Source organism: Microbacterium sp. K2, from assembly GCF_051365005.1.
Lineage (GTDB): Bacteria > Actinomycetota > Actinomycetes > Actinomycetales > Microbacteriaceae > Microbacterium > Microbacterium foliorum_B.
The window spans coordinates 2,310,646-2,532,936 of the sequence record NZ_JBLWII010000001.1 but is presented as its reverse complement, the minus strand read 5'-3'; the positions used below and the strand labels follow the sequence as shown (position 1 = coordinate 2,532,936).

Sequence of the window (222,291 nt, the reverse complement as noted above, 5' to 3'; positions counted from 1 at the left end):
GGGCACCGGATCCGTCGGTCGGGGGAGCTCGACGCGATATCGCGCCCCGGTCGAAGTCGTCGTCGCGGAAGTCATCACTCGACCGTACGCACCGACGCCGAGAGAGCGACAGGGGTGATGCGACGAGAAGGCTGGAGAGAACGACGGATGCGGCAGCATCCGTCCCCGCGCACAGCAACGGGCGGGTGAAGCGTGATCCGCTTCACCCGCCCGCGCCGGGGGTCTTAATTCTTGAACGCGTCCTTGAGGTTCTCGCCGGCCGTCTTCGCGTCGGCCTTGACCCGGTCGGCCTTGCCTTCGGCAGTGAGCTTGTCGTTGTCGGTCGCGTTGTCGATCGCTTCCTTCGCCTTGCCGGCGATGTCCTGAGCGGCATTCTTGATCTTGTCATCGAGTCCCATGAGGAGCTCCTTTCGTGAGGGGTGATCGTGACGCCGGGAGGATTCCCGGCGTCTTACCGTCGTTGCTCTGCGCGACCGACGATAAGTCTCTGCATCACGACAGCCGACGCTGGTCGTGAGCGAGCCGTGCCCGAAGACCGGTGTGGATCGAGACGTACGTCTCGGTGTCGCGGCCGGTCAGGGTGGCGAGGTTGGTGAGCAGTCGGTCGACGTGGTCGACCAGCTCGCGGGGGTCGGTGTTCTGCCGAGGCGTGACCGACACGTGCAGCACCGGCGTGGTACGGATGTCGTTCGCCGTGACCTGGGCCGAGAGGATCTCGTCACGGGTGGCGAGCGAGTTCTTGACGGCGTCAGACACGAACGACTCCGTGACGGTGACACGGCCGAGCGGGTTCTGCGCTCCCGACGAGCGGAGAGCCGTCTTCGACCGACGGCCCGCGACGCTGGTGAGCGCGAGGATCAGCAGCACGATCACGACGATGATCGCGACGACCGCGCCGATGCCGATCCACGACAGGCTTCCGCCCGCGATCGCGGTGGCCGCGATCGCCTGGTCGAGCCACGAGCGGGCGTCCTCACCGCCCGCCGTCCAGATGTCGGTCGCGGTGGGCCAGCTCATGATCGCGATGCCGAGGGCTCCGAGACCGAGAAAGAGCAGGCCGATGATGAACAGCAGGGTGCGGTTCAGGGCACGGTTCGTGTTGTTCACAGCTCGTCTTCGTTCTCGCTCGGACGCTCGATGCGCACGCGGGTGCGGACGCTGCGTGTCAGCCGGTAGGTCTGCAGCTCGGCCTCGGCGGCCGACTGCACCTCGTTCTTGTCGAGGGGGATGCCGACACCCGGACGAACGGTGACGTCGACGCTGCGGTGGCCGACCCCGACGGTGATGCTCTCGCGTGCCAGACCCGTCTCCTCCGAGAGGTGCTGGGCGAGGGCGCTGGCGATCACGCCGTTGTCGACGACGACGGCGCGGTCACCGGACTCGAGAGTGTGCTTCGACAGGCGCCCCGGTGTGAGGGCGAGCACCACGAAGACGATCCCGATCAGCGCCAGCACGACGCTGCCCGCGATCACCAGGCCTGCGGGCTGCGCGGTGGGCAGGCCCACGAGCCATCCGCCCGCTGCGGCCGGTCCGAGCAGGAGCGCCGGCTGCGACGCGAGGCTCAGCACGATCTCGAGCCCGATGTAGGCGAGTGCGAGGACGAGGAGGATGACCGCGACGAACATCGCGACGGTGCGCGGTGAATGCGTCTCGCGTCGGACGACGCGACGAAGAACAGGGGTGCTCATCGCACTCGCCTCCTCTCTGGGATGGTGGCACCGGTGATGGTGAGGGTGATTCGGGTGACGTCCCGGCCGATGATTCCCGACAGACGCTGCTGCAACTGCTCCTGCAGCTGACGGGCCCGATCGAGCACGGGGACGCTCTGGGAGATCGCGACGGTGTCGTCGAGATCGGGGACCGGAAGCGGCGTCGCGATGCGCACCGCCAGTCCTCCGGGGTGTTCGGTGACATCGACCTTCACGTCACCGCGTGGCACACCGATCAGGGTTGCGGACGCCTGTTCGGTGACCGTGCGGTAGACGCGCTCTTTCACGTCGATGCGCCCAGGGACGGTGGCCTCTCCGGTGGCGGCTCGCGAGGAGCCGCCACCGGTGGCGAGGTTCTGGTCGATGCGCATCAGGAGGTGCGCCGCCCCGTGAACGCGTCTGCGAGACCGCGGACGTCGAGCTTGCCGGAGGCGATCCGGCCGATGATCGCGCCGATGCCTGCGAACAGGGCCATGAGGAGGAACCCCCAGAACCCGAACAGCAGAGCTGCGAGGGCGAGGAGCGCCCCGATCAGGGCGCCGGTGGTGGTGGGGGTCATGAGACTCGCGACTCCTCGTTCTCGTTGCTGTCGTCGCCGGGCACGTGCACGTCGTTGACCTCGACGTTGACCTCGACGACCTCGAGACCGACGAGTCGGCTGATCGCACCCGCGACGGCGGCGCGCACGTTGCCCGCGACCTCCTGGATGGGGGCGGGGTACTCGACGACGATGGTCAGGTCTGCGGCGGCCTGCGTCTCGCCGACCTCGACCTTGACGCCCTGCGCCAGGTCGGTCGCGTTGACCGCGTCACGGATCGCGCCGAAGGCGCGTGCTCCGCCGCCGCCGAGTGCGAACACGCCGGGAACCTCACGGGCGGCGATGCCGGCGACCTTGGCCACCACGCCGTCGGCGATGGTGGTCTTGCCTGCAGCGTCAGCGTCGGCGGGGATCCGCGAGGTCGAGAAGCTCGAGCTGCGGTCGACGCGCGAGGCGGATGTGGCCGGCTTCGGCGCTGCGGAAGTCTGAGCCAGCTCCTTCTCGGCGGGGCTGGTGGGGGTGTTCTGGTCCTGGTTTGCCATGTCGATTCCTTTGCCTGAAAGCGGATGCCGGCTGCGAGACCGTTCCGGCCTCACCGGGAGCGTGTCGGTCGCTCACAGATAGGACGTGCGGGGGTGCGCATTCGTCACAAACTCGTCGCGGAGATCCGGCCAGGCAGGATGACGTCGGCGGTAATCGAGCGACGATTGACTGCTCCGGGTCTGGCCTCCGGCGCCCCCGGCCGCGAGGATGAGCGGATGAACAGCGACTCGACCGCCACCGCACTGCTCGTCATCGACGCCCAGGAGTCCTTCCGCCAGCGGCCGGACGAGTGGGCGGCCACCGCCAACCCGGACGCCATCGACAACATCTCGCGGCTGGTCGATCACGCTCGCGAGGTCGGCGACCAGGTCGTCTGGGTCACGCACTCCGAGCCCGGCAGCGGTGGGGTGTTCGACCCGGCGAACGGCTTCGTCCGAGTGATCTCAGACCTCGATCCGCAGGACGACGAGATCGCCGTGACGAAGACCACTGTCAATGCCTTCACCTCAACAGACCTCGAAGAGCAGCTGCGGAGCCTCGGCGTCGGGCGCGTGGTCGTGTGCGGCATCCGCACCGAGCAGTGCTGCGAGACGACGGCTCGGATGGCGGCCGACCTGGGCTTCGCGGTGGAGTTCGTGACGGATGCCACGACGACCTCGGCCATCGCGGCGAATGACGGGCTCGCCGCCGTCTCGGGCGACGAGATCCTGCGGCGCACCGAGAGCATCCTCGCTGCGCGCGGATTCGCGACCGTCATCCGCACGGCCGATCGGGTCGGCATCTCCGCCTAGGTTGGAGGGCATGCCCCCCTCGCTCGCGCTTCCCGATCTCACCGGCCGCACGATCCTCGCCACCGGTGCGAACGCGGGCATCGGCTATTGGTGTGCCGAGATCCTCGCGTCTCGCGGCGCCAGGGTGCTGCTCGGATGCCGGTCGACCGAGAGGGCGGAGGTCGCGGCATCCTCGATCCGGGCGCACGCGCCCGGTGCCGACCTCGGCATCGTCCCGATGGATCTCGGTTCGCTCGCGAGCATCACCGAGGCGGCGACATCCGTCGGCGAGCGCATCGACGCCGTGATCTGCAACGCCGGAGTGAAAGCGGCGGATCGCAGCGCCCGCACCTCTGATGGCCTCGACCTGATGGTCGGCACGAACTTCGTCGGGCACTTCGCCCTGCTCGCCCGGCTCGGCGACGTGCTGGCCGACGACGCCCGGGTCGTGGCGGTGGGTTCGCTGGCCCATCGATTCGCCGAGATCGCCCCCTCCGCGCTCGCGCAGCCGTGGACGGGGCCGTCGCTGCGGCAGTACGGCCGGTCGAAGGCCGCGCTGATGGCCTTCACGTTCGAGCTGAACCGGCACTGGAGGGGCTCGGCGCGGTCAGCGCTGTGTGCGCACCCCGGCTACGCGGTCGACCCGCTGACTCCGCACCGCGACGGCCTCGCCGAGGTGTCGGCAGTGACGCGCGCCCTCGCCTCGCTCAGCCGCCCGCTCGTGCAGGGCAAGGATGCGGGCGCGGCGCCCATCGTGCACGCGGCGGTCGCCGCCGATGCCACAGGCGGCGACTACTGGGGGCCCGGCGGTCTGCTGGAGTTCCGCGGGGCGCCGAGACGCGTCGCCGCGAGCGCGCAGGTGCGCTCGGTCGATGTGGGCGCTGAGCTGTGGGCCGTCGCCGAGCACATGGCCGGCGTGCGGTTCAGGATCTGACGCTCGGCGCGTCGGTCAGTCGAGCTCCTGCAGCGTCGCCGTCATGTCTCCGCCGGCGTCTCCGGTGTTGACCGTGCCCTTCGGCTCGAACAGGATCGCGTGCACCTCGTCGTCAGCCTTCGGGCAGTGCTCGACTCCTCGCGGCACGACGAACACGTCGTTCGGGTTCAAGACCACATCGCGGTCGCGCAGCTGGATGGTCAGCTGTCCGCTCACCACCATGAACAGCTCGTCGGTGTCGGGGTGGGTGTGCCACACGAACTCGCCCTGGAGCTTGACCACCTTGACGTCGTAGTCGTTGATGCTCGTGAGACGGTGCGGCTGCCAGTGCTCGGTGATCAGCGAGAGGGCGTCGTGCACGTTGCGGACATCGTCGGTCATGGTCGAAAGCCTATCCGCGCAGGTGCGTGCTCGAGGCCTGTCGCCTACGCCGCGGCGATCTCGTGCCCAGGGATCTCGTCGATCGACCGATACACGGGCAGGCCGCGCTCGAGGGCGATCTCGACGTCCTTGTCGGCACCGGCCGAGTCGCCCGGCAGGCGAAGCACCGCGTCGCAGTGCTGCAGCAGGCGGTGCGCGGTCTCGTACATGACGTCGCCGTCGGCGGCATCCGCTTCGTCGATCCCCCGCAGGATCGGCAGGGCGACCCACTCGCCGATCATCGGCACGTGACCGAGGCGGTGGATCGGCGCCGCGGCCTCTTCGAGTCGTTCGAGGTTGCGGGCGATGAGGGCGGGGTCACCGCCGGTGCCCGAGCGGTAGGGGCCGGCGATGAGAATCAGGAGTGGAGTTGTCATGGAGAAGACTGTAACGTTAACCGTGCAAGAACGTGCAACTTCGTGAATGAACAAGATTCGGAGGGTCGGATGCTGGGCGCACAGCGCAAGGACCACCTGCGAGAGATCCTGCGCAGGGATGGCCGCGTGGTGGCGAAAGACGTCGCCGCCGATCTGGGCGTCTCAGAGGACTCGATCCGCCGCGACCTACGAGAGCTCGCCGACGCCGGTGAGATGGTGCGGGTCTACGGCGGAGCTCTGCCGATTCCACCGGCCGATCGTCCCGTCGATCAGCGCGCGTCGCTCGCCACCGAGAGCAAAGAGCGCGTCGCGCGCCGCGCCGTCGAGCTGATCGCCCCCTCGTCGACGATCGTGCTGGACGCCGGCACCACGACCCTCGCGATGACCCGGATGCTGCCGCACGGGGGCGACCTGACCGTGATCACACCCAGCCCGGCGATCGCCCTCGCGGTCGCCGAGCACTCCGACGCTCGCATCGTGATCATCGGCGGCGAGCTCGCTCGCTTCTCGATGGTCGCGAGCGGTCCCCTCGCGATGGAGGCGGTGCAGCACCTCCACGCCGACGCCTTCTTCATGGGCGCGACCGGCATCGACCCGGTACGCGGCCTGGCCACCGGCCACCTCGACGACGCCGTCACCAAGCGCGCGATCGCCGCCCGCTGTGCGCAGACGTACATGCTCGGCAGCGAAGAGGAGATCGGCGCGACGTCGCGCTACCCCGTGCTCGACCTCGGCGCCGTCGCCGGCGTGGTCGTCGACCCCGTCGACACGAACCCCGTGATCGACGAACTCGCAGAGCGCGTGGCCGCGCTGCGCTGACAGACGAGTCGCGGGCGTCAGGTGATGGTCGCCGCCACGATCGTCGGGGTCATGATGGCCACCATCGCGGCCGTGATCGCGTCGTAGACGGCCTTGGCGACGGCATCCCCCGCCTGCGACCCCGCCGTGAGCTCTTCGATCCGCTTCTTGAGATCGCGCGCCGACATTCCGCCGCACTCGTCGCGCAGGATCGCGTGCGCCGAGTTCAGGTTCTGCAGGATCGACAGGAGTGCCAGGTCGGCCTGCGTCGGAGCAGCGGTTCCGGCCAACACGGCGGCGAGGCGGGAGCGCACCATCTGCTCGGGTGCGGAATCGGATTCGGGAGTGCGCGCCGACCCCCAGCCGAAGAATCCGCGCTCCCCGCGAACGAGCACACCCTGCACGACGAGCGACTCGACCACGACCTCGAGCGGATCGAGCTTGGGCCGCACCACGAGCGACTGCAGTCGCTTGCCGCGCAGCGGCACGAGGCGCTGCAGCGTCGTGTCGAGGATCGGGTTGCCGGTCGGCTCGGTCGACACGATGTCGACGATCGGGTTCTTCTCGTTCGACACCGAGATGCGTCCGTGCAGAGCGAGGTCGACGATGACGGCGGCGACCTCGCCGTAGAGGCGATTCACGCTCACCGCGCTCTCGACGCGGCCATCAGGCCGAAGCAGCAGCATGTGAAGTTCTTCGACGATCAGCATGCACCCACGCTATGACGGCATTTCGCGTCTCGGCATCCCCCGAGCGGATGACTTCGGGATGCCGAGCGCTGCGCCCCGTCGTGTCAACCCCGTCGCCGTGCGAGTGGCGATTTCGTACGGTTTCAGGATGACTTCCGACACTGCCGCGACCGCGGAGGAGCCCACCCGGCTGCGTCGCGCCATCACCGGCCCCCTGCTGTTCGCCTTCATCCTGGGCGATGTGCTCGGCGCCGGGATCTACGCGTTGATGGGAGTGCTCTCCGAGAAGGTCGGCGGGATGCTGTGGGCACCGCTGCTGCTCGCGCTCCTGCTCGCCCTGTTGACCGCCGGGTCGTACGCCGAACTCGTCACCAAGTACCCGCGCGCGGGCGGGGCATCAGTCTTCGCCGAGCGCGCCTTCCACAGCCCGATCGTGTCGTTCCTGGTCGGATTCAGCATGCTCGCGGCGGGCGTGACGAGCGCCGCCGGTCTGGCGATCGCCTTCGCCGGCGACTACCTGGGCACGTTCTTCGACCTGCCGACGATCCCCGTCGCGATCGTCTTCCTCGCGATCGTCGGAGCGCTCAACGCCCGCGGCATCCGCGAGTCGCTCGGCGCGAATCTGGTCATGACCGCGATCGAGCTGAGCGGTCTCGTGATCGTCATCGTCGTGGTGGGTGTGTTCGTGGCCGCCGGCGGTGGCGATGCCTCGCGGCTCACCCAGACTCCTGAGGGGACTCCCGCGGCGATGGCTGTGCTCGCCGGAGCGGTGATCGCGTACTACTCCTTCGTCGGGTTCGAGACTTCGGCGAACATGATCGAAGAGGTCAAGAACCCGCGGCGCACCTACCCGCGCGCGCTCTTCGGCGCACTCTTCACCGCCGGCGCGGTCTACGTGCTCGTGGGTGTCGCCAGCTCGATCGCGCTGCCGGCATCCGAGCTGCAGGAGTCGAGCGGGCCGCTGCTCTCGGTCGTCGAGGCTGCCGGCGCCAGCATCCCCTCATGGCTGTTCAGCCTGATCGCCCTGATCGCCGTCGCCAACGGTGCGCTGCTGACCATGATCATGGTCAGCCGGCTGACCTACGGGATGGCCGAGCAGAACCTGCTGCCCCCGGTGCTCGGCCGCGTGCTGCCGAACCGCAAGACCCCTTGGGTGGCGATCCTCACCACGACCCTCGTCGCGATGGGCCTGACGCTGGTCGGCGACCTGGCGACGCTCGCCGAGACCGTCGTGCTGCTGCTGCTGTTCGTCTTCGTCAGCGTCAACGTCTCGGTGCTCGTGCTGCGGCGCGACCGGGTCGAGCACGACCACTTCCGCATCTGGACCGTCATCCCGGTGCTGGGCATCGCGTCGTGCATCCTGCTGCTCACCCAGCAGCGCCCCGTCGTCTGGCTGTTCGGCGCCATCCTGCTGGCCGTCGGCGCCGTGCTCTATCTGCTCGCCCGCTGGGGCCGGAACCGTGCCCGGACGCACAGCAGTGACGAAACCCCCTCATCCACCACCACGAAGGAGAACCATGAGCACGCCTGATCACACCCCCGAGTCCGACGACGCCATGACCAGCGAAGAGAAGCGCCACGATCAGCTGACCGCGGCACCGGACGCGACCGAAGCCGACGCCGCGCCTCGCATCGAGGTCTCGGAGCACGACGGCAACACCCGCATCGACATCGCCCCCGATGCTGCGGTGCGCCCCGGCCCCGGACCCGGGGTCGAGACCGACGACGAACCGGAGCGGTGACCGGCGCGGGCAGCAGAGCGAGCGGAACTAGTTGCGGGTCGCCCGCGCTTGCGGTCTGTCATCGCGATAGATTCCCTTTGTGACCACCACGATCGACGACGACCCACCCACCCGTCGCAACGCGACTCCCGGGCCCGAACGCGGTGGCGGTGCGACTCTCGCCGAGGTGGCGGCAGCGGCGGGAGTCTCCCGTGCGACCGCGTCACGAGTGCTGTCCGGACGCGCGGCGGGCAAGTCGGCGAGCCATGCCCGCGTGCTCGCCGCGGCCGAGGAGCTCGGCTATGTCGTGAACGGCCTCGCCCGTTCGATGATGGGCGTCGGTCGCCGCAGCATCGCGTTCGTCTCGAGCATCATGGTCGGCCCGACCTTCGCCACAATGGCCGGTGGCGCCGAAGACGTCGCCACCGCGAACGGCCATCTGCTCACGATGTGCACCACCGGCGGCGACCCCGATCGAGAGGCCGCACTGATCGAGACGCTCAGCGAGCAGCGGGTCGCTGCTGTGCTCCTCGTCGGCTCGACGCCCGCGACGGAGGAGTTCGAGAAGCGCGCGCAGCGATACTCCGACACACTCGCACGCGTGGGCGCCCGGCTGATCCTGTGCGGGCGTGCCGCTCTCCCTGGTCGCCCCCATATCGCGTCGATCGACTACGACCACCGCGGAGGGGTGCGCACCGGCGTCGAGCACCTCGTCAGCCTCGGGCATCGCCGCATCGCCTTCGTGGGCTCTCTCGACGACATGACCACTCCGCACCAGCGCTTCCTCGGCTACCAGGACGGACTCGCGGGCGCCGACATCGAGTTCCGTGCCGAGCTGACCGTGCGGAGCGGAAACTCCTCGGATGACGCGGCCGCGGCCACGGTCGAGTTCATCGACAGCCACCCCGACGTGACGGCGATCGTCTGCCAGACCGACGTCATGGCGGTCGGCGTCTGCCGCGCACTGCACGCCCGGGGCATCGCGATCCCGGAGCAGATCTCAGTCGTCGGCTTCGACGACATGCAGCTGGTCGCCGACCTGACACCGTCGCTGACGACCGTGCGCGCCCCGTTCCACGACGTGGGCGAGCTCGCCGGTCGCATCGCCGTCGGCGGAGTCTACGACGCCCCTGCCGTGCTGCCGGTCGAGCTGATCGTCCGCGGGTCGACAGGCCCTGTGCGCGGCTGATAGCCCGCCCCCACGCAGAAGCGGGTGATCACACCTGGAGGCGACGGAGCGGTGCGGTGGGAGAACGCGACCGCACCGCTCCGCCTCCACTCAGTAGGCGCCGAGATCCTCCCATGGACCATTCGCGTCGCCCGGTTCCTGGTTGCGGGTCCACCACTTCGCGCGGAACGTGTGCCCATCGTGCGCGACGGTCTCGCCGCCGACATAGACGTACGACGTCGTCCACGCGCGCACGTCGCCTCCCGCCGCTGGCACGGCTGCGCCCTGCTGCATCCACGAGCCGGTGGCGGTGCTGCCGGGCTGCACGTTGCTCGTCCACCACTGCGCCGTGAAGACGGCTCCACCGTGCGACACCTCGTCACCGGTGTCGTAGACCGTGGCCGGGTCCCAGGCCGGGACGGACGGAGCGGTCGACACCTCGCCGAACACGATGAGTTCGGCCACATTCAGGATCTGGCCGTTCACGAGTCGGATGTACCGGAAGGACGCGTCGTCGCTCACCGTCCACTGCTGCCAGTCGAGGGTCTTCGCCGGAGCCGTGGGCGTCAGTCGCGTCCATGTCTGCAGGTCGCTCGAGCCTTCCAGCCGCATGTCCGCGATGCGCGAGGTGCCGTAGCCGTCCTGCCTCACGAGCAGCTCTGCGCCGCTCAGCGACACGGTCGTGTCGGGGCCGAAGTCCCACACGTTGCCGTAGAGACCGGAGTTCAGTCGGGTGTCGGAGTGCGTCGCCGGATCGCCGTCGAGCATCTTCGCCGTGTACTGCGTCCACGCGGCATCGGCGACGCCGTCGGGGCGCAGCACCGTCGCCTCGCGGAACGCCGAGTCGACGCGTCCGCTGTCGCTCGACAGGAACAGCTTCGATCCGTCAGTTGTGGCGTGGATCGTGTCGGCATCGCGGCCATCGGCCGTGGTGAAGTCCACCGTGAAGTCAACCCGTGCACCGCGCTGGGCGCTCTCGGGCACCGCGGCATTCGCAACCCACTGGCCCGCCGCGGGAGATGTCACGATCGCGGCATCTCCGAGCACCGTGACCGCGACATCGGTGTTGCCCGCAGGGCCGGTGATGAACACTTCGACCCCGTCACCCGCCACGATGCGCCCGGCGACGGCATCCGGCGACGAGAGCGAGACAGTGTCCATCATTCCGACCGCCTCGGTGCGGGAGCCATCGATGCGAATGTCGGCGACGCTCCAGATTCCCGGATAGGCGGGATCCGACGGCACGCCGGGCTCGTCCACCTGGAACTTGATGAAGCGGAACGGCTGGCCCTGCACCTCCTCGCGCACATCGATCCACTCGATCGACGAGTCCTGGCCCACGTTCGGATGCTCGGTGAGCAGCGTCCACGTCACCCCGTCGTCTGAGCCGTAGACGTTCGTGCCCTCAGCGCGGTTGGCGAACGTGTCTCTGGCCTGGATGCCGAAGCGGTCGACCCCGACTCGGAACGCCGAACCGAAGTCGAACACGATGTTCGGAACACGCTGATCACCCCAGGTCGTCTGGTTGTCGCCGTCGGTGATCGCGGTCAGCTGTGCCGCCGTGAGTGGCGCAGCCGTGACGAGCCCCCGGTAGTCGAGAGTGTCGTCAGCCAGCAGAGGGTTGAGTTCCACGAGTCCCGAGACCGCATCGCCGAGGCCTTGGAGAAGTGCCGCGAAGGCTGTGGCATCCGCTCCCTGCACTCCCTGCTCCGCGCTCGCGCGCGCCTCGATGAAACGCGCCCAGCTCGCCGAGGTGTGCTCCTCGCTCCCGCCCGCGCGTCCGACGAGTTCGTCGATCGCGGCATCTCTGCTCTCGGCCACGGTGACAGTCACAGGCAGCGCCGTCACCGTCGCGCCGTCCGACGCCGCGAGGGTCATCTGCGCGACCCCCGGCTGGGCGGGTGACCAGCTCAGCTCGTTGCCCTGCAGGATCGCGCCCGACGGGGCATCCTGCAGCGCGAGGGTCACGGTCTCGCCGGCGGCATCCGTCGTCTGCACGCTGCGCGTCCACTTCTCACCGGCGACGAGCACCGCATCGAGCTCGGGAGCATCCGCGAACACGGGCGGGGTGATGACACCGTTCGCCTGCGCCAGGAGTCCCGCGACGTCGACCTTCGCGTCCGAACCGGTCGCCCGGAGGAACAGGATGTTCTCGCCCACCGCACCCGGAGTCTTCGCGAGCGCCAGATCCAGCCAGACGTAGCGCCACTCACCATCGGTGTCGGGGACGACGATCTCTGCGAACGGTGACTCCTCCGCGGTTCGTGAGGCCTGCAGTCGTGCGGTGCCGTCGCTGCGCACCTTCACGCCGACCAGCGACTGCGCAGCAGCTCGGTCACTCCAGATCGCGCGCCGGATCGCGAGGTTCGCGTCGTCGGCACCGGCATCGAGTCGGATGAAGGACGTGTCGCCGTCCTCCTCGCGGACGGCTCCATCGCCGAGAGGTGTGCCGAAAGTGCGCACCGAGAGCTCGGCAGTTGCGGCGAGCGGAGCGACAGGATCGTCGACCTCGGCGAGCTCCTCGGGGAATGCCACCCAGTACTCGGCTCCGGTGTAGTCGGATCCCCGGTCGCTCCAGAAGTTCTGCACGGCCGTGCCGTAGTAGTACAGCGGACCATCGCGTTGCTCGTAGAGCTCGGCGACATGAGGCGCCTCGGCGGCGACATCGACGTCGGCGACGTAGCGGTACTGCAGATACGCCTCGCTGAGCGGATCCTGCAGACGACCGCGATATGCCTGCGAGATCGCGCCGCCCTCGGTGGCCGGCACGTACGGCACCTCTTCTCCCATCATGAAGGCGTAGAAGGTGTCGGCACCGTCGAGGATGCGGTTGTCGAGGAAGTCATAGGGCGAGACGGCATCCGCCGCCTCCGACACCGTGCCGGAGGTAGGATCGACCTTCGTGCCCTGCGAATCGAGGATGCGGGCGAGGGCGACGAAGATGTCGACATCGCCCTGACCGTGGGCCTGGTCGCGCAGCATCTCCATATGCTGCACGAACGGAGCGCCGGTCGTGTTGCCTGGGGCGTCTGCCGGGATCTCGCGGAACAGCTGCTCCAACGATCCGTTCACGTTGCCGCCGTACAGGTCGTGCTCGCTCTCGTAGCCGGCGTTGACCGTGAACCATTCCACGCGCTCGGCATACAGATCGGCGTCGTCGAGGAAGATCGCCGCCGAGATCATGCCGATCACGCCGTAGAGGTGCTGGTTCCACAGCCTGTTGTTCGAGTACAGGAAAGTGTCGAGCACCGGGCGGACGAGGTTGTCCTCGATGCGCTGCTCGTCGGCATCGGTCCACCGCAGATCGTATCCGGCGAGGTCGGCGTTCACAGGCTCGGTGCTGCGGATCAGTTCGGCCGCGATCAGCATGTAATACAGCGGCACCCCGGTATGGATGTGTGCGTCGGCGAAGTACTCGTACTTCGCCGGGTCCAGACTGCTCCACGCCCGGAGCCCGTGCAGGGCGTTCGCGCGGTACTGCTCGTCACCCGTGACGACGTACTCGAGTGCCTGGGTCATCACGCCGATGCTGTCGCGCTGCGCCATGGAGCGCATCCCGACGCTCGCGTAGGCGTCGTTCTTCGGGCTGTCGGTGCCGGGTTGCGCGTTCTCGACGCGGTAGTCGATCGCCGCATAGCGGGTATCGACCATCGCCTCGTAGTAACTGGCCCACGGGTCGACCCCGGCGAGCACCTGGGTGCGCATGTTCTCGAGGTTGTCGGCCGTGAAACCGATCGCCGGATGCGCAAAGCCGGCGTCGCTGACCGTCTCGATGATCTCGGGCACGGGCGTCTGCGCGGCGGCCGAGACCGGTGGCGCGGCCGAGACCGGAGACGCGGAGGCGGGCGACGGTGCGACGAGGAGCGCCCCGCTGAGGGCGATCACCCCGGCGGTCAGCGCACCGACGGTCTTTCGGATGCTGCGTTGTTCGATCTTCATCGATCTCTCTTCCGTGACGGCGCCGTCGAGCGACGGCGCGAGGGCATGCAGGAGCAGGAACTTCGCGACGGTCAGGGGTTCGGAGGTGCGGGTCAGTCCTCCCCCGCCGAATCGGCCTCGTCGTATCCCAGAGACACGTCGGTGAGATCGGCGGACCACCCGCGGCCATCGAGATCGTCCGCGCGGACGCCGAAGAACAGTCCGGTGAACCGCAGCCGGTCGCCGTGGTCGTCCGACAGGGTCCAGGCCGGATGGACGCCCGGTACGTCGGTCCAGTGATCATCACCGACCGCGGCGACGGCGAACCGCAGGTCGGGTCCGTCGAGCGTCAGACGCATCCGCACGGACCCATCCGGCACTGGGACCGGCGCGGAGCGAGTGGTGCGCGCTCCATCTCGGCTCACGACGCGCGCATGCCGGCCGGTCTCGGCATCCCCGCACAGCTGCAGCCAGATCCAGCCGCTGCGGTCGTACCAGGCGATCGCCCCGGCGACCTCGCGCGGGCTGGTGGGCTCGGCATCCACCGTCGCCTCGAACATGGCCCGATGCTCCTCGACCCTCGTCACGATCATCGACTGATCGAAGACGGATGCCGGCGAGTGTCCGCCGCGCAGCCGCAACCATCCTGGCCGTGCGGTCAGGTCGGCGACACCGGGTGCGAGCGCGGCGCGCAGCGTCGACCACCGCCTCGTGTCGAGATCCGGCGCGTCGAAACGCTCGACAAAGCCACGCACGGCTTGTCGGTCGGGAAAGTCCCCGTCGACCTCGACCTGCACCGCTGCATGGTGCCCGCCCTGCGCCAGCCGCAGCCAGCCGTCCTCGTCGAACACGACCCGCTGCAGGCAGGTCTCGCGCCCGAGCGTGCTGAACCGCTCGCCGAGGTGCAGCGTCGGCCGACTGGCGAGGTGCACCAGCATCCACTCCCCGCTCGGTGTCTGCACGAGCTCGCCGTGCCCGGCCTTCTGCAACGCGAGCCCGGGGGCATCACGGCTGGTCAGCACGAACGGTCGAACGTCGCGCTCGTAAGGTCCGGTGCGCTGTCGAGATCGCGCCACCGTGATCGCGTGGTTCCACCCGGTACCTCCCGCGGCGATCAACAGGTAGTACCAGCCGTCGATGCGATAGAGATTGGGGCCTTCGACGAGGGTCGATTCCTGGTGGATCACTCGCGCCTCACCCGATGTGCGCCTCTCATCGGGCAGGTACTGCTCGAGCACGAGACCCCCGAACGACGGATGTTCGGGCCGCTGGTCCCACTGCACCCCGACCACCCAGTGCGTGCCGTCGGGGTCGTGGAAGAACGAGAAGTCGAATCCTCGGGAGCCCAGATACACGGGCTCGCTCCACGGACCGTCGATGCTCGCGGCGGTCATGAGGTAGTTGTCGATGTCCTTGTCGTCGCCGTCCATCGAGCGCACGACCGAGTATGCGAGCCAGAACAGCCCGGCGGAGTGAGACAGGCTCGGGGCCCAGACGCCACCCGAATCGGGGATGCCACGCAGGTCGAAGCCCACGTCGAGTGCATGGCCCCTGACCGTCCAGTTCACGAGGTCGGTCGAATGGTGGATGCGCACCGCGGGGTGGAACTCGAACGTGCTCGTGGCGATGAAGTAGTCGTCGCCGACCCTCAGGATCGACGGGTCGGGGTTGAATCCCCGCAGGATCGGATTGCGCACCACGCCCATCACACGACCCCGGGAATCCGCTCGAACCCGACGAAGGCATCACCCGCGACATATCGAGCGACCTCGTCGACGACGTCGCGGCCGAGACGATGGAGCTCGTTGCCGGTGGCCCCGGCGATGTGCGGGGTGAGGGTCACGTTGGGCAGAGTCCACAGCTCATCGTCCGCGGCGAGCGGCTCGGGCTCCGTCACGTCGAGGATCGCATCGATCCGCCCAGCACGCAGGTGCACACGCAGGGCGTCGTGGTCGATCAGCGAGCCGCGAGCCGTGTTGATCAGCACGGCTCCGTCACGCATCATCGCCAGCTCGCGCGACGCGACCATGTGCTCGGTCTCCGGCGTCGCGGGGGCGTGCAGCGAGACGATGTCGGACCCCGCAAGCAGATCGTCGAGAGCCACCTTGAGCCCGCCGAGCGACACGATCTCCTCCTCCGATGCGTACGGGTCGTAGATGAGCACTCGCAGGTCGGTCGACTGCAGCAGCTGTGCGACGCGTCGGCCGATGCGCGACGCCCCGACGAGTCCGACGGTTCGCCCGAAGTTGCCGCTGTCGATCAGGTCGGTCTCGCGGTCGACGAAGGTGCGACCCTCGCGGTAGATCTGCTCGGCGTATCTCGCACGCTTGCCGGCGAGCACGATCGTCGCCGCCGTATACTCGGCCACGGCTTGGGCGTTGCCCTCTCCCGCATTCGTGAACACGATGCCACGGCGGGCGGCCTCGACCGTGTCGAGCACGGCGCTCGCGGTTCCGCCGGCGAAGACGACCGCGCGCAGGTTCGGCATCCGGTCGAGCATGTCGCGGTCGACGCGCGGGCACCCCCAGCCGGCGAGCAGGATCTCGACGTCGCCGATCAGGTGCGAAGCGATATCGCTGTCGAAATCAGTGAGCACCTCGGCGCTGATGTCGACCAGACCGCTCAGGCGCGCCCGGTGCGGGCCGAACAGGTTCTCGGCCAGTGCGGGCGGATTCATCGCGGCGATCGCGTGTGGTCGGGCGTTCACTTCTTCAGCTCCTCGATACTCCAGTCGTCGCGCCAGATCAGTTCGGCGCGACCCTTCTCGACCCGCAACGGCAGCCAGACCGGCGCAGAGGACGCCAGATCGTCTCGATTCCAGCGATCGCCGATGTACACGTGCGCGCCCTCGACCGGCAACACGACACTCACCTGTGAGTCGAACGTGCGGCTGCCGGCCGGTGCGAAGTCCTGCCACGGTGACCACGGCCCCTCGAGTGCGGGGGCGCTGGCGTACTTGTTGTCGTTCAGATCCCAGCCGGTGAGATCCGAACCGAACAGGTAGTACAGATCGTCGTGGCGGATCAGCGTCGGCGACTCGTACCCGATCTCGGGGCGATCCTGCTGGCGCAGCGTCGCCACGATCGATTCGACTCCGCAGTAATCGGGTCGCAGTCGGTAGATGTGCAAGCCGTTGTCGCGGTCCTCGGAGAGCAGATAGCCGACGCCGCCCTCTTGGTAGACACCGATGTCTCGGCTGAGGTTGCCGAGCGGTCGCTCGCTGCCGAGATACTCGAACGGCCCGTGCGGGTCGTCGGCGACGGCATAGCCGACCCTGGCGTCGGAGTAGTCGGCGCTCTCGATGTGCGCGATCAGCACCCACCTCCCGTCGGAACGACGCAGCGCTTTCGGTCTCTCGACGATGCGATCGGGCGCGAGGTCTCCGATGCCGGCGGTGAGCGCATCGCCGAGGTATTCCCAGTCCGTGAGGTCGGTGGACCGATAACAGGCCACAGCCGCGAACCGGTCTCCGGCGCTCTTGTCCTCGCCCCAGGCGTACCAGTACGAACCCACCCGCTGGATGCCGATGCCGTGCAGTTGCGCGATGCGCCCGCGGTCGTCGGTGAGCAGCTCTCCGGTGCGGATCCTGCCACTCATGACGGGCCTTCCCTGACACGGAGAACGCGGGCGCCGAGCCCGGCGGCCGTCTCGATGCGGATGCCATCGGCGTCGTTCTCGACCGCCCATGCGTCGGCGGATGGTGCGGGGAACAGCGTCGCGCCGCTGTGGACGCCGGGGATCGTGAACGAGCGGGGCACGTCGGATCGATCCCAGACGAAGAGCAGGGTCTGCCCCTCGGCCCGAAGTCCCAGGCACACGGTCTCGTCATCCCACTCCGGCAGACCGAGCGGCCAGAACGGCTCGGTCTCGGCGAGACCCGCACGGAGCGCCTTATGCAGGCCCACTGCCTCAGCGACGAGCGATGTCTGCGACTCCCGAAGCTCGCCCAGGAAGCCCGAGAGATACAGTCGGCCACTGAGCCCCGTGACCAGGGTGAACGCGGTCTCGGCATCCGTCATCGCCGCCGAGGGGTACGCCCAGTTGCCCGCCTGCTCGGGAAGGATGGATGCGGGGGCGGATACCGCGATCGGCGGATACAGACGGAAATCCTGTTGGTCGCTCGTGGACTGCAGGTGCGTGCGCGACAGCAGCGCGTAGTCGGCCCGCATCGCACCCGATGAGCAGTTCTCGATCAAGAGCTGCGGATGCCGGGCCTGCACGTCGTCGAGCCAGTCGCCGAAAGCGCGGATGTGACCGAGCAGGCCGTCACCGGCTGCCGCCGCCTGCCACTCCGTGCCCGCACCGGGGTTGATGTTGTAGTCGAGCTTCAGGAAGCTCACGCCGTACTCGTGGACGATCCGATCGACCGTGTCGTCGAGGTGCGCCCGTGCCGCAGGGTGCCGGAAGTCGAGGTGATAGCGGTCGTGCTCGCGCACGCGCACTCCGAACCGCTGGAAGAAGGCGTCGTCCGGCAGAGTCTGAGCGACGGGGCTCTCGACCCCGACGACCTCGGGCTCGAGCCACAGTCCCGAGCGCAGCCCCGCGGCATGGATATCGTCGATGATGCCACGCAGCCCCGCCTCGTCGAACCGGCTCGGGGCCTCCTGCCACTCGCCGACCGTGTCCCACCAGTCGCCGATCTCGGGGTCGGCGAACCAGCCCGCATCGATGCAGAAGACCTCTGCCCCAGCCTCGGCGGCGGTCCGGATCAACGGGCGCAGCGCCTCGGACGAGGGCTGCCCCATGAGCGTGTTCATGAAGTCGTTGTAGACGATCGGCAGGTCGGGGCCGTCGACGCGGCGGATCGCTCGGCGATGCGAGGTGAGCGCGGCGATCGCCCCCTCGAATCCCTGGGCCGACGCAGCGAGGGCCACCGACACCGTCATGAACTCGTCACCCTGCTGGAGCACATGGGCGAACTGGTGTTCGAGATCCGTGGGACCCAGCACCGAGAGGGTCAGGCCTTCGAGCCCCTGGCTGAGGTCGACATGCCACCCCGCACCGCTCTCCAGCTGCCAGGCGATGGCCGAACCGTCGCCCCGGTGCACCAGAGCCCCGACAGGCAGGTGTTCGCCGGTCGACCAGGCGCCATGGCTGGTCAGGGTCGCGTGGCCCCGACCGTCCTGCGCGTGGATCGGCAGCGACAGCGGGGGGAGCTCGTCGGCCAGGGCACGACGGTGCCAGCGGTTCTCCGCCAGCCATTCGCTGCGCGCGGTGAGGAGGTCGTACTGCTCCCCCGCATGCGGGCCCGCACCGAATCCGACGCTGGCCGAGCTGACCGCGGTGATGACGACCGGATCCGCCCCGGTGCCGCGCAGCGTGTGCTGCACGCGCAGGGCCGTGCCCGAGAGCGCGAGCACGCTCGTGACCTCGAGCCCCGTGAGGGCGTCGCGCTGCACGAGCGTCACGGTGTCGGGGTCGGCATCCGTAGCTGCGGCCTCCGTTTGTTCGATGCGCAGCCGAGCCCCCAGAGCCGAGCGCACGTAGGCCTGACTCGTGCGCGCACGCTGCTCTGCGGCGGTGAAGATCTCGACGAGGGGTGCGGGATGGCCGTCGCTGACCGCGAGGGTCGCCGGGCCGTCAGTTCCCGCCGCGATCGTGAATCCGCCGATGCGGGTGATCATGCGCCCACCCGCTCACGTGCGGGATCGAAGCCGAGCGTGCGGGTGCAGATCGTGGCGGCCACCGCGGCGAGCGCCGGCGTCGACAACCAGGCGACCGCGCCGATCACCGGAAGCGAGGTGGCGAGAGCCGCAAGAGCCGCGAGCAGCAGCCAGACGAGAGCCAGGTGAGGGCGCTGCAGGACGATCCGTGCCGCGGCGAGCGCATACGCGGCGCCGCGCAAGGGCGAATCCGAGAGGAACGCGGCGGCGACGACGATCGCGGCGACGACGGCGACGACGACGACGGCGCCCAGAAGCACACCGGCATCCGCCCCGAGCAGGGCGATGTCGTATCCGAGCACGAGCACTGCAGCGCTCAACGCGAGTGCTGAGCCCCAGCGGTGGCGCACGGCGTCCGCGAACCCGCTCCAGAAGATCCGGGCGACGTGCGGCTCGGAGTCGAGGAGTCCCGCGGCGGCCTTGGTCAGTCCGTGCAGCGCCGGAGCGACGGGCAGCACTGCGGCGGCGCCCAGCCAGAGCGCGATGTGGGTGGCCTGCCAGCCGACCAGTGCCTGGAAGGCCAGCACCGGCACGAGACACGCGACGAACGCGAGCGACACGAGGAAGTACCGGAAGGCACCCAGCAGCAGCGTCGCGATCACACCGTCGTAGCCGAGCAGACATCCGAGTCGCGAGGTGGTCATGGTGGTCATCCCTTGACCGCCCCTACCGACATGCCCTTGATGAAGAACCTCTGGAAGGCGGCGAAGATCGCCACGGACGGGACGATCGCGAGGATCGCACCGGTGTATATCAGCTGCCACTGCGAGGTGAGCAGGCCCACCATGCGGTTGATCGCGACATTGATGGTTCCGGCCGATGAGGAATCGAGGAACACCAGGGGGATGAAGAAGTCGTTCCACAGCCCGAGTGCCTGGATGATCACGAAAGCCGAGGTCACGGGCAGGAGCATCGGGAAGACGATCAGCCAGAACGTGCGCAGGCGCCCTGCGCCGTCGACATGCGCTGCCTCCTCGACCTCGATCGGGATGCCTTTGATGAAGCTGCAGTAGAGCAGGATGCCGAAGCTCGCAGCCCCTCCGAGGTGCACCAGGATCACCGACAGCAGGGTGCTGTACAGTCCCACGTCGTCGAAGCCCTTCACCAGCGGGATCATGCGCACCTGGAACGGAATCATGAGCCCGGCGATGAACAGCACGTAGAGGAAGCGCGAAGTGCGGCCACCGATCCGCTCGATGCCGTACGCGGCCATGGGCACGATGATGATGAGCATCACGACCGTGCCGACCGTGATGATGAGAGTGTTCAGCACCGCCTCCAGGAAGTCGGTCTGCTGGAAGAGGGCGACGTAGTTGTCGAAGGCGAAGGAGGTGGGCAGCCCCATCGGATCCTTGGTGATCTCAGCGTACGAGCGGAACGAGTTCAGCAGCGCGTAGATGACCGGCGACGCGACGATCAGCACCAGGACGCTGAGCACCGCCATCACGACGATCTCGCCGACCGACCACTTCTTCTTCTCTCGGCGCGGACGCGGCGCACGCGGGATGCGGGCGAGCCCCGAGGGCTTCTGCTCCGGCTCTATCTTCACAGTGACCTGTGCCATCGTCTCGGTCATGCCTGGATCTCCCTCTTGCGCATGTAGGCGTTCGCGGCGACGGTGCTCACGATCACCACGATGAAGAGCACGACGGCTGCCGCCGACCCGAAGCCGGCTCGGTACTCACCGAAGCCGACCTTGTAGATGAAGAAGGCCATGGTCTCGCTCACGAAACCGGGGCCGCCCGAGGTGAGCACGAGCACCTGATCGAAGATCACCCAGCCGGCGATCATGGCGAGCGTCATGTTGACCGTGACCGCACCGGCGATCATCGGCCAGGTCACGTTCCAGAAGACCTTCGCGCCGCTCGCACCATCGATGCGCGCGGCCTCGATCAGCTCCTGCGGCACCGACTGCAGGTTCGCGAGATAGATGAGGGTGGTGTTGCCGCCGAGGGTGAAGCAGGTGATGAAGAGGATCACCCAGATCACGATGCTGCTGTCGCCCAGCCAGTCACGGGCCCACTCCGGAAGCCCCATGTCTCGCAGAACCGTGTTCACGGAGCCGAAGTTGTAGTTGAGCAGGTACTTCCAGATCGTGGCCATGATGAAGGCGCTGACCAGGGCCGGCAGATACACGGCCGTGCGGAAGAACCCCTGCGCGTGGTTGAGCCTGTCGAGCATGAGGGCGACGGCCAGCGAGATCACGTTGATGATCAGCGCCGACCCGAGCCCGAGGATCAGGGTGTTGCGCACCGCGTTCCAGAAGCGACCGCTCGCGACGATGTCCTCGTAGTTCTGGATGCCGACGTAGTCGTATCCGTCGCTGATGCCGTCCCAGTCGGTCAGGCTCAGCTGCACCGTCTGCAGCGACGGCACGATCACCATCAGGAGATAGATCGCCAGCGCCGGGACGACGAAACCCAGCATCGCCAGGCGCCCTCGCCCGAAGCGGGGTCGCACACGGACCTCGGTGGTTGCACTCATGTTCTCTCCTTGATCGATCAGAGCTCGCCGGGATGCCGGGGGCACGGTCGGGTCCGCACCCCCGGCGCCGGACTCACCCGGCTGCGGCGACCTGCGCCTCGAGCTCTGCCTGGACCTTCGCGATCGTCTCGTCGATCGTGGTCTGGCCGTCCTGCATCTCGATGCGGGACTGCCGGAAGAAGGTGTTGACCGAGCTGAAGGTGCTGAGCGTCGGAGCATTCTCGTACCAGACGAGGTTCGGGTTCTCGAGCAGCGCGAAGAAGTCCTCGGCACCGGGGATCGTGTCGTTGCGCTCGACCTCGTCGGAGTTGAGGATGTTGGGCGAGATCCAGCCGCTCGCCTCCATCAGATTCGCCGCGTCGACCGAGTAGAAGTAGGTGAGGAACTCGACCGCCGAGGCGTACTCGTCCTCGTTCTCCGCGGCCTGCGACGAGATGGCCAGACCGCCGGCGGTGTCGCCGACGACGCTGTTCTTGAGGACGTTGATCTTGCCGTCCTCGTCGGGGATGATGAACAGCCCCGCGTCGAACTCCGGGTCGACCTTATTGATGTCCATCAGCCGCCCGAGTCCGGCAGACGACGTCGCCATGACGGCCTGGTCGTTGACGAGAAGCGTGGTGGTCTGAGCATCGGCGGTGGACTGCCATCCCTCGAGCACGTAGTCGTCCATGATCATCTTCAGCTCCTCGAGCGGAGCCTTGAGGTCGGCGACCGAGGCGCCACCCTCCGCCGCGACGTTCCAGAAGCCGCCGTCGTCGCTGAACTCGGCGAAGGTGGGCGCGGCAAGAGGCTTCCAGAGCTGGTCGGAGGGCCATACCTCGGCGGCGGCCGTCGCCAGTGGCACGTCGCCGTTGGACTTGATCTCCTCGAGTAGATCGATGAAGTCGTCGTAGGTCTCGGGGACCTCGAGGTCATGCTCCTCGAAGTAGGTCTTGTTGTACACGATGTTCATGCCGAGCTCGCCGTTGAGCGCGCTGTACGGCACCGTGTAAACATTGCCGTCCGCTGCGGGGGCGAAGGCGTCGGGCTCGAGCAGTGCCGTGACCTCCTCGGGCACCGGGGCGAGCTTGCCTGCGTTGACATAGGTGAGCGTGTCGCGCATGTCGACCACGGCCGGCCAGTTTCCCGTCGCGTCGACGGTCTTGAGCGCCGTTGCGTAGTCGGAGCCGGCGGGCAGCGGGTCGAGCTTGACCTCCGTCGTATCGCTCTGCTCGTTGAAGGCGGTGACGACCTCGTCGACGACGGCGTTCCAGGTCTCGTCTCCTGTGGCGTACAGGAACCGGATCGTGGTCTTGTCTCCCGACGCCCCCGCGTCGCCGGCGCCGCCACCGGCACAGCCGGCCAGCGCGAGAGCAGAGGTCGCGAGGCCCGCGGTCACCAGCAGGAGGCGGCTCCGTGCCGTCCGCGTCATTGCGTTGTGCATGTGATCTCCCTTGATTCGTGCCGGACTCTCGTCGGCTACACCGACGGTAGCCGAGCGGATAGCGTTTTCCAAGCACTTTCTGTAACTAGTTGCACTTTACTCGTGAAATCACGAGAATCAACCCTGGCGACGTTTGGCGTGCCCGGATTCGCGCGGCTACAGCCAGCCCTTGCGTTTGAACGCCCAGTAGAGACCGACGCCCATGCCGACCATCAGCGCGACCGCCATGGGGTAGCCGAGCGTCCAGTGCAGCTCGGGCATGTGGTCGAAGTTCATGCCGTAGACCGTGCCGACGAGGGTCGGGGCGAACAGGATCGCCGCCCAGCCCGAGATCTTCTTCACCTCGTCGTTCTGACGGATGCTCAGCTCGGTCATCCGCCGCATCTCCTCGTTCTGCCGACGTGCCACGATCGTCGACTCGACGGTCAGGGCGTTGTCGAGCACCGTGCGGAAGGTGTTCGCCCGCTCCGAGACACGCAGGGTGTGGTCGAGCACATCGCGCAGATACCGCTGCAGTTCCACGTCGACCTGGTACTTCGCCGACCCGCGCAGCAGCGAGTCGAGCATCCCGGCCAGTGGCTGCACCGCACGCTGGAAGTCGATCACCTCTCGGCCCAGCTCGTAGATGCGCTTCGTGGCGTCGACTCCGTCTTCGAAGAGCTGGCTCTCGATCTCGTCGATGTCGTTCTCGAGCCCGGCGAGCACCGGCGCGTACTCGTCGACGACCTCGTCGAGGATCGCGTAGAGCACGGCCTCAGGGCCGAGCTTCAGGAGTGCGGGGTCGTCTTCGAGGCGGCGCCGAACGCGCCCGAGGTCAGGCGACTCCGCGTGACGGATCGTGACCACGAAATCCGGCCCCACGAGCACGTGGATCTCGCCGAACTCGACCTCCTCCGCGGCATCCAGATACCGCGCGGAGCGCAGCACCATGAACAGCACGTCGCCGTACCGCTCGAGCTTCGAGCGCTGGTGCCCCGAGAGCGCATCCTCGACGACGAGCGCATGGATGCCGAACTCGTCGGCGACCTCACGGATCTCAGCTTCACTCGGTCGGTACAGGCCGATCCAGCTCATGCCTCCGCGCTCGCGCAGCACCTCGAAGGTCTCGCTGAGACTCCGCGGGTTCTCGGTGCGGATGCCGTCGACGTAGATCGCGTTGTCGATGATCGCCATCGGCGCTCCCTCCAAAGGTCGAGCCGCGGATCGGTCGTCCGCGTCTGAGGTCAGCCGGCGGGCGGCGCGACGCAGGGGATCGCAGAGTCGGTGATCTCCTGGTGGTACTGCTCAGCCGTGAACGGCAGTCCGAACTCGGGAGCCGTCTGGCCAGCGGCTGCGGGAGCCTTCGATGCGATCGCCGCGAGCTCCCATGCCAGGAACATCGCGGTCAACCCGCCGGTCGTCGAGTCGTTCAGCGACACCGCGACCGTGAAGCCGGTCTCAGGATCGGAGAACGCCGACGTCTGGTATCCGGGGGTCCATCCCGACTGCCCGACCATCGATCCGACGAGCAGGGCTCCTCCGGTGGCCTGGAACCATGAGGGCGCATCGGGGCTCTGAGGCAACGGCGCTCCGAAGCGATTCGGCTCATCCTTCGTCCGCAACTTCTGCGCGGCCTCGGCCTGGGTGTACCGGCCGAGCTCCTCGATCGTCGACACGACGCCGGAGTCGGTGTACCCGGTGCTCGACGACAGCGTGGTGATGTCGGTCGGGGCCGCACAGTTGTATCCGCCCTCGATGGGCGTCAGATAGTGCCCGTTCATGACCGGCCCCGTCGAGGGCGCAGCTGCGGCCGGCGAGGGTAGCGACGTCTGGGAGAGACCGAGCGGCTGGGTCACGTACTCGGAGATCAACTCGGATGCCGTGAGGCCCGATGCCCGCTCGAGGGCGAGTCCGAGCAGCAGGTAGCCGGCGTCGGAGTTGGTGTAGGTCGTCTTCGGCGTGGTGCGCGGGGCGCCGAGGCCGTAGGCTGCGAGCTCGAGCGGCGCCCACACGCGCTCGGGAGTGGTGAACCACGCCGCCTGTGCTGTCGCCTCGGACGAACCGATCCCGCTGGTGCTGTTGCACAGGTCGAGAAGCGTGGTGTCCTTCATATCGGCAACGCCCGAAACGTATTCGGTCACGGGGTCGTCGAGGTCGACCACGCCCTCATCGACCAGGCCGTAGAGCACATCGCACGTCATGAGCCGCGTCATGTCTGCGACGCGGAAGGCCATGTCCGTGCTGATCTCCTCATCAGAACCGGGCCCCTGCGTGCCGACGCCGGCGACCCAGCTGCCACTCCAGGGAGCCCACACGCCCACGACAGCACCCGACGCCCCCGACGCGGCGAGCGCGTTCGCGACGGCTGCCTCCATGGCGGCGACGGTGTCGTCGGGCAGTGCGCCATCGACCTGAGAGGGCGGCTCGTAGCTGAACTCCGGCTCGGCTGTGCAGCCGGTCAGGAAGAGCCCGAGCACGGCGACGCCGGCCGCTGCTGCGCGGAACGTGCGCGACGAGAGAAGCTGCATGAAAGGGGACCCCCGGAAGACGTGTCTCCCGAGTCTAGAACGCCGTTCCTGAAAGATCGCATCGCCGGGGCCCCTTTAGGGTGATCAGCATGCCCCACATCTTCGACGCCGACGTCGTCTCCGCGATCCTGCGCCACATGAACGGCGACCACACCGACGACAATCTGCTCATCGCGCGCGCCTTCTCAGCCGCCGAGGACGGCGAGATCACCGATGCCGTGATGACGGACCTCGACGGTGACGGCGGCGTCTGGACGGTCACCCGCGCGGGCATCGCCTCCGAGCTGCGCGTCGCGTGGCCCTCGGGCCCCATCACCGAGCGCCCCGCCGTGCGCCGCGAAGTCGTCGCGCTCTACGATCTCGCGTGCGAGAAGATCGGGGTCGAGCCGCGTCCGCACGCGTGACTCTCTGAGAGATCGGGCTTCCGCTCCAGGTTAGGTCACCCTTACACTTGGCACATGCCCGAGATCCTCTCCTTCTCCGCAGCCCTCCGTGAGCGCTCCTCCGGTTCGCACTCGCGCAGTGAGGGTGCCGGCTTCATGTCCGACCTGCTCAAGGGCGAGGGCTCGCGCGAGGACTACATCGCGCTCGTCGCACAGCACTACTTCATCTACGAGGCCCTCGAAGGCGCGGGCGAGCGCATGCGCCGCGACCCCGTGGCATCCGTCTTCCTCAGCGACAAGCTGACCCGTCTTCCGGCACTCGAGGCCGACCTCGAGTTCCTGCTCGGCGCCGGCTGGCGCGACGAGATCGTCGCGCTGCCCACCACGCAGCGCTACGTCGAGCGCATCCGTCAGGTGGGCGCGACCTGGGCCGGAGGCTTCGTCGCGCACCACTACACGCGCTACCTCGGCGACCTGTCCGGTGGCATCTTCATCGGACGCGTGATGGCACGCCGCTTCGGCTTCGAGACCAACGGCATCGGCTTCTATCTGTTCGACGACATCGCCGACCCGTCCGCGTTCAAGGACGTCTACCGCGAGCAGCTCGACGCCGCGCCGTGGGACGACGCCGAGCGCGAGCGGGTGATCGACGAGGTGCTCCTCGCCTACCGCTTCAACACCGAGCTGTTCGAGGACCTCGACCGCGCACGCGTCGCCGCCTGACACGCGCTCGCGCCTCAGGCCTTACCCACCTCAGGGGTGGATGCCGCGAGCCACGCGTCGCGCATGAAGCGGCGCACGTCCTCGTCGACGCGGATGTCACTCGGGCGCAGCGCCCTCGAGAGGTAGAGCCCGTCGAGCGACGTGAGGCGTGAGAGCGCGACGTAGGTCTGCCCGGGCGCGAACGCGCCGGACCCGAGGTCGATGATGGCGCGATCGTAGGTCTTGCCCTGCGACTTGTGGATCGTGACGGCCCAGGCGAGACGCAACGGGAACTGCGTGAACTCGGCGACCACGTCACGGGACAGCTTCTTGGTGCTCGCCTCGTACGAGTAGCGGAAGCGTTCCCAGACCGCGGGCTCGACGTCGACCTCGTCGCCGTCGATCTCGACGCGCACGGTCTCGCCGAGGATGCGCACGACCGTGCCGATCGTGCCGTTCACCCACCGCGGCGGCTCACCCGACATCGAGGTGTCGTTGCGGAGGAACATCACCTGTGCGCCGATCTTCAGCTTGAGCTCCGGCTCGGCGGGCAGCGATGCTTCGCCCCTGCCGAACTCTCCGCTGACCTCGGCCTTCGCGGTCTGCTCCTTGCCCGGAAGCGCCGCGAGGTGTCGGCTGTTGATGGTGTTCACGATGTCGTTGCGCGTGGCGAGCGTGATCATCGGCACCTCGCCCGGCTCCGGGTCGGGTGGCGTGCGCGCGCCCTGTGTGTTGAGCACTCCGGCGATCTCGGCGGTGACCCGCCCGTAGCGCACCGCGTTGAGCATGGCTTTGAAGCCGTCATCCGACTGCCGGTGGATCTGCACGAGCTCGCGCACGTGCAGCTCGGCGCGGGTGTCGACGGCGAAGAGCCCCTCTTCCTCTTCCGGCGCCTCGCCGCCGGCGGAGCCGGCCCAGACCTTGGCGTCGAAGAACCAGAACGAGCGGTAGTGGTCCTTCACGTAGCGCAGCTCGTCGCCGCGCGGCGGCACGGGAGCCAGCTGATACGGATCGCCGAACATCACGATCTGCACTCCGCCGAACGGAATGCCGCGCTTGCCCCGCGCCTGACGGAGCGAACGGTCGATCGCATCCATCAGGTCGGCGTTGACCATCGAGATCTCGTCGATCACGAGCGTCTCGATCGCGTTGAGGATCCGTCGCGTGTTGTCGTTCTGATCGATGTCCGAATCGCCGATCAGACCGATCGGCAGGCGGAACAGCGAGTGGATCGTCTGACCCTCGACGTTCAGCGCGGCGACACCGGTGGGTGCGCAGATCGCGATCTGCTTCTTCGTGTTCCACGAGAAGTACTGCAGCAGAGTCGACTTGCCGGTACCCGCGCGACCCGTGATGAAGACGTGCTCGCTGGTGTCCTCGATCAGCCGGAACAGCTCTTGCTGCTCTTCTGACAGGGCGGGAAGCGACACGGTTCTCTCACACGGCTGGGAGGCGGGAGTGCACGTGGAGATCGTGCCTCCCCATGCTACGTGGCGCCGCGCACCCGGCATCCGAGGGACACAGCGATCACGGCCGACGCACGGCGACGCGCGCACGGCATCGTCCCAGGCCGCGCTCCTAGACTGACGCCATGCAGCAGGTCGAGACGAAGGCGCCCCGGCGCTCGCGCCTCGCTGCCGATCTCGCGATGCTCGCGGTGGTCGGCCTCGTGCTCGTCGCCGCTCTCGGCGCAGGCGGGGCCACCCTCTACCAGCAGTTCTACGGTCCGTCGGCCTTCGTCGTTCGCTACCTCGATCTGCTCTCCGAAGGCCGAGCGGCCGATGCCCTTCGCGTACCGGGTGTCGCGATCGATCGAGAGACGCTCGAGATCGCGGGCCTCGGAGCCACCGCGTCCGAGGCTCTGCTGCGCCACTCGGCCCTCGCCCCGCTCACCGACGTCGAGGTGACATCGGAGGAGCGTGACGACGCCGGCAAGACCGAGGTGACCGTCTCGTACACCGCGAGCGGCTACGCCGGCACGACCACCTTCACCGTCGAGCAGGACGGCTGGGCGGGCGTCACCCCGAACTGGCGCTTCACCACGAGCCCTCTGGCCGTGGTCGAGCTCACGCTGCGCGGAGCCGATCAGTTCGCCGTCAACGGGTTCGAGATGGACCGCCGCCAGGTGTCGGCCGCGGGTGCTCAGGCCGCCCCCCTCGATCCCCTGCCGCTGCTGGTCTTCACGCCGGGGGTGTACTCGGTCACCGTCGACACGGCGATCGCCTCCTCCGACGGTGTCGGAGTGCTGGCAGACACCCCGCTCGCCACCACCCCCGTCGACGTGCAGACCGAGCCCACGCCCGACTTCGTCGCCGTGGTGCAGCAGCGCGTCGAGGAGTTCCTCACGGAGTGCACCACACAGGAGGTGCTGCAGCCGACAGCGTGCCCGTTCGGCCTCGAGGTCCGCAACCGCCTCGCCTCGCTGCCGAAGTGGTCGATCACGGTTCAGCCCCAGGTGAGTGTCGTTCCCGACGGCGGGCACTGGATGATCCCTCCGACGGATGCGGTCGCACACGTCGACGTCGAGATCCGGTCGCTCTTCGACGGCTCGGTTCAGGAGGTCTCGGAAGACGTCCCGTTCCAGGTCAACGGGTCGATCACGATCCTCCCGGACGGAAAGGTGTCGATCCGAGTCGGCTCGCCCGGCGAGGAGTCCACGGGCTGATCCGCGACTTGCAGGGTCAGCGCGCTTCGCGCTCGGCCTGACGCAGGTCGCGCGCTGCGAGGGCCGCGAGCTTATCGTTGTACTCTTCGAGCTCCGCCTCGCCCGTGCGGTCGGCATGCCGGTCGCGGCGCTTCTGCAGTTTGGTGTCGCTGCGGCTCCACTGGATCGCCACGGTGATCGCGAGGATCAGGGTCGGGATCTCACCGATCGACCACGCGATGCCACCGCCGATGTACTGGTCTTCGAGCGGCGTCGGACCCCACGTGCGCCCCATCGACCCGAACCAGTCGGCGACCATGAGCCCCTCCTGCATCATGATCGCGACGCCGAAGAAGGCGTGCATGGCCATGATCGCGATCAGGGTGATGAGGCGTCCGGGGTACGGCAGGCGGTACGGCACGGGGTCGGCGCCGACCAGACTCAGCACGAACAGGTACCCGGAGATGAGGAAGTGGGCGACCATCCACTCGTGACCGAGGTGCTCGAACATCGACCAGCGCACGAGGTCGGTGAAGTAGAAGGCCCACAGCGAGAGGATGAAGATGCCCGCCGCCACGAACGGGTGGGTGACGACCTTCGAGAACGGCGAGTGCACCGCCCACATGATCCATTCGCGGCCGCCACGGGTGCCGTCGTCGCGCTTGTGGATCGCACGGAGGGCGAGCGTGACCGGCGCGCCCGAGACCAGCAGCAGCGGGATGGCCATCGACAGCATCATGTGCCCCAGCATGTGCACGCTGAAGAGATACTCCTGATAGGCGTTGATCGGGCCACCGGTGACCCACAGCAGCATCAGCGTGCCCAGCACCCAGAAGACGGTGCGGTGGATCGGCCAGCGGTCGCCCCGCGACCGCAGACGGCGCACCCCTGCGAGATAGAAGAAGAGACCGAAACCGGCGGCCACCAGCCAGAGCACGTCGATGTCCCACGCCGTGAACCAGCGATCGATCGTGAACTCGGGAGGCAGCGGTGAGCGCGTGAGGTTCTCGGCCGGCGTCTGCACGAACGCGGCCTCCTCGCCGGTGGGTGGAGGCGTGCGGGCGAGCGCGGCGGCGGCACCCGACGCCAGCCCCATCAGCGCGACCTCGCACAGCACCAGCATCCAGAACCAGCGTGCGGCTCCAGCCCCTTCGAGACGAGGGATCAGGCGGATGCGGTACCAGGCGCCGAGCAGCCCCATGCCGACCAGCAGCACCACCTTGACGAGCAGGATCGTGCCGTAGGGCGTCCAGAGCTGAGAGATGTCGCCGAAGGAGACGACGGAACGCGCCAGGCCCGAGATCGCGACGACCACGAAGGCGGCGATCGCGAGACTCGAGTAGCGGCTTACCAGCCGCGCGGTGCCCACGCCCGACCGGTCGCGCAGGATCACGACGAGCAGCAGGCCGCCGAGCCACACCGCCGCGCCGATCGTGTGCAGCAGGATCGAGTTCACGGCGATGTTATGTCCGGCGAGCTCGCCGGAGTGGCCCTGGGTCGCCAGCGGGAGGAAGGATGCCGCGGCGAGGATCGCCGTGATCAGGGTGGGCGTCCACGTGCGCCACGCGAACGCGAGCACGGTGATCACCGAGCCCATGATCGTGGTGATCAGCCACGACTGACCGAGCGGCAGCTGCAGCAGGAACCGTCCGAGCTGCTCGCCGAACTCGCGCTCGGCACTCAGCTGCGGGTTGAAGGCGGTCATGAACGTGAAGAATCCGCTGATGCCCGCGGTGACCGTGAAGACGGCCGCACCCGCCGAGGCCGTGTTGAGGGCCGTGTCGAACGACTTCTCCTCGCTGCGCAGCGCGAACAGTGCCAGCACGAGCGAGCCCAGCATCGCCGCGGCCGCGATGTTCATCACGAGCTTGACGATGGGGGTGGCCCAGCGCACGAACGGACCGGGATCCTGCAGCAGCAGCGGTGCCGCACCTCCGCCGATCACGAGGGCGATGAGCACGCCGATCAATCCGGTCGCGAGCAGGATTCCGACTCCGGCCGCGCGATACGCGGAGCGGTTCGGGGTCTGCACGGCGCGGGCACTCACCCCTCAAGCCTAAGCCGCAGAATCGGGGAGAGAGCACGAAGGCCGCCCCCGACGGATCGGGAGCGGCCTTCGAAGAGGTGCAGTCTTACTTGACGGCAGCCTTGAGCTTGGAACCAGCGGTCACCTTGACGCGGTGGCCGGCCGGGATCTTGATCTCGGCGCCGGTCTGCGGGTTGCGGCCCGTGCGAGCTGCGGTTGCGACCTGCTCGAACGAGATCCAGCCCGGGATCGAGACCTTGCTGCCCTTGGCAACAGCGTCGGAGACCGAGGAGAACAGCGCGTCGAGGACACCCGAGACGGTGGCCTGGCTCTGGCCGGTGGCAGAAGCGATGCTCGCGACGAGCTCGGTCTTGGTGATGGACTTGTCAGCCATGTCATCCTCCAGCGACGAGGTTCCCGTCGCATCGTTGGTGTTCGAAGGGCTGATGCCCTCCGTTGGTCGAGTGACCGCCTTGAATGTATCAACCACCACCCACATTTCCGCGTCATTTCGCGGGTTTTGGGGTTTTCGGCGGCGTGTCGTGGTGCAGAAGTGACGAATGTGACCCCTGTGGTGCCTTGTCCGCGGCCTGAACACCGCCGTTCCGCGGCTCGCGGCGGGTCTGGACGGTCGGCCTCGTCTCTGCGTTGCAGTGCGCTTCGGGAGGAGCACTGCGTCTCGGGAGGAGAGATCTGCTCAGTCTCTCCTCCCGAAGCGCAGTCTTCCGCCCGAGGCGCTGTCCCGAGGGATGCGCGTCAGTGCGGGCGGTGGGATTCGACGACCGAGCGGGCGGTGCGCGCGAACGCCGGGGTGACGCGCTCGTCTCCGTCGAGGTAGCCGCCGACGAGGGCTGCGTCGCGCAGCAACACAAGGGATGCCGCGACATCGGCGGGGCTCTCGAGTCCGGCCTGCTCGGCGACGGCCTGCAGGGTCGACCGGAACCACTCGCGGTGCTCGTCGATCAGCCGTCGCACCGCGCCGTCGGCATCCGGATACTCCGCCGCCGCGTTGATGAACGGGCAGCCACGCGTGTGCCTGAGGCGGATGTCGGCGGAGATGCCCTCGATCACGGCGTCGACGAGCTGCGCCGGCTCGGTCACCGCTTCTCCTGCCTCGGCGAACATCGAGCGCAGCATCTCGTCTTCATTGCGCAGGTACGCGAGGACGAGATTCTCCTTGCCGCCGAACTGCTTGTAGAGCGTCGCCCTGGTGACGGCGGCCTCGTCGATGATGCGGTCGACGCCCACCGCATGGATCCCCTCTTCATAGAAGAGCCGCGTGGCGCTGTCGATCAGTCGGGTGCGCGCGGCGCTCGGACGCTTCGGAGTCGTCGTCGGAGCCGGGGTGGGAGTCGTGGTCTTCATGGTGATCCCTCTCATCGTGTCATTCGAAAGCGATTTTCGGGAATAGGTTGCGGTAGATAGAACGTTCGGTCTACTATCAGCGTAACGCATCCGCACCAGGCGGGAGCAGAAACAGGAGAAGAGACCATGAACAGCACCGAGAAGACCCCGATCGTCCTGATCCACGGACTCTGGATGACCCCGAAGAGCTGGAACACCTGGGCCGAGCGCTTCCGCGCACAGGGCCACGAGGTGATCATCCCGGGGTGGCCCGGCATCGACGACCGCTCGGTCGAAGACATCCGCCGCGATCCGTCCGCCCTCAAGGGCATCGGCCTGAAGCAGATCGCCGACAACTACGAACGCATCATCCGCGCGCTTCCGGTGAAGCCGATCATCATGGGCCACTCGTTCGGCGGCGTGCTCACACAGATGCTCGCCGACCGCGGCCTCGGCTCCGCCTACGTAGGGGTCGCCCCCGGACAGACCGCAGGCGTCACCGCACTCCCCCTCTCGACCCTCTGGACCGGAACGCCGATCCTCTCGAACCCCTTCGGACGCAACGGCGCCAAGCCGCTGTCGAAGCGCCACTTCCACTTCACGTTCGGCAACGACCTCTCGCGTGCAGCATCCGACGCGCTCTGGGAGGAGTACGCCGTGAACTCCTACAACAGGGTCTTCTTCGAAGGCGTGACCTCGGTGCTCAACGAGAAGGGCGGAGTCACCCACGTCGACTACGCACGCGCCGACCGCGCTCCTCTGCTCGTGATCACGGGCGAGATCGACCACGTGGTGCCGCCGGCCATCGGCCGTGCGATCGTCAAGAAGTACCGCTCGTCCGGCAGCCCCGCAGTCGTCGAGTACAAGGAGTACGCCGGCCGCACGCACCGCCTCGTCAGCCAGGACGGCTGGCAAGAGATCGCCGACTACGCGCTGACCTGGGCGGTGGCGCACGCGACAGCATCCGTCGCCTGATGTGCGGGTGTGCGGGGGTGGGCCCCTCGGGAGGTCCGCGGCGCTCCCGCCCCACATCGCGCTGCGCCCCGGGAGGAGAACCGAGAGGGGTGGGGCGCGGACGCCGGGGCGAAGCCCCCGGGTACAGCGAAAGGGGCGAGGATCCGAAGATCCTCGCCCCTTTCGGCTTATCTGCTGAGACTTACCAGCTCGACTTGGTGACACCGGGCAGCTCGCCACGGTGTGCCATGTCACGGAAGCGGACGCGCGAGACGCCGAACTTCGTGAGGACACCGCGGGGGCGGCCGTCGATGACGTCGCGCGAACGCACGCGAGCCGGCGACGCGTTGCGCGGCAGCTTCTGCAGGCCGACGCGTGCGGCCTCGCGGGCCTCGTCGGTGGCGTTCGGGTCGACCAGGGTCTTCTTCAGCTCGGCGCGACGCTCTGCGTAACGCTCGACGATGACCTTGCGCTGCTCGTTGCGAGCGATCTTGCTCTTCTTAGCCATTGATCAACGCTCCTCTCGGAATTCGACGTGCTGACGGATGACCGGGTCGTACTTCTTGAGCACGAGGCGGTCGGGGGTGTTGCGGCGGTTCTTCTTCGTCACGTACGTGTAACCCGTACCTGCCGTCGAACGCAGCTTGATGATCGGACGTACGTCCTGAGCCTTCTTGGCCATTAGAGCTTCACACCCTTCGCCTGGAGGTCCTTGACCACGTTCTCGATGCCGCGGACATCGATCACCTTGATGCCCTTGGCGGACACGTTGAGCGTGATCTTACGACCGAGCGAAGCGACGAAATAGGTCTTCTTCTGCACGTTCGGGTCGAAGCGGCGCTTCGTCCGGCGGTGCGAGTGCGAGACGTTGTGACCGAAGCCGGGAACAGCTCCGGTCACCTGGCACACTGCTGCCATGATGGTGACTCCTTCTATACCGTGAGGCCGGACGGCCTCACCCAAGATCCCTTGTCTGCGCGCCACCCCGCAGCGCCGATCTCTCGGCTGACGAAGGGGAAGCACGCGAACTACGCACAGGAGTGTGCGCAGACAAAGAGTCAGTTTAGCACGGTCCGGAATCAGAGCCGAACGGCCTCGAGCAGCAGCGCGGCCCCCGGTGCGAGCAGCGGCAGGGGCACGCCGACCGACTCGAAGAACGCCCCCGTGGCCTCGACCCCGGAATCCAGCCACGCGGGGTCGGAGACCTGATGCCGCGACACCGACCCGAGGTCCTCGCGCACGCACAACCGGTACCGCTCCCCCGCGACCAGACCGGGGATGCGGGTGCGCGGCGTGAACCCGTCGACCGAGGCACCCAGGCGAACCCACGCGAACACCGCGCGCGAGCCGTCGGGAGCGACCACACCGTGCAGCAGGGTCTCGTCGTCGACCTCGTCACTGCGCACCGTGACACCCGAGTGCAGCAGCGGCCGCAGCTCGCGATACAGCGCGGTCCACTGCGACAGCATCTCGCGCTCCGCCGACGCACACCGGGTGATGTCCCACTCGATGCCGGCATGCCCGAACAGCGCGGTGGTCATGCGGAAAGGCAGGGATGCCGCACGGTGCGTCGTCTCGGCGATCGGCGGGCCGACGTGCGAGCCGACGAGCTCGGGTGGCACGAGCGTGCCGGTCCAGCGCTGGATGCGCTGCCGCTCGATCGGGTCGTTCGAGTCCGATGCCCACACGCGCTGGGTACGCTGCAGCACGCCGAGGTCGACGCGGGCGCCGCCGCTCGCGCACGATTCGATCTCCAACGCCGGATGCCGTTCGCGCAGTGCATCGAGCAGGGCGTAGAGCGCGCTGGTCTGAGCGTGCACCGAGGCACGGCCGGTTCGCGGCGACACAGCCGCATGCAGGTCGCGGTTGTGGTCCCACTTGATGAAGTCGATGCCGACGTCGGTGACCAGGGCGTCGATGCGCGCGAAGAGGTACGCCGCGGCATCCGGGTTCGAGAGATCGAGCACCTTCTGGTGCCGCCAGGTGGGTGAGTCTGACGACGCCTGCAGCACCCAGTCCGGACGCTCCGACGCGAGGTCGGACACCGGATTCACCATCTCGGGCTCGAACCAGAGACCGAACTGCATCCCGAGACCGTGCACGTGATCGGCGAGCGGGCGCAGGCCGTCGGGCCATTTGGCATCGTCGATGAACCAGTCACCGAGCCCCGAGCGGTCGTCGGGTCGCCCGCGGAACCAGCCGTCGTCGAGCACGAAGCGCTCGACACCGACGGATGCCGCGGCCTCGGCGAGCTCGATGATCTTCGCGGGGTCGTGGTCGAAGTACACGGCCTCCCAGGTGTTCAGCACGAGGGGGCGCGGCGTGGTCGGGTGCGCGACGAACGATCGCACTGTCGAATGCAGGCGCGCAGACACCGAGTCGAGTCCGCTCCCGCCGTAGGCGAGGAACACCTGCGGAGACACGTAGGTCTCGCCCGCGCCGAGTCGGATCTCGCCCGGCAGCAGCAGCTCTCCCCCGCCGAGCACCGAGCCGTGCACCCCGGCGCCCTCGGGAAGCCGCTCGACCCCGACCTCGAGGTCGCCGCTCCACGCGACGTGGGCTGTCCACAGCTCGCCGCTGCGGAAGCCGAATCCGTCGGTGCCGACCGCGGTCAGATAGGGGGCGTCGTGCCCGCCGCGGCCTCGACGAACCTGGCGCAGGTGCGCCCCATGCCGCAGGGCGCCGCGCTGCGGGTGGCGCTCGCCGGTCCAGCGGCCGGTGTGGTCGAGCACCTCTGTCGCGTGTGCGGGCACCGGCAGCAGGATGCGAGCGGCGAGCAGATCCAGTGGCTCGGCGCCTTCGAGAGTGCTGGTGACCGACAGCTGCGCGGTCAGCACACCCCCGGCATCCAGTGCGAGGTCGAGCACGACCGCGACTCCCGCCTCGGCATCCGAGAATTCCGCGCGCAGCGACGTCGCCGTCGCCTCCCACCCGACGGGCCGCAGCAGCGGCGCGCTGTGCAGCCCGCCCCGATGCCAGGCCAGCGCCGGTGCCCCTGACCAGCCGTCGGCTTCGACCGCGAGCAGCGGGAAGGTGCGCGGAGCATCGAACGAGCTGAACGTCACCGAGCCGGTCGACGACCCTGCGAGCGCGTCGAGGTCGGCGTGATCCAGCGCCGCGCCCCAGTGCAGCAGCCGCGCGGCGGTCGTGTCGATGACGACGCTGACGCCGCCGGAGGTCAGGTGGACGAGTTCGCTCATTGCCGCTCCAGACGGGTCGCAGACGAAAAGGGAGGCCCGCCCGTGAGCATACGGGCGGGCCTCCGGGAGGTGTTACTCCTTGACGGGGATCGACGCGGCCTTGAGCGCGTCGACGGTCGCCGTCTGGCCCTTCTCGATCGCGTCGAGCAGGGTTCCGCTGCCCGAGACCGCGGCCTTGAACCCGTCGGACACGTCCGAGTAGGTCTGGGTCATGGTCGGGCCCCACGCGAAGTCGGGCGAGACCTGGGTGGCGGCGTCGGCGAAGACGTCGTAGATCTTCTGGCCGCCGTAGAACTCGACACCCTCGGCGTAGACCGGAAGGTCGAGGCCGGCGGTGGTGGCCGGGTAGAGGTTGGCCGCCTCGGCGAGCGCGGTCAGCGCCTCATCCGACGTGTTGAGCCACAGCGCGAACTTCGTCGCCTCGTAGAGGTGCTCGCTGCCCTTGAGGACCGCGGTCGACGAGCCACCCCAGTTGCCGGCGGCGGATCCGCCCTCCTCCCACTGCGGGAGCGCCGCGACGGCCCAGTTGCCGGCGGTGTCGGGTGCGCCGCTCGAGATCGAGTTGGCACCCCAGACGGCGGAGTTCCAGGTCCAGACCTGACCGGAGTTGTAGGCGTTGTTCCACTCGTCGGTCCACGCGGGAACCGTCGCGACGAGGTCGTCGTCGAGCATGCTCTGCCAGTAGTCGGCGACCGTGGCGGTGGCGTCGTCGGCGAGCGAGACCGTCCAGCCCTCGTCGTCGCTCGAGAACCACTGCGCGCCGTCCTGCCAGGCGAAGCCCGCGAACTGGTTGATGTCGGACTGCGAGAAGTTGGTGATGTACCCGCCGAGTTCGCGGATCTTCACGGCGGCCTCGCGATACTCGTCCCACGTGGTGGGGATCTCGATGCCGTTCTGCTCGAACAGGTCGGCGCGGTAGAACAGGCCCATGGGGCCGGTGTCCTGGGGCACGCCGTAGACGCCCTCGGTGCCGAGAGTCACCTGACCCCAGGCCCAGTCGACGAACTGGTCTTCGGAGGCGACCACGTCTTCGCAGGCGCTGAGGTCTTCGAGGCCGTCCTGCACGAGGAAGTTCGGCAGGGCGTCGTACTCGATCTGGCCGAGGTCTGGGGCGTCGCCCGCCTTGATCTGGTTGAAGAAGTTCTGGTACGTGCCGCCGTTGCCGTTCGGGCCGGTCTGCACGTCGACCTGGATCTCGGGGTTGGCCTCGTTCCAGATCTCGACGACGTCTTCGATGCCGGGGATCCAGGAGGTGAACTCGAGCGTGACGTCGCCGTCCGCCGGGGTGCACGAGGCGGCGTCGCCGCCCGTGCCGGAGCTGTCTCCGCCGGATGCCGAGCAACCGGCGAGCGCGAACGCCGAGATGGCGATGACAGCGGCTGCCTTCATCTTCGAATGCTGCATTTCGATCCTTTCGTGGATGCGATGGGGGTGGTGCGGGTGTGTGGTGCGGGTGGTGCGCCGCCCGGTCGGTCCGGGCGACTGCCTGCTCACTTCAGGGCGCCGGCGCCCAGTCCGTTGCGCCAGAAGCGCTGGAGCAGGAGGAATGTGACGATCAGCGGGATGACCGACAGCAGAGCGCCGATCAGCACGAGACCGCGGAGTTCTGGCAGCTGGTTCAGCTGGTTGTTCCAGTTGTAGAGACCGAAGACCACGGGGAAGAGGTCTTCGGATCGCAGCATGATCATCGGCAGGAAGAAGTTGTTCCAGATGGCCACGAACTGGAAGAGGAACATCGTCACCAGTGCCGGGGTCATCAGACGGATGCTGACGGTGAAGAACGTGCGGATCTCGCCCGCGCCGTCGAGCCGACTCGCCTCGAGCAGCTCGTCGGGCACCGACGAGGCCGCGAAGATCCTGGCCAGATACACGCCGAACGGACTCACGATCGAGGGCAGGAAGACCGACCAGAACGTGTTGGTCAGCTGCGCCTGGCTGAAGATCAGGAACAGGGGCAGCGCGAGAGCGGTGGCGGGCACGAGCACACCGCCGAGCACGATGTCGAACATCAGATCGCGTCCCGGGAAGCGGTACTTCGCCAGCGCGTAGCCCGCCATGGCGGCGAGCAGGGTCGCGATGGCACCGCCGAGGGCCGCGTAGAGCACCGAGTTCATCAGCCAGCGCAGGTAGACGCCGTCGCGGTAGGCGAACAGCTCGGCGATGTTGTCGAACAGGTGGAAGTCGGCGAACCACAGCGGGGCGGTGGTCAGGATGTCGCCGGTCTCTTTGCTCGATGCGACGAGCAGCCACCACAGCGGCAGCAGGAAGTAGACCGTGAACACGGCCATGATCAGCATGGCGCCCGTGCGGGAGATGCCCGACTCGCGAGCGCCCTTTCCGCGCGGGGCCTTGCCGCGGGAGCCCCGCCCAGGAACGACGATCGACATGGTGCTCATGCGTTCTGCTCCTTGCGCTGCATGTACTTCATGAACCCGAACGACAGCACGAACGTCGTCACGGCGAGCACGACCGAGAAGGCGGCCGCCAGGTTGGTGTTCGGGATGGATGCCGTGGCGTACACGGTCATGTTCGGGGTGAAGGTGCTGGTCACCGCAGAACTGAACGAGCGGAAGACCTGGGGCTCGGCGAGCAGCTGCAGCGTGCCGATGATCGAGAAGATCGCGGTCATCACGATCGCCGGGCGCACCAGCGGGATCTTGATCGACCAGGCGATGCGCCACTGGCCTGCGCCGTCGAGGATCGCCGCCTCATAGAGCTCCTGCGGGATCGACAGCAGCGCCGAGTAGATGATCAGCATGTTGTAGCCGACGTAGACCCAGGTCACGACGTTCGCGATCGACCACAGCACCAGATCGGCGCCGAGGAAGTCGATGTTCTTGGTGATCGCGGTGAACGGCGACAGGTTGGGCGAGAACAGCGAGCCCCACATGATCGCGGCGATGACACCGGGCACCGCGTAGGGCACGAAGAACGCGAGACGGAAGAAGCGCTTGCCTCGCACGAGAGGCGAGTCGAGCAGCAGCGCGAACAGCAGGGCGAGGCCGAGCATGACCGGCACCTGCACGACGCCGAACGTCAGCATCCGCCCCATCGAGCTCCAGAACGCCTCGTTCTGGAAGACGAGCACGTACTGCGTGAGGCCGCCGAACACCTGCTCGGCCTTGCCGAAGGTGCCGTCGCGCTCGACGACGAGCAGCGACTGCCAGAACGCGTAGGCGATCGGCACGACGTAGAACAGCGCGAACAGCACGCCGAAGGGCACGATGAGGAACGCGATGGCGCCCTTGTGCGGAATCCGTCGGCGGCGGCCCGGCGCCCGGGGCGCCGAGGCGACCGCCGGAGCGGTGAGCGTGGTGGTCATACATCCTCCTTGATGATGCGGACTCCGCCTGCCGGGACGAAGCCGGTGGCGGGTGCGTCGGTGACGAGGTCGTGCCCCGTGGCGCCGATCTCGGCGGCGGACTCGCCGTGGTTGATGACGAACAGGAAGCTGCCGTTCGCGCCGGAGCGCCGGACGATCTCGACGTCGCGGCTCGCCCCCGCGTGCGGCGCGACGCCCGCATCCGAGGCGAGGCGGGCGATCAGATCACGGTAGGCGATGCGGTCGGGCTGCGTGGCGACGAACCAGGCCGCACCCTTTCCCGCCTCGCGACGGGTGAGCGCGGGGTCACCTGCAGCGGGGCCGTCGGCGAACGACGCCACGGTCTCGGCATCCGTCGTCTTGAGTCGCTCGGCCCATACCGATCCGCTCGTGCCGTCGGTGAGGAACACGGTCTCTCCGGGAAGCAGGGGCGCGAACTCCTCCGAGCGGATGCCGAGCAGGTCGCGGAACGCTCCGGGGTAGCCGCCGGTGCGCACGCGGTCTTCCTCGTCGACGATGCCGCTGTAGAACGTGATCAGGGCGGTCGCGCCGTTCTCGACCGCACGCGCGATCGCCGCGGCATCCGCGTCGCTGATGAGGTGCAGGGCGGGGACGATCAGGAGGCGGTAGCCGTCGAGGTCTGCGCCCGGACGGACGACGTCGGTGGTGACACCGGCATCCGACAGAGCCGCGTGCGCGGCGTGCACCTGACCGAGGTACGTGAGCGCCTCGCTCGGGCGGCCCTCGTTCTCGGTTGCCCACCAGCTCTCCCACGAGAAGAACAGTGCGGCGTCGGCGGCGACGCGGGTGCCGGCGACCTCGCCGAGGCGGTCGATCAGACCGCCGAGCTCGACGACCTCGCGCCACTGGTCGGAGTCCTCACCCGCGTGGGGCACGAGGGCGGTGTGGTACTTCTCGGCCCCCTGCGTCGAGGCCCGCCACTGGAAGAAGCAGATGCCGTCGGCGCCGCGGGCGATGTGCGCGGCGATGTTGCGCTGCAGCTCGCCCGGGGCCTTGGCGAGGTTGTACGGCTGCCAGTTCACGGCACCGGTCGAGGTCTCCATGAGCAGCCACGGGGCACCCTGCGCGAGGCCGCGCGTGAGGTCGGCGGCGAACGAGAGCTCTCCTCGCGCGTCGTCGAGGCGGCGGTCGAGGTAGTGGTCATTGGCGATCAGATCCATCTCGCCCGCCCACGACCAGTAGTCGAGGTTGCGGATGTGCGCGGTGACCATGAAGTTGGTCGTCACCGGCACGTCGCTGCGCTCGCGCAGGATCTCAGCCTCGGCTCGGTACAGCGCCAGCTGCTCGTCGGAGCTGAACCGCTGGAAGTCGAGGATCTGACCCGGATTGCGCAGCGAGAGGGCCTGGCCGGGCACGCGCACGTCGTCGAAGTCGCTGTAGCGCTGGCTCCAGAACGTCGTGCCCCACGCGCGGTTGAGGGCATCGATGTCGTCGTAGCGGTCGCGCAGCCAGCCGCGGAACGCCTCGGCGCTCGTGTCGCAGTAGCAGAGCGCGTTGTGGCAGCCCAGCTCGTTCGACACGTGCCAGAGCGACACGGCGGGGTGGTCTCCGTAGCGCTCGACGACGCGGGTGACGACCTCGGCGGCGTGGGCGCGGAAGAGCGGCGAGCTCGGGCAGTAGCCCTGGCGTCCGCCCTGCTGGAAGACGGTGCCGTCTTCGCCGACGGGCAGGATCTCGGGATGCTGCGCGGTGAGCCACGGCGCGGGCGAGGCCGTGCCGGTGCCGAGGTTGATGCGGATGCCGGCCGCGTGCAGCAGCCCGATGATCTCGTCGAGTGCGCTGAAGTCCCACACGCCCTGAGCCGGGTTGATCGACGACCAGCCGAAGATGTTGATCGCCACGAGTCCGACACCGGCCTGCTGCATGAGCCGCACGTCATCGGGCCAGACGCTGCGATCCCACTGCTCGGGGTTGTAGTCGCATCCGAAGACGAGGCCGCGCCCTGCGGAGAGGGTGGCGATGCGGTCGGACACTGCGGCGGCCATGCGGTGACGCTCCTTTGCGGTTCATGTGTGCACGTGCACAGCTCACGGCGCGAGAGCACCGATCGGGATTTCTGTGAACGTGCACACATCGTCGCATGTCGTGGCGAATCCCGTCAAGTCCGGGTCGCTAGGCTGTCGACCATGAGCACTTCCGCACGCCGTCGCAGCACCGTGCACGATGTGGCGCGTGTGGCCGGGGTCTCGCGCGGAACCGTCAGCCGCGTGATCAACGGCGGATACGTGTCGGACTCGGCGCGCACGGCGATCGAGGACGCGATCCGCGAGGTCGGCTACGTGCCCAACACCGCCGCGCAGAACCTGGTGCGGCAGCGCACCCAGGCGATCGCGTTCATCGTGCACGAGCCGCACGCGCTGTTCCTCGAAGACCCCAACATCGGCGCGATCATGCTCGGCACCAACGAGACGCTCTCCGAGGCGGACTACCAGATGGTGTGCCTCGTCGTGGATTCGGTGCGCGACACCGAACGGGTCGCGCGGTACCTCAACGGCGGTTTCGTCGACGGAGCCGTCATCGTCTCGGCGCGCGCACAGGACCCCATCACCAAGGCCGTCATGCGACTCGACCTGCCCGTGACGTACGTCGGCCACCCGCCCGATGTCGATGCGGCCTGGGTCGGCGTCGACAACCGCGGTGCCGCACAGGCTGTGACCTCACGCCTCCTGGCGACGGGGCGTCAGCGGGTCGGCATGATCGCCGCCGCCCTCGACCGCGACTCGGGCACCGACCGACTCGCCGGCTTCACCGACGCTCTGGGCGATGCCTTCGACCCGGACCTCGTCGAAGAGGTGCCGCTGTACTCCTACGCCGACGGTGCTGCGGCGATGGCGAGACTGCTCGAGAGAGCGCCCGAGATCGACGGAGTCTTCGCCGCATCGGACGCCGTCGCCGCCGGTGCGATGTGGGCGCTGCGCGAAGCGGGGCGTCGCGTGCCCGAGGACGTGGGTGTGGTCGGCTTCGACAACAGCACCTGGGCGACGCGCACCACCCCGCTGCTCTCGACCGTCGACCAGCCGGCCGAAGGGCTCGGGGCCGCAGCCGCGGCATCCGTCCTCGCGCAGCTGCGAGACGATCAGCGCCCGCGCGAGGGCATCATGCTGCCGACGCCCGTCGTGTGGAGGGACTCGGCCTGAGCGCGGGCCTCAGGTGCGGCCGAGGGACGCTTCCTGAGCGCCCCTCCCCCAGCGGAACGGCGAGACCGTCGGGTCGCCCGCGATCCAGAAGCGCCAGGGGAACGCCGCGGTTCCGGCGATTCCGGCCACCCCCACCCTCGGGCCGGTCGCCACGTCGATCACGGGCTCGTCGCGCAGCCACAGCTCGGCACGGGCGCCCTCGAACTCCGCACCCGTGATCGCATCGATGCCGTCGTGGATCGGATGCCGCAGCCCCACCGCCTGGCCGAACCGGCCCGGCCCCTTGGCGAGGTCACGCAGTGCCGTCGCGGTCAGCGGGGTCGTCGCGCGACGGCGCACAGCCGCGGCATCCGCCCCGTGCACGACCTCGCCCGCGCGCAGCAGGATTCCGCCGGCCTGACCCTCGGGCCCCGAGACGACGTTCACGCACGAGTGGATGCCGTGGCTCAGGTAGACGTACAGATGCCCCGGTTCGCCCCACATCGTCGCATTGCGCGCGGTTCGGCCCATGCGCGCGTGAGAACCGGGATCGGCCGCGGGGCCGGTGCCCTGCCCGTGGTAGGCCTCGACCTCGGTGAGGCGCAGTCGCACCTCGGAGCCCGCGACCACGGTGCGCAGCTCTCCGCCGAGCAGCAGCGGTGCGACCGCCACCGGCAACCCACCGAGCTCGGTGCGGGTCGCTCGGTGCAGGGCATCCGTCGACATGCGGTCAGAACTGCGGCGCCGTCTGGCACCACGAGGCGTCGAAACCGGTCAGCGCCACGATCTCGTCACCCGTGCGCAGGTCGAGCAGGTGCGTCTCGAGATTCTCGGGCAGCGGCAGCAGCATCTGGTCGTACGGGTTGTCGGCCAGCTCCGGCGCGATCACGACCGCGGCATACTGGCCGCTGGGTGAGGCGCAGGCCTGCAGGATCGAGTCGGTCGAATCGACCTCGACGAGGGGCGTCGCGGCTCCCTCGTCGTCGACCCGGACGATCGCCTGACCGATGGGCAGTCCGTTCTCGTCACGCGAGACGACGTGGCGCAGCGTGCCGCCGGGGAACGGCGTGATCGTGATCGCCGAGCCGTAGTCGGGAGTCGACGCCTCGAGCGGCACCTCCGAGCCGTCGGCGAGGTTCAGCTCGACCACCGAGCCGTCGAGCCGCTCGACGATCGCCGTGTACGTACCGCGCGAGATGCCCTGAATGGTCGTCGCGAGTCCGAGGGACTGCACCCCGGCATCGGACGAGCGATCGACCAGCGAGAGCGCGCCGTCGAAGTCGATGAAGAGCACGGCGGCGCTGTCGGGGACGAACTGCCAGACGAAGATGTTCGCCTCCTTGCCGCCGACCTCGGTCACCACCGGTTCGTCATCGCCGCTCAGCGACTGCGTCACGAGCACGCTCGCACGCCCCTCGGTGTCGCTGAGTTCTTTGTCGGAGTAGCTGTAGCCGACCAGTCCGCCGCGCTCAGAGACCTGGATCGCGCCCACGTATCCGACGCCGGGCAGCTCGAGCTCGCGCTGATCGGTGCCGTCGCGCCGCATCACGAGCAGCTTCGAGCCTTCTTCCTCCTCGACCGAGACGACGAGCTGCGATGACGTGGCGCGGAAGTCGTTGATCTTGTCGGCGGCGAAGACGGGCTGCGCCTTCTGGCCCGTCAGGTCGGTGCGGAAGATCTGGTCATTGCCGTCGGCGTCTCGACGCAGCAGGAAGATCGTGGACGGCGGAGTCGAGAAACTCGTCGAGAGCGTGGCACTGGGGCCGCCTCCGGCGCCCACTGCATCGGCGACGTTCACGGTGTACTCGGTGTCGTCGTCGAGCGGCACGGTGAAGCGGATGCCGATGCCGCGGCCTGCGGCGTCGAGGGTGAACGGCACCGCGGGCTCGACCGTCACCTGCGACTCGTCGATCGCCGCGAGCGACTGGTTGGCGGTGAGGATGACACGGCTGCCCGACGTCTCGATCGCCTCAGCCGGATCGACCTGCACCTCGGTGATGCGGGGACCCTGCGTCAGGCTGACGACGCCGAGGCCTGCACCCACCAGCACCAGGATGCCGAGCACGGCACCCAGCGCCAGCAGGAACCGGCTGTCGCGCGAGGCGGCGGGCTTCTCGGGCTTCGGCGCCTTGGGGGGCTTCGGTGCTTTGGCGGGCTTCGGTGCCTTGGCGACCTTCGGCGCCTTGGCGGCCTTCGGCTTCTCGGGCGCGGGAGGCGCGTAGTCGGTCGTGGAGGGAGCGGGGGGCACGTAGTCGGCCGAGGAGTGAGCCGCGAACGTGGTCGTCGAGTCGGCGTCCGGCGGGACGAAGGTCGAACGCATCGGCCGCGCACCGCCCGTCGGGCGAGCGGCGGGTGAGTCGCCGGTCGTCGACCGGGGCGGCGTAGGCGTTTCGTCTCGGTCGGCTCCGGTGTCGTCGCTCAACGAACGGGACGCGGCCGCCGCCTCGGCCTCGCGAGCGGCGCGCAGCTCTGCGCGGGTGCGCGGAACCGCCGGTCCGTCAGGGCGCGCGTCGTCAGTACTCATACGGGTCCGAAGGCTCGTCGATCGGGGTCACGGTCGTCGGTTCGACGTGCAGCGAGCCGTCGGCATCCGCCTTGACCGTGCCCTCGACCTCGACCCACTGGCCGGTGTCGAATTCTCCGGCGTCGATCGTCACGGGCAGGGTCGCCGGCTGCGCGTCGATCACGCAGTGCGTGATCACGAGTCGCGTGAGGTTGACGCCGTCGGCATCCGTCGGGGTGACGAACCCGGTCAGTGTGACCGTCTTGCCGTCGTATGCGGCGGTGTTGGTCGCCGTGGCGAACACGCTCGCCCAGTCGCCGACACCGAAGGTCGCGGTGTCGGCGACGCCGAGGGTCACGTCGTCGGCCCCGGCGAACAGGGCGGTCTGCTCGCCGACCCTCGACATCGCGAGTTCGACCGACAGCGATGCGGGGGGCAGCACGAGCGCGGCGATCACGACGCCACTGGCCACGACACCACCGGTCACCGTGCCGGCCAGGGCGAGGGAGCGTCGGGGTGACGGCTCGGCATCCGCCTCATGCGCGCCGCCGTGATCGTGTCCGTGGTCGCCCTCTTCGCCGAGCGGCAGCGTGCACGACCAGATCGCGCCCGCGAGCGTCACGACGGCCGCGGCGCACGCGAACCACACCGATTCGGGGCTGATGTAGAGATTCAGTCGACCGGTCAGACCGAGTCCGAGAGTGACGACCGAGATGACGGCGGCGAGGCCGATGCCCAGCCAGCGGGTGCCGAGTGCCCGGGCGCGCGACGGGGCGTCAGAGGTGAGTGTGTGATCAGACAAAGACGTTCACCCCGATCCCGATCGCGAATGCGGCGAACACGACCACGCCGACGATGCCGACGAGCGTGCGGGTGGTGAAGGTCGTGCGCATGAGCGCGAGCATCTTGACGTCGACGAGCGGGCCGACGAGCAGGAACGCGACGAGGGCACCCGACGAGAAGGTCGAGGCGAAGGAGAGTGCGAAGAACGCGTCGACGTTCGAGCAGATCGCGACGGTCATCGCGAGCGCCATCATCGCGAGGATCGACAGCACCGGGTTCGAGCCGATGGCCAGCAGCACCTCGCGCGGGATCAGCACCTGCACGGCTCCGGCGAGCGCCGAGCCGATCACGAGGGCAGGCATGACGGCCCGCAGCTCGATGAGGAACTGCGTCAGGCTGCGACGAACCGGCGTGCCGTGCTCGTGCGTGACGCGGTCACAGGTGTCGATGAAGCGCTGCGTGAGCAGCGAGTCGGGAGAGGGGTGGCGGCTGTAGATCCAGCCGATCAGGTTGGCGATCAAGTAGCCGCCGATGAGGCGCGCGACGAGGATGCCGTCATCGAAGCCGAAGGCCGCGTGCGTGGTGAGGATCACGATCGGGTTCACGATCGGGGCGGCGATCAGGAAGGTCAGCGCCTCAGCCGGCGCCAGCCCGCGCATCATCAGTCCGCGGGCGAACGGCACGTTGCCGCACTCGCACACCGGGATCAGCATTCCGAGAAGCGACAGCACCGCACGGCGGGCCCACGCGCGCTTCGGCAGCCAGCGGTGGATCACGTCGGCCGGCAGCCACACCTGCACGACGATCGAGAGCAGCACACCGAGGATCACGAACGGCAGCGCCTCGATCAGCACGCTCAGCGCGAGCGTCAGTCCGTCCTGAGCTCTGCTCGGCAGGCTCTCGGCGAAGAGCGTCGGCAGGAACCGGTCGACCAGGAAGAGCGCGGCCACGATCGCGGCGCCGAGACCCACCCCGATCCACGGCGAGCGCGGCGATCGAGAGGGTCGGTGCGAGTGCACCGATCGTGGAGCGGCCTGGGTGGTCACGCGTTCGCTGCCTCTTCGGCATCGCGCTTGTTGGTGCACGAGGCGCACAGCCCGAAGATGTCGACGACGTGCGCAGCATCCGTGAACCCGTGCAGAGCCGCGGTGCGATGCGCCCACTGCTCGACGTCGGTGGCTTCGATCTCGACGGTGAGACCGCAGTTGCGGCAGATCAGGTGGTGGTGGTGCCCCTGGGTCGTGCAGGCACGGTAGAGCGCCTCACCCTCGGGGCTCTGCAGCGAGTCGGCATCGCCGGCCGCGGCGAGTCCGGCGAGGGCCCGATACACCGTGGCGAGTCCGATGCCGGTGTTGTCGTCGCGCAGCGAGGCATGCAGATTCTGCGCGCTGACGAACCCTCGCGCGTCGGCGAGGGCTTCGCGCACTCGATCGCGCTGCCAGGTGTTCCGCTGAGCCATACCCACGATTCTAGGCGCGCCGCCCTTGCCGAGCCCTGGGAACGTCAGGCACGCACGCGGCGCACGCCGCCGCGGGCGCGCTGGATGATCCAGCACACGACGTAGATCGTGAACGACAGGGTGGTGATGTACGGGCTCACCGGCAGCGTGCCGGCGAGGGCGAGCAGGATGCCGCCGACGGCCGACACGAAGCCGAAGAGCGCGGCGAGCAGCGGCACCACGACCGGCCCGGCCGAGACGCGCATCGCTGCGGCCGCGGGCGTGACGAGCAGCGCCATCACGAGCAGCGCACCGATGATATGCACGCTGACGGCGACGATCAGGCCGAGCAGCACCATGAACAGCAGGCTCACCGCACGGGTGGGCACTCCGCGGGCGGCAGCCGACTCGGGGTCGAGCGAGTCGAAGCGCAGCGGGTTCCACATCAGCAGCAGTCCGAGCAGCACCACGATGCTGATGCCGAGCAGCCAGCCGAGGTCGGGGCTCGAGACCGACACGATCTGCCCGGTCAGCAGACTGAACCGGTTGGCGCTGCGCCCGTCGTAGAGCGACAGGAAGAGGATGCCGAGGCCGAGACCGAACGGCATCAGCACCCCGACGATCGAATTGCGGTCGCGGGCTTTGGCCCCGAGGATGCCGATCAGGATCGCCGCGACGAGCGCCCCGCCGAGCGAGCCGACGACCACGCTGCCGCCGAAGAGCAGGGCGGCGGCGGCACCGGCGAACGACAGCTCGCTCACGCCGTGCACCGCGAACGCGAGGTCGCGCTGCATCACGAAGACGCCGATCAGTCCGCCGACGATGCCGAGCACGGCACCGGCGATGATCGAGTTCGCGAGCAGGGCGACGAGCTCGCCGTAGTCCTGGAACGAGAAGACATCGCTCCAGTCGACCGCGGGGACGATGCCGGCCATGACGGTCATGCGGCACCTCCGTGGTCGTGGTCATGCGCGTGCTCATGGTGGGGCTCGGCATCCGGAACTCCGACGACGACCAGCCGGTCGCCCGCCCGCAGCACGAACACCGGGGTGCCGTAGAGCTCGGTGAGCACCCGCGTCTGCAGCACCTCTTCGGGGGTGCCGAGCACGAAGCGGCCGCCCGCGATGTAGAGGATGCGGTCGACCCGGCCGAGGATCGGGTTGATGTCGTGCGTCACGAACAGCACGGCCGCGCGGCGATCACGGCGCTGACGGTCGATGATGTCGGTGATGGCGACCTGGTTGGCGAGGTCGAGGTTCGACAGCGGCTCATCGCACAGCAGCAGGGTCGGCTCATCGGCGAGGGCCTGCCCGACCCGCAGCCGCTGCTGCTCTCCGCCCGAGAGCAGCCCCACGCGGCGGTCGGCGTAGTGCGCGGCCCCGACCGATTCGAGCAGCTGGTCGACCTTGGCCTTGTCTCCGCGGTGCGGGATCGGGAATCCGAAGCGGCTGCCCTGCACCCCGAGCGCCACCAGGTCGCGGGCTCTCATGCTCGTGTCGGGGGCGAGCGAACGCTGCTGCGGGATGTACCCGATGCGCGGATTGCCTTTGCGCACGGGTTCGCCTGCGACCGTGATCTCGCCGGCCGACAGCGGCTGCAGGCCCAGGATGCTGCGCAGCAGCGTGGTCTTGCCCGAACCCGACGGACCGAGCACGGCGATGAACTCGCCGGGGTCGACCGTCAGGTCGAGGCCCGACCACAGCTCGCGGTCGCCGCGCTGGAGTGCGGCTCCACGGATGTCGAGCACCGGGTTCGACTTCTCGGCTCCTGCCCGCGCGTCGGCGGCAGCGCTCACGACTGGAGCGCGGCGGCGAGGCTCTGGATCGCGTCACTCATCCACTCAGAGTACGACGATCCGTCAGGCAGCAGCTCCGTGAAGGCGACGAGCGGGATGCCGGCATCCGTTGCGGCATCCTCGACGCGCTGCGTCTCGGCTCCGCCGGTCTGCGCGTTCGTGAGCACCGCCGCCACATCGCCGCTCTCGACGACGTTGAGGGTCTCGAGCAGCGTGGCGGGGGCGACATCGCTGCCCTCCTCGACCGACTCGGCGAACCCCTCGGGGGTGACGTCGGTGAGTCCGGCCGCGGTGGCCAGGTAGCCGGGCAGCGGCTCGGTGATGATGACGTTGGCACCGGCGGCATCCGTCTTGAGCGTCTCGAGGTCGGCCTCGAAGCCCTCGAGGTCGGCGACGATCTCTTCGGCGTTGGCGGTGAACTCCGCCTTGCCGTCGGGGTCGATCTCGGCCAGCTCGTCGGCGATGGCCTCGACGACGTGGACCATGGTGTGCGGGTCGAACCACACGTGCTCGTTGAAGCCCTCGATGTGGTCGTGACCCTCGTGGCCCTCTTCGCCCTCGGCGTGGTCGTGGTCATGCTCTTCCTCGGCCGCACCCTCCTCATCGGAGTGGCCCTCGTTGCCGGGGAAGTCATGCGAGAACTCGACGGCTGTGACCAGGTGGGGGTCGTCGGCATCCTGCAGCAGTGTGTCGATGAAGGCGTCGTAGCCGCCGCCGTTCTCGATCACGAGGTCGGCCTTCTGCACCGTCAGGCGGTCGCGGGCCGATGCCTCGTACGAGTGCGGGTCCTGAGTGGCGGAGGTGATGATCGAGGTCACGTCGACGCGGTCACCGCCGATCTGCTCGGCGAGCGAGCCGTAGACGTTGGTGCTCGCCACGACGGTCACCGCGCTGTCGTCGCCCTCTCCCGCAGCGGTGACAGTCGAGCATCCGGCCAGAGAGAGTGCGGCGACGGATGCAAGGGCGAGGGCGACGAACGGCTTCTTCATGCTCTCACTCTAAACGCTAATGAGAACCATTATCAAATCGGCGAGTCGTCGCCCTGCCCTCTGCCTCAGCCGATGTGTCCCGGCGCGATCCACACGGTCGAGTCCCCAGGAACGGCGCCGCCGACGACCGCTCCGAGCACGACATCCGCGGCATCCGTTCCGAGGTCGAACGGCTCCGAGCCGAAGTTCGTCACGATCTGCCAGCCGTTCGGGCGGGCGAAGCGCAGCACATCGGGGCGTCCGGTCTCGATCCACTCGAGGCTCTCGTCGGTCTGCAGCTCGCGACGCAGACGCAGCGCCTCGCGGTACAGCGACAGCGTCGACGACGGGTCACCCTCCTCGACATCGACCGCGGACTCGGCGAACCAGTCAGGCTGCGGCAGGTGCGCCTCGCCCGCTCCGAAGCCGAAAGAGGGGCCGGATGCCGTCCACGGCAGCGGCACACGGCATCCGTCGCGTCCGAGGCCGTCGAAGACCGCACCGCGGAAGAACGCCGGGTCCTGACGCTGCTCGGCCGAGATCTCGGCGACCTCCTGCAGCCCCAGCTCCTCGCCCTGGTAGAGATACGTGCTGCCGGGCAGGCCGAGCAGCAGCAGCGTCGCGGCATGTGCCCGACGCAGCCCGAGCTCACGGTCGAGCTGGTCCTCGGGCCCGCCTGCGGCGACCCATTCCACGCCCTGCTTCACTCCGGTGCGTCCGCCGAGCTGCGGCAGTCCGTACCGCGTCGCGTGCCGGGTGACGTCGTGGTTCGACAGCACCCACGTCGTCGACGAGCCCGTCGCCCGCGACTGCGCGAGGTTGTCGGTGATGATGGTGCGGAACTGCGTCGCGTCGAAGTCGGCGACGAGCAGATCGAAGTTGAACGCCTGACCCAGCCCCTCGGCCGAGGCGTACTTCGCACGACGCTCCGGAGTGCTCACCCAGGCCTCGGCCACGGCTGTGCGCGGCGGGTCGTACTCGTTGAAGACCCGACGCCACTCGGCGTAGACCTCGTGCACGTCGTCGCGGTCATGCAGCGGGTGGTTGCCGTCGTGCGGCAGCAGCTCGAGCTCGGCGGTGCTCGGCAGCGGCTCGGTGAGGTCCTTGGTCAGCATGTGGGCGACGTCGATGCGGAAGCCGTCGACTCCACGGTCCGACCAGAAGCGCAGGGTCTTCAAGAAGTCCTCGCGCACCTCGGGGTGATCCCAGTTGAGGTCGGGCTGCTCTGGCGCGAAGCTGTGCAGGAACCACTGGCCGTCTTCCACCCGCTCCCACGCAGACCCGCCGAACGCGGCGGTCCAGTCGGTCGGGGGCTCTGAGCCGTCCGGGCCCGAACCCTCGCGGAAGATGTAACGCTCTCGCGCCGCCGACCCGCGGCCGGCGGCGAGCGCCTCCTGGAACCACTCGTGCAGGTCGGACGAATGGTTCGGAACGATGTCGACCACGACGCGGATGCCGCGGTCGTGCAGAGCCGCGACCATGTCGTCGAAGTCCTCGAGCGTGCCCAGGCGCGGGTCGACGTTGCGGTAGTCGGCCACGTCGTACCCGCCGTCGGCGAGCGCCGACGGGTAGAACGGGCTCAGCCAGACCGCGTCGATGCCGAGGTCACGCAGATAGTCCGCCCGCGAGACGATGCCCGGGATGTCACCGAGTCCGTCGCCGTTCGCGTCGGCGAAGCTGCGGGGGTAGATCTGGTAGACGGCGGCCTGTCGCCACCATGCTGCCGTCGTGTCGTCGCGGGTCTCGGTGAGAAGCGCATCGGTCATGAGGGGTATTGCTCCTTCGTGTTGCGGTCTGGTGTGGGGGCGTTTCGTCCGAGGCCGTGCCAGCGACCGAGACGAAACACGCGTCAGCCCTTGACGGCGCCCTGCGTGACGCCTTCCATGACGAAGCGCTGCGTGAACAGGTACGCCAGGATCGCCGGGGCCATCGCCATCAGGTATGAGGCGAACGACACGTTGTAGTTGTTGCTGAACTGGGTCTGGAAGAGGTTCTGCCGCACCGGGAGGGTCTGCATGGCCGGGTCCGAGATGATCAGCGACGGCATCATGAAGTCGTTCCACGCGTAGAGGAAGGCGAAGATGCCGACCGTGGCGCTCATCGGCGCGAGCAGCGGGAAGATCAGCTGCCAGAACGTCTGCCATGTGCTGGCGCCGTCGATGCGCGCGCTCTCCTCGAGTTCGATCGGGATCGAGCGCAGGAACGCGGTGAACAACAGCACGCTGAAGCTCAGCTGGAACATCGTCGCGAGGATGATGACCCCGAACGGGTTGTCGAGACCGACCCAGCCGGTCAGCTGGATCTGCGGCAGCGCCACGACCGGGAACGGGATGAACATCGCGGCCAGCAGGTAGAAGAACGAGTAGCGGAACAGGCGGTGGTCCCAGTTGCGCACGATCGCATACGACGCGAACGCAGCCAGCACGATGGTCGCGATGACGGTGCCCGCCGTGACGAGCAGCGAGATGCCCGCTCCGACGGGGAACTTCGTCAGGTTCCACGCCTCGACGAAGCCGTCGATGCTGAACGGAGCCGGCAGCGAGAAGGCGTTGCCGTCGACCGCCTGGCCCGTGGTCTTGAAGGCCATCGACATCGTCACGTACAGCGGAAGCAGCACCGTGACGGCGCACAGGATCAGGATGATCGTGCCCGACCAGTTGACGCGCTCCATGCGGACCCTCGGCTTCTTGCCCGAGGCGGGGATGGTGGTGAGTGTCTGCGTCGACATCAGAGTGCGTTCCTTCCGCGGGTCAGCGAGAGCTGCAGCAGGGAGATGAGCACGGCGACGATGAAGAAGATCGTCGCGTTGGCCATCTGGTAGGCGAAGTCGCCGCCGTTGAAGCCCGCGATGATGGTCATCGCGACGCTGCGGGTGGCGGTGCCGGGACCGCCGTTGGTGAGGCCGACGATGATGTCGTAGGCGTTGAGGAAGCCCTTGAACCCGAGGATCACGTTGATCACCACGTATCCGGCGACGAGCGGCAGCGTGATGCGGAACAGCTGCTGCCTCTTGTTCGCCCCGTCGATGCTCGCCGCCTCGTAGACCTCGCTCGGCACCGAGAGCAGACCTGCGATGTAGATCAGCAGCGTGCCGGGAACCGCCTGCCACGCGGTCACGATCACGATGGCGACCCAGGCGAGATCGGGGTTGGCGAGGAGGCTGGTCGACAGCCACGGGATGCCGGTGGCGGCGCCCGCGGCCGGGATGGAGTTCGAGAAGAGGAAGTTGAAGACGTAGGCGATGATGATGCCCGAGATCACCATCGGGATCACGAAGATCGTGCGCAGCCCCGTCTTGAAGCGGATGCGGGAGGTCAGCCCGACCGCGAGCAGGAACGCGATCACGTTGACGACGATCACCGTGGCGATCGAGAAGCCGAACGTGAACAGGTAGCTCTGCAGTATGGCCGGATCGCTGAACATCGCGATGTAGTTCGTGAGACCGCTGAAGCTCCACTCCCCGATGCCGATCGAGTCGGTGAAGCTGAAGAAGATGCCCATGACCGCGGGCACGGTGATCGCCAGGGTGAAGATCACGAGGGTCGGAAGCAGGAACAGGTAGTAGATCGGCTCGACCCGCCCCTTGCGACGACGGAGCTTGCGGCCCTGTCCCGTGACGATCGAGGTCGTGTCGGTGGTCGGGCTGTTCGGCCGCGTCACATTCGCGGCTGCGGTGGTGCTCACGGTGCGGACTCCTCTGTCTCGCCGGCTGCCGCATCATCGGTCTTGGGGATCGGTGCGCGGAAGGCGATGCGAGCCCAGTCCGCGTCCATCGTGCGCAACATCGAAGTGGTCGAGGCGCCGAGCACCATCGCCTGCGCGTAGTTCATCACCGGGATCGTCTTCGGCACGAGCACTGAGGGGCCCTGGTAGATCTGCCCGTTCTCGTAGTACTCGATCATCCCCTCGATCCGGGGATCATCCGGAGCCGGTGCACCCTTCGTCGGGGTGAAGCCGAGCTGCGATGCGTTGTACGCCTCGATGTTCTCGGGCAGATAGAGGTACTCGAGGAACTCGCGTGCCGCCTCCTGGTGGTTCGATCCCTCGGGGATCATCGCGCCGAGGTCCATGTTCACGCGCACACCGAGGTCGGCCGGATCGTCGGTCATCGGCAGCGGGAACGTTCCGAGCTCGAGGTCGGGCGCGGTCTTCGCGATCTCGCTGAACGCCCAGGGGCCCTGCATGTACATCGCAGCCTCGCCCTTGCCGAACGCGAGGTTGCCGTCGCCGTATCCCCGGCTCTCGGCATCCTCGTTCGTGTAGTCGTTCGCGAGCTGCATCATCTGATCCATGGGCTTGGCGAAGTCCTTCTCGAACGAGACGGGCGAGTCGGGGCCGACGGCGGCCCCCTCGTCGGCCATCGCGTCGAAGAACTCGATCGTGTCCACCGATCCTCCGATCGAGTAGTCGTACCACCCCTGGCCCACGGTCCAGTCGTCCTTGAACGTCGCGTAGAACGGGTCGATCCCTGCGTCCTTCAGCTGGTCGCAGACCGCGATCAGCTCGTCCCAGGTCTGCGGGACCTCGAGCCCCTGGGCGTCGAAGATCTCCTTGTTGTAGATGACCGATGCCGCCATCACCGAGTACGGCAAGGCGCTGGTGCGGCCCTCGCACGACCCGTACTGGTCCATGAGCGGCTGCAGATCGTCGCGGACGGATGCGGCGGCGTCGGTGTCGGAGAGATCGGTCAGGGTGCACCGCTGCACGAACCGCGCGATCTCGTAGTTGTAGTTGCCGAGGATGAGGTCGGGCGGATTGCCCCGCACGAAGCTGGCCGAGATCACGTCCGGCCCCGAGGTGTCGATCTCGACCCGCACGTCGCTCTGCGACGAGTTGAATTGGGCGACGAGGTCGGTCATGAAGCCGATCGCCTCACGCTTGTTGAACGTGAAGCGGATGGTCTCGGTGCCGCCGCCGGGTGCGCAGGCGGTGAGGGCGGAGCCGACGAGCGCCAGCGCCATGGCAGCACCGGCCACTCGTGCGACGGAGGGGGATTTCACAGACACCGTTGTCCTTTCGTCCTGTAGATCCGCGGACTAAATCTAGTGAGCGAATTTACTTCGATGAACGGTACTGTCTCATGTGAACGAGAGTGAGGTCAAGACCCGTGACAGAAGTCTCCGCAGGTCTGGGCACCGGGCGAGCCAGCGTCGGCGCCGTGCTCGACTTCGCCTGGGCGGCGGGCGAGTTCACCGCCACCGACGTCATGGCCTCGACGTCTCTGACGCGCTCGACGGCCATCGACGCGATCGACACCCTCGTCAGCGCCGCCGTGCTCCGTGAGCTTCCGAACGCGAGGGCCGCAGGCAGCTATCGCGCAGGGCGCCCCGCGCGGCGCTTCGTGCTGGCATCCGATCTCGGTGTCGTGCTCGGCGTGGATGCCGGTGACAACCATGTCGCCGTCACCGTCTCCGACCTGCTCGACCGCACACTCGTGCACCACCGCACGGACATCGACTCGACCGAATCGGCGGCGGCGCGGCGCGCGACGGTGCTCGGCCAGATGGAGCAGGCCCTCACCGAGGCGGGTGTCTCGAAGGATGACATCCTCGCGATCTGCGTCGGCGTCGCAGCTCCCGTGAATCGCGCAGGGGTCTCTCCCCCGCATCCCGACGGCTTCTGGGAGCGCACGAACCCTGGCCTCGCCGACGCACTGGCCGACTGGGCGCCGGCCGTCGAGATCAAGAACGACGCTCAGCTCGCCGCGATCGCCGAGGGCTCGGTCGGGGCCGCAGTGGGATGCCGGGACTATGTCGCGCTGCTCGCCAGCGAGCGCTTCGGCGGGGGCGTCGTCGTCGACGGCCACGTGCTGCACGGCGCGCACGGCGGCGTCGGCGAGGGCATCGTGTTCGACCACATCGTGGGCGTGGGATCGGCCTTCGGTCTGAGCTACGCCCTGCAGGACGAGGTGCGTGCCGCCGTCGCGAGTGGCGAGGTCGACGCGGACTCGCCGATCGGACGCCTCGCCGACGACGACCGCGTGGATCCGCGCGTCGTGCTGACAGCCGCCGCGTCGGGTGATGCCGATGCGCTGCTCGCGACCTCGCGCGTCGGCGCCACCCTCGCTCGAGTGGTCGGCGTTCTGGGAAGCATGTACGACCCGACGCGCGTGATCGTCTGCGGCGCAGTCGCCGAGAGCGTCGCTCCCGTGATCGCCGCCGCGCGCGAGGTCGTGCCGACCGAACTGCACCTGCCGGCACCCGAGATCCTCGCCTCGACGCTCGGTGCCGAGGTCGTCTCGATCGGGGCCGTCACCACCGCCCGCATGGCCGCCCGCGAGGTGGCCGTGCCGCTGCTGGCGGAGCGGCGACTCAGCGCGGTCAGCTGAGCGCAGTGCAGGAGAAAGAGCCTCGGCGCTCCCCCTCGTCGATCGAGCTGCTCCTCGACCCGGATGCGGAGACCGCCGTCCGTGCCGAGTGGGATGCCCTCGCCGCACGCGGGCTCTCGAGCCTCGCGGGGCACACATCCGCGAGCAACCGCCCTCACGTCACGCTGGTCGCACGCATCGGCCTGTCTCCGCCGGACCCGGATGCCTTCGCCACCATCCCGTCGTTCCCGATCACGCTCGGCGCTCCCTTGCTTTTCGGTTCCGGGGATCGACGCGTCCTGGCGCGGAGCATCGTGCCCACGTCCGAGCTGATCGGCCTCCGCGAGACGGTCCTGGCCGCCGTCGGCCCGGGCGAGGATGCGCCGCACACCGCATCGGGCGAGTGGATGCCGCATGTCGCGCTCGCTCGACGGGTGCGCGTCGCCGACCTCGCGGAGGCGCTCGATCTCATCGGCGGCGATATCCGAGCTCACGCGCGCAGCGTGCGGCACTGGGACCCCGCGCTCATCACCGTCACCACCCTCGCGGAGCTGCCGCAGTCGTAGCCGGTCGCGGCGCTGAACGGCGACAGCGTTCAGGCGTAGTCGCTGTCGTCCACCGGGGAAGGCGCCGGACCCGCGCGCGTCGGCTCGGTTGCGGCATACCGGTCAGATCGGACGATCTGATGCCGCCGCTGCTAGACAGCGGCATCAGATCCAATCCATCCGTCAAGCGGGCGATGCCTGAGAGACGCTCTGGATCGCGTCGCGGAGTTCATCGGAGCGGTTGCTACGAATGACCCGCGAGCTCCCTTCGGTTAGCGTCAGCCACACAGCGGAGCCAGAGGACCACAACACAAATCGGTCCGAACCGACGATGCGCCACCCCAGGCCACCGGCCTGCGACGGATTCACGTCTGTGACTTCGATCTTCTCGACGTCCAAGACAGGGATATGCATGACGCGGAACAGTGAGAGATGCGCATCGATGTGCGTTGCGCTCACTGAGACCCTGATTCGCCTGTCGAGGCCGATGAGTCCGGCCCCGAGAATCAGGATGAATGCCGCAATGAGGAGCACGATGACCCACCCGCCGATCTCCTCTACGTTGCCAATCACGACCGGCGCCGAGATCGCGGTGATGACGGCCAGGAATACCAGCGTCGATGCTCCTGCGACCGCCAACCACCGCGGACCGATAAGGGTTTCACGAAACAACACTGGGTACCTCCTCTTTTGAGCCTCTCCTGACGGGGGCTGTCGTGTACCACCTGTTCGCCAACAGCGACCAGGAGCTGTCAGCCGGAATGAGCAGGATCATCGTCATCCGTGCCCTGGAACCGCCATCCGTACAACCCCCGGTCCGACTCTGGCATCGCTGACCAAATCGAGTCTCGGAGAGGCGTGGGCGTGTCACTAACCGTCCAGCGGCGCCCGGCAAAGACCATGCGAGAGGGGATGTCGTCAGCCATGCATATAGTCGCAGGTAGATGAGCAGGAGCCGGTCGCATGAGTCGAGAATAGAACAAATCTTCGACTCTTGCTACCGTGCGGTCCGGGCTTGGGTCCGCTTCGGGCCTCAAGCGGTGCGGGTCGATGCGAAGCTCTCGCGGTCGACGCCGTTGGCGGCCGGCATCGAGTTCCGCGCAGGCGACCAGACGTTCCGGTGCTGGGTCTGGGGCAATGCTGTCGCCGTCGACGAGGACTAGTAGGTAGGTGCCGGCGGCGGGGTTGTGCTCTGCCACGAGCGCACCTTGCCCTATGACGGGCATCGTCGCATGATCCTCCGCGCCAGCCGACCCCGTCCGTGGAAAGCTCAGGCGGGAGGGGAGCCGCCCCGACCACGATGGTGGGCCGGGAGCCGCTGCGGTTGCGCACCGAAGACGAGGTCTCGCTATCCGCTTCGGCCTGGAGCGAATCGCCCGCTGCGAGCCCAACCCGCAGCGACCTCATCCCTGCGACGGAGGGCTCGAGGACGTACCGCGACTAGCGCTGTCACCCCGCATCATGCGGGTAGCGCAACACTGTGGCTCACCGCCGTGGCGCCCAGTTCTCAACAGCCGCTCTTGCGCCGAGCCAGCTGCTGCGGGGGCGGCGCAATCGTGACACTACATCGGCCCCGAAAACCTCCTTGTGGCCCCGGCTGAGGTGCAGTCGGGGCCACAAGCCGCGTCCAGGCACGACATCCATTTAGACGAAGCCGCGCGGCGAGGGAACTATCGAGTCGAGCTCAGATCCACCTTCTTGCCGGTTACCTGCATCCCGATCTGGATCAGAGCGTTTTTGCCATTGCGTTCCGGCATGCAGAACGTCTCGGACGAGTTCCACGGAATCCAGCACAGCTTGGCGTAGTAGTTGCCTGTGTAGAAGTTACGAACCGTATCCCATGTGCCATTGGTGATTCCGGAGCTGAACTGGTAGTTGATATTCCCGGGCGGGTTGTCGTGCCAACAGGGCTTTCCGGACGCGCAGCCAGTGCTCCACGAGAACGGAGTGACCTTGTTCCGAGGTTGCGAGGCCTCAAGTGCAGCCTCAAGCTCTGCCTGGGACACTTCCTCGACCGCGGTGACGTCTCCCGAGTACGGGTCGACGGTGATGAACTTCGGCTCATCAGACCCCAGGACGTCTAGTTCAGAGGGTGAGAGCTGATCCGTGTCGCCCGTGACCTCGGCCGGCCGAATCGCCGGCAGCTCAAGTGACGCGAGCGCTCCACCAGACAGCGCCAGTGGAACGGCCACCAACAGGCCTGCGAGTAACTTCATAGTGACTGTTTCCTTTGAAAGAATTTCAGTGTCAATCTCGACGCATTCATATGCCGCCGATGACGAACCCGAGCATAAAAACAACAAATGCAACCGCGAGCGATCCGAGAACAGCGAACAAAGCACGGATGATCGTGAGTTTGCGAGACGCTGAGAAGAGGAGAGCGGTCAATAGTGCCAAAATGCCCGCGACTGCCGTGAGCCAGGTAGACGCCGCGTAGAAGGCAGTCTCACTCTCGGTCGCTGGCCACGGCACGTCCCCGTCGACCGTCCCGTTCATGTACCCCGCAACGACGCTCGCCGCTAGAGCAAGTACCGCGAGGCTAACGGCCGCCACCTTGAGTCGGGGACGTGTGTGGTTGATGGTCTCGTCTCGCGTCATGGGTTGCACTTAGTGATGGGGTTTCCCTGGATCGACCACAGGATGTCGGGTCGCGTGGATTCCATGTTGTACGTCGCACCTCCGCCGAGCCAACCGTACGCGACATGGCAGTAGAACTGATTGATGATGGTCGACGTGACCTTGGACTTGTTCGTTCCCAGATCCGCCCGAAGGTCCGCGAGGTGAGATTCAAGGGTAGAAATCCCTCGATAGAACTCGCCCCACGAGGTGGGTACGGCGTTCACGTTATAGGCAGAGCCGCCCTGGCTAGTGACCCAAGCTGACGCAACCAGATCGTGACCCGCCCAAGGGTCGGCAACTACCGGATAAGCGTCCGCTGGGACGGCGTCGAGGTCGACGTGCTGAACGAGAGTGCCGCCGTCGATCTCAAAGCTGGTGGGAACCTCACCACCGTTCGCGTCACGAGCCCACGGCGTCGCGATTCCACCGACGAACTCGCCGTCTGAATTTTGAATGAGAACCGAACCGTCCTCCTCGATGGTCGCACTCGCTGCAGCCGGTAGGGCCATGTCCATGCGGAACGAGGTCTCGATGGTGGGTTCCTCGATGACGATAGCGATGAGGGCGCTGCCATCCTGCATGAGGATCGGCTCCGAGGTGACTGACTCGGTGTTCGGAGCTGCCTCAAGAGCAATCGTTCCCGCCGGAGTGTGAACGTAAGCCGTTGTCTCGTCAACCGTGGCCGAGGCGTTGTCACTGTGCGAGACGCTGCTTGTCGACTCGACAGAATCGCTGATCTCCACAGGCGCCTGCTCTTCGAAAGCGATGAGCGCTGGACTCGGCTCCTCGCTGTCAGCGGCCATCGCTGGCGACACACCAGCCAGCACGACTCCGGCAAGAACGACGCCAACGCAGCCCATCGCATGTCGCTGGGACACCTTCTTCATAATCACTTTGAACCCCTCATAAGTGTCGCTGTTCAATTCGAACAACGAATCGAACATCACCCTATGACGCGCCCCTTCCCGACGTCTGTCCCCCAAACGGCCGACTCGAACGAGCGATTAGTGCAGAGCAGTATCGGCCAAACCGGAATGCCGATTATCACGAATTGAAGCCGTTCCCCAACTAGTTCTTTTTAATCCGTCTCAAATGCTGGAGTCTCGGCATGCTTCGAGAGTCCTGGGCGACTCCGCCTGCGGTCTGCGCCTCGCCGAGACATGAGTACAGAAACATGGACCGGTTTCAGTATCCGGGGTCGACCGTGATCGTCCGCACCGTCCGATATACACGCGATAGTCGTCCGACTCCCGCCACCTTCAACCGCACTGTCGATGCCTTCCCCGATTCGCGACACCCGGTCAACCGCTACCAGCCTTCGCCTCTCTCTGATCCGCCCGGTCCAGGCGATGTTCTCGGCGGCAGCCCCTATCTCTGCGGCGCCCCCACCGGAATGCGGCGAAGTCTGCGCCTGAGGCGTGCAGAAATCCACACAGGGAATTGCAGAGTTTGAGACGGAGTGGGCACCCGACATCCGCATCAGCGCGCGGATCGACACCCGAGAGCCTCTCCCGGCCGGGAACCGGGGAATCGCAACGGGACATACCGAAGCGAACCCAACCCCTAACGGAGGAGCTTCTCTTGTCCCGACGATTTTTCGCGGCGCTCATCGCTGCAGTTGCCATCATGAACCCGACACCAGCCCTCGCTTCAGCGGAGCCCAGCCTGCCGGCCGCGTGCACAGTTGGGGGCATCGCGATCCCCGAGGGACAACCGGCACCCGCGAACATTCCCGTTGTTGTCTCCTGCTTCGACTCCGTAGAGGAGGCAGAGGACTTCATCGGCGACGGCGCACCCGGAGACTTCGAACAGCTCTACCCGCGTGGCACGAACGCGCGTGCCGCGGCTGCGGCGACCGTCATGGTCGGCAAGATTTGGACGGGCACATCACGGTCTGGGTCGGTCCTGATCCATTGGGGTTCAGGCAACGGATGCAGCGGCGCGACGTACGGCTTCCCGAGCCTGGGCTCGGGATGGAACAACAACGTCCGCTCGGCTGAAGGCTTCAACAACTGCTGGTCATCGCAGTACGATGGCGCCAGCTACTCAGGCTTCGTGGTCACCTGCACACCGTACTGCGGATCGCTCGGAGCACTGGCTGCGAAGACATCCTCGGTCGTGTACCGCCCCGTCGGAACCTTCGGGTGACAGCATCAGTCTTCGAAGGGGTGCAACCGAAGTGTTGAACATTCGATTCGCCCAGGGACAACCGCTGCTTCACCCTCGTCAGTCACGCACATCGTGAACTTGGACGGGGCAACCCCCGTTGCAGGCGTCGTCGAAAGTGGATCGTTCTCGGCGAACGCGCCAGCCTCCCACATCTGAACGCAAACCGCTTCCGCGTCGTCAATCGGAACAACGCCGTCTGGCGTGGCAATGCTTGCCGCCGCGCCGGACAGCGTTCCGTCCGGGTTCCGAAATGCACCCTCAAGGCAATAGACGATGCTGGTGTCACTCACCGGGCGCTGCTCGAGCAACACGACGCCGGCGACCCCAGCGCCAGCCACGACGAGAACACCCCCAGCAATGCTGAGCCGGCCCCACAGACGCTTCCACCACACAGGCCGAGAAAGGTCTTGGCGCATTTGCTCGACGAGCAGGTCTTGCACCTCCCGACGGTGCGGCATGCCTCCGGGCTGATCCGTCATGCGTTCGCCTCCTCTGCGGTGGGAGCATACTCCTGCAGTTCACGGCGCAACCTCGTCTTTACACGCGAGAGCCGCGACTTCACCGTCCCCTCGGGGATACCGAGAACCACCGCAGCCTCCGAGACCGGGAGCTCGTGGATGACGCAGAGAACCACAACGCTCGCATCACGAGTGTTCAGTTGCAAGAGCGCATCGCGAACCCCGCGCGAGATCTTCAACGAGTCCATCGCACTGGCGACCTCGTCTGCGTGGTCAGGGACATCGCTGTCGTGAGGAATCTTGCTGAGAAGCCGCTGGTAGCGCCGCCGCGACCGGAGGCTGTTCTTCGCCGCGAACGAAGTAGTAGCGAGCAGCCAGGGCAGCACGGATCCGTCGACCACTCGGACCTTCTCCCTCTTTCGCCACAGCTCGAAGAACGCCGTCGCCGCGACCTCCTCGGCATCCCAGGAGGTACGCATCAGCACCAACGACATCCGGAAGACTGGCGATTGATGGCGGTCGTGCAGCATCCGGTACGCGGGTTCATCGCCGCGGGACAACCGGTAGAGAAGTTCACCGTCGTCGGGCGTTCTCGACTCTCGATTCTCCGGCACTGCTTCACCTCGCGCGTCACGGTCGGGGGAACTGTGCGACCGTCGCCTACGAGTCTATGCGCCGTCGAAGGCGTCGAAGTCCGGGGCACGCTATGCGGAGAGACCGAGTGATTGTTGGTCGGCGAGAGCCCGCTGACTCATCGCTCGAGAGATTGCGCCCTGGCCACGTCGAGCTTCTCGCGGACTGCACCCCAGATACCTATGGCACTGGGCGCGGAACGTTTCGTATGTGCCATATCCGCAACGCCGAGCGATCTCAAACATGGGGACATCGGGGTCGCGTGACGCTGTAGCGACGACTTGCCGAAGTCGTCGCCGGGCAAGGAGCTCAGCGACGCTCGGACAACCGACGAACGCCCTGTCGAGTTGCCGTCGGGAGACGAAGAGCTCGCGCGCGAGCCAAGTTGGACCCACTCGATGATCGCGGTAGTGCAGGTCGACCAGCACGGCACAGCGCTCCCGTATGGCATCAAGATCAGCAAGCCTCATGTGACGTAATGTCCGCATGCGGCCGAATGGTTCCCAACGACGGAAGTTCCTCGCCGATGCCGCCCCGGCTCTACTCACTCGTAGCTGTTGCTCAGCCAGTCGCTCCCCTTTTCGTTGAAGCCGTGCCAGGCACGCGGTTGGCCCGTCACGTCAATAACGAGCAGTTCATCGTCCGCGTCAAGGTGTGTGACAAGAACGTTACGGGCCTGCTCTGCAGACCGGTTGGTCACAACGAGCCATGTCGAATCGAGATGATGCCACCATGCAGCGCTGAGTGCTTTTATCGCCTCAATGAGGTCCGGGTAGTTCTTTTGCTTGTTCAGGTCGTAACCGATGAGAAGGGTGGCCATACACAATCGTCGCTCGCACCCCGGCGCACCGGGCGCAACTCGATTACAGAAGATGAGACAGGTTCGCCGTTGCCGACACACTCATCGCTTCGGTGCGCTCGGCCTCGACCCGCGTTGGTCGCAACGGTGCTCACCCGCGCTCCAGATCCGGAGCAACAGGTCGGCCCGCGAAGACAGACCCGGCACGCCGCGCCCATCATGAACTCCACGCGAACCGGTGATTCTGGCTAACTGTCGCGCAGCGCACCTCGGTCCCGACGCATCACGAGAACCTTCCGTACCTGCCAGGCGAGCAGCACTGCCGACCCGGTCACCATGACCCCGATGAGGATCCATTGCAGGAGGGAGTACGCGATGCTCCAAGTCAGCGTCAGCAGCAGGAGACCGACCATGTACGCGAAGAGCAGGGCCGAGACGGCTGCCATCAACCGCTCCCGGCGGTACCGCCGCCGTGCGCCTCACCTCGCCATGCCGTGAAGACTACGGTCGACGCTCTCGTCGAGGAACGGCGTCCCCTCGGCGAGGCGTCGCTCTGGCTCCGCGCTCGATGTCACCACATAGCGACTTGAGACGGTCAGGCCCGCTGTGCTTTCAGCGTCGAGGGTACAGCGAACACTGAAGCGCATCTTCGAGGAGGGCGACGGTTCGCAGATCAGGCCAGGTCGCTCTAGCAAGAACTCTTCGCAGCGTGCCCTCATCGAGACTCGCGATCCGGGCAACCGAGCGCATACTCGCTGATCCGATGGCGGACTGAAGGTTGAGGACAAATACTCGAGCAACCTCCCCTGCGTGATCTGTCGACGGCGTCGTTGGCCACGAAGCGGTCAGCTCCGCGGGGGATTGCCTCTCTGAACGCGCCATCTCACGTCCCCTGTGAGAAGATCGCGAGGGAGCCCAGTGTTCTCATGGATCAAGTCCTTGATTTGGTGCACATGGTTCGGTGCGGATCATCTTCAACAGTGATTTGACTCATTTAGAGCGAGTTCTCACATCACTCGACGAGCAGCGCGGGCTCCTCGAGAACCGATGCCACGTCGGCGATGAAGCGGCTCATGCCGTCGCCGTCGATCACGCGGTGGTCGAACGATCCGGCGACAGTGGTGACCCAGCGGGGGCGCACCTCGCCGTCGACGACCCACGGCTTCTGGCTGATCGTGCCCATCGCCACGATCCCGGCCTCGCCGGGGTTGATGATCGGGGTGCCGGCATCCATCCCGAAGACACCGATGTTGGTGATCGTGATCGTGCCGCCCTGCTGGTCGGCCGGGCTCGTCTTGCCCTCGCGCGCGGTGAGGGTCAGCCGGTTCAGCGCGCGGGCGAGGTCCTTCATGCTGAGGTCCTGCGCGTCCTTGATGTTCGGCACGAGCAGGCCGCGGGGCGTGGCCGCCGCGATGCCGAGGTTCACGTAGTGGCGCACGGCGATCTCGGCGCCGCCCTCGGTCTCGATCCAGGCGGCGTTGACCATCGGGGTGCGACGTGCGGCCCAGATCACGGCACGGGCCATGATCAGCAGCGGGGAGACGCGGATGTCGGCGTAGTCGGGCGATGCCTTGAGCCGCTTGACGAGCTCCATAGTGCGGCTGGCATCGATCTCCTTCCATACGGTGACGTGCGGGGCGGAGTAGGCGCTCTGCACCATCGCCGACGACGTGGCCTTGCGCACGCCCTTGACCGGGATCGACTCGGTGCGATCGTCGCTCTGGCTGGAAGCGGGTGCCGGGGCCGGGGCCGGCGACAGCCCGCGAGCGAGGCCCGCCGGAGCATTCTGCGGCGCAGGCACGGTCTCTTCGCGCACGGCGCCCCACTCGGGAGTCTCGATGTTGCGGAAGACGCTGGCCTGCGAGGCGTGGGTCATCACGTCGTCGCGGGTCACCTCGCCGTCGGCTCCCGTGGGGGTGACGGTCGTGAGGTCGACCCCCAGGTCGCGGGCGAGCTTGCGGATCGGCGGCTTCGCGATCACTCCGACCGACGAGCGAACGGGGCGCTCGGCCGGTCGCTTTCGCCGCGAGGTGGCGCCGCCGCCCGTGCCGTAGCCGACCAGTACCGAGCCGCCGCCCTCTTCCGGCGCGGGCGCCTCGGCGGTGGCGATCACGCCCGGACCGGCATCGTCACGGGCATCCGTCACGAAGGTGATGATCGGCGAGCCGACCTCGACCGTCGCGCCCTCTGCGGCGAGCAGCTCGCCGACGACTCCCGCGTGCGGCGAAGGCAACTCGACGAGCGACTTGGCGGTCTCGATCTCGCAGATCACGTCGTTGATGGCGACGGTGTCACCGGGCGCGACCTTCCACGCCACGATCTCGGCCTCGGTCAGGCCCTCGCCCACATCGGGGAGGTTGAAGTTCTGCGTGCTCATGTGCGGTCCTTTCGGAACGGCGAGATCGGGGTGGGATCAGTAGGCGAGGGAGCGGTCGACGGCCTCGAGGATGCGGTCGGCATCCGGAAGGTAGGTGCCCTCGAGCTTCGCGGGCGGGAACGGGGTGTCGTACCCCGAGACCCGCAGCACCGGGGCCTCGAGTGCATAGAAGGCGCGCTCCATGACGGTCGCCGCGATCTCGCTGCCGATGCTGACGAAGCCCTGCGCCTCCTGCGCGTAGACCATGCGTCCGGTCTTGCGCACCGAGCTCAGGATCGGCTCGTAGTCGACCGGCGACAGTGAACGCACATCGACGACCTCGCAGCTGGTGCCCTCGGCCTCGGCGAGCGCCGCCGCCTGCAGCAGCGTCGTGACCATGGCGCCGTGACCGACGAGCGTCACGTCGGAGCCGGTGCGCACGACGCGAGACGAGTGCAGCGGAGCAGCCGACGCATCGAGCTCGACCTCGCCCTTCTGCCAATAGCGGCTCTTGGGCTCCATGAAGATCACCGGGTCGTTCGACGCGATGGCCTCCTGGATCATCCAGTACGCGTCGTTCGGGGTCGACGGCGACACCACCCGCAGACCCGGGGTGTGCGCGAAGTACGCCTCGGGGCTCTCCTGGTGATGCTCGACGGCGCCGATGTGTCCGCCGTACGGGATGCGGATCACGATCGGCAGGTTCAACTTGCCCTCGTGCCGGTTGGTGAGCTTCGCGAGCTGCGTCGTGATCTGGTCGAACGCGGGGAACACGAAGCCGTCGAACTGGATCTCGATCACAGGGCGGAACCCGGTCATCGCGAGCCCGATCGCCGTGCCGACGATCCCCGACTCGGCGAGCGGCGTGTCGAGCACGCGCTTGTCGCCGAAGTCGCGCTGCAGGTGCTCGGTCACGCGGAAGACGCCGCCGAGCTTTCCGATGTCCTCGCCCATGAGCAGGACTTTGGAGTCGTCTTCCATGGCCCGGCGCAGGCCCGAGTTGAGGGCCTTGCTGAGGGGCATCGTCTCCAGAGTCACTTGCTGTCTCCTTCGAAAGAGGCCTCGTATCGCGCGTGCCAGGCCTTCTGCTCCGCGATGAGCGGATGCGGCTCGCTGTACACGTGGTCGAAGATCTTGTCTGCGGTGGGTGATCCGAGTTCGACGCTGCGCGAGCGCAGGTCTTCGGCCGCATCCGCGGCCTCGGCATCCACATCGGCGAAGAACTGCCCGGCTGCTCCCCTGTTCTCGAGGAACGCGCGCATGCGGTCGATCGGGTCGCGCTGCGCCCACGACTGCTCTTCGTCCGAGCCGCGGTACTTGGTCGGGTCGTCGCTGGTGGTGTGGGCGCCGAGACGGTAGGTGACCGCCTCGATCGCACGGGGACCCCCACCGCTGCGGGCCTCGTCGAGGGCGACCCGCGAGACGGCGTAGCTGGCGAGCACGTCGTTGCCGTCGACGCGCACGCTGGGGATGCCGTAGCCGGCGCTGCGCTCGACGAGCGGCACCCGCGACTGCGTCGACACGGGCACGGAGATCGCCCAGTGGTTGTTCTGCAGGAAGAACACGGTGGGCGCCTGGTAGCTCGCCGCGAAGACCATCGCCTCGTGCACGTCGCCCTGGCTCGATGCCCCGTCGCCGTAGTAGACGATGACCGCTTCGTCGGTGTCGAGGTCGCCGGTGCCGGATCGCCCGTCGAAGTTCAGTCCCATGGCGTATCCGGCCGCGTGCAGAACCTGCGAGCCGAGCACGAGGGTGTACAGCCGGGTGTTGCCGTTCTTCGGGTCCGTCGGGTCCCAGCCACCGTGTGAGACGCCGCGCATGAGCTTGATGATGTCGACGGGGTCGACGCCGCGGATGCGCGTCACGGCGTGCTCGCGGTACGACGGGAAGATCGTGTCCTGCGCGCGGGCGGCGCGGGCGGATCCGACCTGGGCGGCCTCCTGACCGCGGCTCGGCGGCCACAGCGCGAGCTGCCCCTGACGCTGCAGGTTGGTCGCCTGGGTGTCGATCGCGCGGATGACCACCATGTCGCGGTAGAACTGCTCGAGCTCGGCGTCGCTGATCGCTTCGATCAACGACAGATACTGCTCAGCAGCCGGACTCGGCGTGAAGCGGCCATCCTGATCCAGGACGCGGACGAGTTCAGTCTCTGACGAGGTCACGATGCCACGCTACCGCCGCGCGCATGCTCGGGCACGCATACCTAGGACGTCCTCGCAACTGCCGGGAAACCGGAGAACAGGGCGCCCCGAGCCCGTCAGAGCTGAGTCGCGGCGACCTCGAGAACGCGATCGACGGATGCCTCTTCGCCGACCGAGATGCGGATGCCGTCGCCCGGGAAAGGTCGCACGATGAGGTCGGCGGAGGCGAAGGCCGCGGCGACCTCGACGGTGCGGTCGCCGGTGGGCAGCCAGATGAAGTTGGCCTGGCTGTCGGGCACGTCCCACCCCTGCGTGCGGAGCCCCTCGACCAGACGGGTGCGGCGCTCGACGATCACCGCGACGCGCTCGAGCAGCTCGGACTCGGCATCGAGGCTGGCGATGGCGGCGTTCTCTGCGGCAGAGGTGACGGAGAGCGGGATGCCGGTGGTGCGCGCGGCGTCGAGCACCTTCTCGTGGCCGATCGCGTATCCGATGCGCAGGCCAGCGAGACCATAGGCCTTCGAGAAGGTGCGCAGCACCACGACGTTCGGATGCCGTTCGAACACGCGCTCTGCGAGGCCGTCGACCGCACCGGGTGCGGTGACGAACTCGGCGTAGGCCTCGTCGAGGATGATCAGCACGTCGGAGGGGACGCGCTCGACGAACGTCGCGAACTCGTCGCTCGTGATGATCGGCCCGGTCGGGTTGTTCGGCGTGCACAGGATGACCGCGCGGGTGCGGTCGGTCACCGCATCGGCCATCGCGTCGAGGTCGTGGCGTCCGTCGGAGGTCACAGGGACCTGCACCCCGGTGCCTCCGGCGACGAGCGGCAGGCTCGGGTAGGCCTCGAACGAGCGCCAGGCGTAGACGACCTCGTCGCCGACCGAGACGGTGGCGAGGACCAGCTGCTGGAGGATCGAGACGCTGCCCGCGGCGACGTGCACCTGCTCGGGAGCGACGGCGTAGCGGACGCCCAGCCGTTCGCGCAGGCGGCCGGCGGTGGCGTCCGGGTAGCGGTTGATCGGCGTCGTATGCTGCAGCGCAGCCGCCACGGAGGGGAGCGGCTCGAACGGGTTCTCGTTGCTCGAGAGCTTGAAGGCGTCGGGGCCCGCCTGCTTGCCCTGTCGGTACGGCGCCAGGGCGGCGATGGCGGGGCGGATGCGCGGCAGGATCGGGTCGGTCACAAGGATGAGTCTAGATTCCACCGCCCTCCGGCGGAGCGCATGGAAGACTGGGATGACTATGCGCTTCATCATCCGAGTCGTCGTCAACGCGTTCGCCCTCTGGGTCGTGACGCTGATCCCCGGCCTGCAGGTGCAGATCACGGCGTTCGCGCCGGGTGAGACCCTGCAGCTCGTGCTGACCCTGCTCGCGGTCGCCGCGATCTTCGCACTCGTGAACACCTTCATCGGCACGGTGGTGAAGATCGTCGCGTTCCCGCTGTACATCCTCACCCTCGGCCTGATCGGGTTCGTGATCAACGGGTTCCTGCTGTGGCTCACGGCATGGATCACGAGCGGGTTCGACTGGGGCCTCACGGTCGGCAGCTTCTGGTGGGGCGTGCTCGCGGCGCTCATCATCTCGCTGATCAACGGCGTCTTCGGCTTCATCCTGCGCCCGCAGAGCAAGAAGCAGCGGCGCGACTGACGCGTAGACCCGCGCGCATCCCGTGCATCGGTCATTCGACGCGCTCGGCCTGATACTCGGTGCGCTCGATGACCTCGGCCGCGTCGAGCTCTCTCCAGAACTCGTCCATCGCGTCCATCCGAGGATCACTCAGATCATCGGCGGTCTTCGCGGTGTCGATGTACGTGTCGAGGTGGTGCGCGTCGACCGCCAGGTCGCCGACAGTGTCGAGCGGCGTTCCTTCGGTCAGCAGGGTGACGCTGTCATCTGAGCCGGTTCCCTCGGGCGATCCTCCGCCCGCCAGGCTGGAGACCGGGTCGTCGGAATGACGGACCTGGATGATGGTCTGGTCGTCGTCGAGCGTCGGCTCGACCGGGCTTCCCGCGGTGATCTGCATCTGCACGTCGAACCCGCTCTCCATCGAGAGGTGCGCGGCGACCATCCCCGATTGCGAATGAGCGACGACATCGACCTCGTCACCGGGCTGCGCTCCGGCCGCCTGGAGCGCCTCGATCGTCGACTGATACGACGCCGATCTCTGCCCGGTGTAGAGCTGGAGGTTGGACTTCGAGTCCCACGGCTCCTTTCCTCCCCACCCGACGCTCTGCGTTCCCTCCAAATAGGCGACGAACTTCGTGCTGCCATCGGCGAACGAGTACTTCTCGACGGCGATCTGCGCTCCCGAGGTGCGCGGCATGCGCCCGAGAGCTCCCGCGATACCTGACGGCGCACCGGCCGGCGACGACGTCTTCACCGGCGCGACGGAGACGGCGTCTGCCTTGCCCGTGAGAGTCTCGCCGGGACGCACCTTTCCGAGTCCCGACACGGCCCCCAGTGTCGCCACGGTCAGGAACAGCTGGTCGTAGAGCCCTGGCGTCACGACGTTGCCGGCGAGACCCTCGAAGCGCTCGGCCCGCCACTGGGCGATGAGCTCATCGGCCATCGCCCGGATGCGGTCGTCTGATGCCGCGAGCCGATCGGCCCGGCGCAACAGCCGCTGCGCCGTGCTCGGATCCGAGCACTCGAGCATCTCGGCCTCCGCACGCAGCTCGACGTACTCATAGGCATCGGACATGAGCAGGGTCGAGCGTGCGGTCTCCTGGCACTCGGAGTGCAGGCGAGCGACGTGCTGCCCCGACGACCACAGACCGACGGTGTCGACGTGTGTGCTGAAGCCCGGAGTATCGACGATGATCCGATGCACGCGCATGATCGCCGCGCGCGCATCGTCGCAGCGGGAGGCGACGGCATCCAGGCGTCGAGCGACATCCCGCAGGGCGTCGGGGTCGACAGAGATCGCTCCGCCGTGATCGATCGTCAGCCCGGTCACAGGACATCGATCCGTTCAGCCTCGGATTCGCGGCTGCGCATCTCGGAGGCCTCGAGCCGTGCTCCCCGTCGGAGATCCTCGAGCGCGTCCTGCATCGCGCGCACTCCGTCGGAGTGCCAGTCGGTGTCGGAAGTCAGGACGGCGAGCGACGCGCGAACATCGTCGAGCGCCTCGACGGCGGTGCGGAGTGCTGCCAGGACCTGCGCTTTCGCCCAGGCGGTGTCGGCCGCGCCGGTCTGCGCGAGTGCAAAGGAGTACATGCGCCCAGCATCCGTCATCACGCACCGAGCCCGAGGCGCAGGACACCGGGATCAGCGGAGACGGTGAGGGGATCGCTCGACCCCGGCGGTCGTGCAGAACGGGTGCACCACGCCCTGCCCGGGACGCGCGGCATCGCGCGATCGCTCTCCGAGGGGCAGAATAGGACGGTGACATCCCCGGATCCCTTCCGCGTGATCTTCGTGTGCACGGGGAACATCTGCCGCTCTCCGATGGCGGAGGTGGTGTTCCGCGATCTCGCGGAGCGACAGGGCCTGGGCTCGCGGATCGTCTCGCGCAGCGCCGGCACCGGCGACTGGCATCTCGGCGAGCAGGCCGACCATCGCACGATCGATTCGCTCACCCGCCGCGGCTACGACGGCTCGCAGCATCGTGCGAAGCAGTTCACCTTCGCCTCCTTCTCGGAGAACGATCTGGTCGTCGCACTCGACCGCACGCACGAGCGCATCCTGCGCGAATGGGCGCACGATGAAGACGAAGAGGGCAAGGTCACCCTGCTGCTCGCCTTCGACCCCGATGCCCAGAGCCAGGACGTGCCAGACCCCTACTACGCCGGCGCCGAGATGTTCGATTCGGTGCTCGGTATGATTGAGACCGCGACTCGCGGGCTGTTCCGCCAGCTCGAGCCGGCTCTTCGCCAGCCCCGCACGCCCCGCACTCCCGGGGCCCGATCAGGAGGACTCCCCTGACTTTCCAGCCTTCGCTCCCGCCCCAGCCCCTGAGCCCCCTCGACGGTCGCTACCGCGGCGCCGTCACCGGCCTCGCCGACTTCCTCTCTGAGGCGGGTCTGAACCGCGCCAGGGTCGAGGTCGAGGTGGAGTGGCTGATCGCCCTCACCGACCGCTCGCTCTTCGAGACGAGCCCGCTGTCGGATGCGGACAAGGAGCGCCTGCGCGCCCTCTACCGCGACTTCGGCCAGGCCGAGATCGACTGGCTCGCCGAGAAGGAAGCCGTCACCCAGCACGACGTCAAGGCCATCGAGTACCTGGTGCGTGACCGCCTGTCGACGCTCGGCCTCGACAGCATCGCCGAGCTCACGCACTTCGCCTGCACGAGCGAGGACATCAACTCGGCCTCCTACGCGCTCACCGTGAAGCGCGCGGTCGAAGAGGTCTGGCTCCCCGCGCTCGACGTCGTGATCGCCAAGCTCCGCGAGCTGGCGGCCGAGCACGCCGACGCCGCGATGCTCTCCCGCACCCACGGACAGCCGGCCACCCCGTCGACCATGGGCAAGGAGCTCGCCGTCTTCGCGTGGCGTCTCGAGCGCGTGCGCGCCCAGATCGCGGCATCCGACTACCTCGCCAAGTTCTCGGGTGCCACCGGCACCTGGTCTGCGCACATCGCGGCCGACCCCGACGCCGACTGGCCCACGATCTCGCGTGAGTACATCGAGGGCCTGGGTCTCGGCTTCAACCTGCTCACCACGCAGATCGAATCGCATGACTGGCAGGTCGAGCTGTACGACCGGGTGCGTCACGCCGGCGGCATCCTGCACAACCTCGCGACCGACATCTGGACGTACATCTCGCTCGGCTACTTCGCACAGATCCCCGTCGCCGGTGCGACCGGATCGTCGACCATGCCGCACAAGATCAACCCGATCCGGTTCGAGAACGCCGAGGCGAACCTCGAGATCTCCGGCGCCCTGCTCGCGTCGCTCGGACAGACCCTCGTCACGAGCCGCCTGCAGCGCGACCTCACCGACTCGACCACGCAGCGCAACATCGGCGTCGCATTCGGGCACTCGCTGCTCGCGATCGACAACCTGCGCCGCGGGCTCAACGCCATCTCGCTGTCGCGCGACGTGCTGCTCGCCGACCTCGACGTGAACTGGGAGGTTCTCGCAGAGGCCATCCAGACCGTCATCCGCGCCGAGGTCGTCGCCGGTCGCTCGTCGATCACCGACCCCTACGCGCTGCTGAAGGAGCTCACCCGCGGACACCGCGTGGGAGCTGCGGACCTGGCGGAGTTCGTCGAAGGACTCGAGATCGGGGATGCCGCCAAGCAGCGTCTGCTGACCCTCACCCCCGCGTCGTACACAGGCATCGCCGAGCAGCTGGCGAAGTAGTACTCGCGTGTCAGGAGGAGGACGTGCGACCCGGCTTGTCGGAGTCAGGCTCGTCTGACGTCTCGGGGTCGAAGAGCACGGGGCGGTCGACCGTCTTGGTGACGTCGGCGGGGTCGACCACGAGGATCAGCATCGCGAGGAACAGCAGCGTGACGATGAACGCGCCGCCGCCCACCACGAGACCGAGCGCGATCGGCGTGAGCCCCTCGTAGGTGCCGCTGGCGATCGCGTTGTTGACCCGGGCGGTGAACGCCCCCGTCGACACGAGCGTCACCACGGCGGCGAAGATACCGCAGCCGAGGGCGATGCCCAGCAGATGCAGAGGGCGCAGGATGTCGCGCCGGGTGGGCTTGTCGTCGCTCATCGCTCTCCTCCGTGCCCGGCAGGGGCGGGGTCGTTCTCGGCCACGCGCCCCTCGGCGACGGCATCCGCGCGCTTCGGGGTGAGGCCGGCGATGCCGAGGAAGACGGCGACGACCGCCGCGTATCCGCCGAACATGCCGACACCGAGGATGATGCCGGTGAGTTCGAACGCGCCCGCTCCCTCGATCGCGTAGGGCTGCACGAATCCGGCCGGGATCGCGATCAGCAGCACGGCGAGCAGCAGTCCGAACGCGCCGAGGGTGATCGAGTCGCGTGCGTTCGCCTCGCCGGCTCTGCGTGCGCGCAGCCCGACGACGAGCTCGAGGATGCCGGTCGTCACCGACCAGGCGATGACGACGACGAAGAAGAGATCTTCGGTTCGCCAGGCCGGCACTCCGGCGGTCATGCCCGCGACGAAGCTCAGCAGGGCGAAGACCACGGAGGGCCAGCGCTGACCTGCCGGGTGGACGAGCCAGGCGGAGACGATCATCACGAGGCCGGTCGTGAGCACGAAACCGCTGAAGACGGAGAGACCGACGGCCGCCGAGTGATCGGGCGAGAAGGTGATCATCACGGCTGCGGCGGCGGCGAAGAGCGCGCGCAGCAGCTGAACGTGACGCACGGTGAACGCGCGGGCAGGGGCAGACATGAAGATCGAGAGTCCTCCGGGGGTGTTCCCCCCAGTCTACGCGGGGGCGCTGAGTGGGCGCCGACACCGGAAAGGTGTTCGCGGGGCCCGATGGATCTCCCCAGATCGATCATCAGGCCCCGCGACAGAACGCAGCGACGGGGGCGACACTGCGTTGTGGACTGAGTCGCCGTGAGGTCGGGCACCCTGCTCACGATTGCTCAGCCAATAGACCCCAGAAATAGCACCTCGTCCCCTACGCGATGCCAGTGTGGTCGTAAGCTCACTTTAGAACGCGATTCTTCACATACCAGAGGGGGTGCTGTGATGAGCATGGAAAGTGGCATTCGCCGATATGCCGATGTATTCGCGGCGTCCTTCCGTGATGCGATCAATGCACGTGGATTGACTCTCGCTCGGCTGCACCAGCAGCTGCGTGCCCGGGGGAACAGCGTGTCGATGGCGACGCTCAGCTACTGGCGCTCCGGTGCGCGCCGCCCAGAAGGTGCGCAGTCGATGGCCGCCCTCAGCGACATCGAGCAGCTGCTGCACCTCGAACCCGGCTCGCTCACCGCTCTGCTCGGCACGACGAACCGCACCGGACCCCTCGGGCCCAATCTGTTCCCCCTCGACGAGCAGGAACTCGAGGAGGCCGTCAAAGAGGCGTTCGCCGCGCTCGGTGCCGAGTACCCCGACACCTCGCGCGAGCTCACGACGCACTCGGTGACGGATGTGGATGCCGCCGGCAACGTGTCGTACTCGATCACGCGCAGCATCGTGCAGTCGACCGTCGGGACCGTCGAGTCGATCCCGTTCCTCGAGATGACACCGGGCATCAGCACCCCCGCGCCCTTCATCGAAGCGGTGGCCGGAGGCCATATCGCGGCCCGGTACTCGCACCCCAACGGCGAGGTGCACGGCGTGCTGTTCGAGCTCGAGGTGCCCCTGACCGCACCGGGCACCGCGATGGTCGAGTGGTCGGTCGCCTATCCGCCCGACTATCCGCCGCAGCGCGAGACGGGGCACGCCGTCGCCCGGCAGACGAGGGAGCTCTTGGTGTGGACCCGGTTCCATCCCGACGCGCTGCCCGATCGCATCGAAGAGCGCGTCGAGACCCCGGACGGCTCGAAGCTCACGGAGCTGTCGCTCGAAGGCCGCACGTCGGTGCACCAGGTGCGACGCGCGTTCGGCCCGGGCCTGCTCGGCGTCGCCTGGAGCTACGCGGACGGGCGCCCGACCCCCGGCGCCTGATCGCTCAGCCCGGCTGATCGCCGAGCGCGACCGGGCGACCGGCCGTGTTCGACCACTGGCTCCACGAGCCGGGGAAGACCTTCGCCTCGATGCCGATCTCGTCGAGCACCAGCGCCGTGTGCGCCGCCGTGATGCCCGAGCCGCAATAGGCCGCGACAGGTGTGCCTTCGGTCACGCCGACGGCTGCGAAGGTCGCCTGGAGGGTGTGCATGTCGAGGATCCGGCCCTCGGCATCGAGATGAGCGGCCATCGGAACGTTGAGCGCTCCGGGGATGTGCCCCGCGACGGGATCGAGAGGCTCGTGCTCGCCGCGATAGCGGTCGGGCGCACGCACATCGAGCAGCACGCCCGTGTCGGCGAACGAGGCGGCCTCGTCGATCGAGATCGCGTCACCGCCGATCTCGTCGAGGACGACATCACCCGGCTCCGCCTGCACGTCATCGTGTGCGACCGGGAGGCCCGCGGCCGTCCAGGCGCGGATGCCGCCGTCGAGCACGCGCACATCCACTCCGCCCTGACGAAGCAGCCACCAGGCTCGCGATGCGCTGAGCCCCTTCGCGTCGTCGTAGGCCACGACGACATCGCCCTGATTGACGCCCCATCGGCGCGCGGCATCCTGAAGGGTCCGGGTGGAGGGCAGCGGATGCCGTCCCTCAGACGGCTCTCCGTGGGTGGCCAGCTCGGTCGCGAGCGGCACGAAGACCGCCCCCGGGATGTGCCCTGAGAGGTAGTCGGCACGGCCGTCCGGTCGGTCGAGTCGCCACCGCACGTCGATCACACGGACAGGTGTCTCGGACCCCAGCAGTTCGTCCAGTTCGGCGGCGCTCACGAAATTGCTCATGGTTGGAGGCTATCGAGACGCCGCTCGCATCATCCACCCGACCGTATTCCGTCGACATATCGGGCTGTCGGCAGGTTTCGAACGAGGCCTCGCACGGCGCTAGGCTCGACCCGGCCGCGTCGAGAAAGGACAGCATGTCCACTCGATTCCGCTTCATGGGCCTGCGCCGACAGGAGATCGCCCTCATCGCCGTCACCGCAGTGTGGGGCAGCACATTCCTGCTCGTGCACTGGGCGATGCAGCACTCCGGGCCGTGGTTCTTCGTCGGCATCCGGTTCCTGATCGCCGGCCTGATCAGCGTCATCATCTTCCGCCGGGCGCTGCGAGGCATGCGCTGGCGCGACATCGGCGCCGGTGTCGCGATCGGCGTGATGATCTATCTCGGCTACGGTCTGCAGACCGTCGGGCTGCAGACCATCGACTCGAGCACGTCGGCGTTCATCACGGCGATGTACATCCCGCTCGTGCCGCTCGCGCAGTGGGCCGTGTTCCGCAAGCGACCACCGGCGATGGCGTTCGTGGGCGCCGCTCTCGCGTTCCTGGGCCTGCTGTTCATCGCGGGCCCCGACGCCTTCGCGCTGACGCTCGGATCCGGCGAGATCCTGACGCTCATCAGCACGCTGCCGATCGCGGCCGAGATCATCCTGATCAGCGTCTTCGCCGGCAGGATCGACCTCGGCCGGATCACGATCGTCCAGCTCCTCACCGCGGGAGCGCTCGGCATCCTCACCATGCCGGTCGTCGGCGAGGGGGTGCCGGAGTTCTCGTGGATCTGGGTCGGCTGCGCGCTCGGGCTCGGGGCGGCGAGCTGCATCATCCAGCTCACGATGAACTGGGCCCAGAAGTCCGTGTCGCCGACCCGCGCCACGATCATCTACGCGGGCGAGCCGGTGTGGGCCGCCGTGATCGGGCGCATCGCCGGCGAACGCCTGCCCGTCGCCGCGCTGATCGGCGGGGCGCTCGTCGTGCTCGGCATCCTGGCCAGTGAGCTCAAGCTCGTGCGCCGCCGCGAACCGACGCCGACGCCGGACTGACCGTTCAGCGTCGGCGGCGATCGTCTTCGGTGACCCGGTCAGACGGTGAGCAGCACCTTGGTGGCGCGACGCTCGTCCATGGCGCGGTAGCCCTCGGCGGCCTCCTCGAGCGGAAGCGTGAGGTCGAACACCTTGCCGGGGTCGATCTTGCGGTCCCAGATGAGCTGGATCAGCTCGGGGAGGAAGCGGCGCACCGGCGCCGGGCCACCGTGCAGGTGCACACCCGAGAAGAAGAGCTCCTCGCCGGGCAGCGCGACGTCGTGCGAGACGCCGACGTATCCGACGTGACCGCCGGCGCGGGTCGAGCGGATCGCCTGCATCATCGACTCCTGCGTGCCGACGGCCTCGATCACCGAGTGCGCGCCGAGCCCGTTCGTGAGCTCTTTGATGCGGGCGACGCCCTCGTCTCCGCGCTCCTCGACGATGTCGGTCGCGCCGAACTCGCGCGCCAGCGCCTGGCGGTCGGCATGACGGCTCATCGCGATGATCCGCTCGGCGCCGAGTTCACGCGCGGCGAGGATGCCGAGCAGACCCACGGCTCCGTCACCGACGACGGCGACGGTCTTGCCCGGGCCGACCTCTGCGGCGACGGCCGCGAACCAGCCGGTGCCCAGCACATCGGATGCCGCGAGCAGCGACGGGATCAGATCGGCGTCGGGCTGCCCCGGCGTCGCGACGAGCGTGCCGTCGGCGTGCGGGATCAGCGAGTACTCGGCCTGGGTTCCGAAACGCCCCATCGGCACGACGTGCACGCAGCGCGACTGGTATCCGGCCTGGCAGATCTCGCAGGTGTTGTCCGAGGCCATGAACGACCCGACGACGAAATCGCCGACCTTCACGGTCTTCACATCGGCGCCGATCTCCTCGACGACGCCGACGTACTCGTGGCCCATCGGGTCATGATCGACCTCGTTCGCGCCGCGGTAGGGCCACAGGTCGGATCCGCAGATGCAGGTCGCCGCGATCCGGATCACGGCGTCGGTCGGGCGGGTGATGGTCGGCTTCTCGCGATCCTCGACGCGAACGTCGCCGGGCGCGTACATGACTACTCCACGCATGAGTGGTGCTCCTTCGGTCTTGTGGTTCCAGTCAACTCCCGATCTCGCGTGCTCGGGAGGTTCTGAGAGAACTCCTCTCACGGGAATATCGGTGACGTCGCCGCGTTGCACCCGACATGATTGAAACTTCAACCGTCGTTCCGGTCGCCACCGAGCGGACGCGAGTGCGCGTGCCGATGCGCTTCGCCGACGGATTCTCCACCACGGCGGATGTGGTCACATTCGACGGTCTGATCGACGGCCGTGAGCACTTGCTGCTCGGGCTCGGGGACTGGAGGGCGGCCATGGAACGTGCGGCCGACGGCGGCGACGCACCCCTCGTGCGCCCGCACAGCGAATGCCTGACCGGAGACGTGTTCGGCTCGGAGCGCTGCGACTGCGGCCCGCAGCTGCGGGAGGCCGTGCAGCGCATCGCCGAAGACGGCGGGTTCCTGCTCTACCTGCGCCAGGAGGGCCGGGGCATCGGCCTGTACGCCAAGCTCGACGCCTACGCGCTGCAGGATGCAGGGCTCGACACGTACGAGGCGAATGTGGCACTCGGTCGGGGTGAGGACGAGCGCGACTACACGATCGCCGCGCAGATGCTGCAGGCGGTCGGCGTCGACAGCATCCGCCTGCTGAGCAACAACCCCGACAAGGCTGCGCAGCTCGAGGCACTCGGCATCCGCGTCACCGAGCAGGTGCGCACCGGGGTTCACCTGTCGGACGCGAACCACCGCTACCTCGAGGCCAAGCGCGACCACACCTCGCACACGCTCGACCTCTCCGCCGCGTGAGCGAAGCGACGGTCATGAGCGAACGGCGCCTCGCCGACGACGAGATGGCGACCTGGCTGCCGACCATCCGCTTCGTGCAGCTGCTGCCGCAGGTGCTCGACCGCACCCTGAAGGCCGAGACCGGACTCAAGCACTCGCACTACGCGATCCTCGTGACGCTGGCAGGGCAGGGAGACCGCGCGATCCCGATGACCGAGCTCGCCCAGATCGCCGGACTCAGCCGCTCGCGCCTCAGCCACGCGATCGACTCGCTCGAGCATCTCGGCTGGGTGACGCGCACCTCGTGCAGCAGCGACAAGCGCACGCTGACCGCTGCCCTGACGGACGCCGGTCGCGAACTGCTCCGGGCGGCGGCGCCCGTCCATGTGGCGCAGATCCGCGAGCTGATCCTCGATCCCCTGACCGCCGAGGAGCGGGAGCAGCTCGGCACGATCCTCGCGAAGCTGCTCCCCGGCGTCGCCGCCGCGCTCTAGAGGCGACGCCGGTCAGCGTTCCCGGTACTGCCAGTACCTCCCTTCACCGGTCGCGTGCGCGTACGGTCGATGACATGGACACCCGCAGCGAGGTGCGCGAGTTCCTCTCCACGAGGCGCGCACGCATCACCCCCGATCAGGCCGGCCTGCCCGCATTCGGCGGCAACCGCCGGGTGCCGGGGCTCCGCCGAGAAGAGGTGTCGCTGCTCGCCGGCGTCAGCGTCGACTACTACACGCGTCTGGAGCGGGGCGATCTGTCGGGCGTCTCCGACAGCGTGCTCGACGCGCTCGCCCGCGCCCTGCAGCTCGACGAGGCCGAGACCGCGCACCTGTTCGACCTCGCCCGCACGGCGAACGCCTCACCGGTCGCCCGCAAGCCGCGCAAGAAGGTCGAGACGCTGCGTCCCAGCATCCTGCGCCTGCTCGACGCGATGACCGAGGCTCCCGCGATCGTGCGCAACAACTACTTCGACTACCTCGCGGCGAACGCGCTGGGCCGCGCCCTCTACGCGCCGCTCTTCACGACCCCGGTGCCGAACAGCGCGCGCTTCGCTTTCCTCGACCCGGCGGCGCAGGAGTTCTACCCCGAGTGGGAGCGCAACACCCAGGAGCTCGTCGCTGCGATGCGCGGCGAGGCCGGGCGCAACCCGTTCGACCGCAAGCTCACGGATCTCGTGGGAGAGCTGTCGACCCGCAGCGAGCGGTTCCGCACCCTGTGGGCCGCGCACAACGTGCGCTTCCACGGCAGCGGCGTCAAACGCATCAACCACCCGGTCGTGGGCGAGATGGAGCTGACCTACGAGGCGTTCGAGCTGCCCGCCGACGCCGGATTGCAGATGTCGACGTACACGGCAGAGCCCGGGACGGCGTCGGAGGAGAAACTGCGGATGCTGGCGAGCTGGGCGGCGACGGACGCGGCCGTCGCCGCGCCCGAGACCGTGTCGCCGGAGCGCACCGAGGCCTGAGCGCGAGCGTTCTGCTCTGAGCAGAACCTCTCGAATCCGCCGACGACCGCGGATTATCGTGAGGCATGGCCGACCTCGTCCCGTTCCCCCGCGCACCTCGCCCCGCTCGCCCTCGCCCCAGCGAACCCGAACCTCTGTGGCGCCAGATGCTCGGCGACCAGCTGCGGCGCCGACGACACGACCGCGACGAGACGCTGACCGAGACGGCCGAGAACGCCGGAGTCTCGCCGCAATACCTCTCAGAGGTCGAACGAGGACTCAAAGAGCCGTCGAGCGAGATGATCGCCGCCATCGCGGGAGCCCTCGACACCTCGCTGATCGAGCTGGCGAGCGGCGTCGCCGACGAGCTGCGTCAGGTGACGGCGGCTCCGGCATCCGCCCCTGCATCCGCCGCGGTGTCGGTCTCCCGCGGCGCTTTCGCCCTCGCCGCCTGAGCCGTCTGCTCCCTCGCTGTTCTCACCCCACATCCCCCGCGTCCCCGGCGGTGCGGGGTCAATAGTGCACCGGATCCGGCCGTGCGGGATGCGATATTGACCACCCACCGCGAGCGGGATGCGTTATTGACCCCGCACCGCCCGTCAGACCGCCCGCTCCCCCAAGACGGTGTCGATCAGCCCGTACTCGAGGGCTGCGGATGCCGTGAAGACGCGATCGCGGTCGGTGTCGGCCCGCAGCTCGGTCAGTGACCGGCCGCTGTGCCTGGCGAGGATCGCCTCCATGTCCGCCCGCACTCGCACGACCTCGTCGGCCGCGAGGATGAGGTCGGGAATCGCCCCGCGTGACTGCCCGGCGGGCTGATGCAGCACGATGCGGGCGTGAGCCAATGCCGCCCGCTGACCCGGCGCCCCCGCAGCGACCAACAGCGCGGCTGGTCCGATCGCCTGCCCGACGCACGTCGTCGCGACCGAGGGGCGGATGTGCTGGATCGTGTCGTAGATCGCGAGCGCCGCCCCCGGGTCGCCGCCTTCGCTGTTGATGTAGAACTGCACGCCCGCGTCCTGACTGTCGGCATCGAGATGCAGCAGCTGCGCGATGAGCGCGTTGGCCACCCCGGCGTCGATGCCGGTGCCCAGATAGATGACCCGCTCGGCGAGCAGATGCGAGTAGACGTCCATCACACGTTCGCCCCGCGGATGCTGCGCGATGACGTTCGGGATCGTGTAGCCGCTCATGCGCTCGCCCCCAGTCCGACGCGGGCTCGTCGACGCGGCATGAGATCCGCGAGCGAATCGACGATCTCGTCGATGAAGCCATAGTCCTTCGCCTGCGCCGCGGTGTACCAGCGGTCGTGCAGCGAGTCCTCGAAGATGCGGTCCACGGGCTGCCCCGTGTCGGCGGCGATCAGCCCGAGCACCGTGTCGCGCATGTGCCTCAGGTCGTCGGCCTGCGTCTCGATCTCGCCGGCCGAGCCGCCGATGCCGGCCGACCCCTGATGCATGAGGATGCGCGCGTGCGGCAGCGCCCTGCGCTTGCCCTTCGTGCCGGCCGAGAGCAGGAACTGCCCTGCGCTGCAGGCGAGCCCCAGCGCGAGGGTCGACACATCGTTCGGCACCATCTTCATGAGGTCGCGGATGGCGAGCATCGACGGCACCGAGCCTCCGGGCGAGTGGATCCACAGGGCGATGTCGGTCGTCGGATCCTCGGCCGAGAGAGTGAGCAGCTGCGTCATGAGCAGCGTGCCGTTGTCGTCGTCGAGGGCTCCGTCGAGCACGAGCACGCGCTCATGGAACAGGGCTCGTCGGGCCTCGGGGCCGAACTGCGGGATGGGGTTGTCTTCGCTCATGGCCCCAGCATCCGTCTCCGAGAACGTGCGTGGCGCGGTATCCGCCCTCGGCAGATCCGCCTGAGGCAGATCGCGCGTCGACCTGCACGGATGTGCACGCGTAACACCCCCGACTCACGACGCTCCTACCCTCGAAGCATGGCTAAGCAGCAGACACCCGAGTGGCAGTGGTCCGAAGACGGCATCAACTTCCGCACCCGCAAATGGGTGAAGCCCGAAGACCTCAACGCGAACGGATCGCTGTTCGGCGGCAGCCTGCTCAAGTGGATCGACGAGGAGGCCGCGATCTACGCGATCGTGCAGCTGGGCAACTACCGCGCGGTGACCAAGCACATCTCCGAGATCAACTTCGAGGCCTCGGCCGTGCAGGGCGACCTGATCGAGATCGGCCTGCAGGCGACCCACTTCGGCACCACTTCTCTGACCATGCGCGCGGTCGCCCGCAACATGATCACCCGCAAGCGCATCCTCACGATCGAGAAGATCGTGTTCGTGAGCCTCGACGAAGACGGTCTGCCGACACCTCACGGATACAAGGAGATCACCTACAACCGCGATCGGATGCCGACCGAGCGCATCGCGACGGGCACGATCCGCCTGCCCTAGGAGCTGGTCAGCCGCTCCGCAGGCATCGAGGCAACGGGCGCGCCCGCCCGCGACAGTGCCGCGAACGCCCGGGCGAGGTCGGCGATCAGGTCGTCGACGTTCTCGAGACCGATCGACAGCCGCAGCACATCCGCGTCGGGGCGGGCCTCTGCGGGCACCGGCCGGTGCGTGAGCGCGGCCGGATGCTGGATCAGCGAATCGACGCCTCCCAGCGACACGGCGTGCGTGAACAGCGATGTCGTCGAGGTGACGGCGGATGCCGCTGCGTACCCGCCCTGCATCCGCATCGCGATCATGGCCCCGGTGCCGCGCATCTGGCGCGCGAGGACGCCGTCGGGATCGTCGTCGAGGCCGGGATAGAAGACCTCCGCGATCTCTGGCCGGTCGATCAGCCACTGCACGATGCGGCGAGCGCTCTCCTGCTGTGCCCGCATGCGCACCGGAAGGGTCGTGAGCCCGCGGTGCAGCAGGTAGGCGCCGAGCGGGTGCAGGAGCCCGCCCGTCACTGCGCGCACCCGGCGCAGCGCCTCAGCGGTCTGCTCGCTGCAGGCCACCACACCGGCGATCACATCGCCGTGCCCGCCGAGGTACTTCGTGGCGCTGTGCAGCGACATGGCCGCGCCGTGGTCGAGGGGGTTCTGCAGCACGGGCGTCGCGAAGGTGTTGTCGACGACGACCGGCACGGCTCCGGCCTGCGCCACCACCGCAGCGATGTCGGCGATCTCGAGGGTCGGGTTGGCGGGCGTCTCGACCACCACGAGTCCCGTGTCCGGGCGGATCGACGCGGCGACTTCGGCAGGGTGGCAGTACGTGGTCTGCACACCCAGCAGGCCCGAGCCGAGCAGATGGTCGGTGCCGCCGTAGAGGGGGCGCACCGCCACCACGTGGTTCTTGCCGGCAGCCGGTCCGTGCGCGAGGATCACCGCGGTCATCGCCGCCATGCCCGAGGCGAAGGCGACTGATGCCTCGGCGTGCTCGAGCTCGGCGAGGGCGTCTTCGAACCGCGCCACGGTCGGGTTCCAGAGCCGCGCGTAGACCATGCTGCCGTCGGCGGGCGGCCGCCCACCCGTCGCCATCGCCTCGTACGAGTCGCCACCGCGCTCGATGTCGGGCAGCGGGTTGGTCGTCGACAGGTCGATCGGCAGAGCGTGGACGCCGAGTCCTTCGAGGTCTGAGCGGCCGCTGTGCACGGCGACGGTGTCTGGATGCAACGGTGCAGTCATGCCTGCCACGTTGCCCGAATCACGATCGATGCGCAGAAATTCGACAGCATCCGTCGTGTTCTGAGTGGTTCCCGATATTCTGAGCGAACATGCGACCACAGGGAGGTGCGGGCATTGGCGAAAGCACAACTCGACGAGATCGATCTCGAGATCCTCGCCGTGCTCACCCGCGACGCCGAGGTCACGAACAAGGCTCTCGCGCACGGGCTGGGCCTGGCGGAGTCCACGTGCGCCCATCGCGTGCGAGCGCTGCGTGAGCGCGGGATCATCCGCGACACCCGCATCCGGGTCGACGGGGCGGCTCTCGGCCTGCCCCTGCAGGCGATCATCAAAGTGCGCCTCGCGAATCACACCGGCGCCAAGGTCACGGCGCTCTTCGACGCGCTCGCGAGCATCCCCCGGGTGCTGCAGGTGTTCCACGTCGCGGGCGTCGACGACTTCCTCGTGCACGTCGCGGTGCAGGATGCCACCGCTCTGCGCGACATCGTGCTCGAGCACATCACGATCCACCCCGTGGTCCGCGGCACCGAGACGCAGCTGGTGTTCGAGCTCCGCGACGGGGCCGGTCTGCTCGCGCGCTGAGCGGATCGTGGGCGAGGATGGACTGGTCCGTCGAGCAAGGGAGCCCCGAATGAGCCGCAGCGCCACCGCAGCCACGACCGCGATCAGGGAGATGCGCGACTTCCTCTTCGCGAACGCGACGGACTACGCGGCGGCGCGAGAAGGATTCGTCTGGCCGTCGCCCACCGAGTTCAACTTCGCGCTCGAGTGGTTCGACGTGATCGCGGGTGAGACGCCCGACCGCCCTGCCGTGCAGATCGTGTCGGCCGATCTCAGTCTCGAGTCGTGGACCTATGGAGAGCTGGCCGCCCGCTCAGACCAGGTCGCGGCCTGGCTGACCGGCCTCGGCATCCGACGAGGCGACCACGTCATCGTGATGCTCGGCAACACCATCGAGCTGTGGGAGGTGATGCTCGCCATCACCAAGATCGGCGCGGTGTCGATCCCGACGTCGACCCTGCTCTCGGCATCCGACCTCGCCTACCGCGTCGAGCACGGCCGGGCCCGCGCGATCGTCACGCTCGGCAGCCTCGGTGAGCGCATCGCCGACATCGACGCCGACGTGCTTCGCATCGGAGTGGGTGACGGCATGCCGGCGGAGTGGACGCGCTTCGACGACTCCTCCGACGCGCCGACGACCTTCGAACCGGACGCCGCCACGCCGGCCGACGACACGGCCCTGCTCTACTTCACGAGCGGCACGACCAGCCGCCCGAAGCTCGTGCAGCACACGCACGTCTCGTACCCGATCGGACACCTGTCGACCATGTGGTGGCTGGGCGTGCGACCTGATGACGTGCACCTGAACATCTCGTCGCCGGGATGGGCGAAGCATGCATGGTCGAGCTTCTACTCGCCGTTCCTCGCCGAGGCGACGGTCTTCGTCTACAACTACGACCGGTTCGACGCGAACACCCTGATGCAGGTCATGGACACGCACCACGTCTCGACGTTCTGCGCCCCGCCGACGGTGTGGCGGATGCTGATCCAGGCCGACCTCGCGCGGCTCACCCACCCGCCGCGCGAGCTCGTGGGGGCCGGTGAGCCGCTGAACCCGGAGGTCATCGACCGGGTGCGCGAGGCGTGGGGCGGCACGATCCGCGACGGCTTCGGGCAGACCGAGATGACGGCCTGTGTGGGCAACTCTCCCGGTCAGCCCGTGAAGGTCGGCTCCATGGGCCGCCCGCTGCCCGGGTACCCGGTCGTGCTGATCGACCCCGCCACCGGAGAGATCGCCGAGCACGAGGGCGAGATCGCGCTCGACCTGACCCACCCTCCGGTCGGGCTCATGGCCGGGTACTACGACGATCCCGACAAGACGGCCGAGTCTCGCGTCGGCGGTTACCACCACACCGGTGACATCGCCCAGCGGGATGCCGACGGGTATCTGACCTATATCGGCCGGGCAGACGACGTGTTCAAAGCCTCCGACTACAAGATCTCACCGTTCGAGCTCGAGTCGGTGCTGTTGGAGCACGACCTCGTGATCGAGGCGGCGGTGATCCCGAGCCCCGACCCGACGCGGCTCGCGGTTCCGAAGGCGTACGTGTGCCTGCACCCCGACGCGGTCGGTGCCGAGGCCGACGCCGCCCGCTCGATCTTCGCCTACGCCCACGACCGCCTGTCGTCGCACCTGTGGGTGCGGATCATCGAGTTCGTCCCCGAGCTGCCCAAGACGATCTCGGGCAAGATCCGCCGCGTCGAGCTGCGCGCCAGAGAGGCCGATCGCGTGACCTCAGGAGACGAGGCCGCGCAGCACCGCGACCGCGACTACCGCTGACGAGCTCTCAGCCTGCCAGCGCGGGCTGACTGCCTGTGCTCGGCGTCACCGTCGTGCTGCGTGGCACGGCAACCGGATCCGGTGCGTCGACGAGAGCCTGGACGCGCGCTGCGCGGGCCGCTTCGCGTGCCGGCTCACCCGCGCTCACGATGCCTCGACCCACGGCTCCGACCACCAGCATCGCGACGAGCGCCGCGCCTGAGATCAGCAGCGGCGTCCACTGGTTCGCGAACGATGCCGTGGAGCTGAGCATCGCGCTCGGAATCCACAGACCGACCGCTCCACCGGCGAGACCCGCCGCGCCGCGCATGATCGCGACCCCTGCGATGAGCGCACACAGCGCTGCGAGCACAGCTCCCGCCACTCCGATCGGCACCAGAATCGATGCCAGTTCGCTTGCCACCCTTGACGATGTCATCACGACCCCCCGGTCCGCGGAATCTCCGCACTACCAACATTACGAAGTGTCGGCATGATGGACATCCATCTCAAGGATGATGTTCTGCAACCGTGACGAGCTGTTCAGCGACGCGTCAACCGCCCGAAACGTGAGGTCTTGACCACGCGCACCGGCTGAGTGACGACCGCATCGACGACCATCGAGCCGTCCGTCGGTCCGATGATCGCCATCGCCGATGTCTCGGTGGACTCGATCGGGTCGACCGGCATGCGAGCGAGCGAGCGATGAGCGCGCACATACGCCGGCACCAGCAGCACGATCGCGCCGAGCCAGGCGAGAGGGTTGCTGAGCGCGACGCCCTCGAAGCCGATCATCGCGCCGAGAACGATGGCGGCACCCACGCGCATCACCAGCTCGATGACCCCCGTGACGGTGGGCACGAGCGTGTGACCGAGGCCCTGCAGTGCACCGCGCAGCACGAACAGCACGCCGAGCGCCCAGTAACCGCATCCGTTGATGATCAGCATGAGGTGTGCGAGGTCGACGACCTCATCCGCTGCGGCGCCCTCGCCGACGAACAGCCGCACCAGGGGTGCACCGAACGCGATGATGACGACTCCGAGCGCGATGCCGGCGGCGATCGCCATCCAGGTGCCCTCGACGACACCGCGGCGGATGCGGTCGGGGCGGCGTCCACCCAGGTTCTGCGCCGTGTACATCGATGAGGCGAGACCCAGCGACGAGAGGAACGCCACGGCGAGGCCGTCGACGCGGGACGCCGTCGTGTAGGCGGCGACGGCATCGGAGCCGAGGGTGTTCAGCGCCACCTGCACGACGAGCGTGCCGATCGCGATGATCGACGCCTGGAAACCCATCGGCAGGCCGAGGCGCAGGTGCTCCCTGAAGTCGTCGCGGGCGACGCGCCAGTCGGCCCGACGCAGGTGCAGCATCGGCAGCCGACGGCGCACGAACTCGAGGCACAGCGCGACCGACACGGCCTGGGCGACGACGGTCGCGAGGGCAGCGCCGCCCACGCCCCAGTCGAGCGGGCCGACCATGAGGATCACGAGGCCGACATTGAGCGCACACGACACCGTGAGGAAGATCAGCGGCGTGCGCGAGTCGCCGATCGCGCGGATGATCGCCGAGAGGTAGTTGAAGAACATCGTCGCGCTCGCGCCGATGAAGCTGATCTGCGTGAAGACCGTGGCCTCGGGCATGAGCTCGGCCGGCGTCTGCAGCAGGGCGAGCGTCGGTGCCGCGATCAGCGGCGCGACGATCGTGAGCACCACGCTCGTGATGCCGGTCAGGATCACACCCGTGGCGACCGAGCGGCGCACCGCCGCACCGTCACCCGCGCCGAACGCCTGAGCGATGGGGATCGCGAAGCCGCTCGTCAGGCCCCAGGCGAAACCGATCAGCAGGAACAGCAGGCTGCCGGTCGCGCCGACGGCGGCGAGAGATTCGACGCCGAGGTGCCGGCCGACGACGACGGCATCGGCGAACTGGTACATCTGCTGCACGACATTGCCGAGCAGCAGGGGGATCGAGAACGACAGGATGACGCGCCACGGGCGGCCCGTGGTGAGAGAGGTGGCCATGAGAGGAGCGGCTCGCAGAACTGGGGGGATGATCGGGGGTCGAACCAGGATATCGAATCGATTCGGTTAACTGCCATCCCCGATCGGCCATTACGGTCGGAAGGATGCCGCAGCGGGACGCGGCGCCCAACACCGGAGGTTCGAGCGATGACGACAGAGAGAACACGGGGATCCGTCGGGGTGGACGGAACCGCCGACGGCGACGACCAGCACTTGAAGAGGGCCCTGAGCAACCGTCACATCCAGCTGCTCGCGATCGGCGGCGCCATCGGCACCGGCCTCTTCATGGGCAGCGGCAAGACGATCTCGGTCGCCGGCCCCTCGGTGATCTTCGTCTACATGATCATCGGCTTCATGCTCTTCTTCGTCATGCGGGCGATGGGCGAGCTGCTGCTGTCGAACCTCAAGTACAAGTCGTTCAGCGACTTCGCGAGCGACCTGCTCGGCCCGTGGGCCGGCTTCTTCACCGGATGGACGTACTGGTTCTGCTGGGTCGTCACCGGAGTGGCGGATGTGATCGCGATCGCGGGGTACACGGATGCGCTGATCCCCGGCATCCCGTTGTGGATCCCCGGCGTGCTCGTGATCGTCATCCTGCTCGCACTGAACCTGCCCACCGTCGCCGCGTTCGGCGAGATGGAGTTCTGGTTCGCGCTCATCAAGATCATCGCGATCGTCGCGCTCATCGTCACGGGTCTCGTGATGATCTTCACCGGCTTCCAGCACGATGCGGGAACCGCGAGCTTCAGCAACCTGTGGGTCCACGGCGGCATGTTCCCGCACGGCTTCATGGGCTTCGTCGCCGGGTTCCAGATCGCGGTGTTCGCCTTCGTCGGCGTCGAGCTCGTCGGCACCGCCGCGGCCGAGACCAAGGACCCCGAGAAGAACCTGCCCAAGGCGATCAACGCGATCCCGATCCGCATCCTGCTCTTCTACGTGGGTGCGCTCGTGATCCTGATGGCGGTCACCCCGTGGACCGAGTACGTCGCCGGCGAGAGCCCGTTCATCGCGATGTTCGCCCTCGCGGGCCTCGGCATCGCCGCGACGGTCGTGAACCTCGTGGTGCTGACCTCGGCCATGTCGAGCGCCAACTCAGGCATCTACTCGACCTCGCGCATGGTCTTCGGTCTCGCGAAAGACGGTGACGCACCGCGCATCTTCGGCCGGCTGTCGAAGCGAAGGGTGCCGCAGAACGCGCTGTTCCTGTCGTGCATCCTGCTGTTCTCGGGCGTCGTGCTGCTCTATGCGGGTGAAGACATCGGCACCGCGTTCGACATGGTGACCACGGTGTCGGCCGTGTGCTTCATGTTCGTCTGGACGATCTTCCTGTGCAGCTACCTCGTCTACCGGCGCCGGCGGCCCGAGAAGGTCGCGGCGTCGAAGTTCCGCATGCCGGGCGGCGTCTTCATGGTCTACGTGGTGCTCGCGTTCTTCGTGTTCATCCTCTGGGCACTGACGACCCAGCCCGACACGCTGACCGCGCTGCTGGTGACGCCGATCTGGTTCGTACTGCTGTTCGTGTCGTGGCTGTTCGTACGCACGTCGCAGAACCATCTGACCCATCACGCAGCGCACATCGCCTACCTGCGCGACGACTCCCCGGAGTAGCCGCGGGCGGATGAAGGAGGGTCTGACAGCCCCTCCCTCATCGTCGATGCCGCGCGTAGCGTCGGACTCGGCTGCATGGGAATGTCACAGAGCTACGGGCCGAACCCCGGCACCCGCGACGAGATGATCGGCGTGCTGAGGTCGGCTCTCGACCTCGGCGTCACCGTCTTCGACACCGCGGAGGTCTACGGCCCCTATGTGAACGAGGAGCTGGTCGGCGAGGCTCTCGAGCCCATCCGCGACCAGGTCGTCATCGCGACGAAGTTCGGCTGGCGCATCGAAGACGGCAAGAGCGTCGGGCTCGACAGCCGGCCGGAGCAGATCCGTCGCGTCGCCGAGCAGTCGCTGCGTCGCCTGCGCACCGACGTGATCGACCTCTTCTACCAGCACCGTGTCGACCCGGATGTGCCGATCGACGACGTCGCAGGCACGGTGGCCGAGCTGATCGCCGAGGGCAAGGTGAGGCACTTCGGGCTGTCCGAGGCATCGGCCTCGACGATCCGCCGGGCCCATGCCGTGCAGCCCGTCACGGCGCTGCAGAGCGAGTACTCGCTGTGGACGCGCGACCCTGAGGCCGAGATCCTGCCCACACTCGGCGAGCTCGGCATCGGCTTCGTGCCGTTCAGCCCGCTCGGCAAGGGGTTCCTCACCGGCACGGTCGATCGCACCACCTCATTCGCCGACGGCGACATCCGCGGCACGATCCCGCGCTTCAGCGAGGAGAACCGGGCGGCGAACGAGGCATTGGTGGGCCACGTCGCCTCGCTCGCGGAGTCCAAGGACGCCTCCCCCGGCCAGATCGCCCTCGCGTGGCTGCTCGCTCGGGAGCCGTGGATCGTGCCGATTCCCGGCACGAGGCGCACGTCGCGGATCGCCGAGAACGCCGGAGCGACGGCTGTGGCGCTGTCGGCCGACGAGATGGCGGATCTCGATCGGCTCGCCGATCGGGTCGGCGTGCAGGGCGACCGGTACAACCCGCAGCAGATGTCGTTCGTCGATCGTTGAGCGCGCGAGTGCGCTGGGTAGTCTGAGGCGGATGACTCCGCCCCGCACCTACCCGGCCACGATCGCCGCGCCCGTGGGGCACGAACTCATCATCAAGAAGTCGCGGTTCATCGCGACCGTCGAGCCGGTCACCTCGGTCGAGGACGCGGATGCCGTGATCGCGCGCATCCGCAAGCAGTGGTGGGATGCGCGGCACAACTGCACCGCGATGGTCACCGGTCTGCTCGGCGATCAGGCCCGCTCGTCGGATGACGGTGAGCCGTCCGGAACCGCGGGAGTGCCGATGCTCGAGGTGCTGCGACGGCGTGAGCTGACGGACGTCGTGACAGTGGTGACCCGCTACTTCGGCGGCGTGAAGCTCGGCGCCGGCGGGCTCGTGCGGGCCTACTCGACCGCTGTCTCGGAAGCCCTCGATCTCGCATCGCTCGTGCACCGCCAGTCTCTGACCCAGGTGACGATCGACGTCGCGCAGGCGGATGCCGGACGCTTCGACAACCTTCTGCGCGACTGGGTGCCGCGTCACGGCGCGACGCTCGGCGAGCCCCGGTACGCAGCGCTGGCGACTTTCGAGGTGTGGGTGCCCGCGCAGGAGCTCGACCGGCTCGCGGATGACATCGCGGCGGCATCCGCCGGTTCCGTCGTGCCGGTGATCGGCGTCGAGCGCGTCGTCGACGTGCCGGCTTGACCCCGGCCGACGGCCACGGCTGATCCACAACAGCGTCCGGATATTCTGGATGCCGCGATCTCGGAAGGAGAGCGATGTTCGACAGCCCGCTCTCGGCTTCTGCCTACGAGATCCTCGGTGTGGACCCGACCGTCGACGACGACGAGCTGCGGCGCGCCTACCGTCGTCGCCTGCGCCAGTCCCACCCCGACACGGGTGGTGACGCCGCCGTGTTCATCCAGGTGCAGCGAGCGTGGGAGCTGATCGGCACCCCCGAGGGCCGCGCCGCCTACGACCGTCGCTCGGGTGCGCACCCCGGCATCCCGGCCGAGCCTGAGTGGAACGGCTGGCGACCGCAGTCGGCCGCCCGCACCGACACCCGCCCCCGGGCACGGTCGTACGGCCACCCCGGCGGCTGGCGCCGCGAGCGCTACCTGTCGCTGATCCGCGAGTGGGCCGGCCGCGGCGTCGAGGTGCCCGACCCCTACGACCCCGCGCTCGTGCGCTCGGCCCCGCGCGACCTGCGACGCCTGCTCGCCGATGCTCTCGCCGAAGAGGCGACCGCCCGCACCGTGAGCGCCCTCGGCATGGGCTTCACGGTGTGGCACGACGTCGCCACAGGAGCGGATGCCGACGACAAGCTCGACCACGTCGTGCTCAGCCCGTCCGGCCTCTACGGCATCATGTCGGAGGACTTCGGCGGGGTCGTCGGGTTCCGGCGAGGCGAGATCACCGGCCCGAGCCTCGGCACCCGCGCACCCGTCACCGCGGCTCTCGCGCGCATGCGCACCGTCGCCAAAGCCGCCCGCGTGAAGTTCGGCGGACTCATCATGGTGCTCCCCGACGATGATCTGGCCCAGGCCGTCACGCCGCTGGGCAGCAGCCGCGGCGTGCCCGTCGTGGTCGTGCGTCGCAGCGCGCTCTCGATGGTGCTGCGCCAGGGAGTCCCCGGCGCCCGTGCCATCGGCGGCAACGAGCTCTTCGACGTGCGCACCCGGCTGCAGCAGACCGTCACCTTCGTCTGACGCGGGTCCTCCGGGAGATCGAGAGGAGCTCTTGACCGCGGTCATCAAACCGGTTTACACTCGCTTCACCCGCATTCGTCAAACCGGTTAAATCGTGCCGTGCCGAGTGCTCAGGGGTCAACCCGGAAGTTCCACGAGGAGGTGGCATGAGCCGCACGACGATCGCCGACGTCGCCCGCGAGGCCGGCGTCACCAAGGCCACCGTCTCGCACGCGATGAGCGGCAAGCGTCCCATCTCCGACGACACCAGGGCCAAGGTGCTCGCCGCCGCTGAGAAGCTGAACTGGGTGCCGAGCCAGAGCGCCCGCGCGCTGGCCACCCAGAAGGCCAACGCGATCGCGGTCGTGCTGGCCCGCGACCCTGAGGTCATCGCGAACGACTCGTTCTTCCCCGCGTTCATCGCCGGTGTCGAGTCGGTGCTGGCCGAGACCGAGACCGCCCTGATCCTGCAGGTGGTTCCCGATCGCGCAGCCGAAGAGCGGGCCTACCGGTCGCTCAGTCACGGTCGCGCGGATGGCGCCCTGCTGCTCGACCTGAGAAACGATGACTGGCGCGTGCCGCTGCTCGAAGAGCTCGACCTCCCGTCGGTGCTGGTCGGCGCCTACGAGCAGCCGACCAGGTTCTCCTGCGTGCGCACCGATGACGACTCGCCCGTGCGCGAGATCATCGCTCACCTGCGCACCGAGGGGCATGAGCGCATCGCGCACGTCTCGGGTCCGCTCGACTACGTGCACTCCCGGGTGCGGGCTGATGCCTACATCGACGCCGTGGGCGGCGATGCTCTGCTGCGCGAAGGCGACTTCACCGCCTCGAGCGGCCGCGAGCGCACCGCCGAACTGCTCGCGCTGCCCGAGCGCCCGACCGCCATCCTGTACTCGAACGACACCATGGCGATCGCCGGGCTGTCATTCGCACGGTCGGGCGGCCTCAGCATCCCCCGGGATCTCGCGATCGCCGGCTTCGACGACGACCACCTCTCGGCTCATCTCTCCCCCGCGTTGACGAGCGTCTCATCGGGCCCTGCCGCGCGGGGACGCGCCGCCGCCCGCCTGCTGCAGGCCGACATCCTCGGTGCCGAGCCGCGCACAGAGGTCGTCGACTGCAACGTCGTGCACTTCCGGGAGAGCACCACCCGCTAGACGATCACCCGAACCATCGCGTCAAGGAGGACAACATGAAGAAGAAGATCCGCGCAGCAGCGCTCCTGGGAGCCGTCGCACTGGTCGCCACCGGCTGCTCGTCCGGTGGCGGAGGCGGCGACGCCTCGGCCGAGGGCACCGGCTCGATCGACATCTGGCTGTCGAACAACGAACAGGAGGTCGCCTGGGGCACCGCCGTGGTCGAGGCCTGGAACGCCGAGCACCCCGACGAGCAGGTCAACGCTCAGGAGATCCCCGCCGGTTCGTCGTCGGAAGAGGCGATCACCGCGGCCATCACCGCCGGCACCGCTCCGTGCCTCGTCTACAACGTGGCTCCGGCGGCGGTGTCAGGCTGGGTCAAGCAGGGCGGACTCGTCGACCTCAGCACCATGGAGGGCGGCAGCGACTACATCACCGAGCGCGGCGGCGAGGTCGACTCGTACGCGACCGACGGCAGCTTCTACCAGCTGCCGTGGAAGTCGAACCCGGTCATGGTGATGTACAACAAGGCCCTGTTCGAGGCGGCGGGCATCGATCCCGAAGACCCCCAGATGGCCTCGTACGACGAGTTCCTCGCCGGGTCACGCGCGATCGTCGAATCCGGAGTGCAGAGCGCGATCTGGCCGGCACCCACCAGCGAGTTCTACCAGCCCTGGTTCGACTTCTATCCCCTGTACCTCGCCGAGACCGACGGCACGATGCTCGTCGAAGACGGCGCGGCGACGGTCGACTCGGATGCCGGGCGCGAGGTCGCGGAGTTCTGGAAGACCTTCTACGACGAGAAGCTCTCGCCCAACGAGGCATCGACCGATGACGCGATGTCTGCGGGGACGACCGCCATGCAGCTCGCCGGACCGTGGGCCATCCCGTCGTATGCCGAGACCGTCGACGTCGGGTTCATGCCTGTGCCGACCAGCGACGGCCGGGAGAACCCCACGACGTTCGCAGACTCTAAGAGCGTCTCGATGTTCACCGCGTGCGAGAACCAGGGCACCGCGTGGGAGTTCCTGAAGTTCTCGACGAGCGTCGACAGCGACGGACAGCTGCTCGAGGCGACGGGCCAGATGCCGATGCGCACCGACCTCACCGAGACCTACGCCGACTACTTCGACGCGAACCCGAACTACGTGGCGTTCGCCGAGCAGGCCGAGGCCACGGCAGACGTGCCCAGCATCCCCAACTCTGTCGAGGCCTGGCAGGCGTTCCGCGACGAGTACTCCGCCGCCGTGATCTTCGGCAAGGAGTCGATCGACGACTTCCTGAAGAACGCCGCGACGAAGATCGACGACCTCGTCGCCGAGTGATCTCGTGACCCTCCGAGACGACGCGGTCGCGGGCGTGGCCGGGGGCACCGCCGCCCCGGCCCCGTCCGCGGGCCGGTCACCGAGGGCGCGGTTGCGCACCCAAATGTCGGGTGCGCAACCCATCGGCGGCCTCTTCGCCCTGCCGTATCTGGTCTTCGTGCTGGCGATCTTCGCGTTCCCACTGGGATTCGCGGTCTACATCGCCTTCCACGACTACTTCTTCACGGCCCCCAATGTCGAAGTCGACCGGCCGTTCGTGGGCTTCGACAACTTCGTCACCGTGCTCACCGACCCGAGGGTTCTCGGATCGTTCCGCAACACCCTGATCTTCCTCGTGATCAACGTGCCGCTCACCGCCGTGCTCTCGCTCGTGCTCGCGGCAGCGCTGAACACCGGCATCCGCTGGGTGGCCGCCTACCGCGTGGCGTTCTACGTGCCGTATCTGACGGCGAGCGTCTCGCTCGTCGGAGTCTGGATGCTGCTGTTCTCGGGCAACGGTCTGATCAACACGATCCTCGGGCCACTCGCCCCCGATCCGTCATGGCTGGTGAACAGCGGTCTCGCGATGCCGATGATCGCGCTGTACGTCACGTGGAAGCAGCTGGGCTTCTACATCCTGCTGTACCTCGCGGCCCTGCAGAACGTGCCGAAAGAGCTCTACGAATCGGCCGAGACCGACGGTGCCGGCGCGTTCTCGCGCTTCTGGAACGTCACGGTTCCCGGTGTGCGCAGCGCCACCACGCTCGTGCTGATCCTGTCGATCATCACCGGAGCGAACCTCTTCACCGAGCCGTACCTGCTCACGAACGGCGGCGGCCCCGACGGCGCCTCCTCGACACCCGTGCTGCTCATCTATCAACTGGGCATCCAGCAGCAGAACCCCGACACCGCGGCCGCGATCGGCATGGTCCTCGTGATCCTGGTCGGCATGCTGTCGCTCGCCGCCAACCGTGCAACCAGGGAGCGATGACCATGAGACGCAAGCGTTCACTGCCCCGCATCCTGAGCCTGATCCTGCTCACGGTCGCGGCGATCGGCTTCGCCTTCCCGTTCTACTTCATGCTGGTCGGGGCGTTCCAGGAGAACCCGACGAACTCGCCCGACGAGCTGTTCCCGACGAGCGGCTGGACGGTCGACAACTTCCTCGCGATCGACTCCCGCATCGACCTGGCCGGCTCCCTGCTCAACTCGCTGATCTTCACGGCCGGCGTGCTGCTGGGAACCGTCGTGTTCGGCCTGCTCGCCGGGTACGCGATCGCGCGACTCGACTTCCGAGGTCGCGGCGTCATCTGGGTGCTCATGCTGCTGGTGCAGATGGTGCCCTTCCAGCTGCTGATGATCCCGCTGTACGTGCAGATCACCCGCAACTACGGGCTCGGCGACTCGTACATGGGCATGATCCTGCCGTTCCTCATCAACACGACGGCGGTGTTCATCTTCGTGCAGTTCTTCAAGGCGCTGCCGGTCGAGATCTTCGAGGCCGCCCGCATCGACGGCGCAGGGGAGATCCGCCTGCTGACCTCGGTGGCGATCCCCTTGATCAAGCCGGTGCTCGTGACAGTCGTGCTCGTCACCTTCATCGGTCCATGGAACGAGTTCCTCTGGCCGTTCCTCATCACGAAGGACGCATCGCTGCAGCCGCTCGCCGTGTCTCTCGCGAACTACATCTCGAACGTCGCACAGTCCACGGCGAACCCGAACGGAGCGATCCTCGCGGGTGCGACCGCGCTGGCCTTCCCCGTCGTGATCCTCTTCATCGTCTTCCAGCGCTTCTTCCGGGCCACCGACCTCGGTGCGGCCGTCAAGGGCTGATCCGCCCTCCCCAGTCCCCCAGAAAGGACCCCCATGTTCACCGGAGCATCCTTCCCCCTCGGCCCGTTCACTCCCTACGAGGGCAACCCGATCCTGCGCCCGAAGGGCGACAGCTGGGAGTCGGCGAACCTCTACAACCCGGCGGCGCTCGTCGACGGCGACGAGGTCGTGCTTCTCTACCGGGCGCATGCCGACGACATCGTGTCGCACATCGGCATCGCCCGCTCGAGCGACGGCGTGAACTTCACACGCGAGGACGCCCCCATCCTCTCCCCCTCCGAGGACTACGAGCGCTACGGATGCGAGGATCCGCGCATCGCGCTGATCGACGGCACCTACTACCTCACCTACACCGGCTGGGATCGGCGCAGCGCGCAACTGTGCCTCGCGACCTCGACCGATCTGCGCACCTGGACCAAGCACGGCCCGCTGTTCGACGACTTCGACACGTTCAAGACCATGGACCCCCGCGGGTTCAACTGGTCGAAGGCCGGGGTCATCGTGCCGCAGAAGATGCACGGCAAGTGGTGGATGTACTTCGGCGAGGGTGCGATCTACTGGGCGACCAGCGACGATCTCATCCACTGGACGCCGGGCACCGCCGACACCGAGCCGATGTACTCCCCTACTGCCGGCACGTGGGACGAGGCGCTCGTCGAGATCGGCACATCGCCCGTCGTCACAGACAACGGCCTGCTCGTCATGCTCACGAACGGGGCGACGCGCACGGTGCACGCCGACGGTTCGGTCGACGTCGACTACCGCTGCGGGCAGATCGCGATCGACCCCGACGAGCCGACGAAGGTGCTCGCGCGGTTGCAGGAGCCATGGCTGCGTCCGCAGACCTTCGAGGACATGCACGGGCTCGTCTCGAACGTCACGTTCGTCGAGGGACTCGTGAAGTTCCAGGGCAGGTGGTTCGCGTACTACGGACAGTCGGACACGACGCTGGCCGTCGCCATCCACGACCCCGCCCAGCCGTGGGGCCGGGCGCTGCGGGACGGCGCCGACTCGAACACGAGCGAGGAGTGACGACATGGCCATCTCGCGCCGCACGTTCCTGACCGCCGCCGCTGCGACCTCGGCGCTCGCGCTGCTCCCCCTCGACGCGGCCGGGGCGCAGGCCTCGGCATCCGTGGCCGGTTCGCATCGCGGGTCTCTGCCCGCGGGGGCGGGTGCCGGGGCGCGACTCACGAACCTCGCACACCTGCGCTTTCTGCTCGCGGAGGTGCCGGTCGTGGCGAGCGCCACGCACACCACGTTCGACATCGACGTCTCGCCGCGCGTTCTCGCGCCATGGACGTATGCCGACACCGATGGTGCCGGGGGCTACCGACCGGTGGGTGGCGGCACTCGCGACGCCGTGACCGGCTATTGGACGCAGGGCGCGTACAACGCGGATGACATCGCCCGAGCCGCGATCGTGTTCCTGCGCGAGTGGCGGGCGACGGGCGACGTGCAGAGCCGCGACGAGGCACGCGATGTGCTCCGGTCGCTGGCGTTCCTGCAGACGACCAGCGGGCCGAATGCCGGACGCGTGGTGCTGTGGCAGCAGGAGGACGGCACGCTGAACCCCAGCGCGATCCCCGTCGAGCTGCCCGACCCGTCGGACTCCGCCGAGTCGTACTGGCTGGCGCGCACGGTGTGGGCGTTCGGCGAGGGCTATGCGGCCTTCCGGCGGGAGGATGCCGATTTCGGGGCGTTCCTGCTCTCGCGGCTGCATCTGGCCCTCGACGCCCTCGGGCGCGAGTCGCTGTCGCGGGCCGGGCAGTGGGTGCGCAGCGACGGGCGCGACCTGCCCGCCTGGCTGATCGCCGGCGGAGCGGATGCCACGGCCGAGGCCATGCTCGGACTCGTCGCCGCGACCGAAGCCGGAGACGCCCGAAGCCGACAGGCTCTGCAGACGTACGGCGAAGGTGTGGCGGCGATGGCCACTGATCCTGCGAAGGGCTGGCCGTTCGGCGCCGTGCTTCCGTGGACCGGTTCGCTGGGATTCTGGCACGCTTGGGGTGCGGCCGCGCCCGAGGCCCTCGCTCGCGCCGGTGCGCTGCTGCGGCGTCGCGAGTGGACTGCGGCCGCCGTGGCGGACGCCGGGACCTTCACCCCGCAGGTGCTCGCCTCGGGTGGGCCCCACAATGCCTGGGCGCCGTTGCCCGCGGAGGCCCAGATCGCATACGGCGCGCACGGTCGCGTCGCGGCGGCGGTGCAGGCCGCGTCCGTGGCCGGTGAGGGGCTGCGGGTGCTCGCGGGTCTTGCCGCCGGATGGTTCTTCGGCGCGAACACGGCGGGCATCCCGGTCTACGACCCGGCCACCGGTGTGACTTTCGACGGTGTCGAGACCGACGGGCGGGTGAACCGGAACTCCGGAGCAGAATCCACCATCCACGGTCTGCTCACGATGCTGCTGCTGGATGCGAACCGCGACATCGCCCGGATCGCGACGTCGATCACCGGTCTGTCGTCGTTCTCGGGGCTGCGGGTGATCGATGCAGAGAGCGCCCGGCGGTCGGCGGGCTGCGTCGTCGTGCGACCCGAGGGCGGCTCCTGGACCGGCGAGGGCAACCTGTCGGGTGGCGCGTACGTGCGCGTTCCCGCGGGCGAGTCGGTCGAGTTCGATGTGACCGAGGCCGACGGCATCCTGCACGGCCTCGTCTGGAGACAGGCGGCGGATGCGGGCGAAGCGGTGTGGGAGGTGTTCCGCGGTCGCCGGCGTCTGTGGAGCACTCGCACGCCCGCGGGTGGCACCGGCGAACGCGGACTCACCGAAGCCGACGGGATGCTGGTGCCGCAGCTGCTCGGTGGCGACCTGCCTGCAGAGCCGGTGACCGTCCGCTGCACGAGCACCGGCGACCTGCGGCTCGACGCACTGGTGATCCAGCCGGCCGTCGCGAACGCGGTGTACTCGACCACCTCTGGCGCGGCGGTGCTCTATGCGAACGGGACTCGACGCGACCAGCGGGTCGCTGCGCTCGCACCCGGAGCCGGCCGAGCATACGAGGCAGACGGATCGCAGCGCGGCCATGCCGTGGGCGGTGGGAAGGTGCGGGTGCGCGGCGGCGGGTTCACGATCACCCGGTGACCGGAGCCCCGACGTCGGGCTACGGTTGCGGTGTGCCTGCGATCCCCGTGTACGACCAGCTGCCCGACCGTCCCGCGCCAGACAACCCGCAGGGGAAGCTCGTGCTGCTGCGCCATGGCGAGACCGAGTGGTCGAGGGCCGGCCTGCACACCGGCCTCACGGACATCCCTCTCACGGCGCGGGGCGAGGACCTCGCCCGCGGTGCCGGACGGCTGGTCGCCGACTACGACTTCTCGCTCGTGCTGTCGTCGCCGCTCGAGCGCGCCCGCCGCACGGCCGAGCTCGCCGGCCTGCACGCCGAGATCGATCCGCTGCTCGTCGAGTGGGACTACGGCGGATACGAGGGACGCACGACGAAGGACATCCGCGAGGAGCTCGGCTACGACTGGAGCGCGTTCACCCACGGCGTGATCCGCGGTGCCACGCCGGGCGAGACCGTCGAGGAGGTCGCGGCCCGCGCATCCCGCGTGCTGACACGCGTTCTGCCCGCCTTGGTCGAGGGTGACGTGGCGCTGGTCGCGCACGGGCACTTCCTCCGCATCCTCACCGCGGTCTACCTGCGGCTCGCTCCACGCTTCGGCGCTCAGATCACGCTGGACGCCGGATCGGTGTCGGTGCTGAGCTTCTACCGCGAGCAGCCGGCGATCCTGACGTGGAACTACGGCCTCGAACTGCCCCTCGAGCCGTCGGAGTCCTGACCCCGAAACGTGCTCAGGGAGCCTCGACGAGCGACACCGCGTTGACCGTGGGCGCGCCCTCCAGGGCGAGCTCGAAGCGCGCCCCGGTGCGAGCATTCGTGACATCGAAGGCGATCGTCTCGTTCGCGCAGACGATCGGCTCCGAGATCGGTTCCTCGTCCAGTTCGCTGGTCGTGAGAGTGATGGTGCCGTCTCCCCTGCAGGCGAGCTGAGCCTGGTACGACCCCGGCGCGAGCGACGTGAAGGTCGTCACGTCATGGGCCGAGCTGTTCTCGCTCATCCACCCGGAGAACCCGAAGACGTATCCGTCGACGTCCGGGCCGGGAACCGCTGTCTTCGCCCAGTCGGCGATGTCCTCGACCGGCACCGGGAGCAGCGCCTCATCCGCCTCGGCGTCCGGAGTCGGGGTCGGCGTGGGGCTCGACGCCGAGGCGGAGGGCGACGGGGATCCCTCGCCCTCCGCTGAGGGTTCGCCACTGCATCCGGCGAGCGCCACGCCCACCATCAGGATCAATCCCACCGTCGTCGCGCGTCTCGTAGACATCCCTTCACGCTACGTGTGTGCATGCAGGATGCAACCCGCGTCGCCGACACGCCATTCTTTTGAGTTACTCAAAATAAACGCTAGAGTCGAGGCATGGAGACAGAACTCGACTCGGCACTTCGCGGTGCCGGGCTGCGCGCGACGGCGGGCCGCGTCGCCGTGCTCGAGGCCCTGGAATCCATGGCCCACACGGATGCGGAGCGGGTCTTCCGCGCCGTCTCCGACGTGCTTCCGACGACGTCGATCCAGTCGGTGCACAACATCCTCGCGGACCTGACGACGGCGGGTCTGATCCGCCGGATCGAACCGGCAGGCTCCGCGGCGCTCTACGAACGGCGCATCGACGACAACCATCACCACATCGTGTGCACCCAGTGCGGTGCCATCGGCGATGTGGACTGCGTTGTCGGCGAAGCGCCGTGCCTCACCCCGTCTTCGGCGGGGGGATTCACCGTCCAGACAGCCGAAGTGACCTTCTGGGGCCTGTGCCCCAGTTGCCAGAACGCCGCGCAGTAGCATCCGCCGCCCGACCCCGGGCACCCGGGGCGATCGTCGTCGCTGCGCGCAGAAGGAGAAGAACATGACCGACCCATCGACCACCACCCAGACGGGCACCCCCGTCGCGAGCGACGCGCACTCGCTCACCGTCGGAGCAGACGGCCCCACTGTCCTGCACGACCGCTACCTCGTCGAGAAGCTCGCGTCGTTCAACCGCGAGCGCGTGCCGGAGCGCAACCCGCACGCCAAGGGCGGCGGAGCGTTCGGAACCTTCACCGTGACCGAAGACGTCTCGGCGTACACGCGTGCCGCGGCCTTCCAGCCCGGCGCTCAGAGCGAGACGCTGCTGCGCTTCTCGTCGGTCGCCGGCGAGCAGGGTTCGCCCGACACCTGGCGCGACGTGCGTGGCTTCGCGCTGCGCTTCTACACGCCCGAGGGCAACCTCGACATCGTCGGCAACAACACCCCCACCTTCTTCCTGCGTGACGCCATGAAGTTCCCCGACTTCATCCACTCGCAGAAGCGCCTCGGCGACTCGGGTCTGCGCGACGCCGACATGCAGTGGGACTTCTGGACCCTCTCACCCGAGTCCGCCCACCAGGTCACGTACCTGATGGGAGACCGTGGCCTGCCGCGCAGCTGGCGCCACATGAACGGCTACGGCTCGCACACCTACCAGTGGGTCAATGCCGCAGGCGAGCGCTTCTGGGTGCAGTACCACTTCCTGTCGAAGCAGGGCGTCGAGGCGATGAGCGCCGAAGAGGCCGAGAAGCTCGCAGGGTCGGATGCCGACTACTACCGTCGCGACCTGTTCGACGCGATCGCGAGCGGCGACGCCCCCTCGTGGGATGTCTACGTGCAGGTCATGCCCTACGACGAGGGCAAGACCTACCGCTTCAACCCGTTCGACCTGACGAAGACCTGGTCGAAGAAGGACTACCCGCGCATCAAGGTCGGCACGTTCACGCTCGACCGCAACCCGCAGAACTTCTTCGCCGAGATCGAGCAGGCCGCCTTCTCGCCCGGCAACCAGGTTCCCGGCACCGGCATCTCGCCCGACAAGATGCTCATGGCCCGCGTGTTCGCCTACTCCGACGCGCAGCGCTACCGCATCGGTGCGAACTACAACCAGCTTCCGGTCAACCAGCCGCATGCGGCTGAGGTGCGCAACTACATGCACGAGGGCCAGATGCAGTACAAGTTCAACCCGGCCGAGCACCGCGTCTACACGCCGAACTCGTATGGCCCGGCCGGCGGCCCGACCGCTGACCCGGCTGCCGGTGTCGAGGCGAGCTGGGAGTCGGATGGCGAGCTGATCCGCGCCGCGGCCACCCTGCACCTCGATGACGATGACTTCGGTCAGGCGGGCACGCTCTACCGCACGGTCTTCGACGACGAGCAGCGCGCGCGCTTCCTCGACACGCTGACCGGTCAGGGACAGGCCATCACGATCGACGCGATCCGCGAGCGCTTCTTCCAGTACTGGACGAACGTCGACGCATCGCTGGGTGACGCTCTGCGCGCTCGCTTCTGAGTCGCAGCTGCCACCGTTCCGGGGGCCGACACGCCAGACGACGAACCGCTTCGGCGGATCCGTTCGACAACTGGCGTGTCGGCCCCCGGTCTGTGTGCAGAGGCAAGAGGAGGACAATGGATGCCGTGGCTGTTCCTCTCTCCGACCTGACCAACATGCCCGAACCCCAGCAGGTGTACTCCGCCGACGGCACCCGCCTCGCCACGTACACGTGGGGCGAGATCGACGCTCCGGTGGTGGTCATCGTGCACGGCTTCGCGTCGAGCGCCCGCGACACCTGGGTGCTCACGGGCTGGGTGCGTGAGCTCACCAAGGCCGGTTACCGGGTGCTCGCGCTCGACCAGCGGGGCCATGGCCTCAGTCAGAAGCCGCACCAGGCCGATGCCTACGGGATCCGCACCCTCGCGACCGATGTCGAGACGGTCATGGACGCATACCTCGTCGATGAAGCGGTCTATGTCGGATACTCGCTCGGCGCGCGCGTCGGCTGGGAGGTCGTGCGCGATCTTCCGCATCGCATCGGCCGCGCCGTGCTCGGCGGGGTGCCCGACGGCATCCCTCTCGCCCGGCTCGATCTCGATCAGGTGCGCGCGTATCTGGCCGACGGCACGCCCGTGTCGGATCCGACGACGCAGAACTACATCACTCTGACCGAGCGCGTGCCGGGCAACGATCTCGGCGCGCTCGTGGCGCTGGCCGCGGGCCTGCGGTCGTCACGGACGATCGACCCGGACCCCTCGAATGCCCCGGCGAGCCCGATCCTGTTCGCGACGGGGTCGAAGGACGCCATCATCGAGGGCTCGCGCGCACTCGCCACCGCTGCCCCGCAGGGGCAGTTCTTCGAGATCCCGGACCGCAATCACTTCAACGCTCCGGGATCCCGCGCCTTCAAGGAAGCAGCGCTGGCTTTCTTGCAGGCGAGCTGACCCCCGTCAGACGGTGGCGTTCTCTTCGCGCTTCGGCAGCACCCATCCGGCACGCGGGAAGTGGCAGGTGTAGCCGTTGGGGTACTTGATCAGGTAATCCTGGTGCTCTTCCTCGGCCTGCCAGAACGGGCCCGCGGGCTCGATCGTGGTCACGGCCTTGCCCGGCCACAGACCCGAGGCGTCGACGTCGGCGATGGTGTCGCGAGCGACAGCCTCCTGCTCGGGGCTGAGCGGGAAGATCGCCGAGCGGTAGCTCGAGCCGATGTCGTTGCCCTGGCGGTCCTTGGTCGACGGGTCGTGGATCTGGAAGAAGAACGCGAGGATGTCGCGGTAGGTCGTCTTGGTGGGGTCGAAGACGATCTCGACGGCCTCGGCGTGCCCGGGGTGGTTGCGGTAGGTGGCATGGTCGTTGCTGCCGCCGGTGTAGCCGACACGGGTGTCGAGCACGCCGGGCTGGCGGCGGATGAGGTCTTCCATGCCCCAGAAGCAGCCGCCGGCGAGCACCGCGGTCTCGGCTCCGGGGGTGCGGGTGATGGTTCCGGTGTCGGTCATGACTGCTCCTCAGAGGTGGGGGTGGTGGGGAAGAGGTGACGGTAGCGACCGTACCCCTCATCTTCCAGGCTGTCAGCCGGGATGAAGCGCAGGGCCGCGGAGTTCATGCAGTACCGGAGCCCTCCGGCGTCGCGGGGTCCGTCGTCGAAGATGTGCCCGAGGTGGCTGTCGGCCCCGCTGGACCGCGCCTCGGTGCGCTTCATCCACAGCTTGCGGTCGGTGCGCGTGGTCACGGCATCGGCCTCGATGGGCTTGGTGAAGCTCGGCCATCCGGTGCCGCTGTCGAACTTGTCGGTCGACGCGAAGAGCGGCTGACCCGAGACGACGTCGACGTAGATGCCGTCGTCGTGGTTGTTCCAGTACGCGTTGCGGAAGGGCGGCTCGGTGGCGTCCTCCTGCGTCACCTCGTACTGCAGGTGCGTGAGGTCGCTGACCGCCGCGGGGTTCTTGCTGTACTCGTTCGACATGATCTGACTCCTTGTCTGACGCGGCTGGCTGCAGCGTCATAGAGGAGAACCAGGAGGGCGCCGGTTTTGGTCCCGCAGGACTGTGAGCGGGCTGTGAGTTTGAAAGGAGTCGATAGAGTTGCTCAGCCACACACACCACAGGGAGACGCACATGTCGGTTGGACTGCTCGCCGTCGTCGATGACATCCTCAGCGCCGCGATGAAGGCCTCGGCCAAGGCCGCCGGCGTCGTGATCGACGATGCCGCGGTGACCCCGCAGTACGTGCAGGGCATCACGCCCGCCCGCGAGCTGCCGGTGGTCGCGAAGATCGCTCTCGGATCTCTCGCCAACAAGTTCGTGATCATCATCCCGATCGCGCTGCTGCTCACCGCCTTCGCGCCGTGGGTGCTGCCCTATCTGCTGATCCTCGGTGGCGCGTACCTGTGCTTCGAGGGAGCCGAGAAGGTGCTCGAGTGGTTCGGCGTGCAGCACGGCCACGCCGACGAGAGTGACCGCAACGAGAACAAGCTCGTGTGGGGCGCCGTGCGCACCGACCTCATCCTGTCGACGGAGATCATGCTGATCTCGCTCGCGAACCTCGAGGCCGGTCTCGACATCTGGACCACGCTCGCGATCCTCGCGGTGATCGCCCTGCTCATGACCGGCGTCGTCTACGGCGCGGTCGCCCTGCTCGTGAAGATCGACGACATCGGGCTGAAGATGGCGAAGAACCCGGTTGCCCGCGTCCGCCACACCGGCATGCGCATCGTGCGGTCGATGCCGGCGGTCTTCCGCTTCATCAGCATCCTCGGCACAGTCGCGATGCTGTGGGTCGGTGGACATCTGCTGCTCGTGAACCTCGGTGAGGTGGGCGTGCACTTCGGCGAAGACATCCTGCACGCCATCGAACACGCGCTCGAGCCCCTCGGCGCTGTCATCGTCTGGATCGGCGACACCCTCTTCTCGGCCATCGCGGGCCTGATCGCAGGTCTGATCATCGTCGGGATCATCCTGGGCATCGGCCGCCTGATCGGCAAGAAGCCGAACTTCCACGAGGGCGAGGAATCCCCCGCCGACGTGCACGTCTGAACCGCGCACCGCAATCGTCGTCAGGCAGCGATGTCATAACGGGCCCGGCCCCCGAGGCGCGGAGTCCTCGCAAGATCGATGCTTCGAGGCGGGATCAGCCATACCCGTGCCGCGGTCCCGATGCCCTCGATGCGGATCTCCCACCCGTTGTCGTGGATGCGGTGATGACACGACTCACAGAGCAGCACGCCGTTGTTCAGGTCGGTGGGTCCGCTGTCTCGCGCCCACCACCTGATGTGGTGCGCCTTGGTCATCTGGGGTGGGAGACCGCACATCGCGCATCCCCCGTCTCTCTCGACAAGGGCCAGCCGCTGCGCCCTGGTGAACAGTCGTTTCTCGCGCCCCCAGTCGAGGATCTCCCCCGCCGATCCGAGAACCACCGGGATGATGCCGCCACCCGCAGCCATCCGACGGCAGGCGCTGACACTCACGGGCTGGTCGCTGCCGTCGATCGTCGCGCCGCCCTCGCCCGAAGTGAGCTGGTCGAGACTCACACGCACCACCACGGTCGCACCCGATGAGGGCATACCGCCGTTGTCGCAGGCGATCGCGTGGTCGCAGATGGCGGTCAACGCATCGGCCTGGATCATCGCGACCGAGCGACGATCGGCATCCGGTGCCTCGGGATCGGTCGCGGTGATCCGCGCCTGAAATGACGCCCCCACGTAGGCCTGGATCGCAGCCTTGATCGGTGCCCCCGAGGCGATGTCGGTCTGCAGGTTCAAATAGAAGGAACCATCACGCTCGAACATCGTGAGCGACCGGCGATCGCGCGCCTCTCGCTCTTTCGGGGCGACGCCGTCTGGGTCGAGCCAGGCTTCGGCACGGGCCACCAGCTTGCCGACGTCGGCGAGGGACATCCCCGCCGCGCGGGCCACGAGCAGACGCTCGGCCTCTTCGACCCGAGCCGACCCCACTTTGATCCGAATGCGCTCGAGCAGGCTGACGATGAGCGCTGCGGCCGCGATGGATATCTCTCCTGCGGCGAGCGCCGACGCCAGCGCCGGATACCGCGCGGGCAGGACCTCACCCAACAGGTTCGTACGCGGGGCCGCTGCCTGGCCGACCGCGATGAGTCGCTTGGCGTCGCCCGTCGAGCCGCCCGTATTTGCGGCGATCATCACCGCAGCACTCCGGTATCCGTGCTGCTTTGCGAGCCCGTCTGAGCCGAGTTCCGATCGCGACTCGTGCGCGATCGTCGCCGCAAGCTCGGCGTGGAGCCCGTCGAGGCATCGCTGCGCCTGGCTCACCGCACGGTGCGCCTCGAGCAGTTCGTCCCGAGACAGATCGGAGCTACTCCCCGCATCCGCCCAGACATCGTCGAGGCGCTCGATAGCCTCAAACAACGACATCAGACGGGGACTGGACATGCCTTCAGTTTAGAAGATATGTTCGAATCTCGGTTGATATGCCGACATTCGATCCGAGGCGAGGTTTACTCCCCGCGCACGTGATCCTCGCTGCCCAGCCACTCGTCGAACGTGACCTCACCCTGCACAGCATCCGCACCTCCGCGCAGCGACCCCGAGGCCAACCCACGCCAGTACGCCCCAGGCAGCCGCACCCCCAGCACCCGCCGCCGCACACCGTCGAACGCCAGCTGTCGCCGGGCGAGATCGACCAGCACCTCGTCCCGCGGCCCCACCAGGTCGGATGCGCGCCCCACCGCCCCACCCGCAGCGACCCGCACCAGATGCGCCCCCACCTCGCGCGCCGCCACGGGCCGCATGAGCAGCTTCGGCACCACCGCGACAGGCCCCGACATGCCCGACAGCAGCTGCCCGGCGAACTCGTGGAACTGCGCCGCCCGAGCGATCGTGAACGGCACTGCCCCCGCAGCCACGGCTCGTTCCTGCGCCAGCTTGCCCGCGTAGTACGAGGCATCGATCGCATCGATCCCCACGATCGACAGAGCGACGTGGTGCGCGACACCCGCGCGAGACTCCGCATCGAGCAGATTGCGGGTCGCCGTCTCGAAGAACTTCACCGCCTTCGCTGCCGAGAGCGTGGTCGTGTTCGTGACGTCGATCACGGCATCCGCCCCCTGCAGCGCCGCGTCGAGACCGGCACCCGTGATCACATCGGCAGCGGCCGACCGCGAGAGCACCACCGCATCGTGCCCCGCGCCGCGCGCCGCCTCCACGACGTGCCGACCGACCGCCCCTGTTCCTCCTGCGACCGCGATCCTCATCCGACTCCCTCTCTGCCTCCGGGGCGCACATCCACGCCTCCTGCACCAGATGACGAATCAGCATCCGAGAACGTGAGGCCTCACACTCCACCCTGCTCCGTCGTCATATCCTGCGAAGGCAGCCGTGCGAGCGCGACACCACGAGGAGACACCATGGACGACGACCTCGACGACGTCTTCCGCGAACGCCGCCGCCTGCTCGCCCTCGGCTACCGGATGACCGGAACGCTGACGGATGCCGAGGACGTCGTGCAGGAGACCTATCTGCGCTGGTACCGGCTCACCGAAGCTGAGCGCGGTGCCATCGCGAACCCCGCCGGCTGGCTCACCACCGTCGCGGGCCGCGTCGCGCTCGACCTTCTGGGCTCAGCCCGGCGCAGGCGCGAGCAGTACGTCGGGCCATGGCTGCCGGAGCCCGTTCCGGCCGAGCTCTTCGCGGGAGCGATCGGATCGCGCACAGCGACGACGACTGAAGATCCCCTCGATCGCATCACCCTCGACGACGACGTCTCCACCGCGCTGCTCGTCGTGCTCGAGGCGATGACTCCGGCCGAGCGCGTCGCCTTCGTGCTGCATGACGTCTTCGCTGTGCCGTTCGACGAGATCGCCGAGGCGGTCGGCCGTTCCTCCGCCGCGGTGCGGCAGCTCGCGTCATCCGCTCGTCGTCACGTGCGCGAGAACCGGGCGACGGCCGTGCCCCGCGCCGAGCACGACCGGGTCGTGAGGGCATTCCAGGACGCCACGCGAACCGGCGAGATCGGCGCCCTCCTGCGGTTCCTGGCACCCGATGTCGAGCTCCGCAGCGACGGCGGCGGCGTGGTCAGCGCGGCTCGCAACGTCGTGAGCGGTGCCGACAACGTCGCGCGCTTCCTGCTCGGGATCGCGACCAAGAACCCGCACTTCACCGTCGAGGAGCGGCAGTTCGGCGACGGGCTCGGCCTGGTGTTCCGCGACGAAGGGCGGGTGCACTCGGTCATGAACCTGCATGTCGAGGCGGGCGTGATCACCCAGCTCTGGGTCGTCCTCAATCCCGCCAAGCTCACCTCCTGGAATCCCGCGCAGCAGGAGATCACGGAGTGAGCGCCGAGGATCAGCGATCAGCCACCCGACACAGCCCCACCCGACACCGTCCCGCCTGACAGGGCTTCCGCGACGGCGTCCGCCGCGATCTCGACGAGTCGCTGATCTCTCTCCTCCTCGTGCCCCGTGATCGTGACGACCGCATCCGCAGCCTCATCGATGAAGACGTACTGCCCGTATCGCCCGTCCAGACGCCAGCCGTCGCGCGGCCCACGCCAGGCGGCCAGCCCGTAGGAGGAGTAGAGGCCACCCGCCCCTGTGGAGACCCAGTCGGAGTGCATCCGATCGATCCAGCGCTCCGAGACGATGCGGTCGCCCCCGAAGCGGCCCCCGTCGCGAAGGACGCGCCCTATCCGCGCGAGCTCCTCCGTGCGCAGTTCGAGTCCGCTTCCGCCGACGATCCAGCCGAGGGGGCACCTCAGCCACTGCGGGTTGTGGATGCCGAGCGGCCGGAAGAGTCGGGGCATCAGCCACTCCCCCACATCCCCGACGACCGCCCCGAGCATTCTCATGGCGACGTAGGTGCTGGCATCCGAATACTGGAAGTGCTGCCCCGCACCTCGGCTCGGTCGAGCGAGCATCTCGAAGGCGAGGTCGGGCCAGGGCACCTCCTGATCCCCGAACCACTCGAAGTCGATTCCACTCGTCATCGTGAGGAGATGCTCGAGGGTCACCGCTTCGGCGCCGGCGCCGGGCGCGGGCACGTCCAGCACGTCGACAGCGCGGGTGTCGAGCGACAGGATGCCTTCGTCGGCGGCGATACTCGCCGCAAGTGCACTCACCCCCTTCGACACCGAGTAGAGGTTCACCCGATCGTCGCTGCGCCACCGGTGCTGTGCCGACTCGTGACCGACGAGCACATGAAGTCCGTATGCGCCCAGCTGCTCCTCGTCGATCGCGTGGGCGATGCGGTCGCGAACCGTTTCAGCGAGAGACATGACGCCAGTCTCCCGCATCCGACACCCCGGCATCCTGCTACCGTCGTGCAGTGCGCACCCCGAGCGCAGATGCAGGAGACCCGATGAGCGACCACCAGATCAGGGATGCCGAGACCGCCGATCTCGAGGCCATCACCGATATTTACAACGATGCGGTGCTGAACACGACCGCGATCTGGAACGAAGAGGCCGTCACGGTCGAAGACCGCGCCGCCTGGCTCAGCGATCGACAGCAGAAAGGCTACCCGGTGATCGTCGCGGTCGACGAGTCCGGTGTGCTCGGCTATGCCACCTTCGGAGACTGGCGCCCGCACAGCGGCTACCGCCACACCGTCGAGCACTCGGTCTATGTGCGCGACGGCCAGCGGGGTCGCGGCATCGGCAAGGCTCTCATGATCGAGCTCATCCACCGCGCCCGCCGCCTCGGCAAGCACGTGATGGTCGCGGCGATCGAGAGCAGCAACACGGGGTCGATCATCATGCACAAGCGCCTCGACTTCATGCAGGTCGGGCGGATGCCGCAGGTCGGCACCAAGTTCGATCGCTGGCTCGACCTCACGTTCCTGCAGCTGGTGCTCGACGAGCGCCCGTTCCCCGACGAGACGAAGTGAACGTCCTCCTCTGGCTGGTCGACGCCTTCAACTCGCAGTGGATGCTCCCGGGCGGCCAGGTGCTGCTCGTGCGCGAGGTGGTCGGCAACGCTTTCGGCCTCGCCAGCGCGCTCGGCGGCATGCAGCGCAAGATCTGGGCATGGCCGGTCGGAATCGTCGGAAATCTGCTGCTGCTCACGGTCTTCCTCGGATCCATCCTCAATCCCGATCACGAGCTTCCGCACCTGCTCGGCCAGGCCGGGCGGCAGGTGATGTTCATCATCGTCGCGATCTACGGCTGGGTGCGGTGGCGTCAGGCTGCATCCGAGGGCGGTCGGGTCACTCCGCGCTGGGCGCCGAACAGCGCCCGCCTCGGCCTGGTGCTCGTGATGGTGATCGGCACGATCGCGCTGACCCCGGTCTTCCGCGCCCTCGGCTCGTGGGAGCCCGTCTGGGCCGATGCCTGGACCTTCGTCGGATCCCTGCTCGCCACCTACGGCATGGCCAAGGGGTGGACCGAATTCTGGCTCATCTGGATCGCCGTCGACGTCGTGGGTGTGCCGCTGCTGTTCAGCTCGGGCTTCTATGCGACCGGACTCATGTACGTGTTCTACGGCGTCTTCACCGCGGTCGGGTTCGTGGTCTGGTGCCGGGCACAGGCGAACGCGAAACCCCAGGTCGAGACGATAATGCCCGACCCGCGTCCGATCACCTCCACCATGAAGACGGTCGACGGCGACCGGGACTGACCCGGTCGGGTTCGAGCGACGAATGTGACGGCGCATGTCGCGGAGGGCTGACACGGGGCATCTCGGCGGCTTTGCTAGTCCCCATGACCCGACAGATCCGCTTCAACGCCTTCGACATGAACTGCGTCGCCCACCAGTCGTCCGGTCTGTGGCGACACCCGGACGACCGCTCTCGTCAGTACAACACCATCTCGTACTGGACGGATCTGGCGAAGCTGCTCGAGAGCGCGACCTTCGACGGCATCTTCATCGCCGACGTGCTCGGCACCTACGACGTCTACGGCGGCACCAACGAGGCCGCGATCCGCAACGGCGCGCAGGTTCCCGTGAACGACCCGATCCTGCTGGTGAGCGCGATGGCCGCCGTCACCGAGCACCTCGGTTTCGGCATCACGGCGGGCACCGCCTTCGAGCATCCGTATCCGTTCGCCCGCCGTCTGAGCACGCTCGACCACCTGACCAACGGACGCGTCGGCTGGAATGTCGTCACCGGCTATCTGCCCAGCGCCGCCCGCAACATGGGTCAGCACGACCAGCTCGCGCACGACGACCGCTACGACCATGCCGACGAGTACGTCGAGGTGCTCTACAAGCTGTGGGAGGGATCGTGGGAAGACGACGCCGTCGTCGAAGACCGCGAGCGCGGCATCTTCACCGACCCGTCGAAGGTGCACCCGATCGGCCACGAGGGAAAGCACTTCAGCGTGCCCGGCATCCACATCTCCGAGCCTTCGCCGCAGCGCACCCCGGTCATCTACCAGGCCGGAGCCAGCCCTCGCGGTGTGCGCTTCGCGTCGGAGAACGCCGAGGCGATCTTCGTCGCCGCGCCGTCGAAGGAGGTGCTCGCGGGCACCGTGAAGCGCATCCGTGACGCACTGGAGGACGCGGGTCGAGACCGCTACGACGCCAAGATCTACACGCTGCTCACCGTGATCACGGGAGTCACCAGCGAGGATGCCGCGGCGAAGCACGCCGAATACCTGTCGTACGCGAGCCCCGAGGGCGCACTGACCTTCATGTCGGGCTGGATGGGCGTCGACCTCTCGCAGTACGCCGAGGACGAGCCGGTCGGCAATGTCGAGTCCAACGCGATCCAGTCGGTGCTGCAGCACCTCAAGGAGGAGGCCGACCTCGGGCGCGAGTGGACCGTCGGAGACTTCGGACGCCACAACGCGATCGGCGGCCTCGGGCCCACCATCGTGGGTTCGGGCGTCGAGATCGCCGACGAGCTGCAGTCATGGGTCGAGGAGACCGACATCGACGGATTCAACCTCGCCTACGCGGTCACGCCCGGCACCTGGCGGGACGTGATCGAGCACGTGATCCCGGTGCTCCGAGAGCGCGGCGTCTACCCGAACGAATACACGCCCGGCACGCTGCGCAACAAGCTGCAGGGCAAGGGTGACCGCGTGCAGGACACGCACCGCGCGGCGCGGTATCGGATCGGAGCGAACGCCCCGGTCGCCTGATCGGCGCTGCCGGTCAGTCGGCCTTCGAGCTGAACATCCCGCGCAGCACCAGGAAGACCACGACCGCGACGACGGCGACGATCGCGAGCTTGGCGATGAACCACAGGATCGAGAAGAGCGCGCTGACGATCCACCAGGCGATCACCACGGCGAGCACGACGCCGACGATGGTCCAGAGCGAGTTCTTGTTCATGGCTCCAGCCTAGGCGGCGTGGCCGACGTCACAGATCCCGAGGCTGCGGCGTCAGTACTCATGGAGGCGCATCTCGCGCCCCATGAGCGAAGGAGACGACGTGACGCACGTCAACATCGGCAAGGTCTATGCAGCCCCGTATCAGGCGATGCTGGAGTTCAGCGGCAAGGCCGCAGAGGCGGGGACGGATGCCGGGCTCTCGCCGCTGCTCGTCGAACTGGTCAAGGTGCGGGCGTCGCAGCTCAACGGGTGCGCGTTCTGCCTCAGGATGCACTGCGCCGATGCCGTGAAGGCCGGCGAGACTGCTGAGCGCCTGGCGGTGCTCGCGGGCTGGTGGGAGTCGCAGTACTTCACGGCCGAAGAGCAGGCCGCATTGCAGATCACCGAGAACGTGACCCTGATCGGCGACCATGGCCGCCTCGCGGATCGCGGAGTCGACGTCGAGGGCGTGCTGACCGAGAAGCAGATCGCCGCCGTGACCTGGCTCGCCGTGGTCATCAACAGCTGGAACCGCATCGCGATCAGCAGCCACTACCCCGTGCACGCCTGATCCGGCGGCTGGATGACATCGGGGGACGGATGTCGCGGCATCCGTCCCTTCCGCATCCGATGCGTCGCGTCAAGACCCTTCTCGAGAGGCGGATCGGGGGCGAGACTTCGAGCATGTCTGCACCGGCCCTCATTCCGTCCGCCCTTCACGGCATCGCCGCCCGCGGCCCGCTCAGCGACGGCATCATCCGTCGACTGACCGGAGACGACGTCGACGATCTCGGCGCCCGAGCCGAGTCCGCACTCGCCATGAGCGACGACGTCGTGCGCGACGACGACATCCAACTCGCGCTCTTCGTGCTGTACGCCTCGTCGTACGGATCGCTGCCCGGGCTGGATCCGGCTCTCGAGTGGGACCCGGCACTGATCGCCACGCGGGGAATCCTCGAGCACGCGTTCGAGCGGGCGCTGCGGGCGACCGTGCCGACCCCCGAGTTGCCCGAGCCGACCGTGGATGCCGTCGGCCGCGCGCTCTTCGCCCTCGCCGAGGCCGACACCGGCCCGAGCCTGTCGCGCTACGTCGCGAAGAAGGCGACTGAAGAGCAGATGCACGAGTTCTTCATGCAGCGCTCGATCTACACGCTGCGCGAGGCTGACCCGCACTCGTGGGCGATCCCCCGCCTGGCCGGTCGGCCCAAGGCCGCGCTCGTCGAGATCCAGTCGGACGAGTACGGCGGAGGGCGCCCCGACCGCGTGCACGCCACGATCTTCGCGCGGGCGATGCGCGGCGCCGGTCTCGATGACACCTACGGTGCGTATGTCGACGACGTGCCGGCGATCACACTCGCCTCGCTCAACTCGATGTCGATGTTCGGTCTCAACCGTCGGCTGCTCGGGGCGATCGTCGGTCATCTGGCGGCGTTCGAGATGACCTCGTCGATCCCGAACCGGTTCTACGCCGACGGCCTGCGACGACTCGGCTTCACTGAGGACGTGACCGACTACTTCGACGAGCACGTCGAGGCCGATGCCGTGCACGAACAGATCGCCGCGCGCGATCTCGCTGGTGGGCTGGCCGAGGACCGCCCCGACCTGCTGCCCGACATCATGTTCGGCGCCGCAGCCTGCCTCACGGTCGACGGCTGGGCGGCCGGGCACATGCTCGACTCGTGGACGCGCGGAGAGTCATCGCTGCGAGAGAGGGACGCGCGATGAGCGGGGCGCAGGATGCCGTCACGATCACGGCGTACCCCGATGGCCCGCTGCTGGTGCGCGGAGCAGCGGTGATCGAGACCTCCGACGGCGAGCCGATCGAGGTCACGCGGCGCACGGTGGCGCTGTGCCGCTGCGGTCTCTCGACGATCAAGCCGTTCTGCGACGGCACGCACAAGGCCGCAGGCTTCCGCACCGACGCCTGATTTCGGGGGCGCCTGATCTCGGCGGCGCCTGGCTGTTGCGGTCAGTGGCGGTCGTTCTTGGTCAGTGGCCCACTGCCGGCAGGCAGCCGCCGTCCATGATGACGCCGCCGATCTCGACCGAGAGAACCTCTGCCGAGACCTCGCCGAAGATGCATCCGCCCTCCGGAGCCGCGACGCCGAACGCGACGGCCCGCGAGTCACCGAGCGTCTGGATGCCGCTGAGTCCGGCATCCGAGATCGCATCTTCCACAGCCTCGACAGTCAGGTCTCCTGAGGTGCGGAGGGTCTCGAGTGCCGTGCGTATCTCGGTGGCGGGCTGCTCGGCGGCTGCTCGACTCTCGTCCGAGAGGTCGACCCGGTCGCGGTAGCGGTCGTTCTGCGCCATCGCGTGGTCGGGATCATACGGTGCGCACTCCGGCGGCAGCTCGACGCCCTCGATCTGCGGGCACGCCGCAGTGGGTGTGGGTGTGGGCGTTGCCGTCGGCGAGGCACCGAGCGGGCCGGTGGTCGCCGTCGCACACCCTGCGAGCATCATGGTCGTCGCGGCGACGAGAAGCAGACGTGCACCTCTCGACCTGTCCCCCCGGATTGCGGTCATGCCTCATGCAACCACATGGGACGGACAGCGCCAACCGGGTGTGCGCTGCCTCGCGGCCTCGGGAGATCTGCGCCTCGGGAGGAGAACTGCGCCCCGGGAGGAGTCTCAGCGGCATCCTCTCCTCCCGTAGGAGGGTTCTCCTCCCGAGGGCGCACGAGGGAGACCTCGAGCGCGCGCATGAGACCCTTCTGGCCCGCTTCAGCGCGGATTCAGCGTGCGCCCGCCACACTGGAGGAATGCGGATCCTGGTGGTTGACGACGAGGTGCGTCTTGCCGACGCCGTCCGCCGGGGGCTCGAGGCGGAGGGCTTCGCGGTCGACGTCGCGAACAACGGCGTCGACGGGCTCTGGCGTGCGCGCGAGACGAGGTACGACGCGATCGTGCTCGACCTGATGATGCCCGGCATGAGTGGGTGGAAGGTGTGCGAGGCACTGCGTGCCGAGGAGAACTGGACGCCCGTGCTCATGCTCACCGCGAAGGACGGCGAATGGGATCAGGTCGAGGCCCTCGAGACGGGCGCCGACGACTATGTCACGAAGCCGTTCTCGTTCGCGATCCTCGTCGCGCGCATCCGTGCCCTGGTGCGCCGGGGCGCCGTCGCACGCCCTGCCGTGTTCGAGGCGGGTGACCTGCGACTCGACCCCTCGTCTCATCACGTGTGGCGCGGCGAGACCCAGGTGACGCTGACCGCGCGCGAGTTCGCCGTGCTCGAGCACCTGATGCGCCACCGCGGTCAGGTGCTGTCGAAGCGCGCCCTGATCGAGGGTGTCTGGGATGACGACTTCGACGGCGACCCGAACATCGTCGAGGTCTACGTCGGCCACCTGCGCCGCAAGCTCGACAAGCCCTTCGGACGCGAGGCGATCGAGACGATCCGCGGCGCCGGGTACCGATTGGCGGCCGACGGTGGCTAGCCGCGCGTTCCGATCGGTGCGCGCCAGGACCACCCTCGGCGCGACCCTGGTCGTGGCCGTCGCGCTGCTGATCGGGGCGTTCTCGTTCTACGGCATCCTGAGCTCCAGCATCCATGCGAGCGCCGAGCGCGCCGCCGAGCAGCGACTCGACGAGCTCGCCGAACGATTCGACGGGCCCGGAGGCGGGCCAGGCGGCGAGCGCGGCGTCGACTCTCTCGACGACGAGATCGTGCAGATCATCGGCGAAGATGGCGCGGTCAGGGCCGCCAGCGAGGACGCCCGCGACGAGCTGGGCTCCACCGCTCTCCCCCTCGCCGACCAGGCCCGCACCACGACGATCGGCGGCGAGCCGATGCTCGTCGTCTCGGACGATCTCGACGACGAAGAGACGCTCGTGCTCGCGGTCTCGATCGAAGACGGTGTCGAGACGCTGTCGACGGTCGCCGTGCTGCTCGCGGTCGCCGTGCCGCTGCTGCTGCTGCTCGTCGCCGTCACCACCTGGCTCGTGGTCGGGCGAGCACTGCGACCCGTCGCCCGCATCCGCGAGGAGGTCGACGGGATCACCGCCGAGCACCTGCACAGACGCGTCGAGGTGCCGCCGTCATCCGATGAGATCGCGGCGCTCGCGACCACCATGAACCGGATGCTCGATCGCCTCGACGCCTCGGCCACGGCCCAGCGCCGTTTCGTCTCGGACGCGTCGCACGAGCTGCGCTCACCGCTCGCGACGATCCGTCAGCATGCCGAGCTCGCGCAGGCGCACCCGGCCACCACCAGCATCGGCGAACTGGCCGAGGTCGTCTCGGACGAGGGTCTCCGGCTGCAGGGCATCGTCGAGTCGCTGCTGCTGCTCGCCCGCCTCGATGAAGGCGGCGGAACGCACGACGAGGCGATCGACCTCGACGACCTCGCGCTCGGCGAGGTGCGCCGGCTGCGGTCTCGGGGGGTCGAGGTCGACGGGTCCGGCATCCGTGCGGCCCGGGTCACCCGGGATCCTCGTCTGCTCGGCCAACTGCTGCGCAACCTCGCCGACAACGCCGCCCGGCACAGTGCCGGCCGCGTGGCGATCAGCGTGATCCCGCAGGACGCCTGGGTGTTCGTGACCGTGGAGGACGACGGCGCAGGGGTGCCCGCCGAAGAGCGCGAGCGCATCTTCGAGCGCTTCGTGCGGCTCGACGAGGCCCGCAGCCGGGATGCCGGAGGCAGCGGTCTCGGGCTCGCGATCGTGCAGGGCATCGCCGCGGCCAGCGGAGGCACGGTCTCCGTCGACGCCTCGCGCTGGGGCGGCGCCCGCTTCGTGGTGACCCTCCCCCTGTCGGGCTGACATCCTCTCGGCACCCCGCCCGTCTGCAGGCCCCGGCACTTCCCGGCACCCGACCCGTCCGCAGGACCGAAGCACGGATGCGTGACCAGACACCTGTTCTCGCCCTGCATGCGTGCCCGGATCCTGCAAACGGCACGAGGAAACCCCCGGGCGGCGGCCCCGGCCGATCGGTCGCTGCTTCCTGAAGAAGTCTTCAGGACGCTTCAGGGTGGCTTCAGCACTGCCACGAGAGCATCGAGACATGAACGACAAGAACCCGACCCCCGACCAGACGCCCGAGAACCTCCCCGCGAACTCGACTCCGCCGGCACCGCCCGCGCCCCCTGCCCCGACGCCGGCCCACGACGCCGAGACCGTGCCCGTCGCACCGCTCGCCGCTGACACCGCCGCTCCGGCATCCGCTCCCGCAGCCCCCGCGAAGCGCGGACGCAAGCGTGCCCTGCTGATCGGCGGCGGAATCGCGGCCGCGGTGGTTCTCGCCGGCGGCGGCGTGGCCATCGGCGCAGCGATCGGCGACGAGTTCGGCGACGACGACGACCGCCCCTCGGTCTCGGACGGCCCCCGCGGCGATGCCGATGACAACGGCGGGCAGCCGGGCGGCGACCGCGACGACCGTGACGACGACGACCAGCAGGGCGCACCCCAGGGCGGAGGCCCGGTGACCGGAATCGGCACCGACTCGGCCGACGAGCTCGTGGAGATCGCGGATGCCGCGCGCGGCGCAGCCGACGGCGACGTCACCTCGATCGACGCGAAGCGCGACGGAACCTGGGAGGTGCAGCTGACGGCGGCGAACGGCAGCGAGACCGAGGTGCGCGTGGATGCCGACCTCGCGGCCACCGTCATCTCGACCGAGCAGGACGACGACGACTCCGCTCCCACGAACACCCTCGACGAGAGGACCATCCGCGCACTCGTCGACGCCGCGCTGGCCGAGGCCGATGGCATGATCACCGACCTCGACGCCGACAACGATGAGGTCAGCCCCTACGACGCGACTGTGCTCACGAGCGATCGCCGCTCGATCGACATCGACTTCAGCGCCGACTTCGCCGTGGTCGGCACCGACATCGACGACTGAACGACCCGCGTCGTTCTTCGAGCCGTCGGCCCTCCGGGGTCGGCGGCTCGACGCATCTCTGACGAGTTCGGCACTTTCGCATCATGATCCGTTCACCGCGCGGTCTCTGTAGGTGGGTACGGTCTCGATCGCAGACCGAAGATGCTGTCGTCAGGGGAATCCATGCCGGTCACGGTGCACACGTACTTCCACACACCCGCGCAGGCGGACTCCGTCGTGCGAGTGCTGCAGCAGCTCACGACGGAGCTGAAGAACGTCGAATGGCGGGTCTCCGATCATCGTTCCGTGGCGTTCAGCACACGACGGACGCTGTTCGGCGGACCAGCCGATGTGAGGGTCGTCGCCACTCCGATGACCACGGGCGGATCCGACGTGAGGATCGCGCTGCAGGCACCGACGCGTCGGCGGACCACGTCGAAGGCGGCCGACCGACTCAGCGAACGGATCCAGCGCGCGCTCGGCTGAGCGCCCGCCGGCCAGCATCCGGCGGCTAGCATTTCATTCATGACGAATTCCGGCCGCATCGACGATGTCTCCATCGGCGGCGAGATGATCCGCCTCGGACAGTTCCTGAAGTACTCCGGGCTGCTCGACTCGGGTGGCAACGCCAAGGAGGTCGTGATCGACGGGTTCGTGAAGGTCAACGACGAGGTCGATCGTCGCCGAGGCCGTCAGCTGCACGACGGCGACCTGGTCACCTTCGAGGGTCGCACGGTTCGCGTGCGCCCCTGACGCCGGCAGCCATCGCGGTCATTGCCGGGTCGCGTAGCGGAGGAACATCACCCCGCTGCTGAAGCGTCGATCGTCGAGCAGCTCGAGATCGACGTGCACACCGCCGGGGAAGAACGGCTTGCCGCCCCCGACGATCCCCGGACCGATGAACAGGCCGAACTCGTCGACCAGGCCCGCGCGGATCGCCTCGGCGGCGAGCGTCGGCCCGTCGACCGAGAGGTCGCTGTCGGATTCGGCCTTCCACCGCTCAATCGCCTCGGGGTCGAACGTCCGCTCGATCCGCGTGCGCTCGCTCGACACCTCAGGGAGTGTCTTCGAGAAGACGACCTTGTCGGCCGCCTGCCACACACGTGCGTAGTCGATGCCGACCTGCGGCTGGTCGGGCTCGAGGTGGGCGGTCTCCCAATAGACCATCGTCTCGTACATGCGTCGCCCGTAGAGATACGTGCCGACGTCGGCGAACTGCCTGTTGATGAAGTCGTGCAGCTCTTCATCGAGCGCCCAGTCGAATCCTCCGTGGGGGCCGCTGACATATCCGTCGAGCGACGTGATCATGGAGTAGATGAGTCGGGCCATGCGGCGAGGCTACTCCGCGCGCCGGGGGTCGGTCGACCCCTTGCATGGCGTCTTCCCGGGAGGAGATCTGCCCTTCGGGCTGCTGCCCCTCGGGAGGAGATCTGCCCTTCGGGCTGGGGAATCCTGCGAATCTCTCCTCCCGAGGCGCAGTTCTCCTCCCCACGCGACGTCAACGGTGTCCCCCGGCCCCGCCTTAGCGACCTGAGTCCGGAGACGCAAGGCGCTGGCCGATATCCCGACCTCGACACAGGCTGGGGACATACCCCCAGACCAGCGACCGAGAGGACCCCCATGTCTCGCGACCAGTACACCTTCGTCAACCCGGCCGAGCTCTATTCCGACATCGAGCCCGCGAAGCAGCACATGCCCGAACCAGGGCTCGACGCCGACCTCGCCCCGAAGGCCGACCTCGGCGAGGAGAGCTACCGCGGCACCGGCCGCCTCACCGGTCGCAAGGCTCTCATCACCGGCGGCGACTCGGGCATCGGAGCGGCGACCGCGATCGCCTTCGCCCGCGAGGGCGCCGACGTCGCGCTCTCGTACCTGCCGGAAGAGGAGGAGGATGCTGCGCGCATCGCCGGCATCCTGCGTGAAGCCGGCGTCACTGTGGCGCAGATCCCCGGCGACCTGCGCGACCCCGAGTACTGCCGCACGCTGGTGGCTGAGGCGGTGGGCGCTCTCGGCGGCCTCGACATCCTCGTGAACAACGGCGGCAAGCAGGTCTATCAGGAGTCTCTGACCGACATCACCGACGAGCAGTTCGACGACACCTTCAAGACCAACGTCTATGCGATGTTCTGGATCACGAAGGCCGCGCTGCCGCACCTCCCTGCCGGATCGACGATCATCAACACCACGTCGATCCAGGCGTACTCGCCGTCGGGAATCCTCGTCGACTACGCGTCGACCAAGGCCACGATCAACGCGTTCACGAAGGGCCTCGCCGACCAGCTCGCTCCCAAGGGCATCCGCGTGAACGCCGTGGCTCCGGGCCCGATCTGGACGCCGCTGCAGCCGAGCGACGGACAGCCGCAGGAGAAGCTCCCGGAGTTCGGTGAGGACACGCCTCTCGGCCGCATGGGGCAGCCGGCCGAGCTGGCACCGGCCTACGTGTTCCTCGCCTCGGCCGAGTCGAGCTACGTCGCAGGCGAGACGCTCAACGTCAACGGCGGCATGCCCACCCCGTGACCCGCTGACGGCGAACGCCCCCTCCCGAGACGATCGGGTGGGGGCGTTCCCGTGTCCGGCAACCCCTGGGGAGATGTCGGAGGGGGCGGGCATCATGGGGGCATGGCTGACGGATACGACCTCGACTTCCTTCCGACGCGGGTCGCCCTGCCCCGGCCGGCACAGGATGCGACGGAGCTGACCTATCCGCGCTTCACAGTGCTGCTCGACGGCGACCGTCGGCTGGCCGCCGTGACGGGCGTGAACATCGACGGAGCGCTGCTGCGCGAACTGCCGCGCACCGGAGAGTGGCGGCTCGACCCCCGGGTCGAGGCCGAGCTGCAGACGGGTCCCGATGTCTACGCGCGCAACGACCTCGACCGGGGCCATCTCGTGCGGCGGCGTGATCCGGGATGGGGCGATGTCGAGGAGGCGAGGGATGCCACCGAGGCGACGTTCTTCTACCCGAACGCCGCCCCGCAGGCGGCGGGGTTCAACCAGTCGAAGGAGCTCTGGCTCGGACTGGAAGACCATGTGATCGAGTACGCCGAGGCGACTGATCAGCGCATCTCGGTGTTCACCGCTCCTGTGCTGGGCGCCGACGACCCGCCCTATCGCGGCATCCGCATCCCCCTGCTGTTCTGGAAGATCGCCGCCTGGCAGGCACCCGATGGTCTGTCATCCGCCGGGTTCATGCTCGACCAGTCCGAGCTCGTCGACACTCCAGACGGCCTGCTCGCCGCGCCGCCACTGGGCGCGTACCGCACTTTCCAGGCTCCCGTCGCCGAGATCGCCCGCGCGACCGGGCTCGATGTGGGGCCGTTGCTCGACGCCGACGTGCTCGCCCGGCGCACGGCCCGATCGACGGAGTGGCGGCCGCTGGTCTCAGCATCCGACATCACGCTCTAGGCGTCGAGCCGGATTCCGAACCGGGGACGGCGATCTTCGGTGTCGGGGGCCGATCTCTCAGTGGCGCGCAGAGCCCGCCGCAGTAGTGACACGCGGGGCGCAATCCGGACACACGCGGTATCGGCCGAAGCCGTGGTCCGTCAGATCGACCCGCAACTCGCCCCGGCCGAGGGTCCTCGAGCAGGCGTCGCACCGCCGCCGACGCCGGGCGATGAGCAGAAGCCCCACGGCCAGCAGCAGTGCCGCAGCGATCCCGAAGACCCAGAGCGAGCCCGCACCCGTCGTGGCCAGCCGTCCCGGCTGCTCAGCGGCATCGCCCGACATCGTCGCGATGACGTCGAACGCGAGCTCGGTCGACGGGTGCCCATCGTTGCGCAGCTGTGTGGTCGCGACGGGGAGCTCGAACCCGATCTCCACGGCCACCGTCTCGCCCTGCGCGACCTGCACCTGGGCGATCTCGACCACGCCGGCCGACCTCTGCAGGAGCGCGGAGAAGGGCTGCCGCCCCTCGACACCGCCGACGTTCCAGAACAGCTCGACCTCATCGGCGAAGGCAGGATTGCGCGCGCCGTCGGGGATCCCCTCGTCCAGACGCAGCGACACCGCGAGATCGGCTCGCGCCGGGCCCGCGTTCGTCAGCATCAGGGTGCGCAGAGTGCGGTCCCCCGGTGCGGCGACGCGGTGACCCGAGAACGACGACTCCGCCGTCGAGTACCCCCGATTCGACCAGTCGAGGTGCGTCGCCGGGCCGTCCCAGGCGGCTTCGGCGACGGCATCCCACGACTGCGAACCGGCCACGGATGCCGGTGCCGGCGCGATGCCGGTCGATTCTCCCGTCGTCGCGACGGCGCTCGTCAGGCCAGCCGACGATGGGGGCAGCACGCCCGCAGCCGAGAGTGCCCCCGCCAGCGTGAGCAGGAGCACGAGAGCGAGAGTCCAGGCGATGAACGTCGCCCGGCGGGTGCGCCGGCGCATGTCCGCGAGCACGCCGTCGACCTGATCCATCACCGGCTCCCCTCGGCATCCGCACCGTGCGGCAGCCCTTCGTCGAGCGGATCCTCGTCGAACGGGACGAGTCCGAGCCGTGCGAGGCGGAGTTCCTCCTCGCGGACCGCGAGTTCGCGCTCTCTGAGATCGAGCTCACGGATCCGGAGATCATCGACGACGGATGCGGCGACGGAGGTGGCGGATGCCGCGGCAGGCCCGACCGCGGTCGATCCTGATGTCATGATCACGCGGGTCCGGGGCCTGCGGAAGGTGTTCCAGACGCCGTAGCCGAGAAGACCCGCACCGAGCACAACGCCGAGCACGACGATGTTCTCGACGGCCCACTGGCGCACCCATCCGAGCGCGGGGAGGCTGTAGAGCATCGCTCCGCGAACCTGCACGGGAGACACGGGAGCGTCTGCCGCCGAGTTCGCGCCGCCCTGGGTGATGAGCCTGCATGGCGTGCCGTCGTCGAAAGTGCCGACGGTCTTGCCCACGACCCGGTGGGTGATGAGCGTGGGATCCCCGGGCTCCGGGAGATAGGTCACGATGTCGCCGACCCCGATCTCGGTGCAGACCTCGTCGGGTGCCACACCGCGCACGGCCACGATGTCTCCCGGCGCGAGGGTCGGTTGCATCGAACCGGTGAGCACCGTCAGCGACGAGCCGCCCGCCGCCCGCGGCACCACGAGGAGTGCCGCGATGAGTGCGAGCACCGTCACGACGAGAGCGATCGATACGGCCCTTCCGGCGATGCGCCAGGGCGACTCGTACCAGCTCTTCGGAATCCTGCCGGCGGTGCGCATTCGTGCGTCTCTCTTCGTGGTTCGTTGGTGAACGACGGGGGCGCCCCGGTCCCGGGGCCCCCCCGACCGTGGGTCTAGAACTGCTCGCCGGTGTCGCGAACCTGCTCGAGCTTGAGGTTCAGGCCCGACAGGGTGTCGGTCAGGGTGATGTCGGAGCGGTCGGTGACCGCCGACGAGAAGGCGCCGTAGACGACGACCGTCACATCCTCCGTGACCTCGGCCATCGAGAGCACCGTGGTGCCGTTCGCGTCCTCGAGCCCAGCGTTCTGACCCGTCTGCGGCGCCGAGAGGTACAGCAGCGTCGCGTCGTCCGTGACGGGCACGGCGATCTCGGGCTGCACGAGCACGCCGTCCTGGTAGACCTCGTACGTGTAGGTCATGCCGCTGATGTCGTACTCGTTGGCCGTGAGACCGTCGAGCGAGAGACGACCGACGAGGTTGTCTCCCTCGAGCGTCACGTCGGCAGAGAACGAGGCCGCGACCTTGTCACCGGGCACGATGCGCCAGGTCGACGCATCCGCGGGAGCCAGCGCGTGGCCGAGCTGCGAACCGTCCGTGCCGGTGACGGTGGCGGTCGCGTCGTCGCGGTCTGCCGAGACGTCCCAGAAGGTCGTGTCGGCCGTCTGCACGACGTCGAGGTCACCGGCGGTGATCTGCCCTCCGGCGAAACCGTCGGTCGCCGTCCACAGTGCGAACGTCGAACCTCCCGCGAGCAGAGCAGCGGCTCCGCCCGCGACGAGCAGCAGCGCGCCGCGGCGCTTCTTCCTCTCTTCGGTCACGACGATGATCTGAGGGGTGTCGGTGGTCATGTGCTTCTTCCTTCTCCTGAGTGGTGTGTTCTGGTTCTGGCGGCTAGCGCGTGGCGTGATCGCCGGGTACGACAGCGGGGTTGGCGTTCGTGACACGGGGGTCGATGCGGATCACGAGGTCGGGTTCGCCCGCGGGGTCCGGGTGCACCGTCCCGCTCCACGACGCCTCGTCGCGCGACAGGGTGCCGTCGTCGCCGGTTCCTTCCGCCCACGCCACGTGGTCGTAGACGCCGATGGCGTCCAGCGATGCAGGGACGGCGACCGCGGCATCCCAGGCGTCGAAGTCCCGGTTCTCGCTGCCGTCGACGGCGATCCCCTGGGCACTCGCCTCCGAGGCGTACAGGCCGTCGGCTCGGTGGTTCCAGAGCATCGCGACGCACCAGGTCTGAGTGATCTCGGCGCCGGTGGGATTGGCCGCGGGCTCCTGCAGCGTCCGATCGGATGCGTCGACCAGATGCACGTTCACGGCGGCTTCGCCATCGAGCTGCCCGGGTGCGTCGGGGATCACCGAGCAGTCGTCACCGAGGCCGGCCGGGTAGATGCGCACCGTCGAATCAGCCAGCAGCGTGCCGTCCGTGGCGACGCCCTCGGCGAGCTCGGCCGAGTGGCCGTCACTCCACACCTGGGGCCCGAGCGTGATGTCGTAGTCGAGTCCGGCGATGCCGAGAGCGGCACCGGCCACCTCGAAGCGCCAGATCACGGGCTCTGTTCTCAGGCCGCCCTGATCGAGCACCTGGGCGATCTCGGTGCCGGGCAGGGCGATCTCGACCGGCTCGCCCGACGCCGAGAGCACACTCTGCGACTCGGCGGATGCTCCGAAGGTCAGCGCTCCACTGCGCAGCTCGGGCACCACGACCGCGTCGTTCACGGTCCACAGTGCGTTCGCCGTCGAGACGACGCCGAAGGTCATGACGCCGACGATCGCAGCGGTGAGCGACAGAGTCGTGCGCAGCCTCATCGGGTGGCCCCGTTCGCGCGCACCTGGTCGAGACGCACGATCAGGTCTCCGGCGGCCCAGACTCCGGCCGCACTGTGGATGTCGTCGTGCGTCCAGGCGTAATCGCCGAGCACCTCGACGGTCACGATCACAGACCAGCGCTCGATCTCGCCCTGTGACGATCCCCTGAGACCGGGCACCGCCAGCGGAGCTCCGTCGGCGGAGCCGGTCGCGACCGTGTCGCCCGCAGCATCCTCCACACGCAGAGCGACCGCGATATCGCCCGTCTCCTGCCGTGCTCGCACGGCGCCGGGAGAGGCGAACTCGACGCTCAGGGCTGCGGTCAGATTCTCGCCGCACAGGTAGGTCTCGAGCGGCTGGGTGATCTCGATCACATCCCCGGGCATCGTGAAGAAGTCCTCAGGGGTGGCTGCGAGGTCGCCGGACCGCGGCTCGGTCACGCCGGGGGTGATCTGGCGCCACGATGCATCCTGGGTCGTCATCGAGAGGTCACCGGCGCGCCACAGCGAGCCTGCGAACGTGTCTTCCGACGACCACAGCGCGTAGGTGCCCACACCGATCGCGGCGACGGTCAGTGCGGCGACGGCGATCATGCTCACGACCACGGGCAGCCTGCGGCCGCGGGGCCGGGTCTCGGCGGCGGTCATCGACCCCACCCGTCGGCGGTGCCGTTCGAGACGATCGCTCCGCACGCGGCGACTTTCGCGCTCTCGCCGACGGCGAGCTGCGAGATCGAGCCGATCAGTCCCTGGGTGCCCAGGCGCAGATCCGAGTCGGTGACGAGGATGTCGTGCAGGCTCGTGGTCCAGTCGTCCGCCGAACGGTTCGTCACCGTGTACACGAAGCACACGGCCTGCCCGTCGACGAGGCGCGCCCCGGTGAGCACGGGCGTTCCGGTCTGCTCGATCGACGCGGGAGTCGAGGCGTCCGTCACGGTGGCGTAACCGCGCTTCTCGATCTCGATGGTCGGGTCGGTGGCGAACAGGAACGCACTCACCGACGGCACGACCAGCCCGTCGTAGTTCGCGTCCTCCGAAGCGACCGTCGCCGTGATGGTCACCTCGGTGTTCGCGCGGACGTCTCCGTCGACCGCCTGCACCACGACCGACTCGGTCGTTCGCGCGCCCGGGGCGATGACCGGAGCGGAGGTCGACAGGCCGACTCCGTGCTCCGCACCGACGGCGTCGATCTCCGAGGAGAAGAGCAGTTCGGCGGTCGCCACAGGCGCGCCGGCCCGCAGCATCATCGCGTAGGACTTGCCCTTCTTGTCTCCCGTGACGAGGGTGAACCGGGGCGATGTGACCTGCAGCGGATTGACGAACGTCACTCCGGCATCGGCGGACACCGCGGGGGCGGTGTTGGTCAGTCCTGACGGCGACGTGACGCGCCCGGCGGCGAGGCTCGCCGAGACGGATGCCGAGTCGTCGACTCGTGCGATCACGTCGAACTCGAGCCCGTTCTTGCCCTCGACAGGCGTGACAGCGACCACTCGCGGGTTGATCCGCGACGCATCGAGGGTGTCCGCGGTCGCCGCAGCGGTCAGCTGGATGTCATCAGCCGTGACTGTCGACGGGTCCACGGGCAGCGAGGATCTGAGCACGTAGTGCAGATCGCGAGCCATCGTGGGATCGTTCTGACCGGTGGCCTGGTCGAGCGTGAGAGTCGGGCGGCAGTTGCCGGTGACGGCGACGGTGCGGCTGAACTGCGACGAGGTGAGCTGCGGCGTCGTCTCGACGTGCGTCTGCACGCGCACGAAACCCGAGACGTCGCCCGTGGTGGCGTTCACGGCCTGTGCGGAGTTGGGCGCGGTGGCACCGGCGAGCGGCTGGGGTCCGACGGGCAGCGAGAAGGCGACGGATGCCGCAGCGGCGGTCACCCCGGTCACGCGCCCGAGGTAGATCTCGGCGGTCCGGTCGGCCGTCCAGTAGAGGTCGAGCGACACGGGCCCGCCGGGGATGCCCTGCCCCGTCACCGGCTTCTGCACGGTGAACTCCGCCGCGCACGTCCCGCCCGTCAAAGAGGCCCGGGGCGTTGCAATCAGAGCGGTGCTCGACGGCGCCGCCACGACAGAGGCGTTCGACGTCGGATGCCAGGTCGACACGGCCAGGTTCGAGCCGGTGCCGCTGTTGTCGACGAGGAGCGCGCCACCGTCGGCGGTCTCCTCGGCGGTGGCAGGCCTGCTTTGCGACCCTGACCGCGTTCCGAAGGTGTTGCCGGATACCGTGGTCAGTCCGCTGCGCGCAAGACGGATGCTCGACTCGTAGCCGTCGAAGTAGTTGTCGGTGATGCTGAGCCCGCTCGGCACAGTGCCGCTGCGGGTCAGGCCGTCCCAGAAGATCGCGATGGTCTGCCCCGACGTCGCGCGCACGAAGTCGTTGCGCGAGATCCGGTTCTCCCCGCTGAGGTTGCCCGGGGGCAGGGTGATGAACGCGTACTCGTCTCCCGTCCCGTTTCCGACCGAGTTGAGGAACTGGTTGCCCGAGATCTCCAGGTTCGACAGCCTCACACCCGTCGTGCTGTTGTTCGAGAACTTGAAGGCGGTCGCCCCGTTGAGGTTCTTCACGGTCGAATCGGTGAACGAGAACCCGTCGAGCACGACGTTCGAGTCACGCGGCGAGAAGGTGGTCAGGTTCGTGCGGCATCCCGATCCGTCTGATCCGTTGCACACGCCGCCGGCGGTGTAGTTGACCTTGACGCGCGAGATGGAGATGTTCTTCATCGGCGTCGCGGTCGTGGCGTTGAACAGGAAGAGCCCCGTCGTCTGCTGGCCCTCGTGATAGAACCCCTGGAGTTCGTAGTCACTCACCGAGATGTCGGTGGCGCCCTGGCGATAGACGACGAAGCGCTCGGGATAGTAGTTCTCCTTGGTCACGGTCGAGCCTCCGGTGAGACTGACCCGCGTCGCCTGCTCGCCCATCACGAGGGAGGTGCCGCTGGAGAGGATGTCGCGGAAGTTCCTCAGCACGATGTCCGGACCGTCGACCTCGAATGCCGCCGCCTCGGTCGGCTCGGACGTCGGAATGATGGAGACGCGGTTGTCGAGGTCGAGCGTCACCGGTGCAGTGATGCGATAGAAGGCGCCGTCATCCCAGGCCGACACGGCACTCGTCTGCATCCAGTTCGCGGCGGTGCGGGTCATCACCGGGCGGATGATGCCGCTGAGCCCTGGCTTCACGCCGATGACGACGGCCCCGGGGGCAGCGTTCAGGGCGTTCGATTCCTCGAGGGCCGCGCGCAGCGTGCAGGAGCCGTCGACTGTGCGGCACACGCCGTCGCCCGGTGTCTGATCGACCCCAGAGAACGCGAGGCTGGTGATCTCGAGCTCGTGACTGGGTGCAGACATCGCAGGAGCCGCGACCAGGATGGCGCCCGCGATCACGGCGAGGGTCGCCGTCACGGCAGAGACCAGACGCACGCGGCGCGCCGTGCGGCGGCGCCGGCGCAGCGTGCGGCGGCCTTCTTCTCGCGGGCTCGCGCTCACAGCTGTCGTCCTCCAGGCGGTTCCGCGCGACGAACGCCGCGCTCGAGTGATGGGAGACCGCGGGCACGATGTGCGCAGAATGGGCGGTCATCGTAAGGATGCCGTCGGCGATCTCGCCGCTGCAGAGGTCACGGTGGGCTTCAGCACCCCTCCGCGTCGATCTCAGTGGACCTCGCCGATCGTTGCGTAGGGGGCGCGCGAACCTGCGGGATCCACGTCGTCGACGCTCAGTAGTGCCCCTCGGGGTACTGCCCTATGCCGCTTCTCACGCCGCTGGCCGCTCGGGAGTACGCAAGGTCGGCGCTCGCTCCTCGTACTCCACGGGGTTCGCGTCACGAGCGACGCCACCACAGGGAAGGCTCAGAGGACGGAGCAGCCGCGCGGCTATCCCTCACGGACCCCAGGAGAGTAGCTTTTTGCACAGGAACAGCGCGTGAGGAAGCGGGATCTCATGGTGGTCGGTCGCGAAGAGAGTCTCGCCGCAGCAGTGGATCTGATTCAGGCGGGCGTCAACATCGACGTCGTCGGCAGCCGCGGTTCGGGTCGCAGTGCGTTCCTCAAAGCGCTGCGCGCCCGCGTCGAGCAGGACGAGTGGACGGTCGTCTCGGTGCGCGGAATCGCGTCGCTGCGCCAGCATCCGCTCGCCGCGCTGCATCTCGCCGGCATCGGCGCCACCGGTGGTCAGCGGCCGGGGCCGAATCTGCATGAGACGGCCGATTCGCTGCGTCAGGCGCTCCGCGCGTCTCGGTCGGTGCTGTTCCTCGACGACTGGGACGACCTCGACGAGTCGTCGTGGGGCGTCGCCGAGTCGGTGCGACGCGAGTACGGGGTGCCGATCGTGCTCTCCCGGCTGCAGGGTCTTCGTGCCAGACACACTCCGAGCGGCCTCCCCGCATCGACTCTCGAGCCCTCATACGTGATCGACATGACCCCGTTGCGCTTCGAGGAGCTCGAGACGGCTCTCGAGAACTATCTGTCGCACCCGATCGAGGCGAGCACGATGAGCCGGGTGTTCGCGAAGTCGGGAGGGAACATCGGTCTCGCGCTGAGCCTGGTCGACGCGACCGTGCGTGAACAGCGCCTCGTGCTGCGCGGCGGCGAGTGGACCGCGACCCGCGACCTGTGGAGCAGCGGACTGCGAGCAGTGCTGGAAGCGCACCTCGAGAGCCTCGACGACGCCACGCGCGATGCGCTCGAGATCATCGCGATCGTCGGGGTGGCCGATATCGACACGGCGAGCCAGCTCGTCGACTGGGGCACGCTCGAGCTGCTGGAGGAGCGCCGGATGATCACGTTCATCCCCAGCGGCGACCGACAGCTCGTCGCCGTCATGCCGCCTCTGCTGGTCGAGTTCTTCCGGCACGAGCCGCTCACCGCGCGCCGCACGCGACTGACGAGCCAGATCGTGCGGCAGCTGAGCACGCCGGAGTCGGTGTGGTCGGTGCTCACCGACCAGCAGTCGTCCCCGACCGCGTCGGGCGGTCAGGACGCGCTGTTCGTCCGGCTGCTGCAGGAGCGCGCCCGCGCACGCCGCATCGTCACGGCCGCCGAGTGGGAGGCGAACCCGAACGCCGCCAGCGCCGTGCGCTACATCCGCGCCCTCATGCACACCCACACGGCGAAGGTGCGAGACGTGATCGCCGAAATCCTCTCGTCTCCTGCCACCCGCACCGGGGACGACGCCAGTCGTGCCGAGTTCGCCGCGCTCAAGGCCGAGTGGACCGCCTACGTCGACGACGACCTGCAGCGGGCGGTCGCGCAGTTGCAGGACGACGCTCAGACGGTGGGTGTGCACGCCGGGATGCTGAGGGCCGCCGAGGTGCAGCTGCTCGCGAACCTCGACACGGTGCCCGCAGACTTCGGCAACCGCCTCGAGGTGACAGACGAGCTGCCCGTGACGGTCACGCTGATGATGCTCGAGACGCAGATGAGCGTGCTCGTCAGCCTCGGGCGGTTCACCGATGCGCTGCGGGTCTTCGGCCTCATCGAGGGTCTCGAGAGCGAAGAGCAGAGGTACACCCCCAGGGTGCTGCTCGGCATGGCGCTCTTCGGCCAGGGCGACCCGAGCGCCGCCCTCGACGTGCTGCAGCGCGGGTTCGACGAGGCGCACGGCTACCTCGACATCGACGCCGTGCGAGCCTTCGGCACCGCCGCATCGCTGTGTCATCTGGCAGCGGGTGATCATGCGGCCGTCGACGACCTGCTCGAGGTCATCTTCTCGGCAGGAGAGCCCTCCCCCCTGCCGCCCGGAGTGCAGCTCTCGCTGCTGTCGGTCGCCGCCGTGGTCGCGATCCGCCGTGGGCAGGTGACGACCGGCGAGCGGCTGGCCGCCGACCTGGAGCAGCTCGGGGCCGAAGACGGCCCGCTTCCGGGACAGAGCAAGGCGTGGCCCCAGGTGCAGCTGCTCGCGTTCGACGGCAGCACGGAGAAGGCCGCCGAGCTGCTCGCCCGCTCCGGCGACGCCCTCTGGAATCGCGGAGCACGGGTGGCCGGGCTCACCGCCCTCCTCTCCGCAGTCGAGCTCGACCCGACGCCGGCCAGGCTGGCCGTCGCCATGGCGCGAGCGAAAGAGCTTCCGGAAGCGAGAGGGCTGGCCGCCCATGTCGCCTTCGTGAGCGCGCTGGTGCAGCGCGACCCCGTGGCGATGCTCTCCGTCGCGGACGAGCTGGACGTCCGGGGACTCACCGGCACCGCGCTGTCGGCCTGCCGCTTCGCGAGGGGCTGGTTCGCTGCGGGGGCGGACGACCTCGGGCAGCAGCGCGCGGTCGAGCGCGAGGAGCAGATCCGTGCCCGTCACCCGGGGAGGCACTACGACCTCGCGCGGTTCGGCGCGACAGCGGTCACCCTCACCGACCGCGAGAAGGAGGTGGGGCGACTCGCAGCGGGCGGACTCTCGAACGCCGAGATCGCCTCCCGCCTCGTGCTGAGTGTGCGCACGGTCGAGAGCCACATGCACCGGATCATGCGCAAGCTCGACGTGTCGAACCGCAGGGAGCTGCGCCGTCACGCCGAAGCGCTGAACTGATCGGGGACGTGCACGGATCAGCGGCATACCGGTCGACAATGGGACTTGTGCGGCGAGGCGGCTGGTGCCACGCTTGCCACACAGTTCTGTCGCGCTGTAACGCGACAGCTGGGGTGCCGTCCATTGACGGCATCGGATGGGGCGCCCTTTCTGCCGCCTCCCCCGTGGTGGGGGCGTCCCGTCCTCCCCCGGATCCGCCGACGATCCCCGCGCACCGGCGCGCGCGTGTCAGACGAGACGCTGCGACAGGGTGCGCGCCTCTCGCTCCCAGGCCTGGGTCGCGACCTGCACGGCATCCCATGGCGACCCGAGCGGCGGCGTGTACGACAGGTCGAGGTCGCTCATCTCGGCCACCGTCATGGCGTGGTGCAGCGCCGTGGCATACGTGTCCACTCGTTTCGAGATCTCGGCGCCGCGCGTGCCGACGAGCTGAGAACCCAGGAGGCGCCCGTCGAGGGTGTCTCCCGTGACGCGGATGCTGATGGGAGTGGCTCCGGGGTAGTAGCGCTTGTGGTCGTCCGCGATCGCGGTGTGACTGTGCGGCGCGAAACCCGCTGCGATCGCCTCGTGGTCTCTCAGGCCCGTGCGAGCCGCCACGACATCGAACACCTTCACCACCTGCGTGCCGAGGCTTCCGGCGAAGTGCGCGTCGCCGCCGATCGCGTTCTCTCCGGCGACGCGCCCCTGCTTGTGGGCGGTCGTGCCGAGCGGCAGGTAGGTGACACCGAGCTGGCGGTGATGGGTGACCACGCCGTCACCCGCCGCCCAGACATGCGGCAGTCCCGTGCGCATCCGGTCATCGACGACGACGGCCCCGCCGGCACCCGTCGAAGCACCCGCCGAAGCGAGAAGGCCGGTGTTGGGGCGCACGCCGACGACGACGAGCACCAGGTCTGCATCGCGCGAGAACGGTTCGTCGTCGCGGGATCCTGACACCGTGAGCCGCCCGGCCTCGCGAGAGACCTCTTCGACGCGGGTGTTCGTCAGCACGTCGACGCCGTGACGGGTGAGCTCGTCGTGCACCAGCGCGCCGAGCTCGGGGTCGAGGGTCGAGAGCACCTCGGGCCCGCGCTGGAGCTGCGTGACCCGAAGTCCCCGAACCGTGAGGGCTTCGGCCATCTCGAGTCCGACGTACCCGGCGCCGACGATGATCGCCGTCTCGGGCTGATGCTCGTCGAGGTAGCGCTCGAGCGCGAAGGTGTCCCCCATCGAGTGCAGCAGGTGCACGCCGTCGTCGGGGCCGAGCCGGTCGAGACCCGCGATGCCGGCCGTCGACGGGGAGGCCCCGGTACCGACCATGAGCTCGTCGTAGGCGATGCTCGACTCGGTGCCGTCCTGGTCACGCACGGTGAGCCGCTGCCCCTGCACGTCGATGGCCGTGGCGAGGGTGTTCAGACTCAGCGTCATGCCGGTGGCTTCGAGATCGGCGTGCGTGCGATGGGCGAGGGATTGCCACGGCTGCACCTCGCGCGAGAAGTAGTACGGGATGCCGCAGATCGAGAAGTTCGGGTAGGCATCGGCCACGACCACGGTGACGTCGACCGAGGGGTCGAGTTCGCGAGCCCGCAGTGCGGTGGAGATTCCGGCGTCGCTTCCGCCGATCGCTACGAGGTGCATGGGTGCCTTTCAGGGCTGGGTTTCGAGGTGCTGGGCAACGACGACACGGTCCGCGGTGCGAGCGGCCGTCGGGTAGAAGACGAGCAGGAGCGCGAGGCCGAGAGCGGCCCCGACGACCTGCGCCACGATGAACGGAACCACCGAGCCCGGCGCGATTCCGGCGAACGTGTCGGTGAACATGCGCGCGATCGTCACAGCCGGGTTCGCGAACGACGTCGAGCTGGTGAACCAGTACGCCGCGCCGATGTACGCCCCGACCGCGGCAGCCGTCGCCGACGCCGTGCCCGTGCGGGCGAGTGCGAAGATCAGCAGCACCAGACCGGCGGTGGCGACGACCTCGCCGACCAGGTGCCCGCCGGTCGCGCGGTCGTGGGATGAGAACGCCGGAGCCGTGTCGAACATCACCCCGGCGAGGAGGGTGCCCGCGATGCCGCCGACGATCTGCGCGAGAACGTAGGTCGGCAGGTCGCGCAGCGGCAGCCCGGTGCCCGCGCGGCGTCCGATCAGCCAGTCGGCGATCGACACCACCGGGTTGAAGTGCCCGCCCGAGACGGGACCGAGCATCAGGATCAGCACCGCCAGGCCCAGCGCCGTCGTCAAGCTGTTCTCGAGCAGCTGCAGCCCGACGTCTTCGGGAGACAGCCGCTGGGCGGCGATCCCCGACCCGACGACGATGGTGAGGAGCAGGCCCGAGCCGACGAACTCGGCGGCAGCGCGACGGGGCAGGGAGGGACGGAGTGGCTCGATGCGAGACGGAGGCGAGATGTTCATGTCGACTCATCTTGACCCGGGCGGGGTAATTCAGTCAAGATTGAAACAATGAACATTGAACAAATCACCGATGTCGACGCCCGTGCAGCGAAGCACGCGGCGCTGGGTGACGCATCCCGCCTGCGGATCGTCGACCTGCTGACTCTGGGCGACCTGTCCCCCACCGAGATCCGGGTGGCCCTGGGGCTTCCGGCGAACCTCATCACGCATCACCTGAACGCGCTCGAAGCCGTCGGGATCGTGGCGCGTTCGCGGTCGGAGGCCGACAAGCGGCGCAGCTATGTGCACCTGACCGACACCGCACTGCACGGACTCACACCGGGGCGGGTCGAGCGTGCGAACCGCGTCGTGTTCGTCTGCACCGCGAACTCGGCCCGATCCCAGTTGGCCGCAGCGCTGTGGTCGGCCCACAGCAGCATCCCCGCATCGTCCGGGGGAACGCACCCCGCCGAGCGGATCGATCCCGGCGCAATGGCCGCGGCAGATCGCCACTCCCTCGACCTGCCCGATGAGCCGCCCCGCGCTCACGACGCCGTGGTGACCGACTCGGACTTCGTGGTGACCGTCTGCGACAACGCGCACGAAGAGCTCGGCGTCACAGGTCACCTGCACTGGTCGATCCCCGACCCGGTGCGCATCGGCTCCGTCGACGCCTTCGACACCGCCTACGACGAGCTGGAGCGCCGGATCATCCAGCTTGCGCCCCGTCTCGCCGCCAGCTGAACCCCACCAGAAAAGAGAACCCGTGACCGACACCGCCCCGACCGTCCTGTTCATCTGCCAGCACAACGCCGGCCGCTCTCAACTCGGCGCCGCTCTGCTGCAGCACCTGGCCGGCGATCGCTTCGTCGCGACCTCCGCAGGTCTCTCACCCGCAGACGAGGTGAACCCGGCAGTGGCCGCCACCGTCGCAGAGCTCGGCATGGACATCACCGACCGGGTGCCCCGCGCCGTCACGAGCGACGACCTCGACGCGGCCGATGTCGTGGTGCTGATGAAGCCAGGGCTCGCCCTGCCCTCGACCCCCAGCGGCGAGGTGCTGGAGTGGTCGTTCCCGAACCCCGAGTCGTGGGATGCCGACGCGGTGCGCCCGCTGCGCGAGGCCGTGGCCGCGAAGATCCGGGAGACGCTGCTCACGCGCTGAGCTCGAAGCCCCGCCGCCGACGGACTACTTCGCGAGACGGCTGCGGACAGCGCGCTCGGTGAGCACGGTGAGATAGTCGGTGACCCTGCTGTTCGAGATCTTTCCGAGTTCCTCGACGGCGAGCGACGAGATGTGCTCCTGCTGGACTTCGGGATAGCGCTCAGCCAGTCGGTCGGTGACTTGCTTCACGATCTCTTGCGGATTGATGTTCGTCGCCACAGCAGCATCGTACGCCGCGCAGGTCGGCTCAACCTAGAGCGGGATTCGAGCCTGAACGAGGCGTACACACCGGATCAGTTGAAGTCGCCGCCCGGTGCCATGTCCATGAAGCGCGAGTAGTGACCCTGGAAGGCCACGGTGATCGTCGCGGTCGGGCCGTTACGGTGCTTGGCCACGATCAGGTCGGCCTCGCCCGGACGAACGTCCTTGTCGTAGACGGAGTCGCGGTGCAGCAGGATCACCATGTCGGCGTCCTGCTCGATCGAGCCGGACTCACGCAGGTCGCTGATCGCGGGCTTCTTGTCGGTGCGCTGCTCAGGACCACGGTTCAGTTGCGACAGTGCGATGACCGGCACCTGCAGCTCCTTGGCGATGAGCTTGAGGCTTCGCGAGAACTCCGAGACCTCCTGCTGACGCGACTCGACGCGCTTGCCCGACGTCATCAGCTGCAGGTAGTCGATGATGACCATCCGCAGCCCCTCACGCTGCTTGAGTCGACGACACTTCGCCCGGATCTCGACCAGCGTCATGTTGGGGCTGTCGTCGATGTAGAGGGGGGCATCGTTGATGCGTCCTCGGGTCGCGGCGACCGTCGTCCAGTCCCGAGGGTCGAGGTTTCCCTTACGCATGTTCTGCAGCGGGATCTGCCCCTCGGCGCTCAGCAGACGCATCGCGATCTCGCTCTTGCCCATCTCGAGCGAGAAGAAGACGGAGGGGATGTTGTGACCGATGGATGCCGAGCGCGCGAAGTCGAGCGCGAGCGTCGACTTACCCATCGCAGGACGCGCGGCGACGACGATCATCTGCCCGCCGTGAAGACCGTTGGTGAGCTCGTCGAGCTCTTTGAAGCCGGTCGGAACGCCCGTCATCGAGCCGTCGCGGCCGCTGGCCGCCTCGATCTCCTCGAGCGCGGCGTCGACCGCGATCTGCAGCGGCACGTAGTCTTCGGCGGTCTCCGAGCCGGTGATCGAGTAGATCTCGGCCTGAGCGTTGTTGACGATGTCGGTCGCGTCGCCCTGGCCGTCGTAACCGAGCTGCACGATGCGGGTGCCCGCATCGACCAGGCGACGCAGGATCGCCCGCTCCGACACGATGCCCGCGTAGTAGCCGGCGTTCGCTGCAGTCGGGACGATCGAGGTGAGTGTGTGCAGATAGTCGGCCCCGCCGGCGCGGCTCAGCTCACCCGTCTTGATGAGCTCGTCGGTGACGGCGACGACGTCGGTCGGCTCGCCGTGCGAGTAGAGCGACAGGATCGCCTCGAAGATGAGCTCGTGCTTGGGGATGTAGAAGTCAGCGCCCTTGAGCGTCTCGATCACGTCGGCGACAGCATCTTTCGAGAGGAGCATTCCGCCCAGCGCGCTCTGTTCGGCGAGCGTGTCGTGCGGGGGTGTGCGCTCTGGTGGACGCTTGCCCCCGAGGCGCTCCTCTGAGATGTCGGCGATCGACACGCTGCTCCCTTCGATGCGACGTTCTTCCGGTGTGCTCGGTGCCGGCTGCGTCGGTCACTCGATGCGATTCAGCTCGAGAAGGACCGTTCGCACAGCAAACCAGGCACTTCCGACATCGGGTCGCTGGACCACGCTACGAGCGGCGGTTTTCGGTCGCAACATGCCCTGTGGATAACTATGTGGAAAGCGTGCGAACAAGTCCGGAGAGTCTGTGCAGAACACATGTGGATAACTCGGTGGAGTACCTCGAAATAGAGTTCTATTTTTTCCGTTGACCTGGGGTTTAGAGTTTCCCCAGCCTGTGGATGAGAACGTGGTTCAACCGGGCGTTGAAGGTTGATCGAATCCGGTGGGGGATGTGTAGAACCTGGGGAAAGTCAAGCCGAGATTCAACCGGGCGAGTCACACTGCGCAACCCTCTGAAATGTGCGCGCGATCTCGCGGTTTTCGAGCGGAACCCTCTAGACATCGCGATATACCGGGAGTATCGTCACCGGCAATCGACGCAGCGTGCGTCGACGACGAACGATGGCTCTCGGGGGAGGGAAGTCGACGTGAACGCTCAAGAAGCCCGGCGCGGCCTTCCGGCTGTCGCCCTCTGGGGCAGCCTGGGCGCGGTCGCGTGGGCGGCGATCACGGTCTTCACCGGAGGGTCGTCTGCGAGCGCCGACGACAGCTCGAACGATTCGCTGCTCGGCGGCGCCGCGTCTGTCGTGAGCGAGACGGTCTCGACCGTCGAAGACACGGTGACGGCAGTGACTGCACCGGTCGCGGCGCCGGTCGCACCCGTCGTCACGCAGGTGGCTGCACCGGTCGTCACCCAGGTCGTCGAGCCGGTCGTCACCCAGGTCGCCGCACCCGTCGTCACCCACGTCGCCGCACCCGTCGTCACCCACGTCGTCGAGCCCGTGCAGCAGATTGCTCAGCCGACCGTCGACCACGTCTCGGAGACGATCGCGCAGGTTCCGGTCGTCGGCCCAGCGACGTCGCCGATCATCGACGTCGCCGTGGACACCGCCGAGGCCGTGGTCACTCCGGTGACCGATCTGATCGACGGATCCCCGGTGGCGTCGATCGTGACGCCCGTGACGGATGTGATCGCAGAGTTGCCGATCGTCGGAGACGTGAGCGACGACCTCGGAGTGCCCACCGTGATCGACGCGGTCGTCGGAATCATCGACCACACGACACCGATCGTCGGCGGGGTCGTCGACGACACCGTGCCGCCGGTGGTCTCGGGCGTCACGCCCACTCGGCCCGCCATTCCGGCATCCGAACCCGAATCCGAATCCGATCCTCTCGGAGCGGCGCCGCTCGGCTCCAGCCCTGCAGGAGTCGCCTCTGCAGCAGCCGATGCGCGGGCAGGCGCCTCCTCCCCCGCGGTCGCGCGCCTTCAGCTCGCCGGGACGGAAGCATCCGACCTCCAGCCGGCGGCGCCCATCGCTGAGCCTGCCACGACTGTGCCGGCATCCGACCGGGGGCACTCGCCGCTGGCACCGCCCGCCGGAGCTCCCGCGGCGCCCTCTTCCTCCGCCGGTTCGAGCGGAGCTTCCTCACTCTCCCCCGCGCTCCTCAGCGACGCGGGTCTTTCTGCGCTCCGTGCTGTGGAGCGCTCCCCCGGCGCACCCGACGACGTCTTGCCGACGTCACTGGTCGCCGACACTGCCGTCTCTCCTGACTGAGGGGTTGTCCGGTCGTTCCTCGTGAACGGCAGATGCCGTGCTGCGCGCGCACATGCTCTTCGCGCGCACCCATCCAGACACACCCAATTCCAGTCAGGAGAAGGTCATCATGCGTACATACATCAAGCGGGCCCTGTGGGGCACGCTTCTCGCCGGCGGGATCACCCTGCTCGGCGCGACGGCCGCGAACGCGGCAGACACCTCAGGAGAAGACGGGCTGCTCTCGGGCACCCAAGCGGATACCGCGATCTCGGCGCCCGTCACAGTCGTCGACAACGCCGTCTCCCTGCTCGGAGATTCGTCCGCTCAGCAGGCCCCGGCGCCGGCTCCGGCTCCGGCACCAGCGCCGGCACCGGCTCCGGCTCCCGCACCGGCCCCCACCACGAGCGGTGACTCCGGCACCGCCTCCGGCACCCAGGCCGTCGTGGACGTGGTCGCGCCGGTCACAGTGACCGGCAATGCGATCACCGTGCTCGGCGACTCGTCGAGCGAGTCGGCGGCGCCGGCCGAGGCTTCCCAGGCACCGGCCCCCGCTCCGGCGATCACGACGAACGGCGATGACGGTCTGCTGTCGGGCACCCAGGGCCTGCTTCAGGTCGACGCGCCCATCACCGTGTCGGGCAACTCGATCGCAGTGCTCGGCGACAGCGAGACCCTCGGACAGGATGCCGCAGCACCGGCGCCCTCGAGCGGCAGCGCAACCAGATCCACAGCGCCGTCGACGTCGGGCGACGACGGCGTCGCGAGCGGCACGCAGGTGACCGCACCCGTGACGGCACCCGTCACGATCGGCGGCAACGCGATCTCCGTGATCGGAGACAGCGAGAGCACCGGAAGCAGCGGCACCACCGCACCCGCGTCCGGAGGCAGCACCACTGCGCCGGAGACGTCGGGTACCGATGCGATCGGGAGCGGCACGCAGGTGACCTCACCCGTCACGGCACCGGTCACCATCGGCGGCAACGCGATCTCCGTGGTCGGAGACAGCGAGTCGACGAGCGGGACCGGCTCCACCGGAACCACCGGGGGAACCCCGTCCGTCGGCAGCACCACCACCGGTGACGATGGAATCCTCGGCGGCACCCAGATCACCGCACCCGTGACGGCGCCGATCACCGCCACCGGCAACGCCGTCTCCGTCGTCGGAGACAGCGAGGCCGGAGGTGGAGCCGGCAGCACCGCACCTATCGCAGGAACACCGTCCACCGGCAGCACCACCACCGGCGACGACGGGATCCTCGGCGGCACTCAGATCACCGCACCCGTGACTCTTCCGATCACGATCGGCGGCAACGCGATCTCCGTAGTCGGCGAGAGCACGGTCACGGCTCCCCCGAGCGATCCCGGAACCGATCCCGGAACCGACCCGGGGACCGATCCTGGCACTGACCCCGGAACCGACCCGGGGACCGATCCTGGAACCGACCCGGGAACCGATCCGGGAACCGATCCCGGAACCGATCCCGGCACTGACCCCGGAACCGACCCCGGAACCGACCCCGGAACCGACCCCGGAACCGATCCCGGAACCGACCCCGGAACTGACCCCGGAACCGATCCCGGCGCAGCCACGGGAGCCGGCACCGACGCCGGCACGCGTGCGACAGCTGTCGCAGGCGGCGCGGCCGTGACAGCATCCGCCCCGGCAGAGGGACTCGCCGCCACCGGTGATTCCACCTCGCTCGGCTTCGCCTCCCTCGCAGCATTCCTGCTCCTCCTCGGAGCCGGAATGCTGCGTCGTCGCCCCATGACGGCGTAGCCGCAGACCCCGGCGGTGTCGACGTCCTCGGGGGAGGAGATGCGACACCGTCGGTGTGCGGGTCCCGTGATGCCCTGCGCAGGTTCCCCAGACCTGCCCGCGTCTGCGATGCCGCACAGTTCACGGATGCCCCGCGTCCCCAGCGCGGGGCATCCGTCGTGCCCGGAACCCGCCGCAAACGCTTCAGATGAGGCCGATGACGATACGCCTAGACTCTCTGAGGGGGAGGTTCAACATGCAGGTCGACTACGGTCAGATGGCGCTCGCGTCGCAGGTACTGCGGAGGCAGCAGGAGACGCACACTCGAGCGATCGCCGACTACATCCAGCGCTACGGCGTCCTCACGCCATCGGATACGGGCATCGTCATGCTGCCGTTCACCGGGGTCTCGCTGGTGGTGGCCATGCTCGGAGTGCAGGCGGCAGACGCCTTCGGGCAGGTCTGCGCGTTGGCGGCCGATCGGGTCGATGATGCCGCGCGCTCGTACGAAGCCCACGAACAGCAGGCCCATCAGGCCGCTCAGCAGCTGATGCAGCAGATCGGCCTGAGCCTCCCTCCGTACCAGAGTCCTCTGTCGTCCTCGCCCACGCTCGGCGCTGCCGGTTCTGCTGCGGATGCCGACCACGGCGCGCCGGAACCGAATCTCATCGTTGAGCTCGTCGAGACGCCGGGAACGCTGTCCGACGGTGTCACCGACCTCTACGAGAACGCGACCTCCCGCATCGACGGATGGCCGGGCGGCGGTTCTGTGAGCGAGCGAGCGGATGCGTCGTCGTGGCTGGTCGCCCCGAACGCCGCCAAGAGCGAGATCGAGAACATGCGATGGGGCGCCGGGCCGGTCCTGGGCGGTGTCGACTGGCTCATCGAGCAGCTCATCGGCATGAGCCTGCTCGAAGACGTCATCATGAAGCCGTTCGCCGGGGACTGGACGGGCATCGAGGAAGTGCAGCAGGCGTGGACCCACGTCGGGGAGGCGATGCGCGCGATCTCCGACAACAGCGCCGGCCTCGCCGAGACGGCCGCCTTCTGGGAGGGCGATGCCGGGACCGCCTATCAGGGCGGGATGACGGCGATCGGACTCGGGGCCTACGGATTGGGAAGCGTGGCCGATACCGTCGCCGGTCTCGTCGGCCAGCTGGTCCTGGCTTCGAAGACCGCGGCCGCGACCATCGGCTTCGCGATCAACCAGCTCTCGCAGACGCTCCTTCGCATGGCGCTCGAAGCGACCGTCCCCATCGCCGGGTGGATCGTCGCCGCGGCAGAGTTCCCCCCCCCCGCGACCAAGATCTTCGGAGTGATCCGCCTGATCTACTCCATCATCAACATCATCTACGACGTGATCGAGAGCGTCGTGTCGGCCCGCGCCCAGCTGGTGGAGAACGTCCTCCGCCTCGAGGATCTGGCCCAGGTCCTCCTCCAGACCACGAGGAAGTACGCATGATCTCTGCGAACGACCCTGCCGCGTGGCGGGAGCGCCTCGCCGCCGTCCGATCGGAGCTCGACGAGCTCTTCCCTCCGGGGGAGGCGGAAGACGCCGAGGAGGCCTTCGCCGCGCAGGCCCGCGCGGGGATGCTGGGGCGCGAATGGCAAGTGCTGCAGGGCCGGATCGATCTCAACCTCACGACGCGAGAGGCCGTGCTCTCCGGGGAGGACGACTCGGTCGAGGCGGCATTCGTGCGTGAGACCGGAGCCCGACAATCGGAGGCGCTCGTCGAAGCCCTGCGGCGCACAGCACCGGGCGATCCGCGTGATCCGGGAGCGGAGCTGCGCGCCCTGCACGCAGAGACGACCGCACGCGGTGCACGCATCGATGCGATGCTCCGCGACATGGCAGCACGTGAGAGGGGGATCTGATGGCGGCCCTCAAAGCGGAGCCGACGCGGATCACCGCCCTGGCGGCGGAGATCTCCTCGAGCAGCGCGCAGATCAGCGCGGCGCTCGCCCGGCTGGAATCGATGTCCGACGACCTCTCCCACCGCTGGAGCGGCGAAGCCCAGGCGGCCTACGCCGCAGCGCATAGCCGTTGGACGAGCCAGATGATCGAGCTCGCGTCCATCGCGAAGGCTGCCGGCGAGCTGGCGGACGAATGGTCGACGGGGCTGAGCGACCTCGAGCGGTCGCTCGCCCAGGGGTGGCCACGGTGACAGAGGATCCGGGCCGCCTGCGGTGGGCCGTCAACGGCGCACGGACATTCCGCATTCCGGCTGATGCCGCAGACGTCGCCCTGGTCGAGATCGACCGTGCGATGCACGCTGCCCACTTCCGTGCAGACGCACCTGGTGCCGAGGCGGGAGTGCAGCGGGTCTACCGACGCGGGTCGGTCGTCGGCGATGTGCTGATCGGCGGCAGCGGGCTCTCGGCCCTCACGACCAGGCTCGGTCCGCTGTCTGCCCGAGGCGTCGCCGTCACCTGGATCGGCCCGGTCGACGCGCACTCGATCCGCGTGATCGTCTCACTCGTCGCGGGCTCCCACGTCGGAGGAGATTTCGTGGACGGGGTCGACGAGGCCGTGAGCGCTCTCGCCTCGCGCGGCGTCCCCATCGAGGACGAAGGCTGGTCACGATCCGTCGACGTCGACCAGACGCTGCCTGCGAATCCCCGTCGCGCCGCCGAACTCGGTCTCACCCGCTAGCCGACTTCGCCAGACGATCCGCGACACAGACCGGCCACGAACGCAGAACGCCCCCTGTCCCGAAGGACAGAGGGCGTTCATACTTCGACGGGCTCAGCGGCCCGCCGACGTCGTCACTTGGCGGCGACGACCTGCAGCGTGATGACTGCGGTCACGTCGTCGTGCAGACGAACCGTGGCCTCGTGCTCACCGGTCGACTTGATCGCCGACGGGATGTGCACCTTGCGCTTGTCGATCGAGCCGAGACCCGCGGCTGCGACAGCATCCGCGATGTGATCGGTCTTGACCGAACCGAAGAGACGACCCTCGTTGCCGGCCTTGACGGCCAGGCGCACCTTGGTGGCCTCGAGGGAGTTCTTCAGCGCCACGGCCTCGTCGCGGTCGTGGATCGCGCGAGCCTGACGAGCAGCCTGGATCGAAGCGACCTGCTTTTCGCCACCGCGGGTCCACGCCGTAGCGAAGCCCTTGGGGATGAGGTAGTTGCGGGCGAACCCGTTCTTGACCTCGACCACGTCACCGGCGCTACCAAGCCCGGCGACCTCGTTCGTGAGAATCAGCTTTGCCATCTCGATACCCCTTACCGGCCGGCGCCAGCGTAGGGCAGGAGTGCCATTTCGCGTGCGTTCTTGATCGCGGTGGCGATCAGACGCTGCTCCTGCACCGAAACACCGGTGATACGACGGGCGCGGATCTTGCCACGCTCCGAGACGAACTTGCGGAGGGTGGAGACATCCTTGTAATCGATGACTCCGACCCGGATCGACTTCGCGGGAGCGGTGGGCTTGCCACCCTTCCGCGGCTTGCGGCGGTCGCCGCTAGACTTTCCAGCCATTGTTTTTCCTTAATGATGAGACGGATGCCGAGCCCTTCGACAGGCTCAGGGACCCGGTTCCAGAAGTTGTTCAGAAGGGGGTGTCGTCGCCGAAGCTGCCCGGAGTGCTCCAGGCATCTGCGCTCGTCGACGAGCCGGGCGTTGACCACGGCTCTTCCGACACCTGCTGCTGCTGTGCGGGGCGCGACTGTCCGCCGCCACCACCGCCGCCGCCACCGGTCGACGCCGCACGGGTGACCTGCGCGGTCGCGTACCGAAGCGAGGGGCCGATCTCGTCGACCTCCAGCTCGATAGCGGTGCGCTGGTTGCCCTCGCGGTCCTGGTAGGAGCGCTGACGCAGACGGCCCTGCGCCATGACGCGCATGCCCTTGGTCAGCGAACCCGCCACGTGCTCGGCGAACTCGCGCCAGACCGACGCGCGGAGGAACAGCGCTTCGCCGTCCTTCCACTCGTTGGCGGCGCGGTCGAAGTTCCGAGGCGTCGAAGCGATGGTGAAGTTCGCCACCGGCAGTCCGTTCTGCGTGTAGCGCAGCTCGGGGTCGGCCGTGAGGTTGCCCACCACGGTGATGACTGTTTCGCCGGCCATCGGACTCAGGCCTTCGCAGCCTTGGCGGCCTTGCGAGCAGCCTTCTCTTCGGTGCGCTTCGCTTCGAACGCGACCATCGCCTGAGCTTCCTCAGAACGGAGGACCTTGGTGCGCATGATCTGCTCGTTCAGCTTCAGCTGACGGTCGAGCTCCTGCGTGGCCTCGCTGGTAGCGGTGAAGTTGACGACGGCGTAGATGCCTTCGTTCTTCTTCTGGATCTCGTAAGCCAGACGGCGCTTACCCCAGATGTCGACCTTGTCAATCGAGCCACCATCGTTGGTGATGACCTTCAGGAACTTGTCGAGCGTAGGAGCGACCTGGCGCTCGTCGATCTCGGGGGTCAGAATGACCATGAGTTCGTACTGGTGCGTCACTTACCCACCTCCTTCGGACTAGAACGGCTTCCGGGACGTTCCCGGAAGCAGGAGGGTGTGTGAACGTCATCCGCCGAGCCACCCGAGTGGGTGCCTGATGGCAGACAACCTTTACAGTCTAGCGGAGAATCCTTCGGCCTGCCCCCACGCGTATCTCCGAGCAGTTGGCATGCTGGAGAGCGTGCGGGCTGACACTCAGCGCGCACACGACCGAAGGGGGAACGCCATGCGCGTCAACAAATGGGGGGTCGGCATCGTCCTGACCGCCACCGTACTGCTCACCGGGTGCACCGCGGGTGCCGAGGAGCCCGCCGAAGATGAGCCCACCGCGGCCGCGGAGGAGACCACCGCGCCCGAGTCCGACTGCCCCGAGCTGACCGAAGGGGCGACCGTCGACGGCACCGCGCTCGGCGCGTGCATCACCGAGGCGATGACCGACACCGCCGGTTACCAGGCCAAGACGTCGATCCTGGGCATGGACACGACCGCCCGGTACAACCCCGCGACGGATGCCGTCGAGACGATCACGCCCATGGGATTGCTGATCCTGATCGGCGACGACGCCTGGGTCAAGACGCCGACGACCGACTGGCAGGTCGCCGACCCGAACTCGAGCGACCCGATCGTGGCCGCGCTCAGCAGCGGCGCGGCGACGGCGGCGGGCACCGACCCGGCCACCGCCGCGGGCGCGCTGACCGGCGAGTTCACCGTCACCGGAACCGGCAGCCGCCTGGGTCAGGACGTCTACCTCGTCAGCGGCACGTCCGAGGCGCAGGGCGTGCCTGTCGACGTGGTGTTCGAGGTCACCGACGACTACGTGGTGCTGGCGACGACCGGCAGCACCGAGGCCGCCGGCCAGATGATCGAGACCTCGCTCGAGATCACCGAGTGGGACGTCGAGCAGGACATCGTCGCACCTCTCTGATCCACGAGCGGATGCTGCGGGCCGGGGCGATCGCCTCGGCCCGCAGTGCGTTCCGGGGCTTTCTGGCGCAGCATCCGTTCTGGTCATCCCGTGGGCCATCCCGTGGGGCCATCCCTTCGAGAGGAGAACCCTCCTTCGGGAGGAGACTCAGGCTCGAAATGTCCTCCCCAGGCGCAGGTCTCCTCCCGAGGGGCAGAGCTCCTCCCGAGCGCCCGAACGAGGGAACAGGCGAGGCACGTCAGTCGATGACGGGGGCGATCTCCGACCAGACGGTGCGCTCGTTCGTCGAGGGGGCGACCGGGATGCGCCCGGCGCCGTCGGGCTCGGGGATCGCGGCGAGCAACGCCTGCGTGTACGGATGCTGCGGCGCAGACCACACCCGATCGGTCGCCCCCGCTTCGAGCACCCGCCCCGCGAACATGACGAAGGTGCGGTCGGCGATGCGGCGCACCACGGCGAGGTCGTGCGAGATGAACAGCATGCCCGCACCGGACTCGGCGACCAGGTCACGCATGAGCCCCGCGACGCTCGTCTGGGTCGATGCATCCAGAGCCGAGATCGGTTCGTCGGCGACGAGCAGCGACGGCCGTGCGGCGAGCGCCCGCGCGATCGCGAGCCGCTGCTTCTGACCGCCCGAGAACTGATGCGGGAAGCGCGTCGCGACCTCGGTCGGCAGCCCGACCCGTTCGAGCCACTCTGCGACAGTCGATCCTTCGGCTCCGCGGGCACGCGCAGTGGCGATGCCGTCGGCGATCTGCTCGCCCACACGGCGCCGCGGGTTGAGCGACGTCGACGGATCCTGGAACACCATCTGGATGCCGGTGAGCGCGAGGTCGCGCCGACGGATGCCCAGCGGCTTGACGTGCGCATCGCGGAAGCGCACCTCTCCCCCGGCGAGCTTCTCGATGCCGACGACCGCGCGGGCCAGGCTCGACTTGCCACTGCCGGATTCGCCCACGAGCGCGACGGTCTCTCCGGGTGCGACGGTCAGCGAGACTCCGTCGACGGCGACGACGGGCGGGCTCCCGGGGTAGCGCACGACAACGCCCTGCGCGTCGAGGACGGCTACTTCACTCATCTGCGGCCTCCTCTTCGGCACCCTTCACGGCCGCATCCGACATCACCGGATCGATGAGAGCGGGGTCAGGTGAGGCGATCTCGAGCTTCGACCCCGGCAGGGCCGCGAGCAGCGCGCGGGTGTACTCGTGCTGCGGGTCGCGGAACAGCGTCTCGCGGTCTGCCCGCTCGACGATCTGGCCGTTCTTCATCACGGCGACCTCGTCGGCGATCGCGCTCATGACACCCAGGTCGTGCGTGACGAGCAGCACGGCGAGGTTGCGCTCGGTCGCGAGGTCGCGCAGCAGCCGCAGGATGCCGGCCTGCACGGTGACGTCGAGCGCGGTGGTCGGCTCATCGGCCAGAAGCACCTCGGGGTCGCACGCGAGAGCGCAGGCGATCGCGATGCGCTGCCGCTGCCCGCCTGAGAACTGATGGGGGTAGCGCTTGAGCGCGGCATCCGGGTTGGGCACCTGCACGGTCTCGAGCAGCTCGATGGCCCTGGCCCTCGCGAGCTCGCCGCGCAGGCCGAGGTGCACGCGCATGTGATCGGTGAGCTGGCGGCCGATCGGCAGCTGCGGGTGCAGCGACGCCGAGGGGTCCTGGAAGATCATCGCGATGCGCTTGCCCCGGATGCGGTTGAGAGCCCGGCGGCGCATGCCGACCAGCTCCTCCCCCGCGAGCACGATGGATCCGCCGGTACGCGCCTGCCGCGGAAGCAGTCCGAGCACAGCGAGCGAAGTGAGCGTCTTGCCCGATCCGGATTCTCCGGCGAGGCCGTGGATGCGTCCGGGCTCGAGGTCGAGCGAGACGCCGTGCACGAGCGGACGACCGATCTCGATCGTCAGATCGCGGATGCTGAGAGCGGGTGCACCGGTCATGCTGTCGCCCCCTTCGCCGATGCCACGTGCTCGGCCTGCTTCTCGTGCGTGACCTCGGCCGTCGGGTCGAGGATGTCGCGCATCGCGTCACCGAGGAAGTTGAAGGCGAGCACCACGGTGAGGATCGCGAGACCGGGGAAGACTCCGAGCCACCAGGCGTCGAAGTTCTGCATGGCGGCGGAGATCATCGAACCCCACTCGGCCGTGGGCGGCTGCGCGCCGAGGCCGAGGAACGACAGACCCGAGAGCAGCAGGATCGCGGCACCGATGTCGAGCGTCGCGAGCACCAGCACGGGTCCGGCGATGTTCGGCAGGATGTCGATGAACAGCGTCCGCAGAGGCGAGTGGCCGAGCAGGCGACCCGCGATGACGTAGTTCTGCCCGCGCAGGCCGAGCACGATGCTGCGGGTGACTCGGGAGTACTGCGGCCACGAGACCACGATCGCCGCGATCACCGCATTGAACAGCGAGGGCCCGAGCGACGCAGCCACCACCATCGCGAGGATGACGGTCGGGAACGCCATGAACAGGTCGGTGATGCGCATGAGCGTCTCGTCGACCCAGCCGCCGAAGTAGCCGGCGACCGCACCGATCACGGTGCCGATGATCATCGCGGCGATCACGAGCATGAGCGCCAGCGGAAGGCTCACCGTCGCACCGGTCATCAGGCGCGAGAAGATGTCTCGCCCGTTGCCGTCGGTGCCGAGCAGTGTGTCGATGCCCGGCGCCTGCAGACGAGGAAGCACCTGGGCGTTCGGGCCGTACGGCACCCACCACTGCGCGGTGAAGGCGACGATGATCCATGCTCCGGCGATGACGGTGCCGATCACGCCGAGCGGCGTGCGCCAGGCGCGGGGCCAGCGGAACCGGAACCGCCAGGCGCCGGATGCCGAGTCGATGCGGCTCATGCGATCCTCACTCTCGGGTCGAGGACGCCGTAGAGCAGATCGACGACGAAGTTGATGAGGAGGTAGATGAAGCCGACGACGAGACCGACGCCCATGATGCCGGGCAGGTCGAGGTTCGCCGCCGAGTTGTAGGCATAGGTGCCCAGACCCGGCCACGCGAACACCGACTCGACGAGCACGGTGCCCGAGAGCAGCGAGCCGAAGGCGACGCCGACGACGGTGAGGATCGGCAGGGATGCGCCTCGGAGCACGTAGTCGAGGATGACGCGCATCGCGGGAAGACCTTTGGCGCGGGCCGCCCGCACGTAGTCGCTGCCGAGCACCTCGAGCACCGACGTGCGGATGAAGCGCGTGAGCAGACCGATCGTCACGAGAGACAGCACCACGACCGGCAGGGCCAGGTGTGCGAGAGCGTCAGCGAAACCGACTCCGTCTCCGTTGAGCAGGTAGTCGACCGTGTAGAGGCCGGTGATGCGGGGAGGCGGCGTGATCGCCGGAGAGATGCGACCGGAGCCGGGCGCGATGCGCAGCTCGAGGAAGAACACGTAGAAGCTGACGAGCGCGAGCCAGAAGGTCGGCACGCTCAGGCCGATCAGCGTCACGATGCGGATGACCTGGTCGGTGACCAGCCCGCGACGGTAGGCCGCGAGCGTTCCGAGCACGACGCTCACCGCGAGGCTGAGGATGATGGCGCCGATCGCGATCTCGATCGTCGCCGGCACCGCGGTGGCCAGGTCGCTGGTGACCGGTCGCCCGGTCACCAGCGATGTTCCGAGGTCTCCTCGAAGCAGGTTGCCCATGTAGATGAAGTACTGGACGAAGAGCGGCTGATCGAGGCCCTGGGCCTTGATGAACGCCGCACGCGTCTCAGGATTCTGCGATGCTCCCTCACCCAGCGCCGCCGACACGGGGTCGCCGGGCACGAGGTTCGTCAGCGCGAAGGTCACGATCGTGACCCCCACGAGCAGGAGCAGCGAGGTGCCGATCCGGCGCAGCAGGTATCCGACGAGCGGCGACCTGCGACGCTGAGCCTGCCGTCGCACGGCCACCGTCGTCATCAGTCAGCCCCGATCAGCCGGCGGGCGTGATCTCGGCGATGTCCATCTCCCACACCGAGTTGTACACGGCGCCGGTGACGGCATCCGCCGTGGCGATGTTGCGGCCGGGGACGATCAGCGGCACGAAGGGGCCCTCGGCCTGCATCGCCTCGGCGAACGAGGTGAAGGCCTCGCTGCGCTGGGCCTCGTCGGTCGCGGCCGCAGCACCGGCTGCGATGCCCGCGATCTCGGGGTTGGCCTCGGCGGCCCAGCCTGCGCGCAAACCGACCTTCAGACCCGGAGCGAACGGAAGGAAGTTCGCGGAGTCGGCGTAGTCCGGACCCCAGAACCACAGGCCGAAGCCCTCGGTGCCGTTGACGTACGCGTCGAGCTCGGTGGCGAAGGGGGCCGGAGCGAGTTCGACGGCGATGCCGGCATCCTCGAGCTGCGCCTGGACGCGCTCGGCGAGCGGGGTGAACTCCACGCCACCGACCGGGTAGTCGTTCGGGAACTGCAGCTTCAGGGTCTGGCCCGTGTAGCCGGCCTCGGCGAGAGCGGCCTCGGCCTTGTCGAGGTCCTGCTCGATACCGGTGTCGAGGGCGCCCTCGAATCCGGGCGGGATCACGCCGGTCGCCTGCACGGCACCCGCACCTGCGAGCTCGAGCAGCGCGTCGTAGTCGAGTGCGTAGCGGATCGCCTCGGCGATCTTGACGTTCGCGAGCTCGCCCGCGACCGCCTCCGACTGGTTGAGCAGCAGGAAGATCGTCTGGCCCGACGGCACCGACTCGACGTTCAGTCCGTCGCCGAGACCTGCGACCTGGTCGCCGTTGAGGTCCATCGCGACCATCGAGTCGCCGCCCTTGAGGTTGGCGAGCTGCGTCGCGCTCTCCGAAACGTTGCGCACGACCACGCGGCCGTAGGCCGCCTCTTCGTCGCCGTTGTACTCGTCGCTCTTTGTCAGCACGACCTGCGACGAGAGGTCGAGCGTGTCGAGCACGAACGGACCGGAACCGGCGGACTCACCGTCGAGGAAGCTCTGCGCACTGTCGGAGCCGTCGATCGATCCGCCGTTCTCGATGACCACGTCGGAGTTGACGATGCCGAGCGCCGGGTTGGCGAGGATCGCGGGGAGCTGCAGCAGCGGAGTCTCGGAGGTGATCGAGATCGTCTTCTCGTCGACCTCGGTGATCGTCAGGCCGCCCAGGAGGAAGTTCGGCTTGGCGTCGGTCATGCCCTGGATGCGCTGCAGGGTGAAGACGACGTCCTTCGCCTCGATCGGCGAGCCGTCGGAGAAGACGCGGTCGCCCTCGAGCGTGAAGGTGAACTCGGTCGCCTCGTCGTTCTGCTCCCACGACGCCAGGCCGGGCACGGGGGTCGAGACATCCGAGCCCTCGAAGTCGACGAGGGTCTCATAGAGCGCCTTGGCGATCATGTTGCCGGTCGGGTCATAGGTGTGGCCGGGGTCGGCGGTCTCGATCGAGAACGCGGTGTCGATGACCAGCGAGTCGGAACCGGAGGACTCTCCCCCGTTGTTCGCCGAGTTGCCACCGGAGCAACCAGCGAGAGCGAAGAGCGCGACAGCTCCGATCGCGATGACGGACGTGCTGCGACGTGACGACATATGGGCCTCCAGGGGCGAGGAGTTTCATCGGGTTCGGTCGACGCCGGGTGGACGACCGGTGATCAGATTCGCATTGTATGGGACTATGTGTCCAGCAAGAATGCAGACGTCATCACAGTCTGTCCAAGACCCCGCCCATGAGGAGCATTGTGTCCACCAAGAGCGACGAAGCCGTGAAGCAATCTGGACGAAGTGCCGCCCCACTGGACGACATCGGATACAGAATCCTCGAGACGCTGCGCGATAACGGTCGCATCTCGATCGCCGCACTGGCCGAAACCGTGGGGATCTCCCGCGCGAACGCCTACACGCGCGTCGAGACGCTGATGCAGGACGGCGTCATCACGGGGTTCAGTGCCCGGGTCGACCAGTCCAAGGCGGGACTGTCCATCGGCGCGCTCGTGTTCGTCACCGTGCACCCGCAGGCCTGGGCGTCGTTCCGCGAGAGCGTGCTCGAGATGCCCGACGTCGAGTGGTGTGCCATCACCACGGGCGAGCACGACGCCATGCTGCTCATACGCGCCGTCGATGTGAGTGGCGTGCACGAGTTCACGACCGGCGTCATCGCACAGCTGCCCGAGGTGCGCACCGTCGTCAGCGTGGTCGTGCTCGACGAGGTGATCCGCCGGTCGTTCCTGCTGCCGAGCGACCTGCCCGAACGCGATCTGGCGACTCCGCTGGGCATGACGCGATGGACGCCGGCGACGCCGGGTCGCGACATGCTCCCGCCGCGCTGACGGGCGAGCTCGAATCCGAGGTCAGGCTGCTGCGGCCTCTTCGCACACGCTGAGCTGCGGCAGTCCGTGCATCTCGTAGTGCTCGACGAGTCGGATGCGACCGTCGTCGGTGAGTTCGAGCTGGCTCTCGCCGTCTCCGGTCACGACGGCGCCGTCTGAGACGAGCACGTGCACGAACGACACCCAGATGGTGTCGCCGGTGCGGGTGCCGACGAAGCGTCCGAAGGTGACGGTGTCACCGGAGTAGTCGCCCCAGATCGCACCGTCCTTCTCCCAATAGACGAACTCGCTGGGCGATTCGGGGTCTACCGCCGAAGTGGTGGAGGAGACCATCCGGAACCGGCGGCCGTCGAGCGAGGGAATGGTTGCAGTCGAGCTCACACTCCGATTATGGAGGGCACTCTCGGGTGCGCTGAAGCCCTGTCGGCAAGCGTCTTCCCGGCCCGCTCACCGGGCAGATCGGGCGAGACGAAACATGCCTGGCCCTCGACGCCCGCGGCGTTTCGTCTGACGCTGTGCGAGCTCGACCGGCCTCTTACTCCCCCGCATAGTGCGCCGCCTCCGCCGCGCGAAGGGGTGATCCGATATCTCGCAGGTACCGTGGGTCGCATGCATTGGATGTCTGACACCTCGGCCGGCGACTGGCTGCGCGAACGCCTCGACGATCCATGGAAAGCGACGATGCACGCCGTCGTGCCGCACGGTTTCCCGGCCTACGCCCGCATCCTGCACCCCGCCATCGTGCGCTCATTGCCCGACCGGCCGGTGCCGACCTACGACGAGTACGACGCGATGCCGGATGCCGAGCGGCAGTCCCTCCTCGATCGGTTCATCGATGAGCCCGTGACCTGGGCCGAGACGGCATCCGCCTTCGGCACCACGCTGCATCCGCTGGCGCAGTGGCAGCGCATCGTGCGCACTCCACCCGACGCCGACTGGAACCTACGGCTGTCACCCGACGGTCGAGAGTTCACGGGTCCGATCGAGGGTGAAATGGCACCCGAGATGCTCGCATCCATCGCCTCGCATCTCATCGCTCACACGACGACTCCGGATGCCGGTTTCGCGGCGCTCTGGGAGGGCCGGGGCGGTCTGGTCGGCCACATGGGGCACGGCCCGTCCCGCGCCTTCCTGACATTCAGCGACGACCCGAATCACCAGGCGATGCTCGATCGCAGCGTGAAGGATCCGTTCAACAACGTCTTCCGAAAGCAGACCTGGCAGGAGGGCATCCTGGCGCGCGAGATCTCGGAGGGCCCACGGTTCCGTCTGCCTGAGCGGGACCACGTGCTCTTTCGTGGAGCCATCACGGACTTCACGCGTCATGACTGGGTGCTGGAGGCCCCCTGGCGCGACCGCCCGGCCGAGGAGCACGGGTTCGAGCCGTCCGCGCAGACCCCGAGCATCCTGTGGCCCGACGACCACGCCTGGGTGATGGTGAGCGAGATCGACTACGACTCGACGATCGTGGCCGGGTCGACCGAGCTGGTCGCCGCGATCTGCGCCGACGAGCGGCTCGAGGCGTTCCCGATCCCCGAGAACGCCGACCTCACCTGGGATGCCGACGAGGTGAATCGATGACGACGACGCCGCAGACGGGACCGACCTTCGACGCCGCTCCGCTCACCGAGCCGGTCGATCCGAAGGCGGTCACCGCGTTCGCGGCCGAGCTGCGTGCCCGTGGATCCAGCGGCACGCGCGGCACGACCATCTTCGCGATCGTCGTCATCTCGCTCATGGCCCTCGTCGTGGTCCCTGTGGTCTTCATGACCATCGTCAGCATCGTCTCCACGCCCGGCGGATCCGGGTTCGCGACAGTCCCGCTGGTGATCTTCGGCGTCATCGCAGTCATGATCGCCGTCGGGTCGTTCATCGGCTGGCGTCGCGCCCGCGTCACCCGCTATCGCCTCCACCGCTTCGCCCAGGCGAACGGCATGTCGTACGAGGGACGAGTCACCGCTCCCTCGCTGCCGGGGATGATCTTCAGCCTCGGCGGCTCGCGCATGTCGACCGATCTCGTGCGGGGCACGACGCCGAGGTTCGTCGAGTTCGGCAACTACCAGTACACGGTGAAGCGCGGCAAGAGCTCGACCACCTATCGCTGGGGCTACGTCGCGGTGAAGCTCGACGCGCCGCTGCCCAACATCGTGCTCGATGCCAAGGGCAACAACGGCTTCGGGTCGAACCTGCCGGCGTCCTTCCAGAAGGAGCAGCGGCTGTCGCTCGAAGGCGACTTCGACGAGTACTTCACGCTCTACTGCCCCGAGGGGTACGAACGTGACGCGCTGTATCTGTTCACGCCCGACATCATGGCCCGGTTCATCGACAACGCCGCCGAGCTCGACGTCGAGATCGTCGACGACTGGATGTTCCTCTATACGCAGCGCAGGGTGTCGACGCTCGACCCTGCGACCTGGGCCTGGCTGTTCGGTGCCGTCGGCGCGTTGATCACGAAGCTCGATCAGTGGGAGCGCTGGAGAGACGAGCGTCTGCTCGTCGAGAATCCGACGGCTGCGGCATCCGCTTCGCCATCCACCTCAGCCCGGCCCGTGAACGAGCGCCTTCCGTTCGCTCCCCCGGTCGGCCTGCTGTCGCCGCCGCCGGGCGTCGCGCACGAAGGACGCAGACTGAAGCGAAGCTTCCCGTGGGTGCCGGTGGTCTTCATGATCGCCTTCGCGGCGTTCTGGTTCTGGTCCAGATCTTTCTGAACGCGAACCGCCGAGGGTGGGTTGTGGGGGTGGGTGCTGACTGGGGATCAGCGTTCCCACCCCATCCCCCCTCGGGATCAGAAGGAGATCTGACACTCCCTCCGCAGGACGGTCGAACCGTCCGTACGCGCGGGTCAGCTGGGGACTGACAACTCTGCGCGTATATGAGTAATGGTATACCGGCATACGTTGCATTCCATTGCGCGGAAGAGACTCGACCGAACGCGTTGCATCGCGTCCGAAAACGTGCGAAATGAGGGCCTGGAGCCCCCTTCTGACGCGGCATTCGTGCATGCTCGGAAAGGCCCTGTCAGCCGTGACGTCGCGCATTACCCAGAGTGACGGACCCGGCCCCACCTCTTTCTGCATGCAAGAGAATGGAAGGTGATGTCTGAATTCGAAGATCACACCCAGTGGCAGGCCGAGCGTCGCGCCTCCGTCACCTCGGCGACCGGAAACCTCGCTCTGATCGAGACCCGCTGGACGGGCGAGGCGCCCGATCTGGATGCCGAGCAGCAGGCGGCGTCCGACACGGTGACCGTGACGCCGATCCAGCGCACGAACATCGAGACCGGTGAGGCCGAGCACGGACTGCGCCGGTGGGATGCCGATGCGCCCGCGATCCGCGCCTTCGACCGCATCGACACCTATGACTACGACCCCGCGTGGGTGCTCGAGGGGCACTTCACCCCGGTGTCCGGCGATCGGCGGGTGTCGTTCGAACACATCCGCGACAACGGCGGCACCCGGGAGCTCGTCGTCCCGGGCGACATCCATTTCGAGCTCGACGGCCGCGAGTACACCCTGGCGGCCTTCGACGACGGTGGCACGCTGCTGCTCGTGTTCGGCGATGAGACGAACGGCTCCGAGACCTACGGGTCGGGCCGCTTCCTGTTCGTCGAGCTGCGCGACGACGAGGGATCCGTGACCCTCGACTTCAACCGCGCTTTCGTGCCGCCCTGCGGATTCAGCACCCAGTACAACTGCCCGCTGCCGCCGGCATCCAACCGCTTCCCCCTGCCTATCCGAGCAGGCGAGAAGAACGTCGTCTTCCGCGACGGCTTCGACATCTACGCGGCGTGACGCCGCACCCCCTCACCCTGGAGCACTCATGAGAAGAACCCGCATCCTCGGCGCGCTCGGCGCCGTGGCCACGCTCGCCCTCGTGGCCGGATGCGCGTCGGGCGCGACCGACGACGCCGCGAGCGAAGACGCCACGATCTTCATCGGCTCGCTGTACGAGCCGACCAACCTCAGCAACACCCAGGGCGGCGGCCAGGGTGTGACCGAGGCGCTGACCGGCAACGTCTACGAGGGCCTCTACCGGCTGACCGACGACGGCGAGGTCGAACCGCTCCTCGCCGAGGATGCTCAGGTGTCCGACGACGGACTCACCTACACGATCACGCTGCGCGACGACGTGACCTTCCACTCCGGTGACCCGCTGACCTCCGCCGACGTGAAGTCGAGCGTCGAGGCCGTCACCGCCGAGGACTCGGTCTCTGCCCGCAAGTCGAGCTTCAAGACGATCGCCGACATCGCGACCCCCGACGACCAGACCGTCGTCTTCACGCTGTCGCAGCGGTCGATCTCGTTCCTCTACAACCTCAGCTACGTCTGGGTCGTGAACGACGAGGCCGGCGACATCACCGGATCCGAAGACGGCACGGGCCCCTACACGCTCGACGAGTGGAAGAAGGGCTCGACCCTGACGCTCGAGCGCTGGGACGACTACTGGGGCGAGCCGGCCAAGAACGCCGAGGTCGTCTACACGTACTTCACCGACGCGACCGCCGAGAACAACGCTCTGGCCACGGGCGAGATCGACGTGATCACCAGCGTGCAGAGCCCGGATTCGCTCGCGCAGTTCGACAACGACGACTACGTGATCAGCGAGGGCACCTCGACCACCAAGGAGCTGCTCGCGTTCAACGACCGCGTCGCTCCCTTCGACAACGCGCTCGTGCGCAAGGCGATCTACTCGGCCATCGACACCCAGAAGCTCCTCGAGTCGATCTGGGGCGACTACGGCACGCTGATCGGCTCGATGGTGCCGCCGACCGACCCCTGGTACGAGGACCTCACCTCGGTGAACCCGTATGACGTCGAGCTCTCGAAGGATCTGCTCGCTCAGGCCGGCTACGCCGACGGCTTCACGTTCACGCTCGACACCCCGAGCTACGACCCGCACCCCGCCGTGGCGGAGTTCCTGCAGTCGCAGCTCGCCGAGGTCGGCATCACGGTCGAGATCAACACGATCAGCGCCGACGAGTGGTACACGAAGGTGTTCAAGGAGCAGGACTTCGAGGCCACGCTCCAGGAGCACGTTAACGACCGCGACGTCGTCTGGTACGGCAACCCCGACTTCTACTGGGGCTACAACGACGCCCAGGTGCAGCAGTGGGTCGCCGAGGCCGAGCAGGCCGCGACGACCGACGAGCAGACGGCTCTGCTGAAGCAGGTCAACGAGAAGATCGCCGAGGATGCCGCGAGCGTATGGTTGTACCTCTACCCGCAGATCGTGGTCGCCTCGAGCGACCTCAGCGGCTACCCGGTCAACGGCCTGAACTCCCAGTTCTTCGCCTACGACATCGTCAAGTCCTGACGCGCGAGGGGGATGCCGCGCGTCGGCATCCCCCTCCTCATCCTGAACAGTCATGCTCGCTTATCTGATCCGCCGCCTCGCCTTCCTCGTGGTCTCGCTCGTCGTCGCGATGATCGCGATCTTCGTGCTGCTGCGACTGCTGCCGGGCGACCCGGCGAACGCCCTGCTCTCGGTCAACGCCACCCCCGAGCAGATCGCCGCCGCCCGCGCGCAGGTCGGCTCCGATCAGCCGCTGCTGCAGCAGTTCACGACCTGGGCGGGTCAGCTGCTGCGCTTCGATCTCGGAGAGTCGTTCCTGAGCTCTCGTCCGGTCGGTCCCGACATCGCCGACCGCCTCGCCGTGACCCTTCCCCTCACTCTCATCGCCTTCACGCTGGCCCTGCTCGTCTCGCTCGTGATCGGCATCACGGCGGCCGTGAAGTCCGACCGCTGGTACGGCATCGCGCTCTCGGGCTTCGCGCAGCTCGGCGTCGCGGTGCCCGTGTTCTGGGTGGGCGTCGTGCTGGTGTGGGTCTTCGCTCTCGGACTCGGCCTGCTGCCATCCGGCGGGTTTCCCCGCGACGACTGGGAGGACCCGGCCGACGCGCTGCGCTCGCTCGCCCTGCCGGTGATCACCATCGTGATCGTGATGAGCGCCTCCCTGAGCCGATACGTGCGGTCAGCCACCCTCGACGTGATCGGCAGCGACTACCTGCGCACCGCCCGGGCCGGGGGCTCCGGCATGGCCGAGGCGCTTCTGCGTCACGGCGTGCGAAACGGCTCGGTGCCCGTCGTCGCGATCCTCGGCATCGAGCTGTCGACGACGCTGCTCGGCGCGGTGGTCGTCGAGAGCGTCTTCACTCTTCCCGGGCTCGGCAGCCTGCTGCTGTCGGCCATCGAGCAGCACGACTTCCAGGTCATCCAGGGCGTCCTCGTCGTCAGCACACTCTTCGTGCTGCTGGTCGGGTTCGCCGCAGACATCGTGCAGCGCCTGATCGATCCGCGTCTGCGCACGAGCGTCTCGGGCAACCGATGAGCCGCGTCGCCGAGCAGCTGATCACCGGCTCCGTCCCCGTGCGACGCCGGCCCAAGGCGACCCTGCTGATCGGGCTCGTGCTCACCGGCGTCGTCGTGCTGATCGCCCTGGTCTCGCTGTTCTGGCTGCCCTATCCGCTCGCCGACACCAGCGGCAGTCGCCTCGAAGGGCCCAGCGCCCTGCACCTGCTCGGCACCGATCGACTCGGCCGCGACCTGCTCTCGCAGCTCATGTGGGGCGCGCGAATCGCGCTGATCGTCGGCACCTGCTCGGTCGCGATCGCCGCCGTGCTCGGCACCATCGTCGGCCTCATCGCGGCGTTCTCACGCCCCTGGGTCGACGACACGCTCTCGGCCGGACTCGATGTGGTGATCGCGTTCCCCGTGCTGCTGCTCGCGATGCTCGTCGTCGCGGTGCAGGGAGCGTCGCTGTGGTCGGCCGTGCTCGCGATCGGTCTCGCGATGTCGGCGGTCGTCGCGCGGCTCACCCGCATCCTGTCTCGCCGCGTGCTCCAGGAGCAGTTCGTGACCGCCGCCCGCACCAGCGGCACTTCGACGCTGGGCATCGTGTTCCAGCACGTGCTGCCGAACATCGCGCCGACTCTCGCCGTCAGCCTCGCGCTGCAGTTCGGTGCCGCGGTGCTCGCCGAGGCGAGCCTGTCATACCTCGGACTCGGCGCTCCGCCGCCCAACGCGTCGTGGGGTCGGATGCTGCAGGAGGCGCAGGGCACCGTGCTCACCGCCCCGGTCGGCGCGATCGCCCCCGGTATCGCGATCATCGCTCTCGTGCTGGGAGTGAACTTCCTCGCCGACGGTCTGCGCGACCTCGCCGACCCGACCCGCAGGAGGAGCCGATGAGCATTCTCGACGTCTCAGGCCTCACGGTCCGGTCGGCATCCGGCGCGCTCGTTCGCGATGTCTCGTTCTCGCTCGCGGCCGGCGAACGTCTCGGGCTGATCGGCGAATCGGGGTCCGGCAAGTCGCTCACCTCGCTCGCCGTCACCGGTCTGCTGCCGGATTCTCTCGACGCCTCCGGTTCGGTGCTGCTCGATGAGCACCAGGTCGTCGGTGCTCGGGATGCCGAGCTGCGCCCGCTGCGCGGACCGGTCGCGCAGATCGTGTTCCAGGAGCCGCTCACCGCACTCGATCCGCTGATGCGGGTCGGTCGTCAGATCGCCGAGCCGCTGCGCCGTCACCTCGGCCTGCGCGGTGCCCAGCTGCGTTCGGCTGTCGCGAGCGCTCTCGATGAGGTCGCGCTCTCGGATCCGCGCATCGCCCGCGCCTACCCGCACGAGCTCTCGGGCGGTCAGCGCCAGCGCGTGGCGATCGCTATCGCCCTCGCAGCGCGCCCGAAGCTGCTGATCGCCGACGAACCGACGACCGCGCTCGATGTGACGGTGCAGGATGCCGTGCTCGCTCTGCTCGAGCGACTCGTCGCCGACCGGGGCATGGCGCTGCTGTTCATCAGCCACGATCTCGCCGTCGTCTCGCGCATGGTCGACCGCATCGTGGTCCTTCGCGACGGGATCGTGGTCGAAGAGGGCGCCGTCGCACAGGTGCTGCAGGATCCGTCGGAGCCGTACACGCGGATGCTGGTCGACAGCGCGCGTGCACTCGATGCGTTCCTCGACACCGGGGAGGGCGAGCGATGAGCATTCTCGAACTGCGCGGTGCGGGCTTCGCCTATGGATCCCGGCGGGTGCTCGACGACGTGTCGCTGAGCCTCGACGAGGGCGACTCCCTCGGCCTCGTCGGCGAATCGGGCGCCGGCAAGTCGACGATCCTGAGGCTGTTGCTGGGACTGTCTGCACCCCGTGACGGCCAGATGCTGTTCGAGGGAAAGCCTCTGTCGTTGCGCGACCGCACGCAGATGCGTCGCTTCCGAGCAAGTGTGCAGCCGGTCTTCCAAGACCCGTACTCGTCGCTCGACCCCCGTCAGCGCATCGACCGCATCATCGGTGAGCCGCTCCGTTCACTGCGCCTGGCATCCGGGGCCGACGCGCAGCATCGCATCGCCGAAGCGCTCGAATCCGTCGGGCTGCCCGCCGACACCGCCCGCCGATATCCGCACGAGTTCTCGGGAGGGCAGCGTCAGCGCATCGCGATCGCGCGCGCGGTCGTCTCGCGCCCTCGGGTGCTGCTCGCCGACGAGCCGGTCAGCGCTCTCGACGTCACGACCCGCGTGCAGGTGCTCGAACTGCTCGACCGCCTCCGCCGCGAGAACGGCCTGTCGCTCATCATGGTGTCGCACGACCTGACCGCCATCGCCTCGGCCTGCGACCGCACGGTCGTGCTGCAGAACGGTCGCGTGGTCGAGCAGGGTTCCACGGCATCCGTGCTTCATGCCCCGCGGGACCCCTATACGCGCGCGCTGGTCGCCGCGGTTCCCCGGCTGCCGCGCTGATCCGGCCGTCCCCACCGTCCCTACCGTCCCGGGTGGCTGGCCGTGTCACGGACGGCTGCCCGACCGACGGCGTGTCCGCAGCCAGTCGGACATCGTCCAGCCAAATGGCCGCAGATGGCTCCCTGGGCTCAGGCGATCTCGTGCCAAGCCCTTCGCAGTGCCGCCACTGAACTGGCCATCTCCGCGTCGCCGAGATACTCAGGGCCATCGGAGATGTCGACGTTTCGAAGAGGGTCATCCGCGAGGTGCTGCGGGAACACATGACAATGAAGATGCGGTGCCCGATGCCCCATCACCAGGTAGTTGATCTTCCGCGGGTCGAAGGCTGTGCTGACAGCTCGACCCGCCCGCTGGACATCACGCCAGAAGGCGTCGAGCTGGTCCGTATCCAGCTGACCGAGGTCGGTGAGATGCTCGCGAAGTATGACGACGGTGTAGCCGGGATGCGCCTGGTTCCGCACCAGACGGACGTGAGTCATCTCAGTCGAGGCGACGAGCATGCTGTGCTCGTTCTCCGGCAGATGAGCGTCGGCACACATCCCGCAGTGCTCCGGATCCACAAGCTCCGCCCACTCGTCATCACTCCACCACATCGCCCCATGGTAACCAGGAGAACTCCGCTGCCAGTCGCCTCCAGCGCCGAGCGCCGCTATCCTCGACCTATGCGTTTCACCGTTTCGTCGTGGTGGCTGCCGGAGCAGCCGTAACGCATTCACGCGCGGGCTGCACGGCAGCCCGCGACCCCTTCGCGGCACCATGTCCGTGCAGCTCCTTTCGATTCAGGAGCAGATCATGGACTCGTACGCCGCAACCCTCGCTCGCATGCCCGACCTCCGGGAGGCGATCGAACAGAACCCCGAGGACTACCGAGTGCTCACCGGGGAGCGCCCTACGGGGAGGCTGCACCTCGGCCACTACTTCGGCACCATCCGCGAGCGTGTACGACTGCAGGAGACCGGTATCGAGACGTTCGTCATCCTGGCCGACTACCAGGTGATCACCGACCGAGACTCGGCCGGCGATGTGCGCGGCAACGTGTACGGCGCGATCCTCGATTACCTCGCCGCCGGCCTCGATCCGAAGACCACCACGATCTTCACCCATTCCTCGGTGCCGGCCCTCAACCAGCTCCTGCTCCCCTTCCTCAGCCTGGTCACCGAAGCAGAGCTGCACCGCAACCCGACGGTCAAGGCCGAGCTCGCGGCATCCGGTCGAACCCTGAGCGGCCTGCTGCTCACGTACCCCGTGCACCAGGCGGCCGACATCCTGTTCTGCAAAGGCAACCTGGTTCCTGTCGGGAAGGACAACCTCCCGCACGTCGAGACGACACGAACGATCGCGCGTCGCTTCAACGACCGTTACGGCCAGGTGTTTCCCGAGCCGGCGGCTCTCGTGACCGACACCCCTGAGCTTGCCGGCCTCGACGGACGCAAGATGTCGAAGAGCTATGGCAATGCCATCGCGCTGGGGATGACGGCTGACGAGACCGCCGATGCCATCAGGCGCGCTCCCACCGATTCGGAGCGCGGCATCACTTACGACCCCCTGAACCGGCCAGGAGTCTCTGGGCTGCTCGCGACGGCCGCGGTCGTTCTCGAGCGCACTCCGGAGCAGATCGCGGACGAGGTCGGCGGCGCGGGGGCCGGTGCGCTCAAGCGCCTGACGACCGAGGCGGTGAACGAGTTCCTCGCAGACCACCGGGCTCGTCGTGCCGCGCTCACCATGGCTGACGCCGCCGCCGTGCTCCGTGAGGGCAACGAGCACGCGCAGTCGGTCGCGAACAACACGCTCGACGAAGTGAGAACGGCGATGGGGATGACGTACTGACGGCCGTCAAGAGGTCAGTTCGGCTGAACTCGGTATTGCTTCATCGTCTCCTGCATCCGTCCCGGATGACTGGCCGTTTCACGGATGGCTGACCGATCGACGGCGAGTCGCCAGCCAGTCGGGCATCAGCCAGCCGATCGGCCGCCCGCCGAACCCGACAGCCCGAAGTACGCAAGCTCCGCGTCGTTCAGCATCCGCGAGCGGATGAGGAACCGCATGCCCGTCGGGCCCTCGACCGAGAATCCCGCACCTCGACCCGGCACGACGTCGATGGTCAGGTGCGTGTACTTCCAGTATTCGAACTGAGACTCCGACATGAAGACCTCGACCGGGGCCTCGAGCCCGACGTCGAGCGCGCCCAGCAGCACGTCGCTCGGGCCGGTGATGAACATCCCCACGGGGTAGCACATGGGCGACGAGCCGTCGCAGCATCCGCCGGACTGATGGAACATCAGCGGCCCATGCTGCACCGTGAGATCTCTGACGAGGGATGCTGCGGCATCCGTCACGTCGACCCGCTGGTAGGTGCCGATGCTCACCATGGTCCACTCCTCTCGATCGCCCCCGGTCGTTGAGCGAGGACGGCGGAGCCGACCGAGACGAAACGCGGCGAGCGGCTCAGCGCGTTTCGTCTCGGTGCTCCGCTCCTCGCTCAACGAACGGCGGAGTTGCACGACTCAGAAGAAGCCCATAGGCCCTTCTGCATACGAGACCAAGAGGTTCTTGGTCTGCTGGTAGTGGTCGAGCATCATCTTGTGGTTCTCGCGGCCGACGCCCGACTGCTTGTATCCGCCGAACGCGGCGTGCGCCGGGTACTGGTGATAAGTGTTCGTCCAGACGCGCCCTGCCTCGATCGCCCGCCCCGCGCGGTACGCGGTGTCGCCGCTGCGGCTCCACACCCCCGCGCCGAGTCCGTAGAGCGTGTCGTTCGCGATCGAGATCGCGTCGTCGAAGTCGTCGAACGAGGTGACCGACAGCACCGGCCCGAAGATCTCCTCCTGGAAGATGCGCATGTCGTTCGTGCCCTCGAACACGGTCGGCGCAACGTAGAAGCCTTCGCTGAGGTCGCCGCCGAGATCGACGCGGTCGCCTCCCGTGAGCAGCCGCGCGCCGCCCTGCTTACCGATGTCGATGTAGCTGAGGATCTTCTCCAGCTGATCGTTCGATGCCTGCGCGCCGATCATCGTCGCCGGGTCGAGCGGATTGCCCTGGATCACCTTGCCGACCCGCTCGAGTCCGTCGGCGAGGAAGCCGTCGTAGATCGACCGCTGGATGAGTGCGCGCGACGGGCACGTGCAGACCTCGCCCTGGTTGAGCGCGAACATCGTGAAGCCTTCGAGCGCCTTGTCGTAGAACGGGTCGGCGGTGTTGCGGGCGACGTCCTCGAAGAAGACGTTGGGGCTCTTGCCTCCGAGTTCGAGGGTCACCGGGATCAGGTTCTGCGAGGCGTATTGCATGATCAGGCGCCCGGTCGTGGTCTCACCCGTGAAGGCGACCTTGCGGATGCGCTTGTGCTGCGCCAGCGGTGCGCCCGCCTCGATGCCGAACCCGTTGACGATGTTGACGACACCCGCCGGCAGCAGGTCGCCGATGATGTCGAAGAGGAACAGCAGGGATGCCGGAGTCTGCTCTGCCGGCTTGATGACCACGCAGTTGCCTGCGGCGAGCGCCGGCGCGAGCTTCCACACGGCCATCAGGATCGGGAAGTTCCACGGGATGATCTGGCCGACGACCCCGAGCGGCTCGTGGAAGTGATACGCGACGGTGTTCTCGTCGAGTTGGCTGATGCCGCCCTCCTGCGCCCGGAGCACGCCGGCGAAGTAGCGGAAGTGGTCGACTGCGAGGGGGATGTCAGCGGCGAGCGTCTCGCGCACGGGCTTGCCGTTCTCCCAGGTCTCGGCGACGGCGATCTCTTCGAGGTGCTGCTCGATGCGGTCGGCGATCCTGTTGAGCACGACCGAGCGCTCGGCCGGGCTGGTCTTGCCCCAGCTCGCGAACGCCTTCCAGGCGACGTCGACCGCGCGGTCGATGTCTTCGACGGTCCCACGACCCACCTCGGTGAACGGCTTGCCGTTGACCGGACTCACGTTCTCGAAGAACTGACCCTTGACCGGATCCACGAACTCGCCGCCGATGTAATGGCCGTACCGCGGACGATAGGTCGCGACGGCGCCCGGCTGACCGGGAGCGGCGTACGCGGAGGATGCGGGGGCGGTGGACACGTCTTCTTCGACGATCGTCATCGGAACTCCTTCGACGGGCCACGGCGTCGGTGCTGCGGCTGTCCTCCGACGGTAGGTCGGCGGAGGTTGCGCTCCGATGCGCAACGTTGCGAACGATTGCACGGCGGCCACAGGCCGGATCCGCTCGAACGGCTGATGATTCCCCGGATGGCGGGCCTACCGTCGGCGTGTACGCGTTCGGGCGGGGAGCCCTCAGCCGGATGACCCCGGGTCAGCGATCTTCGATGCGTTCGATGCGCGCGACGAGTCCGGCGCGCTTCGGAGACCGGGCCGGCAGCATCTCGAGAGCGAGACGCAGCGCCGCGGCATCCCCCTGCCCTTCCGGGATCTCCGCGTATTCCAACAGAACGTCGAGGCTCGCCTCCGACAGCATCGTCTCGCGCAGCGCCGCTCTCACCGACTCACGGAACTCCTCCACACCCGGCGAGGTCGATTCGGGAAGCACGGGGCCGCGATAGGCGGTCAGTGCGACCCGATGCGCGCCTCGGTCGAGCAGCGAGAGCACGTCGTGCGCGTCGGTCTCGAGGGGCACCGTCAGTCGGTAGGGCCGGGATTCGGGAACGAGGCTGGGCGCGTGCTTCTCGAGCACCTTGCGCAGGCGCACCATCTCAGGGCGCAGAGTGTCGGAGGATGCTTCAGGTCCGTAGACGAGTTCGCTCAGGCGCTCGGCAGACAGGCCCTGCCGGTTCACCGCGAGCATCAGCAGGATGGCCGCGTGGCGAGCGCTGAGCTCGATCATCGACTCCTCGAGCTCGGTCTCGGACTCCAGGCGCGCTCTGTCTCGCCCGAGCACGTGCAGGGTCGCGCGGGTCGTGGGCTTGGCGCGAGACGAGAAGGTCGTGGGGCGCGGCGCGTCGCTGCGTGCCCGAAGCCGCGCCACCATCAGCTCGGACTCGACGGCGCGCGCCGTGGCATCGACCAGCAACCGTGCCTGAGTCGAGACGACGTCGTCTCCGCCCGTGACGTCGATCACTCCGAGCACCCGCCGCGTCTCGGGGTCGCGCACGGGCGCCGCGGTGCACGACCACGGATGCACGAGTCGGTTGTAGTGCTCGGCCCCGCGGATCTGCACCGAGTGCTCGAGCTCGAGCGCGGTGCCCGGGGCGGTGGTGCCGACGGCATCCTCTGCCCAGTTCGCGCCGGCGACGAATCCCATGCCCTCGGTGAGCGACTGCAGCTGGCGGTCGCCTTCGATCCACAGCAGCCGGCCGGCCTGATCGCCGACCGCGACCACGACCCCCGACTCCTCGGGAGTGCCGGGCAGGAGAAGTGCCCGGATCATGTCCATGGCGGATGCCAGCGGATGAGTCAGGCGGTAGGCCTCGAGCTCCTCTGTCATGAGCTCGATGCGTGGGGCCTCCTCGGGCGCGACCCGCCCTCTCCACGAACGCACCCACGACTCACGGACGAGAGGACGCACCTGCTGCAGTCGATGATCGTCGAGGTTGCCGGCGATGAGTTCTTCATGTGCACGCTCGATCAGCAGACGAGAGGCCTCAGGAGGACCATCACGTGACACCTGCCACGACGCGACCACAAGCATCTCCATTCGTCGTCGGTGGAGCGTTACCTCAGTGTAGGAGCCGGATGCCGCGGGCGTAACCCGCGATATTCCGGCCGCGTGCACAGGCGTCTGAACCGGTGTACCGGTACTTCGCCGCGGAGTCCGTAACATGCACGAAGACACCGTCGCGAGCGGAGGATCATGCGAAGAGGCCCCGTCGCTGCGCGCGCGGAAGCCACCCCGCCCACGAGGTCATCACGAAGGGGGGTCTTCGTCGCGCAGACGCTCGCATTCGCCGTCGTGCTCGCCGCCGCGCTGGTCGGCGCGATGCTCTTCACCGGAGCGGAGAACGACCGCGGGGCCGTCGGCATGCTCGCGGGTGGTGTCGCCGACGAGCTGGCCGAGCGTGTTCTGAGCCGCGACCCTCGGCCGTTCGGCAGGCCGTTCTCGCTGTATGCGGTCGTCGATGCCGACGGCCACGTCATCGCGACAGGTGGCATCGAGGGCGAGAGGGCCGAGGGCTGGCATCTTGCGAGTCTCAGTGACGAACCGGGTGCCCGCGTCGCGGGCGGCTATTCGCTTCCGCTCGCGCGAGGCGGCTGGCTGGTCGTCGAGGTCGATGCGCGCTGGCGAGACGGGCGGATCCTGGGCATCGTGCTTCCGATCGGATTGTTGATCATCACTGTCGGAGCGACGTCGTTCTACCTGCTGCGGGTTCTGTCGGTGCGTTTCACCCGGGCCGCCTACCGAATGGAGCCCGAGCAGGTCGACCAGATAGTGCGCGAGCGAGCGGCGCTGTTGGAGAGCATCGCAGACGCGGCGATCGGCATCGACAGCGACGGCGGTCTGCTGTGGTTCAACTCGACCGCCGGCGATCTGCTCGGTCTGGCCGAGGACGACATCGGCACGGATGCCGAGCGGCTGCTCTCCGCAGCGAGCGGGGGCAGCGGCGGGCGGGCGCTCGACGCGCACCTGATCCAGATCGGCGATCGCGTCCTGATGCTGTCTGCCGACCTCGATGTCTCTCAGGCGGGCGGCGAGAGTCGACTCGTGATGCTCAGGGACTACTCACGGGATGCCGCCCTGCTGCGCGCGTTGGACGGTGCGCAGAACCACATCGATGCGCTGCGCTCGCGTGGGCACGAATTCGCCAACACTCTTCACATCATCGAGGGGCTGCTGGAGATGGCCGAGCCTGAGCGCGCTCTCGACTTCGTGCGTGCCGGCGGGGTGTCGGGCGAGTTCGGCATGCCGGCCGACGGGGTCGAGGACCCGAGCGTTCGCGCGCTCGTCTACGCGCACCGGGCCCGTGCCCGTGAGCGCGGCATCGGTCTGCTCGTGTCACCGGGAGCCGCGCTGCCCGATCTGGCCGGCGCAGATCAGAGCTTCACCGAGGCGAGCCTGCTGATCGTCGGGAACTTCCTGTCGAATGCGGTCGAGAGCTGCTCGACGGGCGACACCGTGCAGCTGATGATCCAGACATCCGAGGCGCCCGACGGCTCAGGTCCCGTCGTGAACTTCGCGGTCGACGACAGCGGCCCCGGAATCCCGGAGCATCTGCGGGCCCGGGTCTTCTCCCTGGGCATGAGCACCAAGCCGGGTCGTGATGCCCGTGGCTATGGTCTGGCCATCGTGCGCGGATCCGTCACCCGATTGGGCGGCAGCTGCGCGTGCCTCACATCGGATCTGGGCGGCATGAGGTTCGAGGCGAGCATCCCCGTTCCCGACTCCGAGCGCGCGAGGTTCGCCCATGGCTGAGCTCCGCGTGCTGATCGTCGACGACGAGCCGATGGCCGCTCAGCTGCATCGGATGTTCGTCGAGCGGACCCCCGGATTCGTCGTCGCGGGCATCGCGTCCTCCGGCGAGGCTGCGGTCGAGATGATGCAGGGCGACCGTCCCGACGTCGTCCTGCTCGACCTCCAGCTCCCCGGCATCTCCGGAATCGACGTGCTGCGCCTGCTGCGCACGCACCACGGCAACGACGTCGACGTCATCGCCGTCACCGCAGACCGCAGGGCGAGCAGCGTCTCGCAGATGCGGATGCTGGGCGTGGCCCACTACCTCGCCAAGCCGTTCTCGGTGCGAGAGCTGCGCTCCCGGCTCCGATCGGTGGCACGGGTGCGCAGCGCCCTCTCATCCCGACAGAGCTTCGACGGCCAATCCGAGATCGACGAGGTCATGCACAGCGAGTTCGCCGTCGTCGATGTCTCGCCCGGCCGACCGCACGACGCCACCGATCAGGACATCCGTGCCGGGCATCCGCTCGATCTTCTGCGAGAACGCGCCGATCTCGCGATCTCAGAACAGGCGCACTCGATCGATTTCACGCTGCACACCCTCGCTGACTCGCTGCACGTCTCGGCGCGCCAGCTGCAGCGGGCGTACGCACGCGACGGGCGCTCGGTGCAGGATGCGATCCGCGATCATCGCGTCGGGGTGGCCGCGATGCTGATGCTCGGAGTGGAGCGCCTCACGGCGACCGAGATCACCCGCCGAAGCGGCTTCAGCAGTCCGCGCAGCATGCGGCGCGCGTTTCAGGACGTGCACGGGGTTCCACCCGCACGCTGGCGAGCCGCGCACGCGACCCCCGAGATCGACGAGTCGGGATAGCGACGGGAAAGGGACAGAACACGTCGGGCTGATGCGGAAAGCCCCATCGGGGTCAGGCGCGATGGCGTGAGCCGCGAAGATACTCGGGAGGTCGCTGTGGCTCGAAGGCGACGTAGTTGCCACTCCTGCGACGCGACCTCGGTCGCGCGTGGGGCGCGACAAGGCACACGTCCTCGGACGTCTGCGTCAGAGGAGCCGTTGAGGTCTCCTCGCCATGAGGGGGCGTTCAACTGGGGGGACCCCCCTCATGGGCGCGCCGCGCGCGGGCCGTCAGGGAGTCAAGCTGCTCGATGAGCTCAGCCCCGGGCGGCCCACCATTCGCGAAGGCGCTGCTCGGCGGCATCCGTTCCGATGACACCCTCGTCGAGACGCAGCTCGAGCAGGAATCGGTAGGCCTCACCGACCTCGCGACCGGGCGCGATGCCGAGGATGTTCTGGATCTGGTTGCCGTCGAGCTCCGGGCGGATGGAGTCGAGTTCCTCCTGCTCGCGCAGCGCGGCGATACGCGACTCGATGTCGTCGTACGCCGAGGCGAGCCGTCCCGCCTTGCGCTTGTTGCGCGTGGTGACGTCGGCACGGGTGAGGATGTGCAGTCGCTCGAGCTGGTCGCCCGCATCGCGCACGTAGCGGCGCACCGCGGCATCCGTCCAGGCTCCCTCGGCGTAGCCGAAGAACCGCAGATGCAGTTCGATCAGCTTGGACACGGCCTCGGTGGTGTCGGAGTCGAACCGCAGCGCCTGCAGACGCTTGCGCGCCATGCGCGCTCCGACGACGTCGTGGTGGTGGAACGTGACGACGCCGCCGTCTTCGAGCTTGCGGGTGCGGGGCTTGCCGATGTCGTGCAGCAGGGCCGCGATGCGCAGGGCGACATCGGGCTCTGCGCCCGGGTTGCGAGCGTGCTCGAGCGAGATCGCCTGCTTGAGCACCGTGAGCGAGTGCTCGTAGACGTCCTTGTGATGGTGATGCTCGTCGACCTCGAGACGCAGAGCGCTCACCTCGGGCAGGAACTCCTCGATCAGCCCCGTGTCGACCAGCACGCGGACACCGCGCACGGGGTCATCGGTCTGCATGAGCCGCACGAGCTCCGACTGGATGCGCTCAGGGCTCACGATCTCGAGCGTCGCGCGCAGCTGTGCGATCGCGTCGAAGGTGTCGTCGTCGATGCGGAAGCCCAGCTGAGCGCTGAAGCGCGCAGCGCGCAGCATCCGCAGCGGGTCGTCACCGAACGACACGTGGGGGTCTGCGGGAGTGCGCAGGACACCGGCGATGAGGTCTTCGACTCCCCCGGTCGGATCCACGAGCTTCACGGCCGGAACCAGCAGCGCCATCGCGTTGACGGTGAAGTCGCGTCGGTGCAGGTCTGCTTCGATCGTGTCGCCGAACTCGACGGTCGGCTTACGGGTCACACCGTCATAGCTGTCGGCTCGGTACGTCGTGACCTCGACCTGCTCGCCCTGCACACGCGCGCCGATGGTGCCGAACGCGCGGCCGATGTCCCACTGAGCGGTCGAGATCGGCTTGACGATGCGCAGGATGTCGTCCGGCATCGCGTTCGTCGTGAAGTCGAGGTCGTGGGTCGGCCTGCCGATCAGCGCATCACGAACGGGTCCGCCGACCACGGCGAGGTCGAAGCCCGCTGCCTCGAAGGCCTCGGCGAGGGTGCGGACGACCGGGTTCTCGGCGAGCGCGCCGAGACGAACGAGGCCGTCAGCCATATTGAGCATGGGTTCCAGCGTACCGGGGTGCGCGTGTCGTCCGTCGGCGTCGGGTGAGTCCGGGAACAGCTTCGGATGCAGTGGCCGACAGGCCGTCCCGCATCCGGTCGCTCCGGCGAGTCGCCCCACGATCCGAATCCGTGCCCGAACACCCTCCGAGTCCTAAGATCAGCACGTGAGCGGAGAACAGAGCGAGTCCCCCACAGCGCCGGTGCCCTCGCGGCGCGGGTTCCTCAAGATGGGCGGCGCCGCACTGGCCGGCGCCGTGATCGGTGGCGCCGGCGGCGCGGCGATCGGTGCGAACGTCACGAATCAGCGCAACGGCTTCGCGACCGCACCCGATCCGTTCGCCGCGCTCACTCCGCGCAGCGAGCCCGGGTTCGACCACCTCGTCGTGGTGATGGGCGAGAACCGCTCGTTCGACAACCTGCTCGGGTATCTGTACTCGAAGGAGACGCTTCCGAAAGGCGAGAAGTTCGAGGGTCTCGCGTTCGGCACGCACAGCAACACCGCGGCAGACGGCACGGTCGTCGACGCACACGTCTACACGGGCGACACCGACCGGATCATGAGCTTCCCCGACCCCGACCCGGGCGAGGAGTATCCGCACGTCAACACGCAGATCTTCGGCACGGTAGACCCCAAGGACAACGCCGACCTCTTCGTCGACCAGATGTCAGCCCCGTTCAACGCACCGACGCACGGCGAGAAGGCGACGATGTCGGGCTTCCTCGAGGACTACATCATCAACTTCCGCCGTCTGCGCAAGGGCGCCGAGCCCCGGCCCGAGGAGGCCGCGCACATCATGGGCTCCTTCTCGCCTGAGATGCTGCCCGTGCTGTCGACGCTCGCCTCCGAGTTCGCGGTGTTCGACCACTGGTACGCGGGGGTGCCGTCGCAGACGTTCTGCAACCGGTCGTTCTTCCACGCGTCGACCTCTCATGGCTTCGTCACCAACCAGGCGGGCGGCGGGTATCGCAAGTGGCTCGATGCGCCCGCGGCGCCGACGGTGTTCAACCGGCTCGAAGACGAGAAGGTCAGCTGGAAGATCTACATCGACAAGCTGCAGCTGGTGTCGTTCACCGGGATGCTGCATGCCGCGGTGCTCGAGAAGTACTGGCGCACCGAGCATTTCGGCACGATGGAGGACTTCTACGCGGATGCGAAGAATGGCACCCTGCCTGCATACGCCTTCATCGAGCCGCGCATGGTCTACGACCACAACGACTTCCATCCCCCGTTCGGCTCGCCGCGCGAGAGCGAGGTCGACGGCGAAGCCGTGTATGACAGTGCGATCTCCGATGTGCGCGCCGGTGACCGGCTGATCCACGACATCTACGAGGCCGTGCGCACCAGCGCGTCGCCGAAGGGCTCCAACGCCGTCAACACTCTGCTGCTCATCACCTTCGACGAGCACGGCGGATGCTACGACCATGTGCCCCCTCCTTCGGCGACGAAGCCGACGAAAGACACCGAAGCGGGCGAGATGGGCTTCACCTTCGATCGACTCGGATGCCGTGTGCCGGCCATCGCCGTGTCGGCGTACACGCGGCGAGGCACCATCGTGCACGACGAGATGCACCACGGGTCGGTCACGGCCACCCTCTCGCGCCTGCACGGCCTGAAGCCGCTCAATGACCGCGACCAGTCGGCGAACACGCTGTTCAACGCCGTGAACCTCGACCAGCCCCGGCATCCGGCCGACTGGCCCGTCACGACACCCGCGTACACGCCCCCGAATCCCGAGCGCGCTGAGCCGAAGCCCGGTGACCCCACCGAGATGAAACCGCTCACCCCGCCCGCTCGCGGTCTGCTCGGTCTGCTCATCGCCAAGTACGGCAAGCCGGGAGAACCCGAGCCCGAGACGTTCGCCGACGCCTACCGTCTGCTGCACGAGCACGGTGAGGAGCTGTTCGGCCCCGCGGACTCGAAGTAGCCGCGGCAATAGGCTTGCCGCATGACCGACCGCGCCGTGCTCACCACCTTCTGGAACCACGTCCGCGCAGAGAATCCTGCGCTTCCGGAGCAGACGCCCGGCGCCTGGGCATTCGGTGCGACGCCCGCGCACGCCGACGCCCTGCTGGCGCTGGTGCTCGACGGGGTGAAGACCGGAACCGCCTCCGCGCAGTGGGACTACGACGAAACGGGTGATCCCGAGCCGTACGTCGGTGAGCTGAGCATCATCCTCGACGGATCCGGCGCGCCGCGCGCCGTGCTCGAGACGACCGCCGTCCGCACCGTGCCCTTCGACGAGGTCACCGAAGAGCATGCGCACTCGGAGGGAGAGGGAGACCGCACGCTCACCTACTGGCGCGAATCACACGAACGATACTGGCGCGCCCACTCCGAGAACCCCCGGGGCTTCGAGGCCGACATGCCGATCATCTGCGAGCGCTTTCGCGTCGTCCACCCCGTCTGACCCACCCGCAAGCCTCCGAGGCACGAGTCTCAGTCGCCGCGTGAACGACGACGCGAGATCAGCAGAAGCACGATTCCCACCACGAGCACGGCGCCGCCCACGCCCGCCCAGACGAAGGTCTCGGGTGCGAGGCCCGTGCTCGGCAGCTGACCGGCTCCGGTGTCGGGCGGCGAGGCCGGGGCGGGCGGATTCTGCGTGGGCGGGTCGGTCGGCGTGACGACAGCGGCCGAGATCGTGAAGTCCTGCCCGACGATCGACTCTCCCGCAGCCGTGATGACGAAGGTGGCCGTCGCCGGGCCGATGATCGTGCGTCCCTCCGGCGCGGTGATCGTCAGATCGTACGAATCCGGCGGCAGATCGGCGATGGCGTAGCCGCCGTCGGCGTCTGTCGTCGACTGCTGCGAGATATCATCCGATTCCACCGTGATGATCACTCCGGCCACGGGTGCTCCATCATCGGCGCGCACCTCTCCCGAGATCGAGCCCAGGCGGGCGAGCTCGAAATCGACGTTCGCGAGGTCGGTCGTGGTGAGGTTCTCGGTGCGAGTCGCTGGGCCCGACGCGATGTATCCATCGGGTGCGGTGATCGTGATCTCGTACTCCCCCGCCGGCAGACGCGGGAACGTGTAGGCACCGTCCTCGTCGGTGACCGTCGTGACCGTGTCGACGCCGTCATCGACGGTGATCGTGACGTCGGGCACGCCCGTTCCGGCGGCGCTGACAGTGCCGCCGAGGTCGGAGTTCTCGACCACGACCAGGTCTTCGAGGACGATCGGCTCCTCACTGTTCTCCGGCACCAGGATCTCTGTGGGCTCGATGGCGCTGAACCCGGGCGGTGGTGTGACCTCGACGGTGTGCGGGCCGACCGGCACCCCCTCGATCAGGAACTCGCCACCGGCGTCGGTCGTCGCCGGGTCGACGCCCTCGATCGTGACGATCGCGCCGGGGACGCCGGTGCCCTCGTCGCCGACGATGCGACCCGAGACCGCGACCGGCTCGATGTCGCGCACCTCGAAGGCCGCGCTGCCGTCTTCGGTCGTGAGGTCGACGGCCTGCGCGGTCGGCCCGACGGCGATCTTGCCGTCGGGCACCGTGACCGTCACCGTGTATCCGTCGGTCGCGATGAAACCGGGGAAGGAGTACATGCCGTCGGCATCCGTCGTGGTCGTTCCCACCACCGCGCCGTTCGCATCGGTGAGCGTGAGCGCGGCTTCCGGCAGCGGGCCCTCGGCCTGGTCGGTGACGGTTCCCGTGATGTCGCGTGCGATCGAGGCGAACCAGGTCTGGTAGATCGGGAACCCCGAGCGCTGGGTGAAGAAGAACGTCAGCGAGGTGATCGGCACCGAGGGCTCGAACCACGCCGCCGAGCCGCTCGTGTCGGACGCTGCCGCGTTGCCTGTCAGGGTCTGGGTCGTGGCGTCCCACGAGGGCACGTCCGTGGCGACCCCTGAGCACGAGGGCTTGCCCACGACGCCCGGTGCGCAGTAGTTGAAGCCGCCGTTGAACCCGATCTCCTCGGCCGTGAGGGTCTCGCCGTCGACGCCGATCGCCTGGATGCGCACCGAATCGGCGTCGATGTCACCCAGCACGAAGGTCCAACCGGATGCCGGCGTGGGCGTCGCGAACGAGTAGGTGGTGGTCGACGGGCTCGCGGGGCTGTCGGCCTTCGGTCGCAGATTCAGGTACTGCTGATTGACGCTGCTGCCGTACTTCTCACCGACGGGGGTGCCCTGCGAGAGCCAGGTCGATGCGCCCGAGATGACGCCGACCTGTCCGGCACGGGAGTCGGTGGTCATGGTCGCTGTCAGTGCCGGCTGCGCCGCCACCTGCACGGTGGTCGTATAGGCGCCACCCGTGCCGGTCAGCGGCTGCCAGGTCGCCCAGGCGGTCGTGGTGGCCGCGGCAGCGGGCAGAGCCCCCACGAGCACCGCGACGAGGATGATCACTCCGGCCAGGATCCCGCTCTTGGGCGCTCGCATGCGGCCAGGGTATCGATATATCGCTCAGAAAGTCGAGGAAAGAGAAGGGGCGGATGCCGTCAGCATCCGCCCCTCTCATCGGCCGTACCAGTCGGTCGTCAGACCGGATCGCCCTGCACAGGCCCCTCGGTGTTCGGCTTCCAGCCGAGCGCCGGGGCGACGTGCGTCGCGAAGGACTCGAGCACGTGGAGGCGTCGTCGAGCTTGCGGAGCGCAGGTAGAACGGTTTCGCGCCATTGCAGCTGATTGTCCGAGGTGAAGCCGATGCTTACTCGAGCGGCGTTCTGGAACTCGACGAAGAATCGGGAGCTGACGCCCGACCATTCCGCACCGGCTCGCTCGTAAAGCCATCCGACGACTGCCTCACGTATGTAAGGCGGGAAGCCTTCGATCAGTGCGTCCTCGTTGCCAGTCGGCACCACAGGGCGCCATGCTTCTCCGCTCATGCCCTCGCAGTACTGAGACCTCCGACATTCAAGCCGAGTTAGCGATCCGCACGCACTCCGCCCTGAGCGCCGACAGCTCGGGAAGCTTGCCAGGATTGCCTTGAAGGTTCAGGAGCGGCCGTTGCTGCCGGACTAGACCCAGCTCGATTACTTCGTGGTCCCTCGCGACCGTGGTCCAGTTCACCAGCAGATTCTGGTTAACCCACTCAATGATCGATCGCTCGTCGGAAGGAGCGAACGCGAAGTTTCGAGGACTCTTCATTCCGATGAGGCTGCCAGCGGTGGGACGGTAACCAAGAACCGCACCGATGCTGCGAAAGAAGGTGCCGTGTCCTCGCGCCCGAAGCTCCTGACCGAGGAACCGTTCGTTCAGGCTCCTGCGAGCGACGCCAATGTAGAGGAGGTCGTGGCCGCGGGTCTGGAGGTGAGTCGAGAAAGGGGCCGGAAGTGCAGCAGCGTCACGCATGCGGATCGCATAGATTCCGGGTTCATTCGGCACCGTGCCGTCGATTGATCCAGCGCCACGGAAGTTCCCCTGGTCAAGGAGGGTTACGCCGATGAACGAACCATCTGAACTTGCCTCCGGACTAGGAAGCGCAGATGCGTCAATCGGGTTGACGTGGGGAAGCGGCCCGCTCGCTCCAACGGTTCCGGTCAGGCGAACCGTGCTGCCCTCCGTCTCAAACCATTGGTCGTACTTGCGAGTACGTCCGTGAATCTGGAAGGCGGTAATCGGTGTACCGTTGTCCTTCCTGTAAGAGCCGCGATGGTTTATGGAGTCTGCGATCTCTGCAGTCGTCATCGGGCCGCCGCGTTCCAGCAGCACTCCCTTGATGGCTTGGTGAAGTGTCACCGTTCCCTCTCCGTGGTCCATGCGGTCTCTGAAAGCAGACTATGCCGGAGGCGGGACATCAGGGAGTGAAGCGCTCCCAGCGGCTGGTCTCTTGAAGCCCATTAGCACCGCGTCTGCTGATCTTTAGCCACCCTCGTGAGTCGGGGTCGTCTGCTCCCCAACCCATAGCGCGCTCAATCTCCTGGCGTGTCGGTGCAGGACCGTGCGTCACGACGAGCACTGAAGGCTTCTCCTCATACTCAAGGAAAGCGGTGCGCAACAAATCATTCACCGGTGCATCCTTGAAGGAGTAGCCGATGATGAGCCAGTGATCCGCGCGTCGGAGACCGTGAGCGAACATCTTGTACGCAAGGCTGAAGGGATACTCGTTCACATGCTGTGCCTTGTCGCGAGGGTTCGCCAACACAACGGCAGGACGCACGTTGGTTGTGCGTTCCCTCACAGCCTTCCACTGATCGCCGTCATCTAAGAGTTCTTTCGGGAGCTTCGCGAATATAGTGCGGCCCTTGTTTCCCCAGTAAGTCAACGAACCGTGCAGATGTAAGAGTCGAACCCGACGGGACGCCGGAAAGTCCGCCGACGTCTTTCGAAGGCCTTGAACAGTTCGCGTTTCCTCATCGTTTACAGTCACCGTCACTTGGCGGCGTCCATCCGCGAGGTCCGCGAGATCCCGGTTCTGACATACACGCATCAGCGCCGCCAGTAGGAGGGTGTCGTAATTCAGGTTACCGATGACGATGCGTCCATCGAACGATTGAAGGATTGCCGACACCAATGCGTGTAGATCAGCGGAGTCCTCATGAGAAGCGTGAGTCCGCTCGCAGATCACCTCGAGGACATGCGAAACTCCGCTGTCCCGAACTTGCTCCGCGAAAGACGCAACTCGACGGATCGCCTTCCGTAGCTTCTTGTCTTTCGGGCTGGTCAAGGTCGCGAGGGTTTCGAGAGTGCTCAACGTCCGCGATTCGGCGCCGAAAGCGCCAACAAGCTGCTCGAAGTCCTCAGAGCTTGTGACGCCATCGGGTAGCGCGCGTTCAGCAATTTCCTTCATGGCCGCAACTACATCGTCACCGTCAGCGGCTTCTATGCGTCGCATCACCTCTTCGGTGATGTTTTGAAGGTTCAGTTCGGCATTGAACGCGACGGACAATCCGTTGCCCACCAAAACGGCGGCCGCGTGAGGTGTGGGCACAGAGACTCCCCAATATCGACAATCTGTCTTCACTTTAGGGGGTCAGTCGCGCCCCCGGGGTTCGCGGTAGATCGAAGGACCGAAGCTGCAGGCTCATTCCAGCATGCGCCTTGCTCGCAAGCGATTGGTGTTCGCAAAAGCGATGAAGCAAACCCGCGCTGGGATCGAGCCTCCGCTCAAGAACCGGATGGTGACGCAACGATGCTAACGCGGTTGGCACTCGCGGCGACTCGATCCAGTGACCTCTGACGAGGGGGTGCACGCCCACCTTCGCGTTGTACGGCGCCCGACCCAACGCCAGTGCAACATACCCGGCGAACACCCCACCAGCCTTGCACTAATCAACACCCAGCCGGCTTGCGGTGGTCGTGGCGAGCAACTGGGTGGAGGTTGGTCTAATGGTTAGCTCTCGATCGACACCGTGACGCGCGAGACGGAAACCACCTCCAGGTCAGCAGCTGACGCCACGCTGGGGTGGAAGAGTGCGATGTTCACTCCGTCGTCGCTGCTGACCGAGCTTCTGTACAAGACCCCGTCGAAGCCCTTTTTCTTGATGTACTCGCACAGGTACTGCGTTGGGACGTACTCGTAAGCGACGCCGCTCGGTTGGACAGGGCGCGTTAGTTCTTCGCCCAGTCGCTCAAGGAGTGGTAGATCGGCTCGAAGTTCGATGATCAAGGTCTCGTCCCCATCGCTCAGCGGCGAGATGAGGAATCGAGGATCGCGAAGATCAGCCAGCTTGAGGTTGTCTGCGTCTGAGAGGTCGAAGCGAGCGACACATGCCCGCTCGCCGGTGTGAGGGCGAAGCTCTGCGACAGCGGTTGCGCGGGTCGACCCCAGGTAGAGGTACGGGATACCTGCGGGATTTGCTCGACCGTGTCCCGCCTTGTGACGTGGAGGTGCGCCCATGTCCGTCAGGGGGAACGCATCATCACCCGTCATTAGGCGGGCCCGATACCAGTTGCTGAACTCAAGGGCCGTGGGCGTGGTGATCAGTTGGTCAAGCAGAACTGCCAAGCGATCCATGTCCATGGGTTCTTCAAGGAACCAGCGGTTGCTGTGCATGAGCTCGTCACGTAGCTCTTCCCAGCGACGAAGATTGCCGCCGCTGGGATGCGCAATGGGCGTGAACTTCTTGCGGACGATCTCGCCGTCGTCCAGCACGTCGGCAAGTAGCTCTTTTGCCTCTGCTTCACTCAGCCTGCCGCTTGAGAACATCCTCCACTCACTCACCAGGTGTCGGATCAGGAAGTCGCCATCTGGATCCTCACTGTAGGTCGCGATGAGCGGGGCGAACCATTGACTCAGTCTGGAGGGGATGACGCAGAGCACGTCTGCCTCGCCACAGTAGTCGCAGTCCTGCCTAACGGGTTCGCATTGATCGATCAGCTGAGCCCGAATGTGCCGATCATCGAAACAAGTCGCGCAGCAGCGTCGTTCAGGCATCTGCGTGGTAGTCCGCAAGCGTCTCGATGTGATGCTTGATGGATAGTTTCTTGACATATCCCAGACCAGGGAAGTGTTTGCGCTCGTGCAGGTCGCGGAACTCTTCGACAGCCGTCGTGGAGAGGATCTTCGTGAAAGGGTCATCGACCGCTGAGATGAGTTTGGCGAGCGCCTGTGCGAACTTACCTGCCGGGTCGACCGGGGTGTCGTTTGAGTCGGACTTGAAGTGATAGACGAACATCGCGTCATCGTTCGCAGGGTCGATGTATGTCAGATGGATGGCCACAGCGTACGCGGGGCCTCCGCCCTCGCTGTAGTGATCGCCAACCGTCAGGAAGTCACCGTAACCGTCACCGCCTAGTTCTTCGTAGGTGACGTGGAGATCTGAGAACCTGTTGACAAGGTCGTAGTCCGCGTTCTTCTTCCGTTCGAACCCGTCTTCGATCAGGATGCGCCGTGCGCCCTTGAACGGGCGGCGGTAGAGCGTGTTGCGAGCGTCAAGAAAGACATGTGTTATCGAATCCGGTGGGAGGCTGTTCGCGAGAGCTTTCCCATCGGTAAACCCCCCATGCACGAGCGTTAGTGGCCGTTCAGCGTAGGGTTCGATGAGACCAAGTACGTCATCCACAGTCAGGTCACTCGTGAGAAGCAGTGCCGGGGAGATCGCGTCGTTGTCCCCATGACTGTCGGCCATGTACTGGGCCAGAATCTCGCTGCTATCCCTGTGATCGCCGTGTCTGGGATTCACGATCACCGTTGCGTTGGCGCCCTTGAGAAGTAGTTCGTCCAGTGTGCGCTGAAGTCCTTTGAAGGTCTCACGAACCGGCTCGATGATCGGATTGAAATCTGCATCTGCGATGACCGCCGCACACTCTCGGATCGCAATCAACTCGAACTGTTTGCCGCGAAAGTAGGGGAAGTACATCTTCGTTCCTAACTCCAGGTCATCACTGACGACATCAACGTACTAGTAGCTGCAGACAGATTCGCTCTCGCGCCGTCGTCTAGGTCGCCAAGCAGGGCTGCAGTCCTGATCGACGGCGGAAAAGTGCCAATGTGCGCTTCCTGAGCTGCGCGTGATCGGCTTCGCTTCAAGACGCCGACGGCATGCCGATGCACTTCGACCGGATCGAGAGCCGCGTACAGCTTCCTCATCTCCGCCCAGAGGCGGGTGTTCGGAACGTCGGGCGTCTCTATCCCGATACTTTCGAGCACCTGCGCAGCCTCGCCTGAGCGGAGAGTCTCCAACAGCGCCGTTGGGTCGATGCGTTCTGGGTGGTCGTGGGTTTCACGGACGACCTGCAACCGGAGACGAGGAGAGAGCACAAGCACGCCGACGTCATCCGGAGCGAGGCGAAGCACAGCGTCCTTCTGACGGGGGCTCGTGACCACCGTGACGCTCGCGAACACAGACCTGTAGTCGCTGAGTTGGCCAGTGAGGCGGCTGAGCGAATCTCTTTCCGACTTAATCTCGTAGGCCGTGGCAGTGCCGTTGAGGATGACTAGATCCGCCTTGGACGCCCGTGCGCGCACCTCGCTCAAAACAGTCGCTGTTCGAAGGTTGTGCCGACCGAGGGCAATCTTCTCGACTACCGAACTCCGATAGACGTAGTCGTCTCTATTGCCGGACTTCGTCAGCTTCACGTAACCGAGATCGAGTGCGTCCCGGAGCGTTGCTCCTCCTGGCAGGTCCGCTGGGACGGAAGTGTCTTGCAGCAGGCGAGCGACCAGGGGCGAACGACCGCTTCGACCAAGCTCTCGAATCGCTGCAGGGGAGAATAGCCGCGAGAGAGCAGCGAGTTCTCCGGTGGCAGATGTGCCCACGCGAAACACCCCCCGCCGTTCGGAACCGTTGACTGATTCTAGTTGGCCACTCGTTCGAGACCTGTTAGCCCACTGCGCTGCGGCGCAGGTCCGCCGGCCTCAACTAGCCGCAACCGGATCGCCCTGCACAGGCCCCTCGGTGTTCGGCTTCCAGCCGAGCGCCGGGGCGACGTGCGTCGCGAAGGACTCGAGCACGTGGAGGTTGTAGGCGGGGCCCAGCTGGTTCGGGATCGTCAGCAGCAGGGTGTCTGCCGACATGACCGCCTCGTCGGCCAGGAGCTGCTGGATCAGCACGTCGGGCTCGGCCGCATACGTCTTGCCGAACGTCGAGCGGAAGCCGTCGATGATGCCGATCTGGTCGGCGTTCTCCTCGCTGCGCAGGCCGAAGTACGCCCTGTCCATGTCGGAGACCAGCGGGAAGACACTGCGGCTCACCGAGACTCGCGGTGTACCGGTGTGGCCCGCCTCTTTGTAGGCGGCGCGGAAGAGGTCGATCTGCTCGCGCTGCAGCTGGTGGAACGGCACGCCTGTCGCCTCGGTGAGGAGCGTGGAGCTCATCATGTTGAGACCCTTGCGCCCGGTCTCCTCAGCCGTGGCCCGTGAGCCAGAGCCCCACCAGATGTGATCGCGCAGAGTCGGCGACTGCGGCTCGATCGCGAGGTAGCGCCCGGCGCCGACCATCCGCGGGTCGCCGGGGGCGAGGCCCTCGCCGTCGATGGCGCGGAGGAAGAGATCGAACTTCTCGCGCGCGATCACGCTGCCGCGCTCGGGGTCTTCCTCGTCGTGGAAGCCGAAGGTCTCGTATCCGCGCAGAGCCGTCTCGGGTGACCCACGGCTCACGCCGAGCGCGATGCGCCCGTCGGCGATCAGGTCGAGAGCGGCCGCCTCCTCAGCGAACTGGAACGGGTTCTCGTACCGCATGTCGATCACACCGGTGCCGACCTCGATGCGCTGGGTGCGTGCGGCCATGGCCGACAGCAGCGGCATGGGCGACGCCGCCTGGCGAGCCCAGTGGTGAACGCGCACCGAGGCGCCGTTCACGCCGATCTCGTCGGCACCCTCCGCGATCTCGATGGTCTGCTTCAGCATGTCTCCCGCGGTACGGGTCGCCGAACCGGGCACGTCTGCATAGTGCCCGAAGGAGAGGAATCCGAAAGCCTTCATGGTGTATTCGAACGCATAGATGCGGTGCAGTATTCCTGCATCACTCCCCCGCGATCAGCAGGCCGTCGAGCACGAGCTGTCGGATGCGGGGTTCGAGGTCGGCCCACAGCTCGACGAGCGGCACCTCGAACAGGTCGGCGAGGGCCGAGACGATCTGCATGACGGTGAGATCACCGTCGCACGCTCCTACGAATCCGGCGAGCGCGGGGTCGACCGTGATCGTTCGCGCGAATCCCCCGCCCTGTCGGAGCTCGATGATGCTCGGATCATCGTTTCCAGGGAGCAGATGGCGCGCCTCGGTGACATCGGGAGCGACGAGCAGCGTCGCGGGCACTCCTGCCGCGAGCACGTCGTGGGCGGCGAGACCCGAGCGCAGTGCACCGCTCACATTAGAGAGGGGTTGCGTCACTCGCTCGAGACGGCGCAGCGGGATGCCGTCGGCGACCGGCCGGCGCACCAGGATGTAGCCGAATCCGACCGCCGTGACGCCTCGAGCCGCGAAGTCGTCGAGCCAGGCCGTGAGCAGCGGGGTGAACGCGGCGTCTCGCGGCGTCGTGCCCCCATCTCGGATCCACAGTTCTGCGTACCCGAGCGGTGAGAGCTCCTCACGCTGGATCACCCACAGGTCGAGGTCGCCGGGAACCCACGACGAGAGGCGGTCGAGACCGGAACGACCGGTCAGCGCTGCCTGCCCCCCGCGGGATTCCCAGTTGCCGAGCAGCTGCGCCACACCTCCCGGGGTCAGGAATGACGGAACCGCACGCAGGAACTGCTCGACGAGCGCGTCGCCGACGAGGCCTCCGTCGCGGTACTCGTATTCGGGCACACCTTCTGCGCGCGGGGTGATCACGAAGGGCGGATTCGAGACGATCAGGTCGAAGGCCTCACCTGCTACGGGCTCGAACATGCTCCCCAGGCGGAACTCGATGTTCGAGACGCCGTTCAGCTGGGCGTTCAGTTCGGCATAGGCGAGCGCACGCGCCGAGATGTCGGTGGCGACGACCGAGCCTGCGTGACGAGCGACCAGAAGCGCCTGGATGCCGCATCCCGTGCCCAGATCGAGAGCGCGGTCGACTTCGACCGGCATGATGATCTCGGCGAGGGTGCGCGAGGCTCCGCCGACGCCCAGCACATGATCGGCCGGAAGCGCACCGTCGAGCGCCACCTCATCCAGGTCGCTGGCGATCCACCATTCGCCCATCCCGTCGGAGTCGACGAACGACTGCGGCCGCAGCAGAGAAGTGGGAACAACAGTGCTCCCCTCGATCCGCGCGAGCCCGAGAGCGGCGAGGCCGTCGGCGCCGAGTCTCGGCAGAGCCTCGGTCACAGCGGCGAGCGGCTGCGGCATTCCGAGCACCAGCAGCCTGCCGAGAGTGGCGAGCACGCCGTCGTCATCGGCGATCGCGCGCAGGATCGGCTCACGCAAGCCCCTGGCGAGTGCGTCGTCCGCTTCCTCGCCCCACAGGCGACGAAGCGGCTCCGAACGGAGATCCGCGTCGTCGAGATCTGCAGTGAGCGCGGTGCTGCGGAGCGGATCGGGTGCAGGGGTGAGGGTGTCGGACACGGCCGTCACTCTACGCGTCTTCAGGGTTCTCATTCAGCCGGACGCCTAGAATCACAAGGTCAGCACTCACGAGCAGCCTGGGATCCCCGGCGTTCGAGGAAGACCTTCATGACCGCGACCACCTCCGAGAACGGCCTCCGCACGCGCCTGCACCGCCTGGCACGCGGATCCGTCATCTCGGCGATCGTTCTCGGCCTGGCCGGCGCCGGCGCTCCCGGCGCGTTCGCAGCCACGGATGCCGAGTCCGAGGGCTCGTCGGTCGACCTGCTCCTCTCAGCGGGGGTGCGTGGCACGGTCGCTCCCGGATCTGCGACGACCGCCTCGATCACCGTGCAGAACGACTCCAGGTCGGAGCTCTCGTCCGGTCGCGTCACGGTGGAGATCAACCGCACTCCCCTCACCGACGAGGCCGCGATCACGACCTGGCTCGACGAGGCCGACGCGACAGGCGGCTTCGAGCAGCTCGGCTCAGACACGACCGCGCCCGTCGACGCCGAAGCATCCGCGACCACGAGCCTTCTCCTTCCGCCCGAGGTTCTCGGCGATCTGGCTCCCGGCGTCTACCCGTTGCGCGCGACCCTCAGCGGAGCGCAGACCGACGCTCAGGACGAAGCGCGATCGGTGACATCGACCACGGTGCTCGTCGTGACCGCTGCCGCGAACCCGCCCATCGCCGTGATGGTGCCGGTCACGGCGACACCCGACAACGGCGCCCTGCTGACCGCGGACGAGCTCAGTGAGCTCACCGCCCCCGAGGGCGCGCTCACCGCGGTGGTCGAGGGAGTCCGAGGGACCTCGGCGATCCTGGCTATCGACCCGGCGATCCCTGCGGCCATCAGAGTGCTCGGCTCTTCGGCGCCTGAGAGCGCCCGCGAATGGCTGCGCCTTCTCGACGCACTGCCGAACGAGCGCTTCGCCCTGCAGTTCGGCGATGCCGACGCCACCACACAGGCGCAGGCGGGCCTTCCCGCGCTCCTGCAGCCCACGACGCTCGCGCCGTTCCTCAACCCGAGCGGCTTCACCGAGCCCACAGACGGGACTCCCACGCCCACCCCCACCGCCACGCCCGCCCCGACCCCGGCCTCGGTGCCGACAGAGAGCACTGCGCCGACAGATGGCACCGCGCCGACGCCGACACCAGAGCCGAGTGACGAACCGATGCCTCAGCCCAACGACGGCCCCGTGCTGCCCGGTGACGCCGAACTCACCGCCATCGAGGGCGCGACGCCCGGCATCCTGTGGCCGCGCAGCGATGTGTCCGCCGCCGACCTCGACGTGTTCTCGACGTACATGAACGGCGCGGTCACCGTCCTGTCGTCCTCCTCGGTCGGAGGCGCCGTCGGTGCACACGCCGACGTGGGCGGCCGCAGTGTGCTGGTCACCGCCGCCGCAGCATCCGAAGCCGTATCGCGGGCCGCGAGTGAAGAAGACACCGCCGCGCGTCAACAGCGGCTCGCTGAGGCGAGCGCTCATCTCTCTCTGGCGGGTCAGGCAGATCCGGCCACGCCGATCCTGATCGGACTCGACCGCGACGAGACCCGCACGGCTGAGGCGCTCAGAGAGGCCGTCGCGTCAGTCGACTCTCTCGGATTCGGTCTCTCCGAGGTGCTCTCAGTCCCGGCGACGCCGGCGACGCTCTCGACCGAGCAAGACCAATCCCGTGCCCTGGCACTGCGAGGGATGCTCGACAGCGAGATCGTGCTCGGCGACTTCGCCTCGATCCTCGACGACACTCAGCTGCTGCTGAGCCCCAAGCGCATCCAGATCATGCGCGCGACCGGGGTCGGTCTGACCGAGAAGGGCTTCGACGACGCCGTCTCCGACGTCAACCTCGCGACGACCGAGACGCTGAACGCGGTCGACATCCCTCCCGCGAGCACCATCCAGTTGCTCTCCGCCAACGCCGACCTGCCGTTCTCGGTGCGCAACGATCTGCCGTGGCCGGTGAACATCCAGCTCAGCGTCACGCCGAGCGACCCGCGTCTCGACGTGCAGTCGGTGACACCGTGGACGATCCAACCCGGCACCACGACGAGGGTCAAGGTGCCCGTGTCCGCCCGAGTCGGCAGCGGCGAGGTCACCCTGAAGCTGTCGCTCTCGAGCCCCACCGGCGTGCCCATCAGTCAGCCAGAGAACGTCCGCGTCTCGGTGCGCGCCGAATGGGAGGCCATCGGTCTCGGGGTCTTCGGCGGCCTCATCGTGCTGCTCCTCGGTCTCGGCATCATCCGCACCATCCGGCGCCGGCGCCGCGAGGCCGACACCGAGAACGACCAGAAGACGACTTCCGAATCGGATGCCGTCGAGGAGATGAATGAGTAGTCTCGGGCGCGCCAGCGCACTGATCGGCGCGGGCACCCTCATCTCGCGCGTCACCGGTCTCCTGCGGACCATCGTCCTCGTCGGCGTGATCGGCTCGGTGGGCGCGGGCGCGGCGGATGCCTTCGCCATCGCGAATCAGCTGCCCAACAACGTCTTCTCACTGATCTCGGTCGGCGTGCTCACCGCGGTGATCATCCCGCAGATCGTCAAGGCGACTGCGGATGCCGACGGCGGCAACGCGTTCATCTCCAAGCTGTTCACCCTCGGCACAGTCGTGCTCGTCGTGATCACCGGGCTCGCGACGGTCGCGGCGCCCTGGTTGGTGTGGCTCTACGCCGGCAAGGAGGGCTCCCCGGAGTTCCTCGCGCTCGCGACGGCGTTCGCCTACTGGTGCATGCCGCAGATCCTCTTCTACGGCCTGTACGCGCTTCTCGGTGAGGCACTCAACGCTCGGCGCATCTTCGGTCCGTTCACCTGGGCGCCGGTCGTCAACAACATCGTGTCGATCGTGGGCTTCCTGATCGTCGGCGCCCTGTTCGGCGGCCCGCTCACCCGTGTCTCCGAGTGGACTCCCGAGATGATCGCGGCGCTCGGCGGAACCGCGACGCTCGGCATCGTGATCCAGGCCGCGATCCTGCTGATCTTCTGGCGTCGCACGGGTCTCGCGCTGCGCCCCGACTTCCGTTGGCGCGGGGTGGGCCTCGGCAACGTCGGAAGGCTCGCCGGATGGACGTTCCTGATGGCGCTCGCGAGCCTCGGCGCCGGGCTCGTGCAGACGCAGATCCTCACCGAGGCCTCTGGCCAAGGCGCCTCCGTCGCCACGTTCCAGTACGCCTGGCTCATCTTCATGCTGCCGTACTCGATCATCGTGCTGTCGATCGGAACGCCCTACTTCACGCAGATCAGTGAGCACGCTGCGGCCGGCAGGCACGCAGAGGTCCAGGCTGACATAGCCCAGAGCATCCGCACCCTGCTCTTCTTCATCGCGGTCGCCGTCGCCGCCGTCGCTGCGGCCGCGGTCCCCGCGTCGAGGGTGTTCACCAACCAGGCGTCGCATGCCGAAGAGGCCGCGCTCGTGCTGGTCTGCTTCCTCGTGTGCCTGGTGCCACTGACGATCCTGTTCATCGTGCAGCGCACCTTCTATGCCTACGGCGACACACGCACGCCCTTCTGGTTCACTCTCTTCCAGTGCGGCCTCGTGGTCGTCAGCGCCCTGGTCGCCCAGTGGCTGCTCGACGCCGATGTCATCGAGGTGACGATGCTGGCCGCCGCCATCGCGCTGGGTCAGTCGATCGCGAGCACACTGCAGATGATCGTGGCCAGCTGGCTTCTGCACCGCAAGATCGGCGGACTCCAGATCCGCTCCTGGATGACCGCGATCGGCCGGTACGCGGTCGCTGCCGTGCCGGCGGGATTCGCCGGCTGGGGCGTCTTCCTGCTGCTCGGCGGCCCCACGGGCTGGACCACCTCAGACAAGATCCAGGGTGCCCTCGGCACCTGCATCATCGGCATGGCCGTCGTGGTCGTCTACATCGGCATCCTGGCCCTGCTGCGTGCACCCGAGCTCAAGGTCGCGAGCTCCATGCTGCGGCGATTCCTGCCCGGCCGCTGAGCCACCTCGCGCGGGAATGTCGCGCGGTTACCATTGGTTGAAGCAGTCGAACGTCTTTCGGCGTCTCAGCATCTACGACGGAGAGCACATGCGTCAGGTCATCATCATCGGTTCCGGTCCCGCCGGATTCACCGCCGCCATCTATGCGGCGCGCGCGAACCTCAAGCCGCTGCTCATCGCGAGCACCGTCGAGGTCGGCGGAGAGCTGATGAACACCACCGAGGTCGAGAACTACCCCGGCTTCCCCGAGGGAATCCAGGGCCCCGAGCTCATGGCCAAGTTCCAGGAGCAGGCTGAGAAGTTCGGCACCGAGGTCGTCTACGACGACGTCACCGAGCTCGACCTCGCCGGCCCCGTCAAGAAGGTCACGCTGGGCAGTGGCACGGTGCACGAGGCCCAGTCGCTGATCTACGCGACCGGCTCCGCCTACCGCAAGCTCGGCATCGAGGGCGAAGAGCGCCTCTCGGGCTACGGCGTCTCGTGGTGCGCCACGTGCGACGGCTTCTTCTTCCGTGAGAAGACGATCGCGGTCGTCGGCGGCGGCGACTCGGCGATGGAAGAGGCCACGTTCCTCACCCGCTTCGCCGAGAAGGTCTACGTCATCCACCGCAAGGACTCGCTGCGTGCGTCGAAGATCATGCAGGAGCGCGCCTTCGCGAACGAGAAGATCGAGTTCATCTGGAACAGCGAGGTAGCCGAGATCCTCGGTGGCGACTCCGTCGCGGGTGTGCAGCTGCGCAACACGGTCGACGGCACGCTGAGCGACCTCCCGCTCGACGGCCTGTTCATCGCGATCGGCAACGACCCGCGCACGCACCTCGTGCACGACAAGCTCGAGCTGACCGCAGAGGGCACGATCTGGGTCGACGGCCGCTCGTCGGTCACCTCGGTGCCCGGTGTCTTCGCCGCCGGTGACGTCATCGACCCCACCTACCGTCAGGCCATCACGGCCGCCGGCTCGGGCACGGTCGCGGCCCTCGACGCCGAGCACTTCCTCGCAGATCTTGACGATGCTTCCGTCGAGTTCCCGGCTGCGGAGGCCGCCGAGATCATCACCGCCTGACCGGCAGGGAACAGTTTCACCTCGTCTGCTGTTGTAGCAGGCGAACCTCGAACAAGGAGAACTCTGATGAGTGCAAAGGCTACGAGCCAGGCGACCTGGGAGCAGGACGTTCTGCAGGCCGAAGGTCCCGTCCTCGTGGACTTCTGGGCCGAGTGGTGCGGACCATGTCGCATGGTCGCCCCGGTGCTGGACCAGATCCAGGCCGACAACCCCGACAAGATCACCATCCTCAAGCTGAACGTGGACGAGAACCCGCAGCTGGCGATGAAGTACCAGATCACCTCGATCCCCGCGATGAAGGTGTTCCAGGGCGGTGAGGTCAAGACGACCATCATCGGCGCCAAGCCGAAGCCGGCCCTCGAGCAGGACCTCGCCGCGTTCATCGGCTGATCCCGCGCCGACAAGGGCCGTCACTCCTTCGGGAGTGGCGGCCCTTTCTCATGCCACCTACTTGTCGTAGACCGGCACAGGGGCGAGCCCCCGTGCCGCCCGAGCGCGGTCGACGATCTCGTGGATCACGGGCGTCTTCGCGGCGTTGTACGTCGAGATCCCGCGTGCGGCAGCGGCCACGGCGTCGCACTTGGCGTGGGAATAGCGATCCGCATCCTCCGGGTGCGCGAGCAACCAGTCCCGCAGCAGGCGCTGATGCACGGCATCCCACTCCCCCGCGGTGAAGAAGTGCGCGATCGCGCTGCGGACGCCGTCGGCTTCGAGGATCATCACGGGGTGCGTGCGCACAGCGCTGCCGAGGCGCCATCCAGCGGCCTCCAGCGCCGCGCTGTGGGCCTCCACGTCGTCTGAGTCTCGGACGCGCACCGCCAGATCGATGATGGGCTTGGCGCGCATTCCCGGGACCGCCGTCGAACCGATGTGCTCGATCGTCCACTCGGTATCCCCGAGCGTGCGCAGCTCTGCAGCGATCCTCTCGAACTGCTGCGGCCAGGAGGGGTCGTAGCCCACGAGCATCCGAGGCATCGTGTGGTGGCCCTCAGGAGCGGTCGGCGACCGAGGGGTCCCAGCGACGGTGGCGCTGCTTCTCGTCGAGAAGTCCCCAGACCGCCGGCGTCAGCTCCGGGTACTCCAGCGCGATCTGGCGAAGCACCCGATAGTGGCGTGCCTCATTCGGGCGCACACCGTCGTTGGCCGTGATGTTGTCGGCACGCAGCAGGTAGACGACAAGCTCGTCGACGCTGGGCAGCTCCTCCATGAAGTCCCAAGGGTCTTCTCCACCGAGAAGCCTCTCCTGGATCAGCACGGCGAGTTCGTCCGACGCTTCTGCTCGCAGCACTTCGAGGCTGGCGCGGCGCGGAACGGACTCGGTCATGCGTCCAGCCTACGACGCCTTGCGAGTGCCCCGGCGCTCCACCTTCAGCTCGTCGGTCATCTCTTCGAGCTCTTTGCCCTTGGTCTCGGGAACCTTGAAGTACACGAAGAAGAACGACACCAGAGCGAAGAACGCGTAGAAGCCATAGGCGAACGTGAGCCCGATCTCCGCGAAGATCGGGAACGTCGTCGAGATGAAGAAGTTGGCAGCCCACTGTGCCGCTGCGGCGACCGCGAGTGCCCCTGCACGGATGGAGTTCGGGAAGATCTCGCCCAGAAGCACCCACACCAGCGGACCCCAGGTGGCTCCGAAGAAGACCACGAAACCGTTCGCGCAGATCAGTGCGACCGTCGCCCACGGATCAGGCAGCGTCGCCGCCCCTTCGGCGTCGAGGGTGCCGAACGAGAAGGCCAGCGCCATCAGCCCGAGGGTCACGGTCATGCCGACCGAACCGACCAGGAGCATGATGCGGCGCCCGACCTTGTCGACGAGCAGGATCGCGATGATCGTCACGACGATGTTCGTCACCGACGTGATCACCGACGTCAGGAGGGCACTGGACTCATCGAACCCGACCGACTGCCACAGTGTGGTCGAGTAGTAGAAGATGACGTTGATGCCGACGAACTGCTGGAAGACCGACAGCAGGATGCCGACCCAGACGATCGGCTTCAGCCCCAGACGGCTGCCGCGCAGGTCGCTCAGCGACTCCTTGCGCTCGGTGTCGATCGTGCTCGTGATCTCCTTGATCTTGGCATCGACGTCGACAGCGCCCGTGACCGTCTCCAAGACCTCCGAGGCGCGCTTCAGATCTCCCTTGCGCACGAGATAACGCGGCGACTCCGGCAGACGCAGCGCCATGATCCCGTATACGAGTGCGGGGACCGCCTCGACGATGAACATCCACCGCCAGGCCGTCAGGCCCCACAGGGGCTGATCAGCGGCGCCGGCCAGCCCTGCCAGCCACGCGTCCGAGAGCAGTGCGGCGAAAATGCCGGTGACGATGGCGAGCTGCTGCAGCGAGCCGAGTCGACCACGCACGCGAGCGGGTGAGACCTCGGCGATGTACGCGGGGGCGATGACGGATGCTGCGCCGACGCCGAGTCCGCCGATGACACGCCAGATGATGAGGTCGACCACGCTGAAGGCGAGACCTGAACCGATGGCCGAGATGAAGAACATGGCGGCGGCGAAGACCATCACCGGGATGCGACCGCGCTTGTTCGCGATCGGCCCGGCGAACCAGGCTCCCACTGCACAGCCGATCAGTGCCGACGAGACCGCGAAGCCTTTCAGGCCCACGCCGAGGTCGAATCCGGAGACGTCACCCGCCAACGCGTCGACAGCGCCATTGATGACGGCCGTATCGAAACCGAAGAGGAAGCCCCCGAGTGCTGCGGCGATACTCACCGCGATCACTCGTCGCTGGAACTTCGCGGGATCCTGTACTCCGGACATGGCCTTCCCCCTCATCGTCGAGATGTCGCGAGTCTAGGTGAACACACGACTGACCGTACGTAGATCATGCGGGGCCGTATCCCGACTCACCCAGTTCGCTGAGAATGCGGTTCAGGTCCTGAATCGAGGCGAAATCGATGATGACCTGGCCCTTTCGTGCACCTAGCGAAACCTTGACGCGGGTGTTGAGGCGATCCCCGAGGTTGCCGGCGACCTCGTCGAGATAGGCACGGCGGGCACCGGGCGTCGCCTTGGCCGCGGAGCGAGTCGGGCCTGCGGGCTGGGTCTTCGCCGCGACCTCGGTGGCTCGCACCGACAGGTCCTCGTTCACGACCTTGTCGGCCAGCCGCTGCATCGCCTCCGGCGACTCGAGGCTGAGGATGGCACGAGCGTGTCCGGCGGTCAGCACACCGGCGGCGACGCGCTGCTGCACCGGCATGGGCAGCTTGAGCAGACGGATCGTGTTGCTGATCTGCGGACGCGATCGACCGATGCGAGTGGCCAGCTCCTCCTGCGTGATGCCGAAGTCCTCGAGCAGCTGCTGGTAGGCCGAGGCCTCTTCGAGCGGGTTCAGCTCGGAGCGGTGCAGGTTCTCGAGCAGTGCGTCGCGGAGGAGGTCTTCGTCGGCGGTCTCACGGACGATGGCGGGGATCTTCTCGAGGCCCGCTTCGCGCGCGGCACGGGTGCGCCGCTCCCCCATGATCAGCTCGTACTCGCCGTCGCTGTTCTTGCGCACGACGACTGGCTGCAGCACCCCGAACTCACGCACGCTGTGCACGAGTTCAGCAAGGTCTTCCACGTTGAAGTGCGTACGCGGCTGGCGCGGGTTCGGCACGATCTTCTGCGGATCGACCTGGATCAGGTGGATGCCGGGAACAACCTCGAGGTCGGCTTCTGCGGCGGGCTGGTCGCTGGCCTGATCCGTCGCCGGACGCAGATTGGCGCCGGGGAAGAACACATCCACGGGACGCTCGGACTGATCAGCTGTGGGAATGAGGGCACCGATGCCCCGACCCAGTCCAGTGCGCTTCGCCATCATTTCTCCTTGCTCTGCGTCGCCGTCCGCGACGCGATCTCGACAGCGGCCTCGCGATACGCGACGGCGCCGGCGGATTGCCCATCGTAGGCGATCACGGTCTGACCGAAACTCGGTGCCTCCGACACCCGCACCGAGCGCGGGATGACGGTGTCGAGCACCTGATCGGGGAAGTGTGTGCGGACCTCGTCGGCCACCTGCTGCGCCAGCCGGGTGCGGCCGTCGAACATCGTCAGCAGAATCGTCGAGAGATGAAGCCCGGGATTCAGGTGCTTCTGGATCATCTGGATGCTGCCGAGAAGCTGGCTCAGTCCCTCGAGTGCGTAGTACTCGCACTGGATCGGGATGAAGACCTCGTTCGCCGCCGTGAAGGCGTTGATCGTGAGCAGCCCGAGAGACGGAGGGCAGTCGATGATCACGAAATCCATCGGGTTGTCGACGAGATACTCATCGAGTGCTCGTCGCAGCCGATGTTCACGTGCGACCTGAGCGACCAGCTCGATCTCGGCGCCGGCGAGGTGGATGGTGCTCGGGGCGCAGAAGAGGTTCTTGTCCTCCGGGCTCTGCTGCACGATGTCGGCGAGCGGGAGGTCGTCGATCAGCACGTCATACACACTCTGAGTGTCTGCGTTGTGCGGCACACCGAGAGCGGTCGACGCGTTGCCCTGGGGGTCGAGGTCTATGACCAGGACCTTCGCTCCGAGACCCGCCAGTGCCGAAGCGACGTTGACGGCGCTCGTGGTCTTGCCCACGCCGCCCTTCTGGTTCGACACCGTGAGGATGCGGGTATCTCCGGTGAAGTCGATGTTCACCGTCTCGAGCACTCGGCGTCGAGCGGAGAGGTCGGCGAGTTCCCGCGCGAGCGGCGTATCCATCCCGAAAGAATCTTTCGGTGATGCCTTTTCGGGCTGTTTCACGTGAAACATCCACTCCTTTCGGGGCCGTCCTCCACTCTAATCGCTGCGACGGACGTTGCCGTGTCGAAGGTGGCCCCGGCCGCTCGGATCGCTGGCGATAGCGAGGCTGCTGGGCGGCATCAGGTCTGCGGATTCAGCGGTTCCGCGATGACTCCACCGTCAAGCCGCGCGCGCTCAGCGGAGCAGCTCTTCAACCCGATCGACGATGTGACGGAGAGGCTGCGTGGCGTCAATCTCGACTGTCGCTGTCGCACGAAGCAGCGGCTCAACCGACGCGTGATTCGACCTGATCTCTTCACGCTCGGCCGCAGTCGACCCGTAGGGGTTCGTGGTTCGTTGGCGCACCCGATCGAGCAGTACTGAGACGGGCGCCGACAACAGCACGACGTGGTCGAAGCGATCGTAGAAGTCGCCCTGATTCTCGACGGTGCCCGACACCACCAGCTCCGTGCTCTCCCCGAGAAGGGCGCCCATCAGCATGTCATCCCACATCCCCGACTCCGTCGTCCACGGGCCGTAGTCCGTATCGACCGTCGGGTGACCCCGCTCCCCCAACTGACGAAGAACGCTCGACTTGCCTACCCCTGACATCCCGGTGATGAGCAAGCGAACCATCCCCTCACAATATCGATGTTTCACGTGGAACTGACCGCCTGATAGCGCGCCAGTCTGCGGACCCGGCCGATCGATGGTCATGCGAAGCCCGGGCTACGTGCGCTCGGTACTGAGCACCTCCCGGTACCGAGCTGTTGCTCTCGCGCGTCGCGCAAAAGAGCAACAGTGGTGCCGACTCAGCTGGACGCTGGCCTCTACCGAGCCATGGCGCCCTCGGTTCTCACCCCGGTTCTTCAGCGCCTCGATTGCCGCATCTGTCCCGTCGCGTCCACCCGGCAGGCTGTGGGACATCAGCGCCAGGAAATCAACCGCCGGCGAGCCCCCATACGCGAAGGTGACGCGCCTGTTTCACGTGGAACACCGAACTGGACTGCCGCTGCCCCGACAGAGCACCTCACGTGTCTTTCCAACTGCCCACTCTCGACGCAGCCCCAGCAATGCCCCAGAACCTGCGAACCGTACATAGGACGCTGGAATCGCCGGTGCGTCCCGCAACGAGGGCGGACCCGCGGTGTTCCTAGGCGGGCAGTGCGCAGGGTCTCCCCGCGGCTACGCGACACCTGGCCCCAATCTGAAAACCCTCGAGTAGTCCCGGCAGCACCCGGAGAGCATCGGCGCAGGGAGCTGTACGCGCTGGGCCCTTCCCCCAAGGGCTATCGATCCAGGTCTTTTTGCGCAGATCACGAGGACGAATCATCTTCGGACTACGAAACACCGCAAAGTTCCCGTTCTCGCCGCGCTGATATGCCACCGAACACACCGACCATGCCCATGATGCCCACCATGCCCACCATCGACGTATCTCCGCCGCGCACTGGAGTACCGGTGCGCGCCTTCGCAGACACTGGTGTGCTGTGTCGAAGGCGTTTCGGGGGGTGTTCACGTGAAACGGCCCCGGTTCGTCGCCCCACATACAAGGAACATCACAGGACTGCGGTGCTCGCCGCCGCGGCATTCCTCATCTCACCCTCGCCCACCAGGGGACATCTCCACACCACCCCGGGCATCATCTGGAACCTGTAGGCGCTGCTGTGCAGTCCAGCGCGTGTCCTCCGCGTGCCTCAAGCGAACGACGCAGTTCGACAAGTCTCCGCTTTTCAGACCACAGTGGACCCCGCTCTATCGTCGCGGTCGCGTCACACACCGCTCCCGCCAGCCCGACGTTGAATGCGTATCGATGCGGGTGTTTCACGTGAAACACCCGCATCGGCGGTCACCGGGCTCATGAGACAACTCGGAATCCCGGTACAGGGTCCCGCCGATGGGAACCCGCCCCGGTAGTGCACCTCAGCAGCAGATCTCACTGGCGGCTTCTCCCAGATTGCAGGGCCGCAGAGTGGCGGGCTCGGTCACGCCTACCGGCTCGCCTTGGTGTCATGACTGCTGGACTGTTCTGACAGAGCACTCAACTGTGCAACTGCAACTGCAACTGCGGGCCGGGTCGGTTCACCGCGAGCCAAGACCACGCCAGCTACCGTGTGCCGCGGGCCTGGGTGATCCCCCGCCCTGTCCCCTGCATGCTCGCAAGGGGGCGCCCGCGAGAAGGCAAGCGACGATCAGGCCGTCGTACATCCCGCACCCGCGCGCAGGGACGCCTGTCCATCGCCCCACAGCATGCCGCGCAGATCGCCGACGAAGCGGAGGTGGCTCCGCAACAACTCCGACATTCCACAAACATCGGCTGCCCTCTCCTCATCGAAAGGGCAACTGCTGCCCCTCGTTCACACGGCGCCTAGAGAATCTGCCCCTTGGACTTTCAGCTGGTACACCCGTATCTGTGCCTCGGTAGCCAGACCCACGGCACACCAGCGACATCCTGACCCACGTTCCCAGGAAGATCGATCGCATCATGGACAGGGGTCCCCTATGTTTCACGTGAAACGACGATCCGCACACCGTGTCGCGGTGCCTCACCTTGATCGAGACCACGGTTCAGCGCGCGGTCTCATTTCGCCGGAATCGCATTCGAGAGAAGGCTCAATCCCCCAACCCCGCCGACTCGCGGTACCGGCCGGCAACCGGCACTACGGGTTCACTACTTGCCACGGTGCGCTCGCGGAGATCGGTCGGTGGGCGCAGTCACCGTTGCGCAAAGTCACCCGGCCGCTTGCCAGGCTTGCGCACCGTACTCAACACCGACACCGACACCGATCTCGCCGACATCGACACCGATTCCACCGACGCCGGCTCCTACGCCGACGACGCCGAAGCCGATGCCGAGCCCCAGACCGATCCCGAGACTGCGGCCGACGCCCACGCCGATCCAAGTCCGCGTTCCAGCGCTAACACTGAGCCGAAAGGGGCTCTAGATGGGTCGCGGCCCGCGAAAAGAAGCGTTTCACGTGAAACATGTACACGAGCTGTGGCCGCGCGCTCCCCGAGCATGAAGCCCCGTCGACCTTCTACCGCATGACTCCTCATCGCGTCTCCTCCTCGGACATGAGTTCGATGCCGATGAACCTGCCGACGCGTTGCGGCACGTTTCACGTGAAACACAGCCCACCTGTCGTCTCGGTTGTACTCTCGCGCCCCGCGCAGCGTGCTCATCCGGGTCACCTCACCGGAAGAGCTCGTATCCGATTGGTGGAGTCTCAATCCCGGCGCCAAGGCGACCCGATCAATAGACCCCCACCACACGCGGGATCGGATCCCCATCCACAAGCACGACCGGGGCGGCATCGAGCCGCAGTCGTGGGTACGCACGAAGAAAGGAAAGTGAAGACATCGACCAGCCTCCGTGACCCAGGGTGTGCGACGCCCGAGTCGCAGCAGCTCGTCGCCCACTCCTTGCAACAGTGGTCCGCGTAGGCAGGGGAAATCTCTAGACACCTAGCCCCCAGCCACAGCGCTGGCTGTCGGCTTAGGTCAGACGCCCACCCTATTCACCGCGATCCGACGGGACCATGAACGTCTACGAGCGTAAACCCCTACTCAGCCGCCCAGCCGACGCATACTCTCTCTTCCCTGACTGGTCCCCGGACAGCACTCCCATGCGCGCCAGCCAGTACAAGTGTTTCACGTGAAACACCAAGTCGGCGGAGCAGCCGATTGCCGTAGATCCCCGATGACGACGATGACAAGCGGCTGCAGTAGGTCACTCGTCACTCGTATTCGCGCAGCAACGGCATCCCCTACAAAAGACGGTCGCTTGTTTATGCATGCGAGAGCAGCTGTGCTGCCCATGCACACCAATAGTCTCAGGGCGCACCTACGCAGCATCAACCGCAGCGAGAAGCGCTACAAGGAACTTACGTTCCTCACACAGCAGCTATCGAACGACAGCCCGCACAACTCGCGTCGTCTCAGGGAGCACGTTCTCCCCGAGCGTCTCCACTCGGACGTGAGAGAGGCGGAACTTCTTGATCTGCTTCTGCGCCGCGTCGATCTCATTGCCCGCATTCATCCCCTTGAGCAGGATGAGCTCCCCGCCGTCACGCACAAGCGGCGCGGTGAGGGGGATCAACGTCTTCAACGCACTGACAGCTCGAGCGGTGACGACATCGAAGCCCACTGGGCGACTCACGTCCTCGGCACGTGCGCGAAGCACCTCGACGTTGTCGAGGTGCAATTCTGCAACCTGCTCGTTCAGCCAGATCACGCGGCGTTCCATCGGCTCGATGAGCGTCCACTGCACGTCCGGCCGCGCGATGGCGAGCACGATTCCAGGCAGCCCTGCACCAGAGCCGATATCCGCAACGGATCCGTGGAACAGCGGAGCAGCGATGACACTGTTCAGGATGTGTCTGGTCCACAGACGAGGCAACTCCAGGGGACCGATCAGGCCCCTCTCCTCGCCATGCTCAGTGAGGGCCGCCGAGAACTGGCGTGCCAGCTCGATCCGATCCCCGAACAGCTCAGCCGCTACGGAAGGCTCGATCTCAACGTCACTCACTACTGCACCCGACCAGATGTTTCACGTGAAACGTCAACGACGACGGAGAACCGTGTGCCGGTCAGCACCCTCGCCGTAGGACTCGGAGACAAGTCCCTGATCAGCGGCAATATCATGGACCAGCTTGCGCTCGTAGCTCGACATCGCGGGCAGGGACGCCTGGGTCGCGCCATCATCGAGCTTTGCAGCCGCCGCATTCACCAGGGTTTCCAGCTGGCGACGCCGCGCATCCCGGGACCCGCCGACATCGAGGATCAGTCGTGAGAACGAACCGGTCTTGTTCTGAACAGCGAGGCGCGTCAGCTCCTGCAGAGCCTGCACCGTGTCAGGCGCCGACAGCAGAGCAAGTCCATCTCCTTCAGCCTCGACCGACACATAAGCGCGGCCCTGGCGTACATCCAGATTCAGATCGCCATCGATGTCTGCGATATCGAGCAGCTCTTCGAGGTAGTCGGCTGCGACATCGCCCTCGTTCTCGAGCTCAGCGACCGTGGGCTCCACGGTCTCGGTCATGTTGTCGGTCATGAACCGCTCCCCTTCTTCTTGGCGCGCTTCTTGCCCACGGGCTGCTGGCGCTTGGGTGTCTGCGCCTTGGCGCGCTCTGCCTCTTCGAGCAGGCGCTGCTGCTCTGCTTCGTAGGCCGCCATGGGAACGACCTTGCCCGACGAGTCGATCGCCTTGCCCTTGCGAGCCAGTCGCTCCTCACGCGCCTTCGCCGCCTCAGACCCGGGAGTCGGCATCTCACGGATGACGAGGAACTGCTGACCCATGGTCCAGAGGTTCGAGATGAACCAGTAGACGACGACGCCGAGCGGGAAGAAGATACCCGAGAAGATGAAGCCGAGCGGCAGCACGTAGAGCATGATCTTCTGCATCTGGTACGCCTGGCCGGTCTTGGCCTCAGGTGACAGGTTCTTCGAGATGATCTGCAGCTGGGTGAAGAACTGCGAGGCGATCATCAGCACGACCAGCACGACCAGAATCACGATCGCGACGGTGTTGCCGGCATCCACCGCGTTGCCGAGGGTCTCGTGCAGCGACGCCACCCCGAAGAGCTCCGCGTTGTAGAACTGCTCGGTGAGCTCCGCATTCAGCAGGCCGACTCCGCCGACACCCAGGTTGTGGTGCTTCGAGACATCGCTCAGCACGCTGAAGAGCGAGAAGAAGATCGGCATCTGCACGAGGAGCGGCAGACAGCTCGACATCGGCGTCGTGCCGTGCTTCTTATAGAGCGCCATGGTCTCGCGGCTCATCGCCTCGCGAGACAGCTGATCCTTCTTGCCCCGGTACTTCTCCTGAACTTTGCGCAGTTCAGGAGCAATTTCCATCATCTTTCGCTGGCTCTTGATCTGCTTCACGAAGAGCGGGATCAGCGCGGCGCGCACCACGATCACGAGGCCGACGATCGAAAGCACCCAGGTCAGACCGGATGCTGCCGGAAGCCCGACAGCGGTCAGCAGCCAGTGCCAGGCGACGAGCACGAGCTCGACGACCCACTTGAGGGGCCAGAGGATGGTCCCGATCAGATCGAAGCCGCCGGAGGCAGGCTCCGGCGACGGTGTTGCGCTGGCGAGCAGAAGGTCAAGACCCACCGATCAATCCTTTCGGGCAGGGACGACGAAACCGCGAGCGGTCAGGTCATAACGGAAGTGTTGGTGCGGACGGACGTCATCGACGCCGCCGTGGCTCCAGGGATTGCAACGGAGGATGCGCCATGCCGAGAGCATCGCTCCCCGCACCGCGCCATGCTGTTGCACCGCACCTACAGCGTAAGCGGAACAGGATGGGTAATAGGCACAGACATCTCCATACATCGGAGAGATCACCTTGCGATACCCGGTGAGGAACCCCAGAACGAGATTCCTCGGGATCAGCGGGATGCTGCGAAGCACATCCCCCGTCTGTAGGTGCGCGTCGCCGATCGACGATGCCGGAAGAGCAGTCACGGTCGAACCTGACTGAGGCGGTCGAGGCAGCGATTCACATCGGCGCTGAGCTCGGCGTAGCTGGCGGTTGCGGATGCAGGAAGGGCACGGATGACGACATCCGTGCCCTCGGGGACCCGCGCGAGCGCGTCCGCACACACGGCTTTGAGTCGCCGGCGCACGGTATTGCGCACCACAGCGGTGCCCACCTGCTTGCTGATGATGAATCCGAACCTCGCGGCTCTGCTCTCGCCCGTCGCCAGCATCGAGGTGACGACTTTGGCTCCGCCACAACGGGATCCGCGTCGAACGACCAGACGATAGTCGCTCCCGCGGGTCACACGAAACGGGCGGGCGAGCACAGCGGTCTACGCGGAGAGCTCGGTGCGGCCCTTCGCGCGGCGAGCCGAAAGGATCGCGCGGCCGGCGCGGGTGCGCATGCGAAGACGGAAGCCGTGCTTCTTGGCGCGACGACGGTTGTTGGGCTGGAAAGTGCGCTTGCTCATGAAATCACTCCGGGAATGCTGCCACCGGGATCATCTTGACCGGAGACATAGGGATCTGCCATACAGGCATAAGTCAACCGATTAAGGGTACGTCTTGGCGGCCCACAGAGCAAATCTGCGCGCTTCGGTCCGGACCCCGACAGGGTCCGCACAGCTATTATCCACAACCTGTGGCGTGCACGTATGCGCAACACGCGCGCGGATTTCCAAGGGCAGGTTGCCGTTCACAGCCGTGGTGACTACCGTGGCATCCGAAGTTATCCACAGGCGAGGCGCGTCATCCCGACGGCCCGTCGCACCCTCAGCACGGAGCGTCATGTCATCACCTGCCCAGCCCGACGTTCCGATCTGGACCACGGTGCAGGAGCTCCTCGAAGCGGATGACAGGGTCACCCCTCAGCTCCAGGGATTCCTCAGCCTCGCTGTTCCCGCAGGTGTGATGGCGGCGACGCTCTATCTCGAAGTCCCCAACGATCTCACCGCCGCGCAGATCAACAAGAGACTGCGCCTGCCGATCATGGAGGCTCTCTCTCACATCGGCGACGAGGTCACCTCCTACCGAGTCGTGGTCAACCACGAACTCGCTGAGCAGCCGACGGCGCCCATCGCCGTCGCCGACTACGGCCGCCAGGAGCAGATCCGCGTCGAATCTCCGATGGAGCAGCCGACGCAGCAGCGTCACGAGTCACGCCTCAATCCCAAGTACACCTTCGACAACTTCGTCATCGGGCAGTCCAACAGGTTCGCCCATGCCGCAGCCGTCGCTGTCGCCGAAGCGCCGGCCAAGGCCTACAACCCGCTCTTCATCTATGGTGACTCCGGCCTCGGCAAGACGCACCTGCTGCATGCGATCGGTGACTACGCCCAGTCGCTCTATGCCGGCGTCAAGGTGAGGTACGTGTCGAGTGAGGAGTTCACGAACGACTTCATCAACTCGATCGCCAACAACCGGGGTGCTGCGTTCCAGGCGCGATACCGCGATGTCGACATCCTCCTGATCGACGACATCCAGTTCCTGCAGGGTCGCGCCGAGACCCAGGAGGCGTTCTTCCACACCTTCAACACGCTCCACGACCACAACAAGCAGGTCGTGATCACGAGCGATGTCGCCCCGAAGCACCTGACCGGATTCGAGGACCGGATGCGGAGTCGGTTCGAGTGGGGTCTGATCACCGACGTCCAGGCTCCCGACCTCGAGACGAGAATCGCGATCCTGCGCAAGAAGGCGCAGAGCGAAGCCCTTCATATTCCCGATGAGGTACTCGAGTACATCGCCACGGTGGTGTCGTCGAACATCCGCGAACTCGAAGGTGCGCTGATCCGGGTCTCGGCCTTCGCCAGCCTGAACCGCTCGGCTCTCGACATCTCTCTGGCGCAGACGGTGCTGCGCGACATCATCGACACGGCAGAGGACAACATCATCTCGCCGACGGACATCATCACCGCGACCGCGCAGTACTTCAAGCTGACGGTCGACGACCTCTATGGCTCGAGCAGATCGCAGCAGATCGCGACGTCGCGTCAGATCGCCATGTACCTGTGCCGAGAGCGCACGAGTCTGTCTCTGCCGAAGATCGGGCAGCTGTTCGGCAACCGTGATCACACCACGGTGATGTACGCCTACAAGAAGATCAGCGAGCTCATGAAGGAGCGTCGCTCGATCTACAACCAGGTGACCGAGATCACCACGCAGCTCGGTCGACGCTGAGCCCACGTCACCTCGAAAAAGGGGGTCGTAGCTTCCGATGGGACGCTACGACCCCCTTTCTGTAGGTGCGGGAGGCATATGAGCGACCGGATCGATGCCAGTTTGCACATGTGGATAACTTGTGGATGAGTCGCCTCGAGATCGGGACGGATGTGTGTGAAACGGCCGAACCTGTGGATAACTTGGGGAGACGGTGAGACCGAGCGAAAGCTGTCCACCCGCGGATTCCTCAGGGTTTCCACAACTGACAACCGTGTAGTTCCCTACTCGCGTCTGCTTTCCACCGAGTTATCCACAGTATCCACAGGTGTTAACACCGTTAAGGAGTTAATTCAATTCAAGGGCGATCCGATCACCAGACGGTGGGGAAAGTCCGACGGGCCGGAGGTTTGCACCGGTCGTAGGGATACGCCCGACTGTGGGGCTAGCATGGGAAGCCCTGCACAGGCAGGACCGATGACGACACGTCTCAGAATGACGACAAGGGAGCACCAGTGAGGTTTCAGGTCAACCGCGATGTCTTCAGCGAGGCTGTCTCGTTCGTCGTCAAGCTGCTTCCGCAGCGCAACCCGCAGCCGATCCTCGCCGGAGTCCTGATCGAGGCAGACGGATCCGGGCTGACACTCTCGGCCTTCGACTACGAAGCATCCGCTCGGACCACCATCGAGGCCACGGTCGACACACCAGGCACGATCCTCGTCCACGGCCGACTGCTCTCCGACATCGCCAGCCGCCTCCCGAATGCTCCGATCGAGATCGCCGTCGAGGACGACGGCAGCATCACGGTCACCTGCGGCTCGGCTCGATTCACGCTCGCAGCCATGCCGGTCGAGGAATATCCCTCCATCCCCGAGGTCTCCGGCTCGTCGGGTGTCGTCCCCGCCGATGACTTCGGAACCGCGATCGCGCAGGTCGGCTTCGCCGCATCGCGTGATGACGTCACCCCCGTGCTCACCGGTGTCCAGCTCGAGGTCTCCGGGCACACGCTCAGCCTGGTCGCGACCGACCGCTACCGCGTCTCGCTCCGAGACGTCCCCTGGGATGGCGAGGCCGTCGAGGCGAGCGCGCTGGTTCCCGCACGCACGCTTCTCGAGGTCGGAAAGACCTTCGGTCACGCCGGAACGATCCAGATCGCGTTCTCCGGAGCCGGTGATCGCGAGATCATCGCCTTCACGGCGGGCAACAAGACCGTCACCTCGCTGCTGATCAAGGGCAACTTCCCGCCGGTCCGTCGTCTGTTCCCCGAGCAGACCGAGCACTACGCGGTCGTCAACACCGCCGACCTGGTCGAAGCGGTCCGCCGTGTGTCGCTCGTTCTGGATCGGGCCGCTCCGCTGCGCTTCACCTTCACGTCCGACAGCGTCACGATGGACGCATCGGGCAGTGAGCACGCTCGCGCCTCGGAGTCCGTCGACGCGATCCTGAACGGTGGCGATGACGTCACTCTCGGCCTGAACCCGCAGTACCTCATCGAGGCGCTCGGCGCGGTCAAGAGCGAGTTCGTCCGCGTCACGTTCACCTCGAGCGACAACGCGAACAAGCTGAGCCCGGTGCTGATCACGAGCCAGACCTCGGTCGATCAGGCCGGCCTCGACTCGTTCAAGTACCTGCTGCAGCCCAACCTGCTGCTCCGCTGATCCTGCGACGGGCGCGCTTCCGCGCGGCGACAGCGGTGTCAGACCCCGAAGGTAGGCTGACAGCGTGATTGTGGAACACCTGAGCCTGGTCGACTTCCGCAATTACGCGACCGCGGATCTGGCCCTGCACAAGGGCCCCAACGTTCTGGTCGGCCGCAACGGACAGGGCAAGACCAACCTCGCCGAGGCGGTCGTCTTCCTCGCCACGCTCGGATCCCACCGGGTCTCGTCGGATGCGCCGATGGTGCGCGAAGGTCAGGATTTCGCCATCATCCGTGCTCGCCTCTCGCACGGCGAACGCAAAGTGCTCATCGAGGTGCAGCTCAACAAGCAGGGATCCAACAAGGCGCGCATCAACGGCTCGCCCTCGAAGACCAATGAGCTTCCCCGGTATGCGCATGTGGTGCTGTTCGCCCCTGAAGATCTGCAGATCGTGCGCGGTGACCCGTCTTCGCGGCGTCGTTTCGTCGACCAACTGCTGATCCAGCGCACTCCTCGCATGTCTTCGGTGCTCGCCGACTACGACCGTGTGCTCAAGCAGCGCAACGCCCTGCTGAAGTCGGCACGGGCGCGGGGCATCAAGGGCGAAGGCCTGAGCACCCTCGACGTGTGGGACGACAAGCTCGTCTCGCTCGGGGCAGAGATCATCACCGCCCGTCAGCGTCTCGCGGCCGATCTGCAGCATCCGGTCGCAGAGGCATATGCGGCGATCGCCGGTGAGGACCATCGTCCGCAGCTCGACTGGGCGCTCTCGGTGCGCGGCGCAGACCCCGAAGAGGGAGTCGATGCGCCGGCCGAGACCTCGGGAGACATCGCCGAGATGTTCCACGCCGCGCTGCTCGCCAAGCGATCGAACGAACTCGACCGCGGGCTCACCCTCACCGGCCCTCATCGCGACGATCTCGTGCTCCGGGTTCGTGGTCTGCCTGTGAAGGGCTACGCATCCCACGGAGAATCCTGGTCCGTGGCTCTCGCTCTGCGCCTCGCCTCGGCCGAGCTGCTGCGCAGCGAGTCCCCCGCCGGCGACCCCGTGCTGATCCTCGACGACGTGTTCGCCGAGCTCGACGCCGACCGCCGTCAGCGGCTCGCCGCACTCACCGCGGGATACGAGCAGGTGGTCGTCACGGCAGCGGTGGAGGAGGATATCCCCGAGGTGCTCCACGCGCATGTGGTGAGGATCTCCGCCGGAACCATCAGCGACGAGAGGGAGGTGTCCGATGAGTGACACCACGCCTGTTCCGGCATCCGAGACCCCCGAGACGGTTGCGACCTATCTGCGACTGCGTGGTCTCGCTCCGAGCTCGAAGTCGTGGAAGCGCAAGCGGCGGATCGTCACAGACGATGACAACGCCCCTTTCACGCCCGGCCGCGATCCCGGCCCCCTCGGGGCGGTGCTCGACAAGCTCAGCCGCGACTCCGGGTGGCAGAAGACCCTGGCCCGTGAAGACCTGGTCAGGCAGTGGGCCGATCTCGCGGGCACCGACACCGCGAAGCACTCCGAACCCGTCTCGCTCGAGCGTGGAGTGCTCACCGTGAAGTGCGATTCGACGGCCTGGGCGAAGAACCTCCAGTACATGCGAGGGACCATCCTCACCGAGATCGGTCGACGGTATCCCGATGCCGGGGTCGAGAACCTCCGCTTCATCGGACCGGACGTACCCTCGTGGAAATGGGGTCCCAGAGTCGTTCCAGGACGGGGCCCGCGCGATACCTACGGGTAGGGCACCGTTCAGGGGGTTCGGGAGGCTCAGAGGGCCACACACGGCCGTTCAGCGGGATTTCGAGTCGAAAGACCGCTAGAATGGGAGTTCGTGATATCGATGTGGAGAATGCCCTCTGATGACGCCTGAATTCCCTGCTGACGAGACGGAATCGACCACCGGGGAAACCCCTGACCCCTCCCAGGGCGCAGAGACCCAGACTCCCGCGGAAGCGGAGACGAGGTCTACATCGATCTCCCCCAAGATCAAGCAGCCCGGCGAGTACGGTGCCGACTCGATCCAGATCCTCGAGGGACTCGAGGCGGTGCGCAAGCGCCCCGGCATGTACATCGGATCCACGGGTCCGCGTGGTCTGCACCACCTGGTCTACGAGATCGTCGACAACTCGGTCGATGAGGCTCTGGCCGGCTACGCCGACACCATCTACGTGACGCTGCTCGAAGACGGTGGCGTGCGCGTCATCGACAACGGCCGCGGAATCCCCGTCGACCCGCACTCCTCCGACCCGTCGAAGTCGACGGTCGAGGTCGTGCTGACCATCCTGCACGCGGGTGGCAAGTTCGGCGGCGGTGCGTACGCCGTCTCGGGTGGACTGCACGGCGTCGGCTCCTCCGTCGTCAACGCCCTGTCGACCCGCTTCGATGTCGAGGTCAAGCAGAAGGGCTTCGTCTGGCGGCACAGCTTCGCCGACGGCGGAGTTCCGCAGCAGAAGCTCATCAAGGGCGAGGAGACCGACGACACCGGCACGAGCATCACGTTCTGGCCGGATGCCTCGATCTTCACCGAGACGACCGACTTCGACTACGACACCCTGCGCACCCGCTTCCAGCAGATGGCGTTCCTCAACAAGGGGCTCCGCATCGAGCTGCTCGACGAGCGCGCATCCTCGGCCTACGAGGTCGAAGATGCCGGTGTGACCACGACCAAGCAGCCCGGCGATGTCTTCTTCTACGAGCGCGGACTGGTCGACTACGTCGAGTACCTGAACAAGGTGCGTCACGCCGAGGTCGTCAACGACGAGATCATCGCTTTCGAGTCCGAGGACACGGCGCGCAAGATCTCGCTCGAGGTCGCGATGCAGTGGACCACCTCATACACCGAGAACGTCTTCACCTACGCGAACACGATCAACACCCACGAGGGTGGCACCCACGAAGAGGGCTTCCGCGCCGCACTCACCACGCTGGTGAACAAGTACGCGCGCGCGAACAACATCCTCAAGGAGAAGGAAGAGAACCTCTCCGGCGACGACGTGCGCGAGGGACTGACCGCCGTCATCTCGATCAAGCTCGGCGAGCCCCAGTTCGAGGGTCAGACCAAGACCAAGCTCGGCAACACCGAGGCCAAGGCTTTCGTGCAGAAGGTCGTGGGCGATCAGCTCGGCGACTGGTTCGACCGCAATCCGGCCCAGGCGAAGAACATCATCCGCAAGGCGCTCGATGCCGCGACCGCACGTCTCGCCGCCCGCAAGGCGCGCGAGACCGCACGACGCAAGAGCGTGTTCGAGTCCGCGGCGATGCCCGACAAGCTCAAGGACTGCACCAGCAAGGACCCCTCGATCAGCGAGATCTTCCTCGTCGAGGGTGACTCGGCCGGCGGCTCGGCAGTGCAGGGACGCGACCCGCACACGCAGGCGATCCTCGCCCTCCGCGGCAAGATCCTCAACGTCGAGCGCGCACGTCTCGACAAGGCGCTCGGCAACCGCGAGGTCCAGGCGATGATCCAGGCCTTCGGCACGGGCATCGGCGAGGAGTTCGACATCGAGAAGGCGCGCTATCACAAGATCGTGCTGATGGCGGATGCCGACGTCGACGGTCAGCACATCACGACGCTGCTGCTGACGCTGCTGTTCCGATACATGCGCGGGCTCATCGAGGCGGGCTTCGTGTACCTCGCGATGCCGCCGCTGTACCGCCTCAAGTGGTCGAACTCCGCGCACGAGTACGTGTTCAGCGACGCCGAGCGCGACGCGCTGCTGAAGTTCGGCCTCGACAACGGCAAGCGCATCCCGAAGGATGCCGGCATCCAGCGCTACAAGGGTCTCGGCGAGATGAACGCCAAAGAGCTGTGGGAGACCACGATGGACCACACCACGCGGACGCTCCGTCAGGTGACCATCGAGGATGCCGCGGCAGCCGACGAGATCTTCAGCGTGCTGATGGGCGAGGACGTCGAATCCCGACGCAGCTTCATCCAGCGCAACGCCAAGGACGTCCGCTTCCTCGACATCTGAGGCGCTCCGCGCCCTGCATTCGCTCGACTAACGACCGGAATCGACAACACACATGACTGACGACGTACGCCCCGAGCCCCCGGCACACGACCACGGAAAGATCGACCAGGTCGATCTGCAGTCCGAGATGCAGCGCAGCTATCTCGACTACGCGATGGCCGTGATCGTCGGCCGTGCCCTCCCCGACGTGCGCGACGGTCTGAAGCCTGTGCACCGCCGCGTGATCTACGGCATGTACGACGGTGGGTTCCGCCCCGACAAGTCGTTCTCGAAGTGCGCCCGTGTCGTCGGTGAGGTCATGGGTCAGTACCACCCGCACGGTGACTCCGCGATCTACGACGCCCTCGTGCGTCTGGTGCAGCCGTGGGCGCTGCGGTACCCGCTCGCGCTGGGTCAGGGCAACTTCGGCTCTCCCGGCAACATGGGCGCCGCGGCCCCTCGATACACCGAGACCAAGATGGCTCCCCTCGCGCTCGAGATGGTGCGCGACATCGAAGAAGACACCGTCGACTTCCAGGACAACTACGACGGCCAGACCCAGGAGCCGACGGTTCTTCCCGCGCGGTTCCCGAACCTGCTCGTCAACGGCTCGGTCGGAATCGCCGTCGGCATGGCGACCAACATCCCCCCGCACAACCTGCGTGAGATCTCCGATGCTGCGCTCTGGGCCCTCGACAACCCCGGCCTTCCGCGTGACGAGCTGCTCGACGGGCTGATCCAGCGCGTTCCGGGCCCCGACTTCCCGACCGGCGCTCAGATCCTGGGCACCAAGGGAATCCACGAGGCGTATCGCACCGGCCGCGGATCCATCACGATGCGCGCGGTCGTCAACGTCGAGGAGATCCAGGGCCGCACGTGCCTCGTGATCACCGAGCTGCCGTACCAGGTCAACCCCGACAACGTCGCCGTGAAGATCGGCGACCTCGTGCGTGACGGAAAGATCAGCGGCATCGCCGACATCCGCGACGAGTCCTCCGACCGCACGGGTCAGCGCCTTGTCGTGGTGCTCAAGCGCGATGCCGTCGCGAAGGTCGTGCTCAACAACCTCTACAAGCACACGCAGCTGCAGGAGAACTTCGGCGCCAACATGCTCGCGATCGTCGACGGTGTGCCGCGCACGCTGGCGATCGACGGGTTCGTGACCTACTGGATCACCCACCAGCTCGAGGTCATCGTCCGCCGCACGCGCTTCCGTCTGGCGAAGGCCGAGCGTCGCATGCACATCCTGCGCGGTTACCTCAAGGCGCTCGACGCGCTCGACGAGGTCATCGCCCTGATCCGCCGCTCGGCCACGGTCGAGGATGCCCGCGAGGGTCTGAAGAAGCTCCTCGAGATCGACGACGATCAGGCCCAGGCCATCCTCGACATGCAGCTCCGTCGCCTCGCGGCTCTCGAGCGGCAGAAGATCCTCGACGAGGCGGCCGAGCTCGAGCGTCTCATCGCCGAGTACCAGGCGATCCTGGCCGATGAGTCGCTGCAGCGCGACATCATCCGCGAGGAGCTCACGGGCATCGTCGACCGCTTCGGTGACGACCGCCGCACGCACATCCTGCACGGGTTCGACGGCGATGTCTCGATGGAAGACCTCATCGCCGAAGAGGAGATGGTCGTCACCATCACCCGCGCCGGGTACATCAAGCGCACGCGGAGCGACAACTACCGGTCGCAGCACCGCGGCGGCAAGGGCATCAAGGGCGCCCAGCTGCGGGCGGATGACATCGTCGAGCACTTCTTCGTGACGACGACGCACCACTGGCTGCTGTTCTTCACCGACAAGGGGCGCGTCTACCGCGCGAAGACCTATGAGGTCCCCGAGGCCGGGCGCGACGCCAAGGGAACGCACGTCGCGAACCTGCTCGCCCTGCAGCCCGACGAGAACATCGCGCAGGTGCTCGACATCCGCGACTACGAGGTCGCCGACTATCTGGTGCTCGCGACGCGCGACGGTCTCGTCAAGAAGACGCGCCTCGACACGTATGACACCAACCGCCAGGGCGGCGTCATCGCGATCCGTCTGAACGACGAGGACGAGCTGGTCTCGGCCCTCATGGTCAACGCCGAGGACGACATCCTTCTCATCAGCCGCCGGGGCATGTCGGTCAGGTTCAGCGCGACCGACGAGGCGCTGCGGCCGATGGGCCGCGCGACCGCCGGTGTGAAGGGCATGAAGTTCCGTGAGGGCGACAGCCTGCTGTCGGCATCCGTCGCAGCCCCCGGTCAGTTCGTGTTCGTGGTGACGGACGGCGGGTACGCGAAGCGCACGGCCGTCGAGGAATACCGCGTCCAGGGACGTGGTGGTTTCGGCATCAAGGTGGCCAAGCTCCACGACGATCGGGGCACTCTCGCGGGTGGTCTGATGGTCTCGTCCGACGACGAGGTCCTTGTGGTTCTGTCCAGCGGCAAGGTGGTACGCTCTGCCGTGGCCGAGGTGCCCGCCAAGGGCCGAGACACCATGGGAGTGGTGTTCGCACGGACGACGGAAGCCGACCGGATCCTCGCCATCGCCCGCAACGGCGAGCGGGGCCTCACCGAAGAAGACGAATCGGATGAGGCTGAGGTGGAATCCGAGTCCACCGCCCCCGAGACGAACGAGAACCCTGAGGAAGCAGACGCATGAGCACAGTAGCCGACAAGCTGGCGAAGAAGTCCACGCGCAAGACCAGTGGCAAGCAGGTGCGCCTGCGTCTCGTCTACGTCGACTTCTGGTCGGCCGTGAAGCTCTCGTTCCTCGGAGCGGTCGCACTAGCGATCGTCACGATGGTGTCGTTCTTCCTGATCTTCCTGGTGCTCCAGGCGACGGGACTCCTCACCCAGGCCGACGAGATCATCGGCGCGATCACCGACAACTCGGTGCGCATCTCCGAGGTGGCCGGTCTGCCGCAGGTGATGGCGTTCGCCGCGGTCGTCTCGATCCTGAACCTCATCGTCTTCACGGTGCTCGGCGCGGTCGTCGCCGGCATCTACAACGTCGCCGTGAAGGTGACGGGCGGTCTGCTCGTCGGCTTCATGTCGAACTGATCCTCCGGATTCGAAGAGGGGCGGATGCTGCGGCATCCGCCCCTCTTTCTGTTCTCCGACGGAGTAGGGAAAACCCGAATCCGGGTGTCTGGTTTGCTCGGTGTCGGCGCGATCGGCGCCGCCGTACCTTTGAACCATGACGACACACACTGCCACGCCACCACAGGCAACGGCCACGAAGCCGCCGCTGCGCATCGTGCTCACGATCCTGCACCTCGCAGGCATCGGAGTCATCGGCGGTTTCATCTTCGCGACTCTCTCCGGACTCCTCGGCACCGGCCTCGGCCTGCTCTTCGCGGCGGGCGTCGGCATCGTGCTGCTCGTCGGACTCGTCTACGCCCTCTTCGGTGTGGGCTGGTTCGAGGTGGCGCGGGTCAGCGCCCTCTACCGATCGCCGATCACGCCGCTCAGGTGGCGCCCGCGCGACCGTCCCGGTTTCTCCGGCTGGGTGCGCGCGCTCGGACGCCAGGCGATCGACGGCCGCATGTGGCGGGCCCTCGCGAACTTCGCGATCACCGCCGTGCTCGGCTGGATCGTGCTGCGCCTCGCCTTCGGCCTGGTGTGGTCGATCACGATCTCGTTCGCACCCCTCACCGGAGCGGATGCCGTGATGGGCCCGTTCGGCGGGGGCGGCATCGACCCCGCGTGGGCCCCGCTCGTCGGCATCCTCGGCATCGCAGCCTGCCTTGCCGGAATGATCGGTCTGGCGCTCCTGAACCGGGTGCTCTCGCTCACCATCGTCGTTCGCAGCCGTGAGGCAGAGCTCACGGAGCGAGTGCGCACCAGCACCGCTCAGCGTGAGGGGGCGGTGCGCGCCGCAGATGTCGAGCGCACCCGCATCGAGCGGGATCTGCACGACGGCGTCCAGCCGCGACTCGTCTCGGTCGGCATGACCCTGGGACTCGCGCAGCAGAAGATCGACAACGATCCGGATGCGGCCAAAGAGCTGATCGCCGAGGCGCACACTTCGACCAAGGCGGCGATCACCGAACTCCGTCAGTTGGCCCGCGGCATCCATGCATCCGTCCTCGACGATCGAGGCCTCGACGCAGCCCTCTCGGCCCTCGCAGGCCGGTCGCACATCCCCGTGAGTCTCGACGTGCGGATGGACGGACGCTGCAGCCGTGAGGCCGAGGCCGCCGTGTACTTCTCGATCGCCGAGTCGCTCACGAACGCCGCCAAGCACTCACGAGCCAGCGAGGCACGGGTCACCGTCCGCCTCCGCGACGGAGGTGTGCTCTGGGCACGTGTCGAGGACAACGGCATGGGCGGCGCACAGGTGCAGCCCGGCGGCGGGCTCGACGGCATCGCGAACCGCGTGCTGGCAGCCGGCGGAACCTTCCGCCTCGAGAGCCCCGTCGGTGGGCCGACCAGCCTGGAGGTGAACGTGCCATGCGCATCCTGATCTGCGAGGACTCCGTCCTGCTGCGCGAGGGACTCGTGCGACTGCTCGAGGACGCCGGCCACAGTGTGGTCGCGGCTCTCCCCGACACCAACGGTCTCAGCGAAGCCGTGGTCGAGACCGATCCGGAGCTCTGCATCCTCGATGTCAGGCTGCCCCCGACGTTCACCGACGAGGGCATCCGCGCGGCACTCGGCCTGCGCGTCACGAACCCTGCGCTGCCGCTGCTCGTGCTCTCGCAGTACGTCGAGGAGCGCTATGCGTCCGACCTCATCGCGGCGCAGGGCGGGCCGCTGGGCTATCTGCTCAAGGATCGTGTCGCCGACGTCTCGGAGTTCCTCGCCTCGGTGCAGAGGATCTCGGAGGGCGCGACCGTGCTCGACCCCGAGGTTGTGGCTCAGCTGCTGACGCGCCGCAACCGCGACGACCGCATGCAGCGTCTCACCGAGCGCGAGCGCACCGTGCTGTCGCTCATCGCCGAGGGCAAGTCGAACCAGGCCATCGCAGGCCTGCTCTTCCTCTCGGAGGCGAGCGTCGAGAAGCACATCACCGCGATCTTCCAGAAGCTGGGCTTCGAGCAGGGCGAGTCGGGCAACCGACGCGTGCTGGCGGCCCTCGCACACATCGAGAACACGGGCGGCACGCCGCCGACCGGACAGACAGGACTGGGACGATGACCACGAACAACGACGACTTCCAAGGCGGCCACACTCCGCTCACTCCCCCGCCCGCGTCTGCGCCTCAGGGGCACGAACCGGCCCCGGCACCCGCCTCCGCTCCCACTCAGGCGGCACCCGCCGACGCGGGTCGCTCGTCGGGAACGACGGCGATCATGATCGTGACGGCGATCGTCGGCGGAATCGCGCTGCTCGGCGCGGGAGGGTCTGCCGCCTTCGCGGCGACCGGCACCATGATGGGTTCTTCGCGGGGCAGCGATTCGGTGCTGACCGAGGATGTATCGGGCATCGAGGGCATCGACCTCGACGTGGATGCGGGAAACATGCGCATCGAATTCGGAGACGTCGACGAGGCCCGGCTTGCGATCACCGACGCCCGCGGCCCGGCGTGGACTCTCGAGCGTGACGGTGACGACCTGGTCGTGAGGAGCCCGGAGTTCCGTTTCGGATGGTGGTTCGGCAGCTGGTTCGGTGACGACCAGTCGGCCGTGCTGACCCTCCCCGAAGACCTTCGGGACGCGCAGCTCGACGCCGACCTCACCCTCGATGCGGGCAGCCTCGACGTGGTCGGTGAGTTCGGCGCACTCGACGTCACCGTCAACGCGGGGGCGCTCGATCTAGAAGGAGCTGCGGACAGCCTCAGCATCGACATGAGCGCAGGCCGTGCGGACGCGCTGCTAGACGGCGTCGACGAGGCGGATCTCAGCGTCTCGGCGGGCGATCTCAACGTCGAGCTGACCGGACGTGCGCCGTCGCAGACGACGATCGACGTGAGCGCGGGATCGGTCGACCTCACCGTTCCTGACGAGTCGTACTCGATCATCCAGGATGTCAGCGCCGGGTCGCTCGACGCGAAGGTCGACCAGTCATCCGACACCCGGAACGTGATTGACGTCTCGCTTTCGGCGGGCAGCGTGACCATCCGTCCGGGGCGCTGACCACGATCGAGGGCAGGGGCGCGCCGTGCCCCTGCCCTCGATTGGGTATTTCGAAGAATCTCCGGTAAAGTTTCGGAGGTTGACGGGCCCATAGCTCAGGCGGTTAGAGCGCTTCACTGATAATGAAGAGGTCCCAGGTTCAAGTCCTGGTGGGCCCACTCCTCAACTTAAAATTCCCTCACGGGGCCTTAGCTCAGTTGGTAGAGCGCCTGCTTTGCAAGCAGGATGTCAGGAGTTCGAATCTCCTAGGCTCCACACTGTGTTGAGACAGTTCGAGAAGGCCCCGCTTCGGCGGGGCCTTCTCGTTTCTCCGGTCTCCACAGGTGTTAACAACCCTGTTAACAACTGCCCGAGTCTGCCCGACCCGGGGCTCCTCGAGTCCACAGCTGTGGATGCATCTGTTAACAACTCGAAGATCGTCTAGTAATCAACCCCCCTTCTCACTCTCAGGTCGAGGGCGTAGCGTGCACGCATGGCTGACAGGGAGACGATGATCCAAACCGAGATCGTGTTCGACGGAGCGAGCTTCCTGCTCTCCCAGGATCAGGACGTCGACGACCTGCGAGAACGCATCGAGTCGGCGACGAGAAGCTCAGGTACGTTCGTCGACCTGGTCGTGGTCGGAAACAGGGCCGTGAGCGTGCTGATCACCCCGAACACCCAGGTGACGATCAGCGTGGCCTCGGTGGCGTACGACCCGCGTGACACCGGCGACGTGGACTTCCCCTACAGCGGATATCACGACGAGCTCTGAAGCCGGGATGCGGCATCAGAACCGCCCGTGATCAGAGTTTCGGACCGCGGATGATCCGCACGGGTCCCCTGGCCTCGCGGATGTTCACCGGCTCGCCCTTCTGAGTGACGACGAGCTCGTCGCGGTCGGCGAGCTCTGCGGCTACACGCCGGACGTCGGACATCAGGGGGCGCCAGGTCTCGCCGCCCACCGTGCGGGCGACATCGCTCGGGCAGATCGACGACTCCGCACGCTTCCGGGTGAGTGCACGAAGCGCGGCTGCGATCCTCTCGTCGAAACCGTCGCCGGCGCGGTCCTCCCACCAGGGCTGCCCGCGTTCCCCCAGCGCGGTCTTCGCGTCGTGCACGCGGCGTCGCGCATCGGGATCCTGGGCCTTCACTGCACGACGCGCAGCCATGAGCTCGTCGACCAGCTCCTGGCGGAACGCGTCGGGGATCGACGGGTCCGTCGCCCGCCATCGCCGTCCGTCGATGATGACGTGGTGCCCGTCTGCGGTGTGCTCCGGGCCGCGTGCATCGCTGAGATCGGTGCTGCTGTCGGATGCCATGGTGTCAGTCTCGTGACACGGATCGCGTCGGCCAAGGGGCTTGACCGCTCGTGGGCGGGCGACCCGCGGCGCTGTTCAGACCGCGGTGAGCCCGTGGGGCGCGACGTTCAAGCGCTCGCACCCGTCAGCGGTCACGACGACGATGTCCTCGATGCGCGCACCCCACTCGCCCGCGAAGTAGATGCCGGGTTCGATGCTGAAGGCCATGCCCTCGCGCAGCACCAGATCGTTGCCGGGCGCGATGTAGGGCTCCTCGTGCACCGAGACGCCGATCCCATGGCCGGTGCGATGCAGGAAGGCCTCTGCGAGCCCTGCCTCGGCCAGCACAGAGCGCGCTGCCGCATCGACCTCCTCGGCTGTCGCCCCGGGGCGTACGGCGTCGACGGCGGCCTGCTGAGCACGCACGAGCACTGCGATGCGGTCGGCGGCCGTGGGGTCAGGGGCGCCGACGACGTAGGTGCGGGTGCTGTCGGAGTTGTAGCCGCTGGGCACTGCTCCCCCGATGTCGACGACCACGATCTCGCCGTCGCCGATCACGCGGTCAGACACCTCATGGTGCGGGTCGGCGCCGTTCGGGCCTGAGCCGACGATGACGAACTCGACGGTGCGGTGCCCCTCGGCGACGATGGCCTCGGCGATGTCGGCCGCCACCTCTCGCTCGGTGCGCCCTGCGCGCAGCCACTCGGGCACGCGCCTGTGCACGGCGTCGATCGCCGCACCGGCGAGGCGCAGCTCGGCGACCTCCTCGGCATCCTTGACCATGCGACCCTCACGCAGCACCGGTGTCGCGAGCTCGGCGCGCACGGCGATCCGGTCGGCCAGCGGAATGACGTGCAGTGCCGGCAGTGCGTCGGAGACACCCACCCTCGAGACGGAGCCGAGGGCCTCGGCCACGAGGTCGTAGGGGTTCTCGCCATCGACCCAGTCGGAGACCGCGAGTCCGAGCTGCCCCACGGCGGTGGTCCTGACCTTCGCCAGCTCCATCCGGGGCACGATGATCGTGGGTGCGATGCCGGGTCCGAGCACGAGTGCGGTGAGGCGTTCGATCGTGTCGCCTTCGACGCCGACCAGGTACTGCAGGTCGGGCCCAGGGCCGACGACTATCCCGTCGAGACCGGCGTCGGCGGCGAGAGATGCTGCGTGGTCGAGTCGGGCGGCGTACACGGAGGCGGGAAACGGCAGTGTGCTCACGGCATCCACGCTACTGCGGGCCCCGGCCAGGGAACGGCGATTCAGCTGACGGCGAGGCGGATGCGCTCGGTGAGCAGCTTGCGGTTCGCAGCGGTGAGGTCGAGCAGCGCGTAGGCGGTCGGCCACATCGTGCCGTCGTCGAGGTTCGAGATGGGCTCGAAGCCGAAGGTGCCGTAGCGCACCTTGAACTTGCTCGCCGGCTGGAAGAAGCAGAGCACCTTTCCGTCCTTGCCCCACGCCGGCATGCCGTAGTAAGTGCGCGGCATCAGCTCGGGAGCGACCTCGGTGACGAGGGCATGCAGCGCCAGAGACAATTCGCGATCCTTGTCGTCCGGCAGCTTCGCCACCGCAGCCTCGAGATCTGCAGCCCCCTCGGCGCGCACCTCTTCAGGGCTCTTCTTGGCCCGAGAGCGCGACTTGCGCTTGTCGGCCGCGGCCTCTTTCATGGCCTCGCGTTCCTCGGCGCTGAAGTTCTTCTCGTTGTCAGCCATGACGGGTTCCTTTCTCGGCGTGATCTGCGATGAACATCACACTACGGATGCCGCGGTCGGCTGTGCTTCTCGATTCCTGATCGATCCGGCCATCCTGTGCGACCACGACTCGACACACAGCGGTGGACGTCATTGCGCGGGGGCTAGTGTGAGGGCATGGACATGCGGGTCGCGGCATACGCGGTCGTCACCGATGACGACGGACGCATACTTCTCGCGCGCTGGACCGAGGGTCGTCGAGTCGCGTGGACGATGCCCGGTGGCGGTCTCGAGGCCGGCGAGGCACCCGAAGACGCCGTGCGGCGGGAGCTTCGTGAGGAGACCGGCTACAGCGTCAAAGTAGGGGAGCTGCTCGGCATCCACTCGCGGGTGATCCCCGCCAGTCAGCGGGTGAACGAATCAGACCAGCCCCTGCACACGCTGCGCATCGTGTACCGCGCATCGGTCACGGGCGGCAAGCTGACCTTCGAGGCCGACGGCTCGACCGACATGGCCGAGTGGTTCCCTCTCAAGGCCGTGAAGGAACTGCAGAGGGTGAAGCTGGTCGACATCGCGCTGCGGATGGCCGGCATCCTCTGAGTCAGTCGCGCGCCTCTTCGGGAACCGAGATGTCGGCCACCGTGGCGCCGTAGGCGGCGATGAGATCGTCTGCATCGACGAACAGGCTGTACCCGTGGGCACCCGCACCCATGGCGATCCGCTGTCCGACGATCGACTCGTCGGCGAACACGGGCCACTCGGTGGTGCTGCCGATGGGCACGATGGTACCGCGCTCGTACCCGGTGGCGGCGAGGGCGAGCTCGGGCTCAGGCAAGCGCAGCTTGTTCACACCGACCACTGCCCGCAGCTTGGGCCACGAGATCGACCTGCCGCCCGGAACCAGTGCGAACAGGTAGGTGTCGTCCGAGCGCTTGACGACGAGGGTCTTGACGATGCCGGATGGCAGGATGCCGAGCAGCTCCGCAGCTTCGACGAGGCTGCGGGCGGCTGGCCGTTCACGGATCTCGATATCGAGGCCTCGTTCCGCTGCAGCATCCCTCACCCGGGCATGCAGGTCCCCCGGCTCGGGGGCCGGGGGCTGCGATGTCGAGGTCACGCGTCGGGTGCAGAGAGCGGGTCGTCAGCGACCCAGAGCTCGTCGTCCGCGCGCAGTGCCTGCCAGGCGGCGTAGAGAACACCGGCTGCTGCGGCGACGCCGAGGATCAGGGCGATGATCGAGCCGACGCCGGGGCCCTTCGGCTCGGGCTTGGTGGCCTTCCGGACCTTGCGAACGACACCCTCGCGCTTGGCGTTGGCGACGTCCCAAGCGGTGAGCGCGGTTCCGACGACTCCACCGACGATCGGGACGACCTTGTCGTCCACGACGTGGTGCCCGAACCGCACACCACGGTCGACGACCGGGGCGACCCGACGGTTGTAGGTGTCCTGCACGACAGGACCGACCTGCTCTCGGCCGAAGTGGCCGAGCTGGCGTCCGGCCTCACGGGCGACGTCGGCGGCGTGGCCGACCAGGACCTGCTGGTTCTCCCAGAGCTGGTTGGCGTCGTGCTGAAGACGACGCAGCTCCTTCTTCCGCTTGCGGCTGATGCTCACGATGCTCTCCTGTCGATTGGAGTACGGATTCCCCATCTTGCCACGCGACCCTGGATGGGGCGAGGGAATCGCCGAACCCTTGCGTCGAAGGGCGAACAGCGCTAGACGCGGGCCAACTCATGGGAAGCTCTGCGAGAATGGACGCATGGCTCACGCTTCTCATGTCGCAACCCTGCACACCAACCACGGTGACATCGTCATCAACCTCTTCGGCGATCACGCTCCGAAGACGGTCAAGAACTTCGTCGGCCTCGCCGACGGCACCCAGGAGTGGACGCACCCCGCCACCGGCAAGCCGGGCGAGGGCGCTCTCTACAAGGACGTCATCTTCCACCGGATCATCCCGAACTTCATGATCCAGGGCGGCGACCCGCTCGGACAGGGCGTCGGCGGTCCCGGCTACAACTTCGACGACGAGATCAACATGGAGCTCAACTTCAACGAGCCCTACATCCTCGCCATGGCCAACGCCGGCCTGCGTCGCAACGCCATCACGGGCAAGCCCGAGGGCACCAACGGCTCGCAGTTCTTCATCACGACCGACCCCACGCCCTGGCTCCAGGGCAAGCACACGATCTTCGGCGAGGTCGCCGATGACGCCTCCAAGGCTGTCGTCGACGCGATCGCCGCAGTGCCGACGGCCGCGGGCGACCGCCCCGTCGAGCCCGTCGTGCTGCAGTCGATCGACATCGTCGCGGCCTGACGCCGACGCTGGCCGATCCGGATGACCACGCCTGAGTTCGCGGACAACCGCGACAACTTCTGCTACCGGCATCCGGATCGGCAGAGCTTCGTGCTCTGCCAGCGGTGCCTGCGCACCATCTGCCCCGAGTGCCAGACGCAGGCACCCGTCGGAGTGATCTGCCCCGAATGCATGGCGGATCAGCGCAAGAACCGCACTCCCGCCCAGAAGCGCGCCGAGCGCCGATGGGGCGGCCGCAACTCCGCCACCGCCACCGTGCGCAGTGGCAAGCCGATCGTCACCTACGTGCTGCTCGCGGTGACGTCGTTCATCGGGCTGGTGCAGCTCATCCCGGGGATCGGCGACGTGATCACGGGTCAGCTGCTGTTCGCGGCTGGATACCTGTATCCGAACCTGTCACTCATGACGTTCGAGCCCTGGCGACTTCTGACCGCTGTCTTCGTGCACGGCGGATTCCTGCACCTCGCACTCAACATGCTCGCTCTGTGGATGCTGGGGCAGAGCCTCGAGCCGATGCTGGGGCGGGTCCGCTTCCTCGCGCTGTATCTGATCAGCGGTCTCGGCGGCTCCGTCGCCGTCGCCTTGCTCGCGCCCGGGACCGCGACGGTCGGCGCGTCCGGTGCGATCTTCGGCCTGATGGCCGCGCTGCTCATCATCGGCAGGCACATCGGTGCGAATGTGACGGGGATCCTCGTGATCCTCGGCATCAACTTCGTCGTCGGATTCGTGTTCTCTCAGAACATCGCCTGGCAGGCGCACCTCGGCGGTGCGATCGTCGGAGCACTGATCGCCTTCATCCTCACCAGAACCCGAAGGCGCGAGCAGCGCACACTGCAGATCGTGCTGCTCGCCGCGGTCGTCGTCGCCCTGATCCTGATCGTCGCCCTGTTGGTGCCGTTCCTGATCACGACGGTTTACTCCTGATCAAGAGTTGTTAACAGGGTTGTCAACCGTTGTGAATAACATGGGTGTAATTCTCCCCAGGGTGGGGATAACCTGTGGATAACTCTCGTTCGTCGGGAACGGAAGAAGGCCCCTCTCGCCGGAGCGAGAGGGGCCTTCTTCGAAGAGGAGGGGCTGGCGTCAGCGCCAGCGGGTGGTCATCAGGAAGCCGATCAGGGCGATGCCCAGGCCGATCGCGAGGTTCCAGTTGTCGAGGCCCGGGATCGGGAACTGCATGCCGGAGATGTAGAACACGAGAATCCACACCAGACCGAGGAGCATGAAGCCGATCATCACCGGCTTGAACCACACGGCGTTGGGTGCGGCTTCGCCTTCGCTGCGCGGAGCTTCGGGTTCTTCAGTCTTGCGGTCGCGTGCCATT

Annotated in this window: 228 protein-coding genes, 2 tRNA genes and 1 pseudogene (1 of these 231 only partly in view); 100 read left to right on the top strand and 131 right to left on the bottom strand. The window is 67.5% G+C overall.

From position 1 onward, the window contains the following. From ACLKOY_RS12365 to ACLKOY_RS12335, 7 genes are all read right to left on the bottom strand, one after another. On the bottom strand, positions 1-75 hold the start of the coding sequence (locus ACLKOY_RS12365; protein ID WP_436453861.1) for a beta-galactosidase. The gene continues 2,274 nt to the left of window position 1, outside the view; the window shows 75 of its 2,349 coding nt (coding positions 1-75); the start codon lies at positions 73-75; its stop codon lies off the left edge, out of view. 149 nt (positions 76-224) lie between these two features. Beyond that, a complete protein-coding gene (locus tag ACLKOY_RS12360) occupies positions 225-398 on the bottom strand; it encodes a CsbD family protein (RefSeq protein ID WP_436453860.1) in 174 nt (57 codons plus the stop codon). A gap of 94 nt (positions 399-492) precedes the next feature. Then, positions 493-1,107, bottom strand: a complete 615-nt coding sequence (locus ACLKOY_RS12355) for a hypothetical protein (protein ID WP_436453859.1) — start codon at positions 1,105-1,107, stop codon at positions 493-495. After that, positions 1,104-1,688, bottom strand: a complete 585-nt coding sequence (locus ACLKOY_RS12350) for a DUF6286 domain-containing protein (RefSeq protein WP_436453858.1) — start codon at positions 1,686-1,688, stop codon at positions 1,104-1,106. The genes ACLKOY_RS12355 and ACLKOY_RS12350 overlap by 4 nt, the downstream gene beginning before the upstream one ends. Further along, positions 1,685-2,080: a hypothetical protein gene (locus ACLKOY_RS12345; RefSeq protein WP_363573654.1), complete on the bottom strand. Its 396-nt coding sequence runs from the start codon at positions 2,078-2,080 to the stop codon at positions 1,685-1,687. Before ACLKOY_RS12345 ends, ACLKOY_RS12350 begins: the two co-directional genes overlap by 4 nt. Further along, positions 2,080-2,268, bottom strand: a complete 189-nt coding sequence (locus tag ACLKOY_RS12340; protein WP_140038388.1) for a DUF2273 domain-containing protein — start codon at positions 2,266-2,268, stop codon at positions 2,080-2,082. Before ACLKOY_RS12340 ends, ACLKOY_RS12345 begins: the two co-directional genes overlap by 1 nt. Further along, the gene (locus ACLKOY_RS12335; protein WP_436453857.1) at positions 2,265-2,789 is read right to left on the bottom strand and encodes an Asp23/Gls24 family envelope stress response protein; all 525 of its coding nucleotides are present in this window, start codon (positions 2,787-2,789) and stop codon (positions 2,265-2,267) included. The genes ACLKOY_RS12340 and ACLKOY_RS12335 overlap by 4 nt, the downstream gene beginning before the upstream one ends. A gap of 216 nt (positions 2,790-3,005) precedes the next feature. Between ACLKOY_RS12335 and ACLKOY_RS12330 the strand changes: the two genes are divergently transcribed. Continuing rightward, positions 3,006-3,581, top strand: a complete 576-nt coding sequence (locus ACLKOY_RS12330; RefSeq protein ID WP_436453856.1) for a cysteine hydrolase family protein — start codon at positions 3,006-3,008, stop codon at positions 3,579-3,581. 10 nt (positions 3,582-3,591) lie between these two features. Continuing rightward, positions 3,592-4,494 (top strand): SDR family NAD(P)-dependent oxidoreductase, encoded by a 903-nt coding sequence (locus ACLKOY_RS12325; RefSeq protein ID WP_436453855.1) that lies wholly within the window; start codon positions 3,592-3,594, stop codon positions 4,492-4,494. 15 nt (positions 4,495-4,509) lie between these two features. Here ACLKOY_RS12325 and ACLKOY_RS12320 read toward each other — a convergent pair whose 3' ends face one another. Both ACLKOY_RS12320 and ACLKOY_RS12315 read right to left on the bottom strand, forming a co-directional pair. After that, the gene (locus tag ACLKOY_RS12320; protein ID WP_436453854.1) at positions 4,510-4,875 is read right to left on the bottom strand and encodes a cupin domain-containing protein; all 366 of its coding nucleotides are present in this window, start codon (positions 4,873-4,875) and stop codon (positions 4,510-4,512) included. 44 nt (positions 4,876-4,919) lie between these two features. Then, complete coding sequence (locus tag ACLKOY_RS12315; RefSeq protein WP_436453853.1) at positions 4,920-5,291, bottom strand: DUF4406 domain-containing protein; 372 nt, start codon at positions 5,289-5,291, stop codon at positions 4,920-4,922. Between the two features lie 69 nt (positions 5,292-5,360). On the opposite strand from ACLKOY_RS12315, the gene ACLKOY_RS12310 reads away from it, so the two are divergent. Next, positions 5,361-6,110: a DeoR/GlpR family DNA-binding transcription regulator gene (locus ACLKOY_RS12310; RefSeq protein WP_436453852.1), complete on the top strand. Its 750-nt coding sequence runs from the start codon at positions 5,361-5,363 to the stop codon at positions 6,108-6,110. A gap of 17 nt (positions 6,111-6,127) precedes the next feature. Here ACLKOY_RS12310 and ACLKOY_RS12305 read toward each other — a convergent pair whose 3' ends face one another. Further along, on the bottom strand, positions 6,128-6,799 hold the full coding sequence (locus tag ACLKOY_RS12305) for a GOLPH3/VPS74 family protein (RefSeq protein ID WP_436453851.1): 672 nt from the start codon (positions 6,797-6,799) through the stop codon (positions 6,128-6,130). 127 nt (positions 6,800-6,926) lie between these two features. Between ACLKOY_RS12305 and ACLKOY_RS12300 the strand changes: the two genes are divergently transcribed. From ACLKOY_RS12300 to ACLKOY_RS12290, 3 genes are all read left to right on the top strand, one after another. Then, positions 6,927-8,309, top strand: a complete 1,383-nt coding sequence (locus tag ACLKOY_RS12300; RefSeq protein ID WP_436453850.1) for an APC family permease — start codon at positions 6,927-6,929, stop codon at positions 8,307-8,309. Next, a complete protein-coding gene (locus tag ACLKOY_RS12295; protein WP_436453849.1) occupies positions 8,296-8,520 on the top strand; it encodes a multidrug transporter in 225 nt (74 codons plus the stop codon). Before ACLKOY_RS12300 ends, ACLKOY_RS12295 begins: the two co-directional genes overlap by 14 nt. A gap of 79 nt (positions 8,521-8,599) precedes the next feature. Beyond that, a complete protein-coding gene (locus ACLKOY_RS12290) occupies positions 8,600-9,688 on the top strand; it encodes a LacI family DNA-binding transcriptional regulator (RefSeq protein ID WP_436453848.1) in 1,089 nt (362 codons plus the stop codon). Between the two features lie 90 nt (positions 9,689-9,778). On the opposite strand, the gene ACLKOY_RS12285 is transcribed toward ACLKOY_RS12290, so the two are convergent. From ACLKOY_RS12285 to ACLKOY_RS12235, 11 genes are all read right to left on the bottom strand, one after another. Further along, positions 9,779-13,606, bottom strand: coding sequence for a carbohydrate-binding protein (locus tag ACLKOY_RS12285; protein ID WP_436453847.1), 3,828 nt, complete (start codon positions 13,604-13,606; stop codon positions 9,779-9,781). 92 nt (positions 13,607-13,698) lie between these two features. Further along, positions 13,699-15,291, bottom strand: coding sequence for a glycoside hydrolase family 43 protein (locus ACLKOY_RS12280; RefSeq protein ID WP_436453846.1), 1,593 nt, complete (start codon positions 15,289-15,291; stop codon positions 13,699-13,701). Then, the gene (locus ACLKOY_RS12275; RefSeq protein ID WP_436453845.1) at positions 15,291-16,292 is read right to left on the bottom strand and encodes a hydroxyacid dehydrogenase; all 1,002 of its coding nucleotides are present in this window, start codon (positions 16,290-16,292) and stop codon (positions 15,291-15,293) included. Before ACLKOY_RS12275 ends, ACLKOY_RS12280 begins: the two co-directional genes overlap by 1 nt. After that, entirely contained in the window at positions 16,289-17,182 is an 894-nt protein-coding gene (locus ACLKOY_RS12270; RefSeq protein WP_436453844.1) for a family 43 glycosylhydrolase, read from the bottom strand. Before ACLKOY_RS12270 ends, ACLKOY_RS12275 begins: the two co-directional genes overlap by 4 nt. Continuing rightward, a complete protein-coding gene (locus tag ACLKOY_RS12265) occupies positions 17,179-19,209 on the bottom strand; it encodes an alpha-galactosidase (protein WP_436453843.1) in 2,031 nt (676 codons plus the stop codon). The genes ACLKOY_RS12270 and ACLKOY_RS12265 overlap by 4 nt, the downstream gene beginning before the upstream one ends. Further along, positions 19,206-19,892, bottom strand: a complete 687-nt coding sequence (locus tag ACLKOY_RS12260; protein ID WP_436453842.1) for a hypothetical protein — start codon at positions 19,890-19,892, stop codon at positions 19,206-19,208. The genes ACLKOY_RS12265 and ACLKOY_RS12260 overlap by 4 nt, the downstream gene beginning before the upstream one ends. A 5-nt stretch (positions 19,893-19,897) precedes the next feature. After that, complete coding sequence (locus ACLKOY_RS12255) at positions 19,898-20,824, bottom strand: carbohydrate ABC transporter permease (RefSeq protein WP_436453840.1); 927 nt, start codon at positions 20,822-20,824, stop codon at positions 19,898-19,900. Continuing rightward, positions 20,821-21,732: a carbohydrate ABC transporter permease gene (locus tag ACLKOY_RS12250; RefSeq protein ID WP_436453839.1), complete on the bottom strand. Its 912-nt coding sequence runs from the start codon at positions 21,730-21,732 to the stop codon at positions 20,821-20,823. The genes ACLKOY_RS12255 and ACLKOY_RS12250 overlap by 4 nt, the downstream gene beginning before the upstream one ends. 73 nt (positions 21,733-21,805) lie before the next feature. Continuing rightward, complete coding sequence (locus ACLKOY_RS12245) at positions 21,806-23,155, bottom strand: ABC transporter substrate-binding protein (RefSeq protein WP_436453838.1); 1,350 nt, start codon at positions 23,153-23,155, stop codon at positions 21,806-21,808. Positions 23,156-23,311: 156 nt separating this feature from the next. Next, positions 23,312-24,328 carry a magnesium and cobalt transport protein CorA gene (locus ACLKOY_RS12240; RefSeq protein WP_436453837.1) on the bottom strand — a complete coding sequence of 339 codons (1,017 nt, stop codon included), beginning with the start codon at positions 24,326-24,328 and terminating at the stop codon, positions 23,312-23,314. 50 nt (positions 24,329-24,378) lie between these two features. Continuing rightward, positions 24,379-25,662, bottom strand: coding sequence for a serine hydrolase domain-containing protein (locus ACLKOY_RS12235; protein WP_436453836.1), 1,284 nt, complete (start codon positions 25,660-25,662; stop codon positions 24,379-24,381). Positions 25,663-25,751: 89 nt separating this feature from the next. Between ACLKOY_RS12235 and ACLKOY_RS12230 the strand changes: the two genes are divergently transcribed. Together ACLKOY_RS12230 and ACLKOY_RS12225 are read left to right on the top strand one after the other, a co-directional pair. Further along, a complete protein-coding gene (locus ACLKOY_RS12230; protein WP_436453835.1) occupies positions 25,752-26,066 on the top strand; it encodes a DUF2470 domain-containing protein in 315 nt (104 codons plus the stop codon). A gap of 54 nt (positions 26,067-26,120) precedes the next feature. Continuing rightward, positions 26,121-26,768, top strand: a complete 648-nt coding sequence (locus tag ACLKOY_RS12225) for a heme oxygenase (biliverdin-producing) (RefSeq protein WP_436453834.1) — start codon at positions 26,121-26,123, stop codon at positions 26,766-26,768. A 14-nt stretch (positions 26,769-26,782) separates the two neighbouring features. Here ACLKOY_RS12225 and ACLKOY_RS12220 read toward each other — a convergent pair whose 3' ends face one another. Then, positions 26,783-28,177: an ATP-dependent DNA helicase gene (locus ACLKOY_RS12220; RefSeq protein ID WP_140038401.1), complete on the bottom strand. Its 1,395-nt coding sequence runs from the start codon at positions 28,175-28,177 to the stop codon at positions 26,783-26,785. A 161-nt stretch (positions 28,178-28,338) separates the two neighbouring features. On the opposite strand from ACLKOY_RS12220, the gene ACLKOY_RS12215 reads away from it, so the two are divergent. Continuing rightward, positions 28,339-29,412 (top strand): hypothetical protein, encoded by a 1,074-nt coding sequence (locus tag ACLKOY_RS12215; protein ID WP_436453833.1) that lies wholly within the window; start codon positions 28,339-28,341, stop codon positions 29,410-29,412. Positions 29,413-29,428: 16 nt separating this feature from the next. Here ACLKOY_RS12215 and ACLKOY_RS12210 read toward each other — a convergent pair whose 3' ends face one another. The 3 genes from ACLKOY_RS12210 to ACLKOY_RS12200 form a co-directional block, all read right to left on the bottom strand. Further along, positions 29,429-31,438, bottom strand: coding sequence for a cytochrome c oxidase assembly protein (locus tag ACLKOY_RS12210; RefSeq protein ID WP_436453832.1), 2,010 nt, complete (start codon positions 31,436-31,438; stop codon positions 29,429-29,431). An 85-nt stretch (positions 31,439-31,523) separates the two neighbouring features. Continuing rightward, positions 31,524-31,811, bottom strand: a complete 288-nt coding sequence (locus ACLKOY_RS12205; protein WP_042541574.1) for an HU family DNA-binding protein — start codon at positions 31,809-31,811, stop codon at positions 31,524-31,526. 362 nt (positions 31,812-32,173) lie between these two features. After that, the gene (locus ACLKOY_RS12200; RefSeq protein WP_436453831.1) at positions 32,174-32,782 is read right to left on the bottom strand and encodes a TetR/AcrR family transcriptional regulator; all 609 of its coding nucleotides are present in this window, start codon (positions 32,780-32,782) and stop codon (positions 32,174-32,176) included. A gap of 126 nt (positions 32,783-32,908) precedes the next feature. On the opposite strand from ACLKOY_RS12200, the gene ACLKOY_RS12195 reads away from it, so the two are divergent. Next, positions 32,909-33,736, top strand: a complete 828-nt coding sequence (locus ACLKOY_RS12195) for an alpha/beta hydrolase (RefSeq protein WP_436453830.1) — start codon at positions 32,909-32,911, stop codon at positions 33,734-33,736. Positions 33,737-33,917: 181 nt separating this feature from the next. Here ACLKOY_RS12195 and rpsN read toward each other — a convergent pair whose 3' ends face one another. From rpsN to ACLKOY_RS12155, 8 genes are all read right to left on the bottom strand, one after another. After that, complete coding sequence (gene rpsN / locus ACLKOY_RS12190; RefSeq protein ID WP_042540535.1) at positions 33,918-34,223, bottom strand: 30S ribosomal protein S14; 306 nt, start codon at positions 34,221-34,223, stop codon at positions 33,918-33,920. A 3-nt stretch (positions 34,224-34,226) separates the two neighbouring features. Further along, positions 34,227-34,397, bottom strand: coding sequence for a 50S ribosomal protein L33 (gene rpmG / locus ACLKOY_RS12185; RefSeq protein ID WP_017203558.1), 171 nt, complete (start codon positions 34,395-34,397; stop codon positions 34,227-34,229). Beyond that, positions 34,397-34,633: a 50S ribosomal protein L28 gene (rpmB, locus tag ACLKOY_RS12180; protein WP_042540533.1), complete on the bottom strand. Its 237-nt coding sequence runs from the start codon at positions 34,631-34,633 to the stop codon at positions 34,397-34,399. Before rpmB ends, rpmG begins: the two co-directional genes overlap by 1 nt. A 161-nt stretch (positions 34,634-34,794) precedes the next feature. After that, complete coding sequence (locus ACLKOY_RS12175; RefSeq protein WP_436453829.1) at positions 34,795-36,915, bottom strand: alpha-galactosidase; 2,121 nt, start codon at positions 36,913-36,915, stop codon at positions 34,795-34,797. Positions 36,916-36,987: 72 nt separating this feature from the next. Then, positions 36,988-38,319, bottom strand: a complete 1,332-nt coding sequence (locus ACLKOY_RS12170) for an ABC transporter substrate-binding protein (RefSeq protein ID WP_436453828.1) — start codon at positions 38,317-38,319, stop codon at positions 36,988-36,990. Positions 38,320-38,405: 86 nt separating this feature from the next. Continuing rightward, positions 38,406-39,311: a carbohydrate ABC transporter permease gene (locus ACLKOY_RS12165; protein WP_436453827.1), complete on the bottom strand. Its 906-nt coding sequence runs from the start codon at positions 39,309-39,311 to the stop codon at positions 38,406-38,408. Next, positions 39,308-40,237 carry a carbohydrate ABC transporter permease gene (locus tag ACLKOY_RS12160; protein WP_140038408.1) on the bottom strand — a complete coding sequence of 310 codons (930 nt, stop codon included), beginning with the start codon at positions 40,235-40,237 and terminating at the stop codon, positions 39,308-39,310. The genes ACLKOY_RS12165 and ACLKOY_RS12160 overlap by 4 nt, the downstream gene beginning before the upstream one ends. After that, the gene (locus tag ACLKOY_RS12155) at positions 40,234-42,243 is read right to left on the bottom strand and encodes a beta-galactosidase (protein WP_436453826.1); all 2,010 of its coding nucleotides are present in this window, start codon (positions 42,241-42,243) and stop codon (positions 40,234-40,236) included. The genes ACLKOY_RS12160 and ACLKOY_RS12155 overlap by 4 nt, the downstream gene beginning before the upstream one ends. A gap of 141 nt (positions 42,244-42,384) precedes the next feature. Between ACLKOY_RS12155 and ACLKOY_RS12150 the strand changes: the two genes are divergently transcribed. Further along, entirely contained in the window at positions 42,385-43,395 is a 1,011-nt protein-coding gene (locus ACLKOY_RS12150; RefSeq protein WP_436453825.1) for a LacI family DNA-binding transcriptional regulator, read from the top strand. Positions 43,396-43,404: 9 nt separating this feature from the next. On the opposite strand, the gene ACLKOY_RS12145 is transcribed toward ACLKOY_RS12150, so the two are convergent. The 12 genes from ACLKOY_RS12145 to ACLKOY_RS12090 all read right to left on the bottom strand — a co-directional run bounded on the left by ACLKOY_RS12145 (position 43,405) and on the right by ACLKOY_RS12090 (position 55,867). Continuing rightward, a complete protein-coding gene (locus ACLKOY_RS12145; RefSeq protein ID WP_436453824.1) occupies positions 43,405-44,100 on the bottom strand; it encodes a DNA-3-methyladenine glycosylase in 696 nt (231 codons plus the stop codon). Positions 44,101-44,104: 4 nt separating this feature from the next. Continuing rightward, positions 44,105-45,898: an Ig-like domain-containing protein gene (locus ACLKOY_RS12140; RefSeq protein WP_436453823.1), complete on the bottom strand. Its 1,794-nt coding sequence runs from the start codon at positions 45,896-45,898 to the stop codon at positions 44,105-44,107. Next, a complete protein-coding gene (locus tag ACLKOY_RS12135; RefSeq protein WP_436453822.1) occupies positions 45,888-46,679 on the bottom strand; it encodes a TIGR03943 family putative permease subunit in 792 nt (263 codons plus the stop codon). The genes ACLKOY_RS12140 and ACLKOY_RS12135 overlap by 11 nt, the downstream gene beginning before the upstream one ends. Beyond that, entirely contained in the window at positions 46,672-47,679 is a 1,008-nt protein-coding gene (locus tag ACLKOY_RS12130; protein ID WP_363573945.1) for a permease, read from the bottom strand. The genes ACLKOY_RS12135 and ACLKOY_RS12130 overlap by 8 nt, the downstream gene beginning before the upstream one ends. Before the next feature lie 23 nt (positions 47,680-47,702). Then, positions 47,703-48,119 (bottom strand): Fur family transcriptional regulator, encoded by a 417-nt coding sequence (locus ACLKOY_RS12125; protein WP_042540517.1) that lies wholly within the window; start codon positions 48,117-48,119, stop codon positions 47,703-47,705. Positions 48,120-48,163: 44 nt separating this feature from the next. Then, positions 48,164-49,033 (bottom strand): metal ABC transporter permease, encoded by an 870-nt coding sequence (locus ACLKOY_RS12120; protein WP_436454126.1) that lies wholly within the window; start codon positions 49,031-49,033, stop codon positions 48,164-48,166. A 5-nt stretch (positions 49,034-49,038) separates the two neighbouring features. Then, the gene (locus ACLKOY_RS12115; RefSeq protein WP_436453821.1) at positions 49,039-49,893 is read right to left on the bottom strand and encodes a metal ABC transporter ATP-binding protein; all 855 of its coding nucleotides are present in this window, start codon (positions 49,891-49,893) and stop codon (positions 49,039-49,041) included. Next, complete coding sequence (locus ACLKOY_RS12110; RefSeq protein WP_436453820.1) at positions 49,890-50,882, bottom strand: metal ABC transporter solute-binding protein, Zn/Mn family; 993 nt, start codon at positions 50,880-50,882, stop codon at positions 49,890-49,892. The genes ACLKOY_RS12115 and ACLKOY_RS12110 overlap by 4 nt, the downstream gene beginning before the upstream one ends. A 65-nt stretch (positions 50,883-50,947) precedes the next feature. After that, the gene (locus ACLKOY_RS12105; RefSeq protein WP_436453819.1) at positions 50,948-52,627 is read right to left on the bottom strand and encodes a glycoside hydrolase family 13 protein; all 1,680 of its coding nucleotides are present in this window, start codon (positions 52,625-52,627) and stop codon (positions 50,948-50,950) included. Between the two features lie 83 nt (positions 52,628-52,710). After that, complete coding sequence (locus ACLKOY_RS12100; RefSeq protein WP_042540511.1) at positions 52,711-53,589, bottom strand: carbohydrate ABC transporter permease; 879 nt, start codon at positions 53,587-53,589, stop codon at positions 52,711-52,713. Next, positions 53,589-54,482, bottom strand: a complete 894-nt coding sequence (locus ACLKOY_RS12095) for a carbohydrate ABC transporter permease (RefSeq protein WP_436454125.1) — start codon at positions 54,480-54,482, stop codon at positions 53,589-53,591. Before ACLKOY_RS12095 ends, ACLKOY_RS12100 begins: the two co-directional genes overlap by 1 nt. A gap of 59 nt (positions 54,483-54,541) precedes the next feature. Then, positions 54,542-55,867, bottom strand: a complete 1,326-nt coding sequence (locus ACLKOY_RS12090; protein WP_436453818.1) for an ABC transporter substrate-binding protein — start codon at positions 55,865-55,867, stop codon at positions 54,542-54,544. Positions 55,868-55,968: 101 nt separating this feature from the next. Between ACLKOY_RS12090 and ACLKOY_RS12085 the strand changes: the two genes are divergently transcribed. Then, positions 55,969-57,189: an ROK family protein gene (locus ACLKOY_RS12085; protein ID WP_436453817.1), complete on the top strand. Its 1,221-nt coding sequence runs from the start codon at positions 55,969-55,971 to the stop codon at positions 57,187-57,189. A gap of 5 nt (positions 57,190-57,194) precedes the next feature. Beyond that, complete coding sequence (locus ACLKOY_RS12080; protein ID WP_436453816.1) at positions 57,195-57,734, top strand: 2'-5' RNA ligase family protein; 540 nt, start codon at positions 57,195-57,197, stop codon at positions 57,732-57,734. Between the two features lie 162 nt (positions 57,735-57,896). Here the strand turns inward: ACLKOY_RS12080 and ACLKOY_RS12075 are convergent, their stop codons facing one another. Then, positions 57,897-58,388: a hypothetical protein gene (locus ACLKOY_RS12075; protein ID WP_436453815.1), complete on the bottom strand. Its 492-nt coding sequence runs from the start codon at positions 58,386-58,388 to the stop codon at positions 57,897-57,899. A gap of 365 nt (positions 58,389-58,753) precedes the next feature. Here ACLKOY_RS12075 and ACLKOY_RS12070 point away from each other — a divergent pair, with 365 nt between their 5' ends. Beyond that, positions 58,754-58,876, top strand: a complete 123-nt coding sequence (locus ACLKOY_RS12070) for a hypothetical protein (protein WP_436453814.1) — start codon at positions 58,754-58,756, stop codon at positions 58,874-58,876. Between the two features lie 507 nt (positions 58,877-59,383). Here the strand turns inward: ACLKOY_RS12070 and ACLKOY_RS12065 are convergent. Genes ACLKOY_RS12065 through ACLKOY_RS12055 form a run of 3 tightly spaced genes read right to left on the bottom strand, consistent with a single transcriptional unit; the run spans position 59,384 to position 61,279 of the window. Continuing rightward, positions 59,384-59,929: a hypothetical protein gene (locus ACLKOY_RS12065; protein ID WP_436453813.1), complete on the bottom strand. Its 546-nt coding sequence runs from the start codon at positions 59,927-59,929 to the stop codon at positions 59,384-59,386. 46 nt (positions 59,930-59,975) lie between these two features. After that, on the bottom strand, positions 59,976-60,311 hold the full coding sequence (locus ACLKOY_RS12060; protein ID WP_436453812.1) for a hypothetical protein: 336 nt from the start codon (positions 60,309-60,311) through the stop codon (positions 59,976-59,978). Beyond that, a complete protein-coding gene (locus ACLKOY_RS12055) occupies positions 60,308-61,279 on the bottom strand; it encodes a hypothetical protein (protein WP_436453811.1) in 972 nt (323 codons plus the stop codon). The genes ACLKOY_RS12060 and ACLKOY_RS12055 overlap by 4 nt, the downstream gene beginning before the upstream one ends. A gap of 634 nt (positions 61,280-61,913) precedes the next feature. Between ACLKOY_RS12055 and ACLKOY_RS12050 the strand changes: the two genes are divergently transcribed. Further along, entirely contained in the window at positions 61,914-62,480 is a 567-nt protein-coding gene (locus ACLKOY_RS12050; RefSeq protein ID WP_436453810.1) for a hypothetical protein, read from the top strand. A 5-nt stretch (positions 62,481-62,485) separates the two neighbouring features. On the opposite strand, the gene ACLKOY_RS12045 is transcribed toward ACLKOY_RS12050, so the two are convergent. The 9 genes from ACLKOY_RS12045 to ACLKOY_RS12005 all read right to left on the bottom strand — a co-directional run bounded on the left by ACLKOY_RS12045 (position 62,486) and on the right by ACLKOY_RS12005 (position 70,072). Next, positions 62,486-62,980: a hypothetical protein gene (locus ACLKOY_RS12045; protein ID WP_436453809.1), complete on the bottom strand. Its 495-nt coding sequence runs from the start codon at positions 62,978-62,980 to the stop codon at positions 62,486-62,488. Continuing rightward, positions 62,977-63,489, bottom strand: a complete 513-nt coding sequence (locus ACLKOY_RS12040; protein ID WP_436453808.1) for an RNA polymerase sigma factor — start codon at positions 63,487-63,489, stop codon at positions 62,977-62,979. Before ACLKOY_RS12040 ends, ACLKOY_RS12045 begins: the two co-directional genes overlap by 4 nt. A gap of 174 nt (positions 63,490-63,663) precedes the next feature. Then, positions 63,664-64,062 carry a helix-turn-helix domain-containing protein gene (locus ACLKOY_RS12035; protein WP_436453807.1) on the bottom strand — a complete coding sequence of 133 codons (399 nt, stop codon included), beginning with the start codon at positions 64,060-64,062 and terminating at the stop codon, positions 63,664-63,666. Positions 64,063-64,136: 74 nt separating this feature from the next. After that, the gene (locus tag ACLKOY_RS12030) at positions 64,137-64,412 is read right to left on the bottom strand and encodes a hypothetical protein (protein WP_436453806.1); all 276 of its coding nucleotides are present in this window, start codon (positions 64,410-64,412) and stop codon (positions 64,137-64,139) included. A 227-nt stretch (positions 64,413-64,639) separates the two neighbouring features. Next, complete coding sequence (locus ACLKOY_RS12025) at positions 64,640-64,837, bottom strand: hypothetical protein (RefSeq protein WP_436453805.1); 198 nt, start codon at positions 64,835-64,837, stop codon at positions 64,640-64,642. Positions 64,838-65,403: 566 nt separating this feature from the next. Further along, a complete protein-coding gene (locus ACLKOY_RS12020; RefSeq protein ID WP_436453804.1) occupies positions 65,404-66,768 on the bottom strand; it encodes a dihydrolipoamide acetyltransferase family protein in 1,365 nt (454 codons plus the stop codon). A gap of 36 nt (positions 66,769-66,804) precedes the next feature. After that, positions 66,805-67,770 carry an alpha-ketoacid dehydrogenase subunit beta gene (locus ACLKOY_RS12015; protein ID WP_436454124.1) on the bottom strand — a complete coding sequence of 322 codons (966 nt, stop codon included), beginning with the start codon at positions 67,768-67,770 and terminating at the stop codon, positions 66,805-66,807. A gap of 11 nt (positions 67,771-67,781) precedes the next feature. Next, positions 67,782-68,912 carry a pyruvate dehydrogenase (acetyl-transferring) E1 component subunit alpha gene (pdhA, locus tag ACLKOY_RS12010; RefSeq protein WP_436454123.1) on the bottom strand — a complete coding sequence of 377 codons (1,131 nt, stop codon included), beginning with the start codon at positions 68,910-68,912 and terminating at the stop codon, positions 67,782-67,784. Positions 68,913-69,004: 92 nt separating this feature from the next. Next, the gene (locus tag ACLKOY_RS12005; RefSeq protein WP_436453803.1) at positions 69,005-70,072 is read right to left on the bottom strand and encodes a histidinol-phosphate transaminase; all 1,068 of its coding nucleotides are present in this window, start codon (positions 70,070-70,072) and stop codon (positions 69,005-69,007) included. A gap of 58 nt (positions 70,073-70,130) precedes the next feature. On the opposite strand from ACLKOY_RS12005, the gene ACLKOY_RS12000 reads away from it, so the two are divergent. After that, positions 70,131-70,535 carry a phage holin family protein gene (locus tag ACLKOY_RS12000; RefSeq protein ID WP_436454122.1) on the top strand — a complete coding sequence of 135 codons (405 nt, stop codon included), beginning with the start codon at positions 70,131-70,133 and terminating at the stop codon, positions 70,533-70,535. 31 nt (positions 70,536-70,566) lie between these two features. Here the strand turns inward: ACLKOY_RS12000 and ACLKOY_RS11995 are convergent, their stop codons facing one another. Both ACLKOY_RS11995 and ACLKOY_RS11990 read right to left on the bottom strand, forming a co-directional pair. Beyond that, positions 70,567-71,844, bottom strand: coding sequence for a hypothetical protein (locus ACLKOY_RS11995; RefSeq protein WP_436453802.1), 1,278 nt, complete (start codon positions 71,842-71,844; stop codon positions 70,567-70,569). Next, positions 71,841-72,104: a hypothetical protein gene (locus ACLKOY_RS11990; protein WP_436453801.1), complete on the bottom strand. Its 264-nt coding sequence runs from the start codon at positions 72,102-72,104 to the stop codon at positions 71,841-71,843. Before ACLKOY_RS11990 ends, ACLKOY_RS11995 begins: the two co-directional genes overlap by 4 nt. Before the next feature lie 168 nt (positions 72,105-72,272). On the opposite strand from ACLKOY_RS11990, the gene ACLKOY_RS11985 reads away from it, so the two are divergent. Next, positions 72,273-72,812 (top strand): low molecular weight protein-tyrosine-phosphatase, encoded by a 540-nt coding sequence (locus ACLKOY_RS11985; protein ID WP_181164262.1) that lies wholly within the window; start codon positions 72,273-72,275, stop codon positions 72,810-72,812. Then, positions 72,809-74,191, top strand: a complete 1,383-nt coding sequence (gene purB, locus ACLKOY_RS11980; protein WP_436454121.1) for an adenylosuccinate lyase — start codon at positions 72,809-72,811, stop codon at positions 74,189-74,191. The genes ACLKOY_RS11985 and purB overlap by 4 nt, the downstream gene beginning before the upstream one ends. A gap of 10 nt (positions 74,192-74,201) precedes the next feature. On the opposite strand, the gene ACLKOY_RS11975 is transcribed toward purB, so the two are convergent. Both ACLKOY_RS11975 and ACLKOY_RS11970 read right to left on the bottom strand, forming a co-directional pair. Continuing rightward, complete coding sequence (locus ACLKOY_RS11975) at positions 74,202-74,555, bottom strand: hypothetical protein (RefSeq protein WP_140038431.1); 354 nt, start codon at positions 74,553-74,555, stop codon at positions 74,202-74,204. Continuing rightward, positions 74,552-75,202 carry an acyl-CoA synthetase gene (locus ACLKOY_RS11970; RefSeq protein WP_436453800.1) on the bottom strand — a complete coding sequence of 217 codons (651 nt, stop codon included), beginning with the start codon at positions 75,200-75,202 and terminating at the stop codon, positions 74,552-74,554. The genes ACLKOY_RS11975 and ACLKOY_RS11970 overlap by 4 nt, the downstream gene beginning before the upstream one ends. A 306-nt stretch (positions 75,203-75,508) precedes the next feature. Here ACLKOY_RS11970 and ACLKOY_RS11965 point away from each other — a divergent pair, with 306 nt between their 5' ends. Beyond that, complete coding sequence (locus tag ACLKOY_RS11965; RefSeq protein WP_436453799.1) at positions 75,509-76,432, top strand: hypothetical protein; 924 nt, start codon at positions 75,509-75,511, stop codon at positions 76,430-76,432. Positions 76,433-76,436: 4 nt separating this feature from the next. On the opposite strand, the gene ACLKOY_RS11960 is transcribed toward ACLKOY_RS11965, so the two are convergent. Further along, complete coding sequence (locus ACLKOY_RS11960; RefSeq protein WP_436453798.1) at positions 76,437-77,273, bottom strand: sulfurtransferase; 837 nt, start codon at positions 77,271-77,273, stop codon at positions 76,437-76,439. 134 nt (positions 77,274-77,407) lie between these two features. Between ACLKOY_RS11960 and ACLKOY_RS11955 the strand changes: the two genes are divergently transcribed. Continuing rightward, a complete protein-coding gene (locus ACLKOY_RS11955) occupies positions 77,408-78,307 on the top strand; it encodes a DMT family transporter (protein ID WP_436453797.1) in 900 nt (299 codons plus the stop codon). A gap of 38 nt (positions 78,308-78,345) precedes the next feature. Here ACLKOY_RS11955 and ACLKOY_RS11950 read toward each other — a convergent pair whose 3' ends face one another. After that, a complete protein-coding gene (locus ACLKOY_RS11950) occupies positions 78,346-79,365 on the bottom strand; it encodes a zinc-dependent alcohol dehydrogenase family protein (protein WP_436453796.1) in 1,020 nt (339 codons plus the stop codon). A gap of 116 nt (positions 79,366-79,481) precedes the next feature. Here ACLKOY_RS11950 and ACLKOY_RS11945 point away from each other — a divergent pair, with 116 nt between their 5' ends. The 4 genes from ACLKOY_RS11945 to ACLKOY_RS11930 all read left to right on the top strand — a co-directional run bounded on the left by ACLKOY_RS11945 (position 79,482) and on the right by ACLKOY_RS11930 (position 82,013). Further along, positions 79,482-80,141, top strand: a complete 660-nt coding sequence (locus ACLKOY_RS11945) for a GTP cyclohydrolase II (protein WP_436453795.1) — start codon at positions 79,482-79,484, stop codon at positions 80,139-80,141. 14 nt (positions 80,142-80,155) lie between these two features. Next, positions 80,156-80,614, top strand: coding sequence for a MarR family winged helix-turn-helix transcriptional regulator (locus ACLKOY_RS11940; RefSeq protein ID WP_436453794.1), 459 nt, complete (start codon positions 80,156-80,158; stop codon positions 80,612-80,614). 74 nt (positions 80,615-80,688) lie between these two features. Further along, a complete protein-coding gene (locus ACLKOY_RS11935) occupies positions 80,689-81,579 on the top strand; it encodes a helix-turn-helix transcriptional regulator (RefSeq protein WP_436453793.1) in 891 nt (296 codons plus the stop codon). Positions 81,580-81,644: 65 nt separating this feature from the next. Next, entirely contained in the window at positions 81,645-82,013 is a 369-nt protein-coding gene (locus ACLKOY_RS11930) for a helix-turn-helix domain-containing protein (protein WP_436453792.1), read from the top strand. Positions 82,014-82,157: 144 nt separating this feature from the next. Here ACLKOY_RS11930 and ACLKOY_RS11925 read toward each other — a convergent pair whose 3' ends face one another. Both ACLKOY_RS11925 and ACLKOY_RS11920 read right to left on the bottom strand, forming a co-directional pair. Then, complete coding sequence (locus tag ACLKOY_RS11925; protein ID WP_436453791.1) at positions 82,158-82,751, bottom strand: ClpP family protease; 594 nt, start codon at positions 82,749-82,751, stop codon at positions 82,158-82,160. Beyond that, positions 82,748-83,362 (bottom strand): ClpP family protease, encoded by a 615-nt coding sequence (locus tag ACLKOY_RS11920; RefSeq protein ID WP_436453790.1) that lies wholly within the window; start codon positions 83,360-83,362, stop codon positions 82,748-82,750. Before ACLKOY_RS11920 ends, ACLKOY_RS11925 begins: the two co-directional genes overlap by 4 nt. 138 nt (positions 83,363-83,500) lie before the next feature. On the opposite strand from ACLKOY_RS11920, the gene ACLKOY_RS11915 reads away from it, so the two are divergent. Further along, positions 83,501-83,968 carry an acyl-CoA thioesterase gene (locus ACLKOY_RS11915; RefSeq protein ID WP_400863663.1) on the top strand — a complete coding sequence of 156 codons (468 nt, stop codon included), beginning with the start codon at positions 83,501-83,503 and terminating at the stop codon, positions 83,966-83,968. On the opposite strand, the gene ACLKOY_RS11910 is transcribed toward ACLKOY_RS11915, so the two are convergent. Next, positions 83,965-85,191, bottom strand: coding sequence for a trans-sulfuration enzyme family protein (locus ACLKOY_RS11910; RefSeq protein ID WP_436453789.1), 1,227 nt, complete (start codon positions 85,189-85,191; stop codon positions 83,965-83,967). The genes ACLKOY_RS11915 and ACLKOY_RS11910 overlap by 4 nt on opposite strands. 114 nt (positions 85,192-85,305) lie before the next feature. Between ACLKOY_RS11910 and ACLKOY_RS11905 the strand changes: the two genes are divergently transcribed. Both ACLKOY_RS11905 and ACLKOY_RS11900 read left to right on the top strand, forming a co-directional pair. Then, the gene (locus ACLKOY_RS11905) at positions 85,306-85,773 is read left to right on the top strand and encodes an Lrp/AsnC family transcriptional regulator (protein WP_436453788.1); all 468 of its coding nucleotides are present in this window, start codon (positions 85,306-85,308) and stop codon (positions 85,771-85,773) included. 49 nt (positions 85,774-85,822) lie between these two features. Then, entirely contained in the window at positions 85,823-87,532 is a 1,710-nt protein-coding gene (locus ACLKOY_RS11900) for an AMP-binding protein (protein WP_436453786.1), read from the top strand. A gap of 7 nt (positions 87,533-87,539) precedes the next feature. Here the strand turns inward: ACLKOY_RS11900 and ACLKOY_RS11895 are convergent, their stop codons facing one another. Together ACLKOY_RS11895 and ACLKOY_RS11890 are read right to left on the bottom strand one after the other, a co-directional pair. Further along, on the bottom strand, positions 87,540-87,935 hold the full coding sequence (locus ACLKOY_RS11895) for a hypothetical protein (protein WP_436453785.1): 396 nt from the start codon (positions 87,933-87,935) through the stop codon (positions 87,540-87,542). A 119-nt stretch (positions 87,936-88,054) separates the two neighbouring features. Further along, positions 88,055-89,533: an MATE family efflux transporter gene (locus tag ACLKOY_RS11890; protein WP_436453784.1), complete on the bottom strand. Its 1,479-nt coding sequence runs from the start codon at positions 89,531-89,533 to the stop codon at positions 88,055-88,057. Between the two features lie 147 nt (positions 89,534-89,680). On the opposite strand from ACLKOY_RS11890, the gene cycA reads away from it, so the two are divergent. The 11 genes from cycA to ACLKOY_RS11835 all read left to right on the top strand — a co-directional run bounded on the left by cycA (position 89,681) and on the right by ACLKOY_RS11835 (position 101,867). Beyond that, positions 89,681-91,141 carry a D-serine/D-alanine/glycine transporter gene (gene cycA, locus ACLKOY_RS11885; protein WP_436453783.1) on the top strand — a complete coding sequence of 487 codons (1,461 nt, stop codon included), beginning with the start codon at positions 89,681-89,683 and terminating at the stop codon, positions 91,139-91,141. A gap of 39 nt (positions 91,142-91,180) precedes the next feature. Further along, positions 91,181-92,146 carry an aldo/keto reductase gene (locus ACLKOY_RS11880; RefSeq protein WP_436454120.1) on the top strand — a complete coding sequence of 322 codons (966 nt, stop codon included), beginning with the start codon at positions 91,181-91,183 and terminating at the stop codon, positions 92,144-92,146. A 31-nt stretch (positions 92,147-92,177) separates the two neighbouring features. After that, positions 92,178-92,831 carry an IMPACT family protein gene (locus ACLKOY_RS11875; protein WP_436453782.1) on the top strand — a complete coding sequence of 218 codons (654 nt, stop codon included), beginning with the start codon at positions 92,178-92,180 and terminating at the stop codon, positions 92,829-92,831. Positions 92,832-92,905: 74 nt separating this feature from the next. Further along, the gene (locus ACLKOY_RS11870) at positions 92,906-93,835 is read left to right on the top strand and encodes a J domain-containing protein (protein WP_436453781.1); all 930 of its coding nucleotides are present in this window, start codon (positions 92,906-92,908) and stop codon (positions 93,833-93,835) included. Positions 93,836-93,981: 146 nt separating this feature from the next. After that, positions 93,982-94,974, top strand: coding sequence for a LacI family DNA-binding transcriptional regulator (locus ACLKOY_RS11865; RefSeq protein WP_436453780.1), 993 nt, complete (start codon positions 93,982-93,984; stop codon positions 94,972-94,974). Positions 94,975-95,009: 35 nt separating this feature from the next. Then, the gene (locus ACLKOY_RS11860; RefSeq protein WP_436453779.1) at positions 95,010-96,278 is read left to right on the top strand and encodes an extracellular solute-binding protein; all 1,269 of its coding nucleotides are present in this window, start codon (positions 95,010-95,012) and stop codon (positions 96,276-96,278) included. 103 nt (positions 96,279-96,381) lie between these two features. Further along, positions 96,382-97,248 (top strand): carbohydrate ABC transporter permease, encoded by an 867-nt coding sequence (locus ACLKOY_RS11855; RefSeq protein ID WP_436454118.1) that lies wholly within the window; start codon positions 96,382-96,384, stop codon positions 97,246-97,248. A gap of 2 nt (positions 97,249-97,250) precedes the next feature. Beyond that, on the top strand, positions 97,251-98,090 hold the full coding sequence (locus ACLKOY_RS11850) for a carbohydrate ABC transporter permease (RefSeq protein ID WP_363573498.1): 840 nt from the start codon (positions 97,251-97,253) through the stop codon (positions 98,088-98,090). Positions 98,091-98,123: 33 nt separating this feature from the next. After that, positions 98,124-99,122, top strand: a complete 999-nt coding sequence (locus tag ACLKOY_RS11845) for a glycoside hydrolase family 130 protein (protein WP_436453778.1) — start codon at positions 98,124-98,126, stop codon at positions 99,120-99,122. Between the two features lie 4 nt (positions 99,123-99,126). Next, positions 99,127-101,169: a hypothetical protein gene (locus ACLKOY_RS11840; RefSeq protein ID WP_436453777.1), complete on the top strand. Its 2,043-nt coding sequence runs from the start codon at positions 99,127-99,129 to the stop codon at positions 101,167-101,169. 47 nt (positions 101,170-101,216) lie between these two features. Then, the gene (locus ACLKOY_RS11835) at positions 101,217-101,867 is read left to right on the top strand and encodes a histidine phosphatase family protein (protein WP_436454117.1); all 651 of its coding nucleotides are present in this window, start codon (positions 101,217-101,219) and stop codon (positions 101,865-101,867) included. Positions 101,868-101,880: 13 nt separating this feature from the next. Here the strand turns inward: ACLKOY_RS11835 and ACLKOY_RS11830 are convergent, their stop codons facing one another. Continuing rightward, complete coding sequence (locus tag ACLKOY_RS11830; RefSeq protein WP_436453776.1) at positions 101,881-102,411, bottom strand: hypothetical protein; 531 nt, start codon at positions 102,409-102,411, stop codon at positions 101,881-101,883. Between the two features lie 93 nt (positions 102,412-102,504). Between ACLKOY_RS11830 and ACLKOY_RS11825 the strand changes: the two genes are divergently transcribed. The 3 genes from ACLKOY_RS11825 (at position 102,505) to ACLKOY_RS11815 (ending at position 105,369) form a co-directional block, all read left to right on the top strand. After that, a complete protein-coding gene (locus ACLKOY_RS11825) occupies positions 102,505-102,927 on the top strand; it encodes a Fur family transcriptional regulator (protein ID WP_056374876.1) in 423 nt (140 codons plus the stop codon). A gap of 64 nt (positions 102,928-102,991) precedes the next feature. After that, positions 102,992-104,443 (top strand): catalase, encoded by a 1,452-nt coding sequence (locus ACLKOY_RS11820; protein ID WP_436453775.1) that lies wholly within the window; start codon positions 102,992-102,994, stop codon positions 104,441-104,443. Positions 104,444-104,559: 116 nt separating this feature from the next. Then, positions 104,560-105,369: an alpha/beta fold hydrolase gene (locus ACLKOY_RS11815; protein WP_436453774.1), complete on the top strand. Its 810-nt coding sequence runs from the start codon at positions 104,560-104,562 to the stop codon at positions 105,367-105,369. A gap of 6 nt (positions 105,370-105,375) precedes the next feature. Here ACLKOY_RS11815 and msrA read toward each other — a convergent pair whose 3' ends face one another. Together msrA and msrB are read right to left on the bottom strand one after the other, a co-directional pair. Continuing rightward, complete coding sequence (gene msrA, locus ACLKOY_RS11810) at positions 105,376-105,921, bottom strand: peptide-methionine (S)-S-oxide reductase MsrA (RefSeq protein ID WP_140038462.1); 546 nt, start codon at positions 105,919-105,921, stop codon at positions 105,376-105,378. Further along, a complete protein-coding gene (msrB, locus tag ACLKOY_RS11805; RefSeq protein ID WP_363573485.1) occupies positions 105,918-106,388 on the bottom strand; it encodes a peptide-methionine (R)-S-oxide reductase MsrB in 471 nt (156 codons plus the stop codon). The genes msrA and msrB overlap by 4 nt, the downstream gene beginning before the upstream one ends. Before the next feature lie 151 nt (positions 106,389-106,539). Between msrB and ACLKOY_RS11800 the strand changes: the two genes are divergently transcribed. Then, a complete protein-coding gene (locus tag ACLKOY_RS11800) occupies positions 106,540-107,457 on the top strand; it encodes a DUF808 domain-containing protein (RefSeq protein WP_436453773.1) in 918 nt (305 codons plus the stop codon). 20 nt (positions 107,458-107,477) lie between these two features. On the opposite strand, the gene ACLKOY_RS11795 is transcribed toward ACLKOY_RS11800, so the two are convergent. Both ACLKOY_RS11795 and ACLKOY_RS11790 read right to left on the bottom strand, forming a co-directional pair. Beyond that, on the bottom strand, positions 107,478-108,827 hold the full coding sequence (locus ACLKOY_RS11795; protein WP_436453772.1) for a DUF222 domain-containing protein: 1,350 nt from the start codon (positions 108,825-108,827) through the stop codon (positions 107,478-107,480). 65 nt (positions 108,828-108,892) lie between these two features. After that, positions 108,893-109,648 (bottom strand): SDR family oxidoreductase, encoded by a 756-nt coding sequence (locus ACLKOY_RS11790; protein ID WP_436453771.1) that lies wholly within the window; start codon positions 109,646-109,648, stop codon positions 108,893-108,895. 153 nt (positions 109,649-109,801) lie between these two features. Between ACLKOY_RS11790 and sigJ the strand changes: the two genes are divergently transcribed. Then, positions 109,802-110,728, top strand: a complete 927-nt coding sequence (gene sigJ, locus ACLKOY_RS11785) for an RNA polymerase sigma factor SigJ (RefSeq protein ID WP_436453770.1) — start codon at positions 109,802-109,804, stop codon at positions 110,726-110,728. A 17-nt stretch (positions 110,729-110,745) separates the two neighbouring features. Here the strand turns inward: sigJ and ACLKOY_RS11780 are convergent, their stop codons facing one another. Further along, positions 110,746-111,666 carry a serine hydrolase domain-containing protein gene (locus tag ACLKOY_RS11780; RefSeq protein ID WP_436453769.1) on the bottom strand — a complete coding sequence of 307 codons (921 nt, stop codon included), beginning with the start codon at positions 111,664-111,666 and terminating at the stop codon, positions 110,746-110,748. A gap of 83 nt (positions 111,667-111,749) precedes the next feature. On the opposite strand from ACLKOY_RS11780, the gene ACLKOY_RS11775 reads away from it, so the two are divergent. The 3 genes from ACLKOY_RS11775 (at position 111,750) to ACLKOY_RS11765 (ending at position 114,474) form a co-directional block, all read left to right on the top strand. Beyond that, positions 111,750-112,277: an N-acetyltransferase family protein gene (locus ACLKOY_RS11775; RefSeq protein ID WP_436453768.1), complete on the top strand. Its 528-nt coding sequence runs from the start codon at positions 111,750-111,752 to the stop codon at positions 112,275-112,277. Further along, positions 112,274-113,005 carry a nicotinamide riboside transporter PnuC gene (gene pnuC / locus ACLKOY_RS11770; protein WP_436453767.1) on the top strand — a complete coding sequence of 244 codons (732 nt, stop codon included), beginning with the start codon at positions 112,274-112,276 and terminating at the stop codon, positions 113,003-113,005. Before ACLKOY_RS11775 ends, pnuC begins: the two co-directional genes overlap by 4 nt. 83 nt (positions 113,006-113,088) lie before the next feature. Beyond that, the gene (locus ACLKOY_RS11765; protein ID WP_436453766.1) at positions 113,089-114,474 is read left to right on the top strand and encodes an LLM class flavin-dependent oxidoreductase; all 1,386 of its coding nucleotides are present in this window, start codon (positions 113,089-113,091) and stop codon (positions 114,472-114,474) included. A 13-nt stretch (positions 114,475-114,487) separates the two neighbouring features. Here ACLKOY_RS11765 and ACLKOY_RS11760 read toward each other — a convergent pair whose 3' ends face one another. Continuing rightward, positions 114,488-114,667, bottom strand: a complete 180-nt coding sequence (locus ACLKOY_RS11760; protein ID WP_311258163.1) for a hypothetical protein — start codon at positions 114,665-114,667, stop codon at positions 114,488-114,490. Between the two features lie 100 nt (positions 114,668-114,767). Here ACLKOY_RS11760 and ACLKOY_RS11755 point away from each other — a divergent pair, with 100 nt between their 5' ends. The 3 genes from ACLKOY_RS11755 to ACLKOY_RS11745 all read left to right on the top strand — a co-directional run bounded on the left by ACLKOY_RS11755 (position 114,768) and on the right by ACLKOY_RS11745 (position 116,574). After that, the gene (locus ACLKOY_RS11755; protein ID WP_436453765.1) at positions 114,768-115,217 is read left to right on the top strand and encodes a carboxymuconolactone decarboxylase family protein; all 450 of its coding nucleotides are present in this window, start codon (positions 114,768-114,770) and stop codon (positions 115,215-115,217) included. Between the two features lie 113 nt (positions 115,218-115,330). Beyond that, on the top strand, positions 115,331-116,371 hold the full coding sequence (locus ACLKOY_RS11750; RefSeq protein WP_436453764.1) for an iron-containing redox enzyme family protein: 1,041 nt from the start codon (positions 115,331-115,333) through the stop codon (positions 116,369-116,371). Beyond that, complete coding sequence (locus ACLKOY_RS11745; protein ID WP_363573465.1) at positions 116,368-116,574, top strand: CDGSH iron-sulfur domain-containing protein; 207 nt, start codon at positions 116,368-116,370, stop codon at positions 116,572-116,574. Before ACLKOY_RS11750 ends, ACLKOY_RS11745 begins: the two co-directional genes overlap by 4 nt. A 61-nt stretch (positions 116,575-116,635) precedes the next feature. Here ACLKOY_RS11745 and ACLKOY_RS11740 read toward each other — a convergent pair whose 3' ends face one another. Beyond that, positions 116,636-117,172: a hypothetical protein gene (locus ACLKOY_RS11740; RefSeq protein ID WP_436453763.1), complete on the bottom strand. Its 537-nt coding sequence runs from the start codon at positions 117,170-117,172 to the stop codon at positions 116,636-116,638. 236 nt (positions 117,173-117,408) lie between these two features. On the opposite strand from ACLKOY_RS11740, the gene ACLKOY_RS11735 reads away from it, so the two are divergent. The 5 genes from ACLKOY_RS11735 to ACLKOY_RS11715 all read left to right on the top strand — a co-directional run bounded on the left by ACLKOY_RS11735 (position 117,409) and on the right by ACLKOY_RS11715 (position 121,223). After that, on the top strand, positions 117,409-118,086 hold the full coding sequence (locus ACLKOY_RS11735) for a response regulator transcription factor (RefSeq protein ID WP_436453762.1): 678 nt from the start codon (positions 117,409-117,411) through the stop codon (positions 118,084-118,086). After that, positions 118,079-119,410, top strand: a complete 1,332-nt coding sequence (locus tag ACLKOY_RS11730; RefSeq protein WP_436453761.1) for a sensor histidine kinase — start codon at positions 118,079-118,081, stop codon at positions 119,408-119,410. Before ACLKOY_RS11735 ends, ACLKOY_RS11730 begins: the two co-directional genes overlap by 8 nt. 241 nt (positions 119,411-119,651) lie before the next feature. After that, entirely contained in the window at positions 119,652-120,491 is an 840-nt protein-coding gene (locus ACLKOY_RS11725; RefSeq protein WP_436453760.1) for a hypothetical protein, read from the top strand. A 162-nt stretch (positions 120,492-120,653) separates the two neighbouring features. After that, on the top strand, positions 120,654-120,956 hold the full coding sequence (locus ACLKOY_RS11720; RefSeq protein ID WP_436453759.1) for a hypothetical protein: 303 nt from the start codon (positions 120,654-120,656) through the stop codon (positions 120,954-120,956). 39 nt (positions 120,957-120,995) lie between these two features. After that, positions 120,996-121,223 (top strand): RNA-binding S4 domain-containing protein, encoded by a 228-nt coding sequence (locus ACLKOY_RS11715; protein WP_201470604.1) that lies wholly within the window; start codon positions 120,996-120,998, stop codon positions 121,221-121,223. Between the two features lie 18 nt (positions 121,224-121,241). Here the strand turns inward: ACLKOY_RS11715 and ACLKOY_RS11710 are convergent, their stop codons facing one another. Continuing rightward, on the bottom strand, positions 121,242-121,799 hold the full coding sequence (locus ACLKOY_RS11710) for a dihydrofolate reductase family protein (protein ID WP_436453758.1): 558 nt from the start codon (positions 121,797-121,799) through the stop codon (positions 121,242-121,244). Between the two features lie 291 nt (positions 121,800-122,090). Here ACLKOY_RS11710 and ACLKOY_RS11705 point away from each other — a divergent pair, with 291 nt between their 5' ends. Next, a complete protein-coding gene (locus ACLKOY_RS11705) occupies positions 122,091-122,987 on the top strand; it encodes an SDR family oxidoreductase (protein ID WP_436453757.1) in 897 nt (298 codons plus the stop codon). Positions 122,988-123,089: 102 nt separating this feature from the next. Next, entirely contained in the window at positions 123,090-123,875 is a 786-nt protein-coding gene (locus tag ACLKOY_RS11700) for a DNA/RNA non-specific endonuclease (RefSeq protein ID WP_436453756.1), read from the top strand. Between the two features lie 57 nt (positions 123,876-123,932). Here ACLKOY_RS11700 and ACLKOY_RS11695 read toward each other — a convergent pair whose 3' ends face one another. From ACLKOY_RS11695 to ACLKOY_RS11670, 6 genes are all read right to left on the bottom strand, one after another. Further along, a complete protein-coding gene (locus tag ACLKOY_RS11695) occupies positions 123,933-124,880 on the bottom strand; it encodes an LPXTG cell wall anchor domain-containing protein (RefSeq protein ID WP_436453755.1) in 948 nt (315 codons plus the stop codon). After that, a complete protein-coding gene (locus ACLKOY_RS11690) occupies positions 124,880-125,668 on the bottom strand; it encodes a signal peptidase I (RefSeq protein ID WP_436453754.1) in 789 nt (262 codons plus the stop codon). Before ACLKOY_RS11690 ends, ACLKOY_RS11695 begins: the two co-directional genes overlap by 1 nt. A gap of 74 nt (positions 125,669-125,742) precedes the next feature. Then, complete coding sequence (locus ACLKOY_RS11685) at positions 125,743-126,477, bottom strand: SipW-dependent-type signal peptide-containing protein (RefSeq protein ID WP_436453752.1); 735 nt, start codon at positions 126,475-126,477, stop codon at positions 125,743-125,745. Between the two features lie 43 nt (positions 126,478-126,520). Then, positions 126,521-127,435: a hypothetical protein gene (locus tag ACLKOY_RS11680; RefSeq protein ID WP_436453751.1), complete on the bottom strand. Its 915-nt coding sequence runs from the start codon at positions 127,433-127,435 to the stop codon at positions 126,521-126,523. Next, on the bottom strand, positions 127,432-128,082 hold the full coding sequence (locus ACLKOY_RS11675) for a SipW-dependent-type signal peptide-containing protein (RefSeq protein WP_436453750.1): 651 nt from the start codon (positions 128,080-128,082) through the stop codon (positions 127,432-127,434). Before ACLKOY_RS11675 ends, ACLKOY_RS11680 begins: the two co-directional genes overlap by 4 nt. Then, a complete protein-coding gene (locus ACLKOY_RS11670) occupies positions 128,079-130,916 on the bottom strand; it encodes a hypothetical protein (RefSeq protein WP_436453749.1) in 2,838 nt (945 codons plus the stop codon). Before ACLKOY_RS11670 ends, ACLKOY_RS11675 begins: the two co-directional genes overlap by 4 nt. Positions 130,917-131,349: 433 nt before the next feature. Here ACLKOY_RS11670 and ACLKOY_RS11665 point away from each other — a divergent pair, with 433 nt between their 5' ends. Continuing rightward, entirely contained in the window at positions 131,350-133,941 is a 2,592-nt protein-coding gene (locus ACLKOY_RS11665) for a helix-turn-helix transcriptional regulator (RefSeq protein WP_436453748.1), read from the top strand. Positions 133,942-134,169: 228 nt separating this feature from the next. Here ACLKOY_RS11665 and ACLKOY_RS11660 read toward each other — a convergent pair whose 3' ends face one another. Both ACLKOY_RS11660 and ACLKOY_RS11655 read right to left on the bottom strand, forming a co-directional pair. Next, complete coding sequence (locus tag ACLKOY_RS11660; protein ID WP_436453747.1) at positions 134,170-135,558, bottom strand: FAD-dependent oxidoreductase; 1,389 nt, start codon at positions 135,556-135,558, stop codon at positions 134,170-134,172. 9 nt (positions 135,559-135,567) lie between these two features. Then, positions 135,568-136,329 (bottom strand): aquaporin, encoded by a 762-nt coding sequence (locus ACLKOY_RS11655; protein WP_436453746.1) that lies wholly within the window; start codon positions 136,327-136,329, stop codon positions 135,568-135,570. Positions 136,330-136,377: 48 nt separating this feature from the next. On the opposite strand from ACLKOY_RS11655, the gene ACLKOY_RS11650 reads away from it, so the two are divergent. Beyond that, positions 136,378-137,052, top strand: coding sequence for an ArsR family transcriptional regulator (locus tag ACLKOY_RS11650; RefSeq protein WP_436453745.1), 675 nt, complete (start codon positions 136,378-136,380; stop codon positions 137,050-137,052). A 22-nt stretch (positions 137,053-137,074) separates the two neighbouring features. Continuing rightward, positions 137,075-137,473, top strand: a complete 399-nt coding sequence (locus tag ACLKOY_RS11645; RefSeq protein ID WP_436453744.1) for a low molecular weight phosphatase family protein — start codon at positions 137,075-137,077, stop codon at positions 137,471-137,473. Positions 137,474-137,497: 24 nt separating this feature from the next. Here the strand turns inward: ACLKOY_RS11645 and ACLKOY_RS11640 are convergent, their stop codons facing one another. Both ACLKOY_RS11640 and dnaB read right to left on the bottom strand, forming a co-directional pair. After that, positions 137,498-137,692, bottom strand: coding sequence for a three-helix bundle dimerization domain-containing protein (locus ACLKOY_RS11640; RefSeq protein ID WP_363573425.1), 195 nt, complete (start codon positions 137,690-137,692; stop codon positions 137,498-137,500). Positions 137,693-137,766: 74 nt separating this feature from the next. After that, the gene (gene dnaB, locus ACLKOY_RS11635) at positions 137,767-139,140 is read right to left on the bottom strand and encodes a replicative DNA helicase (RefSeq protein WP_042541564.1); all 1,374 of its coding nucleotides are present in this window, start codon (positions 139,138-139,140) and stop codon (positions 137,767-137,769) included. A 554-nt stretch (positions 139,141-139,694) separates the two neighbouring features. Here dnaB and ACLKOY_RS11630 point away from each other — a divergent pair. The 6 genes from ACLKOY_RS11630 to ACLKOY_RS11605 all read left to right on the top strand — a co-directional run bounded on the left by ACLKOY_RS11630 (position 139,695) and on the right by ACLKOY_RS11605 (position 145,213). After that, positions 139,695-140,822, top strand: a complete 1,128-nt coding sequence (locus ACLKOY_RS11630) for a hypothetical protein (RefSeq protein ID WP_436453743.1) — start codon at positions 139,695-139,697, stop codon at positions 140,820-140,822. A 109-nt stretch (positions 140,823-140,931) separates the two neighbouring features. Further along, positions 140,932-142,581 (top strand): beta strand repeat-containing protein, encoded by a 1,650-nt coding sequence (locus ACLKOY_RS11625; protein ID WP_436453742.1) that lies wholly within the window; start codon positions 140,932-140,934, stop codon positions 142,579-142,581. 235 nt (positions 142,582-142,816) lie between these two features. Next, positions 142,817-144,022, top strand: a complete 1,206-nt coding sequence (locus ACLKOY_RS11620; RefSeq protein WP_436453741.1) for a hypothetical protein — start codon at positions 142,817-142,819, stop codon at positions 144,020-144,022. Then, entirely contained in the window at positions 144,019-144,435 is a 417-nt protein-coding gene (locus ACLKOY_RS11615) for a hypothetical protein (protein WP_363573417.1), read from the top strand. Before ACLKOY_RS11620 ends, ACLKOY_RS11615 begins: the two co-directional genes overlap by 4 nt. Then, positions 144,435-144,725, top strand: coding sequence for a WXG100 family type VII secretion target (locus tag ACLKOY_RS11610; protein ID WP_436453740.1), 291 nt, complete (start codon positions 144,435-144,437; stop codon positions 144,723-144,725). The genes ACLKOY_RS11615 and ACLKOY_RS11610 overlap by 1 nt, the downstream gene beginning before the upstream one ends. Continuing rightward, the gene (locus ACLKOY_RS11605) at positions 144,722-145,213 is read left to right on the top strand and encodes a hypothetical protein (RefSeq protein WP_436453739.1); all 492 of its coding nucleotides are present in this window, start codon (positions 144,722-144,724) and stop codon (positions 145,211-145,213) included. The genes ACLKOY_RS11610 and ACLKOY_RS11605 overlap by 4 nt, the downstream gene beginning before the upstream one ends. Before the next feature lie 113 nt (positions 145,214-145,326). Here ACLKOY_RS11605 and rplI read toward each other — a convergent pair whose 3' ends face one another. The 4 genes from rplI to rpsF form a co-directional block, all read right to left on the bottom strand. Continuing rightward, complete coding sequence (rplI, locus tag ACLKOY_RS11600) at positions 145,327-145,779, bottom strand: 50S ribosomal protein L9 (RefSeq protein WP_140038506.1); 453 nt, start codon at positions 145,777-145,779, stop codon at positions 145,327-145,329. Positions 145,780-145,790: 11 nt separating this feature from the next. After that, positions 145,791-146,045 (bottom strand): 30S ribosomal protein S18, encoded by a 255-nt coding sequence (gene rpsR, locus ACLKOY_RS11595; RefSeq protein WP_042541518.1) that lies wholly within the window; start codon positions 146,043-146,045, stop codon positions 145,791-145,793. Between the two features lie 70 nt (positions 146,046-146,115). Further along, positions 146,116-146,631 carry a single-stranded DNA-binding protein gene (locus ACLKOY_RS11590; protein WP_042541519.1) on the bottom strand — a complete coding sequence of 172 codons (516 nt, stop codon included), beginning with the start codon at positions 146,629-146,631 and terminating at the stop codon, positions 146,116-146,118. Positions 146,632-146,636: 5 nt separating this feature from the next. After that, complete coding sequence (gene rpsF, locus ACLKOY_RS11585) at positions 146,637-147,005, bottom strand: 30S ribosomal protein S6 (RefSeq protein ID WP_042541520.1); 369 nt, start codon at positions 147,003-147,005, stop codon at positions 146,637-146,639. Positions 147,006-147,231: 226 nt separating this feature from the next. Here rpsF and ACLKOY_RS11580 point away from each other — a divergent pair, with 226 nt between their 5' ends. Then, a complete protein-coding gene (locus ACLKOY_RS11580; RefSeq protein WP_436453738.1) occupies positions 147,232-147,930 on the top strand; it encodes a hypothetical protein in 699 nt (232 codons plus the stop codon). A gap of 238 nt (positions 147,931-148,168) precedes the next feature. Here ACLKOY_RS11580 and ACLKOY_RS11575 read toward each other — a convergent pair whose 3' ends face one another. Genes ACLKOY_RS11575 through ACLKOY_RS11555 form a run of 5 tightly spaced genes read right to left on the bottom strand, consistent with a single transcriptional unit; the run spans position 148,169 to position 153,433 of the window. After that, positions 148,169-149,008: an ABC transporter ATP-binding protein gene (locus tag ACLKOY_RS11575; protein WP_436453737.1), complete on the bottom strand. Its 840-nt coding sequence runs from the start codon at positions 149,006-149,008 to the stop codon at positions 148,169-148,171. Then, entirely contained in the window at positions 149,001-149,867 is an 867-nt protein-coding gene (locus tag ACLKOY_RS11570; RefSeq protein WP_436453736.1) for an ABC transporter ATP-binding protein, read from the bottom strand. Before ACLKOY_RS11570 ends, ACLKOY_RS11575 begins: the two co-directional genes overlap by 8 nt. Further along, complete coding sequence (locus tag ACLKOY_RS11565) at positions 149,864-150,775, bottom strand: ABC transporter permease (RefSeq protein WP_363573404.1); 912 nt, start codon at positions 150,773-150,775, stop codon at positions 149,864-149,866. Before ACLKOY_RS11565 ends, ACLKOY_RS11570 begins: the two co-directional genes overlap by 4 nt. Then, the gene (locus ACLKOY_RS11560) at positions 150,772-151,833 is read right to left on the bottom strand and encodes an ABC transporter permease (RefSeq protein ID WP_436453735.1); all 1,062 of its coding nucleotides are present in this window, start codon (positions 151,831-151,833) and stop codon (positions 150,772-150,774) included. Before ACLKOY_RS11560 ends, ACLKOY_RS11565 begins: the two co-directional genes overlap by 4 nt. A gap of 13 nt (positions 151,834-151,846) precedes the next feature. Next, positions 151,847-153,433, bottom strand: coding sequence for an ABC transporter substrate-binding protein (locus ACLKOY_RS11555; RefSeq protein WP_436453734.1), 1,587 nt, complete (start codon positions 153,431-153,433; stop codon positions 151,847-151,849). A gap of 149 nt (positions 153,434-153,582) precedes the next feature. Here ACLKOY_RS11555 and ACLKOY_RS11550 point away from each other — a divergent pair, with 149 nt between their 5' ends. Then, positions 153,583-154,170, top strand: coding sequence for an Lrp/AsnC family transcriptional regulator (locus ACLKOY_RS11550; RefSeq protein ID WP_258184332.1), 588 nt, complete (start codon positions 153,583-153,585; stop codon positions 154,168-154,170). Between the two features lie 21 nt (positions 154,171-154,191). Here ACLKOY_RS11550 and ACLKOY_RS11545 read toward each other — a convergent pair whose 3' ends face one another. Beyond that, positions 154,192-154,551: a hypothetical protein gene (locus ACLKOY_RS11545; protein ID WP_436453733.1), complete on the bottom strand. Its 360-nt coding sequence runs from the start codon at positions 154,549-154,551 to the stop codon at positions 154,192-154,194. Positions 154,552-154,788: 237 nt separating this feature from the next. Here ACLKOY_RS11545 and ACLKOY_RS11540 point away from each other — a divergent pair, with 237 nt between their 5' ends. The 8 genes from ACLKOY_RS11540 to ACLKOY_RS11505 all read left to right on the top strand — a co-directional run bounded on the left by ACLKOY_RS11540 (position 154,789) and on the right by ACLKOY_RS11505 (position 162,901). Then, complete coding sequence (locus tag ACLKOY_RS11540; protein ID WP_436453732.1) at positions 154,789-155,751, top strand: hypothetical protein; 963 nt, start codon at positions 154,789-154,791, stop codon at positions 155,749-155,751. After that, positions 155,748-156,878: a hypothetical protein gene (locus ACLKOY_RS11535; protein ID WP_436453731.1), complete on the top strand. Its 1,131-nt coding sequence runs from the start codon at positions 155,748-155,750 to the stop codon at positions 156,876-156,878. Before ACLKOY_RS11540 ends, ACLKOY_RS11535 begins: the two co-directional genes overlap by 4 nt. A 387-nt stretch (positions 156,879-157,265) precedes the next feature. Further along, positions 157,266-157,961: a DUF1684 domain-containing protein gene (locus tag ACLKOY_RS11530; RefSeq protein ID WP_436453730.1), complete on the top strand. Its 696-nt coding sequence runs from the start codon at positions 157,266-157,268 to the stop codon at positions 157,959-157,961. A 28-nt stretch (positions 157,962-157,989) separates the two neighbouring features. Next, positions 157,990-159,483: an ABC transporter substrate-binding protein gene (locus ACLKOY_RS11525; RefSeq protein WP_436453729.1), complete on the top strand. Its 1,494-nt coding sequence runs from the start codon at positions 157,990-157,992 to the stop codon at positions 159,481-159,483. Positions 159,484-159,535: 52 nt separating this feature from the next. Continuing rightward, a complete protein-coding gene (locus ACLKOY_RS11520; protein WP_436453728.1) occupies positions 159,536-160,498 on the top strand; it encodes an ABC transporter permease in 963 nt (320 codons plus the stop codon). Continuing rightward, positions 160,495-161,355, top strand: a complete 861-nt coding sequence (locus tag ACLKOY_RS11515) for an ABC transporter permease (RefSeq protein ID WP_181164269.1) — start codon at positions 160,495-160,497, stop codon at positions 161,353-161,355. The genes ACLKOY_RS11520 and ACLKOY_RS11515 overlap by 4 nt, the downstream gene beginning before the upstream one ends. Beyond that, positions 161,352-162,149: an ATP-binding cassette domain-containing protein gene (locus tag ACLKOY_RS11510; protein WP_436453727.1), complete on the top strand. Its 798-nt coding sequence runs from the start codon at positions 161,352-161,354 to the stop codon at positions 162,147-162,149. The genes ACLKOY_RS11515 and ACLKOY_RS11510 overlap by 4 nt, the downstream gene beginning before the upstream one ends. Next, positions 162,146-162,901, top strand: coding sequence for an ABC transporter ATP-binding protein (locus ACLKOY_RS11505; RefSeq protein WP_436453726.1), 756 nt, complete (start codon positions 162,146-162,148; stop codon positions 162,899-162,901). Before ACLKOY_RS11510 ends, ACLKOY_RS11505 begins: the two co-directional genes overlap by 4 nt. Positions 162,902-163,029: 128 nt before the next feature. Here ACLKOY_RS11505 and ACLKOY_RS11500 read toward each other — a convergent pair whose 3' ends face one another. Further along, positions 163,030-163,494, bottom strand: coding sequence for an HIT family protein (locus tag ACLKOY_RS11500; protein ID WP_436453725.1), 465 nt, complete (start codon positions 163,492-163,494; stop codon positions 163,030-163,032). Between the two features lie 199 nt (positions 163,495-163,693). On the opposite strand from ACLKOY_RS11500, the gene trpS reads away from it, so the two are divergent. Further along, a complete protein-coding gene (gene trpS / locus ACLKOY_RS11495; RefSeq protein WP_436453724.1) occupies positions 163,694-164,728 on the top strand; it encodes a tryptophan--tRNA ligase in 1,035 nt (344 codons plus the stop codon). Between the two features lie 125 nt (positions 164,729-164,853). Here trpS and ACLKOY_RS11490 read toward each other — a convergent pair whose 3' ends face one another. The 3 genes from ACLKOY_RS11490 to ACLKOY_RS11480 all read right to left on the bottom strand — a co-directional run bounded on the left by ACLKOY_RS11490 (position 164,854) and on the right by ACLKOY_RS11480 (position 168,520). Then, on the bottom strand, positions 164,854-165,270 hold the full coding sequence (locus ACLKOY_RS11490; RefSeq protein ID WP_436453723.1) for a DUF779 domain-containing protein: 417 nt from the start codon (positions 165,268-165,270) through the stop codon (positions 164,854-164,856). A 135-nt stretch (positions 165,271-165,405) separates the two neighbouring features. After that, positions 165,406-166,971: an acetaldehyde dehydrogenase ExaC gene (gene exaC / locus ACLKOY_RS11485; RefSeq protein ID WP_140038524.1), complete on the bottom strand. Its 1,566-nt coding sequence runs from the start codon at positions 166,969-166,971 to the stop codon at positions 165,406-165,408. A 211-nt stretch (positions 166,972-167,182) separates the two neighbouring features. Beyond that, positions 167,183-168,520 carry a GAF domain-containing protein gene (locus ACLKOY_RS11480; protein ID WP_436453722.1) on the bottom strand — a complete coding sequence of 446 codons (1,338 nt, stop codon included), beginning with the start codon at positions 168,518-168,520 and terminating at the stop codon, positions 167,183-167,185. Positions 168,521-168,676: 156 nt separating this feature from the next. Here ACLKOY_RS11480 and ACLKOY_RS11475 point away from each other — a divergent pair, with 156 nt between their 5' ends. Both ACLKOY_RS11475 and ACLKOY_RS11470 read left to right on the top strand, forming a co-directional pair. Beyond that, the gene (locus ACLKOY_RS11475; protein ID WP_436453721.1) at positions 168,677-170,233 is read left to right on the top strand and encodes a sensor histidine kinase; all 1,557 of its coding nucleotides are present in this window, start codon (positions 168,677-168,679) and stop codon (positions 170,231-170,233) included. Continuing rightward, positions 170,226-171,086 (top strand): response regulator, encoded by an 861-nt coding sequence (locus tag ACLKOY_RS11470; protein WP_436453720.1) that lies wholly within the window; start codon positions 170,226-170,228, stop codon positions 171,084-171,086. Before ACLKOY_RS11475 ends, ACLKOY_RS11470 begins: the two co-directional genes overlap by 8 nt. A gap of 296 nt (positions 171,087-171,382) precedes the next feature. Here ACLKOY_RS11470 and ACLKOY_RS11465 read toward each other — a convergent pair whose 3' ends face one another. After that, on the bottom strand, positions 171,383-172,810 hold the full coding sequence (locus ACLKOY_RS11465; RefSeq protein WP_436453719.1) for a CCA tRNA nucleotidyltransferase: 1,428 nt from the start codon (positions 172,808-172,810) through the stop codon (positions 171,383-171,385). 166 nt (positions 172,811-172,976) lie between these two features. On the opposite strand from ACLKOY_RS11465, the gene ACLKOY_RS11460 reads away from it, so the two are divergent. Further along, positions 172,977-174,737, top strand: coding sequence for an alkaline phosphatase family protein (locus ACLKOY_RS11460; protein ID WP_436453718.1), 1,761 nt, complete (start codon positions 172,977-172,979; stop codon positions 174,735-174,737). Between the two features lie 21 nt (positions 174,738-174,758). After that, a complete protein-coding gene (locus ACLKOY_RS11455) occupies positions 174,759-175,220 on the top strand; it encodes an ASCH domain-containing protein (protein WP_436453717.1) in 462 nt (153 codons plus the stop codon). Positions 175,221-175,249: 29 nt separating this feature from the next. Here the strand turns inward: ACLKOY_RS11455 and ACLKOY_RS11450 are convergent, their stop codons facing one another. The 9 genes and pseudogenes from ACLKOY_RS11450 to ACLKOY_RS11410 form a co-directional block, all read right to left on the bottom strand. Further along, a complete protein-coding gene (locus ACLKOY_RS11450) occupies positions 175,250-177,199 on the bottom strand; it encodes an MSCRAMM family protein (protein ID WP_436453716.1) in 1,950 nt (649 codons plus the stop codon). 98 nt (positions 177,200-177,297) lie between these two features. Then, a pseudogene (locus ACLKOY_RS11445) lies at positions 177,298-177,390 on the bottom strand (LLM class flavin-dependent oxidoreductase); the annotation flags it as partial. A gap of 282 nt (positions 177,391-177,672) precedes the next feature. Continuing rightward, on the bottom strand, positions 177,673-178,497 hold the full coding sequence (locus tag ACLKOY_RS11440) for a GIY-YIG nuclease family protein (RefSeq protein ID WP_436453715.1): 825 nt from the start codon (positions 178,495-178,497) through the stop codon (positions 177,673-177,675). A gap of 58 nt (positions 178,498-178,555) precedes the next feature. Beyond that, on the bottom strand, positions 178,556-179,689 hold the full coding sequence (locus ACLKOY_RS11435) for an SIR2 family protein (protein WP_436453714.1): 1,134 nt from the start codon (positions 179,687-179,689) through the stop codon (positions 178,556-178,558). 402 nt (positions 179,690-180,091) lie between these two features. Next, positions 180,092-181,135 carry an RES family NAD+ phosphorylase gene (locus ACLKOY_RS11430; RefSeq protein ID WP_436453713.1) on the bottom strand — a complete coding sequence of 348 codons (1,044 nt, stop codon included), beginning with the start codon at positions 181,133-181,135 and terminating at the stop codon, positions 180,092-180,094. Beyond that, positions 181,128-182,060: a sce7725 family protein gene (locus ACLKOY_RS11425; RefSeq protein WP_436453712.1), complete on the bottom strand. Its 933-nt coding sequence runs from the start codon at positions 182,058-182,060 to the stop codon at positions 181,128-181,130. Before ACLKOY_RS11425 ends, ACLKOY_RS11430 begins: the two co-directional genes overlap by 8 nt. 8 nt (positions 182,061-182,068) lie before the next feature. Further along, positions 182,069-182,959, bottom strand: coding sequence for a sce7726 family protein (locus ACLKOY_RS11420; protein WP_436453711.1), 891 nt, complete (start codon positions 182,957-182,959; stop codon positions 182,069-182,071). Positions 182,960-183,058: 99 nt separating this feature from the next. Then, positions 183,059-184,123 (bottom strand): LLM class flavin-dependent oxidoreductase, encoded by a 1,065-nt coding sequence (locus tag ACLKOY_RS11415; protein ID WP_436453710.1) that lies wholly within the window; start codon positions 184,121-184,123, stop codon positions 183,059-183,061. Between the two features lie 40 nt (positions 184,124-184,163). Beyond that, entirely contained in the window at positions 184,164-185,720 is a 1,557-nt protein-coding gene (locus tag ACLKOY_RS11410) for a DUF7059 domain-containing protein (protein ID WP_436453709.1), read from the bottom strand. Between the two features lie 75 nt (positions 185,721-185,795). On the opposite strand from ACLKOY_RS11410, the gene ACLKOY_RS11405 reads away from it, so the two are divergent. From ACLKOY_RS11405 to trxA, 4 genes are all read left to right on the top strand, one after another. Further along, entirely contained in the window at positions 185,796-188,006 is a 2,211-nt protein-coding gene (locus tag ACLKOY_RS11405) for a DUF6049 family protein (protein WP_436453708.1), read from the top strand. Then, a complete protein-coding gene (gene murJ / locus ACLKOY_RS11400; RefSeq protein WP_436453707.1) occupies positions 187,999-189,618 on the top strand; it encodes a murein biosynthesis integral membrane protein MurJ in 1,620 nt (539 codons plus the stop codon). The genes ACLKOY_RS11405 and murJ overlap by 8 nt, the downstream gene beginning before the upstream one ends. Positions 189,619-189,706: 88 nt before the next feature. Next, complete coding sequence (trxB, locus tag ACLKOY_RS11395; RefSeq protein WP_436453706.1) at positions 189,707-190,681, top strand: thioredoxin-disulfide reductase; 975 nt, start codon at positions 189,707-189,709, stop codon at positions 190,679-190,681. Positions 190,682-190,747: 66 nt separating this feature from the next. Then, positions 190,748-191,071, top strand: coding sequence for a thioredoxin (gene trxA, locus ACLKOY_RS11390; protein ID WP_042541543.1), 324 nt, complete (start codon positions 190,748-190,750; stop codon positions 191,069-191,071). A 57-nt stretch (positions 191,072-191,128) separates the two neighbouring features. Here trxA and ACLKOY_RS11385 read toward each other — a convergent pair whose 3' ends face one another. The 13 genes from ACLKOY_RS11385 to rpmH form a co-directional block, all read right to left on the bottom strand. Further along, complete coding sequence (locus ACLKOY_RS11385) at positions 191,129-191,647, bottom strand: GrpB family protein (RefSeq protein WP_436453705.1); 519 nt, start codon at positions 191,645-191,647, stop codon at positions 191,129-191,131. A gap of 22 nt (positions 191,648-191,669) precedes the next feature. Further along, complete coding sequence (locus ACLKOY_RS11380) at positions 191,670-192,005, bottom strand: tryptophan synthase subunit alpha (protein ID WP_140038535.1); 336 nt, start codon at positions 192,003-192,005, stop codon at positions 191,670-191,672. 9 nt (positions 192,006-192,014) lie between these two features. Continuing rightward, positions 192,015-193,463, bottom strand: a complete 1,449-nt coding sequence (locus tag ACLKOY_RS11375) for a sugar porter family MFS transporter (protein ID WP_363573348.1) — start codon at positions 193,461-193,463, stop codon at positions 192,015-192,017. Between the two features lie 64 nt (positions 193,464-193,527). Beyond that, entirely contained in the window at positions 193,528-194,499 is a 972-nt protein-coding gene (locus ACLKOY_RS11370) for a ParB/RepB/Spo0J family partition protein (protein WP_363573346.1), read from the bottom strand. Beyond that, positions 194,499-195,374, bottom strand: coding sequence for a ParA family protein (locus tag ACLKOY_RS11365; protein WP_436453704.1), 876 nt, complete (start codon positions 195,372-195,374; stop codon positions 194,499-194,501). The genes ACLKOY_RS11370 and ACLKOY_RS11365 overlap by 1 nt, the downstream gene beginning before the upstream one ends. A 216-nt stretch (positions 195,375-195,590) precedes the next feature. Continuing rightward, on the bottom strand, positions 195,591-196,031 hold the full coding sequence (locus ACLKOY_RS11360; protein WP_436453703.1) for an AAA family ATPase: 441 nt from the start codon (positions 196,029-196,031) through the stop codon (positions 195,591-195,593). A 2,095-nt stretch (positions 196,032-198,126) separates the two neighbouring features. Beyond that, the gene (locus ACLKOY_RS11355; RefSeq protein ID WP_436453702.1) at positions 198,127-198,288 is read right to left on the bottom strand and encodes a hypothetical protein; all 162 of its coding nucleotides are present in this window, start codon (positions 198,286-198,288) and stop codon (positions 198,127-198,129) included. 1,011 nt (positions 198,289-199,299) lie between these two features. Next, complete coding sequence (gene rsmG, locus ACLKOY_RS11350; protein ID WP_436453701.1) at positions 199,300-199,923, bottom strand: 16S rRNA (guanine(527)-N(7))-methyltransferase RsmG; 624 nt, start codon at positions 199,921-199,923, stop codon at positions 199,300-199,302. Between the two features lie 33 nt (positions 199,924-199,956). Next, entirely contained in the window at positions 199,957-200,448 is a 492-nt protein-coding gene (locus tag ACLKOY_RS11345; RefSeq protein ID WP_056374982.1) for a protein jag, read from the bottom strand. Then, positions 200,445-201,515, bottom strand: coding sequence for a membrane protein insertase YidC (yidC, locus tag ACLKOY_RS11340; protein WP_290162497.1), 1,071 nt, complete (start codon positions 201,513-201,515; stop codon positions 200,445-200,447). The genes ACLKOY_RS11345 and yidC overlap by 4 nt, the downstream gene beginning before the upstream one ends. A 3-nt stretch (positions 201,516-201,518) precedes the next feature. Further along, positions 201,519-201,869: a membrane protein insertion efficiency factor YidD gene (gene yidD, locus ACLKOY_RS11335; RefSeq protein ID WP_140038542.1), complete on the bottom strand. Its 351-nt coding sequence runs from the start codon at positions 201,867-201,869 to the stop codon at positions 201,519-201,521. Then, the gene (rnpA, locus tag ACLKOY_RS11330; RefSeq protein ID WP_140038543.1) at positions 201,866-202,210 is read right to left on the bottom strand and encodes a ribonuclease P protein component; all 345 of its coding nucleotides are present in this window, start codon (positions 202,208-202,210) and stop codon (positions 201,866-201,868) included. The genes yidD and rnpA overlap by 4 nt, the downstream gene beginning before the upstream one ends. A 6-nt stretch (positions 202,211-202,216) precedes the next feature. Beyond that, the gene (gene rpmH / locus ACLKOY_RS11325) at positions 202,217-202,354 is read right to left on the bottom strand and encodes a 50S ribosomal protein L34 (protein ID WP_022889115.1); all 138 of its coding nucleotides are present in this window, start codon (positions 202,352-202,354) and stop codon (positions 202,217-202,219) included. Between the two features lie 316 nt (positions 202,355-202,670). Here rpmH and dnaA point away from each other — a divergent pair, with 316 nt between their 5' ends. The 13 genes from dnaA (at position 202,671) to ACLKOY_RS11260 (ending at position 216,442) form a co-directional block, all read left to right on the top strand. Then, the gene (gene dnaA, locus ACLKOY_RS11320) at positions 202,671-204,062 is read left to right on the top strand and encodes a chromosomal replication initiator protein DnaA (RefSeq protein ID WP_140035638.1); all 1,392 of its coding nucleotides are present in this window, start codon (positions 202,671-202,673) and stop codon (positions 204,060-204,062) included. Between the two features lie 494 nt (positions 204,063-204,556). Next, positions 204,557-205,699, top strand: coding sequence for a DNA polymerase III subunit beta (dnaN, locus tag ACLKOY_RS11315; protein ID WP_042541557.1), 1,143 nt, complete (start codon positions 204,557-204,559; stop codon positions 205,697-205,699). Positions 205,700-205,763: 64 nt separating this feature from the next. Next, the gene (recF, locus tag ACLKOY_RS11310; RefSeq protein WP_436453700.1) at positions 205,764-206,924 is read left to right on the top strand and encodes a DNA replication/repair protein RecF; all 1,161 of its coding nucleotides are present in this window, start codon (positions 205,764-205,766) and stop codon (positions 206,922-206,924) included. Next, entirely contained in the window at positions 206,917-207,420 is a 504-nt protein-coding gene (locus tag ACLKOY_RS11305) for a DUF721 domain-containing protein (RefSeq protein WP_140035640.1), read from the top strand. Before recF ends, ACLKOY_RS11305 begins: the two co-directional genes overlap by 8 nt. A 118-nt stretch (positions 207,421-207,538) precedes the next feature. Beyond that, positions 207,539-209,653, top strand: coding sequence for a DNA topoisomerase (ATP-hydrolyzing) subunit B (gene gyrB, locus ACLKOY_RS11300; RefSeq protein ID WP_258184339.1), 2,115 nt, complete (start codon positions 207,539-207,541; stop codon positions 209,651-209,653). 52 nt (positions 209,654-209,705) lie between these two features. Continuing rightward, complete coding sequence (gyrA, locus tag ACLKOY_RS11295) at positions 209,706-212,270, top strand: DNA gyrase subunit A (RefSeq protein WP_363573319.1); 2,565 nt, start codon at positions 209,706-209,708, stop codon at positions 212,268-212,270. After that, complete coding sequence (locus ACLKOY_RS11290; protein WP_140035642.1) at positions 212,267-212,671, top strand: DUF3566 domain-containing protein; 405 nt, start codon at positions 212,267-212,269, stop codon at positions 212,669-212,671. The genes gyrA and ACLKOY_RS11290 overlap by 4 nt, the downstream gene beginning before the upstream one ends. Before the next feature lie 136 nt (positions 212,672-212,807). Then, complete coding sequence (locus ACLKOY_RS11285) at positions 212,808-214,076, top strand: sensor histidine kinase (RefSeq protein WP_436453699.1); 1,269 nt, start codon at positions 212,808-212,810, stop codon at positions 214,074-214,076. Further along, positions 214,064-214,750, top strand: a complete 687-nt coding sequence (locus ACLKOY_RS11280) for a LuxR C-terminal-related transcriptional regulator (RefSeq protein ID WP_436453698.1) — start codon at positions 214,064-214,066, stop codon at positions 214,748-214,750. The genes ACLKOY_RS11285 and ACLKOY_RS11280 overlap by 13 nt, the downstream gene beginning before the upstream one ends. Beyond that, positions 214,747-215,688, top strand: a complete 942-nt coding sequence (locus ACLKOY_RS11275; RefSeq protein WP_436453697.1) for a DUF4097 family beta strand repeat-containing protein — start codon at positions 214,747-214,749, stop codon at positions 215,686-215,688. The genes ACLKOY_RS11280 and ACLKOY_RS11275 overlap by 4 nt, the downstream gene beginning before the upstream one ends. Before the next feature lie 84 nt (positions 215,689-215,772). Next, positions 215,773-215,846, top strand: a tRNA-Ile gene (locus tag ACLKOY_RS11270). Between the two features lie 24 nt (positions 215,847-215,870). Beyond that, positions 215,871-215,943, top strand: a tRNA-Ala gene (locus ACLKOY_RS11265). 217 nt (positions 215,944-216,160) lie between these two features. Continuing rightward, the gene (locus ACLKOY_RS11260) at positions 216,161-216,442 is read left to right on the top strand and encodes a hypothetical protein (RefSeq protein ID WP_042541043.1); all 282 of its coding nucleotides are present in this window, start codon (positions 216,161-216,163) and stop codon (positions 216,440-216,442) included. 31 nt (positions 216,443-216,473) lie between these two features. Here ACLKOY_RS11260 and ACLKOY_RS11255 read toward each other — a convergent pair whose 3' ends face one another. The 3 genes from ACLKOY_RS11255 to ACLKOY_RS11245 all read right to left on the bottom strand — a co-directional run bounded on the left by ACLKOY_RS11255 (position 216,474) and on the right by ACLKOY_RS11245 (position 218,671). After that, positions 216,474-216,989: a DUF3253 domain-containing protein gene (locus ACLKOY_RS11255; protein WP_436453696.1), complete on the bottom strand. Its 516-nt coding sequence runs from the start codon at positions 216,987-216,989 to the stop codon at positions 216,474-216,476. A gap of 75 nt (positions 216,990-217,064) precedes the next feature. Further along, positions 217,065-218,180: a M24 family metallopeptidase gene (locus tag ACLKOY_RS11250; protein ID WP_436453695.1), complete on the bottom strand. Its 1,116-nt coding sequence runs from the start codon at positions 218,178-218,180 to the stop codon at positions 217,065-217,067. 41 nt (positions 218,181-218,221) lie between these two features. Continuing rightward, positions 218,222-218,671: a hypothetical protein gene (locus tag ACLKOY_RS11245; RefSeq protein WP_436453694.1), complete on the bottom strand. Its 450-nt coding sequence runs from the start codon at positions 218,669-218,671 to the stop codon at positions 218,222-218,224. A 156-nt stretch (positions 218,672-218,827) separates the two neighbouring features. On the opposite strand from ACLKOY_RS11245, the gene ACLKOY_RS11240 reads away from it, so the two are divergent. After that, complete coding sequence (locus tag ACLKOY_RS11240) at positions 218,828-219,250, top strand: NUDIX hydrolase (RefSeq protein WP_436453693.1); 423 nt, start codon at positions 218,828-218,830, stop codon at positions 219,248-219,250. Between the two features lies 1 nt (position 219,251). On the opposite strand, the gene ACLKOY_RS11235 is transcribed toward ACLKOY_RS11240, so the two are convergent. Together ACLKOY_RS11235 and ACLKOY_RS11230 are read right to left on the bottom strand one after the other, a co-directional pair. Beyond that, positions 219,252-219,713, bottom strand: a complete 462-nt coding sequence (locus ACLKOY_RS11235) for an aminoacyl-tRNA deacylase (protein ID WP_436454116.1) — start codon at positions 219,711-219,713, stop codon at positions 219,252-219,254. Positions 219,714-219,763: 50 nt separating this feature from the next. After that, on the bottom strand, positions 219,764-220,264 hold the full coding sequence (locus tag ACLKOY_RS11230) for a DNA helicase (RefSeq protein WP_436453692.1): 501 nt from the start codon (positions 220,262-220,264) through the stop codon (positions 219,764-219,766). Positions 220,265-220,409: 145 nt separating this feature from the next. Between ACLKOY_RS11230 and ACLKOY_RS11225 the strand changes: the two genes are divergently transcribed. Both ACLKOY_RS11225 and ACLKOY_RS11220 read left to right on the top strand, forming a co-directional pair. After that, positions 220,410-220,967, top strand: coding sequence for a peptidylprolyl isomerase (locus tag ACLKOY_RS11225; protein WP_363573302.1), 558 nt, complete (start codon positions 220,410-220,412; stop codon positions 220,965-220,967). A 21-nt stretch (positions 220,968-220,988) separates the two neighbouring features. Then, the gene (locus tag ACLKOY_RS11220) at positions 220,989-221,891 is read left to right on the top strand and encodes a rhomboid family intramembrane serine protease (RefSeq protein WP_436453691.1); all 903 of its coding nucleotides are present in this window, start codon (positions 220,989-220,991) and stop codon (positions 221,889-221,891) included. Between the two features lie 159 nt (positions 221,892-222,050). Here the strand turns inward: ACLKOY_RS11220 and ACLKOY_RS11215 are convergent, their stop codons facing one another. After that, positions 222,051-222,290 (bottom strand): cell division protein CrgA, encoded by a 240-nt coding sequence (locus ACLKOY_RS11215; RefSeq protein WP_140035653.1) that lies wholly within the window; start codon positions 222,288-222,290, stop codon positions 222,051-222,053. Position 222,291: the final 1 nt, after the last annotated feature.

Excerpts from the sequence above, each read along its gene's own strand:
- ACLKOY_RS11275 (WP_436453697.1), top strand. The coding sequence starts at position 214,747 with ATGACCACGAACAACGACGACTTCCAAGGCGGCCACACTCCGCTCACT.
- msrB (WP_363573485.1), bottom strand. The coding sequence starts at position 106,388 with ATGTCGAACGAGTACAGCAAGAACCCCGCGGCGGTCAGCGACCTCACG.
- ACLKOY_RS11685 (WP_436453752.1), bottom strand. The coding sequence starts at position 126,477 with ATGACCACCGACACCCCTCAGATCATCGTCGTGACCGAAGAGAGGAAG.
- ACLKOY_RS12280 (WP_436453846.1), bottom strand. The coding sequence starts at position 15,291 with ATGGGCGTGGTGCGCAATCCGATCCTGCGGGGATTCAACCCCGACCCG.
- ACLKOY_RS11425 (WP_436453712.1), bottom strand. The coding sequence starts at position 182,060 with ATGTACTTCCCCTACTTTCGCGGCAAACAGTTCGAGTTGATTGCGATC.
- ACLKOY_RS11855 (WP_436454118.1), top strand. The coding sequence starts at position 96,382 with ATGTCGGGTGCGCAACCCATCGGCGGCCTCTTCGCCCTGCCGTATCTG.
- ACLKOY_RS12195 (WP_436453830.1), top strand. The coding sequence starts at position 32,909 with ATGAACAGCACCGAGAAGACCCCGATCGTCCTGATCCACGGACTCTGG.
- ACLKOY_RS11360 (WP_436453703.1), bottom strand. The coding sequence starts at position 196,031 with ATGGTTCGCTTGCTCATCACCGGGATGTCAGGGGTAGGCAAGTCGAGC.
- ACLKOY_RS12295 (WP_436453849.1), top strand. The coding sequence starts at position 8,296 with ATGAGCACGCCTGATCACACCCCCGAGTCCGACGACGCCATGACCAGC.
- ACLKOY_RS12215 (WP_436453833.1), top strand. The coding sequence starts at position 28,339 with ATGCAGCAGGTCGAGACGAAGGCGCCCCGGCGCTCGCGCCTCGCTGCC.
- ACLKOY_RS12310 (WP_436453852.1), top strand. The coding sequence starts at position 5,361 with ATGCTGGGCGCACAGCGCAAGGACCACCTGCGAGAGATCCTGCGCAGG.
- ACLKOY_RS12120 (WP_436454126.1), bottom strand. The coding sequence starts at position 49,033 with ATGGCCGGCATCGTCCCCGCGGTCGACTGGAGCGATGTCTTCTCGTTC.
- ACLKOY_RS11245 (WP_436453694.1), bottom strand. The coding sequence starts at position 218,671 with ATGGCTGACAACGAGAAGAACTTCAGCGCCGAGGAACGCGAGGCCATG.
- ACLKOY_RS11875 (WP_436453782.1), top strand. The coding sequence starts at position 92,178 with ATGACTCCGCCCCGCACCTACCCGGCCACGATCGCCGCGCCCGTGGGG.
- ACLKOY_RS11475 (WP_436453721.1), top strand. The coding sequence starts at position 168,677 with ATGCGAAGAGGCCCCGTCGCTGCGCGCGCGGAAGCCACCCCGCCCACG.
- ACLKOY_RS11775 (WP_436453768.1), top strand. The coding sequence starts at position 111,750 with ATGAGCGACCACCAGATCAGGGATGCCGAGACCGCCGATCTCGAGGCC.
- ACLKOY_RS11520 (WP_436453728.1), top strand. The coding sequence starts at position 159,536 with ATGCTCGCTTATCTGATCCGCCGCCTCGCCTTCCTCGTGGTCTCGCTC.
- trxA (WP_042541543.1), top strand. The coding sequence starts at position 190,748 with ATGAGTGCAAAGGCTACGAGCCAGGCGACCTGGGAGCAGGACGTTCTG.
- ACLKOY_RS11925 (WP_436453791.1), bottom strand. The coding sequence starts at position 82,751 with ATGAGCGGCTACACGATCCCGAACGTCATCGCGCAGCATCCGCGGGGC.
- ACLKOY_RS12100 (WP_042540511.1), bottom strand. The coding sequence starts at position 53,589 with ATGTCGACGCAGACACTCACCACCATCCCCGCCTCGGGCAAGAAGCCG.
- ACLKOY_RS11455 (WP_436453717.1), top strand. The coding sequence starts at position 174,759 with ATGACCGACCGCGCCGTGCTCACCACCTTCTGGAACCACGTCCGCGCA.
- ACLKOY_RS11510 (WP_436453727.1), top strand. The coding sequence starts at position 161,352 with ATGAGCATTCTCGACGTCTCAGGCCTCACGGTCCGGTCGGCATCCGGC.
- ACLKOY_RS11530 (WP_436453730.1), top strand. The coding sequence starts at position 157,266 with ATGTCTGAATTCGAAGATCACACCCAGTGGCAGGCCGAGCGTCGCGCC.
- ACLKOY_RS11225 (WP_363573302.1), top strand. The coding sequence starts at position 220,410 with ATGGCTCACGCTTCTCATGTCGCAACCCTGCACACCAACCACGGTGAC.
- ACLKOY_RS11945 (WP_436453795.1), top strand. The coding sequence starts at position 79,482 with ATGATTGAAACTTCAACCGTCGTTCCGGTCGCCACCGAGCGGACGCGA.
- ACLKOY_RS11560 (WP_436453735.1), bottom strand. The coding sequence starts at position 151,833 with ATGACGACGGTGGCCGTGCGACGGCAGGCTCAGCGTCGCAGGTCGCCG.
- ACLKOY_RS11990 (WP_436453801.1), bottom strand. The coding sequence starts at position 72,104 with ATGTACTCCTTTGCACTCGCGCAGACCGGCGCGGCCGACACCGCCTGG.
- ACLKOY_RS12305 (WP_436453851.1), bottom strand. The coding sequence starts at position 6,799 with ATGCTGATCGTCGAAGAACTTCACATGCTGCTGCTTCGGCCTGATGGC.
- ACLKOY_RS12335 (WP_436453857.1), bottom strand. The coding sequence starts at position 2,789 with ATGGCAAACCAGGACCAGAACACCCCCACCAGCCCCGCCGAGAAGGAG.
- ACLKOY_RS11500 (WP_436453725.1), bottom strand. The coding sequence starts at position 163,494 with ATGTGGTGGAGTGATGACGAGTGGGCGGAGCTTGTGGATCCGGAGCAC.
- ACLKOY_RS11800 (WP_436453773.1), top strand. The coding sequence starts at position 106,540 with ATGTCGGTTGGACTGCTCGCCGTCGTCGATGACATCCTCAGCGCCGCG.
- ACLKOY_RS11465 (WP_436453719.1), bottom strand. The coding sequence starts at position 172,810 with ATGCTCAATATGGCTGACGGCCTCGTTCGTCTCGGCGCGCTCGCCGAG.
- ACLKOY_RS12340 (WP_140038388.1), bottom strand. The coding sequence starts at position 2,268 with ATGACCCCCACCACCACCGGCGCCCTGATCGGGGCGCTCCTCGCCCTC.
- ACLKOY_RS12250 (WP_436453839.1), bottom strand. The coding sequence starts at position 21,732 with ATGAGTGCAACCACCGAGGTCCGTGTGCGACCCCGCTTCGGGCGAGGG.
- ACLKOY_RS11385 (WP_436453705.1), bottom strand. The coding sequence starts at position 191,647 with ATGCTCGTGGGCTACGACCCCTCCTGGCCGCAGCAGTTCGAGAGGATC.
- ACLKOY_RS11680 (WP_436453751.1), bottom strand. The coding sequence starts at position 127,435 with ATGAGGCTGCGCACGACTCTGTCGCTCACCGCTGCGATCGTCGGCGTC.
- ACLKOY_RS11850 (WP_363573498.1), top strand. The coding sequence starts at position 97,251 with ATGAGACGCAAGCGTTCACTGCCCCGCATCCTGAGCCTGATCCTGCTC.
- ACLKOY_RS11590 (WP_042541519.1), bottom strand. The coding sequence starts at position 146,631 with ATGGCCGGCGAAACAGTCATCACCGTGGTGGGCAACCTCACGGCCGAC.
- ACLKOY_RS11825 (WP_056374876.1), top strand. The coding sequence starts at position 102,505 with ATGGAGACAGAACTCGACTCGGCACTTCGCGGTGCCGGGCTGCGCGCG.
- ACLKOY_RS12330 (WP_436453856.1), top strand. The coding sequence starts at position 3,006 with ATGAACAGCGACTCGACCGCCACCGCACTGCTCGTCATCGACGCCCAG.
- ACLKOY_RS12015 (WP_436454124.1), bottom strand. The coding sequence starts at position 67,770 with ATGCCCCTCAGCAAGGCCCTCAACTCGGGCCTGCGCCGGGCCATGGAA.
- ACLKOY_RS12345 (WP_363573654.1), bottom strand. The coding sequence starts at position 2,080 with ATGCGCATCGACCAGAACCTCGCCACCGGTGGCGGCTCCTCGCGAGCC.
- ACLKOY_RS12140 (WP_436453823.1), bottom strand. The coding sequence starts at position 45,898 with ATGAGTACTGACGACGCGCGCCCTGACGGACCGGCGGTTCCGCGCACC.
- ACLKOY_RS11660 (WP_436453747.1), bottom strand. The coding sequence starts at position 135,558 with ATGCACCTCGTAGCGATCGGCGGAAGCGACGCCGGAATCTCCACCGCA.
- ACLKOY_RS11950 (WP_436453796.1), bottom strand. The coding sequence starts at position 79,365 with ATGCGTGGAGTAGTCATGTACGCGCCCGGCGACGTTCGCGTCGAGGAT.
- ACLKOY_RS12325 (WP_436453855.1), top strand. The coding sequence starts at position 3,592 with ATGCCCCCCTCGCTCGCGCTTCCCGATCTCACCGGCCGCACGATCCTC.
- ACLKOY_RS12035 (WP_436453807.1), bottom strand. The coding sequence starts at position 64,062 with ATGAGGCTTGCTGATCTTGATGCCATACGGGAGCGCTGTGCCGTGCTG.
- ACLKOY_RS11915 (WP_400863663.1), top strand. The coding sequence starts at position 83,501 with ATGGCTAAGCAGCAGACACCCGAGTGGCAGTGGTCCGAAGACGGCATC.
- ACLKOY_RS12300 (WP_436453850.1), top strand. The coding sequence starts at position 6,927 with ATGACTTCCGACACTGCCGCGACCGCGGAGGAGCCCACCCGGCTGCGT.
- ACLKOY_RS11255 (WP_436453696.1), bottom strand. The coding sequence starts at position 216,989 with ATGGCATCCGACAGCAGCACCGATCTCAGCGATGCACGCGGCCCGGAG.
- ACLKOY_RS11710 (WP_436453758.1), bottom strand. The coding sequence starts at position 121,799 with ATGGCCCGACTCATCTACTCCATGATCACGTCGCTCGACGGATATGTC.
- ACLKOY_RS12125 (WP_042540517.1), bottom strand. The coding sequence starts at position 48,119 with ATGGCTCAGCGGAACACCTGGCAGCGCGATCGAGTGCGCGAAGCCCTC.
- ACLKOY_RS11575 (WP_436453737.1), bottom strand. The coding sequence starts at position 149,008 with ATGAGTGAAGTAGCCGTCCTCGACGCGCAGGGCGTTGTCGTGCGCTAC.
- ACLKOY_RS12105 (WP_436453819.1), bottom strand. The coding sequence starts at position 52,627 with ATGACCGATGCGCTTCTCACCGAGACCCGCGACGACACGACGGCAGCA.
- ACLKOY_RS11740 (WP_436453763.1), bottom strand. The coding sequence starts at position 117,172 with ATGACCGCAATCCGGGGGGACAGGTCGAGAGGTGCACGTCTGCTTCTC.
- ACLKOY_RS11260 (WP_042541043.1), top strand. The coding sequence starts at position 216,161 with ATGGCTGACAGGGAGACGATGATCCAAACCGAGATCGTGTTCGACGGA.
- ACLKOY_RS12160 (WP_140038408.1), bottom strand. The coding sequence starts at position 40,237 with ATGACCACCACGCTCACCGCTCCGGCGGTCGCCTCGGCGCCCCGGGCG.
- ACLKOY_RS11935 (WP_436453793.1), top strand. The coding sequence starts at position 80,689 with ATGGACACCCGCAGCGAGGTGCGCGAGTTCCTCTCCACGAGGCGCGCA.
- ACLKOY_RS11965 (WP_436453799.1), top strand. The coding sequence starts at position 75,509 with ATGAGCATGGAAAGTGGCATTCGCCGATATGCCGATGTATTCGCGGCG.
- ACLKOY_RS11240 (WP_436453693.1), top strand. The coding sequence starts at position 218,828 with ATGGACATGCGGGTCGCGGCATACGCGGTCGTCACCGATGACGACGGA.
- ACLKOY_RS12260 (WP_436453842.1), bottom strand. The coding sequence starts at position 19,892 with ATGACCACCTCGCGACTCGGATGTCTGCTCGGCTACGACGGTGTGATC.
- rpmB (WP_042540533.1), bottom strand. The coding sequence starts at position 34,633 with ATGGCAGCAGTGTGCCAGGTGACCGGAGCTGTTCCCGGCTTCGGTCAC.
- ACLKOY_RS12060 (WP_436453812.1), bottom strand. The coding sequence starts at position 60,311 with ATGACGCGAGACGAGACCATCAACCACACACGTCCCCGACTCAAGGTG.
- ACLKOY_RS11430 (WP_436453713.1), bottom strand. The coding sequence starts at position 181,135 with ATGCCTGAACGACGCTGCTGCGCGACTTGTTTCGATGATCGGCACATT.
- ACLKOY_RS11290 (WP_140035642.1), top strand. The coding sequence starts at position 212,267 with ATGAGCACAGTAGCCGACAAGCTGGCGAAGAAGTCCACGCGCAAGACC.
- ACLKOY_RS11615 (WP_363573417.1), top strand. The coding sequence starts at position 144,019 with ATGATCTCTGCGAACGACCCTGCCGCGTGGCGGGAGCGCCTCGCCGCC.
- ACLKOY_RS11415 (WP_436453710.1), bottom strand. The coding sequence starts at position 184,123 with ATGAAGGCTTTCGGATTCCTCTCCTTCGGGCACTATGCAGACGTGCCC.
- ACLKOY_RS11515 (WP_181164269.1), top strand. The coding sequence starts at position 160,495 with ATGAGCCGCGTCGCCGAGCAGCTGATCACCGGCTCCGTCCCCGTGCGA.
- ACLKOY_RS12200 (WP_436453831.1), bottom strand. The coding sequence starts at position 32,782 with ATGAAGACCACGACTCCCACCCCGGCTCCGACGACGACTCCGAAGCGT.
- ACLKOY_RS12030 (WP_436453806.1), bottom strand. The coding sequence starts at position 64,412 with ATGGCCACCCTTCTCATCGGTTACGACCTGAACAAGCAAAAGAACTAC.
- ACLKOY_RS12285 (WP_436453847.1), bottom strand. The coding sequence starts at position 13,606 with ATGAAGATCGAACAACGCAGCATCCGAAAGACCGTCGGTGCGCTGACC.
- ACLKOY_RS11790 (WP_436453771.1), bottom strand. The coding sequence starts at position 109,648 with ATGAGGATCGCGGTCGCAGGAGGAACAGGGGCGGTCGGTCGGCACGTC.
- ACLKOY_RS12350 (WP_436453858.1), bottom strand. The coding sequence starts at position 1,688 with ATGAGCACCCCTGTTCTTCGTCGCGTCGTCCGACGCGAGACGCATTCA.
- ACLKOY_RS12320 (WP_436453854.1), bottom strand. The coding sequence starts at position 4,875 with ATGACCGACGATGTCCGCAACGTGCACGACGCCCTCTCGCTGATCACC.
- ACLKOY_RS12040 (WP_436453808.1), bottom strand. The coding sequence starts at position 63,489 with ATGCTGCACGACCGCCATCAATCGCCAGTCTTCCGGATGTCGTTGGTG.
- ACLKOY_RS11930 (WP_436453792.1), top strand. The coding sequence starts at position 81,645 with ATGGCCGACCTCGTCCCGTTCCCCCGCGCACCTCGCCCCGCTCGCCCT.
- ACLKOY_RS11745 (WP_363573465.1), top strand. The coding sequence starts at position 116,368 with ATGAGCGGGGCGCAGGATGCCGTCACGATCACGGCGTACCCCGATGGC.
- ACLKOY_RS11780 (WP_436453769.1), bottom strand. The coding sequence starts at position 111,666 with ATGTCTCTCGCTGAAACGGTTCGCGACCGCATCGCCCACGCGATCGAC.
- ACLKOY_RS12155 (WP_436453826.1), bottom strand. The coding sequence starts at position 42,243 with ATGGCCGCCGCAGTGTCCGACCGCATCGCCACCCTCTCCGCAGGGCGC.
- ACLKOY_RS12025 (WP_436453805.1), bottom strand. The coding sequence starts at position 64,837 with ATGGCAGCCGTCTCGGCCCTGCTCTTCGCGTACATGGTCGGTCTCCTG.
- ACLKOY_RS11705 (WP_436453757.1), top strand. The coding sequence starts at position 122,091 with ATGTCTCGCGACCAGTACACCTTCGTCAACCCGGCCGAGCTCTATTCC.
- ACLKOY_RS11535 (WP_436453731.1), top strand. The coding sequence starts at position 155,748 with ATGACGACGACGCCGCAGACGGGACCGACCTTCGACGCCGCTCCGCTC.
- ACLKOY_RS11620 (WP_436453741.1), top strand. The coding sequence starts at position 142,817 with ATGCAGGTCGACTACGGTCAGATGGCGCTCGCGTCGCAGGTACTGCGG.
- ACLKOY_RS11725 (WP_436453760.1), top strand. The coding sequence starts at position 119,652 with ATGAACGACAAGAACCCGACCCCCGACCAGACGCCCGAGAACCTCCCC.
- ACLKOY_RS11490 (WP_436453723.1), bottom strand. The coding sequence starts at position 165,270 with ATGGTGAGCATCGGCACCTACCAGCGGGTCGACGTGACGGATGCCGCA.
- ACLKOY_RS11820 (WP_436453775.1), top strand. The coding sequence starts at position 102,992 with ATGACCGACCCATCGACCACCACCCAGACGGGCACCCCCGTCGCGAGC.
- ACLKOY_RS12065 (WP_436453813.1), bottom strand. The coding sequence starts at position 59,929 with ATGAAGTTACTCGCAGGCCTGTTGGTGGCCGTTCCACTGGCGCTGTCT.
- ACLKOY_RS11720 (WP_436453759.1), top strand. The coding sequence starts at position 120,654 with ATGCCGGTCACGGTGCACACGTACTTCCACACACCCGCGCAGGCGGAC.
- rpsN (WP_042540535.1), bottom strand. The coding sequence starts at position 34,223 with ATGGCTAAGAAGAGCAAGATCGCTCGCAACGAGCAGCGCAAGGTCATC.
- ACLKOY_RS12265 (WP_436453843.1), bottom strand. The coding sequence starts at position 19,209 with ATGATCACCCGCATCGGCGGATTCACGATCGCGGCGGGAACTGACGGC.
- ACLKOY_RS11540 (WP_436453732.1), top strand. The coding sequence starts at position 154,789 with ATGTCTGACACCTCGGCCGGCGACTGGCTGCGCGAACGCCTCGACGAT.
- ACLKOY_RS11655 (WP_436453746.1), bottom strand. The coding sequence starts at position 136,329 with ATGAACATCTCGCCTCCGTCTCGCATCGAGCCACTCCGTCCCTCCCTG.
- ACLKOY_RS11220 (WP_436453691.1), top strand. The coding sequence starts at position 220,989 with ATGACCACGCCTGAGTTCGCGGACAACCGCGACAACTTCTGCTACCGG.
- ACLKOY_RS11910 (WP_436453789.1), bottom strand. The coding sequence starts at position 85,191 with ATGACTGCACCGTTGCATCCAGACACCGTCGCCGTGCACAGCGGCCGC.
- ACLKOY_RS11715 (WP_201470604.1), top strand. The coding sequence starts at position 120,996 with ATGACGAATTCCGGCCGCATCGACGATGTCTCCATCGGCGGCGAGATG.
- ACLKOY_RS12245 (WP_436453838.1), bottom strand. The coding sequence starts at position 23,155 with ATGCACAACGCAATGACGCGGACGGCACGGAGCCGCCTCCTGCTGGTG.
- ACLKOY_RS11675 (WP_436453750.1), bottom strand. The coding sequence starts at position 128,082 with ATGACCGCCGCCGAGACCCGGCCCCGCGGCCGCAGGCTGCCCGTGGTC.
- ACLKOY_RS11525 (WP_436453729.1), top strand. The coding sequence starts at position 157,990 with ATGAGAAGAACCCGCATCCTCGGCGCGCTCGGCGCCGTGGCCACGCTC.
- ACLKOY_RS11970 (WP_436453800.1), bottom strand. The coding sequence starts at position 75,202 with ATGTCTGCCCCTGCCCGCGCGTTCACCGTGCGTCACGTTCAGCTGCTG.
- rpmG (WP_017203558.1), bottom strand. The coding sequence starts at position 34,397 with ATGGCCAAGAAGGCTCAGGACGTACGTCCGATCATCAAGCTGCGTTCG.
- gyrB (WP_258184339.1), top strand. The coding sequence starts at position 207,539 with ATGACGCCTGAATTCCCTGCTGACGAGACGGAATCGACCACCGGGGAA.
- ACLKOY_RS11975 (WP_140038431.1), bottom strand. The coding sequence starts at position 74,555 with ATGAGCGACGACAAGCCCACCCGGCGCGACATCCTGCGCCCTCTGCAT.
- ACLKOY_RS11765 (WP_436453766.1), top strand. The coding sequence starts at position 113,089 with ATGACCCGACAGATCCGCTTCAACGCCTTCGACATGAACTGCGTCGCC.
- ACLKOY_RS12240 (WP_436453837.1), bottom strand. The coding sequence starts at position 24,328 with ATGGCGATCATCGACAACGCGATCTACGTCGACGGCATCCGCACCGAG.
- ACLKOY_RS11305 (WP_140035640.1), top strand. The coding sequence starts at position 206,917 with ATGAGTGACACCACGCCTGTTCCGGCATCCGAGACCCCCGAGACGGTT.
- ACLKOY_RS11285 (WP_436453699.1), top strand. The coding sequence starts at position 212,808 with ATGACGACACACACTGCCACGCCACCACAGGCAACGGCCACGAAGCCG.
- ACLKOY_RS11700 (WP_436453756.1), top strand. The coding sequence starts at position 123,090 with ATGGCTGACGGATACGACCTCGACTTCCTTCCGACGCGGGTCGCCCTG.
- ACLKOY_RS11865 (WP_436453780.1), top strand. The coding sequence starts at position 93,982 with ATGAGCCGCACGACGATCGCCGACGTCGCCCGCGAGGCCGGCGTCACC.
- ACLKOY_RS12175 (WP_436453829.1), bottom strand. The coding sequence starts at position 36,915 with ATGAGCGAACTCGTCCACCTGACCTCCGGCGGCGTCAGCGTCGTCATC.
- ACLKOY_RS11410 (WP_436453709.1), bottom strand. The coding sequence starts at position 185,720 with ATGAGAACCCTGAAGACGCGTAGAGTGACGGCCGTGTCCGACACCCTC.
- ACLKOY_RS11940 (WP_436453794.1), top strand. The coding sequence starts at position 80,156 with ATGAGCGAACGGCGCCTCGCCGACGACGAGATGGCGACCTGGCTGCCG.
- ACLKOY_RS11735 (WP_436453762.1), top strand. The coding sequence starts at position 117,409 with ATGCGGATCCTGGTGGTTGACGACGAGGTGCGTCTTGCCGACGCCGTC.
- ACLKOY_RS11955 (WP_436453797.1), top strand. The coding sequence starts at position 77,408 with ATGTCCACTCGATTCCGCTTCATGGGCCTGCGCCGACAGGAGATCGCC.
- ACLKOY_RS12225 (WP_436453834.1), top strand. The coding sequence starts at position 26,121 with ATGCCCGAGATCCTCTCCTTCTCCGCAGCCCTCCGTGAGCGCTCCTCC.
- ACLKOY_RS12165 (WP_436453827.1), bottom strand. The coding sequence starts at position 39,311 with ATGAGCACCATGTCGATCGTCGTTCCTGGGCGGGGCTCCCGCGGCAAG.
- ACLKOY_RS12150 (WP_436453825.1), top strand. The coding sequence starts at position 42,385 with ATGAGCACTTCCGCACGCCGTCGCAGCACCGTGCACGATGTGGCGCGT.
- ACLKOY_RS11845 (WP_436453778.1), top strand. The coding sequence starts at position 98,124 with ATGTTCACCGGAGCATCCTTCCCCCTCGGCCCGTTCACTCCCTACGAG.
- ACLKOY_RS12230 (WP_436453835.1), top strand. The coding sequence starts at position 25,752 with ATGCCCCACATCTTCGACGCCGACGTCGTCTCCGCGATCCTGCGCCAC.
- ACLKOY_RS11815 (WP_436453774.1), top strand. The coding sequence starts at position 104,560 with ATGGATGCCGTGGCTGTTCCTCTCTCCGACCTGACCAACATGCCCGAA.
- ACLKOY_RS12000 (WP_436454122.1), top strand. The coding sequence starts at position 70,131 with ATGCGCTTCATCATCCGAGTCGTCGTCAACGCGTTCGCCCTCTGGGTC.
- ACLKOY_RS11795 (WP_436453772.1), bottom strand. The coding sequence starts at position 108,827 with ATGTCCAGTCCCCGTCTGATGTCGTTGTTTGAGGCTATCGAGCGCCTC.
- ACLKOY_RS11900 (WP_436453786.1), top strand. The coding sequence starts at position 85,823 with ATGAGCCGCAGCGCCACCGCAGCCACGACCGCGATCAGGGAGATGCGC.
- dnaA (WP_140035638.1), top strand. The coding sequence starts at position 202,671 with ATGTCATCACCTGCCCAGCCCGACGTTCCGATCTGGACCACGGTGCAG.
- ACLKOY_RS11215 (WP_140035653.1), bottom strand. The coding sequence starts at position 222,290 with ATGGCACGCGACCGCAAGACTGAAGAACCCGAAGCTCCGCGCAGCGAA.
- rplI (WP_140038506.1), bottom strand. The coding sequence starts at position 145,779 with ATGGCAAAGCTGATTCTCACGAACGAGGTCGCCGGGCTTGGTAGCGCC.
- ACLKOY_RS12315 (WP_436453853.1), bottom strand. The coding sequence starts at position 5,291 with ATGACAACTCCACTCCTGATTCTCATCGCCGGCCCCTACCGCTCGGGC.
- ACLKOY_RS11565 (WP_363573404.1), bottom strand. The coding sequence starts at position 150,775 with ATGAGCCGCATCGACTCGGCATCCGGCGCCTGGCGGTTCCGGTTCCGC.
- ACLKOY_RS11450 (WP_436453716.1), bottom strand. The coding sequence starts at position 177,199 with ATGCGAGCGCCCAAGAGCGGGATCCTGGCCGGAGTGATCATCCTCGTC.
- ACLKOY_RS11580 (WP_436453738.1), top strand. The coding sequence starts at position 147,232 with ATGCGCGTCAACAAATGGGGGGTCGGCATCGTCCTGACCGCCACCGTA.
- ACLKOY_RS12020 (WP_436453804.1), bottom strand. The coding sequence starts at position 66,768 with ATGAGCACGCAGAACTTCAACCTCCCCGATGTGGGCGAGGGCCTGACC.
- ACLKOY_RS11750 (WP_436453764.1), top strand. The coding sequence starts at position 115,331 with ATGTCTGCACCGGCCCTCATTCCGTCCGCCCTTCACGGCATCGCCGCC.
- ACLKOY_RS11470 (WP_436453720.1), top strand. The coding sequence starts at position 170,226 with ATGGCTGAGCTCCGCGTGCTGATCGTCGACGACGAGCCGATGGCCGCT.
- ACLKOY_RS12110 (WP_436453820.1), bottom strand. The coding sequence starts at position 50,882 with ATGAAGAAGCCGTTCGTCGCCCTCGCCCTTGCATCCGTCGCCGCACTC.
- ACLKOY_RS11610 (WP_436453740.1), top strand. The coding sequence starts at position 144,435 with ATGGCGGCCCTCAAAGCGGAGCCGACGCGGATCACCGCCCTGGCGGCG.
- ACLKOY_RS11380 (WP_140038535.1), bottom strand. The coding sequence starts at position 192,005 with ATGACCGAGTCCGTTCCGCGCCGCGCCAGCCTCGAAGTGCTGCGAGCA.
- exaC (WP_140038524.1), bottom strand. The coding sequence starts at position 166,971 with ATGACGATCGTCGAAGAAGACGTGTCCACCGCCCCCGCATCCTCCGCG.
- trxB (WP_436453706.1), top strand. The coding sequence starts at position 189,707 with ATGCGTCAGGTCATCATCATCGGTTCCGGTCCCGCCGGATTCACCGCC.
- ACLKOY_RS11830 (WP_436453776.1), bottom strand. The coding sequence starts at position 102,411 with ATGTCTACGAGACGCGCGACGACGGTGGGATTGATCCTGATGGTGGGC.
- ACLKOY_RS11375 (WP_363573348.1), bottom strand. The coding sequence starts at position 193,463 with ATGTCCGGAGTACAGGATCCCGCGAAGTTCCAGCGACGAGTGATCGCG.
- ACLKOY_RS11690 (WP_436453754.1), bottom strand. The coding sequence starts at position 125,668 with ATGCGCACCGCCGGCAGGATTCCGAAGAGCTGGTACGAGTCGCCCTGG.
- ACLKOY_RS12170 (WP_436453828.1), bottom strand. The coding sequence starts at position 38,319 with ATGCAGCATTCGAAGATGAAGGCAGCCGCTGTCATCGCCATCTCGGCG.
- ACLKOY_RS12360 (WP_436453860.1), bottom strand. The coding sequence starts at position 398 with ATGGGACTCGATGACAAGATCAAGAATGCCGCTCAGGACATCGCCGGC.
- rpsR (WP_042541518.1), bottom strand. The coding sequence starts at position 146,045 with ATGGCTGGAAAGTCTAGCGGCGACCGCCGCAAGCCGCGGAAGGGTGGC.
- sigJ (WP_436453770.1), top strand. The coding sequence starts at position 109,802 with ATGGACGACGACCTCGACGACGTCTTCCGCGAACGCCGCCGCCTGCTC.
- ACLKOY_RS11890 (WP_436453784.1), bottom strand. The coding sequence starts at position 89,533 with ATGGCCACCTCTCTCACCACGGGCCGCCCGTGGCGCGTCATCCTGTCG.
- rpmH (WP_022889115.1), bottom strand. The coding sequence starts at position 202,354 with ATGAGCAAGCGCACTTTCCAGCCCAACAACCGTCGTCGCGCCAAGAAG.
- ACLKOY_RS11860 (WP_436453779.1), top strand. The coding sequence starts at position 95,010 with ATGAAGAAGAAGATCCGCGCAGCAGCGCTCCTGGGAGCCGTCGCACTG.
- ACLKOY_RS12235 (WP_436453836.1), bottom strand. The coding sequence starts at position 25,662 with ATGCAGCTTCTCTCGTCGCGCACGTTCCGCGCAGCAGCGGCCGGCGTC.
- ACLKOY_RS11870 (WP_436453781.1), top strand. The coding sequence starts at position 92,906 with ATGTTCGACAGCCCGCTCTCGGCTTCTGCCTACGAGATCCTCGGTGTG.
- ACLKOY_RS11480 (WP_436453722.1), bottom strand. The coding sequence starts at position 168,520 with ATGGAGATGCTTGTGGTCGCGTCGTGGCAGGTGTCACGTGATGGTCCT.
- ACLKOY_RS11280 (WP_436453698.1), top strand. The coding sequence starts at position 214,064 with ATGCGCATCCTGATCTGCGAGGACTCCGTCCTGCTGCGCGAGGGACTC.
- murJ (WP_436453707.1), top strand. The coding sequence starts at position 187,999 with ATGAGTAGTCTCGGGCGCGCCAGCGCACTGATCGGCGCGGGCACCCTC.
- ACLKOY_RS12045 (WP_436453809.1), bottom strand. The coding sequence starts at position 62,980 with ATGACGGATCAGCCCGGAGGCATGCCGCACCGTCGGGAGGTGCAAGAC.
- ACLKOY_RS12205 (WP_042541574.1), bottom strand. The coding sequence starts at position 31,811 with ATGGCTGACAAGTCCATCACCAAGACCGAGCTCGTCGCGAGCATCGCT.
- ACLKOY_RS12145 (WP_436453824.1), bottom strand. The coding sequence starts at position 44,100 with ATGTCGACGGATGCCCTGCACCGAGCGACCCGCACCGAGCTCGGTGGG.
- gyrA (WP_363573319.1), top strand. The coding sequence starts at position 209,706 with ATGACTGACGACGTACGCCCCGAGCCCCCGGCACACGACCACGGAAAG.
- trpS (WP_436453724.1), top strand. The coding sequence starts at position 163,694 with ATGGACTCGTACGCCGCAACCCTCGCTCGCATGCCCGACCTCCGGGAG.
- ACLKOY_RS11555 (WP_436453734.1), bottom strand. The coding sequence starts at position 153,433 with ATGTCGTCACGTCGCAGCACGTCCGTCATCGCGATCGGAGCTGTCGCG.
- ACLKOY_RS11650 (WP_436453745.1), top strand. The coding sequence starts at position 136,378 with ATGAACATTGAACAAATCACCGATGTCGACGCCCGTGCAGCGAAGCAC.
- ACLKOY_RS11920 (WP_436453790.1), bottom strand. The coding sequence starts at position 83,362 with ATGAGCGAAGACAACCCCATCCCGCAGTTCGGCCCCGAGGCCCGACGA.
- ACLKOY_RS11840 (WP_436453777.1), top strand. The coding sequence starts at position 99,127 with ATGGCCATCTCGCGCCGCACGTTCCTGACCGCCGCCGCTGCGACCTCG.
- ACLKOY_RS11570 (WP_436453736.1), bottom strand. The coding sequence starts at position 149,867 with ATGACCGGTGCACCCGCTCTCAGCATCCGCGATCTGACGATCGAGATC.
- ACLKOY_RS11505 (WP_436453726.1), top strand. The coding sequence starts at position 162,146 with ATGAGCATTCTCGAACTGCGCGGTGCGGGCTTCGCCTATGGATCCCGG.
- ACLKOY_RS11370 (WP_363573346.1), bottom strand. The coding sequence starts at position 194,499 with ATGGCGAAGCGCACTGGACTGGGTCGGGGCATCGGTGCCCTCATTCCC.
- msrA (WP_140038462.1), bottom strand. The coding sequence starts at position 105,921 with ATGACCGACACCGGAACCATCACCCGCACCCCCGGAGCCGAGACCGCG.
- ACLKOY_RS11405 (WP_436453708.1), top strand. The coding sequence starts at position 185,796 with ATGACCGCGACCACCTCCGAGAACGGCCTCCGCACGCGCCTGCACCGC.
- ACLKOY_RS11760 (WP_311258163.1), bottom strand. The coding sequence starts at position 114,667 with ATGAACAAGAACTCGCTCTGGACCATCGTCGGCGTCGTGCTCGCCGTG.
- ACLKOY_RS11345 (WP_056374982.1), bottom strand. The coding sequence starts at position 200,448 with ATGACCGACAACATGACCGAGACCGTGGAGCCCACGGTCGCTGAGCTC.
- ACLKOY_RS11960 (WP_436453798.1), bottom strand. The coding sequence starts at position 77,273 with ATGAGCAATTTCGTGAGCGCCGCCGAACTGGACGAACTGCTGGGGTCC.
- ACLKOY_RS12255 (WP_436453840.1), bottom strand. The coding sequence starts at position 20,824 with ATGACCGAGACGATGGCACAGGTCACTGTGAAGATAGAGCCGGAGCAG.
- ACLKOY_RS11365 (WP_436453704.1), bottom strand. The coding sequence starts at position 195,374 with ATGGATACGCCGCTCGCGCGGGAACTCGCCGACCTCTCCGCTCGACGC.
- ACLKOY_RS11625 (WP_436453742.1), top strand. The coding sequence starts at position 140,932 with ATGCGTACATACATCAAGCGGGCCCTGTGGGGCACGCTTCTCGCCGGC.
- ACLKOY_RS11695 (WP_436453755.1), bottom strand. The coding sequence starts at position 124,880 with ATGGATCAGGTCGACGGCGTGCTCGCGGACATGCGCCGGCGCACCCGC.
- cycA (WP_436453783.1), top strand. The coding sequence starts at position 89,681 with ATGACGACAGAGAGAACACGGGGATCCGTCGGGGTGGACGGAACCGCC.
- ACLKOY_RS12270 (WP_436453844.1), bottom strand. The coding sequence starts at position 17,182 with ATGAGTGGCAGGATCCGCACCGGAGAGCTGCTCACCGACGACCGCGGG.